A 224609-nucleotide genomic window follows, 5' to 3' on the forward strand; every position below is an offset into this window, starting at 1 on the left:
AAGTTTCCTTTGCAACTTCAACCACTTGCGCTTCCGATCTCTCGTTAGCGGGAGGCGAATTCTACAGCGTTACTCGCTGCTGTCAACACCTCTTTTTCACCGCTTTCGACCGAGAAGATCGAACCGCGGATAGAGCCAAACAACACCGCTCTACCTGCTCCTTCCGGGCTTCGATGAACTGAAGCCCAGCACCTTCGAAACCTACTTAACTCATTGAATATCAAGGAGTTTTCCGTTTCGACTGCGCCGGAAGTGGGGCGAATTATAGACTTCCAGAATCTGCCGTCAACCCTTAATTTGATTTTTCTATCTTTAGCCCGACACGACACTTAAATCTGCCCGGTATATAGACGGAATCGCTGCATATGCGCAATATACTGCTCAAAACAGCCCCCCGCCTTTATTCTGGACGACACTTCGTAATGACGCCCCCTCCACATCGCAGCCTGGCCTCCACCCTGTACCCGGTTGCCCTGCTATTAATAGCCATGGCTTCAATCCAATCAGGAGCCTCCCTCGCCAAAAGCATGTTCCCGGTAGTGGGCGCACAGGGCACAACGACGCTGCGACTCATTTTTGCCAGCCTCATCATGCTGTTATTGCTACGTCCCTGGCGCGCCAAGCTCACCGCCCAATCCCTGCGCACTGTGATCGTTTATGGAATGGCACTGGGCGGCATGAACTTTCTCTTCTATATGTCGGTTCGTACCGTTCCACTGGGCATTGCCGTGGCACTGGAGTTCACCGGGCCTCTGGCAGTCGCCATTTACGCCTCGCGCCGGGCAATCGACTTTCTCTGGATCGCCCTGGCAGTCGTTGGCCTGCTTCTGCTTATACCGACCGGAGCGACCAATGCCGGTATCGACCTGCTTGGAGCCGGCTATGCGCTGGGCGCAGGTTTCTGCTGGGCGCTGTACATCCTGTTTGGCCAGAAGGCTGGCGCGGACAATGGTGTGCAAACCGCCGCACTGGGGGTGATGATCGCCGCCCTGTTCGTCGCACCGATTGGTATCGTGCACGCGGGCGCCGCATTGCTCACACCGAGCCTGATTCCAATCGCCATCGGCGTCGCCATTCTGTCTACGGCCCTGCCCTACACCCTGGAAATGATCTCCCTGACCCGAATGCCAGCCCGCACTTTCGGCACGCTGATGAGCGTCGAACCGGCAGTCGCGGCCCTGTCGGGGCTGGTCTTTCTGCAGGAGTACTTGTCCTTGGCCCAATGGTTAGCCATTACCTGCATCATCCTCGCGTCGGTCGGCGCAACGATGACCATGGCCAACACTGCGAAGCCTGCCGTCGCGGCAGATTGAAGCAGGATTTAACGAAGGTCTGGTATTTGCCACGCATTTAGGCCATGTTTAGACCGGTAACCCAATGTCAAACATGGATTTTTCATACAGGACGTCATGAACGCTTCAAGCAAGAGCGAACACAATCGTACGTGGACACAAGATTCACGACGATTATAAGGACAGGAATGAAACGAATTTTGATACTGATCGCCGTACTTGCAGTAGCGGGCTGTGCGGCAACATCGAAAACTGAAGTCAAACGCGGTAAAAAAGGCCTGCACATCAACTGCTCCGGCCTATCCTCATCCTGGGATCAGTGCGCCGCCAGCGCCGCCAATTCATGTGCTCCCAAGGGTTACAAGGTCATTGCCAAGTCCGGCGACGTCGTCGAGGAACCCGGGGACTATCCCTTCGGGCTCAATCCCGCTGGCTATACCAGCCGCAGCATGATCGTCATTTGTAAATAGGTCACGTCAGTCGAGCCCTTGCTCGGCCATTCGGCGCCTAATCTCCTCATGACTGGACTTGAGGACGTCACGCTGGACCTGCGGCGTGACCAGCATCCGCGCAACTACCAATGCTCCCACGCATTGAGACAGGATGGCCCAGGCCAGACTATCGCTTCCCAATATCCGCGCCCAGCTTTCGTGCAAACGACAGATCCACGTTTGCGCCGTCTCCCTCACCTGGACATCCGATCGCGCGATCTCGGCCCCCAGCACTGGCAACGCACACCCTGCATCGGGCTGCTCAACATGGCTCATGCTCAAGTACTGCTTGAGGCAGCGCTCCAGCTTCATTGAGTCCATGGCACCGTCGCCACTCAGACGATCCAGGCTTTGGGCCAACTCCCGCTCGACAATGGCCTTGAAGAGCTCATCCTTCGATGAGAAGTGGCTATAAAACGCGCCGCCGCTCAACCCGATTGCTTTCATCAAGCCATCGACACCGACCGTGGAGAAACCCGACTTCTTGGCGGAGACGGCACTGCTGGCGAGCAGTTTCTCGCGGGTTTCCATTTTGTGATTGGCTGAATATCGCATGGCCCTGCCCCTGATTGCTTACCTTGACGCTTGCCGGATCTTAGCATAACGTCCGTTTAGTTAACGATCGTTTACCAATAAGGCTGACCATGAATAACAATAGAGTCGTACTGGTTGTTGGCGCGGGCGACGCCACGGGTGGCGCGATTGCCAGACGCTTTGCACAGGAAGGTTTTGTTGCCTGTGTTACTCGCCGCAGCGCCGACAAACTCGAACCCCTGGTGGATGGAATTCGTGCCCAAGGCGGCGAAGCCCACGGGTTTGCCTGTGATGCGCGTAAAGAAGACGACGTGATCGCACTCATCGAGCAAATCGAGAACCAGATCGGCCCGATCGAAGCCTTTGTGTTCAACATCGGCGCCAACGTCCCCTGCAGCATCCTCGAAGAAACCGCGCGCAAGTATTTCAAGATATGGGAAATGGCCTGTTTCTCAGGCTTTCTCAATGCACGGGAAGTGGCCAAGCGCATGGTCAAGCGCCAGCGCGGGACGATTCTGTTTACCGGGGCAACGGCGGGATTGCGCGGCGCTTCGGGGTTCGCCGCATTCGCGGGCGCCAAACATGGCATACGGGCACTGGCCCAGAGCATGGCCCGTGAGCTGGGGCCGCTGAATATTCACGTGGCCCACGTGGTGGTGGACGGCGCCATCGACACCGACTTCATCCGCGATAATTTCCCGGAAAAATATGCCACCAAGGATCAGGACGGCATCCTGAACCCTGAACACATTGCCGACAATTATTGGTACCTGCACAGCCAACCCCGCGACGCCTGGACCTTCGAGCTGGACCTGCGGCCCTGGAGCGAACGCTGGTAACCCCTCCCCTCACAACAACAAGAGAGCAGATCCCATGAGCAAATCGGTGGAGTTTTACTTCGATCTCGGCAGCCCGACCACTTACCTGGCCTACACCCAGTTGCCGACGCTGTGCGCGCAGACCAACAGCCAGTTGATCTATCGTCCGATGTTGTTGGGCGGCGTCTTCAAGGCAACCGGCAATGCATCACCGGCGACAGTGCCGGCCAAGAACCCTTACCTGTTCAAGGACCTGAATCGCTTCGCCAAACGCTACGGCGTCGCCTTCAAGTTCAATCCACACTTCCCCATCAACACGCTGCAGCTGATGCGCGCGGTGACTGGCATGCAGTTGCGCCAACCTGAACGCTTCGAGGCCTTCGTCGATTGTCTGTTCCGCGCCTTTTGGGTGGATGGCCGCAACCTCAACGACCCGACGACTGTCGCAGCGGTCCTGAACGAGGGCGGTTTCGATGCCGACTATGTGCTGGCATTGACGAACGACGAGCAGGTCAAGCAAGCACTCAAGATCACCACTGAAGAAGCCATCGCACGGGGCGTGTTCGGCGCCCCGAGCATGTTTGTCGGCAACGAGTTGTTCTTCGGCCAGGATCGGTTGGACTTCGTCCGTGAAGCCCTCGCCTGATCCTCTACTTCAAATCGCTATCGTTCGCGTGTTGAGCCATTGCAGTGCGTCACCGTCCAGCAACGGGCTCAAGCGACGCTGAACCTCGGCGTGGTAGGCGTTGAACCAGTCTTTTTCGTCCTGGGTCAGCAGCGAAGGTTCCAGGCAGCGGGTGTCGATCGGACAAAGGGTCAGGGTTTCGAACTCAAGGAACTCGCCGAACTCGCTGCTTCCGGCGTCACGGTTCAACACCAGGTTCTCGATGCGCACACCCCAGCGACCGGGGCGATAAGTGCCCGGTTCGATGGAGGTGATCATGCCCGCCTGCATCGCCGTTTGCGGCGCGGCAGCGGCTTGATAGGCAATCACCTGCGGGCCTTCGTGGACATTGAGAAAATAGCCGACGCCATGACCTGTGCCGTGGCCGTAATCCACCTGCTCCGCCCAGATCGGTGCGCGGGCGATGGCATCCAGCAACGGCGAAAGAATACCCCGCGGGAATTTGGCCCGGGACAGGGCAATCACGCCCTTGAGCACGCGCGTGCAATCACGTTTCTGCTCAGTGGTGGGTGTGCCGACCGGCACCATGCGAGTGATGTCAGTAGTGCCCCCCAAGTACTGGCCGCCGGAATCGATCAGCAACAGGCCATCACCTTCGATGACCGCATGGGCTTCTTCCGTGGCGTGGTAATGAGGCATCGCGCCGTTGGCGTTAAAGGCGGCGATGGTGTTGAAACTCAGGGAGACGAAGTCCGGCCGGCGCGTGCGGGCGGCGGTCAGGTGCTCGTCGATGGTCAACTCGGTGATGCGCTCGCGCCCCCAAGCCCCTTCCAGCCAGGCGAAGAACTCACAGAGCGCCGCGCCATCCTGCTCCATGGCCCGACGGATGTGCTCGGCGTCGGCCAGGCTTTTGCGGGACTTGGCCAGCGTCGTTGGATTGAGACCTTCGACCAGCTTCACGCCGCTGCCCAGGTTATCCAGCAAACCGACCGTCACCCGCGCCGGATCGATCTGCAAGCTCGCGCCGTCCGGCACTTCGCGCAACGCGGCGGCGGCTTCGCTGTAATCGCGCAGGGTCACGCCGTCCTGTTCAAGAACGGCACGCAGTGCCGCGTCAACCTTGTCCAGGGCTACGAACAGCGTTGCCTGTTGCTGGCTGATCAAGGCGAAGGAGACGAACACGGGGTTGAACGACACATCCGCGCCGCGCAGGTTGAACAACCAGGCGATGTCATCCAGCGTGGCGATGAAATGCCAGTCGGCACCTCGTTCCTTGAGGGATTCGCGCAGCTTGGCGAGTTTCTCGACCCGGCTGACGGTCGCCTGGGGTGGTAAATGGGCGTAGACCGGCTGATCCGGCAAGCTAGGGCGATCGCTCCAGGCCTCCTGGAGCAGATCGATGTCGGTACGCAACCGCGCGCCGCGCTCCGCAAGCTTGCCACCCAGGGTGCGGGCCGATGCCACGGCCATGACCGCACCGTCAACGGCGACCACCCCACCCTCAGGTGTTTGTTCGGCCAGCCAGTCCAAGGGGCCGGGCTGGCCAGGAATGAGCTTGACCAGCTCGATACCACTGCCCTCCAGCTCCTTGGTGGCCTGCTCCCAATAACGGCTATCGGCCCAGACGCCAGCGAAACTGCCAGTCACGATCAAGGTACCCACCGAGCCGTGGAAGCCCGACAGCCATTGCCGTCCCTGCCAATAGCCCGGCAAGTATTCAGACAGATGCGGGTCGGCTGATGGCACCAGCAGCGCATGAATGCCCTCTCGGCTCATCAGTTGGCGGATTTGGGCCAGGCGCTGGGGAACCAGTCCATGGGGCATAGGCTCGGTGCTCATTGCTTCTCCTGCTCATTGATATTGTTGTTCGATGCCGAAGACGGCTTATGGGGTAGTGGCCCAGAACGCCGGTTCAGTCGCGCACGCCGCCTGGATCAACCGCACCGCCTCGTCGATATCCTGTTCAGTGGTAAAGCGGCCCAGGCTCAAGCGAATGGTCCGCCCGGCCGCACGCGCATCGTGCCCCAAGGCCAGCAGCACGTGGGACGGGCTGTTCTGCGCCGAATTGCAGGCCGAGGTCGCGGAAAATGCAATCGATGCGCCCAACGTCGCCGGGTTGAACTCACCTTCGTTGAAGGTCAGGCTCAACGTGTGGGGAATCCGGCGGCTCGCACTGCCGTTTATACGCACACCGGGCAAGGCCAGCAGCGGCTCAAGCAAACGATTGCGCAATCGGGCGATTTTAGCGAGCTCTTCGTCGAATGCCTCGGCCGCGAGTTCGAACGCAGCGCCCATGGCTGCGATCTGGTGGGTCGCCAGGGTCCCGGAGCGCAAACCGCCTTCATGGCCTCCGCCGTGAATCTGTGCCGACAGCCGTGGCCGGGCACGGTCGCCAACGTAGAGCGCCCCGATGCCCTTGGGGCCGTAGATCTTATGCGCGGAAAAAGACATCAGGTCCACCGGCCAACGAGACAGGTCGATCTGCACCTTGCCGGCGCCCTGGGCTGCGTCCACATGAAACAGCGCACTGTGCTCGCGAACGATCTCGCCGATGGCGATGACGTTGTTGACGGTGCCCAACTCGTTGTTCACCAGCATCAGCGACACCAGGAACGTGTCTTCGCGCAACGCCTCGCGAACCGCTTGCGGGCTGATCAGGCCCTCGGCGTCCGGCGCCAGCCAGGTCACCGCGAAGCCGCTCTCTTCGAGCTGGCGCGCCGTGTCGAGAATCGCCTTGTGTTCGATCAGACTGGTGATGACATGGCCGGTGGAACCACCGCGCGCCTGGGCTACCCCTTTGAGGGCCAGGTTGTTGGATTCGGTAGCGCCGGACGTCCAGACAATCTGTTCGGGCTGAGCCCCGACCAGTTGCGCCACCTGCTGGCGGGCACTCTCTACCGAGCGCCGGGCCTCCTGGCCGAAGGCATGGGAACTGGAAGCCGGGTTGCCAAAGTTGCCGTCAAAGCCCAGACACTCGACCATGACCCGGATGACCCGCTCATCCACCGGCGTGGTGGCGGCGTAGTCGAAATACAAAGGACGTTTATTCATAGGAAACTCGCAGAGCCTGCTCCAGGATCAGGCGCCCTCGTTGGGTTCGAGACTAGCAATACCTGATCAAAGACCTTAAAGAAGTCGGACTTCGTTTAAAAGTGCGTAGGAACGCTCCTGAACAGCGAGCTTAGCAGGCATCGCGGCGAAGCTCAGCCCTCAACTGATGCTTTCGAGCAACAATGGATACAGCGAAGCGACCAACAGCAGCGCCATGCCCCAGTTGAACACGCGCAACCAGCGACGATCACGCAACAGGTTGCGCAACAGGCTGCCGCACACTACCCACAGGCTCACGCTTGGCAGGTTGATCAGGGCAAACACCGCCGCAATCACCAACACGTTGAAGAAATACCCCTGGAGTGGCGTGTACGTACTGATGGCACCGATGGCCATGATCCAGGCCTTGGGATTGACCCATTGGAACGCCGCTGCGCCCCAGTAGCTGATCGGCGTATTGTCCCCCGGCTGGCTTTCCGAAACCGGACCGGAGTGGGCGATTTTCCACGCCAGGTACAACAGGTACGCCGCGCCGATGTAGCGCAGCGCGGTATAGAGCAGTGGATAAGTCTGGAACACCGCGCCCAGGCCAAGGCCCACCGCCAGCACCAGGGAAAAGAAGCCGCAGGTAATACCCAGCATGTGAGGAATGGTGCGGTTGAAACCGAAATTGACACCCGAGGCCAACAACATGGTGTTGTTAGGGCCAGGCGTGATCGAGGTCACCAGGGCAAACAGGGCGAAGCCCAGCAGCAGGTCAAGCGAAAGGGTCATTTCAAGTCAGTCCATCAGGGCGGTCAGTCAAGTCATGACCCTACCCCACGCCTTGGCGCAAACCCACGGACAGTTGGGCAAAACTTTAAGCGGTACAGTCCCTCAGCTTGACCGGCCTGGCTGTTGCTCGACCCGCTCGGCACTCATCTGGCCCTGATCGTCGAAACCCACGTTTTTCTGCGACGAACCGAGCAGCTCGGCTTTTTTCGCGTAGTACTCATCGAACGAGAGGCCGCGACGATTCAAGGCTTCAAGAGCCAGTTCGCGGGTCTCGTCGGCGGTGTAGGGACGCAGCTCCGGGGAAGAACTGGCGCAACCGCCCAGGAGGGTGGCGGTCAACAGCAGCAAAACAGCAAAGGTACGGTTCATGGCAAGTGTCCGGTGTTCTGGAGTTGGGCGATGAACAAAGGCTACCCGCCAGCCCTGCGCCGCAGAAATCAACCCTCTCGATAGTGGCTATTGCCTTTGCGGATCAGCCGCCGCATTCAGTCGACCAACTGGCAATGCAGCGCGTTGTCCAGGCTGCGCTCGATGTTGCGCAGCACTTGGAACGAGCCGAACGTCACGGCTCTGGCTCGATGAGCCTGGATCAGCCGCCAGAAATCCTGCTCGCCACTTTCGAAGCTTTGAAGCGCCGCCTCGCCTGCCTCGCGGGTTTGCCACTGCAAATAGTTGAGCACCCGCCGACCATCCTCGCTGGCCTGGATACTGGCACTCAGGAACCCCTGGTGATCCCGAGCCAGGCGCTCGGTCTGTTCCGACAAGGCGGTTACCAGCGCCTGCTGCCATTGAGGCTCGATATCGAATTCCATCAACTGGGTGAAACTGCGATTGTTCCTTGGTGATTGCATGAAAGGTCCCCTCTGCACGTAAGGCGGATCTTGCGATCCGAACGCGTGCAGGGTAAAACCTCAAGTTAACTAGAGGTCAAGCAGTGAATTGAGGCGATGACGCAGATCGATGTCCACAAGGAACTTACCGTTGGCCAAGTGGCCGCCCGCAGCGGCGTGGCGGTCACGGCCCTGCACTTCTATGAATCCAAGGGGCTGATCAAAAGCACGCGCAACCAGGGCAATCAACGTCGCTACTCACGGGCAGTCTTGCGCCGCGTGGCGCTGATCAAGGTTGCCCAGCGCCTGGGCATTCCCTTGGCGGAAATCGGCGAGGCGTTGAAAAACCTGCCGGACAACCGTGCGCCAACGGCCGCCGACTGGCAGACCTTGTCGGCGCAGTGGAGCCGGGACCTGGACGAGCGCATCAACCAATTGATGACGCTGCGTGATCGACTCAACGGCTGCATCGGCTGCGGATGCCTGTCGATGGAGGCTTGCCCGCTGCGCAATCAGGGCGACGTGCTAGGCCAACAGGGACCGGGGGCGCATCTGCTGGAATAGTCGTGAGACGTTCGTCGGGCCGAGGGCCTGTATACGGCTGCTGGCCTATAGTGGATGGGCGCAAAACCGACGAAGACTCTCTTCGCCTCCCATAACAACAAGGAGAACCGTCATGGGCGTCAAAGCCATTCCCGAAGGTTTCCACAACATCACGCCCTACCTGGGCATTCAAAAAGCTGCCGAAGCCATCGATTTCTACAAAAAAGCCTTCAATGCCACCGAGGTCATGCGCCTGGCCATGCCCGACGGCGGCATCGGGCATGCAGAACTGCGGATAAACGGGTTTCCGATCATGCTCGGCACGCCTTGCGACCAGGGCCCGCTGAGCAACCCGGACCAATCGCCATCGGTCGGCCTGCATTTATATGTCGAGGACGTGGACAGCGCCTTTGCCCAGGCCATTGCTGCCGGTGGCACAGTGATTTCCGAGGTCAAGGACCAGTTCTACGGCGATCGTACCGGCACCTTGAAAGATCCCTATGGGCATCTCTGGTTCCTGGCGACGCACAAGGAAGATCTGAGCCAGGAACAGATCGAGCAACGGGCCAGGGAGATGTTTCAACAAGGCTGACGTACCATTGCTCCCGCGGGGTTACGCCCCGTAGGAGCTGTCGAGTGCAACGAGGCTGCGATCTTTCCCCTGACACTTGAGTCTCAAGCGAAAGATCAAAAGATCGCAGCCTTCGGCAGCTCCTGCCACGCGAAACATTTTCTTTCATCTTCCTCTTCGGGATTTCCATCGCTCGTTCGTCTTAATTAGATGCAGTAGGCCGCGTCGGCAAAAGCCACGGTCTGCTTTTTTGCGGTTCACGGTATTGCGAAGCCCGTAATACCGAACCTTTCATCGAATCAAGACGTTCAATCATGTCGAAGAAGTCCCGCTCCAAACTCTGGTTCCTGGTCCATAGCTGGCTGGCATTGCCCATCTGGTTTTTCGTGCTCATCGTTTGCGTTACGGGCACCCTCGCGGTGGTCAGCCAGGAGATTGTCTGGCTGGTCAACCCCGAGATGCGCGCCAGCAAGCCCTCGGACGATGCCCAACTGCTCAGCTATGACCAGGTGATCGCCGCGATCAAGCACGCCCAGCCGCAAACCCAGGTGCAAGGCATCGTCCGCCCGGACGAGTCGCACTTTGCGCTGGAGGTCAGCGTGACCTACCCCGACGGACGCCCCGACAAGGTCTACGTCAACCCCTACAGCGGCGTCATCCAAGGCTCGGCGCCGACGTTCAACTTCAGGGGATTTACCCGTGCCCTGCATGGCTGGTGGCTGGTGCCGTTCACCAATGGCTACAGCTGGGGCTGGTACCTGGTGTCCTTGTTGGGGCTGCCGTTGCTGGCCTCGTTGGTGACCGGGCTGGTGGTCTACAAGCGTTTCTGGAAAGGCTTTTTCCGTCCGACGCTGCGGATCCGCCACGGCGCACGGATTTTCTGGGGGGATTTCCATCGGCTCAGCGGCATCTGGTCGATCTGGTTCATCGCGGTGATTTCCATCACCGGCACCTGGTTCCTGATCGAAGCCTTGCTATCCGACAATCAGATTTCCATTTCCAGTGCGCCAGTCATTCCGGTGGTGGCGCGTGAAAGCGTTCCGCTGTCGGCCGATGGTCTTGCTCCGCCGCAATTGAATCTGGACCGGGCCATTGAAATCGCCCAACAACGCATCCCGGGCCTGGAAGCGAGTTTCGTCAGCCTGCCCGGCAATGCCTACAGCCATCTGGAAATCGGCGGCCGCGGTTGGTATCCGCTGATGTTCCAGACCGCCACCATCAACCCCTACAACGGCGACGTCGCTGCCTCACGGTTGCTGTCCGACCGCACGACGCTGGAATTCGTTACCGAATCCATGCGTCCGTTGCACACAGGGGATTTCGGCGGCATCTGGATCAAGCTCATCTGGTTTTTCTTCGGTTTGGTCCTGAGCATGATGGTTCTCAGCGGGCTGCTGATCTGGACCAAACGCACGGCCCTGGCCACCGCCAATGCCCTCAAGCGCAGCCAGAAATCCTCCCGTGAAACCCGCATCGCGCAGGCATTGCAGCCGTCGGTCCACCGTGAGTCGTCGGAGGGCAGCCTGTGAATCCGGCCAATACCACTTCATCACCGTCACGCCTGAGCCTGTTCTGGCACAAATGGCGCTTCCACCTCAACGTGCTGTTGTTGCTGATCCCCCTGGGGTTCATGCCCAAATATTTATCCGAAGCCGCACTGTTTCGCGGGGACGCCGGGCTTGGCGAGCGGGAAGTCGGCGAAGTCCAGGTCGGTCCCTGGAGCCTGCGCCTGGCGGAATTTCGCAACGAAGCCCCACGTGTCCAGGGACCTGCCGGGCCTATGAAACATTTCAACGCGGCCCTGTGCGAACGCTGTATCGGCGAGGTCAAGGCCACCTACCTGCGCGTCGGCAAACCTCGCAGCCTAAGGGCCGCCGGGGTGATTTTCTTCGGCTCGCCCTATCGCATGAGCGCTTTGTTGCCGGTCCCGCCAAAGACCCAGCCCGATGCCGAACTGTGGATAACCCTCGAGGGTTGGGACGGTTCGATGCACCAGGCCTCCATTCCCCTGAGCCAGGCCTCCCCGGCCACCGTCGCCTGGCTGAAGAACCAAGGACCCAAACCATGACCCTCCGCGCCTTATCCAACGGCCTGGCGTTGCTGTTCTGCGCAGGCGCAAGCACCAGCGCCCTGGCCCACAACCCGATGTGCGAATGCAAGGCCATCGACGCCGAGCAGATCCAATGTACCGGCGGTTTTTCCGACGGCAGCGGCGCGCCCGGAGTGACCCTGGACGTGATCGGCTATGACGAGACCATCCTCGTCCCGGGCAAGCTCGGCGCCGATTCGAAGCTGACCTTCAAGAAGCCGGACGCTGAGTTCTACGTGCTCTTCGACGCCGGCCCCGGCCACGTTGTGGAAATCGACCAAGCCGACATCGAGGCCCCATGACCAACACCACGACTCAAGTCATCCGCCCCGCTGGCGCGGGCCATGAAACCCTGTATGTGTTGCTGCTGTGCCTGGTCATCGTACTGGTCGCCGGGTCCGTGGTGGCCTGGCATGGCAAAGCCGAAGACACCACGCACCTGGCCTCGAACCAACTCGACGCCCGCCGCGACCTCAGCGCCGCCGAGCAGGGCATCTACGCCGACCTGCGGGTGACCCTGGATGAAATCCGCTTGCTGCGCGAAGACCAACCCACCCTGCCCGGCCCGCAAACCCTGGCCGAAGAAGGCTTCGCGCCGTTCGCACAGGACGCCAGCGCTGTCAGCCGGGGCGGCCACGCCTGGCAGCAGCTGCAGGACCAGGCCTACTTCGGCGCCAGTGCCAACTCTTCCGTCGCAGGTTCGTTTCTGATGCGCATCGGCGAAGCGTCCGACGCCGCACCGGACATCTGGCTCAACCGCAGCAATGGCCTCGCGACACCTACCGCGCTGGACGACGCCGCCTTGTCCGCCGCCGGCTGGCAACAGATCGTCGCGCAATTCGATGCCGGCGTGACCCGCCAGCACCGGCACTGATCCCACGCCTTCATTCGAGAGAAGACCGTTTGCCCATGCCTATTGCATCCCAACGCCGCCCCTTGCTGCGCCTGCTGTCGATCGGCCTGCTGGCCTGCCTGTTTACCTCGCAGGCGTACGCCGAAACAGCCAAGCGCCTGCGCATCGGCATCACCCTGCACCCTTATTACAGCTATGTGGCCAACATCGTCGGCGACAAGGCCGAGGTCGTGCCGCTGATCCCGGCCGGTTTCAACCCCCATGCCTATGAACCACGGGCCGAGGACATCAAGCGCATCAGCGGTCTCGACGTGATCGTGCTCAACGGCGTGGGCCACGACGACTTCGCCGACCGCATGATCGCCGCCAGCGAAACCCCGAACGTGAAAGTGATCGAGGCCAATGAAAACGTGCCCCTGCTGGCCGCCACCGGCACGGCGGCCCGTGGCGCGGGCAAGGTCGTGAACCCGCACACTTTCCTGTCCATCAGCGCCTCCATTGCTCAGGTCAATAACATCGCCCGGGAGTTGGGCAAGCTCGACCCGGACAATGCCAAGGCCTACACCCAGAACGCCCGCACCTATGGCAAGCGCCTGCGGCAGATGCGCGCCGCCGCCCTGGCGAAGCTGACCCAGGCCCCCAATGCCGAGTTGCGGGTCGCCACGGTGCATGCCGCCTACGACTACCTGTTGCGCGAATTCGGCCTGGAAGTGACCGCCGTGGTCGAGCCGGCCCATGGCATCGAACCGAGCCCCAGCCAGTTGAAGAAGACCATCGACCAACTGCGCGAGCTGGACGTGAAGGTGATCTTCTCGGAGATGGATTTCCCGTCCACCTACGTCGACACCATCCAGCGTGAATCGGGCGTGAAGCTGTACCCGCTCTCGCACATTTCCTACGGCGACTACAGCCCCGAGAAGTACGAAAAGGAAATGGCCGGCAACCTCGATACCGTGGTCCGGGCCATCCAGGAGTCTGGCGCATGACCGTCCAGGAAACCCTCACCCTGCACCGCGTCGGCCCCTTGATTGAGTTCGCCGACGTCAGCCTGAACCTGGGCCGCACCACCATCCTCGACAGCGTGGCGTTTCAGGTGGAGCCCGGCAGCATCCATGCCTTGGTGGGCCCCAATGGTGGCGGCAAGAGTTCGCTGATCAAGACGTTGCTGGGGCAGATGCCGCACCAGGGACGCCTGAGCCTGCAATGGCCGGGCGAGCCCGGTGTGATCGGCTACGTGCCCCAGGCGCTGGAGTTCGACCGGGGCCTGCCCATGACGGTGGACGATTTCATGGCGGCGATGTGTCAGCGGCGACCGGCCTTTCTCGGCTTGAGCAAGCATTACGCCGGCGCCATAGGACAGGCCCTGGAGCGGGTCGGCATGCAGGACAAGCGCAAGCGGCGCATGGGCGCGCTGTCCGGCGGTGAGCGCCAGCGGGTGTTGCTGGCCCAGGGGTTGATTCCCTCGCCGCAATTGCTGGTGCTGGATGAACCGATGTCGGCCCTGGATGAGGCCGGCATCCAGGTGTTCGAGCAGTTGCTGCAGGACTGGCGCCAAGCCGGGATCACCGTGCTGTGGATCGAACATGACCTGGAAGCCGTCGGGCGCCTGGCCGACCGCGTCACAGGCCTGAATCGCCGAATGCTGTTCGACGGCCCGCCCCGCCAGATCTTGACTCCAGAACGCCTGCTGACGCTGTTTTCCACCCATCCGCGCACGAACGGGAGCGCTGCCTGATGAGTTATGAAGCCTTTCGTCTGATGGTCCAGGGCTGGGCCTCGTCCGGTTATCTGCCCGAGGCGCTGGCCTACGGGTTCGTGGTCAATGCGTTGCTGGCCGGGTTGTTGATCGGCCCGGTGCTGGGCGGTCTCGGCACGCTGGTGGTGGTCAAGCGCTTCGCGTTTTTCTCCGAGGCGGTGGGCCATGCGGCGCTGACCGGCGTGGCCATCGGTATCCTGCTCGGCGAACCCTACACCGGGCCTTACGGCAGCCTGTTCGGCTACTGCCTGTTGTTCGGCATCCTGCTCAATTACCTGCGCAACCGCACCGGCCTGGCGCCCGACACGTTGATTGGCGTCTTCCTGTCGGTGTCCCTGGCCCTGGGCGCCAGCCTGCTGTTGATCCTGGCGGGCAAGATCAACGTGCACATTCTGGAGAACGTACTGTTTGGTTCGGTGCTGACGGTCAATGGCAATGACCTGCTGGTGCTGGCGGTGGTCGGCTCGCTGGTGATGGCCCTGGCCTTGCCGCTGTACAACCGCATCATGCTCGCCAGCTTCAACCCGCAACTGGCGGCGGTGCGCGGGGTGGCGGTCAAGACGCTGGACTACTTGTTCGTGATCCTGGTGACGCTGATCACCGTGGCGGCGGTGAAAGTCATCGGCGCCATTCTGGTGGGCGCGTTGCTGGTGATTCCGGCTGCGGCGGCACGCCTGCTCAGCCAATCATTGAAAGGCTTTTTCTGGTGTTCAGTGCTGATCGCCACCGCCAGCACCTTGTGCGGGATTCTCGCGCCAATTGTGTTCGACCTGCCGATCCCGTCCGGCGCTGCGATCATCCTGGTGGCCGGCATCGCCTTCGCCCTGAGCGCCATCGCCCGCGGTGTCGTCCCCAGCCTCAAAGGGAATCTTGGATAAATGGTTTTTTCATTGCGACAACTGACCCTGGCCGTCGCGTTATGCGGCGTGGCTGTTACTTCGTCATTCGCCAGCGAAAAGGTCCGTCTGCTGGCATCGTTGCCGGTCACCTACGGATTGGGCGAGGCCTTGCTCAAGGGCACCGAGGTCAGCCTGGAGCGGGCCGCGCCCGCCAATCTGCCCGGCACCCGGCAGAGCGCCTACTTCAGCGGCCGTGGCGCGCCGGACTTGAGCAAACTGGCCAGCGATGCTGACGGGGTAATCGGGCTGCGCTCGCTATGGCCGGACGATCCGCTGTACCCCATGGCGCGACGCAGCAATATCCGCATCGTCGAAGTCGATGCCGCGCGCCCGGTGGACGGTGCCCTGCCCGGTATCGCCGTGCAACCGGGCATGGCCGACGGCCTGGCGAGCCAGCCGTGGATGGCCAGCCATAACCTGGGGCGCATGGCCGACGTGATCGCCGCCGACCTGGTGCGCCTGGCCCCGGCGGACAAACCGAAGATCGACGCCAACCTGGCGGCCCTCAAGCAGCGCCTGCTCAAACTCAGCGCCGACAGCGAAAAACGCCTCGCCAGCGCCGATAACCTCAGCGTGGTCAGCTTGAGCGAGCATTTCGGCTACCTGATCAGCGGTCTCAACCTGGACGCAATCAGCACCGATGTCCGGCCCGACGCCGAATGGACAGACGAAGCCCTCAAGCAGTTGAGCGCGACGTTGAAAGACAATGACGTCGCGCTGGTGCTGCATCATCGCCAGCCCTCGGATGCGCTGAAGGCAGCCATCACAGAGGGAGGAAGCCAATTGCTGGTGTTGAGCACCGACGGGGCCGATCCGGTGGCGGAGCTGGAAAGTAATGTAGGGCTGGTGGTCACCGCACTGACCGGAGGCTGACAGCAGTCCCCTGTGGGAGCGAGCTTGCTCCCGATGAGGCCAGCCCATCCAACATTGATGTCGGCTGACACACCGCCATCGCGAGCAGGCTCGCTCCCACAGGGTTGATCGTGGATGTTCGAAGATTCTGTGCTCACCACAGATCCACTGTGGGAGCGAGCTTGCTCGCGATGAGGCCGGCACATCCAACATTGATGTCGGCCGACACACCGCCATCGCGAGCACGCTCGCTCCCACAGGGTTCAACTCAGCTCAGGGCTTGCCCCGGCACCCGCACAAACCCTTCCATCAACACCCGCGCGCTGCGGCTCATGATGGCTTTTTTCACGGTCCATTCACCGTTGACCTGGCTGGCCTCGGCGCCGACGCGCAGGGTGCCGGACGGGTGGCCGAAACGCACCGCGTTGCGTTCGATGCCGCCGGCCGCGAGGTTGACCACGGTGCCGGAAATCGCCGCGGCGGTGCCGATGGCCACCGCTGCGGTGCCCATCATGGCGTGGTGCAGCTTGCCCATGGACAGCGCCCGCACCAACAGGTCAACGTCCCCGGCCGCGACGGCTTTTCCGCTGGATGAAACGTAGTCCGCCGGCGGCGCGACGAACGCCACTTTCGGTGTGTGCTGGCGCTGGGCGGCTTCGTCCAGGTGCTTGATCAAGCCCATGCGCAAGGCGCCGTGGGCGCGGATTGTTTCGAACATGGCCAATGCCTTGGGATCGCCATTGATGGCGCCCTGCAATTCGGTGCCGGTGTAACCAACGTCCCGGGCATTGATGAAAATCGTCGGGATCCCGGCGTTGATCAGCGTCGCCTTGAAGGTGCCAACACCGGGCACTTCCAAGTCGTCCACCAGATTGCCGGTGGGAAACATCGAGCCGCCACCGCCCTCTTCCTCGGCGGCCGGGTCCATGAATTCCAATTGCACTTCGGCCGCCGGAAAGGTCACGCCGTCGAGTTCGAAGTCCCCGGTTTCCTGCACCGCGCCGTCGGTGATCGGCACATGGGCGATGATGGTCTTGCCGATGTTGGCCTGCCAGATCCGCACCACGGCCATGCCGTTCTGTGGGATGCGACCGGCGTCCACCAAACCACTGCTGATAGCGAATGAACCGACCGCCGCCGACAGATTGCCGCAGTTGCCACTCCAGTCCACGAACGGCTTGTCGATGGACACCTGGCCGAACAGGTAATCGACATCGTGGTCGGCCCGGGTGCTCTTGGACAGGATCACAGTCTTGCTGGTGCTGGACGTCGCGCCGCCCATGCCATCGATCTGCTTCTCGTACGGGTCGGGGCTGCCGATCACCCGCAGCAACAGGGCATCCCGTGCGGCGCCTGGGACGCTGGCCGCTTCGGGCAGGTCTTGCAGGCTGAAGAACACGCCTTTGCTGGTGCCGCCACGCATATAGGTAGCGGGTATTCTGATTTGCGGTGCGTGAGCCATGATGCTCCTCAAGCGGACACGCTGGGTGTCCGCAGCTGTGGTTTAAACGGCAACCGCCGATTCAAGGAAGTCCTGGGCAAAGCGTTGCAGCACGCCCCCGGCTTCATAGATCGACACTTCTTCAGCGGTATCGAGGCGGCAGGTCACCGGCACTTCGACGCGCTCGCCGTTCTTGCGAGTGATGACCAGGGTCAGCGTCGCACGCGGGGTGCGCTCGCCGATCACGTCATAGATTTCGCTGCCATCGATGCCCAGGGTCTTGCGATCGGTGCCGGGCTTGAACTCCAGCGGCAACACGCCCATGCCCACCAGGTTGGTGCGGTGGATGCGCTCGAAACCCTCGGCGGCGATCGCCTCTACACCGGCCAGGCGCACGCCCTTGGCCGCCCAGTCCCGCGACGAACCCTGGCCGTAGTCGGCGCCGGCAATGATGATCAGCGGCTGCTTGCGCTCCATGTAGGTCTCGATGGCTTCCCACATGCGCATGACCTTGCCTTCCGGCTCGACCCGGGCCAGGGAGCCCTGCTTGACCTTGCCGTTTTCCTGGACCATTTCGTTGAACAGTTTCGGGTTGGCGAAGGTGGCGCGTTGCGCGGTCAGGTGGTCGCCACGGTGGGTCGCGTAGGAGTTGAAGTCTTCTTCCGGCAGGCCCATTTTCGCCAGGTATTCACCCGCGGCGCTGTCCAGCATGATGGCGTTGGACGGCGACAGGTGATCGGTGGTGATGTTGTCCGGCAGCACCGCCAGCGGGCGCATACCCTTGAGCGGCCGCGCACCGGCCAGCGCGCCTTCCCAATACGGCGGACGACGAATGTAGGTGCTTTGTGGGCGCCAGTCGTACAGCGGCGTCACTTTCGGCCCGGTGTCTTCCTGGATGGCGAACATCGGGATGTACACCTGGCGGAACTGCTCGGGTTTCACCGAGGCCTTGACCACCGCATCGATTTCTTCGTCGCTCGGCCAGATGTCCTTGAGGCGGATTTCCCGACCGTCCACCACGCCCAGTACATCCTTCTCGATGTCGAAGCGGATGGTCCCGGCGATGGCATAAGCGACCACCAGCGGCGGCGAGGCGAGGAACGCCTGCTTGGCGTACGGATGGATACGCCCGTCGAAGTTGCGGTTGCCCGACAACACGGCGGTGGCGTACAGGTCGCGGTCGATGATTTCCTGTTGGATCACCGGGTCCAGCGCGCCGGACATGCCGTTGCAGGTGGTGCAGGCGAACGCCACCACGCCGAAGCCCAATTGCTCCAGCTCTTTGGTCAGGCCCGCTTCATCCAGGTACAGCGCCACGGTTTTCGAACCCGGCGCCAGGGACGACTTGACCCACGGCTTGCGCACCAAGCCCAGGCGGTTGGCGTTGCGCGCCAGCAGGCCGGCGGCGATCACGTTGCGCGGGTTGCTGGTGTTGGTGCAACTGGTGATCGCAGCGATGATCACCGCGCCGTCGGGCATTTGACCCGGCACATCGTCCCACTGGCCGGAAATGCCTTTGGCAGCCAGATCCGACACCGCGACACGGGCGTGCGGGTTGCTCGGACCGGCCATGTTGCGCACCACCGACGACAGGTCGAAGGTCAGGCCCCGCTCGTATTGCGCGCCCTTGAGCTTGTCAGCCCACAGGCCTGCTTGCTTGGCGTAGGTCTCGACCAGTCGCACCTGGTCGTCTTCGCGCCCGGTGAGTTTCAAGTAATCGATGGTTTGCTGGTCGATGTAAAACATCGCCGCCGTGGCGCCGTATTCCGGGGCCATGTTGGAAATGGTCGCGCGGTCGCCCAAGGTCAGGGCACTGGCGCCTTCGCCGAAAAACTCCAGCCAGGCACCGACGACTTTTTGCTTGCGCAAAAATTCGGTCAGCGCCAGCACCATGTCGGTGGCGGTGATACCCGGTTGCAGCTTGCCGGTCAGCTCGACGCCGATGATTTCCGGCAGGCGCATCCACGAGGCGCGGCCGAGCATGACGCTTTCGGCTTCCAGGCCACCGACGCCAATGGCGATCACGCCCAGGGCATCGACGTGCGGCGTGTGGCTGTCGGTGCCCACGCAAGTGTCGGGGAACGCCACGCCGTCACGCTGCTGGATCACCGGGGACATTTTTTCCAGGTTGATCTGGTGCATGATCCCGTTGCCCGGCGGAATCACGTCGACGTTCTTGAAGGCCTTCTTGGTCCAGTTGATGAAGTGGAAGCGGTCTTCGTTGCGTCGGTCTTCGATGGCGCGGTTCTTGGCGAAGGCTTGCGGGTCGGAACCACCGCTTTCCACCGCCAGGGAGTGGTCGACGATCAGTTGGGTCGGCACCACCGGGTTGACCTGCGCCGGGTCACCGCCCTGCAAGGCGATGGCGTCGCGCAGACCAGCCAGGTCCACCAGCGCGGTCTGGCCGAGGATGTCATGGCACACCACGCGGGCCGGGAACCACGGGAAGTCCAGGTCGCGCTTGCGCTCGATCAGTTGCAGCAGCGACTCGCCCAGCGTGGCCGGGTCGCAGCGCCGCACCAGGTTCTCCGCCAGCACGCGGGAGGTGTACGGCAGGCCGTCGTAGGCGCCAGGGCGAATGGCATCCACGGCCTCGCGAACGTCGAAATAATCCAGCGAAGTGCCGGGCAGCGGTTTGCGAAATTCTGTGTTCATCGTCAGGACTCGGTCACGGTGGTTTCAGAAGGGTTGGCGCCGGACTTGAAGCGCCCCTGGCCACTGTGGGAGCGAGCTTGCTCGCGATAGCGGTGTATCAGTCGACATTAGTTGAATGTCAGTACGCAATCGCGAGCAAGCTCGCTCCCACAGGGTTTCGGGGGTATCCAGTTCCTGCGGCTAGAACCCTCCAGCTCAGCGTTGTTCGATTGGCACGAACTTGCGCTGTTCGACGCCGGTGTATTCGGCGCTCGGTCGGATGATGCGGTTGTTGGCGCGTTGTTCGAACACGTGGGCGGCCCAGCCGGTCAGGCGCGAGCAAACGAAGATCGGCGTGAACAGCTTGGTCGGGATGCCCATGAAGTGGTACGCCGAGGCATGGTAGAAATCGGCGTTGGGGAACAGTTTCTTCTGCTCCCACATGGTCTTGTCGATGGCTTCGGAGACCGGGAACAGCACCGTATCGCCCACTTCATCGGCGAGTTTTTTCGACCAGCCCTTGATCACCTCGTTGCGCGGGTCGTTGTCCTTATAGATCGCGTGACCGAAGCCCATGATCTTGTCCTTGCGCGCCAGCATGCCTAGGGTGCCTTCGATGGCCTCCTGCGGTGAGCTGAAGCGCTCGATCATTGCCATCGCCGCTTCGTTGGCACCGCCATGCAACGGGCCGCGCAGCGAGCCGATGGCGGCGGTGATGCAGGAGAACAGATCCGACAGAGTGGAGGCGCAAACCCGGGCGGTGAAGGTCGAGGCGTTGAATTCGTGCTCGGCGTAGAGGATCAGCGAAACGTTCATCACCTTGACGTGCAGCTCGCTCGGCTTCTTGCCGTGCAGCAGGTGCAGGAAATGGCCGCCGATGGACACTTCGTCGGTCACACACTCGATGCGCTGGCCTTCGTGGCTGAAGCGATACCAGTAGCACATGATCGCCGGGAACGCGGCCAGCAGGCGGTCGGTCTTGTCGTGCTGCTCGGAAAAGTCTTCCTCGGGTTCCAGGTTGCCCAGGAACGAGCAGCCGGTGCGCATGACGTCCATCGGGTGGGCGTCGGCGGGGATGCGCTCCAAAACCTCTTTCAAGGCTTGGGGCAAGTCCCGCAACTGGCGCAGTTTACCGGTGTAGGCGTCCAGCTGTGCCTGGATCGGCAGCTCGCCGTACAGCAGCAGGTAGGCCACTTCTTCAAATTGCGCATCCGCCGCCAGGTCGCGAACGTCGTAGCCGCGATAAGTCAGGCCGGCGCCCGACTGGCCTACGGTGGACAATGCGGTCTGCCCGGCCACCTGGCCGCGGAGTCCGGCGCCACTGAGTACTTTTGCTTCGGCCATTTGCTGTCTCCATTTTTTAGATTTGTAGAGAATGGGGAAAGATCGCAGCCTCGTTGCACTCGACAGCTCCTACGAGGAGCTGTCGAGCGAAGCGAGGCTGCGATCTTTTCATTTTTTCGCCGCGAACAACGCATCGAGCTTCTGCTCGAAGGTGTGGTAGTCGATGCGATCGTAAAGCTCCATGCGGGTCTGCATGGTGTCGATGACATTCTGTTGCGTGCCGTCGCGGCGGATCGCGGTGTAGACGTTCTCGGCCGCCTTGTTCATCGCGCGGAAGGCCGACAACGGGTAGAGCACCAGGGACACGTCGGCACCGGCCAGCTGTTCGGTGGTGTACAGCGGGGTCGCGCCGAATTCGGTGATATTGGCCAGGATCGGCGCTTTCACGCGGCTGGCGAACAGCTTGTACATCTCAAGCTCGGTGATGGCCTCCGGGAAAATCATGTCGGCACCGGCCTCGATACAGGCCGCGGCGCGGTCCAGGGCTGATTCCAAGCCTTCCACCGCCAGGGCATCGGTACGGGCCATGATCACGAAGCTGTCATCGGTACGGGCATCGACGGCGGCCTTGATGCGGTCGACCATCTCTTGCTGCGAGACGATTTCCTTGTTCGGACGATGGCCGCAACGCTTGGCGCCGACCTGGTCCTCGATATGAATGGCCGCCGCGCCGAACTTGATCATCGACTTGACCGTGCGCGCCACGTTGAACGCCGAGGAACCGAACCCGGTGTCCACGTCCACCAGCAGCGGCAGGTCGCACACGTCGGTGATACGGCGCACATCGGTCAGCACGTCATCCAGGCCGGTGATGCCCAGGTCCGGCACGCCGAGGGAGCCGGCGGCCACGCCGCCGCCCGACAGGTAGATCGCCTTGAACCCGGCGCGTTTGGCCAGCAGCGCGTGGTTGGCATTGATCGTGCCCACCACTTGCAGCGGATGCTCGGTGGCGACCGCATCGCGGAAACGCTGGCCTGGCGTGCTCTTGCTGGAACTCATGACTCACCTCGTTCAGTGGCGGCGCTGTCCTGGAAATGACGCGCAATGTTGCGTTTGGACGCACCGATGTGCCGGCGCATCAATAATTCAGCCAGTTCGCCGTCACGGTCGGCGATGGCGTCTAGAATCCGGTGGTGCTCGGCAAAGGCCTGGCGCGGACGGTTGGGCGTGGTGGAAAACTGGATGCGGTACATGCGCACCAGTTGGTACAGCTCGCCGCACAGCATTTGCGTCAGGGTGCGGTTGCCGCTGCCCTGGATGATCCGGTAATGGAAGTCGAAATCGCCTTCCTGCTGGTAATAACCGACACCGGCCTGGAACGCCGCATCGCGTTCGTGGGTTTCCAACACCCGGCGCAGCTCGTCGATTTCTTCCAGGGTCATGCGTTCGGCCGCCAGGCGGCAGGCCATGCCTTCGAGGGATTCACGGATTTCGTAGAGTTCCAGCAGCTCGGCATGGCTCAGCGACACCACCCGGGCACCGACGTGAGGCACACGCACCAGCAGGCGCTGGCCTTCCAGGCGATGAATCGCCTCGCGCAGCGGCCCGCGGCTGATGCCGTAGGTGCGCGCCAGCTCGGGCTCGGAGATCTTGCTGCCGGGGGCGATCTCGCCTTTGACGATGGCGGCCTGGATACGTCGGAAGACGTTCTCGGAGAGGGTCTCCGAATCGTCCTGGGCCATCACCGGGGTTTCGAGCTGATCGAGCATATTGTCGACACCTTGCAAATCAATATGGCAAAAACTAACCAATAGCGACGTTAACGTCAAAGAAAAAATCAACATTGTCGACAATCGTCTAATAAGCCCATCCGCCATAACCGCTCGTTTGAATGCGTCGTAGCGTCCGGCCAGCGGTGGCGTCAGAAAACCACCGTGCTAGAATGCCGCGCGATTTGCCGCTCTCCTTTTATAGGGAAGGCTGCCCAGGGAGCTTGTGCAGTAATGCCAGGGCCTGAACCGATAAACGGAACGCTGCGCACCAGGATCTATGACACTCAAGCCCTTCACCGCTGCTCTTTATTTCATGTGCCTGCCGGGGCTTGCCGTGGCGGGTGAAAAAACCGTGTACGGCCTCAACGAATACGCCGCCCTGCAGGGCATCGACCTGGAGGTCGCCGCCAAGCTGGACACCGGCGCCAAGACCGCGTCCCTCAGTGCCCGGGACATCAAGCGTTTCAAGCGCAATGGCGAATCCTGGGTGCGCTTTTACCTGGCCATCGACGCGGCCCACTCGCACCCCATCGAACGTCCGCTGGCCCGGGTCAGCAAGATCAAGCGCCGCGCCGGTGACTACGACCCGGAAGAAGGCAAGAAATACACGGCCCGGCCGGTCATCGAACTGGACATCTGCATGGGCTCGGCCCTGCGCAGCATCGAAGTGAACCTGACCGACCGCAGCGCCTTCCAATACCCGTTGCTGATCGGTTCCGAGGCGCTCAAGCGCTTCGACGCGCTGGTCGACCCCAGTCTTAAATACGCTGCCGGCAAACCCGCCTGCGCCAATGCCGCTCAAACCGCAGAGTAATTCCAATGCGCTCCCTTACCCTCCATCTGAAAATGCTGATCGCCATCCTGGTGGTGCTGGGCCTGTCGGTGACGGCCTATCAGATTTTCGTGCTCGGCATTCCGGTCACCGAAGACGCCACCGACGACTTGTGGAACATCGACGCCAAGGTCGAGTTCGTGCCCAATGCCAAGGACCCGGTGAAGATCCAGATGTTCGTGCCACCGCTGAGCCGCGACTATGTGAGCCTCAACGAGAGTTTCATTTCCAATAATTACGGCGTGGCGGTGAACCGGGTCGACGGTAACCGCAAGGTGACGTGGTCGGCCCGTCGCGCCAAGGGCAACCAGACCCTGTATTACCGCCTGGTGCTGACCAAGCGCTACAGCGCCGAGAAAACCAAGGTCAAGGGCCCGACCTTCCGCGACAGCATCGCCGTCGAAGGCCCGGAGAAACTGGCCGCCGAAGCCCTGCTCGCGCCGATCCGCCAGCATTCGGCCGACGTCGAGACATTCATCAGCGAAGCGATCAAGCGGGTCAACAACCTCAACGACGACAACGTCAAGCTGTTGCTGGCCGGCGACCCTTCCTCGGCCAACAAGGCGCGCATCGTCGAACTGGTGCTGTCCATCGCCCACGTGCCGGTGGAAAAGGTCCACACCATCCGCCTGGTGGCCGAGCAGCCGCAGACACCTGAGCTGTGGCTGCGCAGCTTCAACGGCACCGACTGGCTGTATTTCAACCCGGACACCGGCGAACAGGGCCTGCCCACCGACCGCCTGCTGTGGTGGACCGGCGATGAAAACCTGATCACCGTCGATGGCGGCAAGAAAGCCACCGTTACCTTCAGCATGAACAACAGCGAAATGAACGCCATTCGCCTGGCCAAGCTGACGGACGAGAACACCGACGCCAACTTCCTCGAATACTCGCTCTACGGCCTGCCGCTGCAGACCCAGCAAACCTTCATGATCATGGTGATGATCCCGATCGGCGTGCTGGTGATCCTGATCCTGCGCAACCTGATCGGCCTGCAGACCCTAGGGACTTTCACCCCGGTGCTGATCGCCCTGGCCTTCCGCGAGACCCAACTGGGTTTTGGCATCATCCTGTTCACGGTGATCACCACGCTGGGCCTGTCGCTGCGTTCGTACCTGGAGCACCTCAAGCTGCAGATGCTGCCAAGGCTCTCGGTGGTGCTGACGTTCGTGGTGGTGCTGATCGCCGCCATCAGCCTGTTCAGCCATAAGCTGGGCCTGGAGCGCGGCTTGTCGGTGGCGTTGTTCCCGATGGTGATCCTGACCATGACCATCGAACGCCTGTCCATCACCTGGGAAGAACGCGGCGCCGGCCACGCGATGAAAGTCGCCATCGGCACCCTGTTCGCCGCGTCCCTGGCGCACCTGATCATGAGCGTGCCGGAACTGGTGTACTTCGTGTTTACCTTCCCGGCGATCCTGCTGATCCTGGTGGGCTTCATGCTGGCCATGGGTCGTTATCGCGGCTACCGCCTGACCGAGCTGGTACGGTTCAAGGCCTTCCTCAAGGCAGACTCCTGATGTTCGGCTTCTGGAAGACCTGGAAGGCCCTGGAAGCCCGGGGCATCATGGGCATCAACCGGCGTAACGCCGACTATGTGCTCAAGTACAACAAGCGCAGCCTGTACCCCATCGTCGATGACAAGATCATCACCAAGGAACGGGCCATCGCCGCCGGCATTCATGTGCCGGAACTGTACGGGGTGATCTCCACCGAGAAGGAAATCGACAAGCTCGACGAGATCATCGGCGGACGCACCGACTTCGTGATCAAGCCGGCCCAGGGCGCTGGCGGCGACGGCATCATCGTCATCGCCGACCGCTTCGAAGGCCGCTATCGCACGGTGTCCGGCAAGATCATCAGCCATGAGGAAATCGAGCACCATGTCTCCAGCATCCTCACCGGCCTGTATTCCTTGGGTGGGCACCGTGACCGGGCGCTGATCGAATACCGCGTGACGCCGGACCAGATCTTCAAGAGCATCAGCTACGAAGGCGTGCCGGACATCCGCATCATTGTACTGATGGGCTATCCGGTGATGGCCATGCTGCGCTTGCCAACCCGCCAGTCCGGCGGCAAGGCCAACCTGCACCAAGGCGCCATCGGCGTGGGCGTCGACCTCGCCACCGGCCTGACCCTGCGCGGCACCTGGCTGAACAACATCATCACCAAACACCCCGACACCACCAACGCGGTGGACGGCGTGCAACTGCCCTACTGGGACGGTTTCATGAAGCTGGCCGCCGGTTGCTATGAACTATGCGGGCTGGGCTACATCGGCGTCGACATGGTGCTGGACCAGGAAAAAGGCCCGTTGATCCTGGAATTGAACGCACGGCCAGGCCTGAACATCCAGATCGCCAACGACTGCGGCCTGACCTTGCGCACCCACGCGGTGGAAGCCCACCTGGAAGAACTCAAGGCCCGCGGCGTTACCGAAACCGTGGAAGAACGCGTGGCGTTTGCCCAGGCGTTGTTTGGGCATATTCCGCCGATTGAGGGTTGAGGCTGCCTCCCCTGTGGCGAGGGGATTTATCCCCTCGCCACAGAGTGTTCACACCCAAATATCTTCGATAACCCCATACTTGCCCATCTCCGACATCCCTCTAGGAGCAAATCCTACAGAGGGATTACAATCGCTCCCCCGCCTGAACGGCTGACCTGCCCCGCCCATGCCAACCTGCTCCGTACACCCGCTGCCCTACCGCGCCAACCCTGCCGAGTATTTCGCGGCGATCCGTCATGCCCCTGGCAGCGTGCTGCTCGACAGTGGCCGGCCGAGTGCCGAACGTGGGCGTTACGACCTGCTCAGCGCCTGGCCATTGGTGCAACTGGCGGTGTTGCCGGACGAAAGCGGTAGCGATTTCCTGCAACGCCTGCGTATTCAGCTGACGCTGCTAGGTGACGCGGAACTACCGACCACGGTGCAATTGCCCTTTGCCGGCGGCCTGATCGGCTACTTGAGCTATGACTTCGGCCGACACCTCGAAACCTTGCCTTCCCACGCCAAGGACGACCTGCAACTGCCCGACGCGCGTTTTGGCGTGTACGACTGGGCGCTGGTCAGCGATCACCAGGCCGGCACCAGCCAATTGGTGTTCCACCCTCATTGTGGCGAAGGCGAACGCCAGCGCCTGATCGCGCTGTTCAGCCAGCCGACTGCGACATCCGTTGGCGTCTTCAGCCTCGAAGGACCGATGACCCCCGACCTCAGCGCCGAAGCCTATCGACAGGCCTTCGAACGTATCCAGGCGTATATCCAGGCGGGTGACTGCTACCAGGTCAACTTTGCCCAGCGCTTCCGCGCGCCCTGCCAGGGCGATGCCTGGGCCGCTTACCAGGCGCTGCGGACGGCGTGCCCGACGCCGTTTTCCGGCTTCCAGAGCCTGCCCGATGGCGGCGCGGTGCTGAGCCTGTCCCCCGAACGCTTCGTCAAGGTCAGCGAAGGCCAGGTGGAAACCCGGCCGATCAAGGGCACCCGGCCCCGCGGCACAACACCCAGCGAAGACGCGGCCCACGCCGCCGAGCTGCTGGCCAGCCCCAAGGACCGGGCGGAAAACCTGATGATCGTCGACCTGCTGCGCAACGACCTGGGCCGCACGTGCCGCATCGGCTCGGTACGGGTGCCGGAGTTGTTCAGCCTGGAAAGCTACCCGAACGTGCATCACCTGGTCAGCAGCGTGACCGGCGAGTTGGCTGTGGGTAAAGACGCCCTCGACCTGATTGCCGGCAGCTTTCCCGGCGGCTCGATCACCGGCGCGCCGAAAATCCGCGCCATGCAAATCATCGACGAACTCGAACCGACCCGACGCGGCCTGTATTGCGGCTCGTTGCTGTACCTGGACGTGCGCGGGGAAATGGACAGCTCCATCGCCATCCGCAGTCTGCTGGTCAAGGATGGGCAGGTGTGCTGCTGGGGCGGCGGCGGGATTGTCGCGGACTCGGATTGGGAGGCCGAGTATCAGGAGTCGATTACCAAGGTGAAGGTGCTGCTGGAAACCTTGCAGAACCTCTGAACAGACCCCAGGCCTGACACAAGACCTTGTGGGAGCGAGCTTGCTCGCGATTGCGTTGGGTCAGCAGCCTTTGTGCTAACTGACACACCGCTATCGCGAGCAAGCTCGCTCCCACAGGGGATTGGGTTTACAGGTTGAGGCTGCGGTTCGAAGCCTTGAGAAATTCCTGCTTCAACTCGGCAAAGCTGTGCACCGCCGGGAATTGCGGGAATTCACGGATCACGTTTTCAGGCGCATGGAACAGAATCCCCGCATCGGCTTCGCCCAGCATCGTTGTGTCGTTGTAGGAATCCCCCGCCGCGATCACCCGGTAGTACAGGCTCTTGAAGGACAGGACCGACTGGCGCTTGGGATCTTTCTGACGCAACTGGTAGCCGGTCACCCGCCCGCTGTCATCGGTAATCAAGCGATGGCAGAGCAACGTCGGGAAGCCCAACTGGCGCATCAACGGCTGGGAAAATTCGTAGAACGTGTCGGAAAGAATCACCACCTGGAAGCGCTCACGCAGCCAGTCGACGAATTCTATGGCGCCGTCCAGCGGCTTGAGGGTGGCGATGACTTCCTGGATGTCGGAAAGCTTGAGGCCGTGTTCATCGAGGATGCGCAACCGTTGCTTCATCAGCACGTCGTAGTCGGGAATGTCCCGAGTGGTTGCCCTGAGGGAGTCAATCCCGGTTTTTTCAGCGAAGGCGATCCAGATCTCCGGGACCAGTACACCTTCCAGGTCGAGACAGGCAATTTCCACAAGACACTCCCATTTTTTCTGATGTTTATCGGTTGAGCGAACAAAAGGCTTGCCGACTCTAGCCATTCGTCGAAGCCTGCGCAACGCACAGGAACGCGCCAGCCCCGACAGCTTTTGTTACCATCAGCCCCATATAGAGCGCCCAGCGCCACCGACCTGTAGGAAACCGCCCTGATGAGCCCATCGTTTGACGTCGTGGAACTCGCCACGACCTATGCCAACAAGTCCCCGCAGGACATCCTCAAACTGGCCTTCGCCGAATTCGGCGACGAGCTGTGGATATCCTTCAGCGGCGCCGAAGACGTGGTGCTGGTGGACATGGCCTGGAAACTGAACAAGAACGTCAAGGTGTTCAGCCTCGACACCGGCCGCCTGCACCCGGAAACCTATCGTTTCATCGACCAGGTGCGCGAGCACTACAAGATCGACGTCGAGCTGGTTTCGCCGGACTACACGAAACTTGAACCCTTCGTGAAGGAAAAAGGCCTGTTCAGCTTCTACAAGGACGGTCACGGCGAGTGCTGCGGCATCCGCAAGATCGAACCATTGCGGCGCAAACTGACCGATGTCCGCGCCTGGGCCACCGGCCAGCGCCGCGACCAGAGCCCCGGCACCCGCAGCCAGGTGGCGGTGTTGGAAATCGACACGGCGTTTTCCACTCCGGAGCGTACCCTGTACAAGTTCAACCCCCTGTCGCAGATGACCAGCGAAGAAGTCTGGGGTTACATCCGCATGCTGGAGCTGCCTTACAACAGCCTGCATGAACGCGGTTTCATCAGCATCGGCTGCGAGCCCTGCACCCGCCCGGTGCTGCCAAACCAGCACGAGCGCGAAGGCCGTTGGTGGTGGGAAGAAGCCACGCAGAAAGAATGCGGGCTGCATGCCGGTAACATCATCGCCAAATCCAAGACCGTCTAAGCGTCCGCCGCACCCTGTACACAAAAATGTCACTACAAGTGGCATTTTTGTGTGCACTTATTACGTTACTGCCCCCAAAGGTTACACACACCTTCCCGCCTCGCCTGCCCTTCCAACTCCACTGGCGTTCGCCAAAAAATAAATACCTGTTTAAACGGTCAGTTTTAAATCACGGTATTTCAGTTAGTTACTCAACGATCATAACAAAACGAAATTAGTGCTTCTTCGAATAGATCCGTAAGTGGCATAGATCTGGCTTTAGTCGACACGTGTTTTGTATACAACTTATATAAAACATACACACACTTTAGATCCGCAAGCCTGAAGCGCCCTATCCCGTACAGGCTGCAGATGCCCCGTAATCAATGATGCTCGCCCGCCGCGACGAAGATTTGTCGAGCTCCGCGCTCATGCACAGTCATCGCTGCGCCGAGAATCAGGAGCCTGCCGGAATGCGTACAAGTCTCTCCAATAACATCGCGCTGGATCTGCCCTCCACCACCACGGCCCTCGACGACAACACTGCCGCGTCCCTGGCCCTGAGCCCGAGGCTGCACAACAAAGACCTGGCGCCGACCAAGGCCGAAGGTCGACGCTGGGGTCGCTACAGCATCTTTGCCCTGTGGACCAACGACGTGCACAACATCGCCAACTACTCCTTCGCCATCGGCCTCTATGCCCTGGGCCTGGGTGGCTGGCAGATCTTGCTGTCCCTCGGGATAGGCGCGGCGCTGGTGTATGGCTTCATGAACCTGTCCGGCTACATGGGCCAGAAAACCGGGGTGCCGTTCCCGGTGATCAGCCGGATCAGCTTCGGGATCCATGGCGCGCAGATTCCGGCCTTGATCAGGGCGGTCATCGCCATTGCCTGGTTCGGTATCCAGACCTACCTGGCGTCGGTGGTGTTCCGGGTGTTGCTGGTGGCGATCCACCCGAGCTTCGCCGACTACGACCACGACTCGATCCTCGGCCTGTCGAGCCTGGGCTGGGTGTGTTTCGTGGCGATCTGGTTCGTGCAACTGGTGATCCTGGCCTACGGCATGGAAACAGTGCGCCGCTACGAAGGTTTTGCCGGGCCGGTGATCCTGGTGACTGTCGCCGCCCTGGCCGGTTGGATGTATACCCAGGCCGACGCCACCATTGCCTGGTCGATCCGCGAACCGCTGACCGGAGGCGAGATGTGGCGCAATATCTTTGCCGGTGGCGCGCTGTGGCTGTCGATCTACGGCACCTTGATTCTCAATTTCTGCGACTTCGCCCGCTCCTCGCCGTGCCGCCGGACCATCGTCGTCGGCAATTTCTGGGGCCTGCCGGTGAACATCCTGGTGTTTGCCGGGATCACCATCCTGCTCTGCGGTGCGCAGTTCCAGATCAATGGGCAAATCATTGAAAGCCCGACCCAGGTGATTGCCTCGATCCCCAACACCTTCTTCCTCGTGTTGGGCTGCCTGGCCTTCCTGATCGTCACCGTGGCGGTGAACATCATGGCCAACTTCGTCGCCCCGGCCTTTGTGCTCAGCAACCTGGCGCCCAAATACCTGACCTTCCGCCGCGCCGGGTTGATCAGCGCCGCCATTGCCGTGCTGATCCTGCCGTGGAACCTCTACAACAGCCCGCTGGTGATCGTGTATTTCCTGTCCGGCCTCGGCGCCCTGCTCGGGCCGCTGTACGGCGTGATCATGGTCGACTACTGGCTGCTGCGAAAAGGCCGCATCAACGTGCCGCAACTGTATAGCGAGGACCCAAACGGGGCGTATTTCTACAGCAATGGAGTCAACCTGCGGGCGGTGGCAGCGTTCATTCCAGCGGCGCTGATCGCGATCATCCTGGCGCTGGTGCCTGGTTTTGACAGCGTTTCACCATTCTCCTGGCTGATTGGCGCTTCGATTGCAGGGCTGCTGTACCTGATCATCGCCAAGCGCCAGCCGTACTACGAGGACGTCAGCGGCGAATCCATCGCTGTGGATAACGTCAATCATTGATTGCTCAAGCGGCCCGCCAGGTTCGGGCCACTTATTTTTATGTGTTAAGGAGGACAGCTCATGCGAATTCTCGTGGTCAACGTCAACACCACCGAATCCATCACCCAGGCCATCGCCCGCCAGGCCCAGGCCGTCGCCGCCCCGGGCACCGAGATCGTCGGGCTCACGCCGCATTTCGGTGCCGACTCGATCGAGGGCAATTTTGAAAGTTACCTGGCGGCCATCGCGGTGATGGACCGGGTGATGTCCTACGACCAGCCGTTCGACGCGGTGATCCAGGCCGGTTATGGCGAACACGGTCGTGAAGGCTTGCAGGAACTGCTCAACGTGCCGGTGGTGGACATCACCGATGCCGGCGCCAGCACCGCCATGTTCCTCGGCCACGCTTACTCGGTGGTCACCACCCTGGACCGCACCGTGCCGCTGATCGAAGACCGGCTCAAGCTGTCCGGCCTGTTCGACCGCTGCGCCTCGGTACGGGCCAGTGGTTTGGCGGTGCTTGAACTGGAGCAGGATCCGCAACGGGCGATTGAAGCCATCGTCCAACAGGCTGAACTGGCGGTGAGCCAGGACAAGGCCGAAGTGATCTGCCTGGGCTGCGGCGGCATGGCCGGGCTCGACGAGCAGATCCGCCAGCGCACCGGCGTGCCGGTGGTCGATGGGGTGACGGCGGCGGTGACCATTGCCGAAGCGCTGGTGCGGCTGGGGTTGTCGACGTCGAAAGTACGCACTTACGCGACGCCTCGGCCCAAGACCATCATTGGCTGGCCGGGGCGGTTTGGGCGGTGAGTTCACGGCTTTAGACCGAAGTGTCCCGAATCGCGAGCAAGCTCGCTCCCACAGGTTTTTGTGTCGTGTGCACATGTTGTGAACACCCGTAAACCCATGTGGGAGCGAGTTTGCTCGCGATTGGGGCCAACTCGATTCCAAGCCCGACTCAAACCGCACTGAACCGCCGCGCCAACCCCTGCTCGGAAAACTGCTCGATGATGAAATCCACAAACGCCCGGGTCTTGCCCGGCAACAGTTTGTGTTCGGCGTAGTAGATGGAGATGTTGCCATCGTCGACATACCAGTCCGGCAGCACCCGCTGCAGAGTCCCGTTTTCCAGGAAGGGAACGGCGATCGGCATGCTCACCAGGCCGATGCCCAACCCTTGGGCGGCGGCCGCGCAGTCGGCTTCCGAATCACTCATGGTCATGCGCGTCTTGAGCGTCAGCGGGCTGTGTTCCCGATTGCGGCTGGTCAGTTGCCAGGAACGCACCCGCCCGGTCTGTGGTGAGCGAATCAGGATGCCTTGATGCAGTGACAGATCTTCCGGTTCTGTCACGGCGGCATGCGCTTGCAGATAGTCCGTTGATGCAACCAGCACCCGATGAGCCACCGTCAACTTGCGCGCCACCACCCCCTGGGGCAGCTCGAAACCGCCGCCGATGGCGGCATCGAAGCCCTGGCCGATCAGGTCCACCTGGCGATTATCGAAATGCCAGTCGGGGTTGATCGCCGGATAACGTCGCAGAAACTCCCCCAGCAACGGCACGACATACAATCGACCGAACGCCGTGCCCATGCTCACTTTCAGCGTCCCCGCCGGTTGCCCGCCGGCGCTGGCCAGGTTGGCGACGGCGTTCTGGATGGTGTTGAAGCTGCTACCGACTTCCCCCAAGAACAACTGGCCGGCTTCGGTCAGCCTCAGGCTTCGGGTGCTACGCTGGAACAGGCGTACGCCCATTCGCGCCTCCAGCTTGGCGACGCTTTTACCCACCGCGGCCGGGGTCACGCTCAGACGTCGCGCCGCCTCGGCAAAGCTGCCGACTTCGGCACTGCGCACGAAGCATTCGATACTGTTGAAGGTCTCCATGAGCCTCACTCTAAACTTTTGGTTTAGACAGACTATAGCAATGACGGTCTACACAGCCCACGGCACCTTCTTGATACTCGCCCCATCACCGCGGCATCTCGCCCCGGCACTTTTTGGAGATCATCATGAGTAACCAAGCACTGAGCGGTAAAGTCGCCTTGATCCAGGGCGGTTCTCGCGGCATCGGCGCCGCCATCGTCAAACGCCTGGCAGCAGAAGGCGCCGCCGTAGCCTTCACCTACGTCAGCTCTGGCGCAAAATCTGAAGAACTGCAGAACAGCATCACCGCTGCAGGCGGCAAGGCCCTGGCGATCAAGGCCGACAGCGCCGACGCCGAGGCCATCCGTAACGCCGTCGCGGCCACCGTCGAGGCTTTTGGCCGATTGGACATCCTGGTCAACAATGCTGGCGTGCTGGCGATAGGGCCGCTGGATGAATTCAAACTCGAAGATTTCGACCAGACCCTGGCCATCAACGTGCGCAGCGTGTTCATCGCCACTCAGGCCGCTGCGCGGCACATGGGCGAAGGGGGCCGGATCATCAACATCGGCAGCACCAACGCCGACCGCATGCCCTTCGCCGGCGGCGGGCCCTATGCCATGAGCAAGGCCGCGCTGGTGGGCCTGACCAAAGGCCTGGCCCGTGACCTCGGCCCACGCGGCATCACCGTCAACAACGTGCAGCCCGGCCCGGTGGACACCGACATGAACCCGGCCGACAGCGAATTCGCCTCCAGCCTGATGTCGCTGATGGCTGTCGGGCGCTACGGCAACGTCGATGAAATCGCCAGCTTCGTCGCCTACCTGGCAGGGCCGGAAGCCGGTTACATCACCGGCGCCAGCCTGACCATCGACGGTGGTTTCGGCGCCTGATACAGGCATGAAAAAACGCCGGTCATGGCTTTAACCATGACCGGCGTTTTGTTGTGTAGCGCGATGGGGTCAGGCCCACTCCAACTCCGGCAGACCGCAAAGGCTGGGCTGGAACATTTTCAAGGAGCGAATGATCCCGTCGGCGTGGGCGTACTTTTCATCCGCCATGGCCGAATCCGGAATGGCAATGGCGGTCATGCCGGCGGCTTTCGCGGCAGTCACCCCGAACGGCGAATCCTCGAACACCAGGCAGTCGCGCGGCTCGACACCCAGGCGCCGGGCAGCAGTGAGGAAGATATCCGGCGCCGGTTTCGCCGCGCCGACCTCAGGGTCATCCGCCGTCACGATGAAGTCGAACAGTGCGAACCATTCCCGGTGCAAGGTGGTTTTCAGTGCGAACGTGGGGCTCGACGAACTGGTGCCCACCGCAATCGGAACGTTGTGGGCCTTCAAATGCCGCACCAGTTCCTCGGCGCCGGGCATCCCCAGGGCATGAGGAAAACGCTCGCGCATCAAGGGCTCGCGGATGACCAGGAACTCTTCGGGGGTGATCGGCAATTCCAGCGCCTGAACGACGTAATTGGCCAGGTCCGTGGCCCCGCGCCCGATGATGTTCTGTTTGACGCTCCAATCGAACGTGCGCCCGTAGCGCTCGGCGATGATGGACGTGACCTCGGTGTAGATCCCCTCGGTGTCCAGCAACAGCCCATCCATGTCGAAAATCACAGCCTTGATCGGGCCAAACTCTTTCAGGGGTGCATTCATCGCATCTGATCCGTTATCAACACAACATTCCAGGGATGGCTCAGGTGCGGCCAGGGCAGCGTGTTCGCCTTAAAGGATTCAGCAGGATAACGAAGGGGGCTTGGAACCGGCAATGGGAAATCTATGGACGGGGTCCGTGACGAGGGAGCTTGTTCCCGCTGGGTTGCGCTCTGTAGGAGCTGCCGGAGGCTGCGATCTTTTGATCTTTCGCTCAGGACTCAATTGACAGGGGAAAGATCGCAGCCTCGTTGCACTCGACAGCTCCTACGGTGCAACCGAGCGGGAGCAAGCGCCCTCGTCACAAAAGCAGATCGATGCCGGATGATGGTGGGACGGCTATTGGCCCGAGCTGCCAGAGCCCGAACCACTGGCACCACTGTCGCTGGTACCGGTTCCTCCGTTGGTCCCACCGCCGGCGTCGGCACCGCCCATCGTGCTGCCTCCACTCATCGAACCGCTCCCGGTGCCGGGACTGGTGCTACTGCCGTTGGCATCGCCGCCGTTGCCGCCGCTCACGGAGCCCGGGGGCAAGGCGTTACCGTTGGCACCGGAGTTGGAGCCGGCCTCCATTTCTGAGGAGGGGGGCATCCCGCCCTTGTCCACGGGGGGCGTGCCGCCCGAAGATTCTGCCAAGGCAGCCAGTGAACTGAGCGAAAGAATCCCGGCGAGTGTCAGCGCTGTCATGTTGGACTTCATCATGGTGAGTCTCCTTTTCAAGATCCTTACCTGATGTGTGGCACGCGTGGCGGGACGATGGTGCCGCTGAATCGACAGACGGACCTGCGATCAGCTCGGCTTGCCGGAGGCATCGTCACCGGCGATGTCCGGGTCATCCGGGGTCGCTTCGACATCCTCATCGTCGCTGGGTACCTGCTCGACGCCCGCATCGTCATCGGGTGGACGCTGGTCGCGGCTCAGGGAGTTGGTGGGCGAAGGCAGCGGGTATTCCGGGGTTTCATCTTCCTCGATCAAGGGAACCTGGGCGTCATCCATCAGGGAACCGGGGTCTTCATTGCCCGGGTCATTGACCACAGGTGCGCCCGAGGAGTCTTGTTCTTCCTGGCCTTGCGTTTGCGGCGTCATGGTACACCTCGCAATTGTTGATGGATGTATGAGTTCGAAGCGGGGGGATGGCAATCGTTCCGGAGATTTTGATTTGCCGTTTTTTTGGGGGGGTCAGGTTGGAGTGTATATCCGTTTTTTTGGTAACGGCGACTTATGGTTCCGCCCTGACGGCGGCTCACGTTTGAAAAGCCCGGAAGCCGGCCCAGTCAAAAGTAAGCAAAACGCTTTTATGCCCACCACTCGGCACCTCGCTTAGGCTCGATGTGCCTGAACACAAGCATTGCTCCGTGGGCCACCGTGTGGCGGCCTGATAGCCGACCTGGTTCTCCCGGTCATACACCCATCACATCTGTGGGAGCAAAGCTTGCTCGCGATGGCGGTGGCTCAGTCACATGGATGTTGGGTTTGCTGGCCTCATCGCGAGCAAGCTTTGCTCCCACAGGTGATCTCGGGTGTTCATGAGTTCTATGTTCACTGCGGCCCAATGTGGGAGCAAGCTTGCTCGCGATGGCGGTGGTGCGGTTGCATAGCGGCTGGAGCTGTCTGTTGCGCTTGCTTTGGGCATCAAAAGAAGCAAAAAAAAACGGCGCTTCCCATTTCTGAAAGAAGCGCCGTTTTTTCCAGATGAACAGCATCACAGCACAAGGCCGGGTCTATTCATCCAAGCATCCGCTTAACGATGCTTTCTCTTGTGCTTGTACTTCTTGCCACTGGAGTGACGGTCGTTGTCATTGGACAGATTGCTGCCCAACGCGCCACCCGCCGCGCCGCCGATGCCTGCGCCGATGGTGGAGCCGGTCGAGCCGCCCAGACGGTTACCGACAACCGAACCACCGGCCGACCCCAAGCCACCGCCAATGGCCGCTTCGGTGCGGCTGCCCTTGCGAGCGCCTACGGCACTGCCGGCTGCGCCGCCAACGCCCGCGCCAATCGCGGCGCCGGTGCTGCCGCCCATCTGCTGGCCGACCACGTTGCCCAATACACCGCCCAGACCACCGCCGACCGCGGCGGTACCGTCGCCGGCAGCCATCGCGCCCTGGGCAACCACCAACCCCAGTACCAAGGTGGACAAAGTCAAACGCATGATAGAAACCTCAAAAATGCCGCATCGGGGAGAAATGGCCGGTGCGCGCGGGCGCGAGTTTACGCCAGACAGCGTCAGCCATGATGGTTGGACAACAAAACGGGGGTTTATTTTATGACAGGCAAAAAAAAGCCCGCTGGGGAAACGGGCAGGTACTGCTTTCTAACGGATGAGCTGAGAGTACGTACCTGCTTGTGAAAGAAACGTGAAAGTAAATGCCAGTTGAGAAAAGATGAAAAATATTTATGTAGAGAGGCCCCAGAAGCGGAACGCGGAGCGTCCCTGGCGACGTTCCCACGCAGGAGCATGGGAATGAAAAAAACGATCAAAAAAAAGGGCTGCTATGCAGCCCGGCGGGAGCAAGCTCCCCTACCACGATCCGCCGTCACTTTCTGACCGGGACCCTGGGCAAGAACTTGGCCTTCTCCCCTCGCTGCACTTTGGCCACCTTCGTCCTGATGGACTTGATCGGCTCGTCACCGAAGTCCGCATGATAGGCCGACTGGCCACACTGCAACCCTTCATTGATCGGATACGCGGCAGTGTTCTCCTCGCTATACGGTGCTCCCATTGCCTTTCCCCTTCATCGAGGCCCATACCGGCAACAACCGGTTGCCTGACAATATCGACCTTCACGACAATGAGACTAGTCGGTCATCAACAGACTGTTGATTCAACAAAGCCCTTGGCCGACGAATGGAACTCACTGTTTCAAAAAGGAAACACTCATTCAGCCCCCAATATAGTCCGGTTTAGAACCCGGGAAACCTGATCCGCAGAATAGGGCTTGGACAAGAATTCAAAGCCCTCATGGCCGCTGTGGGCCAACTCTTCGCTGTAACCAGAGGTCAGCACCACAGGCAAATCCGGGCGCCGCTGGCGCAGTTCCCTGGCCAGGGCAATGCCGCTGATCCCCGGCATCACCACATCAGAAAATACCGCGTCGAATGCCATCGCATCCGGACCGACCATTTCCAGCGCTTCTTCGGCGTTGGTCGCCCAGGCAGTTTCGTAGCCTAGGTCCTGAAGGATCTGGTTGGCAAAACGCCCCACCTCCAGGTTGTCTTCCACGATCAACACCCGACACTTGCCCTTTTCCGGCAGCAGGTGGGTGAGTTCTTCCTTGACCGGCTCGTGGTTTTTCTCGGGCGCCACTTCTGGAAGGTACAAGGTGAACACCGTGCCCTCGCCCACCACGGTCGAAACATCGACGTTGCCACCGGACTGCTTGGCAAAGCCAAACACCTGGGACAAGCCCAGCCCCGTGCCCTTGCCCACTTCCTTGGTGGTGAAGAAGGGTTCGAAGATGTGCTCGAGCACTGGCGAGTCAATACCGGTACCGGTGTCCGCCAAGGCAATGGCAGCAAAGGATTGCCCGGCCCCGGCATGACCACGGATCGGCGGCATGCCACCGCCGCAACTGAGCCGAAGCCACAGCGTACCCTGGCCATTCATGGCATCCCGGGCATTGAGGGCCATGTTGATCAGCGCGGTCTCGAACTGGCTCAGATCCGCCCGGATGTAACAGGGCCGATCGCACAACTCGACATGGACCTGGATCCGCGCCCCGGTGACGGTTTGCAGCATGTCCCCCAGGCTCTGCACTTGCTTGCCCACATCGATGACTTGCGGCTTCAACGGCTGGCGTCGGGCAAACGCGAGCAACTGGCTGGTCAACTTGGAGGCGCGCTCCACGGTTTCGGACACCGCAGTCATGTAGCGCTGCCGACGCTCCTCGGACAGGCTGGGCATGCGCAGGAAGTCGACCGAAGAACGAATGATGGTCAGCAGGTTGTTGAAGTCATGGGCCACGCCGCCGGTGAGCTGGCCGATGGCTTCGAGCTTTTGCGATTGGCGCAGCGCCGCTTCGGTCTGTTTCAAGCGCGTGGTGCGCTCCTCGACCCGCTCTTCCAGCGTCGCGTTCAATTCGGCCAGGGCCGCCAGGCCTTCGCGCACGGCAGCGTCGGCACGGGCACGCTCGATGTGGGCCCAGGATCGCTCTGTGACTTCCATCAACAGCGCCAGGTCGTTGGATGACCAGACTCGCGGCGTTTTATCGTGGATCGCCATCAGCGCGGTCAATCGCCCGCCCTTGATCAACGGCACGCAGATGGTGGCCGCGATGCCAATGGCCTGGAACGTCGCCGCTTCCTCCGGCGCCAGCTCCTTGAGGTTATCGTTGATCACCAGCGGCTTGCCAGTTCGCAGGTTAGTGACCGCCAGTCGGCCAAAATCCGCCAGTCGATAATGCCCAAGGATATGCGGCGACCCCACCCTGGCCCAATCACCACGAATGGTGAAGCCGTCCTCGTCCTCATCCATGTCCGCGTAGGCACAGTTGGACAGGTTCAGGTGCGCCGCCAGGATCCGTGTGGTGGCTGCCATGATGCTCTGCGGGTCGGTGGCGTTTGCCACGGCATTGCCGATGGCATCCAGCACGGCCAGGCGCTGGGTCATGAACACCGTGGACGTGGTCTCGGTGACCGTATCCAGCATGCCCACGACCTTGCCGAACTGGTCACGGATGGGGCTGTAGCAGAAGGTGAAATAAGCCTGCTCAGGACCGCCGCCGCGCTCGATGACCAGGGGGAAGTTCTCTATAAAGGTCGCTTGCCCATCGAAGGCGCCCTGCACGATCGGCCCGATATCGCTCCAGACCTCCTGCCAAACCTCATTGAACGGCCGCCCCAACGCCTCGGGCTTGCTGCCGAGGATCGGCAGGAACGCATCGTTGTACAACGTAATCAGGTCCGGCCCCCATACGATGGCCTGGGGAAAATGCGAGGCGAGGCTCAGCGCCACGGTGGTCTTCAATACATCGGGCCACTGGGCAGGCGGCCCGAGCGGCGTGTCCTCCCAAGGATGGCGGCGAACCCGCTCAGCCATTTCTCCATAGCTCTGGAGCCAATCTGTCATTGCGTTCGATCCTTCTGAGCCGCCAATACCAACGAGGGGAAAAGCTTGTGACCCCAAGCAGGGCCGTATTATCCCGCGCTGAATGGGAATGCGCGATTGGATTGTGGGACGCGTCGGGGGGCAAATGGGGGATGAAAGGCGAACATGGGGGGTGGGGCTACAGAAAGGTCCTACATATCGTTGGGAATTGGCCTGCCTATCCATCTATTGCGTCGTTTTTGTGGGGGCGTCTGTCTATAGTTTTGCCGTCGCCCAGATGGCGACCGGGTTTGGCGACCCGCAGTGGGCAAAAACTATCCAGTGGTGCTTACTTATGAATCAATACATGGGCCTTACCAGCAACGCCGTCGCCCCCCCCTCTACGTCGATACCACCGCCCCGCTGCACATCCTGCTCGACTCAGCAGCCTACCAAATCCGTGCCGCCACCCAATTCCTGGAGAATTTGGCGATGCGCGATGAACAGACCATCGACCCCGCGACCTTGCAAGATCTGGCGCAGCTTTGCTGCATCCCACTGCGTGATGGGTGTGATGTGATGGATGTGATTGCGCGACGATTGGATGCTGCACCGGCAGGTTCCACTCTATAAGCCTGCCAGCCAAATAAGCCTGCAAGCCGACAACCTGTGGCGAGGAGTCCCCGCCACGTCTTCGACGCTGCGCTGTCGCGCAGGGAACTAGAGCGACGTCCACGAGGTATCTATTTTTGATCGTTCCCACGCTCTGCGTGGGAATGCATCCCGTGACGCTCTGCGTCACTTTCCAGAAGCGGAACGCGGAGCGTCCCTGGCGACATTCCCACGCAGGAGCGTGGGAACGATCGATATGTATTTTCAGCCTTAAAAATCACATGGTTGCAATTTGTTCCACGAGAGCTTGCTCCCGCTTGAACGGCGTTGCACTCGACAGCTCCTACAGAGCCCCTGACTCATCAAGGGCTGGTGGTCCCACTTTGGTTTGCATACTAGCCTTCCAAAGGTCCGCACAAGGAAGTCGAAAAAACCATGCCTGACCACAAACAACTCCACCAAGACGGCTACGCCCTGCTCCGTCAAGCAATCCCGACCGAGTGGCTGGCCGACCTTCGTGCCGTGTTCGATGCAGGTGTACGTCCGTCAGACCAATGGCCAGTGCCCCGCGGCATGGACTGGCGCTATTCGATGTTGGACGATGATTCGAAGATTCAGGCCGTATGTCGTCTACCCCAGCTACTGGCGGTGGCAGGTGAGTTGATCGGCGAGCGATTCTTTCTCTCCCAAGTGGAAGGACGCGAGCCCCTGGCGGGTAACGGCCACCAACAACTGCACCGCGACTTGTCAGCCCAGCGGCCAGGCGACATCGCCATCGCCCTGGCTTTTTTCGACGATTACGGCCCCGAGAACGGCGCGACACGGATCGTCCCCGGCAGCCATCGACCTGAGCCGGGCGCCCCACCCTTCGACTTCAATGACGAGTCACGCGCCGTACAGCTTTCAGGCTCTGCCGGTGACATCCTGGTGTTCGATGTCGACCTGGTACACGCGGGCAGCCTGAACGTGATCGGCGCACGCCGTCGTTCCATTCTGATCAGCTATTTCTCTGAGTCGCTCTACGCGTCACACCTGGAAACCGTGGCGCTGCGCAATATTCGTATGGACACCAGCGACCGATTCGCCCCCTCGGAGTTTGCTTTCGGGGGCTAGGTTTTTAGTCGATAAAAGTTATGCGCAGCGGTTCGAATCTGAGCTTTAATGCCCGTGCTTATCGACCCCATCATTCGTCTAATCAAGGAAGAAACGACATTGAAAACAGCTTTCGGCGCCCTGTTGTTGGCTTGCCTGACGACCATCGCATTTGCTGACGAAAACCCCATCGGTTTCCAATCTTCCACCCTGGATCCGCACAATGGCCGCGCACTGGAGATGGTCGTTTGGTACCCCAGCGCAACCACCGAAACCGCGCAACTGATCGCCGATAACGCGGTGTTTGTCGGCGCCTCTGCCGTGCGTAACGCGCCGCCCACTGCCGGCGAACACCCATTGGTGGTGCTCTCCCACGGATACCGGGGTAACTGGAGCAACCAGATCTGGCTGGCCAGTGCCTTGGCCCAGAAGGGTTACATCGTCGCCGCCATCAACCACCCCGGCAGCACCACCCATGACCGCAGCCCGCAAGCAGCGGCGCAGTTATGGCAGCGGCCCGTCGATCTGCGTCGGGTCATTGATGCGGTCACGACTCAACCTGAAAAATTTGGCCGGGTCGCCAATGGACGAATTGCAGCCGTGGGCCATTCACTCGGCGGCTGGACCGCCCTGGAAATCGCCGGCGCTCGCTTCGACCCAGAGCGCTTCGCCCAAGACTGCAAAGCCCATTCGCAGTTATCCAGTTGCACCGTTTACGAACAGATGAATCCCGCCAGCACCGCTGAATCAAAGGCCGAACTGGCCGCCGATTGGCGTGATAAACGCATCACTGCGGTGGTGACATTGGACCTGGGCCTTTCACGGGGCCTGACCGATAAAAGCTTGGTCACGCTGCCTGTCCCCGCCCTGGTGATCGCGGCCGGTGTACCGTCGCGAGAGCTTCCCGCCGAGTTGGAATCTGCCAACCTGGCCAAGCGCCTGCCCTCGGCGACAAGCCGCTATGTCGAGATCAAAGACGCAAGCCATTTCAGCTTCATGTCGATGTGCAAACCTGGTGCGCAGAAGATCCTCGAAGAGCACGTGCCGGGAGATGGCATTATTTGTCAGGATGGGGATGGCGGCCGTGCTCGTGGGGTGATTCAGCAGCAGGTTGTATCGCTGATCGCGGCGTTTCTGGCGCAATCACCTGGAGAGCTTGATAAGAAGGCTAGATGACGATCCCCACAGGCATGCTCGGCACATTAAGCCCGACTTTCACACGGTCCAGCGCCACGATTGTCTTGAACCAGGTCACGTTGGAATTTTCGGCAAACAATCGCCGCGCCAACGTCTGGTATTCGTTCATGCTGGCAACGGTTAATACCAGGACGAAATCCACTTCGCCGGTGACGTAGTAGCACTGCTGAACTTCGGGCACCGCGAAGTGTGCCTTCATCGCCTCCAGTGCCTCGATGCTGGTGCGCTCTGCCATCACTTCCACAATGATCGTGATCGGCCGTCCTACGGCGGTGGGATCCACGATGGCTACGTTGCCCGTGATGACGCCCCCCGCTTCCATCCGCTTGATACGGCGCTGAACGGCGGCCGTGGAAAGATTGACCTGCTCGGCCATGAGGCGCAGCGGCATCGTGTTGTCGCGCTGGACGAGGTCCAGGATGGCACGGTCGAATTTGTCCAACGATTCAAGTGCTGCGTCGTTTTTGGCCATGGCAAACCCGTGAGAAATTTTCTCGAAAACTAACAGAAAACCGCGCCCCTTTATCTAGCCAAGAGAAATATTATCTTGCCAGCAGTCTGCGTACGCAGCCTTAGTCGCAACACACACAGGATATTATTGGCATGCTCGCACTGTTCCATCTTTCCCCTGTCCTGTTGGTTACAGCCATGCTTGTCGTGCTGCGCCGGCCCCCCATGCACGCCGCCATTGCAGGCACTGCATTGGTCCTGGTGCTCTGGCTCGCCGGCGCTGCAGACGCGTGGCGCCTAGGCAGTATGGTGGCCGCCGCTCAAGATACGGCCGTGCTGTTTGCAAGTACGGCTTTCGTGATCGTTCCAGGTCTGGTCTTCGTGATTTTTATCGAGCGCATGGGCGTCAACCTGGCGCTTAGCCGATGGGTGCAGTCACTGGGGCTTGGGCGCGGCGATCAAGTAGTGTTTATCGTTCTTGGACTGGCACCGCTGCTCGAAGCGATGACCGGCTTCGGCGTGTCGTTGATCGCCACGGTGCCCCTGCTGCTCAGTCTCTTCGAGCGTCGGATCGCGCTACGAATAGCACTGACCGGCATGGCAATCATGCCCTGGGGAACACTGGGCCTGGCATCGGTCATTGGTGCTTCGTTGGTTCACTTGGACGCAACCGCGCTGGCATCGACCTCGGCACTGACCAGCGCACCGGTTTTTTTGGTCCTCAGTGCAATCGCGCTATCTCTTGCAGGCGTTCGTGACTCGCGGGAATGGAGGGCGTTGGGGGCTTTCTGGCTGCTGTTTGTTGGCGTGCTTTACAGTGCCAGTCGGTGGCTGGGGCCGGAAGTGGCCGGCGTGGCCGCGGGCCTGGTGACGGCCGCAGCGGTACTCTCTGCTGGGCTGTGGCGCTTGCGCCGCAACGATAGCGAGCGCGGTGCAGTGCAATGGCCGCGTCAGGCATGGCCGTATCTGGTGCTGATTGTCTGCATTGTCGCATTGAAGATGGTGTGGGCGATCACCTCCTGGCAGGATCACTGGGTTGTACAGGGCGCTCAGGTCACCTGGAAGCCACTCTCCTCACCAGGCCTGGCACTGGTTCTGGTGCTGATCGGGCTAGGGTTTCACACGCGCCACACACAACGCCAGACAGCACTCGACGTCAGTATGCCTGCTGCGCTGGTGGCGCGGGCGAAGCGACCACTGTTGACCATTTTCTTCTTCCTCGCGATGTCGCAGATGATGGTGAAGGCCGGCTTCCTCGCGGGCTTGATGCAAATGCTGGCGGGCCTGTCGCCCGCCGCCGCGACGTCGCTGGTTGCCCTGTTTGGCGCGCTGTCAGGCTACATGACGGGGTCGAATGTTGGCGGCAACGCGATCTTCATGCCGGCCATCGCGATGTTGCCCGAATCCTCTCGCCTGTTGTTGGCTGCCGTCCAGAACAGCTCGGCAGGGCATGCAGCGCTGGGCTCGCTGTCGGTTGTCATGCTGATCCTGGGACTTGCCAAGACCCAGGCCAAGGAGGAAGGCGAACTGGTAAGGTTTGGCTTCACGCTGGTCTGTCTCAATACCGCGTTAGTCGCGTTGGGCGCGGTGTTGCTGAGTGGATGGTTTGGATAGCAGGGTATTTGCAGATGAGCACCTCTTTCTGCACTTTTTCCAGTCCCCTTTTTTCATGTCTCTTTCCCAATAGTTTCTGACTTAACTATCCTACGCCTCCACCCCAAACGGATTCGCCACGATGTATCTGCGTTCAAGCTTATTGTGCCTGTGCCTTTTCAGCAGCCTGAGCCAGGCCGCTGTCAACTGTTCGGCCCTGGCGGAAAAGATCTCCGGAACGGTGCCTGAGTTTCATCCGTCAGTGCAAGGCAAGGTCATTGGCACTGGGCGCCTGCATTTCCACGAAGCGCCAGATGAAGCCTGTGCCAATAAGAAGATTTTCGTAATCCCCGGCGACTCTCTCACCGTTTACTCCAGCCTTGAAGACGAATCATGGCTGGAAGTGAACTTCATCGCCAAGAGCGGCGACGACTATACCGGTTGGGTAAAGGCTGATCGGGTCGAGATTGGCGCACCTTACGGAGCGCCAGCAGACGATGCCGACGACGCGCCGGCGGGTGATGCTCAATAATTATCTTTTTCATTTTTGAAGTGCAGGAGAAACGATGACGGGTTCGCCAGAAGAGAACGGTCTATTCCCGGCCAGCCCACAGGGCGACCTCGACGCAGTTGATGGCACGGATTTCGACGCCTGGGCTCGCGTCTGGGCCGAGCTTGGCGTCGTATGCGCGTCACGAGAGACGTACGAAGAACTCATTCGACATTACTGCGAGCCGCATCGCGCTTACCACACCCTCCAGCACCTGAAGGAATGTCTTCAAGTGCGCCGATTCGTCAATGCGGCCTGCCAGGCCCCCGCCGAAATCGACCTCGCGCTGTGGTTCCATGACGCGATCTACGAGCCCCTTCGCAGCGACAACGAGCTGCGTAGCGCGCAATGGTTGGACGACGTGGCACGTGATAGCGGCCTGGGCGATGAAACGCGACGCAGGCTTTACGACCTGATCATGGTGACGCGACACGATGGCGCCCCGAAGTCGGCAGACGAAGCGGTGTTGGTGGACACGGATCTGGCGATCCTTGGAGCGTCGTTCGAACGGTTCGAGGAATACGACCAACAGATTCGCCACGAGTACCAATTTGTGCCTCTGCCTGTGTACCGCCAAAAGCGGCGCCAGGTCCTGGAGGGATTCCAGGCGCGCGGGCGGATCTATACGACCGCAGCGTACTTCGACGCATTCGAGCAGCAGGCACACGCAAATCTTGCACGCGCCATCGAGCGTCTCGACTGAGGACTGGATTCAAGCGGCGAAGGGATAACTTACTCCCCGTCCCGCACCTGCATCAGCGCAAATCCCAGCAGATTCAAGCCTTTCCACAGATTCGGATTGTTCGCATCCGCGTTGTCCTGTGCGAGCCCTATACCCCAGATGTTATCAACCGGGCTGGCTTCGACAATAACGCTCGAACCGGTTTGTAGAAGATATTCGTTCAACTGCGGATTTTGAGAGAACTTGGCCTGGTTCGCTCGAACGACGATGTCGTATCGGTGTTGCAGCCAAACCTGATCATCGAATCCGCGCACGTTGCGGCCAAGTGCCTTGGCGGCATTAGGAGTAGGTGCGTGGAGCACCTGCGCACGAATTTCCTGATCGTCGAACAAGGCCGCTTTCTCGGCCATCATGAAGTGTTCGGCTGTCGGGTAATGTTGCCCCTCGACAATGAACCCGGCCTCGAACCATTGGCTGAAGCACGAAGCCGTAACGGCAATTTTGCTGCGCTGGTGCCCCCAGAAAAACGTAAATTTCAGATGTTCTCCGGAGTTGAAACGGGCGCACAGTTCTTTCACATGTTCAGAGTCGTTCAATGAGATGTCCTTGCTGACTGAAGATCGAAGTTACAGCTACTGTGCTGACCAAGGCCGCTTCGTGTCTATAGCGCCCACTTGCATCGCTCATAGCTTATCGAAAGTTAACATTGTTGCCTGAAGCCTTAGGCAAGACAGCCAAGATAATTCTGCTCGAATCAACAGGTCGTTTTTACCTATATCTCTGCTTCCAGATGAAGGCCGGCTTTATCTGGAAGCATCGCCAAGATCCGCAGTCTTTAAAAAAGCTACGAACGCCCGTAATGCTGCCGATTGGTGGCGACGACTTGGGAAGTAGAGGTAAACAGCCTCCAGGGGACAAGACCGGAATTCATCCACCCAATCAGTCTTCAAATCAACCGATCCACAACCCTCGCATTCCACAATTCCCGATACCGCTCCCGCCACCCCGGACTGCCCTTATCCAACCACTCCAACGTCGCCTCAATACTCTCAGGGCTAATGATGAAGTGATTGATATGCTCCTCGATCCGCTCTTGCGATAAATGCAGCGAATCCAGATAGCCATTGAAAGAATCCGCCAGCACCACGTACTCATCGCCCTGCTGACGGCGACCGGTCCAGGCAGGTAGGCCCGCCACCATCGCCGCCACGTCCTGGCGCCCTTCCCGCAGGTCCAGCAGCAAGATACTCGCGCCGCCGTCGCGACCGATCGGCAACAATCCCGTTGCGGGGAAACCGGGCTGGGCCCGCAGTTGCTCCAGTTCAAAGGGGTTGGATTCATATTCTTTGTCCGGGTCCAGCCCGTACAGTGAAAAACTGAGCAGTTCCTCATCGCCATTGGCCAGGGTCGCCAGCACATCGTATTCCACATAGGCGCCGTTGCAGGTCTTGAGGAATTGGCGATAGTCGTCCGGCAAGCGAGCCCCCAGGCTGGCTTCCAGTTGCGTGATGGCACGCTCGGTGGCGCCTTCACGGGTGTCTTCGAGGATGAGTCCGCGGTAGTCAGTCATTGATGTCTCGAAAAAGGTATTGGGTCCTGGAGGTCTTGAAACACGCCGCGCCGCACAATCAGTCCGACACTTTGATAACAAGTGCTCCGCTTACTCGCTCGCCAGATGTCTCTCGATCAGCCTCGCCGCCTCATCTGCGTGAGTGAAGCCCAGGCTGTGATCGGCGCCAGGAAAAACGTGCAGTTCAGCGCGGGACAACAGCTGGGCAAGGTACTGGCCAACACGAACGGGGCTGATCGGATCAGCGTCGCCCCAGAGCAGCAGGACCGGCATGCGCAACTCGATCAAGCGAGACGTGAGGTCGGTGCGGTCGTCGAGAAACCAACTCGGCAGTGTCGAGTTGGCCGCCGCAAAATCCGGGCGCCAGTCGTGTGCGCCCAGCGCCGACATGTCCACCCCGCCCGAGGTGACGGTCAACACGAGGTGGGTGATCAGCTCAGGGCGTTCAAGTGCTGCGAGCACAGCGACGATACCGCCCATGGATTGCGCCACCAGCGCTGTGGGTCGGTCGATCTCGGCCAGCACACGCGCCACCAGGTCACTCATGCCGGTCACGTCAGGCACAGGCGGCGTGTCTCCAAAACCGGGCCAGCCGATGTGTACTTGCTGCGCCGGGTGGGCCAAGCGTTCAGCGACCGGATGCCAGAACTGGGTGTTGCCCGAGGCGCCGGGCAGGAAGATGAGTTTGGCGGGGGATGCGGTCACGGGTTCGTCCTTGAAGATGGGATTGAAAGAGTCAGCAGGAGGCCAAAGGGATACCGCCAGGTTCGATGACCGGCTCCAGCATCACACCACACTCGCCCGATGCAAGCTGCTCATATGCCCAACACCCGCCGCCTTCAAACGACTCACCAGATCCTCCCGCGCCGCTCGCCCTCCCGAACGCACGTACTCCAGCTCCGCCGCCGTAATCAATACCACCGGCACCAATCTGACCGGGGACAAGGGCATGTCATCCAGTTGGGTAGGAAAATCCGGCGCCGGGGCGCCGAGTAGAACGCCGGTGGAGTCGTCATCGGTCACGAAGAGCTTGGGCAGTTGATCGCCCATGTGGTGCGATTGGCTGAGCCCTGGCAGTTCAAGGGATAGCGTCCCGTATTGGTCGAGTTGGTGGGTGATGCCGCCAGCGTCGGCCACCGTTTTGGCGACGTGCTCCAGCAGCTCGAAAGCCCAACTGCGCTTGAAAGGATCGACCTCCCCCACAGGACCATAGGCGTGCTCGGGGATATCCGCGGTTTCGACGAACAATTCCATCTCGAAGCCGTTGCCCATTCCTTCCGTATCATCGAATGGATCGGACAGGCCTTCAGTGGCGAGAATGATCGTGTCGCCACGACGAACCACGCGGTAGGCCTGGCGGGTCGAAGGCCAGTAAGGGCCGCCGGAAAAGGTCGGGCTGATCAGGTAGGCAAGGACATCCCGCTCGACCGTGCCAACAGCGCTCCAATGACGATCCAGGCACGCTGCGCCGGCTTCCCGGACGGCCAGATTGGCGGCTTCAGCCTCGGTCAGGTCGCCAAGCTCGTGGGATTGCGGCGCGGGCTGGTCGTCTTGGGTTTCAGGGGCTTTCGATGAACCGAAGAGCTTCTTGAAGAAATTCATGGGCGTTCCTTGCTGGATTTTCGCTCAACCTCGCCCGCGTCAGCACTCGCTGATCCGATGGCAGGCGTTGGGCGCATTGTGGCGTGTTGGCGTTGATATGAAAACGCGGGCAGGCACTTGCGGGCAGTTTCAACGAAAGGCGTGACAATCAGGCTATACACCGTCAAGTAACGCTGGTGGTCCTGTTCTCCGGTGCCGAAACGCAAGTGCTCAGGCTGCGTGCTGGTGACATAGAGCGTGCCGAACATCCAGTCCCACAGCGACAGGTTGACGCCGAAATTGCGGTTGAAATGACGCGGTGCATCGCTGTGGTGGATCTGGTGCTGGGCCGGACTGTTCAGCACATGTTCCAGCACCGGACCAAAGGACAGCCAGACATGGGTGTGACGCAGGTTGGCCGCCAGGCTATTGAAAATGAACACCAGGTACGTCACGCCGAACAACGTGTAGCGGCTGATCTCACCACCACTGGCATACCAGAAGCCACCCGCGAAAAGACCCAGGCAGGCGGTGATGCCGAGCTTCTCGACGATTTTCTCCACAAAATGCATCCGACTCGCGGTGGCCGGCACCAGCACGGGCGCCGAGTGATGCACCTTGTGAAACGCCCAGAGCCAGCGCGAATGAAACGCCCGGTGTGCCCAGTAGTGGACGAAATCCTTCACCAGGAACACCCCCAGCCCATAAAGCAACGCGAGCGAAAAATTCTCACCGAGGCGCGGACGCGCGCCCCAGAGGTTGCTGAAAAAAGCCAGGTAATCCCCGGAGCGCAGGATGTACGGATCGACCAGATGAACAATGGGCAACACCAAGGCAATCTTGAGAATCGCCCGGACGAAGTAGTAGCGATAGTCCAGCAACGCCGAACGATGCAGGTACACCCCACGACCACCGATGAATTGCCAGAACGAACGAGCGTCAGTCAGGCGGCGGTGTTTTCTGAAACGGAACAGGCCATAGGCGACACCGTAGGAAGCGCAGAGAAACAGGACTCCGAACCGACCGTTCAAGTTGAAGATGTCGAGGAACTGCTGGGTGATGGGGGCGATCACCCATGCGCTCAGGTGTTGATAGACAAGGGAAAACGCATCCACGAAATACCGGCCTCTGTCGAAGATGCGGTATTGTAAATCAGTCGCGTTGGGATGGGCTTGGGTTTTCAGGCATTTCTGGCGGTAGCCGCTCAAAAGGATCTAGGGGCGGCCCGTTCTACCGCGACGCATATGGATGAGTGCGGTTCTACGACTGTCTGGAGAAACTCGCTCTTCAACAGCGAAGGGCAAAAAGCCCAGCTTTGGATAAAGCAGCAAGCCTGCCGTGTTTTCATTGAAACACGATACCTGCACCTCAGTGGCGTCATAACGGTCGAACGCCAGGGCCGTCATCGTTTCCACAAGAAAGGTTGCAACGCCTTTACCTCGTGCCTCTTGGGCAACGATGACATTGCCGATACAGCAAACTCCACCTGTTTCAGCCCGATAGAAGTTAGCAAAACCAACGACACGGTTCCCAGCCTCGATGACCGTCGAATCGAATCGTTGAGCGATGGCGTCAGACAGCTGAGCCTCAGTCAGGGGGTATTGGGCTTTCGGGAACATATAGAACAGTTCCCGAGCGTCCTGCGCAAAGCTGCAGAGGGTCTTGATGTCATCAGCCTTCACTGGCCGACTTTGCAATATCATTGGGCGTCCTTGAGATCTATGCGCTTGGTGCCTTGGCTCACCTGATTTTGCTCAAACATCTGTCGGGGCGCCAGGACCGGACCGATTCCAAAAGGATGAATATGACATTGACGGTCGAACGCTTGGTCAGGATGGCAATGACCAATCCAATCAACGCGCAGATCACCTCGCGCTTACCTTCACTCGGGTTGAATCAATGCATGCTCACGGCTGGCTGCCTGTTCCAAGCCGTCTGGAATCATCAGTCGCAACGGCCACCGGCTTGGGGCGTAAATCCCTGCTCCAGGATAGAAACGCCTACCAACTCAAGCTTGACTCATCGTCCCCGAAAAACTCGCCTCCACCGGCCCGATAAGAAAGACCGCCCCCACGCCATCCCATTGAACCGTCACGCTTCCACCATCACATTCAACCTCGACGGTGCTGTCCAACAAACCACGACGAATTCCATTAACAACCGCGCCACACGAGCAAGAACCTGAACCCAGTGCAATCCCTGCACCGCGCTCCCAGATGCGCAACCGAATATGCGTGCGATCAATGATCTGGACAAAATGAACGTTGGTCCTGAGTGGGAATAGCGCGTGGGTTTCGATGGCCGGGCCGATGGTCGCGATATCAACGGTTGCCAAATCTCCCACAAAGTAAGTGCAGTGCGGATTACCCATGCTGCACGCGGCTGGACTGCCGGCAAGTGGCAACACAGCGGTGTCCAGTGCTTGCGCCAAGGGGATGTCCGACCAGCCGAAAAGTGGCACACCCATGTCGACGGAAATGTCGCCGGTTGAGGTACGCTCGCACGTGAGCAGACCACGGTTGGTGCGCAGCGCTACCGAAGCAACATTTGCTTCGCGCATCAGCATATCCGCCGCTCCCCGTGTTGCGCTGCCGCAAACGTTCCAGCGCGGAGCCATCCGCGTTCCAGAACATCACGCGCGCATCGGCATCGTCGCAATCGAGCAACACCGCGAGTTGGTTGAAGCCCACGCCCAAGTTCCGATCCCCCATTCGCTGGGCCATGGCACTCGTCACCGGGTTGGCCGAATTTCGCGAATCGACAATAACGAAGTCATCGCCATTGGCATGCATCTTTTGAAAGTTCAGCGGCATGCAAACGCCCTGCTGGAGATGGAAATGGAATTACCGTCGGGGTCCTTGGCGTTGGCGAAAGAGTAACCGTCCGCCCTGTGCGTAGCGCCAAACTTCAGGCCTTGGGCCAGGCACTTTGCCTTGAAACCCTCGACATCCTGGAGATCAAAGACAAGCTTTACGGTAACTTGCCCTGTTTTAACGGCCTTCCCTGCCGGGTGAACCATCAGGATCGCGCCACCGTTTGCAGGGCTCAATTCGGTGACGCGGTCATCGGTTTTTCTTTCACTGGTAAAACTGAAATGACGCTCATAAAAATCGCAGGTCGCTTGAACGTCCCGGACATACAGCATGATTCGATTGAGTGACGGTTGCATGTGTTCTTCCTTGATCAATGTCGACGATGAAACTCATGATGACGAAGCTTGATTCCGTTCAATGCACTCCAGGTTTGGCCTTCCTTTCAAGCCACGCGTCACGCGTCATCTCCCAGACCTCCTTGAGCAACACCCCACAGACAAAATCCCCTTCCTGCGTCCCGATCAGGCGCATGCCTTCGCGCTCCGAAATCCTGCGCGAAGCAAGGTTGCCCACTGCCTTGGGCACTTGCATGACAGGGCGCCCCAGCGCTTCAAACCAATAGGCATTGATCACTTCACAAGCCTCGCGCATGTAGCCCTTTCCCTGCCATTGCGGCGCCAGCCAGAAACCACGGTTGTTGCCGGGCTGGTCGTAGAGGCTGATGCTGCCGATGCTCTGTGTCGGCTCTTCGGCAATACGGATCATCCAGTGCCACTCGCGTCCGGCTGCAATAGCGGGGAGCGCATGGTCGCGCACGTACGTCAGCGCGCCGTCATCCGGATAAGGCCAGGGCACGCGGCTGTCCAGGTAACGGACCACTTCCCAATGGGGAAATAGCTGTTGGATCGCCGGTGCATCCGTCAGTTCAAGGGGGGTGAGGATGAGACGGCGGGTTTGGAACGTGGGGATGGGGCTCATGATGAAACTCCTTTTTCAACGTTATGGCGTCCTTGGAAAACCCTCCACGCTAAAAGTTATCCGTCGCCCTGCACAGTTTGCTGTCCTCCAAGGATAAAGGGGGAAGCTCGGTCGTTTTCACGGACAGTTGCTTGAGGGTCACCGTGCACTTGTATCGCCCCGCGGCGTCCAGCTGGTAGTCCGCCCCTGCTTTAGGGACAAAGCGGAACATGTTGTAGCATTGAGCACCGATGTAATGAAACGCGATGGGCTGCCCGGCAGGCACCAGCAGCTCAGTCATTACCGTGGAAGATGAGTGTTTGTCGTCATCCGGCATGCCCAGGCTTTCGCCGTTGCGATTGGCGTAGCCATCGCGGAACGCCACCATGACGCCCGCGCCCGGCAGGCGGAAGTCCACACAATCGGACTTGGGTACGGCCCTGACCATGCCATCGCTGATCACCCGCAAGCGCGCGGTCTCGCCACCGTCAGGCGTTGAATAAGGGGTGGAGAAAGAGCGGACATCCGACAGCGCTCCACAGCCGGTGAGCAGGGTCAGGACGCTGATGCTCAAGGCATACTGCAGCACGCGGGACGACTTTTTGCGCGGGCAGAAGTTGATTCGGGAGTTGAGAGGGCGTGGCGATTGGCTCACGATGATGCTCCATGCGGGTCAGATATCCATGGCCAACGACGGTCGAGAGGAACGCGATGCCAGCGCGAGATTTTATAGAGGGTTCGGGGATTGGCTGCAATGGCCGATGTATCGGGCCGCGTATCATCCTGAGCTCCCGTGGATCGACAACCAACCCGGCCCCCTGATCAGCAGATGATTGCCCTACCCCTTGTCCGGCTCTTTGGCCGTCTTTCTGCGACCCTTCGAAGTCACTACTTTGTATTCACCGGCACCGGCCTCTTCCACTGAATATGCGATCAAAGAATCCTCGTGCAAAAGGTAATGAGCTGAAGTTTTACTGACGGAAAGAGGGACAGTTTCGATATGAGCCGCCACCTTTGCTGAAGTCGCGGTCAAGAAAGCACTCGGCTCCATCGCAAACCGCTCCGCCAGCGCATACGCCATCTTGTGGCTGATAGGCCTATCGCCATTGAGCACTTTGGACACCGCCGTTTTATCACCGATCTCAGGGAGGTCTGAACCGGTGAGCCCGCGCGTCTCCATCAGATCCTTGATCAATTGCACAGGCGTGCAGGTCGCCTCAAAAGCGGCATGGGACTCGCGAAACTGTTCGCAGTTGCGCTGGTAGGCCAGGATTTCGTCCTCGAGCTCAACGAGAATTTTCTCCTCAGTCTTGCTCAGTTCGCGCCCGTCGGTGAGCGCATCGAGCAGGTCGGTCGCACGCTCATAGTCGGCAGGGGTCTTGATGCCATGCACAAACTCACCGCGCAGGCGATCCAGTAACGCATGTAGCTCGCCAAGCGTTGCGATCACGGTTTGAAAGTCGTTCCGGGCTGCGCTCATCGTCTTACCCCTTTGTTTCTTGCATACCAGACGTTGGCAACGTCGTAATCGGCATGCGTGTAGATGTGTTTGACGTAGATCTTCTGCCGGGTGTAGTTGACGCCACCTATCACCCTGAGATTATTGGCGCCTACGTCGATCACCACCCAGTTCATTGCGGCTCTGGGCTTGAACAAGTCGACACCGTGCGTACCGAAAAGCTTTTGCAGGTCCGCGAACGCTTTGGGGCGCGCCATCCTCAAAATGCGCAGGCATCGATCAAGCCCGGCCTTGTCGTTCGGGTACAAAATCGCAGCGTCGTCAAAACGTGATGGCGTGAGTATATCCATGGGCTTCCTTGTCTTTGAGCCGATGGCACTCTGGTTGTGTTTTTTAACAACAACGATTTATTGGCAGCAGAGGGACTCATACGGTGGCAAGCAGGCGATTTAGCCGGCAGCATTGGGCCAAATGGGCTTATCACCTACACATCCCGAGACAAAAACATGAACCCTGTCGACTCGAACCGCCTGAAAACCTGGCAGGCCCTTTCCTCGTTCTTCCTGGATACCGAGATCGACGACCTGACCTACAACTACATCGCTCGCGTAGTCCTTGAAACCAATTATTCGCCAAAGGAAATCCACAGCATCCTGTGGAATGAAGTGTTCCCGGTGCTCGAAGCGAACCTCAGGTCCGTGGCGGGTGAATGGGCGGGATGGACGGATGAGTGGCTGCTGGAGCACATCAGTGCAAGTGATGAGCTGGAGCCCAGGAAAGGCCGCGGCAGCATTGCCAAGGAGATTGCCAGGTGTTGGAGCCAGGTCGCGACGCGGCTCCCACCCGGATACGCTTGATACAACTGCATTGCCTCGTGACGAAGTAATGGTGGTAGATTTCGACGGCATACGTTGAGGATCAAATGTTTCCCAACCGTAACGAATACCGGAAGGATTCCGGGTAGATGCAGGTTTGGCCGGTAATGTGAAAATCACAGGGAGTGACGCAGTGACGATTATCAAGTTCAGCTACAAAGATGCGAGGGGTAATTTGAGTGTCCGAGAACTGATCCAATGGTCAGAGAACTCACTCTACATTCAGGGACGATCCACTGGCGACTCATTCCCAAAAACCTTCCGAAAGGATCGAATTGTTGAGATATTGTCGGGCGCGGAGCTATTACTGAACGACGCCGCCCCTCCCGCTCCAAGGCTTTCGCCAAAACCAAAACCGTCTGCTTTGGCAGCACAGGAGGCCGCCTCCAATTGTCCCCGTCCCAAGTCGCCGCCAGGGGGGATAAATCAAATTCTTTTCACCGGTTTTGCTGCTGCGCATCGGGCAGACCTTGAACAGAAGGCGCAGGATTTTGGGTTAAGGGTGATGAGTACTCCAGGCAAGACTCTGACGTTTCTTTGCTATGGCGATAACGCCGGCCCGACTAAGGTTGCAAAGGCACTAGCGGCTGGTGCTTTCATCTTCGATGCGGAACAGTTTTTGAACCTGATCACTACGGGCGAGATGCCTTGAGACATCCGATGCAGCGTCGATCGAGCGGTTTGACATAGCGACGGAATATCCATCATCCAAGGCAACGGTATGCGGGGCTGGCTAACATGTCTTACTGACCCCGACGTCAAAAGCGATGGTGTCCACCTAATTTAAAGTGGAAATCACTTCTAGCCTGGTTCCATCGGTACTGCCCCACCATGTAATCAATGCCCATCGGCGATATCAGCCTCTGCCTCGCCAATGAGCTCGTCAAGAGACACCCAAAGAGGCGTCTGGTTGGCCTCGATCCGTGCCCCTACCACCTGTGCCAGCTCCAGTTCATCCAGGCGCTCAACCATGGCCTCGTAGACACTTGCCGGGACCATATAGCCCAAGACGCGATTATGGTTCAACACCGCTACTGGCGCGCCGTTAGCACCGCTCAGGACGGATGACGGATTTTTTTTGAGTTCGGATAGGCTGACGGCCAAATCAGCCAAAACGAGTTGCATGGAGGCGGCTCCTTCAAAATAGGTCGTTATTTTGGTCTTTATTAACTGCACGGGCAAAGCACAGACCAGCACATAACCTGAGACCTTACCTCCACTTCCGCTTCAACACAGCAAGTTCATAAATTTGACCGTCTCGCGACCTCCTTAAAGCTCCACACCTTCACCCCGTCACACACCCCTGCGGCACCTTCCCAGCAAAACTATCCACCAGACTCGCCACCACCATCTCCCCCATACGCGTGCGGGTCTGCAACGTCGCGCTCGCGCGGTGGGGTTGCAGCACCACCTGCTCATTGCCAAACAATGCCTCGGGCACATGCGGCTCATCGACAAACACATCCAGCGCCACACCGGCGATTTCACCAGCGGTCAGCGCCGCCACCAGGTCGGCCTCGTTGACCAGTTTGCCCCGGGCCACATTGATCAGATACCCGCCCTGGCCCAAGGCACGCAGCACCTCGGCATCGATGATGGCTTCAGCCTTGTCCGCGGCGGCCGCGAGGATCAGGGCGTCGCTGTCGCGGGCCAGTTGCTTGAGGTCGGCGACGAAGGTGTGGCTCACGTCACTCATGGGCTGCAAGTCGGTGTAGCTGATCGAGCACCCGAACGCGGCGGCGCGGGTTGCCACGGCGCGACCGACCCGGCCCATGCCGACGATGCCGATGCGCATGCCGGACACCTGACGGGCCAATGGCAGCGGGGCCAGTGGCGTCGGGCTGTGGGGCCATTGGCCTGAGCGCACGTAACGGTCACCGGTGCACAGCCCGCGACACACGGCAATCAATAGACCAATCGCCAGGTCGGCGACATCTTCGGTCAGCGCGCCGATGGTGGCCGTCACGCGGATTCCGCGATCCCTGGCGTAGGCCAGGTCCACGGCATCGGTACCTACGCCGTTGACCGCCACTACTTCCAGCTTGGGCAGTTGGGCCATGAGCGCCTGACTGATGCCGGTATGCCCGCCAGTAATGACACCGCGAATATTGGCCCCGTGTTCTTGCAGATAGGCTTGTTTGTCGGCCTGTTCGAAATAGCGCCGCACCGTGAACAGCTCGTTGAGCCGGGCGTTGATTTCAGGGATCAGGATCGGGCTGAGTTGCAAGACTTCTGGCTTCATGTAGACCTCGTAACAGAATAAAAAAGGCTGGCTCAACCGCGACCGGCAAACGGCATGGCCGTGGCCATGACGGTCATGTTCAGGACGTTGGCCGATAACGGCAGGCCGGCGATGTAGCGCACCGCGTCGGCGACGTGCTTGACGTCCACCATCGGCTCCACCGCGATGCTGCCGTTGGCCTGGCGTACGCCCTTGGTCATGCGCACGGACATCTCAGTGAGGGCGTTGCCGATGTCGATCTGGCTGCAGGCGATGTTGTATTCACGTCCGTCCAGGGCCAGGGATTTGGTCAGCCCCAGCACCGCGTGTTTGCTGGCGGTGTAGGCGCTGCTGAACGGTCGTGGGGTGTGGGCCGAGATCGATCCGTTGTTGATGATCCGTCCGCCCTGGGGCTGCTGCCGGCGCATCAGGCCGAAGGCACCGCGGGCACAAAGGAAAACGCCGTTGAGGTTGGTGTCGATCACGTTTCGCCACTGCTCGAACGTCAGCTCATCCAGCGGCACGGCGGGCGCGTTGACCCCGGCGTTGTTGAACACCACGTCCAGGCGTCCGTAGACCTCGGCGATGGTTGCAAACAGCCCATCGACACTGACCGGGTCGCGCACATCAGTGGACACCGCCAAGGCTTCGCGACCCTGGCTGGCCGCCAACTCGGCCAATGCCTGCAAGGGCTCTGGCCGGCGGCCGGCCAACACCAGTGTGTAGCCGTCTTCCATCAGGCCCAGGGCCACCGCACGGCCAATCCCGCTGCCGGCGCCAGTCACCAAAGCCACTTTCAATGTGTTGGACATGTGGGTTCTCCTTTCTCGAATTCAGTAAGACAAACGCGGACCGACGCGCATTTCCAATTCGCCAATACCGTCGATGCCAGCCGTGATGACATCACCCGGCTGCAACACATCGACGCCTGACGGACTGCCGGTCATGATCAGGTCGCCGGCCCGCAACGCCACCGATTGGGAGATGCGGGCGATCACTTCACTGACCGACCAGATCTGGCTGTCGAGGCTGTCGCGCTGGCGCTCCTGGCCGTTCACGTTCAACCACAACTCGCCATCGGGGTGCCCCGCCCGGGAGACCGGCACGATGGCGGTCATTGGCGCGGCGCCGTCGAACACCTTGGCGCCCTCCCATGGCAAACCGTTGCGCTTGGCCATGCGCTGGACATCACGCCGGGTCAGATCCAGACCCGCCGCGTAGCCCCATACATAAGCCAACGCCTGGCTCTCAGGGATGTTGGCGCCGCCCTCACCGATGGCCACGACCAATTCGATTTCGTGGGCGAACTCCTCGGTCACCGATGGAAACGTCACCTCACCGGCCGCTTCCACCACGCAGCTGGCAGGCTTCATGAAAAACACCGGTGGCACTCGGGATTCACCCTGGGTATCAGGCCAGGGATAGTTGCGGCCAACGCAAAAGACCCGGCCGACGGGAAAACGCTGCGGGGTGCCGACAACCGGCAAGGTCACTGGCAGGTCCGGGGTAAAGACATACTCGGGCATGTTCATCCTGATAAAAGTCCTGTTGGAAGCGTCAGCGTACGGCGGCAATCCCTGGCGAAGTTGGAGGAATGCCGCCTCGTGTTGGAGAAAAACGGTTTTTTCCGGGCTCAGCGCGCCTTCAGTTCAATGCGATACAAACGGCCAAGCAGCAACGAATAGGACAAGGTGCCGATCAGCGCCACGCCACCGATGAACCAGAAAGCCAAGGCGAATGAGCCGGTCTTTTGGACGATCGCGCCAATCACTATGGGGGTGACAATCCCGCCAATGTTGGCCGCCAGGCTGGTGATCCCGCCGGTCAGTCCGATCAGTTCCTTGGGCGCCACTTCCGACACCGCCGCCCACGAGGACGAAGCAATGCCCTGGGCAAAGAAGGCAACCGTCAGCACGGCGATGCAGATCACGTTCGAGTCGGTGAAATTCACCAGGACGATGGACATGCCCAGCATCGACCCGACCACCAACGGCAACTTGCGGGCAAAGGACAGCGAGTAGCCGCGACGGATCAGCAGGTCGGACACGATCCCGGCGAGCAGGATGCCCACCGTCGCGCCCACGAACGGCAGCACGGCGAAGATCCCGGCCTTGATCATGGTCAGCTGACGCTCTTCGATCAGGTACGTGGGGAACCAGGTGAGAAAGAAGTACAGCGCCGACGTGCTGGCGAACTTGCCGATGCAAATCGCCCAGACCTGCCGATAGCTGAACAGCTCGGCGATCTGCCGCCAGTTGAAGCGGGTGCGCTCCTGACTGCTCTTGACCAGCCCTCCCCCAGCTTCGATGTACTTGAGTTCTTCCTTGCTGACTTTCTTGCAGTTCATCGGGTCGCGATACAAGAACAGCCAGGCCACACCGAAGACGATGCCGAGTGCGCCAGTGCTGTAGAACACATGGCGCCAGTCATAGGTGGTCGCCAGCCAGAGCAGCGCACCGGTAAACAGCGCCGTGCCCAAGTACTGGCCGCAGACGTAAATGCTGCTGGCCAGGCCCCGTTCACGCGCCGGGAACCACACCGTGACCGCCCGGCTGTTGGCCGGAAACGCCGGCGCTTCCATTGCGCCGACGGCCAGGCGCAGACCGAACAGCGAAGCGAAGCCCGTGGCCAAGCCCTGGCACACGGTGACGGTCGACCAACTGATCAGCGACACCCCGTAGGTGAACCGGGAACCGAAGCGATCGGCGATGAAGCCGGCGGGCACCAGTGCAATCGCGTAGGTCCAGGCAAACGCGGAAAAAATCAGGCCCATCTCGATCTTGTCCAGGCCCAGGTCCTTGGCGAGGAACGGCGCGGCAATCGAGATATTCACCCGGTCGATGTAGTTGATGATCGTCGCGATCAACAGCAGCGACAGCATGAACCAGCGCCGCCGTGACGGCAGGCGTTCTGGTACTGCGGCGTCCCGGGCGCCGGCAACCACCGGTGCTGCGGCGGTCTGGGAGGTGTGGGAATTCGACATGAGTGGACCTCGTTATTGTTAGAAGCGTCGAAATGTTTACGAGCAGCCGAAATCAATGCCCTCGATGCCGGGGCAGAACAATCGCTACAGGAATGAGAGGTGCGAACAGCCGGTGTCAGGTGTTCGAAGAGACCTTGCAACAGGATCTGCTGCAGGAGCGGTCGGGAGGGTCAGCGAGAAGCAGGAACAGGTTCATGATGTGCGCACCTTTTGATTGTTTTTGGATGGAGGGTCGGGTTGCGTGGCTCAACAGTGGTCGTACAACAAATCAAAATCAACTGAGCTGTTAGATCATTTTTCCCGTTTAAAACCGTGTCCAAGGAACCTGTCCAAAAAAATCAGATTGGTGATTTTTTTCATATTCTTTTTAAGTTTCAATTAACTATTTGTTTTTAAAACATAAATTAACAAAACAGAATTTATCATTCTTGGACAAGCGCCCTACATTTTCGAGAGACAGAAAATTCACGCCTACGGCCTCGTCATCGTATGACTTCTTGAAAGTCATCCAGATACACCGTCACAATCGTCATCACCGCCATGCACCGCAAAGGATTCCCTGGAGATGTCATCACCGAGCCGAGTCCCTACCTATGTCATGCAGCAACGCAGCGAATTGACGGATTTCTACATTCGCGACAAAAAGGGCCGGCGCGCCGAAACCAGCCCGCATCGCCACGAGTATTTCCAGATCCAGATCAACCTCGGCGGCGACACCGTGCAACACATTGGCAACGTCGAACGTCCATTTCCGCGCAACACCCTGGCCTTCATCCTGCCCCACCGCGTGCACGTGATTCCGCACCCGGCCGAGAGCAACTTCATGGTGATCAATTTTTCCCAGACCTTCCTGCTGCCGCATTTGCAATGCGACCCGATGGACCTGGAAGAAGTCTCGATTCTGCTGGCGCCGGAACTGTCGCCGTTCCGTTTCCAGGAACACCTGGACTTCATTCTGGAGGATGAGGATTTCGCCAAAATCTGCGCATTGATCGAGCAGATGCGTGGCCTGGACCAGAACCGTCAGTTCGGCACCCGCGAGATGCTCAAGGGCTTGTTGCTGCAACTGATCGGCAGCGTCTGCGCCTTGTACGCCGAGCCGCTCAAGCGCCTGGCCGAAGAGAACGCCGCCGAAGTCAGCCGACGCGATGCGCTGGGCCGGATGTCCGAGTACCTGCGCAAGAACATCGCCGACCCCGACCTCAACCTGATCAAGGTGGCCGCGGCGACTTACCTGTCACCGACCTACCTGACCCACTGGCTGCGCAAGGAAATTGGCAAGACCTTCACCGAGCTGGTGCTCGAACGTCGGATGCATGCGGCGCGCAATTACTTGCTCAACGGAACACGGCCAGTGGGCGAAGTGGCGAGGTTGTGCGGGTTTGCCGACGAGGCCTATTTTTCCAGGCGTTTTCGCCAGATACACGGACAGCCGCCGGGGCAGTTCAGGCGGCAGCAGTTGAACCCGGACAGTCCGCAGTTGCCGTTGAATACATAAGCCGACAATCGCGGATACGGGTCACCGCAAGATCAACACCGCGGCCACCGCAATCACGGCCACCACGCCAAAGACCATCCGCGCGATCCAGGGCGCGGTGAGCCAGACGCCGGTCACCCCGGCAATCTGCCCCACGTTCTTTTCGGTCAGGCGGAAACTCGGCTCCCGAAAAGGATTGCCGCAATGTGGGCAGGCGTAGGCCTTGTCGGAAATTCTGGAAGCGCATTCAGGGCAATCGATCAGACTCATGTGCGACCTCAGGGAGAGACGAACTTGGGGTACTGACAGAGACCACGCATCTCCAGTTTTTGTTCTGAATCGAGTAAACCTTTTGCAGAGCACACTACGGAAAAGCGAACTGCTTCACAGCCAACAAGATAGTCCAGCCACTACTGTGGGGGTTCTACGCGCCGGATAAGATCGTTCAGCACGTAAGTGTCCAGAAAGGCTGTGACTTCAATGATCTGACCATTCTTGAAGGTCATGTGCCACAGGTAGGTGTTGTTGTAGGGTTTGTGATCAAGCGCCATGGCTGTTCCGTTCCACAGAACAACCACGACATCATTCTGAGCCACGATGCTCTGCACCGTGGGGACAATCGGTGTTGCCAGTCGCGCGGTAATCGGCCGCACGACTTGGGCCAGCTCAGCCTTGCTGTTATAGACACCGGAAACAGGACTCGTCCCGGCCACGGTCCATTTCGCATTGGGCGCCAGCAGATCGAACACCGTGCCTTTGCCCTGCTGCCAGTGAGTGAACGCCTGGCGGACCAGCGTCGCATTCGCGTGCTGGGTGTTTTCCGAAGCCCAGACGTTGTTCGTAAAAAATATAAAAGACAGTGCAAGCGCCTGGACGCGCCAAGCGAAATTCATCCATCTGGTCATGATGTTCTCTCACAGCAATGCAGTTGATAAGACGCTCTTCCAGGAGAACCTTAACGGCATGTGCCCAGAAACCTTTGCCCGATACTGCTGTGAGGTTGCCTGATGCTATTCAGTGGCGAGGTTCCACGAGCAGCCGTTCATCAAGCAATTTGCCGTGCCTTTCTGCCTTCAGTCTTCGCGACCTTCTTGCACCTGTGCTCAAACTCCCACCCCCAACGGGAAGCTATCGCACGCCAGGGGAGAATTTTTCATTCCGAGAGAGAGGCTGGTTTCCAGAATCGCCCGGCCAGCCAGCGACTGACACTCAAGGTCCAGGCAAACAGAGCGATCAATCCGACACTAAGCAGCATCCCATTCACGCCCGTGCTGCTGATGAGCTTGCCGGCGATAAAGGGAAACCCGAATACGCCAATGAAGTAGGACAGGCTGAAAAGCAGCAGTGCTTGTGCGGTCAGTCCAGGTGGCGCCTCGTTGGCAGCCAAGCCATTAATGACGGAATAGTTGAGACCATAACCGACCCCAAGCAAGGCGGCGGTCAACCCATAACTCAGACTGTCATGGACCCACACACTGAACCCCGTCACGGCGACCAGCATCAGCGTGGTCAGCAGGCAAGAAGTCGCGAAAGGGTCACGGCTGACCACCCACCCGGCAATCAACAACCGACAAGCGATAGCCGCCCCCATGAAACCGACGAAAAACAGGGAGTAGTCAAGCCCCTGACTGGCTGCATAACTGGTCTGGAAACTGCCCAGGCCACCGAAGATCGCGCCCCCCAGCCCTACCATCAAAATGGACAACGCTGAACGTGAGCGCAGCACATCCGTCGCCGATCTCAGCCCTATCCGAGCCTTATCGCCAGACCGGCGCTCCACTTCGGCAAAGCCCGTTCTCAGCCACCAGAAATACAGCCCACCCAGCGATGCCGCGGCAGCGGCAAAGAAGAAAGCTGTCTGGATGGGTAACCCAACGGAGCTGGCCAACTTGCCTGACAGAGGGCCACTACCGATCCCCGTCAACATGCTGCCCGACAAAAGCGCGAAGCAATGAGTCCGCCTGGCTGGCTCGACCATCGCTGCGACCATGATGGGCCCAACCGTGTAAAACAGTCCCCACCCGATCCCCAGCATCAAACCGCAGGCCAACAAACCGATGCCAAGGTCCGATAGCAGCGCAAAACCCATGGACGCAATGACCAGAAATACAGCGCCAAGGGCCATGCACAGTGCAGCACCTACGCGCTGCATCAAATGCCCCGAGGCGACCACCGCGACCAGGGTACTCGTCATGGCAACGGCAAAGACCTGCCCTGCATCGCGCTCAGTTCCCCCCAGGGAGGACACCAGCAGCGAGACCAGGAAAGTGGCGCCATAAGAAATGGACAGAAGGAAACTGGCTACGCAAAACAGGCCGAATCGATTGGAGGGCCTGTCGTTGGAGAGCGGTGGCATCGGAGTTTTCCCACGCGTTGAACAGGCCGTTTTGTAGCACGGCTACATGGGGGGATAGTCATTTGGGTGGCGGAGTCAAGGTTAGGAAATCCACACCTTTTGCGCTGCCGGCGTATCATCTGGGGGCCATTGCCCCTATCGTCATTTTTTCAGACGGCAGAAACCACAAAACCCCTGGTTTTCTTGGAAAACCAGGGGTTTTGTGTGTATCGAATGTGGCGGTGAAGGAGAGATTCGAACTCTCGATACAGTTTCCTGTATACACACTTTCCAGGCGTGCTCCTTAAGCCACTCGGACACTTCACCGTATCTCGGCAAACTGTTCAGTCTGTCGAGGCGCGCTAATGTAGTCGAAAGCTTTTCCGATGGCAAAGGTTTTTTTCAGAATTTTCATGCGGTTAAGCTTGGTCGAGCATTTCAAACGCGCTTGGGCATGGCAAACCGGCCAATCTTCGGGGCTATGCAGACGCTGCTCTATAGATGAAGGCGAAGCAGGATGGGCGGGCCAGGCTGTTTGCAGGGCCTGGGGCTGACCGGTGAGTCAGTCACGGCGCTTTACCTGACCTGCGGCGGTGAGTAACGTCTGCGTCACTTCTCTTACAAGGAATAGCGTCATGAGCGACTTGATTGCCTACCATCTCGAAGACGGTATCGCGACCCTGACCTTGAACAACGGCAAGGTCAATGCCATCTCGCCAGATGTGATTGCCGCGTTCAACGCAGCGCTGGACCAGGCGACGGCGGATCGGGCGGTGGTGATCATTACCGGGCAACCGGGGATTTTGTCGGGTGGTTATGATCTGAAGGTGATGACCGCCGGCCCCAAGGAAGCGGTGAGCCTGGTCACGGCCGGCTCGACCCTGGCCCGCCGCCTGTTGTCGCACCCCTTCCCTGTCGTTGTCGCTTGCCCGGGGCATGCGGTGGCCAAGGGTGCGTTCCTGCTGCTCTCGGCGGACTATCGCATTGGTGTGGAAGGGCCGTTCAGCATCGGCCTGAACGAAGTGCAGATCGGCATGACCATGCACCACGCTGGTATCGAGCTGGCCCGTGATCGCCTGCGCAAGTCGGCGTTCCATCGCTCGGTAATCAATGCCGAGATGTTTAACCCACAGGGCGCTGTGGATGCCGGCTTCCTCGACAAGGTGGTGTCGGCCGAAGAACTGCAGGGCACGGCCCTGGAAGCGGCGCGTCAGTTGAAGAAGATCAACATGACAGCCCACAAGAACACCAAGCTGAAAGTGCGTAAGGCTCTGCTGGATACGCTGGACAGTGCGATTCTGCTGGATCAGGAGCACTTGGGCTGACGCTGTAGGAGCTGTCGAGCAGAGCGAGGCTGCGATCTGTTGATCTTTCGCTCCGGACTCAATGGGTAATGGAAAGATCGCAGCCTCGCTCCGCTCGTCAGCGCCTACGAGCCCAGCGAGAGCAAACTCCCTCACCACCGGTGCAGCCATCCCCTAGAGCCAGGCTTTTTTCCTACGCGCGTCGTTTAAAAGTCCGCAACCGCTCTGGGCCGCTTCTGTCACGACGCGTGGAAACATGCGCTTAAACATCGTCCATCTCCTACCTCTATAGCGGCAATTGCCGAAAACAGTGCACATCCGTACACTGCGCCACCTTTTGTCCCGATGGGGCCTGTAGATGCTGTTTGTATTGCGTATGTTGTTGATGGGCCTGCATTTTGTATTGGCTGGCGTGCTCGGGGTGATTCTGGGGCTGTGCCGGCCGTTCAACCCGGACAACAGCCGTTTATGCGCAAGGTTGTACGCGTTGCCGGCGATGTGCATTTTGCGCCTGCGGGTCCGCACGCAAGTCGACTCGCTGGTGAATAAGCCCAACGGCTGCGTCATCATCGCCAACCACCAATCCAACTACGACCTGTTCATGTTTGGCAACGTGGTGCCGCGCCGTACCGTGTGCATCGGCAAGAAGAGCCTGAAATGGGTGCCGCTGTTCGGGCAATTGTTCTGGCTGGCGGGCAACGTGTTGATCGACCGCGGCAACGCGATCAAGGCCCGAAAGTCGATGCTGACCACCACCCATACCTTGCAGCACGAGGACACCTCTATCTGGGTTTTCCCGGAAGGCACGCGCAATTTGGGCGAGGATCTGCTGCCGTTCAAGAAAGGCGCCTTCCAGATGGCAATAGCCGCCGGAGTGCCGATTGTTCCGGTGTGCGTCAGCAGCTACATCAAGCACATGCGCCTCAATCGCTGGCGCAGCGGTGACATCCTCATACGTTCATTGCCGGCGATTCCTACGGCCGGATTGAGTATGGATGACATGCCCCAGCTCATTGCCCAATGCCGTGAACAGATGCGCGAGTGCATCGCGACAATGGACCGGCAGTTGCAAGCCGCCTGAATGGAAACCCGCCCCCTCGGCGGGTTTTCTTTTGCCGCCGAACTCCGCAGATTTTGCTGACTCTCAAGCTACAGGGCGCGTTAAGCTAAACGCTGCCTGCCACTGCCATTTCCAATAAGAAGTGAACCACCATTATGGGTAGAGTCGTTGCTGCTGCGGTCTACAGCGCCGGTAAGAAAGTCACCAATATCACCCTCGACGAAGGCAGCGCCTGGGCTGCCAAACCTGGTCATTTTGTATGGATTGGTCTCGAAGAGCCGAGCGCCGTGGAGCTGACCAACCTGCAGCGGCAGTTCAACCTGCACGAATTGGCGATCGAAGACGCCATGGAGAAACACAGCCGGCCCAAGTTGGAGACCTTTGGCGATGCGCTGTTTATCGTCACGTATTCGCCGATACGCAAGGACGGCAAGCTGCTGTTCATCGAAACCCATATCTTTGCCGGCAAGGGCTACATCATCACGGCTCGCAACGGCCACTCAGCGTCCTACGCCCATGTCCGGCAGCGCTGTGAGGCACGTCCGCTTTTGCTGAAACACGGGGAAGATTTCGTCCTCTACGCCATCCTTGATTTCGTGATTGAAAACTACCAGCCCATGGGTGAGGCCATTCACGCCGAAATCGATGAGCTGGAACACAATGTCATGTGCAGCTCCCTGAACGAACGGGACATCCAGAACCTGCACAGCTTGCGCCGCGACGTATTGCGCCTGCGCCGTTACGCGGCGCCAATGGTGGAGATCAGTGAAGAGTTGCAGAAACTCGACTTCCCCTTTATCGACAAGAACATGAGCCCGTATTTTCGCGACGTGCAGATTCATGTCACGCGGCAAATGGAAGACCTGACCACCCTGGCCGACATCGCCAGCCAAACCATCGAAGTCGGCGTGCTGCTCGAAGCGTCGCGTCAGAGCGTGGTGCAGCGCAAGTTCGCGGCTTGGGCGGCGATCCTGGCGTTTCCCACGGCCGTGGCCGGGATCTATGGGATGAACTTCCAGGACATGCCGGAGTTGAGTTGGCAATACGGCTATTTCGCGGTGCTGGGGGTTATTGCGGTGGGCTGCTCATCACTGTGGTGGAGCTTCAAGCGATCGGGGTGGTTGTAGGCGAACAGTGGAATTTGTGTGGGATTCATCGTCGGAACGCCGCCCGAAGCAAGCTCGCTCCCACAAGGGATTTGCGTCGTACACAGATCCAGTGTGGGAGCGGGCTTGCTCGCGAAGACGGCGGCACATCCAACATCAACGCCAACTGATCCACCGCGATCGCGAGCAAGCTCGCTCCCACATTAGAGAGTGGTGATCTTTAGCCTTGGGTGGCTTCGGCCTGCGGCTTGTGAGCGACGAAACGCATCATCCACTCCGCCACCGTGGTGCCATGGTGCTCGTGGGCAAGGCTCGCCACGCCCTGGCTATAGATCTGCTCGCCGAGGTGTTGCTGGCGAATCTCCAGCAAGGCCCGGGAATAATCATGGATGAATTCCGGGTGACCCTGGAAGCACAGCACCTGGTCGTTGATGTGGTAGGCGGCAAACGGGCAGAAATCGCTGGAGGCGATGACCGTCGCGCTTTCGGGCAGTTCGGTGACCTGGTCCTGATGGCTGATCAGCAACGTCAGCTCTTCCATCACCGGGCTCATCCAAGGCGCCTTGGCGGCGAGTTTGTAGCGATGGGTGCCGACGCCCCAGCCTTGGGTGGCGCGTTCGGTCTTGCCGCCCAGCAACAACGCCAGCAGCTGATGACCAAAGCACACACCGAGCAATTTATCGCCGCGCTGGTAGCGCTCCAGCAGGTAGGTCTTGAGGGTTTGAATCCAAGGGTCGGTGCCGAAGGAGTCAGCCTTGCTGCCGGTCACCAGATAAGCGTCGAACTGCTCGTCATCGCTGGGGTAATGCCCCTCCATCACGTTGTACACGACGAATTCGGCCGCAATGGGCTGCTGCGAAAACAGGCGCTGGAACATCTGCCCGTAACCCTGATATTGGTCGACCAGTTCCGGACGCAGGATATCGGTTTCCAGAATGCAGATGCGTAGCGACATAAAAAATACCTGACACGATGATGGGAATATTGCACACCCCAGAGCCTGCCCTGAAACACGGTCCCAAGGCAAGCCCCTTCCCGGGTCTGTCAGAACAGTTCGTGGCGAGCGGCTTTCTCCAATAGCAAGGCCGGCGGTGAGAAGCGCTCGCCGTATTGCTCGGCCAGATACTGGGCGCGACCGACAAAGTCCTGCAGGCCATATTGATTGATGAACTGCAGTGCACCGCCGGTCCAGGCCGCGAAACCAATACCGAAGATAGAGCCGACGTTGGCGTCAGCCGTCGAAGTCAGCACCCCCTCTTCCATGCAGCGCACGGTTTCCAGGGCCTGGATGAACAGCAGGCGATCACGGATATCCTGCGGGGAAATCTGCCCGTCGGCTTTCTCGAAGCGGCTTTTGAGCGACGGCCACAGGGACTTTTGCCCATTGGCCGGGTATTCATAGAAACCGGCGCCGGCGGCCTTGCCCGGTCGCTTGTATTCGTTGAGCAGCAAGTCAATCACGGCGAACGCCGGATGCTCAATCGGCGTTTTCCCTTCTGCGCACAGGTCCTTGGCGGTTTGCGCGCGGATATGGCTCATCAGGCCGAGGGAAACTTCGTCAGAGATCGCCAGAGGCCCGACCGGCATCCCGGCCTTGCGCGCTTCGGTCTCGATCATCGGCGCACTCACGCCCTCGCCGAGCATGGCGATGCCCTCATTGGTAAAGGTGCCGAATACCCGGGACGTAAAGAAGCCGCGACTGTCGTTGACCACAATCGGCGTCTTGTTGATCTGCAGGACAAAATCGAACCCCCGGGCCAGGGTCGCGTCACTGGTGCGTGCACCCTTGATGATCTCCACCAGGGGCATTTTCTCCACCGGGCTGAAGAAGTGCAGGCCGATGAACTTCGTCGGGTCCGGCACAGCCATGGCCAGGCCGGTGATGGGCAAGGTCGAGGTGTTGGAAGCGATCACCGCATCATCGCCCACCACCGCCTGGGCGGCGGCCGACACGCTGGTTTTCAGGGCGCGATCTTCGAACACCGCTTCGATGATCAGGTCGCAGCCGGCCAGGTCTGCGTTGCTGTCGGTGGGGTGAATCCGCGCCAGCGTGGCTTCGCGCTGCTCGGCGGTGAGTCGGCCGCGGGCGACCTTTTTATCCAGCAACGCCGCCGAACGGGCCTTGCCCTTCTCGGCCGCCGCCAGATCGACATCCTTGAGGACCACTGCGATGCCGGCCACGGCGCTGACATAGGCGATACCCGCCCCCATCATGCCCGCGCCGAGCACGCCGACTTTTTTCGTCAGATACGGCGCAAAACCCTGTGGGCGAGAACCACCGGCCTTGATCTCGTTGAGCTGGAACCAGAAGGTGCCAATCAGGTTCTTCGCCACCTGGCCGGTGGTCAGTTCGGTGAAGTAGCGGGTTTCGATCACGTGCGCGGTGTCGAAATCAACCTGGGCGCCCTCCACCGCAGCACAGAGGATTTTCTCCGGCGCCGGCAGGCAACCCTGGGTCTTGTTGCGCAGGATCGAAGGGGCGATTGCCAGCATTTGCGCAACTTTCGGGTCAGACGGCGTGCCACCCGGCAGTCGATAGCCCTTTGCATCCCAGGGTTGGATGACGCTGGGGTTGGCAAAAATCCAGGCCCGGGACTTGGCCAGCAGTTCGTCACGATCCTTCGCCAGCTCATCGATCAAACCGGCCTGCAGCGCTTGTTGCGCATTGACCTTCTTGCCCTCGAGCAAATACGGCAAGGCCTTTTCCAAACCGAGCAGGCGCACCATCCGCACCACCCCGCCACCGCCTGGCAACAGACCGAGCGTGACTTCCGGCAAGCCGAGCTGCACCGACGGCAGGTCCAGGGCCACGCGATGATGGCAGGCCAGGCAGATTTCCCAACCACCGCCGAGGGCCGCGCCATTGATGGCCGCCACCACGGGTTTGCCCAGGGTCTCCAAGGCACGCAGTTGGGCCTTGAGCAGCAGGACCATGTCGTAGAAAGCCTTGGCCTCGGGCTTGCCGACCTTGATCAATTCATTGAGGTCACCGCCGGCGAAGAAAGTGTGCTTGGCCGAAGTGATGATCACACCGGCAATCGAGTCCTTTTCAGCCTGCAAACGGGCGACGCAGGCGGCCATGGCCTCACGGTACACCGCGTTCATGGTGTTGGCGCTCTGGCCCGGCATGTCCAGGGTCAGGACGACGATCCGGTCCTGGCCGGTTTCGTAACGAATGGCATCGGTCATGAAAAAGTGTTCCTTGAAGTCGGGCTCAGAGGCGTTCAATGACGGTGGCAATGCCCATGCCGCCGCCGACACAGAGGGTCGCCAGGCCATAGCGCAGGCGACGCACCTCCAATTCGTCGAGCAACGTGCCAAGGATTGCGCACCCCGTAGCGCCCAAGGGGTGCCCCATGGCGATGGAGCCGCCGTTGACGTTGACCTTGGCCGGGTCGATGGCCATGTCCTTGATGAACTTGAGCACCACCGAGGCGAAGGCTTCGTTGACTTCGAACAGGTCGATGTCCTCCACCCGCAACCCGGCCTTGGCCAGGGCCTTGCGGGTAGCCGGCGCCGGGCCGGTGAGCATGATGGTCGGGTCGGTGCTGGTGACGGCGGTGGCGACGATCCGCGCCCGAGGTTGCAGGCCCATGGCGCGCCCCTTGGCTTCGGAACCGATCAACATCAGCGCGGCACCGTCGACGATGCCGGAACTGTTGCCCGGCGTGTGCACGTGATTGATTCGTTCGACGTGGCTGTAGACGCGCAGCGCCGTGCCATCGAAGCCCATCTGGCCCATGGCTTCGAAACTCGGTTTGAGCTTGCCCAGACCTTCGAGCGTGGAGTCGGCGCGGATGAATTCGTCGTGGTCCAGCAGCACGATGCCATTCTGGTCCCGCACGGCGACCAGGGATTTATTGAACGAACCGTCAGCCCGGGCACGCGCCGCTTTTTGCTGGGAATGCAGCGCATAACCGTCGACATCCTCACGGCTAAAGCCTTCCAGCGTGGCGATCAGGTCGGCGCCGATGCCCTGGGGAACGAAGTGACCGTGCAGGTTGGATTGCGGGTCCAGCGCCCACGCGCCGCCATCGCTGCCCATGGGCACCCGGGACATGGACTCGACGCCGCCGGCCACCACCAGGTCTTCGAACCCGGAACGCACTTTCATGGCCGCCAGGTTCACCGCCTCCAGGCCCGAGGCGCAAAACCGATTGAGTTGCACGCCTGCCACGCTGACATCCCAATTGGCCACCAGCGCAGCAGTCTTGGCGATATCGGCCCCCTGTTCACCCACCGGGGTCACACAACCGAGCACGATGTCATCGACCTGGCTGGTGTCCAGATCCATGCGCTGCTGCAAGGCGCTTAGCAGACCACCCATCAGGTTCACCGGCTTGACGCTGTGCAAGGCGCCATCGACCTTGCCCTTGCCACGGGGCGTGCGTAATGCGTCGAAAATCAAAGCTTGGGTCATGACGTCCTCGAAACTACGGGGGTAATGCGATGCCTTCAACCATAAGCCCAGCGGCGCCGGATTCAATGACCACAGCGCTCAATGGCGTTGACGGCCACGCTCAGACGAACGGTAGCGAGCTATCGGGTTAACCGATTCAGGAGGGCAAGCTGTCTAGCAAAAGGGCCGGCAGGAAGGTGGCAATAGGCCTCATAGCCTTTTTAGAGCAACCTGTACCAAGCTGATATGAATTGGATCTAAGCCAAGGCCGCCGCGGCCCCTAATGTAATCCTTGTACAAGAAAGTCGTCGGGTTTTGCCGAGGCGCTTGTCGAACAGGAAGTGCAACGCCAGCCGCCATGGATATGCAGGCTGGCTTTTAGGAAATAACAATAAAGGCGGGTCAGCCATGTTCAAACATTCGAAAGTTCGCCAAGCCGGACTCATTCTCTTTGCCACGACGCTGCTGTTGATTTTGCCGAATATCACCAAGGTGATTGGCTGAATCCTGCGCGAGGGCATCTGCATCATCCGTTAGTTGTGTCGCCAAAAAATGTGACGGGTTCTCTGTTCGAGCCGCGATGGCTGTGCCAACCTTTGCGGCACCCCTCGACATGGAAGGCGATCGACTTGAAAGCTCTTATTGTGTTCGGGGCGTTGCTGCTCAGCACGCCCCTTTATGCCGCGCAACTGGTGCTGGAGTTGGGCGCGGGCACGCGCACCTGGCAAACCGAAGAACTGCTCAAGCACCCGGACGCTCAAACGGTCCAGATCGCTGATGACGTTTCCTACAAGAAACCCATGAGCTATCGAGCCGTGCCGCTGACGGCTCTATTGACGGGCATCCAGGCGGACGACCACCTGCAAGCCGTTGCCCTGGACGGCTTCGCTGCCGAAATGCCTGCGGCGCCGTTACTCAACAAGAGTGGCGCCCGAGCGTGGCTGGCGATCGAGGACCCGGCCAAGCCCTGGCCGCCGCTGGGGGAAGGCAAGCACAGCGCCGGGCCTTTCTACCTGGTCTGGACCGATCCGCAGGCTGGCCACATCAGCCCGGAGCAATGGCCCTACGCGGTGGCGACCATCAAGCGCCTGTCGGCCGTGGCCGAACGCTTCCCGGCCCTGCTGCCGGCGCCCAACCTGGCCAAGGACGACCCGGTCAATAAAGGTTTCGAGCTGTTCCAGAAAAATTGCCTGGCGTGCCATCGGCTCAATGGCGCGGGTGATGCGCAGTTCGGCCCGGACCTGAACATCCCTTTCAACCCGACCGAATACTTCTCCGGGGATTTCCTCAAGCGCTACATTCGCGACCCGCAAGCGCTGCGTCGCTGGCCCCAGGGCAAGATGCCCGGGTTCTCGGCAGCGGTGCTGCCGGATTCGGAGCTGGATTTGCTGGTGGGTTATTTGAAGCATATGGCGGGACGCAAGCAGCCATTGGCCCCGTGAGATCGCTTTTTTTGTGGCGAGGGGATTTATCCCCACTGGGGCGCGAAGCGGCCCTGAACCCAGACTCCTCAGTGTGCCAGACGGATTGAGTTGTCTGTTTTGGGTTGCTTGCAGCCCAGCGGGGATAAATCCCCTCGCCACAGAAGCGCCCTCGTCGGAAGGTTATTGTTGTTGCACCGTGATCACCGGTGCAGCAGGCACGACCAGCTTGGCATGCATCTGCTCGCAACCACCGCCGCGGCGCATGCCACGCACCGGGCAGGCGTCCAGGTAATCCAGGCCCACAGCCAGCTTCAGGTGGCGCTCCGGACGAGCCAGTTGGTTGGTCACATCGAAGCTGTACCAGGCGTCGTCAAGCCAGGCCTCCGCCCAGGCATGGCTTGCCAGGTGTTCGCTCTCTTCGCTGAACAGATACCCCGAGACATACCGCGCCGGCACCCCCAGGCTACGGGCGCAGGCCAGGAAGGCGTGGGTGTGATCCTGGCACACCCCGCTACGACCGGCAAAAGCCTGCGCCGCACTGGTCTCGACCTCAGTGGTGCCAGGGGTGTAGATCATGTGCTGGTTCAGCCCGTGCATCAGGTCGATCAGCGCCGTGCGATCGCGACGCTGCTGGCATTGCTGCGCGGCGAAGGTGCGAAGGGCCTCGTCCGCCTCGGTCAGCCGGGTGAAGCGCAGGAACGGTAGCGCCGATTGGCTCTCGTGCTCGGCTTCGCGCAACGGATCGATGTCCACCTGTCCGCGGGCGCCGATGATGACCGTTTCGTGGGGTTCGTCCAGGGTCAGTACGTGAAGGATGTTACCGAACGGATCCAGCTGCGCCCGCACCGGCCGGGGCAAATCCAGTTGCCAGCTCAACACATGCTGGCGTTCGCTGTCGTGGGGCGTCAGGCGCAGGTACTGGATGCTGGCGCGCACCTGATCTTCATAGTGGTAGGCCGTTTCATGGCTGATCGAGAGTCTCATATGACCTCCAGGTAGGAACTGTGAATGGCATTGCCCAGTTCACGGACCAGTGGGATGAATTCGGTGAGCCAGGCATGCAGGCCCCCGTCGAGGATTTCATTGATGCCGGTGTAGCGCAGGCGTGCGTCCATTTCCGCCGCCAGCCGTTGTGCCTGCCGACCGTTGGTGCCCGGCAGGCTCGCGAGGATCTGGTTGATTTCTTCGGTACAGGCGCGCAGCGAACGCGGCACATCGGCGCGCAACAGCAGCAACTCAGCCACATGGCGAGCGCCCGGGGCGTCACGGTAGATCTCGGTGTAGGCCTCGAAGGACGACAAGGCCCGCAACAAGGCGCTCCATTGGTAATACGCGTGGGCCGTGCCATCGCTGACCGTGTCGGCCTGGTCGCCGGCCATTTCGTAGCGGGCGTCGAGCAAGCGCAGGGTGTTGTCGGCCCTTTCGATAAAGGTCCCCAGGCGAATGAAGCGGAACGCGTCGTTGCGCATGATGGTGCCGTAGGTTGCACCACGAAACAGGTGGGATCGCTCCTTGATCCACTCACAGAAACGGCTCATGCCGTAGCGATTCAAGCCCTGCTCGGCGATACCGCGAATTTCCAGCCAGGTGGCGTTGATGTTTTCCCACATGTCGGCGGTGATTCGCCCACGTACCGCGTGGGCACTGGCTCGCGCGGCGCCGAGGCAACTGTAGATACTGGCCGGGTTGGCCGCTTCCAGGGCAAAGAAATGCAGCAGGCGCTCGGCGTGCAGCTCGCCGTGTCGCTCCCGGTAATCATCCAGCGTGCCGGTGATCAGCAATGGCATGGCCAGCTCGTGCAGGCCGTCGCCACGACCGTCCTGGGGCATCAGTGACAACGAATAGCTGACGTCGAGCATCCGTGCGAGGTTCTCCGCGCGCTCCAGGTAGCGCGACATCCAGTACAGGTCCGAGGCGGTTCTACTCAGCATGGCAGCTCCTCAATCCTCGACTACCCAAGTGTCCTTGGTCCCACCGCCCTGGGATGAATTCACCACCAGGGAACCTTCGCGCAGCGCCACCCGTGTCAGCCCGCCAGGCACCACGCGGGTCTCACGGCCAGCGAGCACAAACGGCCGCAAGTCGATGTGGCGCGGGGCGATGCCGTTTTCGACAAAGGTCGGGCAGGTCGAGAGCGACAGCGTCGGCTGAGCGATGTAGGCGTGCGGCTTGGCCTTGATCCGTTCGCGGAAGGCATCGATCTGCGCCGTCGTCGCGGCCGGCCCCACCAGCATTCCATAACCGCCGGAACCCTGGGTTTCCTTGACCACCAGGTCGGGAAGATTCGCCAACACGTGGGACAGCTCGGCAGGATTACGACATTGCCATGTAGGAACGTTCTTCAGGATCGGCTCTTCGTCCAGGTAAAAACGGATCATGTCGGTGACGAACGGGTACACCGACTTGTCGTCCGCCACGCCCGTGCCGATGGCATTGGCCAGCACCACGTTGCCGGAACGGTAGGACGACAACAGGCCCGGCACCCCGAGCATCGAGTCCGGATTGAAGGCCAGTGGATCGAGGAACGCATCGTCGAGGCGACGGTAGATCACATCCACCGCTTTCGGGCCGTCGGTGGTGCGCATGAACACTTTGTCATCGCGCACGAACAGGTCGGCGCCTTCCACCAATTCCACGCCCATCTCCCGGGCCAGGAACGCGTGCTCGAAGAACGCGCTGTTGAAACGCCCTGGCGTGAGCACCACGACACTGGGATCGTCCAGCGGGCTGGAGCTTTTCAGGGTATCGAGCAGCAGGTTCGGATAATGGTCGATGGGGGCGATGCGCTGGGCGGCGAACAGTTCGGGGAACAGGCGCATCATCATCTTGCGGTCTTCGAGCATGTAGCTGACGCCGCTGGGCGTACGAAGATTGTCTTCGAGCACGTAGTACGTGCCGTCACCGTCGCGCACCAGGTCGACACCGCAAATGTGCGCGTAGATGTCACGGTGCAGATCCAGCCCTTGCATCGCCAGTTGGTACTGCTCGTTGGCCAGCACCTGTTCGGCGGGAATGATCCCGGCCCGGATGATCCGTTGTTCGTGGTAGAGATCGGCCAGGAACATGTTCAGCGCCTTGACCCGCTGGATGCAGCCACGTTCGACCACCCGCCATTCACTGGCCGGGATGCTGCGCGGGATCGTGTCGAAAGGGATCAGGCGCTCTGTCCCCTGCTCGTCGCCGTAGAGCGTGAACGTAATGCCAGCACGATGAAACAACAGGTCGGCTTCGCGCCTGCGTTGCGCCAGCAGCTCATCAGGCGTTTCAGCCAGCCAGCGGGCAAACGCCTGGTAATGCGGGCGGACCTGGCCGTTGGCATCGTACATTTCATCAAAACCGCTGCGGATCATGCCGTACTCCTTGTCACCCTGGCAGCAAGGCTTCGCAAGCCCCGTGCCATCGGCATAAACGCTTTATGATCAACGGGTTGGATTCTCCTCTGACAGGCCGCGCACTTTTCTAGTGCAACAAATGCCCCCACCCCGCTGTCCCCCGCTTCATTGCGACGCAGGGGCGTCGCTCTGCTGAGCATAGTCACGGAAAAACGACGCGGCTTGATCTGGATACAGTTAGGTACAAAACCTGGCGCTTGTGGTGTTGCCGGGGGACATGCTCGCCTATTCGGCGTCCGCCACAAATCCCTGTGGGAGCCAAGCTTGCTCGCGAGGGCAGTGGGTCAGCCCCGCATCGATGTTGAATGTGCCGCCGCCATCGCGAGCAAGCTTGGCTCCCACAGTAATGTTCAATGTTCGGTTAGCTCACAGACATGAAAACGGCCGACACAAAGGTCAGCCGTTGCTGTGGTTGCGGTGAGTAACTGTCAGGCCTGCAGGCGCCGGATCTCTTGCTTGACACCCCAGCCCTCGATCACACCACCCAAGGGTTCGACGACTGCCTCAAAGTCTTGCTCGAAGTCGCCAATGTCATCGTAGGTGGCGTACATCACCCGGCTCAGTTCCAACGACCAAGCCCCATCGTCCCGTGCACTGATCTGCGCGTTCAACGATTCTCCCCGAAAATGACCTGCCGCCCTGCGCGCCCGCTCCTCGTCCGGGAAAATGGCGTAGAACTCAATGGGATGGAATCGGGAAAAATCGAAACCGCCTTCTTTCATGCGGCGCAACACGCTGGTGCTGATGTCTTCTTGATAGGCTGTGCTCATGAAACGTCCTCCTGAAACCAATGGATAGACTTTCCGTCTTCCCGTGCGTGAAGCCCTCAGGCTGCAAGCGGTACGGCATCAAATGGCCGTCGGGACACAAGCATGTAGCTGACAAGACCGGACCTTCGCGATCCTTTCGCTGATCTCAATTGCAGAGTAGCCGCAAGTGGCAGCCGCTGCCAAGCGAGACCAGGCACCGTTTCATGAAATCGGTGTAATGCTGATGATTTCAATGCTGTGCTGGGACTTGAGGTTCTTGACGGTGGGATCTTCGGTGCGACCTTCCAGGTCGTTGAGGTCCAGTTGGGCGGGCACGGGCAGCAATTTTTCGCGAATCAGTTGTGCAGCCTGCTCCATCGTAGGCTCCTGCTCGTAGTCGAACTGCTCGGCGATGGCTTCGCCATGATCATCCACGAAAGTGATTTCCCACTTTTGCATCGGTGTCTCCTTGATCAATTCAGGGCCTGGCTTACCTCTATCTCGACATTGAGGGCCGGACAATCGTTCCGCCGGGCGTCTGGACGGCACACATGAAAAGACCGCCTCCGGGGCGGTCTCTTGCAGTGCAGCCGTGGCCGATCAGTTTTCGGCGCGTTCCTTCAGGGCTTTCAAGGTGTTGAACGGCGCATCCACCACGAACTTGTTCGCCAGCCAGGACGGCACGTCACCCCCTGGTTCGGTATGGACCTGGTAGGTCACTTCGATCTGGTCAGCGCCCTTTGGCGTGAACTTCCAGAAGCCGTCGACCTGGGTCACCCGCACGAAACCTTGCTCTTCAGGCAGGTATTTCGGCACGCCCTTGAGCTTGCGGGTCAGGCTGCCATCAGCGCCCTCTTCGGTGGTAACTTCAAGCACCGAGTCCCGGGACGTCACCGGCCATGGCGTGTTGAACTGGGTGTAGGTCCAGCTCTGATTGCCTTCGTGCTTGAGCAGTTTCTGGCTCTTGCATTCATGAATCCAAGCGCAGGCACCGGGAACGTCTTCCTGCAGGGCCCGCAGCTTGGCCATGGTGGTTTTCATCACCGTCACGCCACGGTAGGCCTTGTATTTGGAGCCCGTCACCTCACTGAGGGAAACCTTGATACCGTCCTTCTCCTTGGCAACCTGCCAGTCCTCTGCCTGAGCGGTGGCCGCTGCCAGCAACACGGTCAACCCACACAACACAGCCATACGATGCAGCGAACCCATAGTTCTTTTCCTTATTGTCCAAGTTCGTTCAGTTAGGATCCGTTCATTGACTCATTACGCTGCCGTGATTTGCTCCCACCAACCGATCAGTCGGATGGCCTCTTCACTGCTGCTGCCGCAAACCTCGATGTCGGCTTCGAACGCCGAGCACACTGCCGGACGCTCCGGCTGGCCGAAGATCCGGCACAGGTTATCGACCGACAATTGCGCGCAACGTTCTCCCGCCGGTTTGCCTTGGGGCATGCCAGGGATAGGTGAGCTGATGGAAGGGGCGATGCAACAGGCGCCACAGCCTTCACGGCATTTCATGACGACAACATCCTCACGACAGTAATGGTTAGTAACAGAACACAGAGTAACGGCTAAAACACTCGTTTTAAATTACCGTCTGCGTGTTTTTTTGCCCACGGCGAGATGACCGAATGGTCAGCGACGAACCGCAGGCCTGCCGAAGGTTTATTGCTTGAATTCGAAGTCCAGCGCCGCGCCTTCCACCTCGTGGCGCTCCGGGCTGCGCAGTGGCAGCTGCATTTCATTGCTCAACAAACGGCCATTGAGCTGAAAGGGACCGGGTTTCTCACCGAACATCGACGGCAAGAGCGGCTCACGCCTGGACTGTACCACCTTACCCGGTGGTTGCAGTTTATCGACCATCTCATGGGGCAAGCTCAAATCCAGCTTGGCCGGCGGCAATGGGGTCTTGGCGACCTCGTGGGCGGATTTGCTCTTGGAGGCGATGGGGGCGCGTTTTTTCTTCGCGGGTGCCACTTTCTTGGCGGAAGGCTTCTTGGCCGCTGTGTTTTTTTTCGGCGCATCCTTCGTGGCACTGGCAGCCGGTTTTTCCTGCGCTGGCGCTGCCGCGACGACGCCTCCCATGTGGAAGACGCTCAACAGACCGATCAAAACCCAGGCAGCAGGAACAATGGCTTTCATAAATACAACAGCATTGACGGCAGAGACCCCCATGCTCGCCTGATAATGAGGCGCTGACAAGCACATCGAGCCAAGTCGCTGATATCTAAAGAAATCCGTTGGCCGTCTCCTGGCACAATTGAGTGGCCAACAGCCCCAGCGTCATCAAGGCCCGCTCCGCCTCCCGGTTCCAGGGTATGCCGCAGTTCAAGCGAATGCAGTGGTTGAACTGCTCGGTATTACTGAAAATCAGCCCTGGCGCGATACTGATGCCCTGTTGCAACGCCCGCACATGCAACTCCTGGGTATTGACCCGCCCCGGCAGGCTGACCCACAGGATGAAGCCTCCAGTGGGACGGCTCATCTGCGTGCCTTCGGGGAAGTACTGCTGCACCGCCAGCTGAAAGGCGCTGAGGTTCTTGCGGTATTCCTGGCGGATATAGCGCAAGTGCCGGTCATAGCCGCCGTTTTCCAGGTACGCGGCAATGCCCATCTGCGTGACGCTGCACGCCGAGTGCGTGCTGAAGGTCTGGAGCCGCTGGATTTCCTGTTGGAATTTCCCCGCGATCATCCAGCCGATGCGCACACCCGGCGACAACGTCTTGGAAAAACTCGAACAGTAGATGACCCGGTCCAGCCGGTCGTAGGCCTTGAGGGCCTTGGTGCGCCCCTGCTCGAACATCAACTCGCCATAGATATCGTCCTCGACGATCTGGATGTCGAAGTCCGACGCCAGGCGCAGCAGTTGCTTTTGCCGCTCTTCCGGCATGGTGCCGCCGAGAGGATTGCTCAGGCGCGTGGTCAGCACCAGCGCCTTGATCGACCACTGGTTGGCCGCCAGCTGCAAGGCCTCCAGACTCATGCCAGTGACCGGGTCGCTGGGGATCTCGATAACCTTGAGGCCCAACAGATCCGCCAGTTGCAGCAAGCCGTAATAGGTCGGCGACTCGGCGGCGATCAAATCCCCCGGCCGCGTCAGCACCCGCAAGGACATCTGCAGCGCATCGACGCAGCCGTGGGTGATCACCACCTCGGAAGGGTCCACCACGACGCCGGCATCGCGCATGCGAATCGCCACTTGGCGACGCAACGGCTCGAACCCCGGGCTGAACATGTAGCTGAACGCCCGCGGGCTGTGGAAGCGCGTGACCTTGGCCAACTGCTGATGCAGAGCCCGGACAGGCAGATAGTCGACGCTCGGCACCGCAGCCCCCAGGGGAAACACCCCTTCGCGGCGCGACTCGACCAATATTTGCTGGATGATACTGCTGCGTGTCACCAGCCCCGGACGCTCAACCCGGGCAATGTCCGGCGTCGGTGCCGTCAGGGCCGGCGTCTGGTGCACGTAGTAGCCCGACTGCGGCCGCGCGCGAATCAGCCCCTGGTCTTCAAGGTTGGCGTAGGCCTGCAGCACCGTGGCATGGCTGACGTTGAGCTGCGAGCTCATCTTGCGCACCGACGGTACGCGCTCACCGGGCTGATACACACCGCGCCGGATGTCTTCAGCCAGCTGTTGAGCAATACGTTGATAGAGCAGAAGGTTGGTCATGACGCAGCACTCGATTTCACGGGCATTTTATTCTTGTCGGAAACGATACCGGAACAGTTTAGAAGTGTACTGGGACAGTTGCCAGATTACTCGACAGTACAGTGGAGTGACAGCTCTAACTGTACCCATCGTGCATCGATTGCAGGGCCAAAAAAACCCGGCGCCTTTTACAGGGGCCGGGTTTTCCAGTGACGCAGCCCTTAGCGGGCGGCGCCGAGCTGGCCTTTTTCGTCGGAGAACACAATTTCAACGCGACGGTTCTGTGCCCGGCCACGCTCGGAGGCGTTGACGTCCACCGGGTATTGGTCACCGTAGCCTTCAACCTGGATACGCTTTTCGTCTACCCCCAGATCCACCAGCACATCCGCCACCGCTTGCGCGCGGTCGCGAGACAACTTGAGGTTTTCCTGCTTGCCGCCGGTGCTGTCGGTGTACCCCTCGATACGGACCACGCGCTTGGGGTTGAGCTGCAGGAACTGCACGATTTTGAGCACGACCCGGTTGGCCGAGTTCTTCAGTTCCGCTTCGCCGGTGTCGAACAGCACGTCACCCAGGGTCATCACCAGACCGCGATCGGTTTGTGTGGTCGCCATCGCCATGATCTGTTCTTCAAGCCATTTGCCCTGCTGCTGCACGCTCAGCAACTTGGATTCACGCAGGGCCAATTGCAGGCGCTGGCGTTCCAGTTCGAGCTTGGCGGCACGCTCTTCGTTGAGCACCTGGTTGCTGTGCTCCCGGGCAATCGCACTGTAGCGCTGGCTCAGGTAGGCGTAATGCTGCACATCCTCACCGCTGCCCCAGTAGCTGGACAAACGATCGGCACGGGCCAGGGATTCGCCAGCGCGGATCACGTCCCGGGGTGCGGCACGCAATACGTTGGCGTCTTCCTTGACCTTCTGGAAGTCGGTGCTGGCCTGCTCGAGCGCCGCTTCGCTGCGCTGGCCGGCGCAGCCATACAAGCTCGCCAGGCCGGCGAGCACCAGGCCACCCAATACGTGGGAGTGCTTCATTGGGCATCCTCCCTCAATTGTTTGCGCAAGCGCTTGATGCGGGTGTCGAGCACGTTCAGTTGCTCCTGGCTCTTGAGGGTCAGCACCTTCGCTTCGGCCAGGCGGGCGTCGAGTTCGGCCTGTTCGGCCCGCATGCGCGCCTTCTTGTAGGATTCGTCGGCCATGTTGGATTTGGCGCGGGCGAATTTTTCTTCAGCCAGTTTCAATTCGGGCACTTCATCGGCAGTAGCGCCAACGGCCCGGGCTTGCTCCAGTGCCTGTTCAGTCAGGCGGATCTGTTCATTCGGCGCCGGATCGGCTGCGCAACCCGCCAGAGCCAGAACGGCCAGGGCAGCGAAAAGAGGTCGAATAGTCACTAATGTTCCCTACTGTTTTGGGGCGCTGACAGATGGCTGCAACTGTGTATTCCACCGCTCGAGATTGCGTTGCAACACAGCCTCCGCCAGGCCGGACGCGGCCAATTCTGTCATCTTTTGCGCCAGCTGTCCGCGTAACCATGGGTCATTGCAGGCGGAGTTATGGGAAATCGCGAGGAACAGCCCGGGTTTGTCCACCGGTTGCGGTGCGGCTTGCAGGTCATTGGCCATCCCCAGTGTCTGCGCCATTGCCAGGCCCGCGTAGCGCCCCGCCAGGACATATTCCACCTCGCCCAGCAGCAGTTTCTGAAAGGCCTGGGTCAGGTTGGGCGTGCGTACCAGGGACAATTGCCGCTCGGCAAAGACGCCGAATTCCTGGGTCATGCGGGCCTTTTCTGACAAAGCCCCGGGATGACCGTGAAGGTCTGCGGGCTGGTCGATGACCAGCGTCGAATCCTTGCGGGTCCAGACCAGGTAATCGTTTTCGAGCAAGGGCGGATGAACGTAATCCAGCACTTCAAGCCCGGTAACGGTCAGTGGCGCGTCGGTGAGCAGGTCCATGCGTCCACTGCGCACTTCGTCCAACGCCTGGGCGCGCTTGCCGGCATACAGCAGTTCGATCTTGATCCCCAGTTCTTGCCCGACCTGCGCCAGCAGGTCGGCGCCGGCGCCAATCAAGTGCTTGGGGTCCTGAGGGTCCTGCCAGAGATAGGGTGGTGCATCCGGGCTGCCGGTGGCGATCAGTCGTTCACATTTGCCGGCGGCGACAGACAGGCCTGGCACGAGCGCCAACGTCCACAGCAACGGCCAGCCGGCCAAACGACGCAGATCCATGGCAATACGCTCCTCTGATGCGGAAATAAAAAGCCCGGCCAAAGGGCCGGGCTCTTTATAAGTGAAGACGCCGGATTAGACCAGCTTCTCCAACTCAGGGATGGCTTCGAACAAGTCCGCCACCAGGCCGTAGTCGGCCACTTGGAAGATCGGCGCTTCTTCGTCCTTGTTGATCGCAACGATCACCTTGGAGTCTTTCATGCCGGCCAAGTGCTGGATCGCGCCGGAGATACCGACGGCGATATACAGCTGTGGCGCAACGATCTTGCCGGTCTGGCCGACCTGCATGTCGTTGGGCACGAAACCGGCGTCGACCGCGGCGCGGGAAGCACCGACGGCGGCACCGAGCTTGTCGGCCAGGGCGTACAGGTGCTTGAAGTTGTCACCGTTCTGCATGCCGCGGCCGCCGGAAACGACGATCTTGGCAGCGGTCAGTTCAGGACGATCGGACTTGGCCAGTTCTTCGTTGACGAAGCTGGAGATGCCGGCGTCGTGGGCAGCGCCTACGGCTTCAACGGCAGCCGAGCCACCTTCGGCGGCAACCGGGTCGAAACCGGTGGCGCGGACGGTGATGACCTTGACCGCAGCGGTCGATTGCACGGTGGCAATGGCGTTGCCGGCGTAGATCGGACGCTTGAAGGTGTCGGCGCTTTCTACCGAGATGATCTCGGAGATCTGGTCGACGTCCAGTGCAGCGGCCACGCGTGGCAGGATGTTCTTGCCGTTGGAGGTAGCGGCAGCCAGGATGTGGCTGTAGCCCTTGCCCAGCTCGGCTACCAGCGGCGCAACGTTTTCCGGCAGTTGGTGTGCGTAGGCAGCGTTGTCAGCCGACAGCACTTTGGCCACGCCAGCGATTTTCGCAGCGGCTTCAGCCACGGCGCCAGCGCCCTGACCCGCTACCAGCACGTGAATATCGCCACCGATTTTAGCGGCAGCAGCAACGGTGTTCAGCGTGGCTGGAGCCAGCGCCTTGTTATCGTGTTCGGCGATTACGAGGATAGTCATGATCAGATCACCTTCGCTTCGTTTTTCAGTTTCTCGACCAGTTCAGCCACCGACTTGACCTTGATGCCCGCGCTGCGTGCAGCTGGCGCTTCGACCTTGAGGGTCTTGTTGGTGGAGGCGGTGGAAACGCCCAAAGCGTCAGGCGTCAGCACTTCAAGCGGCTTCTTCTTGGCTTTCATGATGTTTGGCAGAGACGCATAGCGCGGCTCGTTCAAACGCAGGTCGGTGGTGACGATGGCCGGCAGTTTCAGGGAAACGGTCTGCGCGCCGCCGTCGATCTCGCGGGTCACGGCAACGCTGTCGCCGGACACTTCGACCTTGGACGCGAAGGTGCCCTGACCGTAGCCGCTCAATGCAGCGAGCATCTGGCCGGTCTGGTTGTTGTCGCTGTCGATGGCCTGCTTGCCGAGGATCACCAGCGATGGCTGTTCCTTGTCGACAACGGCCTTGAGCAGCTTGGCCACGGCCAGGGAGGTCAGCTCTTCGGCGGATTCGACGAGGATGGCGCGATCGGCACCCAGTGCCAGCGCGGTGCGCAGTTGTTCCTGGGCGGTGGTCGGGCCGATGGAGACGACGACGATCTCAGTCGCCACGCCTTTTTCCTTCAGGCGTACGGCTTCTTCTACGGCGATTTCGCAGAAAGGGTTCATCGACATCTTGACGTTGGCGAGGTCGACGCCGGAGTTGTCCGCCTTGACGCGAACCTTGACGTTATAGTCGACCACTCGTTTGACAGCTACAAGAACCTTCATGGATTCCTCGTTACTCTCCGGTGAAAAAAAGTCGCCTAGGCGAACCTGGCGGTTGATGCTCATGGGCGCAAGGGCACCTCTAAAAACGCCGGCATGAACCACACATGACCCAGCTCACGGGAGTGAAGACCATTCGTCAGTGATGACCGATGAGTCATTCATTATCGCGGCGTGTAAACTGCGCGTCAGAACCACGCAATGCGTCACTTTGTGCTGCCTTCGCCCTGTCTTTAGAGGTGCTCTTGAAACCAACAGTCAGCCTACGGCGAGCGCAAAACCGCCCGTATCTTGACCGGAACGCCTATTCCGGTCAATACGGCAAAATGGTCAGTCATAAGCCGTACGTCAGTGATTTATCTGGGCTGCGGCAATTTCAAACAAACGTTTGTATTGGACCCTGAGAGTGGTGTAGATATAATGCGCCGCTTAAGAGAGACACGCGTTTCATCCATTGTCGCTTTCGTCGCTTTTCGCGAAGGAAACAACGGATGCAACGCCAAACCTCCAATTAGAAAAAACTGTGAGCCTTGAGTAGGAGATAGCCCTGTGGAACGCGAATACATGGAATTCGACGTGGTCATCGTCGGTGCCGGCCCCGCTGGCCTGTCTGCCGCTTGCCGACTGAAACAGAAGGCCGCCGAAGCCGGTAAGGAAATCAGCGTCTGCGTGGTCGAAAAAGGCTCCGAGGTCGGTGCGCACATCCTCTCCGGTGCGGTGTTCGAGCCCCGCGCCCTGAACGAACTGTTCCCGGACTGGAAAGAACTCGGCGCCCCGTTGAACACGCCCGTCGTGCGTGATGACATTTATGTCCTGAGAAACGCCGAGGCCGCGAGCAAAATCCCTGACTTCTTTGTGCCCAAGACCATGCACAACGAAGGCAACTATATTATTTCCCTGGGCAACCTGTGCCGCTGGCTGGCCCAGCAGGCCGAGAACCTGGGCGTGGAAATCTACCCGGGTTTCGCCGCCCAGGAAGCGCTGTTCGACGAGAACGGCGTGGTGCGCGGGATCATCACCGGCGACCTGGGCGTCGACCGCGAAGGCAATCCGAAGGAAGGCCTGTACACCCCTGGCATGGAACTGCGTGGCAAATACACGCTGTTCGCCGAAGGCTGCCGCGGCCACATCGGCAAGCAACTGATCAAGCGCTTCAACCTGGACAGCGAGGCCGACGCCCAGCACTACGGCATCGGCCTGAAGGAAATCTGGGAAATCGACCCGGCCAAGCATCAACCTGGCCTGGTGGTGCACACCGCCGGCTGGCCGCTGGACATCATGGGCACCGAGAACACCGGCGGTTCCTTCCTCTATCACCTGGAAAACAATCAGGTGGTGGTCGGCCTGATCGTCGACCTGTCCTACAGCAACACTTTCCTGTCGCCGTTCGACGAGTTCCAGCGCCTCAAGCATCACCCGGTGCTCAAGCAGTACCTGGAAGGTGGCAAGCGTGTCAGCTATGGCGCCCGTGCCATCTGCAAGGGCGGCCTGAACTCGCTGCCGAAAATGGTCTTCAAGGGCGGCGCGCTGATCGGTTGCGACCTCGGCACCCTGAACTTCGCCAAGATCAAGGGCAGCCACACCGCCATGAAGTCCGGCATGCTTGCCGCCGACGCCGTGGCCGATCGCCTGTTCGCCGAGTCCGAAGGCGGTGATGAACTGACCGCCTACGTCGACAGCTTCAAGAGCAGTTGGCTGTATGAAGAGCTGTTCGCCAGCCGCAACTTCGGTGCAGCGATCCACAAATACGGCGCGATCATCGGTGGCGGCTTCAACTGGTTCGACCAGAATATCCTTGGCGGCAAAATGCCGTTCACCCTGCACGACACCAAGCCCGACTACGCCTGCCTCAAGCTGGCAGCCGATTGCAAGAAAATCGACTACCCGAAACCGGACGGCAAGATCAGCTTCGACAAACTCAGCTCGGTGTTCATCTCCGGTACCAACCACGAAGAAGAACAGCCCTGCCACCTGAAGCTGACCGACCCGAGCATCCCGATCAGCAAGAACCTGCCGTTGTACGACGAACCGGCCCAGCGCTACTGCCCGGCCGGCGTGTACGAAGTGGTGACCAAGGAAGACGGCGAGAAACGCTTCCAGATCAACGCCCAGAACTGCGTGCACTGCAAGACCTGTGACATCAAGGACCCTTCGCAGAACATCACTTGGGTGTCGCCGGAAGGCGCTGGCGGACCGACTTACCCGAACATGTAAGCCATTGCGCTGAACATCAAGGCTCCCGTAATGGGGGCCTTTTTGTTGCCTGCCATCCAAGCAGTACCACAGCTCGCTCCCACAGGGGGTGATATCAGTGGATCAAGCGGCGCGCTCTTCCCCAGGGTTGCGCTCGAAGTAGCGCTTGTACTCCCGACTGAACTGCGACGAGCTCTGATACCCCACCTGGTGCGCGACCTGGGCCACGCCCATGCCCTCGGTGAGCAGCAGCCGCTGGGCCTTGAGCAGGCGCAAGCGCTTGAGGTACTGCACTGGCGACAGCAAGGTGCTGCGCTTGAAATGCTCATGAAAGGTCGAGGCGCTCATGTTCGCGCAACTGGCCAAGGTCTCGACGTTCAGCGGCTCGGTGAAGTGCGCATGCAAATGGCCCAGGGCCGCGGCAATCCGGGCGAATTGGCCTTGCTGCTCCACCAGCGCCCGCAGCACATCGGCCTGGGGCCCGCGCAACGCGACGAACAACAACTCCCGCAGCCGCGCCTGGCCCATGACCTGGCATTCCAGTGGGTCGTGCAAGCAACGCAACAAGCGTTCGACACACCCACGCATGGCGTCATCGAGCACTGCGCAGGTCATTGATTCCGGCGTCTGGGGCGCCAGGTTCCGCCCCGGCACCAGCCCCATGGCCAGTACCAACTCCCCCAGCATCGCCCGATCGATCGCAACGGAAACCCCAAACAGCGGAGCATTGGGCATGGCGTAGGTTTCGCACTCGAACGGCACCGGCAAGGCCTGGATCAGATAGTGCCCGGCGCCATATTCCAGTGTGCGCGGTCCCAGGTACGCCAGTTTGCTGCCCTGGGCGATGATCACCAGACTCGGCTCGTAGAGCTGCGGGCCACGGGCGACGTCCTGGCTGGCCCGAAGCGCATGTACGCCGGGCAGTGGCGTCGGGACGAAACCGTCGCGGGTCGCCAAGGGTTCTATCAATGAAACCAGCGTAGCGTTGGCATCGAGATGGCGGGTCAACAACATGGGCGAAAACTTCACGAAAAAAGGGATGAAACCATCATCGCAGGTCTGGCGTCACATAGGATCAGATCCTGGCCAAGACCGGAGGATTAGGCATGACAGGCGGAGGAATCGCCATCGCCACCTGTCGCCGGGACTCCCAGAATGAAACCCTCAACGTTCATTGCTTAGCGAGGTCCATCATGTACACAGCCATCGGATATGCCGCCCAGTCGGCCACCACTCCCCTCGCCCCCATGAAATTCGAGCGTCGCAGCCCGCGAGCCGACGATGTGGCGATCGACATTCTCTACTGCGGCGTCTGCCATTCCGACATCCACCAGGCCCGCAACGAATGGGGCATCGCCGTTTACCCGCTGATGCCCGGCCACGAAATCATCGGCAAAGTCACCGCCGTCGGCGCGGACGTCACCCGCTACAAGGTTGGCGACCTGGTGGGCGTAGGCTGCATGGTCGACTCCTGCCGCGAGTGCGAAGCCTGCCGCGCTGACTTGGAGCAATACTGTTTCGAAGGCATGACCCAGACCTACGCCAGCCCGGACCGTGTGAGCGGCGGCCACACCATGGGCGGTTATTCCAACAGCATCGTGGTCAACGAACACTTTGTGCTGCGCATTCCGGCAGCACTCGACCCGGCCAGCGCCGCACCACTTCTCTGCGCAGGCATCACCACCTACTCGCCCCTCAAGCACTATGGCGTGAAGGCTGGCGACAAGGTTGGCGTGCTGGGCATGGGCGGCCTGGGCCACATGGGCATCAAGTTCGCCAAGGCCTTGGGCGCAGAAGTCACGTTGTTCACCCGCTCGGCGAGCAAGGCCGAAGAAGCCCGTCGCCAGGGCGCGGACCATGTGATCGTATCCACCGACGCCGAACAGATGGCCGCAGCAGCCGGACGATTCCACTTCCTGCTGGACACCATTCCGGTACAGCACGACCTCAATCCCTACCTCGACACGCTGCGTTTCGACGGAGTGCACATCCTGGTAGGTCTGGTCGAGCCGATCGATCCGCCGGTACACGCGGCAAAATTGATCATGGGCCGTCGGGTCCTGGCCGGTTCGTTGATTGGCGGTATCGCCGAAACCCAGGAAGTGCTGGATTTCTGCGCCGAACACAACATCAGCTGCGACATTGAAATGCTCGACATCCGCCAGATCAACGAGGCCTACAGCCGCATGATCGCCGGGGATGTGAAATACCGCTTTGTCATCGACATGGCCACGCTCAAGGCCTGACGTTCGTCAAACCTTGGCGCCCAGTTCCGCCGACAACCGGGCTGTGACCCCTTTGACCAGGGGAATCAGCTCGGCCATTTTTTCCAGCGGCATGTACGGCACGGTGCTGGCGATGCTGATGCCGGCAACAATGCGCTTGCCGGCGTCACGGATCGGCGCCGCCACACAGCGAATCGACGGTTCGTTGTCTTCCAGGTCGAAGGCATAGCCCCCCGCCACATACTCCACCATCCGTTGCTGGAACTGTTCCCAGGATTGCTCCTGATGCAGGGGCCAGAATTGATTCTTCCCACCGGCTGGCAGGCTGATTTCATACAGCCGCTTCCATTGTTCCTGCGAGTCATCGAGCATCAGCGCCTTGCCGATCCCAGTGCGCGCCAACGGCATCCGATGGCCTACGCGCGAGCGCATTTCCGGGCCGTTGCGCCCCGGATTCTTCAGCAGGTACAAGACTTCGTCACCTTCGCGAATCGCCAAGTGAACGGTGTCCCCGGTAAGCGCCGACAGCTCGTCCAGGTAAGGCCCCGCCAGGCTCACCAGTGGCAACTCTTCCCGGGCCTGAAAACCCAGCTCGATCAATTTCGGCCCCAGCAGGTAGCCCACTTGCGGCACCACGCGCAGGTAACGCTCATCCACCAGGCAACTGGCCAGGCGATGGGTGGTGCTGCGGGTGGTGCCGATCAGCCGGGCGATTTCCTTCAAGTCACGGGCGCCGCTGGCGACCGCCTGGACCACCCCCAGGCCACGCAACAATGTCTGCGTGCCCGTAGGTGCGGCGTCCTTGGTGATTTTTGGATCGTCTTGCTGCATAGCCGGCCTTCAACAGTGAGCGGGGAACGGGCGGCATTATGGTCGCCCGCCCCGTCGGACTACAACTCGATGCGCTCGACCTTCCCGACCAGCAGGATGTAGGACAGCGCGCCAGCCAGTGCCAGGACAGAGATATAGGTGATGGCCGGGGCAAACGAATCGCCGCTGGCGAGAAAGCCAATGACGATCGGCGTGGCGATGGCCGCCAGGTTGCCGATGAAGTTGAACACCCCACCGGTCAACCCGAGCAGTCGCGCCGGCGCCAGTGTGGAGACCAGCGACCAGGTGATCGACGCCAGGCCATTGCCGAAGAACGCCAAGGCCAGGAAGGCAATCACCAGCGGCGTCGACTCGACGAAGTTGGCGCCGATGATCGAGGTCGAGATCAGCAACCCGCCAATGATCGGCAGCTTGCGTGCAAACCCCACGGTGGCGCCGCGGCGAATCAGCCAGTCGGAGAAGAACCCGGAGCACAGCACGCCGACAAACGCCGCGAGAAATGGCAGGGACGCCAGTAGGCCGGACTTGATGAAGTCCATGCCGCGATATTTCACCAGGTAGGTCGGGAACCAGGTCAGGAAAAACCACAGCGTGGAGTTGAGGCAGAACTGCCCCAGGTAAATGCCCCACAACTTGCGTTGGGTCAGGACAATCCCCAGGTCGGTCCAGCTGAATTTGGCCTTGACCTTGGCGGTATCGGCCTGGATATCCACCAGCCCGCCGCCTTCGCGGATCAGTTCGATTTCGGCGGCGTTGGCACCTTTGAAATCCCGCGGTTCGCGATACACCGCGTACCAGATCGCCGCCCAGATAATGCCCACCGCGCCCGTGGCGACAAACACCATGTGCCAACCGAAGGCGTGTTGCAGCCAGGCCAATACCGGGGTCAGGAAGGCCAACCCGACAAACTGCCCGGAGGTATAGAAACCGATGGCCGTGGCCCGCTCGCGCTCAGGAAACCAGGTGGTGACCACGCGGCTGTTGATCGGATAAGCCGGCGCTTCCAGGGCACCGACCGCCATGCGCAGTACGAACAGCGCGATGAAACTGGCGGCAAAGCCCAGCATTACCGTGGCCACCGACCACAACAGCAACGCCACGCTATACAGAATCCGCGGCGGCACCCGATCCACCAGCCAGCCACCGGGTATCTGCATGGCGGCGTAGGTCCAGCCGAACGCCGAGAAAATCAGCCCGACGTGGATCGGATCGATGCCCAGGTCGCTGGTCAGTGCGGGAGCGGCGATCGAGAGGTTGCTGCGGTCCAGGTAATTGATCACCACGGTGATGAACAGCAGGACCATGATGAAAAAACGCTTGCGGCTGGGCGTCACCAACGACGCCTGCGCGCTCAGGGTGTGCGCTTGCATGTGAGGTGCCTCTTTTTATGTTTGTCGAATACGGCAAGGATTGAGCAAGACCCTGTGGGAGCAAGGCTTGCCCGCGATGAACGATGACCCGGTCTGCCTGGAAAACGCATCGACTTCATCGCGGGCAAGCCTTGCTCCCACAGAACCCCTTGCTCCACAGGAGTCTTTTGCTCCTGAAAGGATTCCTATCAGAGTGATCAGGCGTGACTCACCACTCGGCAAAACTGCCATCGGCATGGCGCCAGATCGGGTTGCGCCAGCGGTGGCCGATGGCCGCGCGTTCGATGACGTATTCCTCGTTGATCTCAATGCCCAGGCCCGGGCCGTTCGGGATCTTCACAAAGCCCTTGTCGTAGTCGAACACCTGCGGATCCTTGATGTAATCCAGCAGGTCGTTGCTCTCGTTGTAGTGGATGCCCAGGCTCTGTTCCTGGATGAAGGCGTTGTAGCAGACCGCGTCCAGTTGCAGGCACGCCGCCAGGGCGATCGGGCCCAGCGGGCAGTGCAGCGCCAGCGCCACGTCATAGGCCTCGGCCATGTTGGCGATCTTGCGGGTCTCGGTGATACCCCCGGCGTGGGATGCATCCGGCTGAATGATGTCCACGTAGCCTTCGCTGAGTACACGTTTGAAGTCCCAGCGCGAGAACAAGCGCTCGCCCAGAGCGATCGGGGTGCTGGTCAGCGGCGCCAACTCCTTGAGGGCTTCGTAGTTTTCGCTGAGCACCGGCTCTTCGATGAACATCAGCTTGTAGGGATCGAGTTCCTTCATCAGTACCTTGGCCATCGGCTTGTGCACCCGGCCGTGGAAGTCCACGCCAATGCCGACGTTCGGCCCCACCGCGTCCCGCACCGCCGCGACGTTGGCCAGGGCCAGGTCGACTTTTTCAAAGGTGTCGAGAAACTGCAGCTCTTCGGTGCCGTTCATCTTCACAGCGGTGAAGCCCCGCGCCACGGCTTCTTTCGCCGCGCGAGCGGTGTCGGCCGGCCGGTCGCCGCCGATCCACGAATACACACGGATCTTGTCGCGCACCTGGCCGCCCAGCAGGTCGCTGACCGACACGCCCAGGGCCTTGCCCTTGATGTCCCACAGCGCCTGGTCGATGCCGGCCAGGGCGCTCATGTGAATGGCCCCGCCGCGGTAGAAGCCGCCACGATAGAGCACGGTCCAGATGTCTTCGATGTTGCGTGGGTCTTTGCCGATCAGGTAGTCGGACAATTCCTCGACAGCCGCCGCCACCGTGTGGGCACGGCCTTCGACCACGGGCTCGCCCCAACCGGTCACGCCCTCGTCGGTCTCGACCTTGAGGAAGCACCAGCGCGGCGGAACGATAAACGTGGTCAGCTTGGTGATTTTCATCTTGTTGTCTCTCTTGTCAGATGCAGCGCACGGGGCGCTGGAAAAGTCTTCAGTTCAAGGCGTTCCATGCGGCCACGTAGGCCTTGGCGCGCACCGCCACTTCATCCGCTGTCAGGCCCGGCTTGAACAGCCCGGAACCAAGGCCGAAACCCTTGACGCCGGCTTCGACGAACACCGCCATGTTGTCCGGGGTAATCCCGCCCACCGGCACCAGCACGGTCCCGGCCGGCAGCACCGCGAGCCAGGCCTTGACCACCGCCGGGCCCATTTGCTCGGCGGGGAACATCTTCAGTACATGGGCGCCTTCGGCCAGCGCGGCAAAGGCTTCGGTGGGCGTGGCGACGCCTGGCGACAGGTACAAGCCCGCCGCTTTCGCCGCACGCAGCACCTTCGGATCGCTGTGGGGCATGACGATCACTTGGCCGCCAGCGGCTTTCACCTGCTCGACCTGTTCCGGCGTGAGCACGGTACCGGCACCGATCAGGCAATCGGCGGGCAAGGTACTGCGCAGGATGCGGATGCTTTCGTACGGTTCGGGGGAATTGAGCGGTACTTCGATGACGCGAAATCCGGCGCTGTACAGGACTTCGCCGATGGCCGCCGCCTCTTCGGGACGCAGACCACGCAGGATCGCGATCAGCCCGTTGTGCGCCAGTGCTTGTGTGAGCATGTCAGACCTCCAGTCAGGTTCAGGGGGCGGTGGAATCGAGCAACCCGGCCGCCACGGCCAGTTGCCACAAACCGCGTTCGGTGGCCTGTTCGGCCAGGACCACCCGGGCGAAGCCGCAGGCGTCGAGGGCCCGTTGATAACGGACACAGAGTTGGGAGTTGCCGATCAGCACCACCGTCGGCAGGTGGAGGCTGTCGCGTCGCCGACGCTGCACCTCGGCCAGCGCCGTCAGCTCATGGCCGATCAGCAGGCCCGAGAGGTAATCGGCCTGGGCGCTGGCCTCCAGTTCGCCGGTCAAGCCCAGGCTGCGGGCACTGAACACCGTGGACAACGGACCGATCTGGCCATCCACCGACAACGCCACCTGTACGCCACGATCAAAGGCCACGCCATCGAAGGTCGTACTCCGTTGCTGGGTGCGGCCGAGAATGCTGTGGTCACTGAGCACGGCGAAGATCTCGCCGGTCATGAAGGTGTCGAAATGCACGATGCAGCCATCGGCCACTTCCACCCATTTCGAATGACTGCCGGGCAAGCCGATCAGCACCGCTTCGTCCGGCAGGCTGTGCAAGGCGCCGAGCACTTGGGTTTCTTCGCCGCGCATGACATTGGGCAAGCGTGAACGCTGAATCACGCCCGGCACGATGTGCACATCGACACCGCGAAGGCTGCGAACGGTTCGTAGGGAATGTCCGAGATTGGCGACGTTGGCGGGTGTGTCGCAGTAAGGCGCTTCACGCCAGCCTTGAGCACTGCCGACCATGCCACAGGCGATGACAGGCAAGCCTGGCTGAGCATCGAGCCAGTCGCCGCAGGCTTCGTCGAAGGCCAGTTCGAAACCGTCGATGCACACCCGGCCGGCCACGGTTCGCGGCCCGGAAGGCAACTGCATGATCCCCGATGACAGCGAGCGCTGCTCGAGCACCTCGCCACCGGCTGCGAGTTTGTAAGCCCGTAATGAGGTGGTCCCCCAATCGAGCGCGATCAATTGCGCCTGCATCCGCTTCACCTGTTCTGTTTTTTGGCAGTGAGTGGAACGGACTATAAACCTGGGCGCAGCAAAATCTCAATATATAAATATCTCTCCCATATATTGGGATTTTTCATATCCACCACAAAGCCAATCGCCATCCGCCCAAGACCCTGCTACGTTTCTGATCGGACGCCAAACAACTCAGGGAAAAAGTAATGGGACAACAGCTGAAAATCCTCGGCCGCACTTCCTCGATCAACGTCAGAAAAGTGCTGTGGACCTGCCAGGAACTGGAAATCGCCTACGAGCGCGAAGACTGGGGCATTGGTTTTTCTTCGACCCAGGATCCGGATTTCCTCGCCCTGAATCCCAATGCCCAGGTGCCGGTAATCATTGATGAGAACGGTGTGCTCTGGGAGTCCAATACCATTTGCCGTTACCTGGTGGGCAAGCATGGGCGCAGCGACCTGCTGCCTGTCGAGCCTGCCGCACGGGCGCGTGTCGAGCAGTGGATGGACTGGCAAGCCACAGAGCTCAACCCGTCATGGGGCTACGCATTCCACGCCCTGGTACGCAAGAATCCGGACTTCCAGGACCCGCAACGCATCGCCGCCGGCATCAAAGGCTGGAACGAGAAGATGGGTTTGCTGGAACAGCAATTGAACCGCACCGGCGCCTATGTGGCCGGTACGGCGTTTTCCCTTGCGGATGTGCTCATCGGCTTGTCGGTGCACCGCTGGCGCCAGGCGCCCATGGAACGCCCGGACTATCCTGCGGTGGCCGCCTACTGCAAACGCCTTGAGCAGCGCCCGGGGTTTGCCGAGTACGCGTGCGCCGCGCACTCATGAAATGCTCAGTTGCCGTTAGCAAAATCCCGTAGCACCTTGCCGTCCATTCGGTAGCGCACCCACTCTTCCTGTGGTTGCGCGCCGAGGGATTTGTAGAACTCGATGGCCGGCGTGTTCCAGTCCAGCACGCTCCATTCGAAGCGCCCGCAATCGTTGTCACAGGCAACTTTCGCCAAATGGCGCAGCAACGTCTTGCCCGCCCCGCCACCGCGCTGGTCAGGCGTGATGTACAGGTCTTCGAGGTACAGGCAGTTGCTGCCCAGCCAAGTGGAATAACTGAAGAAAAACACCGCGAAGCCAATCGGCACGCCATCACGCAGGCAGATCAACCCGTGGGCCGTTGCGCCCTCGCTGAACAGGCTGCGCTCGATGTCCGCCACACTGGCGATGACTTCGTGGCGGGCCTTTTCGTAATCGGCCAACTCGGTGATGAAGGCAAGGATTTGAGGCGCATCGCTGGGTTGCGCAGGACGGATCTCGATGGACATGAACAGGCCTTGTAGCCAATTGAAAGCGCCATACTAAGCCGCCACGGGGCGCTCGTCACATATGAAAATGAACATCGTCCACGAACCCTCGAAGTACCGACATACAAAGGATCTGTCATGACCGCTGCCGCCTTTGCACCTTTTCAAACCGTCGCTGCCCAGCTGCTGCCTCACGCATTGGAGCCATCGGAGGATGGCGCTCACGATCTGTCACATCTGCAACGGGTCTGGCACAACGTACGCTTGCTCCACCGTCATGAAGGCGCAGACCTGCTTATCCTGCTGGCGGCAACGCTGCTGCATGACTGCGTGGCGGTGGAAAAAAATTCACCGCTGCGCGCCCAGGCCTCTCGCTTGGCAGCGGATAAGGCATCGACACTGTTGTCGACACTGAACTGGCCAGACGAAAAAATCAGCGCCGTTGCCCATGCCATCGAGGCTCACAGTTTTTCGGCCAATATCGCAGCGATCACACTCGAAGCCAAAATTCTCCAGGACGCCGACCGCCTCGACTCATTGGGCCTGCTCGGGGTGGCCCGCACATTCTATGTAGCCGGACGCATGGGCAGTGCACTCTATGACCCTCAGGATCCGCAGGCCAAGTCCCGGGATTACGATGATCGACGTTTCTGCCTCGATCATTTCCAGACCAAATTGTTGCACCTGGCCGACGGTTTCCAGACTGCCACCGGGCAACACATGGCGCTGATCCGCCACGAAAAGCTGAAAAGCTTCATGGAGCAATTCATGGAAGAGGCCGGACTCGACGGTTAGACCATTCGTCGCGCCCGAGGCACAAACCCAAATCCAGCGAGGCCCAAGATCAGGTAAGCATTCTGAAAAATGGAGGCGACACTCATGATCACTAAAAGGCTGACCGCATTCACCTTCGCCGCGCTGCTGTCGTCGGTGGCTTTCGCGGCTTCGACCTCCGGCACCGGGCCGACCGACCCGGTACAGGCGCCCAACTCTCCCGCAACCGAAGGCCTGCCCAAGCTGAACACCGACGGCACCGGCAGTGGCCTGAACAATGGCCAGCCACCCGCCACCGGCACCGATCCGCGTGTGCAGGGTAATGACACGGGTCGTCAGGGCGGCATGAATACACCGGACTCGACAGCGCCTGATAACGCCGACACCGGGGTGGGCTCGAAAACCACGACCGGTGGTTCGGGCTCCGAAGGTGGCGCCGCCAGCCAGTAGCCTCTGCTCAGACATTTGAGGAGGAACATCCCATGCCTCGTGGAAGCAAAGACAAATACACCGCCGAACAAAAGCGCAAGGCCGCACACATTGAAAAAAGCTACGAGAAAAAAGGTGTGTCCGAGAACGAAGCCGAGGCACGCGCCTGGGCGACCGTGAACAAACAGTCCGGTGGTGGCGAACGCTCCGGTGGTTCTGGCAAGGAAAAACCGGCGACGGCCAAGAAAACCGACCGCAAGGAATCGGCCCGGCGCGCCGCCAAGACCCGCGAAGGTCACCCGCGCACCAGTAAAGCCTCCCACGCGACCCAGACAGTGGACAGCTTGATGAAGGAGGCCCGGGCGAAAAACATTCCCGGGCGCTCGAAGATGCGTAAGCAGGAATTGGTTGAGGCGTTGCGCAAGGCGGGGTGATTGTCGGCGTCTGGGAGAACGCCTTCGCGAGCAAGCCCGCTCCCACACTGGCTCTGTGCTGTGCCGGGGTTCTGAGCCCTGGCACAAAATCCTGTGGGAGCGAGCCTGCTCGCGAAAGCGGCCGGCCCGGTTGCTGCAGGGTTCAGCGTTGTTTCAAGCGGTCGATCACCACCGCCAGCAGCAGGATCGAGCCGCGGATGACGTATTGGTAGAAGGTGTCGATGTTCTTCAGGTTCATCGCGTTTTCGATGATCGCCAAAATCAGCACGCCTGCAATGACGTGGCGAATCATGCCGATGCCACCGCTCAACGACACCCCACCTAGCACGCAAGCCGAGATCACGGTCAGTTCGAAGCCCTGGCCGATCATCGGTTGGCCCGAGGTCATGCGCGATGCCAGGATCACCCCGGCCAGGGCGCCGATGACGCCATGCACGGCGAAGATGATGATCTTGGTGCGATCAACGTTCACCCCCGCCAACAACGCCGCTTCCTGGTTGCCACCGATGGCCATGGTATTGCGCCCGTAGGTGGTGTAGTTCAGCAGCCAACCGAAAAACAGGAAGCAGGCGATGGTGATCAGGATCGGCACCGGTACGCCGAACAATTGGCCGTTGCCGAACACGAAGAACGATTCCTGCGACACCCCCACCGCTTTGCCGTTGGCAAAGATGTAGGCCAGGCCGCGGACGATCTGCATCGTCGCCAGTGTGGTGATCAAGGCGTTGACCCGCAGCTTGGCGATGACGATGCCGTTGATCAGGCCGACGATCAGCCCCATCACCAGCGCCGCACTGACGCCGAGGAACACGCTGTTGGTGTCGCGCATCACCACCGCCGCGACCACGCCGGCACAGGCAATCACCGAACCGACCGACAAGTCGAAGTGCCCGGACGCCAGGCAATACAACATGGTGCAGGCCGCGATGCCGGTGGTGGAAATCGCCAGGCCCAGCCCGCGCATGTTCAGCGGCGACAGGAAGTTGTCGATCATCAGGGTGCAGAGCACGAAGATGCCGATGGCCGCCAGCAGCATGACCCAGTCATCCAGGAAACGGCGCAGGTCCAGGGGTTTGCGTGCCGTTGGCAGTGCATTGTTTTGAATGGTCATGATTTACCTCTCAGTTCGCCGCGTCGGCAACGCGTTGGCGCGGCAGCGCCAGTTGCAGCAGATTGGATTCGTTGGCCTGGTCACGCGGCAGCTCGCCGCGCATGGCTCCTTCGCAGAGCACCAGGATTCGGTCGGAAATGCCCATCACTTCCATCAGGTCGCTGGACACCACAATCACCGCGATACCGTCGGCCGCCAGGTTGTGGATAATCTGGTAGATCTCCGCCTTGGCGCCGATGTCGATGCCACGAGTAGGCTCGTCCAGCAGCAGGACTTTCATCGGCATCGACAGCCAGCGACCAAGAATCGCCTTCTGCTGGTTCCCGCCGGACAGGTACATGATTTTCTGGCTGGCCGCCGGCGTCTTCACTTTCAGCGACTTGATCTGTTTGTCGGCATTACCCCGCTCCCAGTCGCCACGCAACAGGCAGCCAAGTGTGGAATGAGACGGACGCGCACTGATGTTGATGTTCTCGCCCACACTGCCCAACGGGATGATGCCTTCCTTCTTGCGATCCTCCGGGCAGAGCAGAACGCCCGCGGCGATGGCATCCCGTGGAGAACGTAGTTTCAGCTCCTTACCGTGCAGGACCAGGCTGCCCTCGCGCTGGCGCTCCAGGCCACTGAGCAAGCGAAAAAGCTCCGTACGACCGGCGCCGACCAGCCCGAACAAGCCGAGGATCTCGCCCTTGTGCACCTGGAAACTCACCGGTTCGCGCAAGCCCGGCCCCAGCAGGCCCTTCACTTGCAGCGCCACATCGCCGCGCTCCCGAGGACGGTAATCATAGATGTCCTGGATATCGCGACCGACCATGCACGTGACGAGTTGATCATGGGTCAACTCGCTCATGTTCTCGAAGGTCCGCACGTAACGACCGTCCTTGAACACCGTCACCGCATTGCAGATGCGGAACACCTCCTCCATGCGGTGGCTGACGTAGAGCACCACTTTGCCCTCGTCCCGCAGTCGACTGATGATCGCCATCAAACGGTCGATTTCACGGGCCGACAGGCTACTGGTGGGTTCGTCGAAAGCAATGACGTGGGCGCCACGGGACAAGGCCTTGGCGATTTCCACCAGTTGGCGCTGACCGAGGGACAGGCGCCCGACCTTTTCCTGCGGGTCGATTTCGTCGGCCAGGCCCTTGAGCAGCGTCAGCGCCTGCTGGCGCAGTACACCGCGATTGACCAGGCCGAAACGCGCCGGCAAATGGCCGAGAAACAGGTTTTCAGCGACGGTCATTTCCGGCACCAGGTGCAGCTCCTGGTGAATCACTGCCACACCACTGGCGATGCTGTCAGCGGTGCCTTTGAACGCCATCGTCTGTTCGCCGATCTGCAAGTCGCCGCTGCTCGGGATGTAGGCACCGCCCAGGATCTTGAGCAGCGTGGACTTGCCGGCGCCGTTTTCACCCATCAAGGCATGGACCTGCCCCGGATGGGCAACGAAACTGATATTGGCCAGCGCCTGCACGCCGGGAAAGGACTTGCCGATCCCGTTGAATCGCAAGCTGCCGCCGATGTTGTGTTGCCGTGTCGCTGTTTGCGCTTGCATAACCACCTCGAACTTACAGAGATCAAGCGACCCCGCCACTCATGTGACCAGGGCCGCTTTTGAATCAACCGGCCGTCAGTTCCACAGGCCGATCTTTTCCAGCTCTTGCTTGAAGTTCTCCCGGGTGATCAGCGTCACCTCGTCCATGGCGGTGTACTTCGGCGGCTCCTTACCAGTGGTGATCCACTCGTACATCATTTCGGCGGTCTTGTAGCCTTCGATGTGCGGGCTTGGCAGCATCGAACCGAAGAAGCCGCTGTTAGGCTTTTTCAGCTCACCGATAGCGTCAGTGCCGTTGATGCCGATGCCGATCACATTGGCCGCCTTGAACCCGGCGGCTTCGGTGGCGCGCACGCCGCCCAGCACGGTGTTGTCATTCATGCCACCGATAATCAGGTTTTTCGCGGCGCTTGGCAGTTTCACCAGGGCCGAGTTGGTGGAGTCCATGCTGCCGGGTACGTCGAGGGTTTTCAGGGCGGCGAAGAGGATGTGGTCTTTCGGGATACCGGCCTCCTCAAGGGATTTGACCGAACCGTCGGTGCGCTTCTTGCCAGTGTCCAGTTCGTTGTAGGTGTTGATCACCGCATAGGTTTCTTTCCAATCCCAGCCGCGTTTTTTCGCTTCAGCAGCCATGGCGGCGCCCTGTTTCTGGCCCACCTCGAATGCGGCCATGCCCAGGTACGGCACGTCTTCCATGAACTTGCCGCTGGCGTCGACGAAACGGTCGTCCACGGCAATCACCTTGAGATCGTTGAGCTTGGCCTTGGCCATGATGGCCGGGCCGAGGGATACGTCCGGCGGGCAGATCACGAAGCCCTTGGCCCCGTTGGCGGCAAGGCTGTCGATGGCCGAGAGGGTTTTCTCGCCGTCGGGCACGGCGATCTTGATCAACTGGAAGCCTTTATCCTTGGCCGCCTTCTCGGCAAACGCCCATTCGGTCTGGAACCAAGGCTCCTCGGCCTGCTTGACCAGGAAACCAATTTTTACCGCATCGGCCGCCAGCAAGTGGCTGCTGAGGCTGACCGCGGTAACCGCCAGGGCGGCGCGACACAGGGAACGGATCCCACGACGATGTTTCATAGTTGACTCCTTGTTTTTTTTATTGAAAGCCAAACGTCCAGGTTTCTGCTCCACCGTCGGTGGAAATACGCAGGCTGGGCGGTTACAGCAAGTTGCTACACAGCATAGGCCTGAATAGTCATATCGTATGATGATTGGATTACAGGCGAAGTTTCCCACTGCAATCCAGGAATATTCAGTCGTGGTACATGACCGAACGTCCCCCATCGAGGGTGATGCATGAGGCATTGATAAACGTTGCTTCGTCACTGGCCAGGAACACGGCCGTCATTGCCACTTCGATCGGTTGCCCGACACGCCGTGGCGGGTGCAGATCCAGCGCACGCTGGCGTTCGGCATGGGGATCGGCAAAGCCGTTCCAGTAGTCGACGTTCAGTTGGGTTTCGATATAACCCGGGGCGATGGCGTTGACGCGTACCCCTTTGGGCGCGTATTCGATGCCCAGGGCGCGAGTCAGGCCAAGCAGGCCATGCTTGGCCACCGGGTAAGGGAAACAGCCGGGAATGATGTGGGACGAATGGACCGAGGCAATGTTGATGATGCTGCCCACGCCCTGCTCGATCATCTGTGGCAACACCGCCTTGCAACCGTACCAGGCGCCATCCAGGTCGATGGCGAAGCAGCGGCGCCAGTCCTCTTCGGTCATTTCCAGCGGGTCGCGGAAGACATTGACGCCGGCGCAGTTGACCAACACATCGATGCGACCGTGCAGCTCGACGGCGCGCCGGGCCATGGCCTGCAAGTCCTGCGGCTTCGACACATCGGCCTGCAGCGCTTGCACGTCGGCCCCGCGTACACGCCAATGGGCGGCCACCGCCTCGACCTTCTGCGCCTGGATATCACTGATCACCAACCGGGCCTGTTGCGACGCGAACGCCGCGACGATGGCCTCGCCAATGCCTTGGGCGGCACCAGTCAACAGCACGACCTTGTCTTTCAGGCGCTCGCCCTTCGGTGGCTCCGGCACGGGTGGCAAGACCAAAGGCTCAGCCATGGTTCAAGCCTCCTGCGCGCGGGCACGACAAAAACCGGGCATCCACGGATGACCGGCGCAGAGGCGCTTGAAAGAACAGTGGCCAGCGTACGCCGCCGGGGCGTACGGGGAAAGATCGTTGCATCACTTCACCTGTTTTGTTTTTTTAGTGTGAGTGCGTATTGCCGATGGAGCCGACTATAAACCCGGCCGCCAAATAATCTCAATATATATATTTACATCCCATATTTTGGGATTCAGCCTGCAAACCTTGTACACACCACGCCAGGCACATCGACACGCATCGACAGCACGGCACCGTCCAGCGGATGACCCAATGGGCTCGCCGCGCTGGTGATGTACAACGTCTTGAGGTCGTCGCCGCCGAACACACAACTTGTCGGGCGGCTGACAGGCAGTTCGATCACCCGATCGACCTGGCCGTCCGGGCTCAACCGCAGCAAGCAACTGCCGTCCCAGCGGGCGTTCCAGATATAGCCCCGGGCATCCATCGCCGAGCCATCCGGGCCGCCACGGGGATGGGGGCCGAACCAGACTTCGGCAGGCGCCAGGTTGCCCTCAGGGTAGATAAAGTGCCGATACAACGTGCCATCCAGGCTATCGCCGAAATACACCGTGGTGCCATCGGGGCTCCAGAGCAAGGTGTTCGGAATGCCCAGCCCGCGCAGCAAGGGCATGACCCGACCATCACCGGCGACGCGAAACAGCCCGCCGGAGCGCCGCTCGATCGGCAAGTCCTCGCCTTCGTCACCGATATTGTTCTGCATGGTGCCGAGCCACAGTTGACCCTGGCCATCGCAACGGGCCTCGTTGGGACGATTGCCTGGCTGGGGATCGGCCATGCACAGCAGCGTCAGGCGCGGTTCCAGGCCCGGAGAATCGAGATCGAGGCGGTAGACACCACTGCTCAGGGTCACCAGGGCGTCGCCACTCTGGGTTGGAATGAAAGCGGACACGTGCTCGGGCATCTGCCAGATCTGTACGTTGGCGCCGATCAGCCGCAGTGCCTGCTTGCCGGCGATATCGACCCAATACAACGCCTGGGTCGGCTCGTCCCAGAAGGGCCCCTCGCCCAACTTCGCCCGGTGTTCCGTCACAGCCGTCCACTTCATTGAAACCTCCCGTTCCCGGCTTGTCCGGCAGCGTCTGTTCGACCGGCCATGACATTGGGGTAAAAGCGTTTGATGGCCAGGTCAGCGTTATCGATCAGGGTCATGCAGGCCCAGACGCCACGCGCCGCGTCACGAGCGGCGATGGCGTCGGCGATGTCCTTGTGGATGGGCAAGGTGCGGCGCAGCTCATCCGGGTCGGCCGCCGATACTTCGAACGACACCGCCAGCAGCGCACCGAGGGCCGGGACCATTTGCTCGATGAACTGATTATGGCTGGCGGCCAGGATGCACTCATGGAAAAACTGGTCGGCACGGTTGTAATCGGCACCGCTGTCCACGGCTCGCTCAAGCGCATGGTAGGCCAGGCGGATCGCCTGCACCTGATCGGCCGTGGCCCGCTCGCAGGCCCAGCGCACCGCCATCGGCTCGATGGTGCGACGCAGGTCCAGCAAGTCATCGACAAAATTTTCCGGTAGGCCGCTGCGTGACAGCCAGCCAACCACTTGGGGGTCGAACAGATTCCAGCGCCGCACCGGCAGTACCCGCGTGCCGACTTTCGGCCCGACTTCCAGCATGCCTTTGGCCACCAGGGTCTTGATCGCCTCGCGAATCACTGTGCGACTGACGCCCAGTTGCTCGCCCAAGTCCGCTTCGACCTTGATGGTTTGCCCAGGCTTGACCTGGCCGGCGGCTATCCAGCCCCCCAGCCAATCGACGGTCGATGCATGAAAACTGCTGGACATGAAAACCCCGCGGGCCACTCTTATTGGAGGCCCACGCTAATCATCATACGATTGGGTGTCAATTTGAATTTTACTTGGCCACTGTGGGAGCGAGCCTGCTCGCGATAGCGGTGGGTCAGTGGAGAATGAGGTTGGATGCGCCGGCGCCTTCGCGAGCAAGCTCGCTCCCACAGGGTTTACGGTTCCAGGCCGATAGGGAAGAACTCGCCGCCGCTCCACACGCCCAACCAGCGCTGCCCGTCGATCTCGCGGCTGACCGCCAGCTCCACCAGTTGGTAAAACACATTGCGATGGATCAGTGCTTCGAGATTGCTGCGCACATGCACGTAGGGCGCGGGTTCCTGGGTCAGGGGATCGATCACCACCCGCAGCGGATGCTCGGCACCGGCCTCGGTGGTTTCCTCGACATTGGTGGTGAAGCGCAACAACTGCCCTTCCCCCTGCCCTTCGACCTCAAGGGTCACGGCCACGAACGGCGCGTCATCGACCTTGATGCCGACTTTTTCCACAGGGGTAATCAGGAAGTAATCATCGCCGTCGCGGCGGATGATGGTAGAGAACAACTTGACCATCGGCTTTCGCCCGATGGGCGTACCCAGGTAGTACCAGGTGCCGTCCCGGGCGATGCGCATGTCAATGTCGCCGCAGAAGTCGGGATTCCACAAGTGGACCGGCGGCAGGCCTTTGGTCTTGGGGATCTGCCCCAGCAAATCATTGGCTTTTTGCGGTCCGCTCATGGTGACTCCTGATTATTTATTCGTCGCTCATCCCCAGCAGGCTGCGGGCATATTCACGCAAAGGCGTGGCGATGAGGTCTTGTGGCTGCTTGTCGTGCAACGTCAGTAAACCGCCACGACTCTTGATCCGTGCAGTATCAATCAAATACTGGGTGCTGGTCTCGATCAACATGATTTGAATCACGCTGGTATCGACACCCAGGCGATCCAAGGCTTCTTCATCCTGCCATTCGTCAGTGTTGCCGATGCGGTTGTCAGCCTTGGCGAAGCGGGTGTACAGCAAATAATGGGCACCGGCGGAGCGGGCTTCACCCATGGCCTGGTCGAGGCCCTCGGGAACGCGGGCGCGACGGACCATGGGGAAATATTCGATGAAGCCATTGAAGGCCTCTTCGGCCACGACGTTGGGACGCGGGTAAGCGCTGCCTGGCGGAGCAAAGGCGCCCTGGGCGATGTAGATGAACGAGTCGGGCTGAATACGCAGGTTGTTCACACGACGGCTGTCGCTATGGTCCAGCAGGCCGGCGTCGCTCATGTGATAACGAACGCCCTCTCCCATGTCGCTGACATTCATGCAGCCACCAAGCGCCAAAACGGCCAGCAGCAAAACCAGGCTACGCATCCTACCCTCCAAAAAACCGGTGTCGGAAAACCGGCGAATGGTCGTGGGATGCAGCTTTTGCGCCAGCTCATCGAGATGGGGGTCAGATGTATCCAAGTGAATGGAAAATTGCTATCGCGGGCAAGCCTTGCTCCCACAAGTACGACGCTTATCATGTGGGAGCAAGGCTTGCCCGCGATAGCAATAGATCAGCCGCCGATGATTTTCATGATGGTCGCGCCGCCGGAGAATGCCACTTCCTGCTTGTCCCCCAACGCCTTGACCAACAAGCGCTGAAGCGCCGGCAATGCCTGGTGACGGGGCTTGTCCAGCAGGTCGCCGACGAAGTGACGGTTGCTCGACGACAGGCAGCCATGCAGCCACCCAGTGGAAGACAACCGCAACCGTGAGCAGGTACGGCAGAAAGGCACGCTTTCGTTGGCGATCACGCCAAAGTGACCCAACCCCGGTATCTCATAGCGCACCGCAGTGGCATCCACCGGCGCATCGGCTTGCAGGTATTCGTACTGATCGCCGATCAGGCTGAGCAATTGCTGGAGGCTGACGAACTGCTGCAGGAAGGCGTTGGAGTCGCTGGCCAGGTGTCCCATGCGCATCAACTCGATGAAACGCAACTCATAGCCACGTTCCAGGCAGTATTCGAGCAAAGGCATCACCTGGTCCAGATTCTGCCCGCGCAACGGCACCATGTTGACCTTGATCTTCATCCCGGCGGCCCGAGCCTGTTCCATGCCGTCAAGCACGGTCGCCAGGTCGCCGCCACGGGCGATACTGCGAAACGCGGCGGGGTCCAGGGTGTCGAGGGAAACGTTGATGCGACGGATACCGGCGTCTACCAGCAACGGCAGTTTTTTCGCCAGCAACTGGCCATTGGTGGTCAGGCTGATGTCCTCCAGGCCCATCTGCCCCACCGCCGTCATGAAACGCTCGAGCTTGGGGCTGACCAACGGTTCGCCGCCAGTGATGCGCAGCCGCTCGATGCCGGCGGCCTCGATCAGATAGGCCACACCACGCGCCATGGCCTCGGCCGACAGTTCATCCTGCGCAGCCACCAACCGCTTGCCATCAGGCACGCAATAGGTACAGGCGTAATTGCAGGCTGAGGTCAGGCTGATCCGCAGATTACGGAAACGCCTGCCTTGACGGTCAACGATCATGGATCACTCCGGCACAAGAAAAATCGGACTCGCGAAAATTGACCTAGAAATCAAGATTTCGCAAGACCCAAGCCTGAGTATATTACTGGGACACTGCGCCATGTAAGCGGACATGGCGCAATAAGGCAGCTGAATGTCTTGGCCCGTGCGGCCTTAGCTGCTAGGGACGTCGGTATCGCGCTTGCGCTTGTTGCCCATGCGCACGCCGATGTCCATCAGGAACTGGAAGAAACCTTCCTGATCTTCCAGCACGTTGCTCCAGAACGGCGAGTGATACAGCGCCACCGCACCGTGCACCAGCGCCCAGGCAGCACAGTAATGGAAATAAGGCGGCACGTCTTCAAGCTTGCCTTCGCTGATCCGGCCCTTGATCAGCAGGGTCAGGCGTTCGAAGTTCGAGGCGCGGATCTTGTGCAACTCCTCGACCATCTCCGGCACCTGGTTGCCCTTGACCACCTTCTCTTCCAGGCGATCGAACAAGCGGTAGCGCTGCGGGTCGCGCATGCGGAACTCGAAGTAGGCCCGGGACAGGGCCTCCTTGTCCTTGTCCACATCGGCCGAGTGCAGCAGCTCGTTCAAATCGCGCTCGTAGTCGAGCATCAGGCGCAGGTAGATCTCCGCCTTGGATTTGAAATGTTTATAAATCGTGCCTTTGCCGATACCCACGGCATCCGCAATCATCTCGACGGTGACACTGTCTTCACCCTGATCGAGGAACAACTTGAGCGCGGTGTCGAGAATTTCCTGCTCGCGGCGGCGAAACTCACGGACCTTACGAGGTTCTTTGTGCATAAGAAAAAGGTCTGAAGGGTCAAAATTCGAAGCCGGGTATTATGCCTAACTTACGCAAAAATGCACGGATCATCCGTTCTCGGCCACTGTTCTTCACAAAACCGTACACACCCGGCTCACCGTTTCTCACGCCAATGCGCCGTGCCTGCGAGCTTTGGCGACAGTGAGAACTTATCCGAAGCGAGCGTATTCCAAATTTGTTTAAAAACCGCCCCGGCCAGACTGGACGGGTTGGCATACTGATCAATACTTGAACTGTCGGCGCGACATCTCCCCCAAGTGACGCGCTGATGAAGGTACCAACGGACCGCGTACCTTTGTTTTACTCCTAATGGTCTTAACCCGGATTCACCCCCCAGAACCCGGGTTTTTTTTGCATGGAATTCAGGCTTGCGCCGCCCGCACATGAGCCAGCGGAAACAATTGCTTAAAATTCTCCGTCGTCTGCTCGGCAAACCGCTCGTAGGACTCACCGCGCAGCATCGCCAGGAACTCTGCCACTTCCCGTACGTATTGCGGAAGGTTCGGCTTGCCACGATAGGGAATGGGCGCCAGGTAAGGCGAGTCGGTCTCCACCAACAGCCGATCAGCCGGCACTTTGCTGGCAACGTCGCGCAATGCATCGGCATTGCGGAACGTGACAATCCCGGACAAGGAAATGTAATAGCCCATGTCCAGGGCGGCCTTGGCCATGTCCCAGTCTTCGGTGAAGCAATGCAGCACCCCGGCCTGGGGCAGCGCGGCGTCACGCAGCAAGGCCAGGGTGTCGGCCCGGGCGCCACGGGTGTGGATGATCACCGGCTTGCCGGTTTGTCGGGCGGCCTCCAGGTGCAGCCGGAATGACGCCTGCTGCACGTCAGCGGCTTCCGGTTCGTAGTGATAGTCCAGGCCGGTTTCGCCGATGGCGACCACCCGTGGATGGTCCAGCTCACGCAACAGCCAATCGAGCGCCGGCGCAGCGTCGGGCTGGACATCCAGCGGATGAACACCGACCGAACAATCGACATCGGCATAACGTTCGGCCAGGGCCTTGACGTCGGCGGCGTTGTCGGCGCTGACGCCGATGCACAGGAAATGACCGACACCCCGTTCACGGGCCGCGTCCAGCGCAGCATCCAGGGAGCCGCCATGGGCAGCGAGGTCGAGACGGTCAAGGTGACAATGGGAATCTACAAGCATAAAAGGCCGGGCTACATCGTATGGGTGGGACGGTCGGACTTCAGGGAGCCGGCCAAGTGGGTTTCGATCTGATTGCGGGCGGAATTGTCGCCGTCGCTGAATTGCACACCGACGCCGGCGGCCCGATTGCCCTGGGCGCCTTTGGGCGTCATCCAGATCACCTTGCCGGCGACCGGGATCTTTTCCGCTTCATCCATCAGGCTCAAGAGCATGAACACTTCATCGCCCAAGCGATAATTCTTGTTGGTCGGAATGAACAGGCCGCCGTTCTTGATGAAGGGCATGTAGGCGGCGTAGAGCACCGACTTGTCCTTGATGGTCAGGGACAGGATACCGTTGCGTGGCCCGGGACTGACAGGTTCGTTCATGCTGATCTCCGCTGCGATTGAGCTGAGTTTAGTGTCCTGTATCACAGGACACTAGGCCGTGTCTGTCAGTTTCGACCAGGCAAACTCGCCCACTGCACCAACAGCGCCTCGAGCAACAGCACCCGATTGAGGTTCGCTTTGCCCAGCACCTTCTGACGTTGGGCAAGAATCCAGTCCTGAATGTTCAAGATTTTATCCTGGCTGCTTTTTTGCGCCAGGTACTGGATCACCTTGCGCATGTCCGCCAACCCCAGGCCAGCCTCATCCTCGGTCAATTGGTAACGCAGGATCAGGCTCGACCAGTCGCAGAACCAGTCAAACAGCAAGAGCAACGGGATCGCGTTCCAACCCTCGGCCAGTTGCGTGGGGGATTGCTGCTGCTTGAGCAGTTTCTTGACCCCCTCCACCACCAAGGCCCGCTGCTCCCGCACGCCCTGGGCCTGAAGGCTGACAGCCGCCAGGGGCGAGCCGGCCGCCAGGGTCAGCAACTCGACACGCTCTTCGTCGCTGCTGTCGGGCAAGGCCTGGGCCAGCCACTGCAAGCTCATCGCCTCGCTCGGCAGCGGGCAGGCCTGTTGCACGCAGCGACTCTTGATGGTCGGCAGCAAGCGACTCGGCTGGTGGCTGACCAGTAGCAACACGGTGTCGCCGGAAGGCTCTTCAAGACTTTTGAGCAAGGCGTTGGCGGCGTTGATGTTCATCGACTCGACCGGCTCGATCAGCACCACCTTGCGCCCGCCCATCTGCGAGGTCTGGACCACGAAGCTGACCAGGTCCCGAACCTGGTCGACCTTGATCGCCTTGTCCGCCTCTTCCGGTTCCAGCACGTAATTATCGGGATGGCTGCCCGCCTTGAGCAGCAGGCAGGACTTGCACTCGCCGCAGGCATTCGAGACACCCGGGCGCTGGCACAGCAGGCTGGCCATCAGGCGCTCGGCCAGTGCCCGCTTGCCGATGCCGGCCGGGCCGTGCAACAGATAGGCATGGGCATGCTGGGCACGACCGGCCAGTTGCTGCCAGAGGCCGTCTTGCCAGGGATAGGCTTCAGCCACGGACACGCTCCAGCAAACGCGGCAGCAAGCCGTCCAGGGACTGTTGGACCTGGGTCAGCGGTTGCGCGGCATCGATCAGCAGGTAACGCGCCGGATCGGCCTTGGCGCGACTCAGGAAGGCATTGCGCACGGCATTGAAGAAAGCCTGGCCCTCAAGCTCGAAACGATCCAGGCGGCCACGGGCACTGGCGCGGGCCAGGCCGATTTCCACCGGCAGGTCGAACACCAGGGTCAGGTCTGGCCGCAGGTCACCCTGGACGAAGGCTTCCAACGCGGCGATGCGCTCCACCGACAAGCCCCGGCCGCCGCCCTGGTAGGCATAGGTCGAATCGGTAAAACGATCGCAGAGCACCACCGCGCCACGGGCCAGCGCCGGGCGAATCACCTCGGCCAGATGCTGTGCCCTGGCGGCGAACACCAGCAACAGCTCGGTGTCGGGGTTCATGACCTCTTCAATGGGCGCCAGCAGCACCTCGCGAATTCGCTCGGCCAGCGGCGTACCGCCCGGCTCACGGGTCAACACCACCTCGATGCCAGCGGCCTGCAGGCGTTCGGCCAGGTATTCGCGATTAGTGCTCTTGCCGGCGCCTTCCGGGCCTTCCAGCGTTATAAACAAGCCAGTCACAGGCGATCCTTAATCAAAGTCATTGCGGGCTCGGCGGCTCGCTGGCATCCGGTTCGGGAGCAGGTACTTGGGGCGGCACCTGGGGTACAGCGTCGGGCGCCGTGTCGGGTGATGCCGCGGGAATCGGTGCCTGCTCGTCCGATGTTGCCGGAGCCGGGCTGGAGCGGTAATCGGCACGGCGCTTGAGTTGGAATTCGCGCACCGCGTTGTTGTGCGACTCCAGGTCATCGGAAAACACGTGGCTGCCGTCACCACGCGCGACGAAGTAAAGGCTATTGCCCGACGCCGGGTTCAATGCCGCATGAATCGCTTCGCGCCCCACCATCGCAATCGGCGTCGGCGGCAAGCCCGGGATCAGGTAGGTGTTATAGGGGTTTTCTTCTTTCAGATGGGCGCGGGTGAGTTTGCCGGTGTAGCGCTCGCCCAGACCATAGATCACCGTGGGGTCGGTCTGCAGCAGCATGCCCAGGCGCATGCGCCGCACAAAGACGCCGGCAATCTGCCCGCGCTCCTGGGGCACACCGGTTTCCTTCTCCACCAGGGACGCCATGATCAGCGCTTGATACGGCTGGGTGTAAGGCACATCGGCGGCACGCTGTGCCCACTCCTTGGCGAGCACGTCTTCCAGGCGGTCGTAGGCTTTTTTCAGCAGGTCGACATCCGAGGTGCCGCGCACGAAGCGATAGGTATCCGGGAAGAACCGGCCTTCGGGAAATATCCCGGAGTGACCAAGACGGTCCATGACCTGGGCGTCGCTCAGGCCGGTGAGAGTCTGCTGGAGTTTTTCATCCTTGGTCAGCGCCGCGCGCACCTGACGGAAATTCCAGCCCTCCACCAGCGTCACGCTGTACTGCACCACTTCGCCGCGCTTCCAGACACCGATCAGGCCTTCCATGGTCATGCCCGGCACCATCCGATATTCACCGGAATGCAGTGGCTGGTCGGCGAGATTGAAGCGCCAATAGATCCGCAGCCAGAAGGCGTCCTTGATCAGGCCATCGGCTTCGAGGCGCTTGAGGGTTCCGGTCGGGGTGGTCCCGTTGGGCACGTCCAGCAATTCTTCCTGGGTGATGTTCAGCGGCTGTTGCAGCGCCGAATGAATCTTCCAGGCCGAAGCGCCCAACAACAGCCCTGCCAGAACCAGTCCGGTCTCCAGCAGCAGCAAGAATTTACGTCTCACGAATCAAACATCCAATAGCGCACGGGCAAGGGTTTGCAGTTTACGGGTGAGCGGGCCAACCGACCAGCGCGCCGAACCGCATCCGCGTACCGGCCACACGCCATAAACGCTGTTGCAGACGAAGACTTCATCAGCCTGGTGCAACTGTTCGAGACTGATATCCGTGATTTGCGTGGCGATGCCTTGGGACTTGGCTTGAAACAATAATTCTGCGCGCATCACGCCGGCCACGCCGCAACGGCTCAGGTCGGCCGTGAACAACACGCCATCGCGCACCAGGAACAGGTTGCTGAACACACCTTCGATCACCCGCCCGGACGTATCCAGCATCAAGCCCTCGGCATACTGCCCGTCGCTCCATTCGGCACGAGCCAGCACTTGTTCCAGGCGATTGAGGTGCTTGAGACCAGCGAGCAAGGGCTGCTCGGACAACCGCACGCTGCAGGGAAACAGAAGAACGCCTTGTTCGGCATGGGCGGCAGGATAAGCGGCTGGCGGGTTCCCTTGCAGGATGCGTCGGGCCGGGGCCAAGGGATCTGCGGCATAACCGCGCAGACTGTCGCCACGGGTCACGATCAACTTCAGCACGCCGTTGCCCAGGCACCGGGCATAGGCATTCAGCTCGGTGCTCAACGCGCTCATGTCAACGTTGAGCGCCAACCGCCGGCAACCGGCTTCCAGGCGTTGCAGGTGACGGTCCAGCAACACTGGCCCGCCAGCGTGCACGGCGAGGGTTTCGAACAACCCATCGCCGTAAGCCAGGCCACGATCTTTCAGCGACAGGACGTCGGCCGGCTGACCGTCGACCCAGCTTTCCATCAACCAGCGAACCGGCGGAACACCAGCGAACCGTTGGTCCCGCCAAAGCCGAAGGAGTTGGACAGCACCACATCGATGTCCATGCCGCGGGCAGTGTGCGGCACGAAGTCCAGGTCGCAACCTTCGTCCGGCTCATCGAGGTTGATGGTCGGCGGCGCTGTCTGGCTGTTGATCGCCAGGACGCTGAAGATCGCTTCCACCGCCCCTGCCGCACCCAGCAGGTGACCGGTCATGGACTTGGTCGAGCTGACCGCCAGCTTGTAGGCGTGCTCGCCGAACACGGTCTTGATCGCCTGGGCTTCGGCCAGGTCGCCGGCCGGGGTCGAAGTGCCGTGGGCGTTGATGTACTGCACCTGCTCGCCGTTGAGCTTCGCATCACGCAAGGCGTTGGCGATGCACCGGGCAGCACCGGCGCCATCGGCCGGTGGCGACGTCATGTGGTACGCATCGCCACTGGTGCCAAAGCCGATCAGTTCGGCGTAGATGGTCGCGCCGCGCGCCTTGGCGTGTTCCAGTTCTTCGAGCACCAGCGCACCGGCACCGTCGGACAGCACGAAGCCATCGCGGCCCTTGTCCCACGGCCGGCTCGCACGGGCGGGCTCGTCGTTGCGGGTCGACAGCGCACGGGAAGCGCCAAAGCCACCCATGCCCAGGCCGCAAGCCGCCATCTCTGCGCCACCGGCAATCATCACGTCGGCTTCGTCGTACATGATGTTGCGCGCGGCCATGCCGATGCAGTGGGTACCGGTGGTGCACGCCGTGGCAATGGCGTAGTTGGGTCCCTGGGCACCCAGGTGGATGGACAGGAAACCGGAAATCATGTTGATGATCGAGCCCGGCACGAAGAACGGAGAAATCCGTCGCGGCCCCGATTCGTGCAGCGTGCGGCTGGTTTCTTCGATATTGGTCAAGCCGCCAATACCCGAACCCATGGCCACGCCGATGCGTTCACGGTTGGCGTCGGTGACTTCCAGCCCGGCGTTGCGCACTGCCTGGAAACCGGCTGCCAAGCCGTATTGAATGAACAGGTCAAGCTTGCGAGCTTCCTTGACCGACAGGTATTCCTCGACATTGAAGCCCTTTACCGAGCCGCCAAAACGGGTGGAATAGGCAGAAAGGTCGGTGTGTTCGATCAGACCAATGCCACTGCGGCCAGCCAGAATGCCCTGCCAACTGCTCGGCACATCCGTGCCCAGTGGCGACAACATACCCATACCGGTGACTACGACGCGTCTACGCGACACAGCACTCTCCTTTTTCTAATGACGACTTTGCATCAGGCCTAAAGAAAAAACCGCACGCCGTGATGGCAGTGCGGTTTTTCCATGACAGCTAGCGACGACTAAAAACGATTACGCCTGGTGGCTGGTAACGTAGTCGATAGCAGCTTGTACAGTAGTGATCTTCTCAGCTTCTTCGTCAGGAATCTCGGTCTCGAATTCCTCTTCCAGAGCCATCACCAGCTCAACAGTGTCAAGGGAGTCGGCACCCAGGTCTTCAACGAAGGAAGCGGTGTTCACAACTTCTTCTTCTTTAACGCCCAGTTGCTCGGCAACGATTTTCTTGACGCGCTCTTCGATGGTGCTCATACCTTGTTTTCACTCCTAATGGACAAATTCAGGCAGCTGGCCGGTGGGTAAGTGTATAGAAGAACTTTTCGGTTTTTCAACCGAAAGCTTCACTCCTCAAACCCTGCGGCCCGCCGTCTATAAATTGATTGCAGCTTTATAACGGATTTTAGACAGCTCGTATGACATTTTTTTGAAGCAATCCGTCACATTTAACTCATGTACATCCCGCCGTTTACCGGGATTGTAGCCCCGGTCACGTATGCCGCACCGTCCGACGCAAGAAAAGCGACCACGGACGCGATTTCTTGAGCTTGCCCCAGACGACCCAGCGGAATCTGCGTCAACAAGGCTTCACGCTGTGCTTCTGGCAGTTCACGGGTCATGTCGGTGTCGATGAAACCCGGTGCAACCGAGTTTACCGTAATCGAGCGCGAACCCACTTCACGCGCCAGCGCACGGCTGAAACCTTCCAGACCGGCCTTCGCCGCAGCATAGTTTACTTGGCCTGCGTTGCCCATGGCACCCACAACCGAACCGATACTGATAATTCGACCCCAGCGAGCCTTGGTCATGCCACGCAAAACGCCCTTGGACAGCCGGTACAGACTGTTCAGGTTGGTGTCGATCACGTCGAACCATTCGTCATCTTTCATGCGCATCATCAGGTTATCGCGGGTGATACCGGCATTATTGACCAGGATCGCCGGCGCACCGAACTGCTCCTGAATGCTTGCCAACACCGCCGCAACGGATTCGTCGCTGGTGACGTTCAGCTCCAGGCCGGTGCCTTGGATGCCGTTTTCCTTCAGGGTCGCAGCGATACGCTCGGCGCCCGAAGCGGAAGTCGCGGTGCCGATAACAATGGCGCCTTGACGACCCAGTTCCAGGGCGATGGCCTGGCCGATGCCACGGCTTGCACCGGTCACCAGTGCAACTTTACCTTGCAGACTCATGCAAGCTTCTCCTGTTCAGGCCTGCGCTGCACGGGCGGCAGCGAAGGCGTCTGGGGTGTTGAGGTTGGAAGTCGACACGCCTTCGGCGCAGCGTTTGTTCAGGCCTGCCAGCACTTTGCCAGGGCCGCATTCGACCAGCTCGGTCGCGCCCTTGGCCGCCAGGGTCTGCACCGATTCGACCCAGCGAACCGGCTTGTAGAGTTGCTCCAGCAGATCACGCTTGAGGGTCTCGAGATCCGGCGCCACGTTGGCGCTGACGTTCTGCACCACGGGAATCTGCGGGGCCTGCCAGTCGATGGCGGCGATGGATTCGGCAAAGCGCTCGGCAGCCGGACGCATCAGTTCGCAGTGCGACGGCACGCTGACCGGCAGTGGCATGGCGCGCTTGGCGCCACGGGCCTTGCAGCCCTCGATGGCGCGCTCGACAGCGGCCTTGGCACCGGCGATGACCACTTGGCCCGGGGAGTTGAAGTTCACCGCACTGACCACATCGCCTTGCGCCGCTTCGGCACAGGCGGCCAGCACATCGGCGTCTTCCAGGCCGAGGATCGCGGCCATGCCGCCCTGCCCGGCCGGAACCGCTTCCTGCATCAACTGGCCACGACGCTCCACCAACTTCACCGCGTCGCCCAGGCTCAGGCTGCCAGCGGCTACGAGGGCGCTGTATTCGCCCAGGCTGTGACCGGCGACGAATGCCGGACGCGCGCCGCCTTCAGCCAGCCACAGGCGCCACAATGCGATAGAGGCGGTCAGGATGGCCGGTTGGGTTTTATCGGTTTGATTGAGGCGCTCTTCCGGCCCTTGCTGGGTCAGTGCCCAGAGGTCATAGCCGAGCGCATCGGAAGCTTCTTTGAATGTTTCGAGGATCAGCGGGTATTGCGCGCCCAGCTCGGCCAGCATGCCGAGGGACTGCGAGCCCTGTCCTGGAAAGACGAATGCGAGGGAAGCAGACATGAAAACAAAGCCCCTAATGATCTTGTCGTCAAAAATTGACGCCCCTGGGGGCGCTAGGAAACTGAGAGTTGGATGGCGGCTTGAACCGACCGGTCACATTTAAGCATTGTCGGACGAAAACGCCTAAGTTAACAAATCCTCGAGGCGACCATGCAGGCGCTCCGGCAGGTTTTCCTGGATCTCGATCACCGCTCGGTTGATCGCGCTCTGGAAACCCTGCACGCCCGCCGAACCATGGCTCTTGATCACGATCCCCTGCAACCCGAGAAAACTCGCACCGTTATGCCGCGCCGGCGCCAGGTCGGCCTGCAACCGACGCATCAACGGCAACGCCAAGGCGCCGACTACCCGCGAGGCCAAGCTTTGCTTGAACAAAGTCTCGATACGCTGGCCGATCATGGTGGCCAGGCCTTCGCTGGACTTGAGCAGGATATTGCCGACGAAGCCATCACACACCACCACATCGGCCTCGCCACGGTACAAGCCATCGCCTTCGACGAAGCCGATGTAGTTGATGCCGCGCGCGCCCTGCAGCAGCGTGGCCGCCAGCTTGACCTGCTGGTTGCCCTTGATGTCTTCGGTGCCGATGTTCAGCAACGCCACACGCGGGCGCACGATGCCCAGGGTTTCTGCCGCGACCGAGCCCATCACCGCAAATTGCAGCAAATGCTCGGCACTGCAATCGACGTTGGCCCCCAGGTCGAGCAACTGACAAAACCCACGCTGGGTCGGGATCGCCGCCACCATCGCGGGCCGGTCGATACCCGGCAAGGTCTTGAGCACGTAGCGCGACAGCGCCATCAGCGCGCCGGTATTGCCAGCGCTGACGCATGCCTGGACCTTGCCATCGCGCAGCAGCTCAAGGGCCACCCGCATCGAAGCGTCGGGCTTGCCGCGCAAGGCCTGGGCCGGCTTTTCGTCCATGGTGATGATTTCGGACGCTGGGGCAATAGTCAGGCGCGCGCGATCGACAGCCGATTGGCCGCTGAGCATTTCTTCCAGGAGGGAGGGTTGACCGACGAGGGTCAGGTGCAGCGAGGGTGTAGCATTCAGACAAGCGAGGCTGGCCTGAACAATGCTGCGGGGACCGAAGTCCCCGCCCATTGCGTCAATCGCGATGACTTGAGCGGACAAGTGATTACTCGTCAGCGCCCTTGTCGATCACTTTACGGCCACGGTATACGCCTTCTGGCGATACGTGGTGACGCAGGTGAACTTCACCAGTGGTTTTTTCTACGGACAGGGTGCTAGCCTCGAGAGCGTCGTGCGAACGGCGCATGTCACGGGCAGAGCGGGATTTTTTGTTCTGCTGAACAGCCATAATTGATTAACTCCTAAACGTTTGGGTCACGCTTTAACTGCGCCAATACACTGAACGGGTTGGACCGCGTTACCTCGTCCTCGCTCGGTTCGGGCTCATCTGCTCCCGCCGGCTGCTGGCATTCTTCCGGATGATGAGCAGGCACAATGGGCAAGGCGAGCAGAAGCTCCTCCTCGATCAGTGACTGCAGATCCAATGGATCTTCGCCCAGTTCCAGCACGTCATAACCTTTCGGCAACGACTGGGTATTCGCACCCTCCTTCACCACGGCGTAACTGCACTCGCTGTGGATCGGCAGGGTGACCAGCTCAAGACAACGCTGGCAAACCATTTTGACTTCAGTGTCGATAAAGCTGTGGATAACCACAGATTTACGTTCATCTCGTTCAAAAACGAATTTGGCCTGGACCGTACCGACATCGTCGGAAAGCGGGTCGCAGAGTCTCTTCAAATCGGCCAGCAGCAGTTCACCTTGAAGGGTGGTGCCACGGTCAGCCAATTTGCGCGGGTCAACGTGAGGTGGAATCGGGTCATTCAACATAGGCGCAGCATTATAGGGATGCCCCCGGCCATGTCAAAGGAAATTCAGCCCTGTCCGTCACTTGCGCGCCTCGCTAGAATTCAGCCCTGCCTTTTGGAGCCGCCCATGCTGCCTTTATTACTTGCCTCAAGCTCGGTCTATCGCCGGGAATTGCTTGCCCGCCTGGGACTGCCGTTCGTCTGCTGCTCACCCGACATCGACGAAAGCCATCGCCCCGGCGAGCCCGCCCTTGAACTGGTCAAGCGCCTGGCCCGGGAAAAAGCCCTGGCACTGGCCGACAGCCACCCGGCGCACCTGATCATCGGTTCAGACCAGGTCGCCGTGCTCGGCGAACGCATCCTGGGCAAGCCTCACACCTTCGAGAACGCTCGCGAGCAACTGCTGGCTGCCAGCGGCACCAAGGTCACGTTCCTGACCGGCCTGGCACTGCTCAACAGCCAGACCGGCACCTGCCAGGTCGACTGCATTCCGTTTACCGTCACCATGCGCACCCTGGACCCAGAGCGCGTCGAACGCTACCTGCGGGCCGAGCAGCCTTACGACTGCGCCGGCAGCTTCAAGGCCGAAGGACTTGGCGTGAGCCTGTTCCAGAGCACCGAAGGGCCAGACGCCACCAGCCTGATCGGCCTGCCACTGATTCGTCTTGTGGATATGTTGCTGGCCGAGGGCGTGCAGGTTCCCTGATCCAACATACAATGTGTGGCGAAGGAATTCATTTGTGGGAGCAAGGCTTGCCCGCGATGCAGGCCCGTGATGATACAGGCCAGCCGAGTTATCGCTCATCGCGAGCAAGCTTTGCTCCCACGGCAATCTCCTCACCACAGAAGATCGCGCGAAACGAGGAGCTAGCGCAACGTCGGCCCCTGGAAGCCCATCCACATCGCCAGATGCTCGGCGATGCTTGCCCCCAGCTTTTTCGAGAAGCGATCGAACGGTGACTCTTCGATCGTGAAGTCCACCAGGTCCTTCTGACCGATCACATCCCGCGCCACCGAACTGGCACTGCCCAAGCCGTCGATCAGGCCCAGCGGCAATGCCTGCTCCCCCGACCAGACCAGCCCGGAGAACAGCTCCGGATGCTCCTTGTCCTTCAGGCGCTCGCCTCGGCCCTTCTTGACGCTGGCAATGAATTGCTTGTGAGTGGTGTCGAGCACGCTCTGCCAAAAAGCGGTTTCTTCAGGCTTTTGCGGCTGGAACGGATCAAGGAAGGATTTATGCTCGCCGGATGTATACACACGACGCTCCACGCCCAGTTTCTCCATGGTCCCGACAAAGCCATAGCCGGCCGCTGTCACACCAATGGAGCCCACCAGGCTGGCCTTGTCGGCATAGATCTGGTCCGCCGCACTGGCAATGTAATAGGCACCGGAAGCACCGAGATCGGAAATGACCGCATACACCTTGATATCCGGGTGCAATGCGCGCAACCGCACGATCTCGTCGTAGACGTATCCCGATTGCACCGGGCTACCGCCGGGACTGTTGATGCGCAGCACCACGCCCTTGACCTTCGAGTCCTCGAAGGCGGCCCGCAGGCTACCGACAATGTTGTCGGCACTGGCAGGCTCTTTGTCGGCGATCATGCCCTCGATATTGATCAAGGCGGTGTATGCCGAGCCGGCGACAGCGCTTTTCTCCATATCCATCAGCGGCGTGAACAGCGCCAATGCAACAAAGAGATAAGTAAAGGTCAGCAATTTGAAGAAAATACCCCAGCGACGGGAGCGACGCTGTTCCTGCACGCTGGCGAGCAAGGTTGTTTCCAACAGCTTCCAGCTTTTGTCATCCCCGCTCTCGGCGCTCGCCTTGACAGGTGCTTTCCATTCATCGGTCATGCGTGAATCCCCAGCAAAACTTAAAGAGCCCGCTGGCTCAGCCAGGCGTGCAACTCAGGAAAATGATCAATGGCCAGTCGCGGCTCGAATGCCCGCAGTGCCTCGATCGTTTGAGCGCCGTAGCTGACCGCCACCGAGCCCATGCCGGCGTTGCGCGCCATCTGCAGGTCGAATGACGAATCCCCCACCATCAGCGCCTCATCCGGCCGCACGTTGCAATGCGCCAGGATCTGCTCGAGCATCAGCGGATGCGGCTTGCTGGCGGTTTCATCCGCGGCACGGGTGATATCGAAATAATCCTCCCAGCCATGGGACTTGAGCACTCGATCCAGCCCGCGACGAGCCTTGCCGGTCGCGACAGCCAGGTGATAGCCCTCGGTACGCAGAGCCTCCAGCGTACCCGCCACGCCATCGAACAATGGTGAAGGCTCGGCGTCCAGCGCGATATAGTGATCGGCGTAATGCTGGCGAAAAACCACCAGCTCACTGTCGTCAATTTCCGGATACAGGCTGCGAATGGCTTCTGGCAACCCGAGACCGATGATGCCTTTCACCGCCAAGTCGTCGCACCGGGCAAACGCCATACGGTCCGAGGCGACATGCATCGCCTCCACGATCCGACCAATGGAGTTGGCCAGAGTGCCGTCCCAATCGAAGATCAGCAGCTTGTAGTCAGGATGCACTCAACCGCTCCACGGTCTTGGCCCACATGTCATCCACCGGGGCCTGCAATTTCAGCTCGCCACCATCGGGCAGCGGCACGGTCAGCATGTAAGCATGGAGAAACAAGCGCTTACCGCCCAGATCGCGGATTTCCTTGGTGAAATCGTCATCGCCGTATTTGCTGTCGCCGGCAATGCAATGCCCGGCATGCAAGGTGTGGACACGGATCTGGTGAGTACGCCCGGTCACGGGCTTGGCCTCGATCAGGGTGGCGAAGTCGTCGAAGCGGCGCAGCACCTTGAACACCGTCAGCGCCTCCTTGCCCTCCTCGTTGACTTCGACCATGCGCTCGCCGGAACGCAGGTTGCTCTTGAGCAACGGCGCACGGACTTGCTTGATGGAGGTTTCCCAGCGGCCACGCACCAGCGCCATGTAGCGCTTGTCGACGCCGTCGCCGCGCAATTGCTCGTGCAGGTGGCGCAACATGCTGCGTTTCTTGGCAATCATCAGCAGGCCGGAGGTGTCGCGATCAAGGCGATGGACCAGCTCCAGCTCCTTGGCGTCCGGACGCAACTGACGAAAGGCTTCGATCACTCCGAAATTCAGGCCGCTGCCGCCGTGAACCGCAATGCCCGCGGGCTTGTTGATCACGATCAGGGCTTTGTCTTCATAGATAATCGAGGCTTCAAGGCGTTGCAGCAGACCCTGGGCCAGAGGCACCGGCTCATCGCGCTCGGGCACGCGAACCGGCGGCACGCGCACGATGTCACCGGCCTGGAGCTTGTATTCGGGCTTGATCCGACCTTTGTTCACCCGCACTTCGCCTTTGCGCAAAATGCGGTAGATCAAGGTCTTGGGCACGCCTTTGAGCCGGGCCAGCAGGAAGTTATCGATTCGTTGGCCGGCATATTCCGGCGAGACCTCGAGCAGTTGAACGCCAGGGGTCGAAGGGGCAGTAGTTGTCATGGCGGCGATCATAACAATTTTTTATGGAATTGAAGCACTTAATCATTGCTGCTATAGTCGCGAACGCCGCCAAAAGTGGCTGGACAGTGGACTAACGGTCAAAAACCGGCCCTGACCAACGCAATTCACGAGGACGAGAGGCCGTCCTACGGGGCTTTCGCTACGTAACGGTAGAGTTTTCAGGTGTAACGAGCGCAGGTGACATGAGGCCTGAAATACGCCGCAAAGCAGAGTTTTGACTCGCCTTGCGCGCCACATTCACGGCCAGTTCACAAAGTGCAGTCAGCTGCGGACGACCCCGAGCGAATGCTTCGGAAACAACGCCTAAATTAGCCATGATGCGTGACCTCCCCTTTCGGAGCTCACGGTAAATGCCAACCCGCTGCGGATTCTGCGCGCGGCAGCACCCGAATTATCAGGGATACGTGTAGGGTGGAGATGTACAACCGTCGGACTGTGTAGCACTAGGCTTATATTTAGACGCTTCATCTCGTCCACAGGCGCCGGTTGATTCCTCCTCCTGACTGAGTGCTTGAGTACCAGCAAGCAGGACGCGTCCGTCGCGACTTCGCCATCATTGGGTCGAACTCGCTGGACACTGGAGTGGCCTTGCCATCTTCAGGACGCACCTGACACCGACCGTGAGAAGTCGTGTGTGCCGAACGCCGTTTCCGGCAGCCCGGAAACCGACGGTACTACATGAAAAGAATGCTGATTAACGCAACTCAACCCGAAGAGTTGCGTGTTGCACTGGTAGACGGCCAGCGCCTCTACGACCTGGATATCGAATCCGGTGCACGCGAGCAGAAGAAGGCCAACATCTATAAAGGCCGGATTACTCGCATCGAACCAAGCCTTGAGGCTGCCTTTGTCGATTTCGGCTCCGAGCGCCACGGCTTCCTGCCCCTCAAAGAAATCTCCCGCGAATACTTCAAGAAGGCCCCTGAAGGCCGCGTCAACATCAAGGACGTCCTGAGCGAAGGCCAGGAAGTCATCGTCCAGGTCGAAAAAGAAGAACGTGGCAACAAGGGCGCCGCCCTGACCACCTTCATCAGCCTGGCCGGCCGTTACCTGGTCCTGATGCCGAACAACCCTCGCGCCGGTGGCATCTCCCGCCGCATCGAAGGCGAAGAGCGCAACGAACTGCGTGAAGCCCTGAACGGCCTGGTTGCACCGGCTGACATGGGCCTGATCGTGCGCACTGCCGGCCTTGGCCGCAGCAGCGAAGAAATGCAGTGGGACCTCGACTACCTGCTGCAATTGTGGACCGCCATCAAAGAAGCCTCGCTGGATCGCTCCGCGCCGTTCCTGATCTACCAGGAAAGCAACGTGATCATCCGCGCCATCCGCGATTACCTGCGCCAGGACATCGGCGAAGTGCTGATCGACAGCGTCGAAGCCCAGGACGAAGCCCTGACCTTCATTCGCCAGGTGATGCCGCAGTACGCCAGCAAGATCAAGCTCTACGAAGACAGCGTTCCGCTGTTCAACCGTTTCCAGATCGAAAGCCAGATCGAGACCGCCTTCCAGCGCGTCGTCGAACTGCCGTCCGGCGGCTCCATCGTCATCGACCCGACCGAAGCCCTGGTGTCCATCGACATCAACTCGGCCCGCGCCACCAAAGGCAGCGACATCGAAGAAACCGCCCTGCAGACCAACCTTGAAGCGGCCGAGGAAATCGCCCGTCAGTTGCGCCTGCGCGACATCGGCGGCCTGATCGTCATCGACTTCATCGACATGACCCCGGCCAAGAACCAGCGCGCCGTGGAAGAAAAGGTCCGTGAATGCCTGGAAGCCGACCGCGCCCGCGTACAGGTCGGTCGCATCTCGCGCTTCGGCCTGCTGGAAATGTCCCGTCAGCGCCTGCGTCCGTCCCTGGGCGAAAGCAGCGGCATCGTTTGCCCGCGTTGCAACGGCACGGGCATCATCCGTGACGTCGAGTCGCTGTCCCTGGCGATCCTGCGCCTGATCGAAGAAGAAGCCCTGAAAGACCGCACCGCCGAAGTTCGCGCCCAGGTGCCGATCCCGGTGGCCGCGTTCCTGCTCAACGAAAAACGCAACTCGATCACCAAGATCGAACTGCGTACCCGCGCCCGTATCGTCATCCTGCCGAACGATCACCTCGAGACGCCGCACTTCGAAGTGCAGCGCCTGCGCGATGACAGCCCGGAAGCCCACACCAACCAGTCCAGCTACGAAATCGCTGCTGCCGCTGCCGAAGTGGAAGAAGTCCAGCCGGCCGCCGCCACTCGCACCCTGGTTCGCCAGGAAGCCGCGGTCAAGACCGCTCCGGCCCGCGCCAACGCTCCGGTTCCGACCGAAGTGGCCGCTCCGGTTGCCGCCCCGGCCGCTGCACCAGAGCCAAGCCTGTTCAAAGGCCTGGTGAAGTCGCTGGTCAGCCTGTTCGCCACCAAGGAAGAACCTGCTGCCCCGGCCGTCGTCGCCAAGCCTGCCACGACCGAGCGTCCTACCCGCAACGAAGAACGCCGTAACGGTCGCCAACAGACCCGCAACCGCAACGGTCGTCGTGACGAAGAACGCAAACCTCGCGAAGAGCGTGCACCGCGTGAAGAACGCGCGCCACGTGAGCCGCGTGAAGAGCGTCAGCCGCGCGAAGTTCGTGAGGAAGCGCCAGCCGTAGCCCGCGAAGAGCGTGCACCGCGTCCGCCGCGTGAAGAACGCCAGCCGCGCGCACCGCGTGAAGATCGCAAGCCACGTGGCGAGCGTGAAGAACGTGTTCGCGAATTGCGCGAGCCACTGGATGCCGCCCCGGCTGCCGCCGCCGCCACCGCTGAAGAGCGTCCGGCTCGCCAGCCTCGTGAAGAACGTGCACCGCGTCCGCCACGTGAAGAGCGCCAGCCACGCGCCGAGCAGGCAGCCGCCGCTGCCAGCGAAGAAGAAGTGCTGAACACCGAAGAGCAGTTGCAGGAAGACGGCCAGGACACCGCCGAAGGCGATCGTCCACGCCGCCGCTCCCGTGGCCAGCGTCGTCGCAGCAACCGTCGTGAGCGTCAGCGTGACGCCAACGGCAACGTGATCGAAGGTTCGGAAGAGTCCGAGTCCACCGAGAACGCTGAAGCGCCAAGCGCTGCCGACCTGGCCGCCGGCCTGGCCGTGACTGCCGCCGTTGCCAGCAGCGCAATCAGCGCCCCGGCCGAAGCCCAGGCTCACGAACAAGCCGAACGCGCTACCGCTGCCGTGGAAAGCGCGCCAGTTGCTGAAGCTCCGGTAGTCGAAGCCACTACTCCGGTAGAAACCACTGCTTCGCCAGAAGTGGAAGTCGCCCCGGCCCATGAAGCCCAGGTTGCTGAAACTGAAGTGGTCGCCGAGCCTGCACCGGTCGTCGAGCAGCCAGTGGTAGCCGCTGAGCCGGCCTTCGAAGCACCGGCCGAGGAAAAGGCCCCAGAGCCTGCCCGCGAGGAGCAGACTGCGTTCAACTGGACCGCCGAGCCAGTTGCACCGGCACCTGTTGTCGAGCCAGAACCGACACCAGAACCCGTGAAAGCGGTCGAGCCAGAAGTGGTCGAGCCTGCTCCAGTGGTCGAAGCACCCGTGGTTGTCGAAGCACCGGCCCCGGTTGAAGAGCCAGCACCTGCCAGCGCCCTGACCGCAAATGGCCGCGCGCCGAACGATCCGCGTGAAGTGCGTCGTCGCAAGCGTGAAGCCGAGCGTCTGCAGAAGGAAGCCGAACAAGCTGCCGCTGCTGCCGCTCAAGCGCCTGCTGTCGAACCAGCTCCAGTCGTGGAAGAAGTCGCCGAGGCAGCCCCTGCCCCGGTCGCCGAGGCCCCGGCTGAATCGGCTCCAACGTTCGACGAACCTCAGCACACTGCTGAAGAAGTCGTGCCGCGTCACACTGAAGCCCTGGAAAAAGAGCACGAGCCTAAACCTCACGCCTGATTCCACCGCCCAGTAAAAAGCCCCGCCTGGTCATGCCAGGCGGGGCTTTTTTATGCCTTCATACTTATCCACAGTGGGTCTGGGACCAGGCACAAGATTTATGCCCCCTGAAGATCCAATGTGAGAGCCGAGCTCGCTCGCGATGGCGCCGGGTCAGCTTGCATCAATGCTGAATGCCAGACCGCTTTCGCGAGCAAGCTCGCTCCCACAGGGATCTGGGGGCGGGCACAAGATTTATGCCCGTTGAAGATCCAATGTGGGAGCCGAGCTTGCTCGCGATGGCGCCGGGTCAGCTTGCATCAATACTGAATGTCAGCTCGCTTCCACAGGCTTCTGCGTCGTCTGTTATTTGAAGGCCAGTGCCTCTGGCACATCTACATCCCACGTTACGCCCGGGTCATCCACCGGCACTTCGACCACTTGCGCCCCGGCAAACAATACCTTGGCCCCCCGATCACCGGTCAATGCCATCAGTTTCGGTCCAAACCCACGACCGAATCCCACCGGATGCCCGTACTCACCGGCAAGGACCGGCACGCTGATGCCGTCCGTGCGGATCCCTGCCACCACCTGTTCGATGCTCGACGGCAGGATGAAGGGCATGTCGCCCAGCACTATCAGCCAGCCATCAAGGTCCGGGCAGGCCTGGACGCCTGCGGCAATGCTGTCGCCCAGGCCGGGCGAGTCCAGCTCCACGAAATCGCAGCCATAGGCCTGGGCCATGCGAACGGCTTGCGGCCGATCCCTGCTCGTCACCAGCAGGCGCTTTTCCAGGGCGGCTGGCAGATTCACCAGCACCTGTTCGATCACCGACCGCACGGCGCCGTCACGCCCGGCGCAATCAGCCAGCAATTTATCCTTGTCCGGGCCTGCAATACGGCGGAAACGGCTGCCCGATCCGGCCGCCAGAATGATCACGCCAATCGACTCGCTCATACGCCCTCCTTGCCCACGGCTTACAGCGGCTTTTTCTGCCGCAGTTCAACGCCATTCTTGATGGCCACGATTTCGGCCAGCAGCGACAAGGCGATTTCCGCCGGGGTGTGGCTACCGATGTGCAAGCCGATGGGTCCATGCAAGCGTTCAATGGCCTCTGCTGACAAGCCTAGCTGAGCGAGGTTATCCCGGCGCTTCTGGCTGTTGACTCGCGACCCCAGGGCGCCGACATAAAAAGCCTTGGAGTCCAGGGCCGTAAGCAGCGCCATGTCGTCCAGGCGTGGGTCATGGGTCAAGGCCACAATGGCGGTGCGTTCGTCGGTCTGGATGCTCAACACCGCTTCGTCGGGCATCCCCGAGACGAAGCGGCCATGCTGCTCTTCCCAACCATAGACAAACTCCTTGCGCGGATCGCAAATCAGCACTTCAAAGTCCAGCAGCCGGGCCATTTCCGCCACGTAGCGCGACAGTTGCCCTGCGCCAATCAGCAGCAGCCGCCAACGCGGACCGTATATGGCCCGCAGGACCTGCCCATCGAACACCAGGGCGTCGGTCTTGCTGGCCGGGGTCAGGACCACGTTGCCGCTGGCGACTGTCAGCTCACGGGCGACAATCTCATGGGCTTCGCAACGTTCCAGCAACTGCGCGACCCAGTATGGGTCGCCCACCCGCTCTTCGGTCAGGCGCAGGGTGCCGCCGCACGGCAGGCCGAAGCGCGCCGCTTCTTCGCGGGTGACGCCATAGGTGATCAGTTGCACCGGCGGACCGTCCGCCGGAATGCGACCGTCGTGCAACCGGGCGATCAGGTCATCCTCGACACAACCGCCCGACACCGAACCAATCACCACGCCATCTTCGCGCAGGGCCAGCATCGCCCCCGGCGGCCTTGGCGCGGTACCCCAGGTCTGGACCACAGTGAACAGCACCACCCGCCGCCCGGCGCGGCGCCACTCAAGCACGCTGCGCAGGACGTTCAGATCAACGCTGTCCATCAGGCCTTCGCCTGCTGCCAGCCCTGCAGCTGATAGCGCACAGGCAGGCTACGAATACGCTTGCCAGTGGCAGCGAAAATCGCGTTGCACAGCGCAGGCGCAATCGGCGGCACGCCCGGCTCGCCGACACCGCCCAACGGCACCTCACCCGGCGGCGTGACCAGATGCACCGCCACTTCCTTGGGCGCCAGGGACATGCGCGCCACTTCGTACATATGGAAATTGTCCTGCTGCACCTTGCCGTCCTTGAAGCTGATTTCCCCTACCATGGCATTGCCCAGGCCCATGACGCAGGCGCCCTCGAACTGGGAACGGATGCGCTCGGGGTTGATCTGCGGACCGCAATCCACGGCAATGTCCGCCTTGTGCACGATCACCGTGCCATCGTCCTTGACCTCCACCTCGATCACCGCCGCCACGTAAGTGACGAAGCTGTAATGCACCGCCAACCCCAGGCCACGGCCCTTCGGCAGCTCCCGGCCCCAACCGGCGGCCTTCGCAGCGGTTTCCAGCACCGTGCGAATCCGCGCGGTATCAATCGGATAACGCTCGGGGGATTCGCCATAGTTCCATTCTTCGCTCAAGGTACGCGGATCGATCTTGCGGTCCGGCCCGAGCAATTTGACCTGGTACTTCAGCGGATCCTGGCCGGCCTTGTGGGCCAATTCGTCGATGAAACTCTGGATCGCGAAACCATGGGGGATGTTCGACACCGAACGGTACCAGCCCACCCGGGTGTGAGCCGTGGCTTCGGGGTTCTCCAGGCGCAGGTTCGGGATGGCGTAGGCCATGTTGGTCACGCCCATGCCTATTTCGAACGGCGCCTCGTGGGTCATGCCCGGCGCAAACAGTGCGGTGATGCTCGGGGCCACGGTGCGGTGCAACCAGCCGGACGGCATACCGTCCTGGTTCAGGCCGGCCTTGAGGTATTCGGCCGATACAGTGTGGAAATACGAGTGATGGATGTCGTCCTCGCGGGTCCATTGCACCCGTATCGGCTGGCCTGGAAACTCCTTGGCAAGCACCGCTGCTTCGACGACGAAATCGGGTTTGGACTTGCGTCCGAAACCACCGCCCAGCAACGTGATGTTCACCGTGACCTTATCGAAAGGAATGCCCAGGCGTTCGGCGACACGTTCACGGGTCACCTGCGGGGCCTGGCTCGGTGCCCAGGCCTCGCATTGACCGTCCTTGAACCGGGCAACGGCAACCATCGGCTCCATCGGTGATTGGGACAGGTGCGGCAAGTAATACGCCGCTTCCAGGGTCGAGTCGGCCTTGGCCAACGCGTCGTCGAGGTCGCCGCTGCTGCGCACGACTTTTCCGGGCTTGAGGGCCGCCGCTTCCAGTTCCTTGCGATAGGCAATGGAGTCATACCCGGCATTCGGGCCGTCGTCCCACTGGATTTTCAACGCTTCGCGGCCCTTGATCGCCGCCCAGGTGTTCTTCGCCACCACCGCCACGCCGCCCAACGGCTGGAATTCCGAGGGCAGCGGGCGCCCTTCGATCTGCACCACCTTGATCACGCCCGGTACTTTCAGCGCCGCGCTGCTGTCCACGCTCTTGACCTTGCCACCATAGACCGGCGGACGCGCGATGACGGCATAGAGCATGCCGTCGAAATGCACATCGGCACCAAACACGGCACGACCGTTGACGATGTCCGCACCATCAATGGCCCGGCTCGCCTCCTTGCCGATGTAGCGGAACTCCGATGGCTGCTTGAGGCGCAAGCTGTCACGCCCCGGCACCGGCAAGGCACTGGCCGCAGCGGCCAATTCGCCATAGCCCAGTTCACGCCCCGAAGGCTGGTGCAGCACTTTGTGCAGTTGGGCATGGCATTCACCCACCGGCACCTTCCACTGCGCAGCGGCGGCCTGTTCCAGCATGGTCCGGGCGGCAGCACCGCAACGGCGCATCGGCTCGTACCAATGACGCATGCTACGCGAGCCGTCGGTATCCTGGTTGCCGAAGCGCGCCTCATCGGCCGGCGCCTGCTGCACCTTCACACGCGCCCAGTCGGCCTCCAGCTCATCGGCCACGACCATGCTCAGGCTGGTGCGCACACCCTGGCCCATTTCCGAACGGTTGCAGATCACGGTCACGCTGCCATCAGCGGCAATGCTGACGTACACCTTCGGGTCGTCGACCGCGCCATGGGGCATGCCCTCGGCACCGAATTTCTTTTCCTCGGCAAAGGCCTCCGGCAGGCCCCACGTGGCCGCCAGCACCAGCACACCGGTGGCGCTCGCGCCTTTGAGGAAGCCGCGACGGCTGAGGTTGCTCAGGACAAAATCATCGGGCAAGCGGCTCATGCCTTGGCCTCCTTCAGGTGAGTGGAGGCCTGGCGGATCGCGGTCTTGATCCGGTTGTAGGTGCCGCAGCGGCAGATGTTGCCGACCATGGCTTCTTCGATCTGCTCGTCACTCGGGTTGGGGTTGGTCTTGAGCAAGGCGGTCGCCGACATGATCTGCCCGCCCTGGCAGTAACCGCACTGGGCCACCGCCGTGTCGAGCCAGGCCTTCTGGACGATTTGCCCGACCGGATCGACATGAAGTTCGTCGATGGTGCTGACATTTTGCCCATTCACAGAACCGATTGGCGTAATGCAGCTGCGCGCCGGGGCGCCGTCGATGTGGATGGTGCACGCGCCGCACAGGCCCATGCCGCAGCCGAATTTGGTGCCGTTGTAACCGGCTACATCCCGAATAGCCCACAGCAGCGGCATGTCCTCGGTCACATCCAGTTGATGGTCTTTTCCATTGAGTTTCAGGGTAATCATGGGCACGCCCGCATAGTTATCGAGTTATGGGGTCGAGCAATCTGCCGCCGGGTTGACGGTTCGGTTGTCGCAGACTGGCTCAGGCTGATCGGGCTCTCTTATGCCGGCGCACGCAGGCGTCTGCATCGGGCCTTTAGGATGCGATGGTCGCATCGTTAGGAAGCTAAATTAACCCAGGATCACGCAAAACGCCCTGCACAATCCTGCACAAATGCTTGTGTGCGGGGTGTGCAGGGCGTTTTTTCAGGCGGTCGCAAAGCGCGGTTCAGTACCGATTGGGCTCCATTTCCAGCTCGACCTGGAAACGTTCGGCAATGTCTTTCTGGATGCGCAGGGCCAGGTCCAGAAGTTGCGGGCCCGTGGCGCTGCCGTAGTTGACCAGCACCAACGCCTGCAACTTGTGCACCCCGGCATCACCTTCGCGAAAGCCCTTCCAGCCGGCGCGCTCGATCAGCCAGCCGGCAGCGACTTTCATCTGCCCCTCAGGCTGTGGATAAGCCACCAGGTCAGGGTATTGCAGCTTTAAGTGCGCCACGTGCGCGGCCGGCACCAGCGGGTTCTTGAAGAAGCTGCCGGCATTGCCCAGCACCGCCGGGTCCGGGAGTTTTTCGCTGCGGATGCTGCAAATGGCCCGGCTCACATCGGTGGGTGTTGCCTGCTCGATGCCCTGCTCGGTCAATCGCTGACGCACCGGGCCGTATTCCAGATGCAAGTGCGCGGCGCGGCTGAGGGCAAAACGCACCCGCAGGATCAACCAGCGACCCGCTTGCTGCTTGAACAGGCTGTCGCGATAAGCGAACCGACAGTCTTCAAGGCTGAAATCGCGCAGTTCGCCGGTCTGGCGATCGAGCGCGGTGAGGCCGGCGAAGACGTCCTTGATCTCCACACCGTAGGCGCCGATGTTTTGCATCGGTGCCGCGCCCACGGTGCCGGGAATCAGGCTGAGGTTCTCCAATCCCGCCCAACCTTGCACCAGGGTGTGCTGGACGAAAGGATGCCACGGCTCCCCTGCTTCGGCTTCGACCACCACCCGTTCGCCGTCATCGCTGAGCAGGCGAATACCGTGGCTGGCCATGCGCAGCACCAATGCATCGATGTCGCCGGTCAGCAGCAGGTTGCTGCCGCCGCCGATTACCAGCAATGGCACGGCATGTTCGGTGGCATAAGCCAACGCCTGGCGAACATCGTCATCGCTGTGGGCTTCGGCGAACAACCGGGCAGTGACGTCCACACCAAAACTGTTGAAGGGCTTGAGGCTGACGCCCGCCCGAACCTGCAAGGTCATAACCGCCCCTTCAATTCGATCACCAGGCGATCGGTAGCGCGTTCGATCAGGTCCAGCACTTGTTCGAAGCCTTGTTCGCCGTCGTAGTACGGGTCCGGTACATCGTCGAGTTCAGCCTCGTAGCGGCGCAGGAACAGATCCAGCTCGGCCTTGCCATTAGCCGGTTGCAGAGCCTTGAGATTACGCAGATTGCTGCTGTCCATCGCCAGGATCAGGTCGTAGGCGGCGAAGTCGGCGCGGGTCACCTGTTGCGCGCGCAGGGCCGACAAGTCGTAGCCACGCTTCAGGGCCGCCGCCTGGCTGCGCTTGTCCGGCGCTTTGCCGACGTGCCAGTCACCGGTGCCGGCGGAAGCGACTTCCACCTGCCCGGCCAACCCGGCCTCACGCAACTTGTGGCGCAGGATGCCTTCGGCGGTGGGTGAGCGGCAGATATTGCCGAGGCAGACGAACAGGACCCGCATCAAGCCTCCAGCAGGCGACGAACGCGCTCGAGGTCTTCGGCGGTGTCGACACCGGTCGGCGGGGCGATCAGCGCATCGGCGACGTGGATCCGCACGCCGTGCCACAGGGCACGCAGCTGCTCCAGGGATTCAGTGTTTTCCAGCCAGCACGGGCCCCAGGCGACGAAGTCCTGGAGAAAGCCGGCGCGGTAGGCATAGATGCCGATATGGCGGCGGTACGGCACGCCCTCCGGCATCACGTCACGGCTTTGGGCGAATGCGTCCCGCGCCCAGGGCAATGTCGCGCGGCTGAAGGTCAACGCCAGGCCATTGAGGTCACTGACCACCTTGACCACATTGGGGTTGAACAGGGTCTGCACATCCTCGATCGGCTCAGCCAGGGTGGCCATGCGCGCCTCGGTGTGGGCCGCGAGGTTGGCGGCGACCTGATCGATCACGCTCGGCGGGATCAACGGCTCGTCACCCTGCACATTGACCACGATAGCGTCGGCGGCAAGACCGAGTTTCGCCGCGACCTCCGCCAGGCGGTCAGTGCCCGAATTATGGTCTTCACGGGTCAGCACGACTTCGGCGCCAAAGCCTTTGCAGGCCTCGACGATGCGCGCATCGTCAGTCGCCACCACCACACGCTGGGCGCTGCTTTTGCAAGCCTGCTCCCAGACATGCTGGATCATCGGCTTGCCGGCAATCGACAGCAACGGCTTGCCGGGCAGGCGCGTCGAAGCGAAACGCGACGGAATGACAACGGTAAAGGCTGCAGTCATTTATCCAGGCGCTCGTCGGTGGTCAGGGTACGGGCTTCGCTTTCGAGCATCACCGGGATGCCGTCGCGAATCGGGTAGGCCAGGCCGGCGCCCTTGCTGATCAGTTCGGTCTTGTCGGCGCTGAGCTTGAGCGGGCCTTTGCAGACCGGGCAGGCCAGAATGTCGAGCAGTTTGGTGTCCATGGAATTCCCCTGGATAAAAGGTTTTAAGGCAAAAGCCGATCCGGCAACAGGCGCATCAACTGCGTATCGAACCAGGCCGCGAAGGCCGGCGACGGCGCGGCGTCTACCGCCAGGTACCACCAGTCGGGTGCGGCGAAGGCACGGCATTTGACTGCGTCCTTTTCCGTCATGACCACCGGCAGCGATGGCGTGAAACTCAAGGCCTGGGCGCTGTATTCGGCGTGGTCGGCAAACCCATGCGGTATTGGCCGCCAGTGTAGCGTTTCGAGGGTCTTGAAGAAACGCTGGGGATTGCCGATGCCGGCCACGGCATGCAGGGCCTGGCCGGGTGGAAAATGCTCAAGGGAGCACCGCTCGCCACTGGCCAGGTTCACCAGCGCGGTGGGACGCAATTGGAAGGCGAAACCGTCTTCGCGGTCGGCACTGGCGCCGTTGTACAGCACGGCGTCGACCGATTGCAGGCGCTCGACCGGCTCGCGCAACGGCCCTGCAGGCAGGCAACGTCGGTTGCCCAGGCCACGGGCGTTGTCGATCAACACCAGCTCCAGGTCGCGGGCCATCCGATAATGCTGCATGCCGTCGTCGGACAGGATCAGGTCCAGCGGTTCGGCCTCCAGCAGTGCCTGGATGGCGCGACTGCGATCAGGGTCGATCATCAACGGCACACCGGTGCGCTGGACAATCAACAGCGGCTCGTCACCCGCGACGTCGGCGCCCTGCTCGGCCGCGACCCGCCAAGGCAGTTGCGGCGGCTTGGCGCCGTAACCCCGGCTGACCACGCCGACCCGCAGGCCACTGCGCTGGCAGTGCTGGATCATCCACAGGATCAACGGCGTCTTGCCGGTGCCGCCAACGGTGATATTGCCCACCACGACCAACGGCACGGGGGGCTGGTAGATCTGGCCTTCACCCGCCAGGAAACGCTCGCGCTTGCCCACCACCACCCGTCGGTACAACCACTCCAGCGGCCGTAGCAGGGTCAGGGCCGGGTGACCTTCATACCACGCGGCAAGCAATCGATCGGACATGGCCATCAGGGTGCGGGGGCCGCCTCGACCGTGGTCATGCGCAGATGGCTGAAACCGAGCTTGCCAGCCGCGTCCATGGCGGTGATCACCGATTGGTGAGGGGTCTTGCCGTCGGCGCTGATGGACAGCGGCAGGTTGGTGTCGCCGCCAGACTCTTTCTGCAGGGCCTCGATCAGGCTCGCCAGGTCGCTCTTGGGCAGTAATTGGTTGTCCACCGAGAACGCCCCTTCGGCGCTGATGGTGATTTCCAGGTTCTTCAGTTGCTGGTCTTCGGCCGGCGAGCCGCTGACGGCCTGTGGCAATTCAACCTTGAGCTGGGTTTCCCGGGTGAACGTGGTGGTCACGACGAAAAACAGCAGCAGGATGAACACCACGTCGATCAGCGACGCGAGGTTGATCTCGATGTTTTCCCGTGGCTTGCGGCGGAATTTCACTTCTTGCCCCCAGCCAGGTCCACGTCACGGTCCCCCTGCACCACCTCGACCAGCTTGATGGCTTCCTGCTCCATGCCCACCACCAACTCGTCGACGCGGCGTTGCAGGAACCTGTGGAAGAACACCGAAGGGATACCGACCATCAGGCCAGCAGCGGTGGTGATCAAAGCCTTGGAGATCCCCCCCGCCAGCACCGCGGCGTTAGTGGTCATGCCGGAGCCGGTGAACGCACTGAAGATGTCGATCATGCCCAGCACCGTACCCAGCAGGCCCAGCAGCGGGGACATGGCGGCGATGGTGCCCAGGGTATTGATGTAGCGCTCCAGTTCATGGATGACCCGGGCGGCGGCTTCCTCGATGCACTCCTTCATGATCTCGCGACCATGCTTGGAGTTCGCCAGGCCGGCGGCGAGGACTTCCCCCAAGGGCGAACTGGCTCGCAGCTCCTTGAGCTTGTCCTTGTTCAGCTGCTTGTCCTTGATCCAGACCCAGACCTGCCCGAGCAGATGCTCCGGGGTCACGCGGCTGGCCCGCAGGGTCCACAGGCGTTCGGCAACGATACCCAGTGCCGCGATGGAACTCAGAATGATCGGCAACATCATCCAGCCGCCGGATTTGACCAATTCCCACACAGTGACTGCCCCCTCGAAAAAGTGCGCCACTTTATCACACAGACTCGCCTTGCAGACCCGCCCCCACCGATAAGCGCATCAGCCGATTGCGCTGGATCAATATTGCCCCGGTGGCCCGACGGCTGGCGGATCACGCCAATAACGGCGGTGCCCGGCCTCGGTGCGCGGCACCCCGAAAGCCCCCAGTAGCAGACGAATGGCGCCCTGCTCGGCACTGTCGTAGATCGCCAGGCCTGAGCGCCGATACCGGGCCATCACCTGGGGATGAGGGTGGCCGAACGCATTGCCCTGCCCTCGAGAGATCAATACCGAATGCGGCTTGAGACGCGACAGCAACGCCATCGACGACGAACTGCGACTGCCGTGATGCGGCGCGGCCAGCCACTGGATCGGCACGGCCAGGGCCTCGTCGAGCAAGGCGCGCTCGGCAGGGGTGTCGATATCGCCGGTCAGCAGCAGGCGTTCACCGCCGGCCTCCACCAGCAAGACGCAGGACTTCTGGTTGCTCTCGACGGCAGAGGCCCACCGCCACAGTTCGAACCCGACCCCATCCCATTCCCAGCGCCTGCCACTGTCGCAAGGCCCGGCCAGCAGCTCGGCGGGCAGCGCGTCTGGATCGCCGCTGATCACTTCCAGCGTCGGCAGCCCATTGCGCACGGCGCGGGCACCGCCAGCGTGATCGGCGTCGGCATGGCTGAGCAACATCAGGTCCAAGCGGCGCACACCCAGTTTGCGCAAGGTCGGCAGGACGACCCGCTCGCCCGCGTCAGCCTCGCCAAAGCGCGGCCCGGCGTCGTAAAGCAGGGCGTGCCGCCGGGTCCGCACCAGCACCGCCAGCCCTTGGCCCACGTCCAGTTGCCAGATCTCGGCGTGCCCTTGCGGCAGGTGTTCTTGCGGTGGAAAAACCATCAGCAACACCATCGGCCACCCCAGTACACGTAGCGGCACACCTTTGGGCAACAGCAGCAAAAAAGCACCGAAGGCGGCGATGCCCAAGGCCCAGGGCGGGACTGCGGCAGGAACCCAGGCCGGCATTCGTCCGGCAACCAGTGCCAGCCCCTTGAACAGCAGATCGAGCAGCCCACCGGCAATCCACAGCAGGCCTTCGCCCATGAGCGGCACCGGCAACAATGCCGTGCCAAGCAGCGCCAGCGGCAATACCAACAGGCTGATCCAGGGCACCGCGAGCAGGTTCACCAACGGCCCGCTGAGGCTGACCGGCAAACCCACGATCAACAACAACGGACACAGGCCGAGCGCGACCAGCCACTGGGCACGGGTCCAGGTTTGCCACCAGCGCCAGGGCCCCAGGCGAGCGCCAAAGGTGAACATCAATATGGCCACGGCCGCAAACGACAACCAGAACCCCGGCCGCAAGCTGGCAAGCGGGTCGAACACCAGCACCCCGACGAAGGCCAGCAGCCATGCCCACCACGGATCTGGCTGTTTGAAACGCAAGCGCCACAGCAGCACCAGGCCGATCATCGCGCAGGCCCGCCGCACCGGCACCTCGAAGCCGGCGAGCAAGCCGTAGCCCAGGGCGGCACAGAAGGCCAGCCCACAGGCCCAAGGCAACCAGGCCAGACCCACCGGCCAAAGACCATAACGCGCCGCGCCGGCCACCAACAGGTACACCAGGCCGGCGAGCAGGCCGATGTGTTGCCCGGAGATCACCAGCAAGTGGACGGTGCCGGTGTCTTGCAGCACCTGCCAATCCTCGCGACTCAGCCCGCCGCCGTCGCCCAGCACCAGAGCCGCCAGCGCACCGGAGCGGCCGTGGGCATCGACCTGTGCCAGCGCCTGGCGCACCTCGTCACGCCAGGCCCCCCGGGCCGCTTGCAGGCGATGGCCATCCTTGATGGTACCGGTCGCGCCGATGCCGCGGCTCAGCAACCAGGCGGCATAGTCGAAGCCGTGCGGGTTCAGCAGCCCACTGGGCCGCTTGAGCTTCACCGCCAATCGCCATCGTTCGCCGCTGTTGACCGGCGGACCACCGAACCAGGCGAGGCGCATCGCCGTCGGCAGACGGGTACGGCGTGAATGGACATCGGCCAGTTCGAAGCGCATCACGCCTTCGCCCTGTTGCGGCAAACCGATCACTCGACCCTCGACCCAGCGGGTTTCGCCGTCGAGCGCGATGGGTAACCGGTCATCCAGCGCACACTGCGCCGACAGGCAGGCCCAGGCCAGCCCGAACAGGAAAAAACCCAGCGGGTAGGTTCGAAACGGCAACACCATCAGCGCCAGCACCGGCATGGCTGTAATCAGCCATATCGGCGGCAGTGCCGGCAAAAAAATCGGGGCCAACAGCCCCAGTGCAAGCGCGACTAACCCTGTGCGCATAACCCGTCCTTGAGAGTGCCCTCTTCAGGCATAGACGGTCCACGGCACCGCTGGCGTTATCAATTGTCACAAAGTCTGAATCTGTCAGCCGTAGAATCCGGACATACTTGCGGCCTTAATGCGTTGAACCGACCGAGAAGCCTTATGCCCCGGCGCCTTTTCAAACGTTACATGCCAGACCCAGAGAGCATTCGGGAACATAAATCCTTACGTTTTCTCGGCACCCTGCTGCACGATCCCAACCTTTGGCACCTCAATCGGCACTCTGTCGCCCGGGCGATGGCTGTAGGCCTGTTTGCCGCATTCTTGCCAATCCCGTTGCAAATGTTGCTGGCCGCCGCACTGGCCATCACAGTGCGCGGCAACATGCCGATTGCGGTGAGCCTGGTGTGGCTGACCAATCCGATCACCATGCCGGCGGTGTTCTTCTGCACTTACCAGACCGGCGCCTGGCTGATGGACGTGCCCGCCCGGACGTTGCCCGAAGAGCTGACCTGGGAATGGATCAGCGGCCAGTTGTCCACCTTGTGGCAGCCGTTCCTGCTCGGCTCGGTGGTGACCGGACTGGTACTCGGCGCCCTCGCCTACTTCGTCACCATGAGTTACTGGCGCTGGTGGGTGGCCCGACAGTGGAAGCGGCGCAAGAAAAGCCGGATGTGAAATGCAAAAAGGCCTCCTGGGAATGGAGGCCTTTTTTTGGCGTTCATACTGACGCCATCGCGAGCAAGCTCGCTCCCACAGGAAGGTTAGGTACGCATCCCGCGCCCGCTGACCAGCAACCGCGCACAACCGATGTAAAGCACCAAGGTCGCCACCAGCATGAAGGTAATGGCGATGCTGATCTTGATGTCCGATACCCCGAGGATGCCGTAGCGAAAGGCATTGACCATGTGCAGCACCGGGTTGGCCAGGGACACGGTCTGCCAGAACGGCGGCAGCAGGGAAATCGAGTAGAACACTCCGCCCAGGTAGGTCAGCGGCGTGAGCACGAACGTCGGGATGATGGAGATGTCATCGAAGTTGCGCGCAAACACGGCATTGATGAAACCCAGCAGCGAAAAGATCGTGGCCGTGAGCACCACCACCAATACCGTCACCCCCAGGTGATGCACCTGCAAATGGGTGAAGAACAACGACAGCAGGGTCACGATCAGGCCCACCGCCAGGCCGCGCAGCACACCGCCCAGGGTATAGCCGATGAGGATCGTATGGGGCGACACCGGTGAGACCATCAGCTCTTCGATCGAACGCTGGAACTTGCTGCCGAAGAAACTCGACACCACGTTGCCATAGGAGTTGGTGATCACCGACATCATGATCAGCCCCGGCACGATGTAGTCCATGTACGTGAAGCCGCCCATGTCGCCGATCTGCCGGCCGATCAGGTTACCGAAGATCACGAAGTACAAGACCATGGTGATGGCCGGCGGCAGCAGCGTCTGCGGCCAGATCCGCATGAAACGCCGAACCTCACGGTAAACGATGGTATTGAGGGCGATGAGGTTGGGGCGCAGTTCGGAACTCATGCTCATACCGCCACCTTCGCCAGATTTTTCTCCACCAGGGACACGAACAACTCCTCGAGGCGATTGGTTTTGTTGCGCAGGCTCTGCACTTCAATGTTCTGCAAGGCCAGCTGGGCGAACAACCCGGTGATACCCACGGCTTTGTCCACCTGGACTTCCAGGGTGTGGCTGTCCACCAGGCGGGCCGGATAACCCATGAGCCGGGGCGCCGTCGTCAGGTCGTTTTTCAGGTCCAGCAGGAAGGTTTCCACATGCAGTTGGCTGAGCAACTGGCGCATGCTGGTGTTCTCGACGATGGTGCCGTGGTCGATGATGCCGATGTTGCGGCACAACTGTTCAGCCTCTTCCAGGTAATGGGTGGTGAGGATGATGGTGATGCCTTTCTGGTTCAGCTCGGTGAGGAAGGCCCACATCGAACGACGCAGTTCGATGTCCACGCCGGCAGTCGGTTCATCGAGAATCAACAGGCGCGGCTCATGCACCAGCGCACGGGCAATCATCAGGCGCCGCTTCATGCCGCCGGACAATGAACGGGACGGCACGTCGCGCTTATCCCACAGGCCTAGTTGGGTCAGGTACTGCTCGGCGCGCTCGTTGGCGATCTTCGGCGGAATGCCGTAGTAACCGGCCTGGGTCACGACGATGTCGAAGGTCTTCTCGAACTGGTTGAAGTTGAATTCCTGGGGCACCACGCCGATGCAGCGCTTGAGGGCGGCGGGCTCGCGGTCCAGATCATGACCAAAGACGTTCACCGTGCCGCTGGTCTTGTTCACCAACGTGGAAAGAATGCCGATGGTGGTGGATTTGCCGGCACCATTGGGGCCGAGCAAGGCGAAGAAATCACCTTCGGCGACATCCAGATCGATACCACTCAAGGCCTGGAAACCGTTGCCGTAGGTTTTGGTTAGCTGCCGGATGGACAGAGCGGAACTCATATCGGATTACGCACCAAGAAGGGAGGGAGGAAAAGAATAGATAAGGGCGGGCGGCGAGCAATGCAACCACGGCGCACGAAGGCAATGGTGCTCGGCGTCGCCGCACAAGTACAGTCAAGTGTGTCGATAGTAAGTATTAAGTCAACGCGGTCATGACAGCCTTGCGGTAGGCCGGACGCTGCTGCAACCGCGCGTACCAGGCCTGCACGTTAGGTAGCGCAGCGCGCTGGATGGGCATCTCGAACCAGGCATAAATGAAACTGCCCAGGGGAATGTCGCCCATGCCGATTTCATCACCCGACAGGTAGGGCTGCTCACTCAAGGTCTGCTCGACCATCGCCAGCAAGTCGTCGCACTCTTTGATCGCCGCGTTGATGGCCGCCCAGTCCTGTTGCTCGGCCGGGGTACGCAAGACGCCCCAGAACACCGTGCGAAACGGTGCGGCAAAGCTGGAGGTGGTCCAGTCCATCCATTTTTCAGCCTGGGCCCGTGCCTGTATGTCAGCGGGGTACCAGGCCGAACCCGACGCATGGCGAGCAGCCAGGTAACGCACGATGGTGTTGGATTCCCAGAGCACGAAGCCATCGTCTTCGATCATTGGCACCCGACCATTGGGGTTTTTCGCACGGTACTCGGGCGTGTCCACCACACCGAATGCCCCGCCCGCATCAATGGCCTCGTAGGCCAGCCCCAACTCTTCTGCGCACCACAACGCCTTGCGCACATTCGATGAATTCTTCCGGCCCCATATCTTCAGCATCACGGCGTCCCTCGATGGATAAATGCCGCCGCAGCATACGCCGGATCAGGCGCGACTCAAATCACCCTGCATGTCACCGAGCAAGCACGGCACCTGCGCGCCGAACAGGTGCGGGTAGCATTTTTCCAGGTGTTCGAAGAAGAACGCTTCGGGTACATCGGCGAACTGGCCGTGGTCGGTGACATATTCCATCAGCTTCGCCCCTTGCCGGTTGAACGGGTGGAAAACGCTGTCGTGGCGACCGTCGAATTCCAGCGGGGCCACGTCGAACAACTCGCACAGCCCTTGGTTGAATGCCGGCGTGGCCTTGACCCAGCGGTCGTTCAGGTACAGCTCGGTATAACCGTGCATGGCGAACACGTCGCTCCTGAGCAATTCCAACAAGCGCGGCGTGGACAAGTGATTACGGACATCCGCCAGGCCGATGCGCGCCGGGATGCCGCAATGCCGGGCGCAGCCGGCCAGCAAGGTAGCCTTGGGCACGCAATAGCTTTCGCCGGCAGCCAGCGCGTAACTGCCGCGCAGGGTCACCGGGTCGCGACTGAAGGTATAGGGGTTGTAGCGCACCGCCTCGCGCACGGCGTAATACAGGCTGACCGCCTGGGCCAGCGGGTCGCGGTCGGTGCCGCGGTGGGTTTCGGTGAAGTCGATGACCGCGGGGTGATCGCTGTCGATGAAGGGGCCGGGGTTCAGGTATTGCTGCATAAAGGGAAGACCTCTCGGGAAACATCACCGCTTGCCTCGAGTTTATCCACAGCCCCCAGCCAGCGATAACGGCATTCCGGCCAAACAATGGCGTTTTCTCACCTTGTTAACGAACGATTTCCCACGGCTGTTGCCAACCAGACTGGCGCAATGCACCCAGGGTTTCCCACGAAATCAATCACATTGCGCTGACCGCCGGTTTTGCAGATGCCGTCTAAGCTCTGAAGGTCGGTTTTGCCTTGGTTCACGGAGGATTACATATGCTGTTGTTGTGGATACTGGTCCTGGTCGTCGGGATCGCCTGGCTGGCGCATCGGCGCATCGACCCGCTGCCCGCGCTGGGTATCGTCGCGGTCTACCTGTTGGCCATGGGCATTTTCAGCCATGCGCCCGGCTGGCTGCTGCTGATCCTCTGGGTGGTACTCGCAGCTGTCGCGGCCCCGCTGCTGCTACCGGACCTGCGCCGTCGGTATTTCAGTGCGCCGATGTTCGACTGGTTCCAGAAAACCCTGCCGCCCATGTCCGAGACCGAGCGCGACGCCATCGACGCCGGCACGGTGTGGTGGGACGGCGAACTGTTCAGCGGCCGCCCGGATTGGGACTTGCTGCTGGCCTACCCCAAGGTGCAACTGACCGAGGAGGAGCAAGCGTTCCTCGACGGCCCCACCGAAGCCCTCTGCGCGATGGTCAGCGACTGGCAGATCGGCCAGGCCATGGACCTGCCGCCTGAAGCCTGGGCCCATATCAAGGAGCACGGGTTCTTCGCACTGATCATTCCCAAGGAATACGGCGGCAAGGGGTTCTCCGCCTATGCCCACTCCCAGGTGGCGATGAAACTGGCCACGCGCAGCGGCGACCTGGCTTCCACCGTGATGGTCCCCAACTCCCTCGGCCCGGCGGAACTGCTGCTGCACTACGGCACCGATGAACAACGCGACCATTACCTGCCGCGACTGGCCCGTGGCGACGATATTCCCTGCTTCGCCCTGACCGGGCCACTGGCCGGCTCCGACGCAGGGGCGATGCCCGACACCGGCGTCATCTGCAAGGGTGAATGGGAAGGCCAGGAAACATTGGGCCTGCGCCTGAACTGGGAAAAGCGCTACATCACCCTCGGCCCGGTGGCCACGCTCCTGGGCCTGGCCTTCAAGGCGTATGACCCCGACCACCTGCTGGGTGACGAAGAAGACCTGGGCATCAGCCTCGCCTTGATTCCCACCGACACCCCTGGCGTGCATATCGGCCGCCGTCACCTACCCCTTGGCGCCGCGTTCATGAATGGGCCGAACTGGGGCAAGGACGTGTTCATCCCGCTGGACTTCCTCATTGGCGGCCAGGCCATGCTCGGCAAAGGCTGGATGATGCTGATGAACTGCCTGTCGGTCGGGCGCTCGATTTCCCTGCCGGCTGTGGGCACCGGTGCTGCAAAGTTCACCAGCCTGGTAACGGGCCAGTACGCTCAGGTGCGCGAGCAATTCAACGTACCGTTGTCGGCGTTCGAAGGTATCCAGGAAGCCATGGCGCGCATCGGTGGCAACGCCTGGATGATGGATGCTGCACGCATGCTGACCGCCAACGCCGTGGACCTGGGGGAAAAGCCTTCGGTGCTGTCGGCCATTCTCAAGTACCACCTGACCGAACGCGGCCGCGAGTGCATCAGCCACGCCATGGACGTGCATGGCGGCAAGGGCATCATCATGGGCCCGAACAACTACCTGGGTCGCAGCTGGCAAGGTGCGCCGATCTTCATCACGGTCGAAGGCGCGAACATCCTGTCGCGCAACCTGATGATCTTTGGCCAGGGCGCCATTCGCTGCCATCCGTTCGTGCTCAAGGAAATGGCCCTGGCAAGCCGTGAAGACAAGGACCAGGCGCTGGTCGAGTTCGACGCCTTGCTGCTCAAGCACATTGGTTTTGCCGTGAGCAACGCCGCCAGCACCCTGGTGCTCAACCTCGGCCTGGGGCATTTCGAGAAGGCTCCCGGCAATGCCTTGAGCCAAGGTTATTTCCGCGCCCTCAACCGGCAGGCTGCGGCGTTCGCCCTGCTGGCGGACCTGAGCATGATGCTGCTGGGGGGGGAACTCAAACGCCGGGAACGCTTGTCGGCCCGCTTGGGCGACGTATTGAGCAACCTGTACCTGGCGTCCGCCGCACTCAAGCGCTATCACGACCTGGACTCGCCGGACCACATGACACCGCTGTTCACCTGGGCCATGGAGGAAAGCCTGGGCCAGTCGGAACGTGCGCTGGATGAACTGCTGAGCAACTTCCCGAACCGGGTGCTGGGTTGCCTGTTGCGCCTGGTGGTGTTCCCCTTCGGTCGCCGTCACAAGGGCCCGAGCGACAGGCTCGACGCCGAGGTGGCGGCGGTCATCGGTCGGCCCAAGGGTGACCCGACCCTCGAAGAGTTGCTGCAGGGCTGCTATCGCCCACAATCAGCCGATGATCCGGTGGGCGCCCTGCAACACGCCGCCGACCTGCTGGCCGCCGCCCATCCGCTGCACAAGAAACTGCACGTGGCGCTCAAGCAGGGTCAGCTCAACCCTGCGCCAGGCGAACCCCTCATCGATGCGGCCCTGGAGGCCGGCGTGCTGCAAGCCGGTGAAGCGCAGACCTTGCGCGCTGCCGAGGCGGCGCGGCGCAAGGTCATCGATGTGGATGATTTTGATAAGGACGAGTTGACGCTGGCGCAGGACAAGGTCCGTTGATCCTGACGGCCAGCTACGCTCCTCATCTATAAAAGCAGGCGCAAGGGCTTTATACTCCTGCGCCCGTTTTGCTCTTGAGGACTTATCTCGTGTCCAATGTCGTTGCCGATCACCTTGTCTTGCTTGACCACTTGCGCAGCATCCTGGTCGCCGTGGGTGAGGCCGAACAGGTGCCCGAAGAAAGCCATGCCCTGTTTCTGGAGCGCTTCGACGAGTTGCGCGCGCAACTGCCCGTCGACCCGATCGAAAGCCAGTACCTGGGCCAGGACCTCCTGTGCCAAGTGATCGTCCGTTACCCACAGATCGCCCACCTGGTGCCTCGCGACCTGCTCTGGTACTTCGCCGGTGACTGCCTGCACTACATGCCCGACGAAGAAATCGCCCTGTACCAGGCCCTGGAGGAGCGTCGTTTCGAAGCCGAGCAAAACGACGAGCCTTTCGACTGGAACCAGGAAAAGCAATTGCTGGCGATGTCGGACCAGGACAGCAAGCACTGATTGCGATCCGTCATGCAAATGCCCGCACGATTAACCCGGCGGGCTTTTTTTTGCCTTGCCAAAGTGTTTTGCCTGGACGGGCCCCATCGCGAGCAAGCTCGCTCCCACAGAAGCCGCAGCTCACCATCGCTCACCTGTGGGAGCTTGCTCGCGATGAGGCCGGTCAAAACAATCCATCACTCTCCGGCAACTCATAACCCGTCACGACCTTGCTAGGGCCACTCCCGCCGCCCACCGTGCTCAAGGTCGGCTCTTTCTCCAGGCACGCCACCAGATAATCAATGAACACCCGCAGCTTGGGCGGCAGGTAGCGAGTCGGGGAATGCAGCAACCACAAGCCACCGTGATAGGAAGCCAGGAACGTCCAGTCGGCCAATACCTGCACGATCAAGCCTTGCTCCAAGGCATGGCGGGCGGTGAAGTACGGCAGGCTGCCAATGCCGATGTGCTGCAAGACGGCCCCCAACCGCACACCCGTGTGATTGGCCGCGTAGCGCCCGTGCACGCCGACGGTGACGGACTTGCTGCCTTTCTTGAATTTCCACCGCGCGTCGTTCGGGGTCACCCCCAGGTAAATGCAACTGTGTTCCAACAGGTCATGAGGATGTGTGGGCGTCCCATGTTCGGCCAGGTATTGCGGCGTGGCGCAAAGCAGGTGATCGATGGTCAGCAACTGACGCCCCACCAGCCCGACCGGAGGTTGATCGGTAATCCGGATGGCCAGGTCGACATGATCGTCGATCAGGTCAACCTGCCTATCCTCCAGGAACAGCTCCACATCGACCTTCGGATAACGACGCAAGAATTCGGGCATGTGCGGATGAATCACGAAACGCCCCACCGCCTTGGGTACGCTGACGCGGATGCGGCCTTCAGCCTCCTGGGTGAACTGCCCGCTGATTTCCATCACTGACCGAGCGGCGGCAACCATTTCCTGACAGCGCTTGAACACCTCTTCCCCACCATCGCTCAAACGCAACTTGCGGGTGGTGCGTTGCAACAAACGGGTCGCCAGGGCTTTCTCCAGGCGAGAAATACTGCGGCTGATGGCCGACGGTGATGAACCTGACTGGCGGGCCGCCTCGGAGAAGCTGCCGGTCTCCACGACCTTGACGAAGATGGCCATTTCGGCCAGCAACGGCAACGGTAGATTTGTGCTCATGGCGCAACAGTCCATTGAAATTTGAACGGATTATCACCCTTTTACGCTCTATCTATAATCCCGTCACAATTTCTGATGTGGGTATGGCACATGACGCTTCGCCTCTTTTTCCATAGCGATGACCTCAAGGCCAACGCGGAAGTCCTGGATTGCAGCCCCCGGGACCATGAGTTTGCCGTGGTGCTGCACGCCACGCTGTTCCACCCCCAGGGTGGCGGTCAGCCCTGCGACACCGGATGGATCGGTGAAAGCCAGGTGCTGCGCGTGGTCCAGGAAGGGCCACAGATCGTCCATTACGTCGACCGTCCGGTGGCCTTGGGCACGGCTGCGATCAGCGTGGATGCGCAGCGTCGGCAGCTGAATGCGCGCCTGCACTCGGCTGGGCATCTGATCGGCCATTTCGCCGAAACCCGTGGCTGGACACCGATCAAGGCCCACCATTGGCCCGGTGAAAGCCGCGTGCAGTTCCAGCCGGGGGGAAATCCTCAGGAACTGGACATCTCGATCATTCAGCAAGGCATCGACGAATGGATTGCCAACGACCTGCCGCGCCTGATCACGTTACGCGAAGGCCTGCGCGAAGTCGGTTTCGGTGAGCTTGCCGCCTACGGTTGCGGCGGCACTCACGTGCAGCGCCTGCAAGACCTGGGAACAGTCACCATCGCCTCGCTTTCGCAGAAGAAAGGAACACTGTCAGTGCACTACCACGTGGCCTGATATCCGCCAACCCCTGCGACCAGCAATGGCTCGCAGGCCTCGCCTCCCCCTGTCAGATCTGGCTCCTGCAAATCCCCTTCACAACACAAAAAGACAGATTATTGACGCACGCTTGCGCGAGTTTTTCCCTTCCGTCACTTTTTAGTCATTTTTTTTATTCAAGGCGTGGCGCTTTGCCATGCTTGAACTACCGTCAAACAGAAGCGATGACAGGGTCGGCAAAACGCTCCTGAAGCGACCTGATCGACACCGTCGTTGCCTTCGAAAATCCCGGAGCCCCCGGGTACCGAAAAGTCGTTTGCAAGCAGCCTGTCGGTCAGTCAGGCCGGTGAAATGCGCCCGTTTGCTGGTAAGCGACGAGGCCTGAAACCGGACCCAATGGACCATCAGGCTAGATGGAAAGGGGTAGCCCGGGCCTCTTAAGTGATCCGAGGCAAATAGTTAAGCCTAGGGATGGTCTCTTCATCGAGGATCACTTCATGACCCATCGTACTGCTCCCGTTCTAAAACATTTCATTCATGGCCTGTTCTGGATGGGTCTTGGCTTGGATGCGGCCCAGGCCGCAGCGGCAAATTGTTCGCAACTGGACAATTTGCCGGCAACCTTCGAGGTCGGCCAAGGGCTCCAGAGCGAACTGCGCATCCTCGCCCCCGTGACGAAGTTGGCAGTCGGCGACCCGAAAATTGCCGATGTGCAGCCCAGTGGCAGCGATGCGTTTATTCTCACGGGCCTGGCGCCAGGCGCCACCAGCCTGATGGTCTGGACCGACTGTTCGAAGATACCGCGCCAGAGCATGGTCTTTGTCAAAGGCCGGGCCACCGAGGCGCTGACCAGCGCAGCGAGCATCCCTTCCGAAGACCCGATGCTGCTCGCCCAGGTGCAGACCGACATTCGTTTCGTTGAAGTCAGCCGGACCAAGCTCAAGGAAGCCTCGACGTCGATTTTCGGCACCCGTGGCAACTTCCTGTTCGGTTCGCCGAGGACATTGCCCACCGTCGGCGGTATTGTCCGGCCTTCATTACCGGTCAATAACGACATGTTCAACCTGTCTTTTGCCACCGGTAAAACGCTGTTGATGATCAACGCACTGGAAGGCAGCGGTTTCGCCTATACCCTGGCGCGGCCGAGCCTGGTGGCCCTCAGTGGGCAGAGCGCCAGTTTCCTGGCCGGTGGCGAAGTGCCGATCCCGGTGCCCAGTGCCGGCAGCGACAACGTGTCCATCGAGTACAAGGAGTTCGGCATCCGCCTGACCCTGACGCCCACCGTCATCGGCAAAAATCGCATCATGCTGAAGGTGGCACCGGAAGTCAGTGAGCTGGACTTCACCAACGCGGTGAACATCGCCGGGACGCTGGTTCCGGCGCTCACGGTACGCCGTACCGATACCAGTATCGCCCTGGCCGATGGCGAAAGCTTCGTCATCAGCGGCCTGATCAGCACGCGCAACAGCTCCCAGGTGAACAAGTTTCCGGGGCTGGGCGATGTGCCGATTCTCGGCGCGTTCTTTCGCGACAACTCCATCAACCGCGAAGAGCGCGAGCTGCTGATGATCGTCACGCCGCACCTGGTCCAACCGTTGGCGGCCGATGCGCAACTGCCGACATTGCCGGGCGAGCAACTGCGTAATTACGACCCGAATTTCTACCGCATGTACTTCCTCGAACATGGCGAGTTCGACAACCGCAGCGGGCTTTCCCAATGAGCCGGCACCTGATGGGCAAGGCATCCGATATCCAACGGGTTGCCAAGGGGCATTCAATGAAAGCAGTGATCGCAATAGCGGCGAGCTTGATGCTTGTCGGCTGTGCCAGCAACAGCGTAGTGGCTTCACGCACGGCCGATTGCGCCAAGCCCGGATCCGACCAGGAACTGGCCCTGAACATGGCCGAAGACATGGCCAACGAAGGTCGTTTGTACGCCAGCCTGGCGAACCTCGAACGCTTGCCCGAGGACTTGGTCCAGGTCCGCCTGCGCAAGGCTCGGGTGCTGCGCCTGATGGGCCGCAACGAGGCCGAACCGTTGTACAAAAGCCTGCTCGGGACATGCCTGGCCGCAGACGGTGAACATGGCCTTGGCCAGTTGGCAGCCGCCAGAAATGACAATGCGGCCGCTACGCAATACCTCGAACGCGCAGCGAAAATGGCCCCGACCGAAGGCAAGATCCGCAACGACCTGGGGGTCGTCTACCTCAACCAACGACGCGTTTCAGAAGCCCGCTTCGAGTTCATGACCGCGATGGAGCTCCAGCAGTCAGACTCGCTGGCAGCACTCAATATGGTGACCCTGCTGATCTACCAGGATAACTGGAAGCAGGCCGCCGAGCTCGCGAACATGGCCAAGCTGAGCCCCCAGCAAGTGGCAGATGCCCAAGCCCGTGCGGAAAAAATCAGGGGTTCGGCCGCTAACGCAGTGACGTCACAAGCCAACCGCCTGACCGAGGTTGTCGACGCCTCAACCGGCGCGGTCAAGTAGAGCGTTACGAGGAGTCCAAGAAATGATGACCAAACAATTGATGATCGCCTGCATGGTGAGCCTTTCCAGCAGCGCCTGGGCCATTGAACCAGGCCCCTCTTCGCCCGCACAGCAAGGCACCGAGAGCTGGATGCAACTGCAGATTCGCGGCGTGGTGGCCTCCACCAACCTGCAAACCGCCTCGGCCGCCGAACGCGAGATGGCCATGCAGCGTTGGCTCAACAGCTTCACCTATCCGATCCCGGAATTCTTTGACCAGGACTCGGGAGGCGATATCACCAGCAGTAAATGAAAAACGCAGGAAACGAAAAGACCGCAGCCCTCGACAGCGCCTACATTTGATCCGATGTAGGAACTGCCGAGGGCTGCGGTCTTTTGGCTGACCGCCGGAAAAACCTGGGGCCCCCAACACTCATGCAACTGACCCACAGCTATCGCGAGCAAGCTCGCTCCCACAATGGGCCTGTGGTGAACACAAGACTCATGAACACCCAAGATCACCTGTGGGAGCGAGCTTGCTCGCGAAGCGGCCTTCATCTCCAACATCCATGCAAACTGACCCACTGCTTTCGCGAGCAGGCTCGCTCCCACAATGGGATCGGGGTACGACCGGGAGAGCCAGGTCGGCTGTCAGGCCGCCTCGCGAGCAAGCTTTGCTCCCACAGGTCCTGCTCAAACAGAGCTGATGGGTGTACGACCGGGAGAGCCAGGTCGGCTACTAGGCCGCCTCGGGGTGGACGTTGATCTCGGGCGCCCCGTTAACCACGATCGCCGAACGTAGGCATTGCGTAGTGGGCATCCCGGCATGGATGCCGGGATAGCCGCGGCCATGGATGGCCCTTCGCGGCGGCCCACGGAGCAATGCCGGAGAGAGGGCACACCGAGCCTAGGCGAGGTGCCGAGTGGTGGGGCAAGAGCGTTTTGCTTACTTTTGACTGGGCCGGCTTCCGGGCTTCTCAAAAGTGAGCCGCCGTCAGGGCGGAACCCTAAGCAGCCGTTACCGCAGGAATGGATATGTACCCGGCCCCCGGTCAACAAGAGCAAGGCCAGCCGTCAGGCCGCCATCGCGAGCAAGCTCGCTCCCACAATGGGACTGTGGTGAACATAAGACCACCGATCTACATATTCCCGAAAGCCCTGAACACACCGATCATGGCCGGACCAATGGCAACCAGGAAGAAGCTCGGCCACAGGCAGAAAATCAGCGGAAAGATCAGCTTGGTGCCAATCTTGGCCCCCATTTCTTCCGCAGCCTGGGTACGCCGGTCACGAAACTCATCGGCGTAGATCCGCAGGGTATCGGCCACGCTGGTACCGAAACGGATACTCTGCGCCAGCAGGCTGACCAAACCCTGGATATCCTCCAGTCCGGTACGCACGGCCAGTTGCTTGAGCGCTTCGGTGCTGGTGATGCCCGCCCGGATCTGCGCATTGACCAGCGCCAGCTCCTCGGCCAGTTCAACCTGGCTGACCGACATCTCTTCGGCCACCCGCTCGATCGTCGTGGGCAGGGCCAGGCCCGACTCGACGCAAACCACCATCAAGTCCAGTGCATCCGGGAACGCGGCACGCAGCCGGCCTTGCCGTGCCTGCTTGCGTTTGCCGACGTAGATCGCCGGCAGCAACCAGCCAATGCCCGCCACGAGGGTCACCGCCAGCAGGCCGATGGCCACTGAAACCTTGACCATCGGCAGCAGCAACAACGCAACGCCAACCATCAACAACGGCAACATCAGGCGCACCGCCCAATACATCTGCACCGCCGAGGCAGACCGGTAACCGGCATGGGTCAGCAAGGTCTGGGTGGCGGACGTGTGGGCCTGATCGGTCGAGGCAAAGCGCTGACCAACCCGTTCCAGCAAGAGCTGCAGGTTACTGGGCGCCTCCTGTCCCACAGTGTTGCCCGCGTAACCGCGCTTGATCAGCGCCAGGCGCCGCTGCACCGGATCCTGCAGGCCCAGCATCAATAGCATGAGCGCGACGACCGCCAACACCGTACTGACGCCGACCACGGTGACGAACAACAGGCGTGCCAGCTCTTCGTTGCCGGTAAACCGACTCAACAATCCGAGCAAAAAGTCCATGACTCAAACCTCTCGGCGCAACAGCGCTTATACCTGGATCCGGATGATTTTTTTTATCCAGAAAATCCCGATCAACATGGCGCAGAACGCGCCGATGATCAGCTTGTGCCCTATGGGGTCATTGATCAGCACCGGCATGTAGCTAGGGCTGGTGAGTACGATGGCGATCGCCAGCACGAACGGGATCGCCACCAGCACCCAGGCCGACATGCGCCCTTCCGCCGACAGCGTCCTGATCTTGCGCTGGAAACGGAAACGCCCGCGAATCAAGCGACTCAGGCGCTCCAGCACTTCGGTCAGGTTGCCGCCGGTCTCGCGGTGGATCAGGATCGAGGTCACCAGCATCATCACCGTCATGCTCGGCATGCGCTCCAGCAGGCCGAGCATGGCCCGGCGCACATCGTTGCCATAGTTGATGTCGGAAAACGTCATGCCGAACTCCTGGGCGACCGGCCCCTTGTGCTCCTCGGCGACCAGACGCAGGGTTTCGTTGAACGGATGCCCGGCACGCAAGGCCCGGCACATGGCGTCCAGTGCATCTGGCAAACCTTCCTCGAACGCGGCGAAACGCTTGTTGCGGTCACGCAGGATTTTCAGCACCGGCAGCCAGGTCAGCGCAAATGCCGCCAGCAGCGCCAGCCACCAGACCTGCGAGAGCATCAGTACCAAGGCACCGGCCGCCCCCCCCAGGATCAGACCGAGCAGCATCACCCGATAAGCCCGGTACTCGTGCCCGGCCTGCTCGATCAGTTGGGTCAGGTTGGCCATGAACGGCAGCTGTTCCAGGCGGGCTTCCAAGGGGGACAGGCGCGTCAGGTATTTCTGCCGCAACACGGTCTGCATGTTGGGCAAGTGGTTGGCCTTCTCCAGCACATGCAGGCGCCCGCGAATGCGCTTGCGCATTTTCCCGGCCTCGCCGAACACCGGCACTACCACGCCTTGGGACAGCAGGAACACGGCGATGAATACCATGCCAAGGAAAATCAGAATGAACTCACTGGGGATATTGCTCATGACGTGCGGCCCTCCATCCACTCAGGGCGAAACAGGGCCAGCGGTAATTCGATGCCGCGCTTGGCGAGCACATCGCGGAAGGCCGGGATCATGCCACTGGGCCGATACTCCCCAAGCACCTCGCCGTGCTCGCCGATGCCCTGGCGCACGAAGGAGAAAATCTCGGTCATGGTGATGATCTCCCCTTCCATCCCGTTGATCTCTTGCATGCTCACCACGCGTCGCTTGCCGTCTTCTTGACGCTCCAGTTGGATCACTACACCGATGGCCGAGGCAATTTGTTGACGCATGGCCTTGATCGGAAACGTCGCCCCGGTCATCGACACCATGTTCTCGATTCGCCCCAACGCATCCCGTGCGGTGTTGGCGTGAATGGTGGTCAGGGAGCCGTCGTGGCCGGTGTTCATCGCCGTGAGCATGTCCAGCGCCTCGGCGCCGCGCACCTCGCCAATGACAATGCGGTCCGGACGCATCCGCAGGCTGTTGCGCACCAACTCCCGCTGGCTCACCTCGCCGCGTCCCTCGATGTTCGAAGGGCGGGTTTCCAGGCGTACCACGTGGGGTTGCTGCAGTTGCAACTCGGCCGAATCCTCGATGGTGACGATGCGTTCGTTGTGGGGAATGAAACTGGACAGCACGTTGAGCATGGTGGTCTTGCCGCTGCCGGTCCCGCCGGAGATCAGCACGTTCAGGCGCCCGCGAACGATGGCCTTGAGCAGCAAGGCAATGGCCGGGGTCATGGTGCCGACCTGGATCAGGCTGTCGGTGTTGAGCAGGTCCACGGCGAAGCGCCGGATCGACATGCTCGGACCGTCGATGGCCAGCGGTGGAATGATCGCGTTGACCCGCGAACCGTCCTTGAGCCGGGCGTCCACCAAGGGCGAGGACTCGTCGATACGTCGCCCCAAGCTGGAAACGATGCGGTCGATGATGTTCAGCAAATGCTGGTCATCGCGAAAACGCACGTCGGTGCGCTGCAGCTTGCCGAAGCGCTCGACATAGACCGAGGCAAACCCGTTGACCAGGATGTCGGACACGCTATGGTCGGCCAACAGCGGCTCCAGCGGCCCGAGGCCGAGCACTTCGTCGGTGATCTGCTTGATGATCAGCTGACGGCTGACGGTACTCACCGGTGCCGAATGTTCCTCGAGCAGACGCTGGCAGATATCGCGTATCTGCCGCGCGGCCTCGACTTGTTCCAGGGCATCGAGCAACGACAGGTCCATGACCTTGAGCAATTGCTGGTAGATCTTTTCCCGCCACTCGGCCTCCACCGGCGTGACCTGGCTGCGGGTTTCGTACAGCACGTCAGGGATGGCCTGCTCCCAGGCCATCAACGCGGCTGTCGGGTCCGGCTGGCCGTCGCCGGGCTGGGCGTCGGCTGAAGCGCCAGGTTTGATGGGCTGTTTGCGCAAGCGGTTACGAAAGTCGCTGATCATGGGTCATCCCCCGAAAAAACGGTTGAAGGCACGTTTAAGCAGGCCCTTGTCTGTGGCCATCTGGTGACCGACCAGGTCTTCGGTCAAATCGCGCAGGGCGGCGGTGATTGCCGCCTTCGGCGCATGCAGCCCCAACGGCACGCCAGTGTTCTGACTCTGGCTGACCAGGTTGAAGTCATTGGGCAATTTCGACAGGTTCGTGCAACGCAGGGCCTCGCCGATGTCCTTGAGGCTGACGGCGGCGTTTTTGTCATAGCGGTTGATCACGATCTGCAACTGATCCCCGCGCACGCCCAGGTCTTCGCGAAGGATGCGCACCAGGGCACTGGCGTCGCGCAGGTGGCTGACACTCTGTTGCACCACCACGTACACCCGGTCCACCTGTTCCAGCACCGAACCGGTGAGGTGATCGATCTGCCGCGGCAGGTCCACCACCACCCAGTCATAACTGGCGCGGGCCAGTTGCAACAGGGCGTCGAGCTGTTCCGGTTGGGCGTCCTGGGGCAGGCACAATTCGCCAGCCCGGCCACCCAGTACGTGCAGGGTCGGGCTGAAGTGGCTGCAAAAACCCCGCAGCGCGACGCTGTCCATGTCATCGATCTGCTGCAGCACTTCCAGATGGCTGTGGGACTGCGCCACGTCCAGGTAATGGGTCACGCTGCCAAATTGCAGGTCCATGTCCAGCAGCAAGGTATTGCCTGCCCGGGCGCTGAGCTGCTGGGCCAGGTTGCAGGCCACCAGGGTTCCGCCGGAGCCGCCCTTGGCGCTGATCACGGCGACCAGCTTGCCCTCGTTGCCACTGCCCAGGCGCACATCCGCGACCAGGCGATTCAACGCCGCCACCAATTCGGTATCGGCAATGGGTTCGGGCAGCACGTCCCGGGCGCCGGCCTGCATTGCCAGGCGCATGCCCTCCTGCTCACCCAAAGGGCCACACACCAGCATCGGCGGACGTTCATGGGCCGGACGTTGCAGCAACGCCGACAGTTCTTCACGCCACAGGTGGCTGACGCGTAGCAGCAGCAGGTCGGGCATGCGGTCCAGGCCGTAGAGCGGGTCGACATGGCCGTTGCTGACCAGGCGCGTGCTCACTTCAAGGCCAGGCATGCGCTGGCAGACGCATTGCAGGTCGCGCAGGGACGTGGCATCGCGACTGCTGATCAGTATCCGCAGCCCGGCTCTGCCAGTCGCGGTCGAAAGCGGAGTTTCCCTGGTGTTCAGCATGGTGTGATCTCCCCGGAATCGGAATGACGCCCAAGGCTTTCGCGTGGCAAGGTTGCCCGGAACGTGGGCAAGGTGATGGGCACGCCTAAGCCGGGAACGAACAGGTTGAAAACGAAGTTCTGCACGCTCAGCCGGACATAGCGGATGGCACGAAACCCTGTGGCGCTGGACGTGTCGCCGGGGTTCGCCACCACGGCGCCATCGACGTCCAGGTAGGTCAGCGCCAGGTTCGTGGTCGCCAGGCTGCTGATCAGTTGACTGGTCCCGGCGTCCGTTGCGGCGTTGAAGATGGCCCGGCGCAACACCACCGGGTCGCTGATGTTGCACACCGCCGCCAGACGCGCACCGCGCCGTGCGGCTTCATCCAGGGCGTTGACGGTGAAATACAACCGGCCCATTTCCAGCACCCCGAACAGCAGGGTGAACACCAGCAGGCCAACGAAGGCGAACTCCACGACGTACGTGCCGCGCATGTGCTTATTGTTCATCAGAGCGCCCTCATGACGGTGGTCGCCACCAACTGGATGCCCAGCGGAATGGCGTTGCCAAAAAAACCGGGGATCGACCCATTGCAACTGCCCGCACCAATCACCGGGCAGAAGGTGTAGGTAATGGTGACGCGCACATGATCAATGCCCACGGCGGCGACCTGCACGTTAGCCGTGGTCAACCCGGACACCACGGCGGTTCCAGTAGCGCTGGGCACGCCATACACCGCGACGTTTTTCGTCTGGGTCAGGAGCGTGCCGCCCAAGGCGACGGCGCCGAGGGTGGAGTTCCACGCCTGGCTGGCGACGAAGCGGTCGGCATCGCGGCTGGCCTGCAACAGCACGTTGTACTGGTAGAGCATGCGACCGAACTCGCCGAAGGCCAGCAGCAACAACAGCAGCAACGGCAGCACCAGGGTGAACTCCACCAGCGCCACGCCTTGCTGGGCTTGCGCTGGTTTGAAATGAGAAAGTCCCATGACGCCTCCTACGAGTCGGTGCTCGGCGTGCCGCTGCCGTTGAGATAGGTTTTGTAGAGCTGGATGATTTGCGGGCCAGCGTCGTTGGACGGCGTCGGGCCAGGGACGTTGTCACCCTCGCATTCATGGACGAACTGGCCGAATATCTGCGCCTGGGTGCCACCGCCGCTCATGGGCTGCACGACGAAATAGCAGCCGAACCCCAGAACAGGAATAGAAGTCGAGCCCCCTTGTTTGCCGGTGCAGTTGCCCACTACGATTTTCAGCATCCGGCGCTCGAACACCCCGTTGCTCTGGCAGCCACTGCCGCTTCCCGCCACACACGCGGCGACCTGGGTCCGCCAGTCGTTGTAGTCCTGTATCTCCTCGCCGCCCGCCGAAAGATCGCCACTACTTGAAACAACCGGCTTGCCCTTGTATTGCGCCTGTGAGAGCGCATCGTTGTAGGTCATCGCCGGTGAGCTCGAAGCGGTGATCAGATCCGGCGGATAGTCGGACGCACTGACCGGGCCGTTGTAGATGCCGAAGCGTGTATTCAGTCCCTGGGACGCCGGGCCGACGGTATTACCTGGGGACGTCTGGACGTTGTCTCCAACGGCACGGCAGACCGAGCCGCCACCCGCCAGATCCTCACGAACCGAACTGCCGCCGGAGCCGAAATCGAGCAATTGAAAGTTGCCCGGTCCGATCGGTGAGGTATTGCCCGCCGCCGTCTTCAAGACCACCAGGTCGCCAAAGTGGTAGCTCCAGAAGTTACCCGCGGCGGGGTCATATTGGCTGGCGTCGCCACAGACCATCAGGGGTGCCACATCGCAAGGTGAAGTGGGACTGGGCCCGGCGGTGGCGATCGCCGCCACGGCTTTGCCACCCAAGCCGCCGCTGCCCATCGACTGGACGAAACTCCAGAAAAAACCGTTGAGTTGATAGTTGGCAACCGACACCCGCACGTACTTGGCGTCCGTGGGGCCGGGGTAAGAGAAAGGGCCATAGACACTGCTGGACAATTCCACCGCCGCAAAAGCACCCGGATTGCCGGCGACGGCGGTGGCCAGTTCGGCGTTGCCCACGGCGCTGGCATTTCTGCTCAAGGTATCCAAGGCTGCGGCGCGCGTCGTGCTGGCCATGTTCATGCCGCCCGTCACCTGGCTCAACGTCTTGGCGCCGCCCAGAGCCGCGGCATCCACGGCATTTTGCAAACGGGTCTTGTTCAGCAGCATGTGCCCGCCATCCAGGGCCAAGGCCGCCATCATGGCAATCGCCGCCAACGCTATCACCATCAAAACACTCACCGCCCCTCCCTGGCGCCGGATATTGGCATTCATCATCGAGCCCTCATTACAACGTTTGAGGATCGGCATCGCCACGACCTTTAACGGCCTGGCATGGAGGCATCACTCAGCGGACATTGATCACGCTGCTTTCAACCCCGCGGATCAACGTGATCGCCCCGCCTTGCGGCTTGGCACTGCGCTGCATCACAGGTTTTGGCATTGGGGCCGCCGCCATCGCCATGACCGGCGCAGGGGCTGGCGGCGCAACGGCCACGGCTTTTTTCTCCAGGTTCAACGGATTGCGCAAGGCCAATTGCAGCTTGCCTTCGGTCTGCGCGGTGACCAGCAATTCCGCTTCGGTGGCCGACATTTCCAGCGTCACGGCCCGCACCACTACCGGTTGGGTCTTGTCCGTGCCGGCGGTCTGGTCTACCGCCAGCACCCGCAGGTTTTCCAGGAGGGTCCGGGACGTCGCGCTGTTGCTGCCGGCGTTGGTGGTCTTGGTCGCCAACACGTCGACCCGGTTGCCTGGCAGCAGGAACCCGCCGACACCGACCACATCATCCACACGCACCGATATGGCCCGCTTGTCCGGTGCGATCAGCGAAGCCAGGGTGCTGCCGCCCAAGTGCTCGCTCAGACGCGCACCCCGCACGATGTCGCCGCGCAGGATGTCGAAGGTGGCGATCTTGCCCACGGCCTGCTCGCTGGAATCGAAGGCGTCGTCCGGGATCGTGTCCATGGGCATGCGCACGGTCGTGACTTGCTGGGCCTCGACCATTTGCCCAAAGGGGATTTCCACCGTAGCGACCACCACGCTTCGCAAGTGATCGTCGGGGGTCGCGTTGAGTCGCGCGCTCAACCAGGAGTCAGCCATCCATGCGGCACCAAGGCCCATTACCAGGGAAATGCCTATCAGCGGAAGCGTACGAGAGCTCATGTCGGTATCTCCAGATCAAAGGAAGTCGAGCTGAACGAAGTAGTTGTGCCAGGCCCATTCCAGCTCTTGCGGCGACAGGGGGCCGGAACCGCCCAGGTAACGCTGACGGTCGAGCGCCATGTTCAACAGGTCACGGGGATGGCAAGGCACCAGCGGCATGCCTTCGGCTGCATACAACCGCTGCAGGACATAGCGCACCAACAGCGGGTCATAAGGAATGCCCAGGCGTTCGCACTCCTGGCGCCAGATTTGTTCGTATTCCTCGGGCTTGAGGTAGCCGAACTGCACCTTGTAGCCAATGCGCCGCAGGAAGGCCTCGTCGGCCAATTCGAGGGGATTGAGGTTGGTGGAAAACACCAGCACCAGGTCGAACGGTAATTCGCAATGCCGGCCGCCGCCCAGGTTGATGAAGTCGCGCTTCTCCTCCATGGGCACGATCCAGCGATTGAGCAATTCGGCCGGGGCCATGCGCTGGCGGCCCATGTCATCGATGATGAACAGGCCATTGCTGGCCTTGAGCTGCAACGCCGCCTGGTATTGCCGGGTGAATGGGTCGTAGCGCACGTCCAGCTGTTCCATGTTCAGCTCGCCGCCGGTGATGACGATCGGGCGTTTGCAGCACAGCAGCCGGCGGTCGATGCCTTCGTTGAGCATCAGGTTGTTCGATTGGCCGTTGTCATCCAGGCGCTGGTGCACCTGCGGATCGTAGATCTCGATCACCGACTCGTTGATGACAATGGCATGGGGCACCCAGATCGCCTCGGCGAACAGCCGGATCAATCGGCTGCTGACGTAGGTTTTGCCCGTGCCCGCCGGGCCGTAGATCATAATTGCCCGCCCGGAATTCAGGGCGACGCCCAACTGGTCGAGCATGCCTTGGCTCAACACCATGCCTGCCAGGGCGTGATTCATGTCCTTGGCGGTAATGCGGCCATGGTGAATGGTCTGGATCTTGATCAGCGAGCGATAGGTGCTCACCGGGAACGGGGCCGCGCCGATGTAGCCGCTACGGGCCAGGGCGTCACGCGCCGAACTGCGGCCGCGCTCGGTCAGGCCATAACGCAGCGTCTGTCCACCCGATTGCCCCAACTGGCCCAGCACTTCGACGCGACCGTCCTTGCGCAGGAACGCCAGGACTTCTTCCAGCACCGCGCCGGTTAGCGCCAGGCGCTCCACCAGCCGCGACATGTCCAACACACCGGCATCGTGCAGATGTTTGCACACCAGCTCGCCGAGAAAACTGTCGGTCAGCCCCGTGTCGCGAATCGAGCTCGGCTGCGGCGCCAACCGCTGTACTGCTTCCCGTTCGCTGGGGTAGGCATCGCTATCGTTAATGACGTGCATGACTAGACTCCCCAGCCACCGGCAACCAGCTGCCAGTAAACGCTGTTCAAAGTGCCGATCAGGATCGCAATCGAGTAAGGAAAAGGTTTGCCGGCCACTTCATCCGACCCAGGCGCCAGATACGCCTGCGCACGGACGCTCAACCAGTAGCGCTGCAGGGTCTGGAGCAGTTGGCCGCGAGCCAGGACGATCAGGAAACCGCACACACCGCCGGCGATCAGGCTGAACAGCGCCGCCCACAGTGCGTAATGAAAGGGCAGGAAGCTGCCGACCATGGTCATCAGCTTGACGTCACCGGCAGCCATGCCACCGACGGCGTACATGGGCAGGAACAGCGCGAAACAGATCAGCATGCCCAACAGGCTGTCGCCGAGCCCGCCAATCCCGTCTGTATAAATCTGGCTGGCCAATCCCAAGGCCAGGCCCAACAGCACCAGCGTGTTGGGGATGCGGTGGCGAAGCAGATCGCTCACCACCGCCACACCCAGTAGTCCTAGCAGCAATACCGTCGACATCAGCAATTCCATGGACATGATGCGTCTCCATCGTGCGGTTGGAGTTAGCAGGCAGAGCCTTTTACCGCGGCGCAGAGCGCAGTGATCCGATCATTCACCGCACCGCCCAGCAGAACAAACATCGCGGCAACCGCCACCGTAATCAGCCCACCGGCCACGGCATATTCCACAATGGTCAGGCCGTCTTCATCATCGATAAACTTAACTATCGAAGTTCTGAGTCTTTGAACTTTCATGTCATTTACCTCACTTCAACGGTCATAAAACCGGCTGATAAAGAACAATGCGAAGCCCATTGAGCAAATACTTCGAAGCTTTATCAGGCAATGCTGAAACCGGCGCCTCGATGGGCTTCATCCCATTCCCGAAAGGGAGCGGTTGTCAGCAGGCAGAGCCCTTGACCGCGGCGCAGAGTGCGGTAATCCGGGTGTTCACGGCGCTGCCCAGCAAGACGAACATCGCCGCCACAGCCACCGTGATCAACCCACCGGCCACGGCGTATTCCACAATGGTCAGGCCGTCTTCATCTTTGGCGAACTTCAGTACCGAAGCCTTGATAGTTTGAAGAGTCATTTCGCACACCTCATCGGGGTTGTTTTTCAAAGAGGCAGTACATTGCGAACTGCCTGATGCAACCCTAGTCAGCAGGTGGTCATAGCCGTTAGGAGGATTTTGCACATCGCTAGGATTTTTTTGCGGGAATGGAAAATGACTCGAATCGGGGAAATCCATCCCGTGCGGCAGCACAAGCGGGTGCTTGCAAGCGGCGCATGGCGGGGACGGCGCTAAAAGATCGGTTTTTTATAAAAAATTATTCGGCGAAGTGATAGCACTGTGACAATACTGCTAGCTAAAGGGCAGAAAGAACCTCTGGGTAGTCGTCCTATGGCGCCAAGTCTGACTGAAAAACCAAAGCTGTTATGGTTCGATCTGACTCACGATCGGTCCACCAAGGAACTCGTCTCCCAGTTCCAGGACACCTGCGACTGCACGCTGGCAAAGAACGCCATGCTGCCCGGCGGGGAACAGGTCGACATGATCTGCATCCACTTCGATCGCCCGGACACGCCGGGCCTGCGGCGCCTGTTGGAGATCAAGCGGACCGTTCCTGCCACCCCCATCACCATGTTCACCGTGCAGCACTCCGAAGAACTGGCGGTGTGGGCCATGCGCTCCAGCGTCTGGGAATACATGGTGGTGCCCTTGTCTACCGCCGAGAGAAAGCGCTACCTGACGGCCGTGGTGCAACTGTGCGAACTGCGTCGCAATACCAATGGCCGGGGCAAGACCTCGCAGATCGACCACTCCCCGACCCTGCCGGACAGTATCCGCCTGACCTCCGGGCACCAGAAACACCAGGCTCTCAGCCACATCATGCTGTACATCGACCAGCATTTTCGCGAAAGCATCGATCAGCGCGATCTGGCCAAGCGCTGCGGCATGACCACATTTCGCTTCAGCCGGGTGTTCAAGGAAGCCAACGGGCTCGGCTTCACCGACTATGTGCTGAACAAACGCATGAGCTTTGCCAAGGAACTGCTCGATAACAGCCAGATGCCCATCACCAGCATCGGCTACGAGGCAGGCTTCAAGGACCCGTCCTACTTCGCCCGCGCCTTCAAGCAATACGCCAGTTGCACCCCCAGTGAGTACCGTCTTGCGTACCAGATGCGCAGCGCAAACCCTGCACCGCCACCTCCGGATGAGGCGGCTCTGGAAGCGATTGAAAACCTGGTGCACAGCCTTGAGAGGTGAGCCATGTTTGTTCAGCAAAGTACGTAGTCAGTGCGCAGCACCCAGGCTCATGGGGCGAGCTTTCTTCTCTCGATAGGAATGGACAGAACAATGCTGGTACGCGTCTCTCCGTACGCGTTGATTTTCGCAATGATGTCCTCGATCTCAGCCATGGATCTGGCGTAGATCCGGATCAGATAGGAGTCGTTTCCGGTGATGTGCAGGCACTCTACGACTTCGGGTATGTCGGTGAGCGTTGCTATTAATTTGGACTTCGCCGGCTTGAGAGTGGTGATGCCGACGACAGCTGATATGCCGTACCCCAGTTTGGTTGGATCTAACTGAGCGCAATAGCCCTTGATCACCCCTGAGTCTTCAAGTTTACGCAACCTGTCATTGGTGGCAGGAATAGAAAGACCTGCGTGCTTGGAAAGCTCTGTGATGGAAATGCGACCACAGTCCTGTACCTTACCCAGGATTTTGACGTCTATACGATCCATGTGCGTTTTCCCCGGTTAAAAGTATAAATTTTAATGAAAAGCCCGCGTTTTTCATTAAAAAAAGCATGCACCAAAATAAAGCAGAGCGCTAGTCTATTTCCAGCCTGAAAGCCTGAGGGCAATCAATAGCCCTGCTCTTTAGCGTGACGCACTCATAATAAAATATTCTCTCCAGGGATGGTGTTCGCATGGAAGATGAAAAGATAAAGTGTGAAAAAAAGTCATACTCTTTCACCCAGCACATTGGCACGCAAGTGCTAAATCTGCGACGATTCAAGAAGGACCAGATCCTGATGTACTTGATGGGTGTCGGTCTCTTTTCGCTGGGTGCCAAGTGTTTCATCATCAGTCAACTGGGCACCGACCCACTAGACGTCTTGATCATCTCGATCGATAAAATATTTATGCTGGGCATGGGCATCTGTTCAGCTATCGTGTCCCTCTTCTTCCTGACATGGTGGATGCTCTGGAACAAAAAATACCCGCCGATAAGCCCCTTTATTACAACAACACTGACCGGTCTGTTGATTGATCTCTGGTCATGGCTGGGGCTCGGAGAGTATTTGATCGCGAGAATGAATGAGTACACGTTATTGGCGACGGGGCTGATGTTATGTGCCTATTCCTCCGCGTTGATCATCATGAGCGGTATTGGAATCAGAATCATGGACCTCGTGGTACTGACCATGGTTTCCAAGTGGGGCTGGTCATTCACCAAAGCCAAAATGATCATTGAAATCGGCATCTTTTCGAGCGGCTGGCTTTTAGGCGGCCCATTCGGCGTGGGAACGATTGCATTCCTGTTAGTGATCGGCCCGCTTATCCAACCCTTCATGAACATGAATGCCAAGCGCTTTTCACTCAAGAACCATGGATTGATTCGCGCTTCATCCGCCTACTAATACCCATAAAGATGATTGCCATTCATGGCGACGGGATTGTTTCGCCTCGACTTTTTCAACCGATGATATTGACAGCAACTTCCGTGATGAGGAGTGAGAAAGATGGACACTACAAAAAATAAGAACTGGACCTTGGAAAGCAGCCCGGCAAAACTGGAAGAAATACTCCCAGGGGGCGTCGTCAAGTGTCATCTTTCCCCGCGAAACTGTGTCATACAGGAGGGCAAGGTAGGTTTTTGCAAAGTGCGCGGAAACCGTGGCGGCCGACTCGTTACATTGAACTACGGCAAAGGCGTTCACAGCACGGAAGAAACGATTGAGACCGAAGCCGTTTTCCACTTTGCGCCTGGAGAGCGGATCCTGTCCCTGGGCAATATCGGCTGCATGCTCAACTGCGGTTATTGCCACAACTGGAAGACCTCGCAAGCCAAGTACGTCACCGACAAAGACGTTTACTACTACACCCCTGAACAAGTTGTGGAAACCGCACTCAAGCACGGAATACGCGTCATTTCCTGGACGTATAACGATCCCGTTGTCTGGCATGAATTCATCCTCGACACGGCAAAGCTGGCCAAGGAAGCGGGCCTGATCAACCTGTATAAATCGGCGTTCTTTATCAGTGAAGAAGCCATCGATGAATTACTGCCGGTCATCGATATTTTCTCGATTTCGCTGAAATCCATTTCCCCGGAATACTACCGCAAGGTCACGACCGGCTGGGTAGAACCGGTCCTCGCGGGCATCAAGAAGGTCTATGACGCCGGCAAATATGTCGAGGTCAGCACCTTGATGGTGACCGACATCAGCGACGACGAGGAAACGGCCCGGAAAATCAGCCAGTGGGTATTGGATGAGCTGGGCCCGAATGTGCCGCTGCACTTCGTCAGGTTCCACCCTGATTACAAAATGAGCAACAGCATCCGCACCCCTGTGGACCGGCTGCTGAAGGCTCGGGACGTAGCTCGCAGCATGGGCGTTGAGCATGTCTACCTGGGCAACGTGAATGATGTCGAGGGAACCAACACCAGTTGCAACAACTGTAACGCCCTGCTCGTCACCCGCTACGGCTTGAACGCTGAAATCATCGGGCTGGACAGCAAGGGTTGCTGCTCTCGATGCGGGCACGATGCGCATTTCAAATTACTGGGCGAACACCAGGCGAACGCTCCAGTCGAGCTGCGAGAGGACGCGCTGAGCGCTTACGAGAAACGCAAGTTCGAGTGGCATGGGGATATCGTGTCGCTGCACGCCCAAGTGCTCAATACCGAAGATTTCGAACAGACCGTCTACCTGCGGCGCAACTATACGGACGGGCACAACAGCGATTGGAAATCACTGACGCTGCGGCCGCATGAAAGCTATCGATTCATTATTGCCAAGGCACGCATCGATGAAACCGGTCCTGAGGTCTGGCTCCCCAACGGAGTGAACTCGAACCTTCATGAAGTATTCGACAGGGCTCACTTCCCCACGGAGTCGATTGAAGAGATTGGTATTTCGCAAAACGACATTACCCCGACCATTGGTTACGAGGGCAAGCAGAACATGTATGAACAGGTCATCAAACTGGTCAGCCAAGCATGAAAGTGTCCACTGAAATACTTCATATCAAGGTCGATGACCGGGACGCGCGTCCTTCGGTCACTCCTATTTATCAGTGCAGCGCCTTCAGCGCCGATTCGGCCTTCTTCTACTCAAGGAAGGCCAATCCCAATGTGACCGAATTGGAACAGGTTGTCGCGTCCCTGGAGGGCAGCGAATATGCCCTGGCCTACAGCACCGGGATGAGCGCCATCTACATGGTGTTGGAACTGTTGAAACCGGGTGCTTCGCTGGTCATCAACAAATACATCTATGGCTGCTCTTATAAATTGTTCCAGCGCTATGCGGCACGTATCGGCGCACACCTGACGATTCTGGATCTCACCACACAAGATGGGTTGAATGCCTTGCCGGCGAACGTCGACATGGTCATTTTCGAAACACCGACCAACCCGTTCCTGAAAGACATCGATATTCATGCGGTCAGCCGGGCCGTCAAGCAAAACAACCCGCAAGCACTGGTGGTGGTTGACAACACCTGGGCCACGCCGATATTTCAGAAGCCGTTGAATTTTGGCGCCGACATTTCACTGTACAGCGCAACCAAATACTTCTCCGGGCATAGCGATGTCATGGGTGGCCTGGTTCTGGTCAACAGCGAAATGATTTACAACCGCCTGCTTGAGGGTCGCTTTTATTCAGGCACGATATTAACGCCCAATAGCGCATGGCTGCTTCGCAGAAGCATGCAGACGTTCAACCTGCGCATGGAAAAGCACAGCCAGACGACAGCAAGCATGCTCAACTATCTGCGCGAGCTGCCTTTTATTGAGCATGTCTATTATCCACGCGTCGATGGCAAACAACTGACCGGTTACGGCGGCATTGTGTTTGTTGATATTCGGCCCGACCTGGTTCCCTTCTACAAAACGTTCACCAGCACGCTCAAATGGTTTGGCACGGGCACTGGAATGGCCTGCGTGACATCAATGGTTGCCCAGCCCTTCAGTGGCAGCCATGCCTCGATGACAGATCAGGAAAAAGCGGACATGGGCATCGAAAAAGGCCTGGTTCGATTGTGCTTTGGCCTGGAGGACCTGGATGACCTCAAGGACGACCTGCTGCAGGCATTCGAAGCCATGGAGAGGCAGGTCGATCAAGAACGCTCACTCGATCCTGCGTAGCGGGTGTTGATCATGAGCAACGGGCCTTCAATGGCTCGTTGCTTTTTATGGAGAAGCGAAAGTGTCCAGCGCATTCGAAAGCACGATATTCGACGACCCCATCCTGAACGTCATCCACCTACTGAACTCCATTGCCCAAGAGAACCCGGAGGCCATTTCACTGGCCTCCGGTCGACCCGATGATGAGCAGTGCGACCCTTCGCTCATCGACAGGGGCCTGGCCCAATACAAAGATCACGTTGCCGGCACCGAACAGTCACTTGCGACGCTGCTCTGCCAGTATGGAAAAACCTCTGGAATCATCAATGAAATAATCGCCAGCCATTTGCAGGTGGATGAAGCGATCAACGTTTCCGACCCTGAAAGCATTGTGGTGTGCATGGGCTTTCAAGAAGCCTGCACCTTGACGCTCCTGTCCATTTTTGAAGGCAGTGGGGTTTTATTGGTACCTGACCCGGTGTTTTCCGGCATCACGGGTATCGCAAAACTGCTGGGTATAAAAATAGTCCCCGTCCCCATGACGACCTTTCTTGATCCGATCGCCCTGCGCAGGCTCATTGAAGCGCTGGAATCCAGAGGTGAAAGAATCAAGGCGCTTTATGCGATTCCTGATTTCAGCAATCCTACCGCCGACAGCCTTTCCCATGACAACAGAAGAGCCATGCTCTCCCTGGCCGATGAAAAGAACTTTTTCATCCTCGAAGACACTGCCTACCGCTACTTCAGGTACGAAGGCGATGCCATTGCGTCCATGAAGTCCATCGATAGCCGCCGAGTGTTCTTGCTGGGCTCGTTTGCCAAATCGATTTTCCCGGGCTTGCGCATGGGCTATGTGGTCGCCCCAGAGGGCACTGGGGTCATGTCCTTCAGCAGCCGATTGTGCAAAGCCAAAAGCCTGATCACGGTGAACACCCCTGCCTTGTGCCAAGCGGTTGTCGCAGGCCTGCTGATCGAGCACAACTACTCGTTGAAAGGACTGAACCAACCCAGGGTGCTGTCTTATACAAAGAAAAGAAATCACATGCTTGAATGCCTTGAGCGCGAATTTCCATTCAGGATCGGCGCTCAAAGAGCGGTCAGCTGGAATCATCCGGCAGGCGGCTTCTTCATCAATGTGCAGCTGCCTTTCGTCTTTGGATATTCTGAAATGCGCGAGTGCGCCAGGCTGTTCAAGGTGATTGTATTTCCCACCACCTTGTTTTCGCTGATGAATGAGGCCACCACCCAGGTCAGGCTGTCGTTCAGCAATGCAACCGCCTCGCAAATCACCCAGGCGATAGGCCGTTTCAGGGCGTACGTCGAGTTCAGACTGCAGTAAAACGTCCCCATGCAACGCAGGGGAGATACCAGGCTTATGCCTCGCTCAGCGAGGCATAAGCTCCAGGTCAGGTTCCCGTGGCGAGCATGACGCCAGTGGCGACCTGGTAGGCCCCCAGGATGGTGATGGTTGCCCCTGAAAAGTAGTTGATCAGCCTGAGCTTTGATTCGGCAATCCGCGCCTTGAAAATGGAGGAGAACCCACTCAACCCCAGCCACCAGGCCGCCGAACCCAGGAAGATACCGGTCACCATCGGCAGCAAGGCGTGCTGGCCGCCTTGGTCACTGGCCATGCCGTCACTCAATGCGGCAAATATCGCGATAAACGACAAGATGGTCATGGGGTTGGACAGCGTCAGGAACAGCGTGGTCGAGTAGGCTTTGAACATATTGGCCCGCTCGCCCGCCATGGCCGTCGAGCCGCCCTTCGATCGTATTGTCTGATAGCCAATGTAGGCGAGGAACAGCCCTCCAAAGATACACAACCAGGGTTTGAAGCTGATGAGCGTCGCAATGATGGCCGTGACACCCAGGGCACCGATGAATCCATAGATCGAATCGGCTGTGGCCGCGCCCAATCCCGTCGCGAAACCGGCTCTCCACCCAAGCATCAGGCTTCGCTGTATGCACAACAGCCCAATGGGTCCTACAGGGGCTGCAATGCACAGCCCAATGACCATCGATTTAACGAAAATCAGCATAAATGCATCTCCAGAATGGGTACTGGAAGGTTAGGAGAAGTGCATTTCTTTAGGAATGAACTATTAATCTTCCTAAGCGTTTTCCCTTAAATTTTGCAGGAAGTACTCTCACCTTCCCTTCAATATTAAGGAAAATCGTTGCCAGCCCCGCAGACAACGCAAATCGCTCGTTAAAGGCCCTTGAGCGCCGGATACATAACCTTGGGCATTTAAATGGCTTTTTTACGCGCATAAAAAAACGCCGCTCAAATGAGCGGCGTCTTTTTGAATTTGGAGCGGGAAACGAGACTCGAACTCGCGACCCCGACCTTGGCAAGGTCGTGCTCTACCAACTGAGCTATTCCCGCAAATGGCGTCCCCTAGGGGACTCGAACCCCTGTTACCGCCGTGAAAGGGCGGTGTCCTAGGCCACTAGACGAAGGGGACACGCTGCCCGGAACACATGGTGTGTGTTCCAGTGCCCAGACCCGCCTCCGAAGACTTGGTTCTGGTTTCACTCAGCCCTGCCCGAAAGCAACGCTGTTTAAAATTGGAGCGGGAAACGAGACTCGAACTCGCGACCCCGACCTTGGCAAGGTCGTGCTCTACCAACTGAGCTATTCCCGCATTGGCGTCCCCTAGGGGACTCGAACCCCTGTTACCGCCGTGAAAGGGCGGTGTCCTAGGCCACTAGACGAAGGGGACACACGTACAACATTCACTACTTATAGCGTTTGGCTGAGTGCTTTACGCTGTAAGTGGCGCGCATTCTATGGATGGATTGAAGGGTCGTCAACCCCCAGATATAAATTTATTTAAATCAATGACTTCGCCCGGTTTGGAGGCGATCCGGACATTTTGCCCGCCCGGTCTCTGACGCCTATATTCTGTCACCCGCCGAGACGCTATAGTCGCGCCCGGCAAATGATGGCAATGTGCACCCACCCGGTTATGCTTCCCATAAACAGCACGACGCCCGTCTAATCGCGTCGCTCGGGCCTATGCGCTTAAAAGCCAAGCCACTACACTCATGACATGCGTACCACAATAAAGAGGTCTTACCGGTGACACCACTCATGATCACCCTGCTCGTCGTAGCCGGGATCGCCCTGTTGATCGCCATTGGCTACATGAACCACGTGGTGGAAAACAACAAGCTGGAAAAGGCCCGCACCAAGGTAGAACTCAACGACCGCATGCGTCGCTGTGGCGAGCTCACCGAAACCTTCCCCGGGCAATTGATGACCCCGGCCCTGAAGTTGTTGATGACGCGCCTTGAGATGAACGTCTGTCAGCGCTTGCTGAACCTGGACAAGACCAATTCCGCGGTCAAGGCACGCCTGGACGAGTTGAGCGCACTGGCCGCCCAGGGTGAATCGATCCCGGTGAACAATCCACCGGCACCGATCCAGACCGAAGCCAAGGCCAAGGACGTACGGTTTCTGCTCGAGGCCTTGCACGGCCAGATCACCCGCGCCGCCCAGGACGGTTTCCTGCCGCCTAACGAAGCCAAGCGCTGGATTCGCGAAGTACGGCACATTCTGGTGCTGCTGCACATCGAGTTCTTCAACAACCTCGGCCAGCAAGCCCTGCAGCAAGAACAACCCGGGCAGGCCCGCCTGGCCTTCGAGCGCGGCGTGCAGTACCTGCGCAAGCAACAGGAACCCCAGGTCTACGCCGAACAACTGGCCTACCTGGAGAAACTCCTGGCCCGCGCCAATGCCCAGGTCCTGGCCAGCACCCAGCCGGTCGAAGGCGAGGTCAACCAGTTGACCGAAGGGCTGAAGGACGCCGAAGTCAACGACGAGTGGAAGAAGAAGAAGGTTTACGACTGAGGATTCATTGTCGGATACGAATCATTTGTGGCGAGGGGATTTATCCCCTCGCCACAAGGGGTTGCGTCGTCTTTGTCACAACTTGAAATGCCCCACCATCCCTTTCAGCTCAACCCCCAACTGCGCCAGCTCGATGCTGGAAGCGGCATTGCCGCGCATCGCCAGGGAGGATTGATCGGCACTGGCGCGAATGCTGGTGACACTGCGATTGATCTCCTCGGCCACCGAACTCTGCTGCTCGGCCGCCGCCGCGATCTGTTGGTTCATCTGCTGGATCAGTGATACCGCCGCCGCAATACTGCCCAAGGCGCTTTCGGTCTGCAGTGCATCGCTGACCGCCATCTTCACCAACTCGCCGCTGCTCTGGATCTGCTGCACGGAAGCCTGGGCCGCTGAACGCAAGGCGCTCACCAGTCGCTCGATCTCCTCGGTGGACTGTTGCGTGCGCCTGGCCAACGCCCGCACCTCATCGGCCACGACCGCAAAGCCCCGGCCCTGCTCCCCGGCCCGGGCCGCCTCGATAGCGGCATTGAGCGCCAACAGGTTGGTTTGCTCGGCCACGCTCTTGATCACACTCAGCACCGTGCCGATGTTCTGGATCTCGGCGCTGAGGCTTTCGATGCTGGAGCTGGCCGACGTGGCCGAGTCGGCCAACTGCTCGATGCGCACCATGCTCTGACGCACCACTTGCTGGCCGCTTTCGACCTTGTCGTCGGCAGTCTGGGCCGCTTGTGCGGCTTCTTCCGCGTTGCGTGCCACATCATGCACAGTCGCCGTCATCTGGTTCATCGCCGTGGCGACCTGCTCGGTTTCCTCTTTCTGGCTGCTGACTTCCAGGTTGGTCTGTTCAGTCACGGCCGACAGCGACTGGGCCGAATTGGCCAACTGCTCGATACCGGCCTGCAGGCCGCTGACGATACTGCTCAGCCCCGCGCCCATCTGTTGCATCGCCTGCATCAACTGACCAATTTCGTCCCGGCGCGTCACTTCGACCGTGGCGCTCAAGTCACCCGCCGCAATCTGCTGGGCCACGCGAATGACACTGCGCAGCGGCGTCACGATCAGCCGGGTTATGACCCACGCAGCGATCAATCCCACCAGCAACGCCAGGGCCGACGAACCGATGATCAGCAGTGAATTCTTCTTCAGTTCGGTCTGCATGGCATGGTCTTCGGCACTGAAGGCCTGGTCAACCCGCGCCACCACTTGATCGGCCCGCTCGTGCAGTTGCTGGTAGACGACTTTTTCCTTCGCCAGCAGGCCGGTGTATTCGGCCAATTGTTCATTGAACCCGGCGATATGCCCGGCCACTTCATTCAGCACGGTCTGGTAACCGGGGTCCTTGACGGTGGTCTTGAGCACTTCGGCCTGTTTCATCGCCTGCTCGGCCTGTTCGATGCTGCCTTCTGCGGCGCCCTCGACATTGCCTTTGCGGCTCTGGTCCAGGCGGACCCGCGCTTCGTTCATGGCCTGCAACATCAAGCGTGATACTTCGCTGACCTGGTTGGCCTGCTCGATGAACTCGGCCCCCTCCTTGCCCTCGGAATCTTTCAAGGTATAGGCGCCGTCATCCGCCAGCCCGGCCTGCAACACATCCAGGTTATTGGCGACGCTGGACACCGACCAACTGGCCATTTCCAGCGCCAGGTCCTTGCTCTGGCTCAACCCGACAAATTCGTCGAACGCCTTGCGATACGCGGCCAGCGCCTGCTCCACGTCGTTCATCACCGGCACGTTGGCAGCCGACTGCACCTTGAGTTCGTTCGCCTGGGCCAGCAGTCCATCGACGCCCTGGCGCAGGGCATCGGCCGTCTTGGGATCGGAGCGCGAGGCGTATTCCTGCTCCAGCAGCCGAACCTTGAGCAACCCGCTGTTGAGGGAGGACATCTGTTTCAAGCCATCGAAGCGATAACTGATGGTCTGCAGGGACCAGACACCGATGGCCGCGACCACCGCGGTCAGCAACAGCACCAGGACAAATCCGATACCCAGTTTCTTTGCCATACCCAGGTTGGCAAAACGTCCTTGCACGGCCGAAATCATTGCGCTCAGTCCTCTGCCAGTGTGTGTTGATTGCAGATTCGCAACGAGACGCCCTGCAGCACAAGATGCTGGCGTCGGAATAATGGCAAAAAGCTACAGCCGCGTCGTTTTCAGGACACTAGAGGTCGATCCAGAGCCGCGGCCCGGAAGAACGCCTGCGCCCTGGGGTCACGGGCATACGCCACGTTGATCCGTAGCCAGTCGCTGTCGGCGCCCGAAGGGCTGAATGCGCTACGCGAAGACAGCAGCACGCCGAAACGCCTGGCCAGACCTTGTACTCCAGCGTAGTCACACAATGGCGGTCTTGCCCAGATGAAAAGCCCGCCGGCCGGTTTGCCGAAGACCTCCCAATCGGCGTCTTCCAGAACCTGCAACAGCGCCGCCATATCGGCGCCCAGGCGCTGCCGCTGGCGCTGGACCAACTTGCGATAGGCACCATTGGCCAGAAGGCAGGCAAGGACCGACTCACAGAACCGCGATCCACCCATGCTGGTAATACCCTTGACCTCGCTCAGGCGCGCGATGATGGAGGGCCCGGCCACCACGAAACCGACGCGCAACGAACTGCTCAGGGTTTTCGAGAAGCTGCCCACGTAGACCACCTCGGGGTCCAGTGCCGCCAGCCGGGTCCGTGCCGAGCTCTGGAAATCGCCATAGGCATCGTCTTCGATCACCAGTACGCCGTGTTCCTTCGTCAATTGCAGCAGCCGTTGAGCAACAGCCGGAGCCAGGCTGCTGCCAGTCGGGTTATGGCAGGCGCTGTTGACGAACAGCGCAGTGGGCCGGTGCATCGTCAACAGGTCTTGCAGCGCATCGACGTCCGGGCCGCGCGGGGTCCTGGGCAATTCGATCATGTCGATGTCGTGCAACCTGAGCAGGTCGAACAGGCTTGAATAGCCGGGGTTCTCCACGACCACGCAGGAACCCGGCGGCAACAGCGTCCGTACGATCAGGTCCAGCCCGTGGGTCGCTCCGGTGGTGGTCAGGATCAGGTCTTTATCGGCCTCGATATTGAATTGTTTCAAGCGCCTGGAAAGTTGCTCACGCAGGGCGGGCAGCCCCAACGATGTGCTGTAGTTGAACAATCCCGCCATGTCGGTGCGAGTGACCTGACGGATCGCATAGCCCAGGTCATCGCTTTCGCGCCAGCTCTCGGGCAGCCCGCCACACCCCAGCTTCAATTCCCATTGCGAGCTGTCGCCCCCGTCGGCGAACGTGTCCTGCTGTCGATTCTGATCGTTGGGCTCGGGCCCGGGCGACGGGGGTGGTGCGACAAAAAAGCTGGAACCATGGCGGGACGCCAACAGGCCCTGGGCGACCAGGCGTTCACACGCTTCATTGACGCTGGACTGGCTGAGCAGGTTCTCCCGCGCCAGTTGACGGACGGATGGCAGCCGAGTTCCCGGTTGCACCGCATCCTGTCGGATCCAGCCGGTCAGCGCGTCGACGATTTGCTGCACGACAGGCACCAGGGCCTGTCGGTCGATTCTCAACTCCATGAGTAACCAAGCTCCTAAGCGTTTGTTTTATTTCCGGAAACAGTTAAGCACAGGCCGCTATGGGACGATGTACGACAACGTCGCCAAAACCGTCGATTCTCACCCTTTGAAACACATTGAGGGCCGTTCCGAGGTTTTTTCGGCCCTACACGAAAAAGCCCGCAACCAGTGCGGGCTTCGTCCTACAAGCTGAGGGACACGTCCTCAGAACGCCGTGACGCCGCCGTCCACCGCCAGGGAATGGCCCGTGGTGAAAGCCGCCCCGTCGCTGCACAAATACAGCACGGCGCTGGCGATTTCCTCGACTTTGCCGATACGTCCCACCGGGTGCATGGCGTTGGCGAACTCGCCTTTTTTCGGGTCCGCTTCATAGGCACGACGGAACATGTCGGTGTCGATCACCGCCGGACAGACTGCATTGACGCGAATCTTCTTCTTGGCGTATTCGATGGCGGCCGATTTGGTCAGGCCGATCACTGCATGCTTGGACGCCGCATAGATGCTCATCTTCGGCGCCGCCCCCAGGCCCGCCACCGAGGCCGTGTTGACGATCGCCCCGCCGCCTTGGGCCAACAGCAATGGCAACTGGTACTTCATGCACAGCCAGACGCCCTTCACATTGACCCCCATGATCGCGTCGAACTCATCAAGGGTACCGTCGGCCAGCTTGCCCTTCTCGATCTCGATCCCGGCGTTGTTGAAGGCGTAGTCAAGGCGACCGTAGGTCTTGATCACCTCGTCCATCAGCTGCTGCACATCGGTTTCCAGCGTCACGTTGCAGCGCACGAACACCGCTTCGCCGCCCGAATCACGAATCGACTGTACCGTGCCCTCGCCGCCCGCCACGTCCAGGTCGGCCACCACCACCTTCAGGCCCTCTGCCGCGAACGCCAAGGCAGTGGCCCTGCCGATGCCAGCGGCGGCGCCGGTAACCACGGCGACCTGTCCGGAAAACGTCATGCTCATTGTCTGTTCCTCGAAGAATGCGGGAGATGCCGCCAGTCTAGTCACAGGTCCCGAGGACGCGGCAGCACTATCCAACTGCCGTTTGAGCATTCATGGGCGCCAGTGATAAGCCCCCCAGGCGAACTATCACTGTGTTGGATCGAACTGCATTCGCTGTACCAGCAAACCTTGCGACAAATGCTTCGAAGGTCTATCAACAAGGCTTCATTCATCTTGAGTGCCCGCCATGACTGCCCAGACCAATCGCCAGTTCCTGCTCGCCAAACGCCCGGTAGGCGCGGCGACCCGCGAGACTTTCACCTATCAGCAAGTACCGGTCGGCGAACCGGCAGCCGGCCAGATCCTGGTGAAAAACGAATACCTGTCGCTGGACCCGGCCATGCGCGGCTGGATGAACGAGGGCAAGTCCTATATACCGCCGGTCGGCATCGGCGAGGTGATGCGCGCATTGGGTGTCGGCCAGGTAATTGCCTCGAACAACCCGGGGTTCGCGGTCGGGGACTACGTAAACGGTGCGTTGGGGGTGCAGGATTATTTCCTCGGCGAGCCAAGAGGTTTCTACAAGGTCGATCCGAAACTGGCTCCGCTGCCACGTTATTTGTCCGCCCTGGGCATGACGGGCATGACCGCCTATTTCGCCCTGCTGGACGTCGGCGCGCCCAAGGCTGGCGAGACCGTGGTGCTCTCAGGGGCCGCCGGTGCGGTGGGCAGCATCGCCGGGCAGATCGCCAAGATAAAAGGCTGTCGCGTGGTGGGCATCGCCGGTGGAGCCGACAAATGCAAGTTCCTGGTCGATGAACTGGGTTTCGACGGCGCCATCGACTACAAGAACGAAGACGTCCACGCCGGCCTCAAGCGCGAATGCCCCAAGGGCGTGGACGTGTATTTCGATAACGTCGGCGGCGACATCCTGGATGCCGTGCTCAGCCGCTTGAACCTCAAGGCCCGCGTGGTGATTTGCGGCGCCATCAGCCAGTACAACAACAAGGAAGCGGTGAAAGGCCCCGCCAACTACCTGTCGCTGCTGGTCAACCGGGCGCGCATGGAGGGCTTCGTGGTCATGGACTACGCCGCGCAGTTCGCCGCCGCCGGGCAGGAAATGGCCGGCTGGATGGCCAAGGGGCAGCTCAAGAGCAAGGAAGACATTGTCGAAGGGCTGGAGACATTCCCCGAGACACTGACCAAATTGTTCAGTGGGGAGAACTTCGGGAAGTTGGTATTGAAGGTCTGACACAAAACAACTGTGGGAGCGAGCTTGCTCGCGATGGGGCCGTGTCAGTCAACATTGATATGACTGACATACCGCTATCGCGAGCAAGCTCGCTCCCACATTGGGGATCTTCGGTGTTTGGTCAGGCCAGTTCGGCCACGACCGCCGCCAGCGCCTTGGCCGGGTCGGCGGCCTGGCTGATCGGGCGACCGATCACCAGGTAATCGGCACCGGCGTCCAGCGCCTGGCGTGGGGTCAGGATGCGACGTTGGTCGTCCTGGGCACTGCCCGCCGGACGAATCCCCGGGGTCACCAGTTGCAGCGACGGGTGAGCCGCCTTCAGGGCGCTGGCCTCCAGGGCCGAACAGACCAGACCGTCCAGGCCGGCCTTCTCCGCCAGCGCCGCCAACCGCAGCACCTGCTCCTGGGGCTCGACGTCCAGGCCGATCCCGGCCAGATCCTCGCGCTCCATGCTGGTCAGCACGGTCACGCCGATCAGCAACGGTTTCGGGCCGCTGCGCTGATCCAGCACTTCACGGCAGGCCGCCATCATGCGCAGGCCACCGGAGCAATGCACGTTGACCATCCACACACCCATCTCCGCAGCCGCCTTGACGGCCATGGCGGTGGTGTTGGGAATATCGTGGAACTTCAGGTCCAGGAACACTTCGAACCCCTTGTCGCGCAGGGTCCCGACAATTTCCGAAGCGCAACTGGTGAACAGTTCCTTGCCGACTTTGACCCGGCAAAGCTTGGGGTCCAACTGGTCGGCCAGCTTCAGGGCGGCGTCACGGGTGGGAAAATCCAGGGCGACGATGATGGGCGTCTGGCAGGCGGACATGAGCGGGCTCTCAGGCAAGTCGAAATCGGCGCGCATTGTAGCGGAACGAGCGCCCGTGCGGGACCCGATGATCGGTAAATCTCATCGTCCCCCTGCAGCATGGACGATACCGGCCTTTGTGTCGAAGCCGATACACTCATGACATGCGTACAACACGTCCACACGCTACCGTCCGCCGCCGCAACCCGTCCTTTCAGCGCTTCACGCCTCACGGCACGAAGCCTATGCTGAGGGCTCAACCTCGCCGCCTACTTTGCGGTTGGCAGCCTACCTGGCAGATGATGCATCCATGCAGAACACCCCTGTTGCAAATTCTGACGATCAAAAAGTGCTCGACGATGACAAGCGCTGGAACACCCGCGCGCTGATCGTCGATGACGACGTGCCGATCCGCGAGCTGCTGATCGACTACCTGGCCCGCTTCAGCATAAGGGCTAGCGGCGTGACCGATGGCGCGGCCATGCGCCAGGCGATGCAGGCCGAACACTTCGACGTGATCGTGCTCGACCTGATGCTGCCGGGTGAAGATGGCTTGCAGTTGTGCCGCTGGCTGCGCGCCGAATCGGACATCCCGATCCTGATGCTCACCGCCCGCTGCGAGCCCACCGACCGCATCATCGGCCTGGAGCTGGGCGCCGATGACTACATGGCCAAGCCGTTCGAACCCAGGGAGCTGGTGGCGCGTATCCAGACCATCCTGCGTCGAGTGCGCGACGACCGCAGCGAGCAGCGGGCCAATATCCGTTTCGACAACTGGCGGCTCAACAGCGTACTGCGCCAACTGATCTCCGCCGATGGGCTGGTGGTGCCGCTGTCCAATGCCGAGTTCCGCCTGTTGTGGGTCTTCATCGAACGGCCGCGCCGAGTGCTCAGCCGCGAACAACTGCTGGACGCCGCTCGCGGGCGCTCCATCGAGGCCTTCGACCGCAGCATCGACCTGCTTGTATCACGCCTGCGCCAGAAGCTGGGCGACGACCCCAAGGCCCCGCAACTGATCAAGACCGTGCGCGGTGAGGGCTACTTGTTCGACGCGCGGGACATCGGTTGATGCAACTGCGCCTCGACTCCCTGTTCGGCCGCCTGTTTGGCGTGCTGTTGCTGGCGATTGTCCTGGCGCATCTGTTGGCGTTTGCCTGGTTTTCTCACTACGACAGACCGCCTCCCGGGCCACCGCCGCAATTTTCCCGACAAGCCGAAGGCCCCCCGCGCTTCGGCCCGCCCCCTAATCGTCCTGCGCGGCCCTGGTTCGGCGGCCCGGTGGTGCCGCTGACCTTTCAATTCGTGTTCCTGATCGTCGCGGCCTGGTATGGCGCCAAGCTCCTGACCCGCCCCATCCAGCGCCTGAGCGATGCAGCCGAGCGCCTGAGCGAAAACCTCGACAGCCCGCCGCTGGATGAAAACGGCCCCCGTGAAGCGCGACAGGCGGCCCATACGTTCAACCTGATGCAGCAACGGATTCTCGAGCAGGTGCAGCAGCGTTCGCGCATGCTCGGCGCGGTGTCCCATGACCTGCGCACGCCGCTTTCGCGGCTCAAGCTGCGCCTGGAGCAGATCGATGACATCAAGCTGCAAGGCCAGATGCGCCAGGACCTGGACGATATGATCGGCATGCTCGATGCCACCCTCACCTACTTGCACGAACAACGCACCAGTGAAGCGCTGCAATGGATGGACGTGCAGGCCTTGGTGGAATCGTTGAGCGAAAACGCCCAGGACCAGGGCGCCGATGTGCAGGTCAGCGGCACCTGCGCGCCGCTGCAGGTGCAACCGATGGCGTTGCGTTCGTGCCTCAACAACCTCATCGACAATGCCCTGCGCTACGCCGGCCATGCCTTGATTAGCCTGGAAGACCAACATAAGCAGGTGCTGATTCGAGTCATCGACCATGGTCCCGGTATCGCGGCGGACAAACGCGAGGCGGTGTTCGAACCGTTCTTTCGCCTGGAAGGCTCGCGCAACCGCAACTCCGGCGGCGTCGGCCTGGGCATGACCATCGCCCGGGAAGCCACCGAACGCCTGGGCGGGCAATTGATCCTGGAAGAGACGCCAGGGGGCGGGTTGACGGCGGTGATCAGCCTGCCTCGTCTCTAAGCCCTCTTATCTCCCCTGTGGGAGCGAACGCTGTGTATTTCTCTCGGTACAAACCCCACATACCCACGACAACTACCCCGCCGAGGCTGCATAAGCCGGTGCACTCACCGGCTATCCCAGCCCAAGGAGAGCGCCCATGATTGGTAGCGTCAGCAGTTACTCGACCTATACCAGCACCAGCAGTACCGCAACCAGCAGTGCCCGCAGCCAGCAGTTTCAAAAGGAACTGCTGAACAAGCTCGACAGTGACGGCGACGGTTCGGTCAATCAGGAAGAGTTGAGCACCGCCCTGTCGCAAAAAAGCGACGACGGCATCCTGGTCAGCCTGAGCGACAATTTTGGCGACCTGGACAGTGACGGCAGTGGTGACCTGAGCAGCGAGGAAATGGCCGCAATGGCGCCGCCACCTCCTCCACCACGCGACCAGGCACCGAGTACCGAACTGGCCGATGCGCTGCTCAGCGTCCTGGACACCGACGGTGATGGCGTGGTCAGCAGCGATGAGTTGAGCAACGGCCTGGCCAGCACGGACAGCGATGCCGACAGCCAGCAAGTGTTCTCGGCGTTGGACAAGAATGAAGACGGCACTGTCAGCCTCGACGAACTCGCCGCCAGCCTTGCGCCACCGCCACCGCCACCACCGCAACAGGCCTCCAGTGAAGAGTTGTTCAGCCAGCTCGATGCCGATGGCGACGCCACCGTCACCGCCAGCGAACTGAGCAGCGCCTTGCAGGCCAGCAACGGTACGTCCACGAGCACCGACACCAGCGCGATGCTGATGGAAGCACTCGACAGCGACAGCAGCGGTGGCGTCAGCAGCGACGAATTCAACAACGCCTTGCAGGCCGGTCGCCGCAGCGACAGCTCCACCGAACAGGCCAATGTCAGCGAGGCGTTGAACAGAATGATCGCCAACCTCAGCCGGCAATACTCGCTGGATAACGTCGCCACTGTAGGGAAACACCTGAACGTGGCGACCTGATTCACCGGCAAGCCTGGATTGAAACTCACTTGTGGCGAGGGGATTTATCCCCTCGCCACAAAGGTTTGTGCTTGCCTCTGGGGTGGGTTACCGCGCCTGGCTCTTGCTCCAGTCCGTCAACAGGCTATACGCCACCGCCAGCAGGGTCGGGCCGATGAACAGGCCGATGAAACCGAAGGCGATCAACCCGCCGAACACCCCCAGCAGCACGATGACCAGGGGCAGGTTTCCGCCACGGCTGATCAGGTACGGCTTGAGCACGTTGTCCACGCCACTGATGATGAACGTGCCCCAGATGCCAAGAAACACCGCCATCCCGTACTCACCCTTCCACGCCAGCCACGCCGTGGCAGGGATCCACACCAGCGGTGGCCCCATGGGGATCAGGCTCAACAGGAACGTGACGATACCCAGTACCAGCGCCCCCGGGACCCCGGCGATCAGGAAGCCGATCAGCGCCAGCACGGCCTGGGCTGCCGCAGTGCCAATCACGCCGTTGACCACCCGTTGCACCGTACCGGCCACCAGTTCGATGTAGTAACCGGCGCGGTCGCCGATCAGACGCTCCAGCAACCCGTGGACGAACACCGCCAGGCGCGGGCCGTCGCGATAGAAAAAGAACACGAACACGATGCTCAGGGTCAGTTCGAGTATGCCGCCGCCGATCTGCGCACTGCGGGCCAGCAGCCAGTTGCCGACCTGTCCCAGGTAAGGCCTGGCGGACACCATCAGCGCGGCCCCCTGCTGGTCGATGCTGTTCCAGATGCCGACCAGCCGTTCGCCCACCAGCGGTACACCGGCCAACCAGGTCGGGGCTTCGGGCAGGCCGTCGACCTGGGCGTCCTTGATGAATGCGGTGGCATCGCGCACATGGTCGGCCAGGTTGAAACCCAGCCACACCAGCGGCACCGCCACCAGCAACATCCAACCCACCGTCAGCAACGCCGCCGCCAGGGATTCGCGGCCATTGACCCAGCGGGTCAGCAGGCGCATCAGCGGCCAACTGGCGAACGCCAGCACCGCGCCCCAGAACAGCGCCGACCAGAACGGCGCCATGACCCAGAGGCTTGCACCGAACAACACCAGGAGGAGGATCTGCACCAACAGCCGATCGTTATTGATCATGTAGGGTCTCGAAAAAATGAACAGGAGCGAGGCAACGGCGTGAAAGCCGCCGCCCCGAAACAGCTTAGCGCAGCAACTCCAGGTGCAATCCCGCCGCCTCGCCGCTGGCGGCCTCCATGCGCGCCGCCCGAACGCCCTGGCCCGCCAGAGCCTCAAGCCAATCCTCGGCCCGGGGCCCGGCGATACTGACCCGCAAGCCCGTGTCCAGGTTCAGCGCCCGGGACAACAGGCGCAACCAGGTATCGTCCGGCTCACCGGCAAGACGCGGCAAATCCAGGACCCCTGTGTCCTTGAGCTGGCGCAGCAGCGTGGCCGACGTCGGCAACAGGTCCCCCAGCGCTGCGCTCGCCTCGAACTGCTCGACATGCAGGTAGGCCTTGCGATTGCCGCGGGTGATGGCATACAGCGCAATCAGTGTGTTGTCCGTCGGTGGCGCCAGGCGCAGCAGCAGGAAGGCCTGGCCGTTGTCGGCGCCATAGAGCTTGGAGTTGCCGAAGACGTCGTTGGCCCACAGGCTGCTTTCGCCGCAATCGCGGGCCTGACACCAGAACAACAGCTCGGCGCCCTGTTTCTGCAACGCTTCGCGCGCTGCGGTAAAGGCCTGGGTGGCGGAATGTTCCGGCGGCAGTTCGTAGGTGACCGACGTGACGTTCCCACGGGCATCGACCTGGCCGTCGAAGCGCAGCTGGCCGCTGATCTTGCGGATCGAGCCCATGGGGTAGACGCGTTCCAGGTCGCTGGTCTGCCGGTAATCGACAATCTGCGCGTCGGGCATGCGCGGCACACGCTCCAGGTCGCGACTGCCTGGCACATCGGCGGCGAACGACGCCGGGCTGAAGCAGGCCAGCACCAGCAGGACGAGTGAGTGAACGGATAATTTCATCGGGTCGGCTTGGCCTGGGACGCTTGGACGCAACGGGCGTCGTCGATGCACCGCGAGGCTGATAAACAGAGGTCTGTCATGGTTGTCTCCCTTTCAACCCGCCCAGCCTCGACAGTTGCCCGCCGCAAGTCAAGGAACGGTGAAGAACCGATTGAAACAGTCTGCTACAAGCGTGGCACCGACCTCGTCGTTCAGGTGTAGATGATGGCCGCCGGGCAACTGCTCATGACTGAAGGGTACACGCTCCAGCAACGCCGGGTGCTGGGCCAGCATGCCGTCGGCCGCCACCACCAGATGCGCCGGACAAGCGACCCGCGCCACGAACGCCATGGCCTGTTCATCGGTCAGGCGCAAAGGCGATGGCAAGGTCAGGCGGTTGTCGGTGCGCCAGGTATAGCCCCCGGGCACCGGCATCAGGCCACGCTGGGCCAACAGTTCAGCGGCCTCGCGGCTGACCGCCACCAGCCCCTTCATCCGCGCTTCGATGGCCCGCTCCAGGGTTTTGTAGACCGGCTTGCGTTTCTGCTGCAGATCCAACTGGGCTTGCAGGGCCATGCCCATGCGCTCGGCCGCGTTATCGCCTTTGGCTGTCGGAGGAATCACCCCGTCGATCAGCCCCAGGTGCGTCACCCGCTCCGGCAAGGAGCCGGCCAGCACCAGCGAGACAATGGCGCCCATGGAATGCCCCAACAGAGCGAAACGCTTCAAGCCCAGTTGTTCGGCGACTTGCAGCACATCGTGGGCATAGTCCCAGAGGGCATAACCGGCACCGGGCGGCCGATGCCCGGAGTGACCGTGGCCGGCCATGTCCAGGGCAATCACCCGCAGGCCCTCGAGCCTGGGCGCCAGGCGGGCGAAGCTGTTGGCGTTGTCCAGCCAACCATGCAGGGCAATTACCGGCAGTCCGTCTTCCGGCCCGAACAGGTGGGCCGCCAGTTCGATGTGCGGCAAGCTCAGGCGGACTTCCTCGACCACACTCATGCGCTGCGCCCTTCCCAACGCTGGAACAGGTTCTTGAGCAGGTTGGCCGTGTCCTGTGGACGTTCGAGGGGGAACATATGGCCGCCGGGCATGCTCAGGGATTCGCCATGGAGCATGCGCCCCACCGAACGGGTGTGATGACGCATCACCACGCGACTCTGCCGGCCGCGCACCACGGCCAGCGGCACCTTGAGCTTGCGGGGCCGTCCGGGGCTGGTGTGCGGCACGCCGCGGTAAATGCTGATTTCGGTGGCAGGGTCAAAGCGCAGTCGCAGCCGGTCGCCGACTTGTTGCAGGCCGTGTTGCAGGTAGGCGTCGAAGCAATCCGGGTCAAAGCCGCGGAACAGGGTCTTGCCGGCAAAATACTGCCGGGCGGACTCCAGGTCAGCGAACTCCTCACGCCGACCCAGGGTCCGGCCCGCGGGTGTCAGGCGGTCGATGAAGCCCAGGCGCTTGGCGGCCAGGATCACCCACTGGTCGGTACGGGTCAGCACCGGCGAATCGAGCATGACCACGCCGCGATACAACTGGGGGCAGCGCAACGCCGCGTGCAGGTGCAGCACGCCGCCCAGGGAGTGACCAACGCCCCACACCGGCGCCGGTTGCAGCTCCAGGTGATGAATCAGTTCGTCCACCAGGTTGTGCCAGTTATCGTCCACCGGGAAACGCGGGTCATGACCGTGCAACTCCAGATGCGCGACCTGGTACTGCGGCGCCAGCGCGGCGAACAGTTTGCCGTAGGTGGCCGAGGGAAAACCGTTGGCGTGGGCGAAAAAAATCTGTTGCGACATGACAGCCGATCCATTGGGGGAACTGGGGCAGATTGTCCGCAGAACCCGACGGCACGGCAATGACCGTAACTGACAGGAATGATGACAGTCGGGCTTGGGCTATGGGGCTATCAAGCGGTAAGCACTGCCCCATGTGGCGAGGAGACTTGTGGGAGCAAGGCTCGCCCGCGATGCAGACGCTGGGGTGGATCAGGTGTTGCGCGTCGACGCCATCGCGGGCAAGCCTTCTCCCACAGGAAATCACCCCATGACAGGATTGCGTCCAGCTAGAACATCAACGCGCCGGCGGTTGCTCGCCCAGCGGCACCACGGCCATGGTCAGGCGCGACACGCAGTTGACCTTGCCCTCGTCATTGACCAGGCGAATGTCCCAGACCTGGGTGGTGCGGCCCAGGTGGACCATCCGGGCCGTGGCGGTCACCCGTCCGCTGCGCACGCCGCGCAGATGGTTGGCGTTGATCTCCAGGCCCACGCAATAGAACTTGCTGGCATCGACACAGAGATAGGCCGCCATGGACCCGACCGTTTCGGCCAACACCACCGAAGCACCGCCATGCAGCAGGCCGAACGGCTGGTGAGTGCGATGATCGACCACCATGCTGGCGGTCAGGGATTCGTCGTCGAACGACTCGAAACGAATGTCCAGCACTTCACTGATGGTGTTTTTACCGGCGGCGTTCAGTTGCTCGATGTTGGGGGTGGTGCGCCACAGACTCATCGTTGCCCTTCCTGTGTGATTATTGTTTTACCCAGTCCTGCAATCGATCTGCTCAGGGATGCCTGATCCCTTTGAGCTTCATCGCCCCGGCCAGCGGCATGTCGCCTTCCAGCTCGGCCAGGCCGGCGGTTTGCACTTGCTCGGGGTGCTGCAGATGGCCGTGCTGCAGAAAGCCCAGCAAGCTGCCCACCAAGGGGTTATGACTGACCAGCAGCACATTGTCCTGGTCCTCGAGGCGCTCCAGGACTTTTTGCGGCCGGGTGTCCGGAGTGAGCCAGTTCACCGTGATCAGCTCAGGCTGAAAACCCAGCGCTTCGCGCACCAGTTGTGCGGTCTGTTGGGCGCGCAAGTAGGGACTTGCGTAAATGGCGGCCAGGGGCTGGCCGATCAATTGCGCGGCACTGCGCAACACTTCCTCGCGACCGTGAGCCGTCAGGGCCCGCTCCGGATCCGGACGGGCACCGTACGGCTCCGCCTCACCATGACGCAACACCCACAACTTCATAGCTTCGGCTCCTCGTCCCGGGCGGGATGCGGGGCCGGCGCCACGGTGTGAGGTGCTTCACCTTCCGGCGTGCGCGGGGTCGGCCAGTCCGCGAACGGCCAGGGTTTCTGGTCGCTGTGAAAGGTGCCGAAACGACCGATCTGGGCCAGGAACTGGCTCAGGCTGTCGCCGAAATTCATCAGGCTGGCACTGGGTGCGCCGTAGATCAGCCGATAGATCAACTGCACCAGCACCACGGCGCCGAGGATGAATTGCGCCACCTGCCAGACCAGCAGGTAAATCACCATCCACAGCACACGCAGCAGGATGGATTCGTATTGGGGTTGCCCTTGCGGATCGTTCATGGCTCGCTCCTGCTTGCGGTCAATAAAGGTTCAGTTGAAACCGCTGGTGGAAATGAAATCGACATCGGTCTTCGGTTCGCCACGCATCAACAGCTCGATCACCTGTTCGAGCGTGCGCCCCTCAAACAGGATCGCGTGCAACCCGGCGACCAGTGGCATGTACACCCCCGCCTCCTGGGACTTGGCCTTGAGCACCTTGAGGGTATTGACCCCTTCGGCCACTTCACCCAGGCGCGACACGGCCTCGTCGAGGCTCAAGCCTTGGCCGAGGGCAAAACCGACCTGGTAGTTGCGGCTCTTGGGCGAGGAACAGGTGACGATCAGGTCGCCCACGCCGGCCAACCCCAGGAAGGTCATCGGATTGGCGCCCTGACTGACGGCAAAGCGGGTCATTTCCGCCAGCGCACGGGTGATCAGCATGCTCTTGGTGTTCTCGCCCATGCCCAGCGCCACCGCCATGCCGGCGATGATGGCATAGACGTTCTTCAACGCCCCGCCCAGCTCCACACCGAAACGGTCGGCACTGGCGTAGACCCGGAAGGTACGGCCATGCAGTGCCGCCTGGACCCGCTGGCACAGCTCCTCATCCTCACTGGCGACCACCGTAGCGGTCAGCGCATGCTCAGCGATTTCCCGCGCCAGGTTCGGCCCGGAGATCACACCGATCCGAGCCTTGGGCGCGATTTCTTCGAGAATCTCGCTCATCAGCTTGAAGGTCTTGGCTTCGATGCCCTTGGTCAGGCTCACCAACAGCTTGCCGCTCAAGCGTTCCGCGTAGGGCGCCAGCACCGAACGCAAGGCGCTGGACGGCAAGGCGACGAAGAACAGGTCGCTGCCCTCCAGGGTTGCCTGCAAGTCAGTCACCGGTTCCACTTCCGGGCGGATCTTGATGCCCTTGAGGTAACGCGGGTTCTCGCGATTGACCCGGATGGCCTCGGCCTGCTCCGGGTCACGCATCCACTGGCGCACCGGGTGACCATTCTCGGCCAGCAGGTTAGCCACGGCGGTGCCGAAACTCCCGCCTCCCAGGACCGCAATCGGGCGCTGTTCAGTCATATGCAATCCGTTCATCCATACCAAGTGGCAATGCGGGGCATTATACGGAGCGGCCAGAGCGCGACCAGCCCCGGCAACAATTACCACCAGTTGTAGGAAGCTGACCATCAATTCCTAGGAAAATGCTGTCAACGCGAATGGAAAAGTCGTTCAGCTCGGTTAACATGCCCGCCATCCACCCTATCTCAAAGGCTGTGCCGTGTCCGTTGGCCCTTCCCGTCCAGGTTCGTCCCTGCTATTGGCACTGATCATCAGCCCGCCAGTGCTGGGCGACGACCTGTTCGTGGACAGCCAGCCCATGCCCCAGGTGCTGACGGCCACGCGCCTCAAGCAATCACCAGCGGCAGTGCCAGGCAGCATGACCGTGCTCGACAGCGAGTTGATCAAGGCCAGCGGCGCCCGCGATATCAGCGAACTGCTGCGCCTGGTGCCGGGCATGATGGTCGGCAACATCAGCGGCAACCAGGCTGCCGTGAACTACCATGGCACCAACGCCAGCGAAGCCCGCCGCATGCAAGTGCTGATCGACGGCCGCTCGGTATACCGCGCCGGCCTGGCCACGGTGGACTGGAGCGATATTCCGGTGGCTATGGAGGACATCGAGCGGATCGAAGTCTTCCGCGGCCCCAACACCGTCAGCTACGGCGCCAATGCGCTGATGGCGGTGGTCAATATCATCACCCGCGCCCCGGCCGACAGCCATGGCACCCGGCTGAAAATCACCCGTGGCCAGCGTGGCATAAGCGACTGGTACGCCAGCCAGGGCAGCGGCTGGGACGGCGGCGACCTGCGGCTGTCGCTGTCCGGCCAGGAAGACGATGGCTTTGACAGCGACCGCAACGGCGCCGATTACCGCGACAGCCGCCGCCTGAACCGCTTCAACCTGTCCGTCAGCCAGACGTTGGACGAGCAGCAAAGTATCGATTGGCAATTGAGCGCCAAGGACGGGACCAATCAGCGGCCCTATACCTACCATCCGGTGTTTGCCGGGATTACCGCCGCTGGCGATAACTCCGACGTCATCGCCAAGGACTACGCCGGCTCACTGCGCTGGAACCTGGACCTGGACCCCAACCACAGTCTTTATGTACAGGGCTCGATCCAGCACTGGGATCGCCAGCAGACCTGGCGCGCCTGCGACGCCGAGGTGTCCTTCAGCCCGCAACTGACCGACCTGTGGCAGCTCAACCCCAACTATGCCGAGAAGCTGGCACGCAATATCCCCAGCTACATCAACAGCGGCGCGCCAGCCGGCACGCCACAGGAACAAACGTTGGCCAATCAGGTGCTCGACCAGTGGCGCAACGGCGCCTCGCAAACCCTGTGCGGCGATATCGACCAAAGCGCCCGGGAATCGCGCTACGACCTGGAGATCCAGGACACCCTGAGCCTGTCCGACAGCCTGCGACTGGTCACCGGCGCCAACTATCGCTATGACCGGGCCGACTCGGAGACCTACTTCAACGGCACCCTGGACGACACCACGTGGCGCCTGTTCGGCCAGCTCGAATGGCGGGCCACCGAACATTGGTTGTTGCAGGGCGGCGCGATGTTCGAAGACACCCGCCTGACCGGCAGCTCGCTGACCCCACGGGTCGCGGTCAACTACCTGATCACCCCGCGCCACGGCCTGCGGGCGGTGTACTCCGAAGCCGTGCGCTCCCCGGACATGTTCGAGAACAACGTCAACTGGAGCTATCAGGTCACCAACCTGCAACCCGCCGCCTTCGGCCAGAACAGCGCCCGTTACTTCGTCCGGACCCGCGGCCCGGGCAACCTGGAGCAAGAGCACATGCGCTCCCGGGAACTGGGCTACAACGGTTATTTCGTGGACCTGGGGCTGGCGGTCGATGTGAAACTGTTCCATGACGAAATCACCGGCATGATCAGCGAACCGTTGCGCAACAATCAGTACATCGCCAGCAACAGCAACGAATCGCAATTCTCCGGGGCCGAAACCCAGTTCGACTGGCGCTTGACCAGCACCGACCGCCTGCGCCTGACCTATGCCTATGTCGACGCCCAGGCCAGCAACCCCCTCGACGAACAACTGACCGCCCGCAACAGCGGTTCGGCCGGCTGGCTACGGGACTGGGGCCAAGGCTGGAACAGTGCGTTGTTCTATTACGCCGCCGACGCCCTCAATGGCTATCGCTACGAACGGATGGACACCCGCCTCGCCCGGCGCATTCCCCTGGGCAAGGCCAGCCTGGAACTGGCGGGGGTCCTGCAGCAACGCCTGGATAACCAGCCCACCACCTTTATCGACAACCGCTACGACTCCCGCCATGTCGTGTACTTCAGCGCGGAGTTGTCCTTCTAGATGTCCCGACGCCCACCGCGCAAGACGCCATTTCATGGCCGCCTGACGCTAGCCCTATGCCTGGCGTTTGCCGGTTGGCTGGCGACCATCGAGGCCCGGGCCGCCGAGATCCTGCTGACCGGCGCCGAGGACAGCCCCGGCGTGCAATCTTTTACCCAGGCCCTGAAAACCCTGCGCCCCGAAGACAGCGTGCGGTTCACGCCGCTGGCCAACCTGCCAGCGCCAGACAAGTTGCCGGGCAATGTCCGCCTGGTCCTGCTTGACCTGCCCAGCCTCGACTGGCGCCTGCAAGACGCCCGGGGGCCGGCCACCCTGGTGCTGCGCATCAGCCGCCAGCAAGCCCGCGATCGCCTGGGCGAAGCAACGCCTGCGCACCTGAGCCTGCTGTGGAGCGATCCACCGATGGCGCGGCAATTGCGGCTGATTCGCACCATCCTGCCGCAGGTGCGACGGGTCGGCGTGCTCTACGACACCCACAGCGAATTCCTGCTCAAGGACATTCAACAGGCCGCGGCACCGCTGGGCCTGGCCATCGTCAGCGAACGCTGGGACGACACCAACGACAGCCGTCCCCTGCAAAACCTGCTGGGCCAGAGCGACGTGCTGCTGGGTCTCGATGACCCCGACTTGTACAACCCCAAGACCGTGAAGAACCTGTTGCTCAGCAGCTACGCCCGGCAACGCGCCCTGATCGGGCCCAGCGCCGCGTTCGTCAAGGCCGGCAGCCTGGCCAGCACCTATAGCGACCAACAAGACTGGCTGGCGATTCTCGACGAGCTGCTCGACCGCCCCGCCACCACCTGGCCGCGCACCCTCTATCCGGACCGTTTCAAGGTCCTGGGCAACCGGCAAGTCTCCCGCTCACTGGGGATCGAACCGATTGATGCCGAATCCGTCGCGGCAACGTTGGCCGAAGGAGAACACCGCCCATGACCTTGCGTCGCCGTTGGGACATCAACACCCGAACCCAGCTCATCGCCCTCGGCCCGGCATTGTTGCTGACCGTGCTGCTGATCAGTTTCTTTACCTTCGTGCGGATCCAGGACTTGCGCCAGGAACTCAATCACACCGGGCAACTGATCGCCAACCAACTGGCCCCTGCCACGGAATACGGGGTGATTTCCGGCAACAAAGAAGTGTTGGAAAGCCTGCTCACCGCCACCCTGGCAACCCCGCACGTGCGCTTCCTGGAGGTCCAGGACAGCACCGACAAGGTCCTGGTGTACGTCGAACAACCCGAGCAAACCCGCAGCCGTGCCCAACAGGTCGAAGTCTTCCAGGCCCCGGTGCGCCTGCAGCGCATCGCCCTGAACAATGACTTCCTGCAGGGCAACAGCCCATCCGTGGAGGCCTCCGGCGAAGATTACCTGGGCCGCGTGATCGTCGGCATGTCCAGTGACGCCTTCAGTCAGCGGCAGCAGGAAATCCTGTTCAAGGCCGCGATCCTGGCGCTGTTCGCCCTGCTGTTCACCTTCCTGGTGGCACGCCGGCTGGCGACCAACCTGTCCCGGCCGATCCGCGATATCGGCAACGCGGTCAAGGCCATCCAGCAAGGCGACTACAGCACCCCGCTACCCATCGTCGACGACGCCGAACTGGGGGCCTTGTCGCGGCACATCAACAACCTGGCCGATGGTTTGGGGCAAGCCAGCCGCGAACAGCACCAGGCCATGGCACAGTTGATCAAGACCCGCGAAGAAGCGGAAAAAGCCAACAGCGCCAAGTCCGAATTCCTGGCGATGATGAGCCATGAACTGCGCACGCCCATGAACGGCGTACTGGGCATGCTGCAGTTGTTGGAAACCACCCGCATGACCGACGAGCAGCACGAGTACACGGCGTTGGCCTCGGAATCCACCGAACACCTGCTGAAGGTGATCAACGACATCCTCGATTTCTCGCGCATCGAACGCTCGGCCCTGGAGCTGGAGCACATCCCGTTCAACCTGGCAGAGCTGGTGAGCAGTTGCGCGCAGTCGTTCCAGCACAGCGCCGCGCAGCGCAAGCTGGGCCTGGACCTGCTGGTCCCGGACGACATGCAGGCCTTGCAGGTCCAGGGCGATCCGACGCGGATACGGCAGATCCTGGTCAACCTGATCGGCAATGCACTGAAATTCACCGAGCAAGGTCGTGTCACCGTGCAATGCCAGTGGCAGGCCCTGGACCACGAACTGCTGTGGTTCACCTGCACAGTGCGCGACAGTGGCATCGGTATCCCGGCAGAGAGTCTGGAGCGCATGTTCGACGCCTTCCAGCAGGCCGACAATTCGATCTCTCGGCGCTACGGCGGCACCGGCCTGGGCCTGCCGATCGCCCGTACCCTGGCCGAGCGCATGGGCGGGACGCTGCGGGCCCAGAGCGAAGAAGGCCAGGGCTCGGTGTTCACCCTCGAAATCCCGCTGGCCCTGTCGCGCCAGACACCACCGATCCTGGCGCCGCGCCTGCCGGTTGGCAGCGGCGATGGCGAAGGCCGCAACGTGTTGCTGGTGGAAGACAATCCGGTCAACCAGACGGTGGTCGAAGCCATGCTGCGCAGCCTCGGCTTCACCGTCAGCATCGCCACCGATGGCGCCCAAGCTGTACGCAGCGCCGAAAGCCTGATTTTCGAAGCGATCCTCATGGATTGCCGATTGCCCATCATCGATGGCTACGAAGCCACGCGGCAGATCCGTCAGTTGCCAGGCTGCGGCGAGGTGCCGATCATCGCCCTGACGGCCAACGCCTTGCAGGGTGACCGCGAAGCCTGCCTCGCGGCGGGCATGAACGATTACCTGGCCAAGCCGTTCAAAAGGAACGACCTGCAGCAGATTCTGCAGCGCTGGGTGAACTAGAACAGGTCACTGGACCATCTGTGACTGGCGTGAAAGGCGAAAGTGCGGCAGTCTTAGGCACCCGAACAAGCCTCGATTGGGGCTTGAATAAAAATTTCAGTGCACAGGTGTACATTCATTTCCCGTGTGCTGTGACTTTCACTACAACGCAATAGTCTATGAGTAGGCTGTCGACTCGAGGCATGAACGCTTCGATCGGCCGGGAAGATTTGCCCCACCCTGCCGCATGGGACTATTGAGGAGCTCGCATGACCAAACAAAACGCCTTTACCCGGGAAGATCTGCTGCGCTGCAGTCGCGGTGAGCTGTTCGGCCCAGGTAACGCGCAACTGCCCGCCCCGAACATGCTGATGGTGGATCGCATCACCCATATCAGCGAAGAGGGTGGCAAGTACGGCAAAGGTGAATTGGTCGCCGAGCTGGATATCACTCCGGACCTGTGGTTCTTCGCCTGCCACTTCGAAGGTGATCCGGTGATGCCGGGCTGCCTGGGCCTGGACGCCATGTGGCAACTGGTCGGTTTCTTCCTCGGCTGGCAAGGCCTGCCGGGTCGCGGTCGCGCCCTGGGTTCGGGCGAAGTGAAGTTCTTTGGTCAGGTCCTCCCGACCGCCAAGAAAATCACCTATAACATTCATATCAAACGCGTCCTCAAGGGCAAGCTGAACATGGCCATTGCCGATGGTTCGGTTGCCGTGGATGGTCGCGAGATCTACACCGCCGAAGGCCTTCGGGTCGGCGTTTTCACCTCCACTGACAACTTCTAAGGGTTATCCGCATGCGCCGCGTCGTTATCACTGGTCTGGGCATCGTTTCGTGCCTGGGCAATGACAAAGAGACCGTCTCCGCTAACCTGCGTGCAAGTCGCCCTGGCATCCGGTTCAACCCGGAATATGCCGAAATGGGTCTGCGTAGCCAGGTTTCCGGCTCCATTGACCTTCCCCTCGAAGAGCTGATCGATCGCAAGATCTACCGTTTCGTCGGCCACGCGGCGGCTTACGCCTACCTGGCCATGAAGGACGCCATCGCTGACTCCGGGCTGACCGAAGAGCAGGTTTCCAACCCGCGCACCGGCCTGATCGCCGGTTCCGGTGGCGCCTCCACCTTGAACCAGATGGAAGCGCTGGACATCCTGCGCGAGAAAGGCGTCAAGCGCGTTGGCCCATACCGCGTCACGCGGACCATGAGCAGCACGGTTTCCGCCTGCCTGGCCACGCCGTTCAAGATCAAGGGCCTGAACTACTCCATCGCCTCTGCCTGCGCCACCAGTGCCCACTGCATTGGCAACGCCATGGAACAGATCCAGATGGGCAAGCAGGACGTCGTGTTCGCTGGCGGCGGTGAAGAAGAACATTGGAGCCAATCGTTCCTGTTCGACGCCATGGGCGCCCTGTCCAGCAAGCGCAACGACACGCCGGAAAAAGCTTCCCGTGCCTACGATGCCGACCGTGACGGTTTCGTCATTGCCGGCGGCGGTGGCATGGTGGTGGTCGAGGAGCTGGAACACGCCCTGGCCCGTGGCGCCAAGATCTACGCGGAAATCGTCGGCTACGGCGCCACTTCCGACGGCTACGACATGGTCGCTCCAAGTGGCGAAGGCGCCATCCGTTGCATGCAGATGGCCATGTCCACCGTTGACGCACCGATCGACTACCTGAACACCCACGGCACCTCGACCCCGGTCGGCGACGTCGCGGAAATGAAAGGTGTGCGCGAAGTGTTCGGCGGCAATGCCCCGGCCATCAGCTCCACCAAGAGCCTGTCGGGTCACTCCCTGGGCGCCGCCGGCGTTCACGAAGCGATCTACTGCATGCTGATGATGGAAGGCAACTTCATGGCCGGTTCGGCCAACATCGACGAGCTGGACCCAGAAGTAGCCGATCTGCCAATCCTGACCAAGACTCGCGAAAACGCCACCATCAATACCGTGATGAGCAACAGCTTCGGCTTCGGCGGCACCAACGCCACCCTGGTACTGAAGCGCTGGCAGGGCGCGTAGGAGCTGCCGCAGGCTGCGATCTTTTTAAAGCGAAAAAGATCGCAGGCTTCGCCAGCTCCTACAAGTCAATAAAAACGCCCTGACTGGTTCGGGGCGTTTTTTTTGCCTGGCGAATATGCCTGAGTTCATTGTGGGAGCGAGCTCGCTCCCACGTGTTCCCTCAATCAGCGCACGACAAACCGCTGCTGCGCCAGCAGCCGATCACCCTGGAACACCATGAACCGCCACTCCCCCGGCACCACTTCGTGGCTTTCGGTGAATTCGTAGGCCATGACATCCTGGGGCGCGCCGGGCACCAGTTTCTGGATGACCTCGAACTTGTCGTGGCGCACGCCATCAGGGGTGCGGATGCCGGGGGTGAAGTACAACAGGGTCAACGGCTGGTCATCCGCGACCTTGCCGGCCAACTGGTAGCGCATGCCGAACTTGGTACCCAGCTTCGCCGGCACGCTCTCGGTCTGGCGGATCTGCTCGTTGCCGCGCCGCAGGACCCGCTCTCCCGATTGCAGCTCGGCTTGCGGCCCTTCGAAAACACCGTACTCCACCGGGCCTTCGACACGGACTTCGGCCTGTGCCAGGCCGCAGGTCAACAACAGCGCGACCAGTGCGCTTGAACGGGTGAGGTGCATAGTGCGCTCCTTGATTGAGATGAGCGCGAGGGTATGACGCGGGAGTGACAGGCTGATGACAAAGCGATGTTGCTCTGTGGGAGCAAAGCTTGCTCGCGATGCAGGCACCTCGTTTCCCCGAGAACCGGCGTCGTCTTCATCGCGGGCAAGCCTTGCTCCCACACAACACCGCCAGAAAGTTATCCCGCGCTACCTTCCGCGCCACGTCTTGCGGCAAGGCATCGAGGAACGGATCGAAGCTGCGCAGCTCCTTGCCCAACCTGTCGAACCGCCCGACGACATCCGAGCCCACCATGAAGCGCTCAGGAAAGCGCTCCACCAGCGTTACCCACTCATCCCGGGGCTTACCCGCCTCGTCCAGCAAGTACGGCGTGAGCACGCTCCAGGAAAGGTCTATGTACAGATTGGGATAGGCCTCGAGCATGCGGGTCAGGGTCGGCAACAGAAAATCCAAGCGGGTCTGGTGGCGATGGATTTCCATGCTGGTACCGGCGTGGGCCCAGATGAAGCGCGTGTGCGGATGATTGCGCAACGGCTCCTCGATTTCTGCCAGGTACAGCGGATTTTTCTCACGCTTGGAAGTGATGTTGGAATGCAGCATCACCGGCAGGTCGTTCTCGGCCGCCAGGTGATAGATCCGCGTCATGGCTTCGTTGTTGGCCCTTGGGGTGTCGCCTGAGGTCAGCGCCGTCAGATCGTCATGGCGGGTGAAGACCTCGCCGATGCCTTGCCACAAACCCGGGTAGAGATCGAGCATGCGCTGGATATGGGCGGCGGAGTTCTTGTCGTTGGGATTGAAGCCCGACAGGAATGGATGAAAGTGCCGACGCTGCTCGTCGGTCAGCTTGCTCACCGCCGCGGCGACAATCACGTCGGTGGCGCTGTACCAATAGGCATCCGCATCGTCACCGGCGTAATAGCGTGGACGCTTGGGCTCGTCCTCATGCCATTTCTTGGCCACCGGCACACCGGAAATCATCACATGCTCAATGCGATTGTCCGCAATCGCCTGGAGCAACTTGGGCATGCCGGCGGTTTCCTGGAAGAAATCGACGTAATGCAGGTGTGCATCGCTGTAGGCATATTCGCGAGCCACGGCGCCGCTGCTGGAAACGACCAGTAGCCAGGCGCAGATCAAACGGGTCAGGGGCACGGGCAGTCTCCAGAAGCCTTGAAGAGCGTAGACCCCAACCGTCCCGCCGGGGTTCAAGGCGTATCTGCCGCGTCTGCCGGCGACGGGTTATGCTTCGTGCAACCGTTGTTCAACCTGGAAGACAACATGACCACTCCCCTGACCGTTCGCCCCCGCGCCGAAGATGTCGAAGGCCAGCCGATTCTTCGCCCACTGCCGTCCGCCAAATGCCGCAGCGTCGGGCCTTTCGTGTTCTTCGATCACATGCTGCAAACCACCTACCCGGCCGGGAGAGGCATGAATATCCGCCAGCATCCGCATATCGGCCTGTCCACCCTCACCTACCTGTTCGAAGGAAAACTCCAGCACAAGGACAGCCTGGGTTCCGACCAGGTGGTGGACGCCGGAGATGTCAGCTGGATGACCGCCGGCAGCGCCATCGCCCACGTCGAGCGCACCCCCGAGTCATTGCTGGGCAGCGCGTTCGTCATGCACGGATTGCAAGTCTGGCTGGCCTCGCCCAAGGCCCATGAACAAGGCCCCGGGCACTACAGCCATCACCCGGCACAGAGCCTGCCGGTCAGCGAGAACCTGGGGGTCAGCATCCGGATGATCGCCGGGTCAGGCTTTTGCCTGGAATCGCCAGTGCCGGTGCTGTCGCCGACGCTGTATGCCGAATTGAACCTGCAGACCGCGACGACCTTGTTGATTCCCAACGAGCATGCAGAGCGAGCCCTGTATGTGCTGAGCGGCGAGGCCTTATTGGATGGCGAGCCGGTAGAAGCCCGTTCCCTGGTGATCTTGCCGACAGGGGAAGAAATGACGCTGTTTGCCGACAGTGACTGCCACGCCGTGCTATTCGGCGGTGCGCCCCTGGACGGGCCGCGACGGATCAACTGGAACTTCGTCTCCAGCGACCCGGCCCGGATCGATGAAGCCCGCCGGCGCTGGGCGGCTGGGGACTGGCCGACGGTGCCGGGGGAAAGCGAGCGGATCGAATTGCCCTAGATTCAAGGTTGCCTGTCAGGCAGTCATCGCGAGCAAGCTCGCTCCCACACTGGATCGGTGTCGTTCGCAAGTGCTGCGACCCCCCCGGTCAAATGTGGGAGCGAGCTTGCTCGCGATGGTTTTGTATCAAACGCCCCAATCTCAGCCCCTGAACACTTCATCCAACAAGTTATGCATCGACCGGAACGCCCGCCCGGCGACCTTGGCGTCGTACATCATCTTGCCCGGCACATTGGCCTGCGGGTCGGTGAACGAATGCACCGCACCGCCGTAGCTCAGCAGTTGCCAATCCACCCCGGCGGCGTCCATTTCATCTTCGAAGGCCGGTAGCTGCTCTTTCGGCACCAGCGGGTCCGAGGCGCCATGCATGACCAACACCGCGCCCTTGATGTTCTGCGCATCGGCCGGGTTCGGTGTATCCAGGGTGCCGTGGAAGGAAATCGCCGCCTTCAGCGGTGCGCCGCTGCGGGCCAGTTCCAGGGCGCAGCAACCCCCGAAGCAAAAGCCGAACGTGGCCAGCCTGGAAGCGTCGACCTGCGCTTCGCCCTGGCTCTGCAGTTGCTCAAGCGCCGCCTGCATGCGCTTGCGCAACAACGCCCGGTCGTTCTTGAGGGGCATCATCGCCGCCCCCGCCTCATCGGCATTGCTCGGGCGGACCGTCTGCCCGTAGAGGTCGGCGATCAACACCACATAACCGTTGGCCGCCACCGATCTGGCGATGTCCTCGGCCCCCGCCCCTACGCCCATCCAATTCGGCGCCATCAGCAACCCCGGGCGCGAGCCCTGTTGGCTGACGTCGAAGGCCAGGCGGCCTTCATAGGTTTGACCTTCGATCTGATAGACCAGCGAACGAACCGTAACCTGACTCATCACGGACTCCTTTTTGACTGAACACCAGAAATGAAAAAACCCGCCGAAGCGGGTTTTTCCTGCACTTGTTTAAGCTGACAGTTCAACCAACAGCTTGTTCAGGCGACGCACATACGCCGCCGGGTCCTTCAGGCTGTCGCCAGCCGCCAGGGCCGCTTGGTCGAACAGGATGTGCGACAGATCGCCGAAACGCTCTTCGCTCTGCTCGTTGTCGAGTTTTTCCACCAGCGGGTGCGCCGGGTTGAATTCGAAGATCGGCTTGGAGTCCGGGACTTTCTGGCCGCTGGCTTCGAGGATCTGACGCATTTGCAGGCCCAGGTCCTGCTCACCGATGGCCAGGATCGCCGGGGAATCGGTCAGACGGTGCGAGACACGCACTTCGCTGACAGCATCGCCCAGGGCCGTCTTGATCCGCTCGACCAGGCCTTCCTTGCTCTTGGCGACTTCTTCGGCGGCTTTCTTGTCTTCTTCCGAATCCAGGTTGCCGAGGTCCAGGTCACCACGGGCCACGTCGACAAAGCTCTTGCCGTCGAACTCGTTGAGGTAGCTCATCAGCCACTCGTCGATGCGGTCGGTCAGCAGCAGCACTTCGATGCCTTTCTTGCGGAAGACTTCCAGGTGCGGGCTGTTCTTGACCTGTGCATAAGTTTCACCGGTCAGGTAGTAGATCTTGTCCTGACCTTCCTTGGCGCGAGCCAGGTAATCGGCCAGGCCAACGATCTGCTCGCCATCATCACCTTGGGTCGACGCAAAGCGCAGCAGGCCGGCGATCTTCTCTTTGTTGGCGAAGTCCTCGGCCGGGCCTTCTTTCATCACCTGGCCGAAGTTTTTCCAGAAGCTCTTGTACTGCTCGGGCTCGTTCTTCGCCAGTTTTTCCAGCATGTCCAGCACGCGCTTGGTCAGTGCCGACTTCATGGAATCGATGATCGGATCTTTCTGCAGGATTTCCCGCGAAACGTTCAGCGACAAATCGTTGGAGTCCACCACACCCTTGATGAAGCGCAGGTACAGCGGCAGGAACGATTCGGCCTGGTCCATCACGAACACGCGCTGCACGTACAGCTTCAGGCCGCGTGGCGCTTCGCGCTGGTACAGGTCGAACGGTGCACGGGCCGGCACGTACAGCAGCGAGTTGTACTCCAGCTTGCCTTCGACCTTGTTATGGCTCCAGCTCAGCGGGTTCTCGAAGTCGTGGGCGATGTGCTTGTAGAACTCCTGGTATTCCTCGTCTTTCACCTCGGTGCGCGGACGGGTCCACAAGGCACTGGCGCGGTTGACGGTTTCCCATTCCACTTCAGGCTTTTCTTCGCCTTCGGCAGCGGTGACTTCCTTCGGCAGCTCGATCGGCAGCGCGATGTGGTCGGAGTACTTCTTGATGATGTTGCGCAAGCGCCAGCCATCGGCGAACTCGTCTTCACCGGACTTGAGGTGCAGCACGATGCGGGTACCGCGATCAGCCTTGTCGATGGTGGCGACTTCAAACTCGCCCTCGCCCTTGGACGACCAGTGCACGCCTTCGCTCGCAGCGAGGCCGGCACGGCGACTGAACACTTCGACCTGGTCGGCAACGATGAACGCGGAATAGAAACCGACGCCGAACTGGCCGATCAGGTGGGAATCTTTCTTCTGGTCGCCGGACAGGTTCTTCATGAAATCGGCAGTGCCAGACTTGGCGATAGTGCCCAGGTGCGTGATCACCTCTTCGCGGCTCATGCCGATGCCGTTGTCTTCGAGGGTGACGGTTTTCGCGTCCTTGTCGAAGCTCACACGGATTTTCAGCTCAGCGCCGCCTTCCAGCAATTCAGGCTTGGAAAGGGCTTCGAAACGTAATTTGTCGACAGCGTCAGAGGCGTTCGAAATCAACTCGCGAAGGAAAATTTCCTTATTGGAATACAGCGAGTGAATCATCAGGTGCAGCAGTTGCTTCACCTCGGTCTGGAAGCCCAGGGTTTCCTTTTGAGTTTCCACGCTCATGGTCATCAAACTCCAAGTGGATGGTGGTGTCCGCCTCGCTGAGATTGGCGGCGGGATGTCCTCAAGGTGGGGGCAACGCTGATGATTTCAAGGGCGATCCGGTTTTGACGGCTCCTGGATCTTGAAATGCGCCTGGGCAGTGGCGATGGGTTCGGCCTCGACGTCTTGCCAGGTGGTGATTGCGACGTTGGCCACCCGCCTCTGGCACCTGGCCGGGTACTGATGGAAATGTGTTGCGAAGAAATTGCCTGAGCCACGGATAATCGCTGCTTTAATACCCGACGGCGGTTCACGAAGAACAATGGCCGAGTAAAAAGGAGCATCAATGCATCAGGTAAAGCTGCCATCAGGTGGAGCATTATGGATGGCAGCAAGCCTGCTTTCATTCATAGGCATGGCTGTCGCGGCCCGAGAGCTTTCCAAGTTCATGTCGATCTTCGAGATCCTGTTTTTCAGGTCCTTGGTCGGACTGATCATTATTTTTCCGGTTATTTACCAACAGCGCGCCAAGCTCAAACAAGCCCGTGACCTGGGCCTGCAGATTGGCAGGAACGCGGTTCACTTCGCCGGACAATATGCCTGGACCATTGGCGTGGCATCGCTTCCGTTGGTCAAGGTCTTTGCCCTGGAGTTCACCACGCCGATATGGGTTTCCCTCCTGGCGTTTTTATTCTTGAAGGAAAAACTCTCCACCGCCAGGGTATTCGGCGCCATCGGCGGTTTCCTGGGCGTCCTGGTCGTTCTAAGGCCCGGCCTTGATAGCATCGAACCCGCCGCGTTTATCGTTCTTCTGGCCGCCATGGGCTATGCAACATCCATCATCATGGTGAAAAAACTGACGTTGACCAGCAGTCCCGCCATCATCGTGATCTGGATGGTGCTTCTACAATTGCCCTTGGGCCTTGGCCTGTCCCTGGCACAATGGCGTACCCCTACGCTTGCCTGCATCCCCTGGATCCTGCTGTTGGGCATAACAGGTTTAAGTGCGCACTTCGCCATGGCCAAGGCGCTCAGCGTCATGGAAGCCTCCATTGCCATCCCGATTGATTTTTTCAGGGTGCCGCTCATTGCCGTCGTTGGTTTTTTTCTCTACGGCGAGCCTCTCGAAATCTGGGTACTGGTCGGCGCAGTGATTATCTTCGCCTCAAACTATCTGACCTTCCGGGTCGAACAAAAGAACATGCCATCATCAACTTCACCGAGCTCTGAGTGATCAGTTCAAGGGCGATCCGGTTTTGACGGCTCCTGGATCTTGAAATGCGCCCGGGCAGTGGCGATGGGTTCGGCCTCGACGTCTTGCCAGGCGGTGATCGCGACGTTGGCGACCCGCCGGCCCTGGCGCCAGACCTGGCATTTGGCATAGGTGTCGCGAAACTGCCCGGTGCGCAGGTAATCCAGGGAAAAATCGATGATTTTCGGTATGCCTGGCGTGCCGGTGGCGATCAACAGATGCACGGCAGCGGCCAGTTCCATGAAACCGGCGATGACCCCACCATGGATGGCCGGCAGTAAAGGGTTACCAATGTTGTCTTTGTTGGCCGGCAGGCGAAACAACAAGTCGTCGCCCTGGCGCGTGCATTGGACGCCGATGAGTTGGGCATAGGGGATCGAAGCGAGCAGCAGCGCGTAGTCGCCCTGCTCGCAAGCGCGGCGCAGTTGTTCCTGAGTGATATCGGTCATGGCTGGCCCACAGCGGTCATCGGGCCGCCCTTCCCTATTCCCCTGGCATGCTGGCCCAGGCGCATGAAGGTACCCACCACATGGGCGATGGGTTGTTCGGGATCGTCCTGATAGGCGAAACCCCGGGTGAAGATCACGTCCGGGGTGACTCGGTAGCATTGCGCGAAGCCGTAGACATCCTTATGGGGCTCGGCGGCGTGCATGTAGTCGATGCGCAGGTCGAGGGTGGGACAGACTTCGAATTGCGGCAGCACACATAAGGTCGACATGCCGCACGCGGTGTCCATCAATGAGGTCAAGGCCCCGCCGTGGATGATGCCCGTCAGTGGATTGCCGACGATTTGCGGGCTGAACGGCAGGATGACCGTCAGCCCGTCACGACTGGCACTGTGCAACTTCAAGCCCAGCACCTGGCAATGCCTGAGTGCGGATAAAAAACGTGTCGCACGCTCAAAAACGGGGTCTTCGGCCATTCGATTAGCGCTCCAATGAGTGACGAGACCTGAAAACAGGCGCAATGCACAAAGTTCCATTGCAGTGCAAAGTTATATATCTGTTACGCAACAGGAACTTAATCCGAGGGGCGGCGTTCAAAAGGCCAGTAGTTATTTCCATAAGGAGAAACACCCCATGCGTAAGACTTTTGCTATTGCCTTGATGTTGGCCGCCTCCCTCGGCCTCGCTGCCTGCGATAAAAAATCCGAGGACAAAGCTCAAGATGCCCAACAACACGCTGAGCAAGCTCAGCAAGACATGAACAAAGCACAGGATAAAGTGAACGACGCGGCGAAAGAAAACGCCGAAGCCGCCAAAGCTCAGTCTGAATCGAACAGCGCCGCCCAGCAGGAAGCACCTGCTACCGCGCCTAAAACCAACTGATACGGTTTTAGCAGTAGAGAAAACCCGCCTGGTGCGGGTTTTCTTTTGCCTGCGATTTGGCGGCGACGCCTGTCAGGCCGCTTCCTTGCCCACCTCGGACACTGGCGCTTCGGTGGGGGTATAGACCATCACGTCCAGCACATCGGAGTGAAACTCGCGCTGATACAGCACGAACACCACACCAGCACTCATCAGCATGAATAACCACGGGCTGACGAACCACGCCAACATGGTCATGCCGAAGTAATAGGCACGCAGGCCGAAGTTGAACTGGTTGGCGGCCATGGAGATCACTCGCGCCGCCCTCAGCGCAAAGGCCTTGCGCTCCTGCTCCGACACATGGCGCTCGCCGATCATCGGCGCCGAGCCAATCAGCACTGCCGCAAAGTTGTATTGGCGCATGCACCAGCTGAACGTGAAGAACGCATACACGAACACCAGTGCCAGGCACAGCAACTTGACCTCCGCCATGCCCTGGGAAGCCTGCTGCACCATCGGTATGTCCGCCAGCAACGACACCGCCCGATCAGATGCCCCGAGTACCGTCAGGATACCGGCCAGGATGATCAGCGTGCTGGAGGCGAAGAAGGATGCATTGCGCTCCAGGTTGCCGATCACGCTGGCATCGGCGATACGGTTCTCACGCAGCAACATGCGGCGCATCCAGTCTTCGCGGTACAGGTGCATCACGCTGGCCAGGCACGCCGTGTCGCGCGCCTTCCAAGAGGCATAACGGGTGTAGCCCGCCCAGCAGATGATGAACCAGGCGGCGGCAAGCAGGTGGATCAGGTTGGCTTGGATGAATGACATTCGATTTCCTGTGACGAAACAAAATCTGTGGCAATAGTATCAGCGAACCCTGTGGGAGCGAGCCTGCTCGCGATAGCGGTATAACTTTCACTTCGATGTCGGCAGTTCCAACGCTATCGCGAGCAGGCTCGCTCCCACAGTCCACGGAAAAAGACACTGCACTCAAAAAAAATGCCCCGTATCGATTGATACGGGGCATTTCAGTTCTTGCCGATGGATCTGCCCGTTGTCGCTTAAGCCAAGGCTTCGCTGCGCTTGCCCAGCAGGCGATCGCACACCACCGCGACCGCCAGGGTCATCACCGAAGGCACCAGCCAGGCCAGGCCCTGCTCGCTCAGCGGCAGGTGGGCCAGTTGCGCCGGCATCCAGTCCACCAGGCCGGCCCCCTTGAGCGCATCGATCAGGCCAAACAGGAACGACACCAGCATCACCGGGCCAACGATGCGCCCCTGCTCGTGCCAGAAGTCCTTGCAGAAGCTCAGGGCCACCAGGGCGATGCACGGCGGATAGATCGCGGTGAGGACCGGAATCGAGAACGCGATCAGCTTGGTCAGGCCCAGGTTGGACACCAGCAGCGAAAAAGCCGCCAGGATCACGACCAAGGTCTTGTAGGACAGCGGCAGGACGCGGCTGAAGTACTCGGCGCAGGCGCAGGTCAGGCCGACTGCGGTCACCAGGCACGCCAGGGAGATCAACACCGCAAGGAAACCGCTGCCCAGGCTGCCGAAGGTGTGTTGCACGTAGGCATGCAGCACAGCGGCGCCGTTGGTTGCGCCCACGGCCACTTCATGGCTGCCCGAACCCAGGCGGAACAGGCTGACGTAGACCAGCGCCAGGCCCACCCCGGCGATCAGCCCGGCGATGATCGCATAGCGGGTGATCAAGGCCGGCGACTCGACGCCCCGGGAACGGATCGCGTTGACGATGACAATGCCGAACACCAAGGCGCCCAGGGTATCCATGGTCAGGTAGCCATTGATGAACCCTTGGGAGAACGGTGCCGCGATGTACTCGGGGGTCGCCACGCCGATATCACCCGCGGGCAAGGCAAACGCCGCGATGCCGAGCACGGCCAGGGCGATGATCTTCAGTGGCGCGAGGAAGCGCCCGACGGTGTCCAGCAGACGGCCCGGATAGAGCGAGATGAAAAACACCAGCAGGAAATACACTGCGCTGTAGAGGAACAGCGCCAGCGGGCTTTCACCGGTCAACGGCGCCAGGCCGACTTCGAACGAAACGGTGGCGGTACGCGGCGTGGCGAACAACGGGCCGACGGCCAGGTAGCACACTGCCGCCAGTACACCACCGGCGAGCTTGCCGATGGGGCTGCTCAAGGCGTCCATCGCACCGCCCACCTTGGCCAGTGCAACGACCGTGATGACCGGTAGCCCGACCGCCGTGATCAAAAAGCCCAGCGCCGCCATCCAGACATGAGGTCCGGACTGCAAACCGACGATAGGCGGGAAGATGATGTTGCCGGCCCCGACGAACAGGGCAAATGTCATGAAACCAAGCGCCAGGATGTCCTGGCCTTTCAACACTTTCATTAAGGAAACCACACTACTGAATCGGAATTTAGAGAGGGATTTCCCTTATGGGTGAGGGAAATGCTGCCGATCCGTATGGGACCGACCCGTTTAGCGCGGCGCTTCCTTGTGGGCAGCGGTCGCAAAAATGGCTGCTAGCCTAACGAATTTAGCGAGAGAACGCACTGTTAAGGGGCGAACTATCCGATGCGCGACGTTCGCGTGTCGCGTTTACGTATCTATTTTCCTGCGAAGCCCCTTGCTGTAAGGGCCTTTATCTGTGGAGCAAGGCTTTGTGGGAGCAAGGCTTGCCCGCGATAGCGTCAGCGTGAACTGACAGATAGAACTGAGTCGCCTGCATCGCGGGCAAGCCTTGCTCCCACAGGGCCTTGTTCTCACAAAGCCTTGCTTCAACAGTGCCGGAAACGACAAAGGCCACCCGAAGGTGGCCTTTGTTGCTGGAACGAAAAGGTCAGCCGAAGCTTACTTCTTCATTTCCCAGCCAGTCAGCTCAGCCAGGGCCTTGCCGATGTCTGCCAGCGAACGCACGGTTTTCACGCCTGCGTCTTGCAGTGCAGCGAATTTCTCGTCTGCAGTACCTTTGCCGCCAGAGATGATTGCGCCAGCATGGCCCATGCGCTTGCCCGGAGGAGCAGTCACACCAGCGATGTAGGAAACAACCGGCTTGGTCACGTTGGCCTTGATGTAGGCAGCCGCTTCTTCTTCAGCCGAACCGCCGATCTCACCGATCATGACGATCGCTTCGGTCTTCGGGTCTTCCTGGAACAGCTTCAGGATGTCGATGAAGTTCGAGCCTGGGATCGGGTCACCGCCGATGCCGACGCAAGTCGACTGACCGAAACCGGCGTCAGTGGTCTGCTTCACAGCTTCGTAGGTCAGGGTGCCGGAACGGGAAACGATACCGACCTTGCCTGGCAAGTGAATGTGACCTGGCATGATGCCGATCTTGCATTCGCCTGGAGTGATCACGCCTGGGCAGTTAGGGCCGATCAGGGTGATACCCAGCTCGTCGCACTTGACCTTGGCTTCCAGCATGTCGATGGTCGGGATGCCTTCGGTGATGCAGACGATCAGCTTGATGCCGCCGAACGCTGCTTCAAGGATGGAGTCCTTGCAGAAAGGAGCTGGAACGTAGATCACGCTGGCGGTGGCGCCAGTGGCAGCTACAGCGTCTTTCACGGTGTTGAACACTGGCAGGCCCAGGTGCTCGGTGCCGCCCTTGCCCGGTGTTACGCCGCCAACCATCTTGGTGCCGTATTCGATGGCTTGCTGGGTGTGGAAACTACCTTGCGAACCGGTAATACCCTGGCAGATAACCTTGGTGTCTTTATTGATCAGGACGCTCATTATTTGCCCTCCGCAGCTTTGACAACTTGTTGAGCAGCGTCGGTCAGGCTGGTAGCAGCGATGATGTTCAAACCGCTTTCTGCCAGTACTTTAGCGCCCAGCTCAGCGTTGTTGCCTTCAAGGCGAACAACAACCGGGATTTTCACGCCAACTTCTTTCACGGCGCCGATGATGCCTTCGGCAATCATGTCGCAGCGAACGATGCCGCCGAAGATGTTGACCAGTACTGCAGCGACGTTGGTGTCGGACAGGATGATCTTGAACGCTTCGGTTACGCGTTCCTTGGTAGCACCACCGCCCACGTCGAGGAAGTTGGCTGGCTTGCCGCCATGCAGGTTGACGATGTCCATGGTACCCATGGCCAGGCCGGCACCGTTGACCATGCAGCCGATGTTACCTTCCAGGGCCACGTAGTTCAGTTCGAACTTGGCAGCGTGCGCTTCGCGCGGATCGTCTTGCGACGGATCGTGGAAAGTCTTCAGCTTAGGCTGACGGTACATGGCGTTGGCATCGATGTTGATCTTGGCATCGAGGCAGTGCAGGTCGCCGTCGGCCTTGATCACCAGCGGGTTCACTTCCAGCAGTGCCAGGTCGTGGTCCTGGAACAGCTTGGCCAGACCTACGAAGATCTTGGCGAATTGAGTGACCTGCTTGCCTTCCAGGCCCAGCTGGAATGCCAGCTCGCGACCCTGGAATGGCTGTGCGCCAACCAGTGGATCGATGGTGGCCTTGAGGATTTTCTCAGGGGTATCGTGAGCGATTTTCTCGATGTCCACGCCACCTTCGGTGGAAGCCATGAACACGATGCGGCGGCTCGAACGGTCAACGACAGCGCCCAGGTACAGCTCTTTAGCGATATCAGTGCACGATTCAACCAGGATCTTGGTGACTGGCTGACCGTTGGCGTCAGTCTGGTAAGTCACCAGACGCTTGCCCAGCCACTGCTGTGCGAAGGCTTTGGCGTCTTCTTTGCTGCGAACCAGCTTGACGCCGCCCGCTTTACCGCGACCACCGGCGTGAACCTGGGCTTTGACAACCCATTCGCTGCCGCCGATTTTGTCGCAAGCTTCTGCTGCCGCTTCCGGGGTGTCTACCGCGTAACCGGTGGATACTGGCAGGCCGTACTCAGCGAACAGCTGCTTACCCTGATACTCGTGAAGATTCATGCTTATTACCGTCTTCGTTAGGTACTGCGCATTCGGTGCTGCACCGTTCTGGTGCCGCACCACCTGTGACTGCTGCTTGCGTAGCGTTCCGGTTAACCGGTTCGGCTACGCAAGGCTGCGTCCAGCGGATATTCCGCGGTGAGTCTTGCTCGCAAGGCTCACGACGGGCCAAACCGCCGTGGTTTCTTATTGTCTATTAACGCTTCTTGCGGTTGGCCACGTGGATGGCGCCGCCATTTACGGCCAGGGCCGCTTCGTGCAAGGCTTCGGACAGGGTCGGATGGGAGAAGACCATCATGCCCAGATCTTCAGCGCTGGTGCCGAATTCCATGCCGATCGCGCCTTGCTGTACCAGCTCGGCAGCGCTTGGGCCAATGACGTGAACGCCCAATACGCGATCCGTCTTGGCATCGGCGATGACTTTCACGAAACCACCGGTATCGTTGGCTGCCATGGCACGGCCACTGGCTGCGAACGGGAAGGTGCCGACGTTAACTTCAACGCCTTCGGCTTTCAAGGCCTGCTCGGTCTTGCCAACCCATGCGATTTCCGGGTGGGTGTAGATAACCGAAGGGATCAGGTCGTAGTTCATCTGGGCTTTGTGGCCCTTGATGCGCTCGACAACCATGATGCCTTCTTCGGATGCCTTGTGTGCCAGCATCATGCCGCGAACCACGTCACCGATGGCGAAGACGCCCGGTACCGCGGTTGCGCACTGGTCGTCGACGGCAATGAAGCCGCGCTCGTCGATTTCCACGCCGCTATCGGCAGCCAGCAGGTCAGTGGTCACAGGACGACGGCCGACCGCGACGATCAGCTTGTCGAAGGTGATGGTCTGTTCGCCGTTGGTGTCGGTGTAGGTCACCACGACTTCTTCGCCGTTGACCTTCGAACCGGTCACGCGAGCGCCCAGCTTGATGTCCAGGCCCTGTTTGGTCAGGGTTTTCAGCGCTTCCTTGGAAACCGCAGCGTCAGCGGCCATCAGGAAGGTATCGAGGGCTTCCAGTACGGTCACTTGCGCACCCAGGCGCGACCATACCGAACCCAGCTCGAGGCCGATCACGCCAGCGCCGATCACGCCCAGGCGTTTTGGCACGGTCTGGAATTCCAGGGCACCGGTGGAATCGACGATCACGTTCTGGTCGACCGGAGCCGGTGGAATGTCGATCGGACGCGAGCCTGGTGCCAGGATGACGTTCTCGGCTTCGATCACTTCAACCGAGCCGTCTGGCTTGGTCACTTCGACTTTCTTGCCCATCAGCAGCTTGCCGTGGCCTTGGATCGAAGTCACGCCGTTGGCCTTGAACAGGGTGGCAACACCGCTGGTCAGGTTCTTGACGATGTTGGCCTTGCGACCCACCATCGCCGGCACGTCCATCTTCACGTCGCCCGTGCTGATGCCGTGGATCGCGAAGCCGTCTTGGGCTTCGTGGAACTTCCAGGAGCTGTCCAGCAGCGCCTTGGAAGGAATGCAACCGACGTTCAGGCAAGTACCGCCGAGGGCCAGCTTGCCCTCCTTGTCGGTGTATTTCTCGATGCAGGCAGTGGTAAGGCCCAGTTGCGCAGCCTTGATGGCCGCTACGTAGCCGCCAGGGCCCGCACCAATCACTACCACGTCGAATTTCTGAGTCATGAGTCATTCCTTTTCGAATCAAACCGGACGGTCACTTGTGATGACCGTCGAGGGACGAAACCGGTTGTTTCAGCAAGAGGCCGGTCAAAACAGACCGGCCCTCGCGGCGAAAATCAGATATCCAGCAGCAGACGAGCCGGATCTTCAAGCAGGTTCTTGATGGTTACCAGGAACGTCACGGCTTCTTTACCGTCGATCAGGCGGTGATCGTAGGACAGTGCCAGGTACATCATCGGACGAATCACGACTTGACCATTGATCGCCATAGGACGCTGCAGAATGTTGTGCATGCCCAGGATAGCCGCTTGCGGCGGGTTGACGATCGGGGTCGACATCATCGAACCGAATGTACCACCGTTGGTGATGGTGAACGTACCGCCGGTCATCTCTTCGATGGACAGCTTGCCGTCACGGGCCTTCTTGCCGAAGGTGGCGATGCCGCCTTCGATTTCGGCCAGGCTCATCAGTTCGGCGTTACGCAGTACCGGAACCACCAGGCCACGGTCGCTGGAAACAGCGACACCGATGTCGGCGTAGCCGTGGTAGACGATGTCGGAACCGTCGATCGACGCGTTGACGGCCGGGAAGCGTTTCAGCGCTTCGGTGGCAGCCTTGACGAAGAACGACATGAAGCCCAGGCGTACGCCATTGTGGGACTTCTCGAACAGATCCTTGTACTTCGAACGCAGGGCCATGACTTCGGTCATGTCGACTTCGTTGAAGGTGGTCAGCATCGCCATGTTCGACTGGGCTTCTACCAGACGCTTGGCCACGGTAGCGCGAACGCGGGTCATCGGAACGCGTTTTTCAACGCGGTCACCGGCAGCGAACACCGGAGCGGCAGCGGCAGGTGCGGCAGGCTTGGCTGGCGCGGCGGCTGGAGCGGCTTTCTTGGCGGCAACGGCTGCAACCACGTCTTCCTTGGTCACGCGACCACCCTTGCCGGTGCCGGCAACGGAAGCGATGTTGATGCCGTTCTCTTCAGCCAGCTTGCGCGCAGCAGGGGCAGCGACTGGATCGTCTTCGCCAGCGGCGGCTGGCGCGGCGGCCTGGGCGGCAGCCGGTGCAGCAGCGGCTGGAGCGGCAGCAGCAGCGCCGCCTTCTTCGATCGAGCCCAGGACCTGGTTCGACAGAACGGTATCGCCCTCCTTGGCAATGATTGCGCCCAGCACGCCGTCAGCTTCGGCCAATACTTCCAGCACGACCTTGTCGGTCTCGATGTCGACGATCAGGTCGTCACGCTTGACGGCCTCGCCTGGTTTCTTGTGCCAGGTGGCAACGGTGCCATCGGCAACCGATTCCGGGAATGACGGGGCTTTGATTTCGATAGCCATTATCTGTGGGTCCTTAAAATTCGGTTTCAGTCAGCGCGAAGGCGTTAAACAGTGAAGGCATCTTGCAGCAGTTTTTCCTGCTGCTCGGCGTGCATCGACGCATAACCACACGCAGGTGCAGCGGAAGCATCACGGCCGGCATACTCCAAGACCAGGGCCTTGTTATGGTTGCCGATGCTGCGACGCAGGTGATGCTGGCTGCTGTACCAAGCGCCTTGGTTCATCGGTTCTTCCTGACACCACACCACATGGGTGAGGTTGGTGTAAGGCGCGATGGCCTCCATCAGGTCTTCTTCCGGGAACGGGTAAAGCTGCTCGATACGCACGATGGCGATGTCTTCGCGGCCTTCGGCACGACGTTTTTCCAGCAGGTCGTAGTAGACCTTGCCGCTGCACAGGACCAGGCGAGTGACCTTCGCCGCGTCCAGGGTGTCGATTTCCGAAATAACGGTCTGGAACGAGCCTTCGGCCAGATCCTCGAGCGTGGAGATCGCCAGTTTGTGACGCAGCAGCGACTTGGGTGTCAGCACGATCAGCGGCTTGCGCAGCGGACGGATGACCTGACGACGCAGCAGGTGGTAGATCTGTGCCGGCGTGGTCGGTACGCAGACCTGGACGTTGTGCTCGGCGCACAACTGCAGGTAACGCTCCAGACGTGCCGAAGAGTGCTCCGGCCCCTGCCCTTCATAACCGTGCGGCAACAGCATGGTCAGACCGCAGAGACGGCCCCACTTGTGTTCGCCACTGGTGATGAACTGGTCGACAACCACTTGGGCACCGTTGGCGAAGTCGCCGAACTGGGCTTCCCAGATCACCAGCGCATTCGGCTCGGTGGTGGAGTAGCCATATTCGAACGCCAGGACGGCTTCTTCGGACAGCAGCGAATCGTACAGGTCGAAACGTGGCTGGCCTTTGTACAGGTGTTGCAGCGGGATGTAGGTGCTGGCGTCTTTCTGGTTGTGCAGCGCCGCGTGGCGGTGCGAGAAAGTGCCGCGGCCTACGTCCTGGCCGGTGATGCGCACCGGGTGACCTTCGAATGCCAGGGTCGCGTACGCCATGGTTTCGGCATAACCCCAGTTGATCGGCAAGCCGCCGGCTTGCATCTTCTGCCGGTCTTCGTAGATTTTCGCGACCTGGCGCTGAACCACGAAGCCGTCCGGGATTTCCAGCAGCTTGGCGGACAGTTCCTGCAGGGTCTTGAGGTCAAAACGGGTGTCGTGACGCGCGGTCCAGGCGTGGCCCAGGTACGGACGCCAGTCCACGAACAGCTCTTTGTTCGGCTCTTTGACCAGGCTTTTTACAACGTGCAGGCCGTTATCCAGGGCATTGCGATATTCATCGACTTTTTCCTGGACGCGCGCTGCATCCAGCACACCGCCCTGGGTCAGGCGCTCGGCATACAGCTCACGGGTGGTGCGCTGCTTGGCGATCTGCTGGTACATCAGCGGTTGAGTACCGCTTGGCTCGTCGGCCTCGTTGTGGCCGCGACGACGGTAGCAGACCAGGTCGATCACCACGTCGCGCTTGTACTGCATGCGGTAGTCGATGGCCAACTGGGTCACGAACAGCACGGCTTCCGGGTCATCGCCATTCACATGGAGAATCGGCGCCTGGATCATTTTCGCAACGTCGGTTGCGTACTCGGTAGAGCGCGAGTCTTCCGGGTTGCTGATGGTGAAACCGACCTGGTTGTTGATCACGATGTGCACGGTACCGCCGGTCTTGAAACCGCGGGTCTGCGACATCTGGAAGGTTTCCATGACCACGCCTTGACCGGCGAATGCCGCGTCACCGTGGATGGAGATCGGCAGCACCTTCTCGCCGGTCGGATCGTTGCGACGATCCTGGCGCGCACGGACCGAACCCTCGACCACCGGGGAAACGATTTCCAGGTGGGACGGGTTGAAGGCCATGGCCAGGTGTACTTCGCCACCTGTGGTCATTACGTTGGACGAGAAGCCCTGGTGGTACTTCACGTCACCGGAACCCAGTTCGACCTTCTTCTTGCCTTCGAACTCGTCGAACAGCTCGCGCGGGTTCTTGCCGAAGGTGTTGACCAGTACGTTCAGGCGGCCACGGTGGGCCATGCCGATGACAACTTCCTTGGTGCCGTAGGAACCGGAACGCTGGATCAGCTCATCGAGCATTGGAATCAGGCTCTCGCCGCCTTCCAGGCCGAAACGCTTGGTGCCCGGGTATTTGGTACCCAGGTATTTCTCCAGGCCTTCACCGGCGGTGACGCGCTCGAGCAAGTGGCTCTTGATGTCGGCGGAGTACGTCGGACGGCCACGAACGCTTTCCAGACGCTGCTGGAACCACTGGCGCTGCTCGGAATCGGTGATATGCGTAAATTCAGCGCCGATGGTGCGGCAATATGTCTGCTGCAACGCTTCGTGAATTTCGCGTAGGCTCGCTTCCTCTTTGCCGATGAACAGGTCGCCGGCACGGAAGGTCGTATCAAGGTCGGCATTGGTCAAGCCGTAGTGAGTGATCGACAGGTCTGCAGGTGCAGGACGCTGCCACAGTCCCAGCGGGTCAAGCTGGGCTGCCTGGTGGCCACGCATCCGGTAGGCCTGGATCAGTCGCAATACTTCAACTTGCTTCTTCTCGTGCTCGGAGCTCACGCTGCCGGCAGACACCGGTTGAGCGCGGCGCTGGTTCTTCGCCAGCAGCACGAAATGATCGCGAATCGTCGAGTGCGAAACATCAGTGGCAGAGTTACCGTCAGCCGGCAACTTCTGAAAGTAGGTGCGCCATTCTTCTGGCACAGCGTTAGGGTCGTGCAGGTAGAGCTCGTAAAGCTCTTCCACATAGGCAGCGTTACCACCGGAAAGGTGGGCACTGTTCCACATGCGCTGCATCACGCTTTCTTGCATGCTTGGTCACCCTCGATTAGGGGAACACCACCGGCGAAAACACCGAGCAAACTTGCAGAAGTCCGAGTGCAGCGACTAAAACAAGCCACTTAGGATCACGCTGATAGTCCGGGTACCAGCCCGGATGCCCCTGCTTGTCTCATTTCTTCAAAATAAGAACTGCCGCTTTGTGAGCGGCTGTTCTGGTTATAGCCATGACGCGGGTTGAAGCCCGCGCCCTGGCCTTTACGGGTACAACGGTCCTACGGGTACAGCAGCTGAATCAAACGCCGCTTTGCAGCAGCATGTTACGAATGTGACCGATGGCCTTAGTCGGGTTCAGGCCTTTCGGACAGACGTTGACGCAGTTCATGATCCCGCGGCAGCGGAATACGCTGAACGGGTCATCCAGCGAAGCCAGACGCTCGGACGTCTTGGTGTCACGGCTGTCTGCCAGGAAGCGGTACGCTTGCAGCAGGGCGGCCGGGCCCAGGAACTTGTCCGGGTTCCACCAGAACGATGGGCACGAGGTCGAGCAGCAAGCGCACAGGATGCACTCGTACAGACCGTCGAGCTTCTCACGCTCTTCAGGAGTCTGCAGACGCTCGATGGCCGGAGCCGGCGTGTCGTTCTGCAGGAATGGCTTCACCTTCTCGTATTGCTTGTAGAAGATGCTCATATCGACGACCAGGTCACGGATAACCGGCAAACCTGGCAGCGGACGAACGATCAGCTTGTTGCCCTTGACCACGGCAGACAGCGGCGTGATGCACGCCAGGCCGTTCTTGCCGTTGATGTTCATGCCGTCGGAGCCGCAAACGCCCTCACGGCAAGAGCGACGATAGGAGAAACCCTCGTCCTGCTCTTTGATCAGGGCCAGCACGTCCAGCACCATCAGGTCTTTACCACCGGTATCGACCTGGAAGTCCTGCATGAACGGCGCAGCGTCCTGATCAGGGTTGTAGCGATAAACACTGACTTGCAACATAGCGGTCACCCTTAATAAGTCCGGACTTTTGGTTCGAAAGTCGGAACAGTCTTCGGCGAGAAGTTCACGGCACGCTTGGCGACGCGTTTTTCACCCGGGAAGTACAAGGTGTGGCACAGCCAGTTTTCGTCGTCACGGTCTTCGAAGTCTTCGCGGGCGTGGGCGCCACGGGACTCTTTACGCACTTCTGCGGCGATGGCGGTGGCTTCGGCCACTTCCAGCAGGTTCTGCAATTCCAGCGCTTCGATACGGGCAGTGTTGAACGCCTGCGACTTATCGTTGATCTTCACGTTGGCGATTCGTTCACGCAATTGCGCCAGCTGGGCAATACCCTTCTGCATGTATTCGCCGGTACGGAATACACCGAAGTAGTTCTGCATGCAGTTTTGCAACTCACGACGCAGGGTCGCCACGTCTTCGCCTTCGGTACGCTCGTTCAGAGCGGACAGACGCGCCAGGGCAGCTTCGATGTTGGCGTCGGTGGCATCGTCATATTCGATACCGTCGGACAGCGCTTTTTCCAGGTGCAGGCCGGCAGCGCGACCGAAGACCACCAGGTCGAGCAACGAGTTGCCGCCCAGACGGTTGGCACCGTGGACCGATACGCAAGCCACTTCACCCACTGCGAACAGGCCAGGGATGATTGCGTCCACGCCTTCGGCGTTCTGGGTGATCGCCTGGCCATGAATGTTGGTGGCAACGCCGCCCATCATATAGTGGCAGGTTGGAACCACTGGAACTGGCGCAACGACCGGGTCGACGTGAGCGAAGGTCTTGGACAGTTCGCAGATGCCTGGCAGGCGGCTGTGCAGCACTTCCTCGCCCAGGTGGTCGAGCTTGAGCATCACGTGGTCGCCATTCGGACCGCAACCGTTGCCAGCGATGATTTCTTTAACCATCGAACGGGCAACCACGTCACGACCGGCAAGGTCCTTGGCGTTCGGAGCATAACGCTCCATGAAACGCTCGCCGTGCTTGTTGATCAGGTAACCACCTTCACCACGGCAACCTTCGGTCACCAGTACACCGGCGCCGGCGATGCCGGTCGGGTGGAACTGCCACATTTCGATGTCTTGTACCGGCACGCCAGCACGCAGGGCCATGCCGACACCGTCACCGGTGTTGATCAGGGCATTGGTGGTGGATGCGTAGATACGGCCTGCACCGCCGGTCGCCAGTACGGTGGCCTTGGCGCGGATGTAGGTGGTTTCGCCGGTTTCGATGCAGATCGCGATCACGCCGACGAAGGCGCCGTCCTGGTTTTTCACCAGGTCAACGGCGTAGTACTCGTTCAGGAACGTGGTACCGGCTTTCAGGTTGCCCTGGTACAGGGTGTGCAGCAGCGCGTGACCGGTACGGTCGGACGCCGCGCAAGTACGTGCAGCCTGGCCGCCCTTGCCGTAGTCCTTGGACTGGCCACCGAACGGACGCTGGTAGATACGACCTTGCTCGGTACGCGAGAATGGCATGCCCATGTGGTCCAGCTCGAACACCGCAGCCGGGCCTTCCTGACACATGTACTCGATAGCGTCCTGGTCACCGATGTAGTCGGAACCCTTGACGGTATCGTACATGTGCCAGCGCCAGTCATCGTTCGGGTCGGCCGAAGCGATGGCGCAGGTGATGCCGCCCTGGGCGGAAACAGTGTGCGAACGGGTCGGGAAAACCTTGGTGATCACGGCAGTCTTGTGACCGCCCTGTGCCAGTTGCAGCGCTGCGCGCATGCCGGCACCGCCACCACCAATGATGATGGCGTCGAAAGAAATCGTTGGAATGTTAGCCATGGATCAGATACCCCAGAGAATCTGCACACCCCAGACGAAGTAAGCGAACATCGCAACGCCGCATACTGCCTGGAAGAGGAAACGTACGGCAGTCGCCGACTTGCCGAACGCCATTGGCGTCAGGTAGTCGGTCGCGATGGTCCACATGCCGACCCAGGCGTGAGCGCCCAGTGCAACAAGTGCCAGCAGACTGAAGATACGCATCCAGTTGTTTGCGAACAGTTCATGCCATTGGGCGTAGCCCAGGCCTGGGTTTGCTACGACATATCCGATCAGGAAGATGAAGTAAGCCGCGAGAACGACCGCAGACACACGCTGCGCCATCCAGTCATAGAGGCCCGAACGCGAAAGGTTCGTGACGTTGGTTACCATATCCAGACTCCTGCCAGAACGATCAGCACCGCAGACACGGCGATAATGATTTTCGAGCCCAGCTTGCCGCCTTCCAGCGTCTCACCGATGCCCATGTCCATGATCAAGTGGCGCACACCGGCAACCAAGTGATACAGCAAGGCGGACAGGATGCCCCAAATCACTAGCTTGGCTAGCGGACTGGTCAGACACGCTTTCACCTGACCGAAGCCTTCTTCCGAATCGAGCGACTTGTCCAATGCATAAAGCATGATGGCCAGGCTGACGAAGAGGATGACACCGGAAATACGGTGAAGAATGGACGTGTAAGCAGTGACTGGGAGTTTGATGGTCCTTAGGTCTAGGTTTACAGGTCGTTGGCTTTTCACGGCTTTTTTTTCACACTGAAGAGCCCCTAACAATCAGGGCAAAGTTGTTGGGGCGCGCACTGGTCAGGTACTCACCACCCAGGGAGTGACGACCCCCAAGAAAGCAGGCCCAAAAGCCCCTGGCGGTCGGTGGCCGAGTATAGACAGTTAGGCTACTAATGACAACGCGTTCACCTTCCCCTAATAGCGCATTGCACATACGACGCAAAAGGCGTAAACGGCAGGTAATTTCGCGGAAAAAGTCCGGTTAAAGCCTTCTGGAGCAAGACTTTAGGCAAATTGACTTTCGAATTTATCTCACTATAGTGGTGCGGGCCCTGCGTGGGGGGTCTGTCTGATGATTTCAAGCATTAATAGGAGGCCACATGGCTGACAAAAAAGCGCAGTTGATCATCGAGGGCGCAGCCCCCGTCGAGCTGCCCATTTTAACCGGCACCGTTGGTCCCGATGTAATCGACGTACGGGGCCTGACGGCCACGGGCCGTTTCACCTTTGACCCAGGTTTCATGTCGACCGCCTCGTGCGAATCGAAAATCACCTATATCGACGGCGACAACGGCATCCTGCTGCACCGCGGCTACCCGATCGAGCAACTGGCTGAAAAATCGGACTACCTGGAAACCTGCTACCTGCTGCTCAACGGCGAGCTGCCAACCGCAGAGCAAAAGGCCCAGTTCGTCAGCACCGTGAAGAACCACACCATGGTTCACGAGCAGTTGAAGACCTTCTTCAACGGCTTCCGTCGCGATGCCCACCCGATGGCCGTCATGTGCGGCGTTGTCGGCGCCCTCTCGGCCTTCTACCACGACTCCCTGGACATCAATAACCCCCAGCATCGCGAAATCTCCGCGATCCGCCTGGTGGCGAAGATGCCGACCCTGGCAGCCATGGTCTACAAGTACTCCATGGGCCAGCCCATGATGTACCCGCGCAACGACCTGACCTATGCAGAGAACTTCCTGCATATGATGTTCAACACCCCGTGCGAGATCAAACCGATCAGCCCGGTGCTCGCCAAGGCCATGGACCGGATCTTCATCCTCCATGCCGACCACGAGCAGAACGCCTCCACGTCCACCGTGCGCCTGGCCGGCTCCTCGGGTGCCAACCCGTTCGCCTGTATCGCCGCCGGTATCGCCGCACTCTGGGGCCCTGCCCACGGCGGTGCCAACGAAGCGGTACTGACCATGCTCGATGAAATCGGCGATGTCTCGAACATCGACAAGTTCATCGCCAAGGCCAAGGACAAGAACGATCCGTTCAAGCTGATGGGCTTCGGTCACCGGGTCTACAAGAACCGCGACCCGCGCGCCACCGTCATGAAGCAGACCTGCGACGAAGTGCTCAAGGAACTGGGGATCAAGAACGATCCGCAACTCGAACTGGCCATGCGCCTGGAAGAGATCGCCCTGACCGACCCGTACTTCATCGAGCGCTCGCTGTACCCGAACGTCGACTTCTACTCGGGGATCATCCTCAAGGCGATCGGCATTCCAACCAGCATGTTCACCGTGATCTTCGCCCTGGCGCGGACCGTCGGCTGGATCTCCCACTGGAAGGAAATGCTCTCCAGCCCGTACAAGATCGGCCGCCCGCGCCAGCTGTACACCGGCTACGAGTCGCGTGACATCACCCAGCTGGAAGACCGCAAGTAAGACCTGCCTTGCTATAGGTCCCAAGCTGCACCGAACAGCCCCTGCTTCTTATATAAGAGCAGGGGCTGTTTTGTTTGTGCCCTCTTTGTCTGATCCAGAAGCTGCGGTGACAGGCCCGGCGCATCGCGAGCAAGCTCGCTCCCACACTGGATCTATGTACGCTCCCACAGGGGGGGAGATCGCTCCGGGCGGCGTTCCGACAATGGCGGCAGATCTGCACCCCCTCATAAACCCGGCACAAAAAAATACCCCAGCCTCTCGACAGGGGTATTTCTTCAAACACAACGCTTGCAGCTTACTGGCGCATCAGTGGTTAACCGCCCCACTCGCCCCCAGGCCAGTCTGCGAACGCACGAACTGCGGGAAGAACAGCGCCCGCTCGTTTGCACCTTCAGCCGACTTGTCGGTAATGGAGAAGAACCAGATGCCGACGAAGGCAATGGCCATCGAGAACAGCGCAGGGTATTCATACGGGAAGATCGCCTTCTCGTGACCCATGATCTGCACCCAGATGGTCGGGCCGAGGATCATAAGGCCCACGGCACTGACCAGGCCCAGCCAGCCGCCAATCATGGCGCCACGGGTGGTCAGCTTCTTCCAGTACATCGAAAGCAGCAGTACCGGGAAGTTGCAGCTCGCCGCGATGGAGAACGCCAGGCCCACCATGAACGCGATGTTCTGCTTCTCGAACAGGATGCCCAGGCCGATCGCCAGCACCGCCAGGGCGATGGTGGTGATTTTCGAGACGCGAATCTCGTCCTTCTCGTTTGCCTTGCCTTTCTTGATCACGCTGGCATACAGGTCATGGGACACCGCCGAGGCACCGGCCAGGGTCAGGCCCGCGACGACCGCCAGGATGGTGGCAAAGGCTACCGCCGAGATGAAGCCCAGGAAGATACTGCCGCCCACAGCGTTGGCCAGGTGCACCGCCGCCATGTTGTTACCACCGAGCAAGGCACCTGCCGCGTCCTTGAAGACCGGGTTGGTGCTGACCAGCAGGATCGCGCCGAAGCCGATGATGAAGGTCAGGATGTAGAAGTAACCGATGAAGCCGGTGGCATACAGCACGCTCTTGCGCGCTTCCTTGGCGTCGCTCACGGTGAAGAAGCGCATCAGGATATGCGGCAGGCCAGCGGTACCGAACATCAGCGCCAGACCCAGGGAGAAGGCCGAGACCGGATCCTTCACCAGGCCGCCAGGGCTCATGATCGCCTCACCTTTAGGGTGAACCTTGACCGCTTCGGCAAACAGCATGTTGAAGTCGAAGTTGACGTGCTTCATGACCATCAGGGCCATGAACGAAGCACCCGACAGCAACAGCACCGCCTTGATGATCTGTACCCAGGTGGTGGCCAGCATGCCGCCGAACAACACGTAGAGGCACATCAGGATGCCCACCAGGATCACCGCAACGTGGTAGTCCAGGCCGAACAGCAGCTGGATCAGCTTGCCGGCACCGACCATTTGCGCGATCAGGTAGAACGCCACCACGACCAGCGAGCCACAGGCGGACAGACTGCGGATCTGGGTTTGCCCAAGGCGATAGGACGCCACGTCGGCAAAGGTGTACTTACCCAGGTTACGCAAGCGTTCAGCAATCAGGAACAGGATGATCGGCCAGCCCACCAGGAAGCCGATCGAGTAGATCAGACCGTCGTAGCCGGAGGCGAACACCAGTGCGGAGATCCCCAGGAAGGACGCCGCCGACATGTAGTCACCGGCAATGGCCAGGCCATTCTGGAAACCGGTGATCTTGCCGCCGGCCGCATAGTAGTCGGCCGCCGAGTTGTTTTTCTTGGACGCCCAGTAGGTGATATATAAAGTCGCGCCGACGAAGGCCACGAACATCAGAATAGCCGCGACGTTGAGGGGTTGTTTCTGCACGGCACCGGTCAGGGCTTCAGCCGCCCAGACGCCCGGGGCGAACGCTGCGATGCTCAATAGAGCCAGTAGACGCCGGATCATTGCTGAGCCTCCTTGAGAATCGCATTGTTCAGGTCGTCGAACTCGCCATTGGCGCGTCGTACGTAGATAGCGGTCAGGACGAAGGCCGAGACAATCAGGCCGACACCGATGGGAATGCCCCAGGTGATGGTGGACTCAGGCGTGATCTTGGCCCCGAGAATGTGTGGCCCGTAGGCGATCAGAAGAATGAAGCCGGAATACAGCCCAAGCATGATCGCCGAGAGAATCCAGGCGAACTTTTCCCGTTTTCTCACCAGCTCCTTGAAGCGCGGGCTGTTTTGAATCGAGAGGTAAATGCTGTCGTTCATTGTTTTTATCCTCGCAGCACAGATTTAATTGGAACAGCCCTACTCTATGCGGCTCAAGGCCAGGTTCCAGACGACCTTAGTATTAGAACGACATGACGGTTCTGCCAGTTTTCCGCAAAAAAAACCAAGCCCCTCCCCTGTGGGAGCGAGCTTGCTCGCGATGGCGGTAGCACAGTCAGTGTAGATGCAAGCTGACACACCGCTATCGCGAGCAAGCTCGCTCCCACAGGGGTTTGCGTTGCGCTCAGAATTGCGGGCACAAAAAAACCGCATGACACACGGCCATGCGGTTTTTCGGAACAGCTAAACCAGGCCGATTACTTGCCGGTCCACTCCTTCACGCGGTCCGGGTGCTTGGCAACCCAGTCCTTGGCGGCGGCTTCAGGCTTGGCACCTTCCTGGATCGCCAGCATGACTTCGCCAATCTCGTCTTTCGAAGACCATTGGAATTTCTTCAGGAACGCGACCACTTCCGGTGCCTTGGCCTCCAATTCCTTGCTGCCGATGCTGTTCACGGTTTCAGCCGCGCCGTAGACGCCTTTCGGGTCTTCCAGGAAGCGCAGTTTCCACTTGGCGAACATCCAGTGCGGCACCCAACCGGTGACGGCGATGGATTCATTTTTCTTCTCGGCACGGGTCAGCTCGGCAATCATGCCGGCGCCGGAACTGGCCTTGAGTTGATAACCGGTCAGGTCGTAATCCTTGATGGCCTGTTCGGTCTTGAGCATTACGCCTGAACCGGCGTCGATGCCGACGATGCGCTTCTTGAAGGAGTCGTCGGTTTTCAGATCCTCGAGCGACTTGGCCTTGACGTACTCCGGCACGATCAGGCCGATTTTGGCGTCCTTGAAGTTGGGGCCGTAGTCGACCACCTGGTCCTTGTTCTTCGTCCAATAGTCGCCGTGAGTCACCGGCAGCCAGGCCGAGAGCATCGCGTCGAGCTTACCGGTGGCCACGCCTTGCCACATGATCCCGGTCGCGACCGCTTGCAGCTTCACGTCATAACCGAGTTTCTGCTTGATCACTTCGGCGGCCACGTGGGTGGTCGCGACGCTGTCGGACCAGCCGTCAACGTAACCGATGCTCAGGGTTTTGGTTTCGGCGCTGGCCAAGGTGGAACTGATGGCCAGTACCAGTGCGGCACCTGCGCCCAAGAGTCGTCGCATCTTCATCGTTACTTCCCCGAAAGTGCTGCGCCCGACGGATGCCGGGCGGCGTCAACGTATAGTTATGATGCTCAGCGCCCCCATCACGCTCGCCCTCAAACCGGTCTGAACGCCAGTGGAGTACTGACTCGTTGATCATCAACCTGCTCCGATCCGGAACCTGCTCTGTCTGCGACGTCGAGGCAACGAGAAACGACATCAGAACGCCAGCTCTCAGTTCCAGGCATTTGTACCAGCGCCACACGTGAGATTTGCGGTCAAATCCGGCAAACGCCAGATAACTAGCCGCCAGCACGCACGACCGTGTATCTTCCCGCTACTATCGCGCCCCGTCCGTGCCTGTTTTGTGCCCATCATGGCACTTGGCTCCGCTTCGGTGGTCATAGCCTGCGAACCTCATTCGGCACCTTCCTCTAAGGGATCCAGTCATGCTCCGTTCCTTGCGCTTCGCTGCCCTTCTCGGCGGCCTTATCCTGAGTGCGTCCGCGCTGGCGGCAGATATTGACGCCGCCAGCTATGGCTACCCCTTGACCAACCCGTTCGAGGCGACCATCGCCACCACGCCACCGGACCTGCGTCCGGAGTTGCCGCTGATCGAAGACATCAACCAGGCAGACCACAGCCTGACCCTGCGCCCGGAACGCGAGTTCATCCTGCCGGACAACTTCTGGCCGGTGAAAAGCCTCACATACCGCATGGCCACCCAGGACAAACCCGCACCGCTGATTTTCCTGATCGCCGGCACCGGTGCGCGCTTTGACAGTAGCATTAATGAATACCTCAAGCGCCTCTACTACAAGGCCGGCTACCACGTGGTGCAGTTGTCCTCGCCCACCAGCTTCGACTTCATGAGCGCCGCTTCGCGCTTCGCCACGCCAGGCATTTCCAAGGAAGACGCCGAAGACATGTACCGGGTGATGCAAGCCGTGCGCGCGCAGAACCCCAAGCTGCCCGTGACCGAGTACTACCTGACCGGCTACAGCCTCGGCGCCCTGGATGCGGCCTTCGTCGCACACCTGGACGAAACCCGGCGCAGCTTCAATTTCAAGAAGGTGCTGCTGCTGAACCCGCCGGTGAACCTCTACACCTCGATCACCAACCTGGACAAACTGGTCCAGACCGAGGTCAAGGGTATCAACAACACCACCACCTTCTATGAACTGGTGCTGAACAAGCTGACGCGCTACTTCCAGCAAAAAGGCTACATCGACCTCAACGATGCCCTGCTCTACGACTTCCAGCAGTCCAAGCAACACCTGAGCAACGAGCAGATGGCCATGTTGATCGGCACCTCGTTCCGTTTCTCGGCCGCCGACATCGCGTTCACCTCGGACCTGATCAACCGCCGCGGGCTGATCATCCCGCCCAAGTTCCCGATTACCGAAAGCACCAGCCTGACGCCGTTCCTCAAGCGTGCGCTGCAATGCGATTTCGACTGTTACCTCACCGAGCAGGTGATCCCGATGTGGCGCGCGCGCACTGACGGCGGCAGCCTGTTGCAACTGGTCGATCAGGTCAGCCTGTACGCGCTGAAGGATTACCTGCATGACAGCCCGAAGATTGCCGTCATGCACAATGCCGACGACGTCATCCTCGGCCCGGGCGACCTGGGCTTCCTGCGCAAGACCTTTGGCGATCGCCTCACGGTTTATCCACTGGGCGGCCACTGCGGCAACCTTAACTACCGCGTCAACAGCGACGCCATGCTGGAGTTCTTCCGTGGCTAAATATCTGCTGCTTATCGCTGCGTTAATGAGTGCGGGCATGGTCCACGCCGACAACAGCAAGGCCAATGCGCCTGTGGTGGTGGATTCGGACGGCTTCAAGGAGCCGCTGAGCAAGCTCAAGTTCAACCCTGGCCTGGACCAGCGCGAATTCGAGCGCTCGACCCTCAACGCCCTGAACGTCTATGACCCGCTGGAGTCCTGGAACCGCCGCGTCTACCACTTCAACTACCGCTTCGACCAATGGGTATTCCTGCCCGTGGTCGATGGCTACCGCTACGTCACGCCAAGCTTCGTGCGCACCGGGGTCAGCAACTTCTTCAATAACCTGGGGGATGTGCCAAACCTGATGAACAGCCTGCTGCAATTCAAGGGCAAGCGTTCGATGGAAACCACGGCGCGTCTGCTGCTCAACACCACCGTCGGCATCGCCGGCCTGTGGGACCCAGCCACCGCCATGGGCCTGCCGCGCCAGAGCGAAGACTTCGGCCAGACCCTGGGCTTCTACGGCGTACCGGGCGGCGCCTACTTCGTGTTGCCGATCTTCGGCCCGTCGAACCTGCGCGACACCTCAGGCCTGCTGGTGGACTACACAGCCGAATCGGCGATCAACTACCTGAACGTCTCCGAAGTCAGTTCCAACCACCCGGAGCTGCTGCTTCTGCGCGGCGTCGACAAGCGCTACCAGACCGGTTTCCGCTATGGGCAACTGAACTCGCCATTCGAGTATGAGAAGGTGCGCTACGTGTACACCGAGTCGCGCAAGTTGCAGATTGCCGAATAACTTTCGGCCACCCCAAAACCCACTGTGGGAGCGAGCGTGCTCGCGATAGCAGTCTGTCAGGCAACATTAATGTTGGATGTCAGGCCCTCATCGCGAGCAAGCTCGCTCCCACAGGGGTTATGTGTTGTCACTTTTAGCCTTTCAGCGCTTTCCAGATCTTGCCCACCGCCAGCACACCGACCAACACCACCGCCCCCGCGACAATCCCCGCCACCGCATTGAGCAACGTCGGCACGATAAACCCGGCACCACCGGCGCTGGCCGTCACGCTTTCGATCCAGTGATGCACCACCGGCACGCCATGGGTCAGGATGCCACCACCCACCAGGAACATCGCCGCCGTGCCGATCACCGACAGGCTTTTCATCATGTAGGGTGCCGCACTCAGGATGGCGCCGCCGATGCTTTTGGCGGCCTGCCCTGGCTTCTGGGTCAACCAGAGTCCCAGGTCATCGAGCTTGACGATCCCGGCCACCAGGCCATAGACCCCAATGGTCATGACGATGGCGATGCCCGACAGGACGATCACCTGCTGGGTCAGTGCGGCGTCGGCAACGGTGCCGAGGGTGATGGCGATGATTTCCGCTGACAGGATGAAGTCGGTGCGTACCGCGCCCTTGATCTTGTCCTTTTCAAACGCCACCAGATCGACCGCCGGATCCGACACGGCCTCGACCAGTTGCGCATGTTCGGCCTGGTCTTCAGCCTTGCTGTGAAGGAACTTGTGGGCCAGTTTTTCGAACCCTTCGAAACACAGATAAGCGCCGCCCACCATCAACAACGGCGTCACCAGCCACGGGACGAAGGCGCTGATCGCCAGCGCCGATGGCACCAGGATCAACTTGTTGATGAACGAACCCTTGGCCACCGCCCACACCACCGGCAGCTCCCGCTCGGCCCGTACACCAGAGACTTGCTGGGCGTTGAGCGCCAAGTCATCGCCGAGCACGCCAGCGGTCTTCTTGGCGGCCATCTTGGTCATCAGCGCAACATCGTCGAGCACGGTGGCGATATCGTCGATCAGTACCAGCAAACTGCTTCCAGCCATGGAGGGGCTCCTTGAATAATAATGCCGCGCAGCATACCGCGAGCCGCGGCGCCTTGGGCATTCTTGAGCGCCGCGCGAGGCCGGTGCTACCATGCGCCACCGCCAGAACAGGCAAGGAACCCCTGGGTTTATGAGCACTATCCGCGAGCGCAACAAAGAATTGATCCTGCGTGCCGCCAGCGAAGAGTTTGCCGACAAGGGCTTCGCCGCGACCAAGACCAGCGACATCGCGGCCAAGGCAGGCCTGCCCAAACCCAACGTCTACTACTACTTCAAATCCAAGGAAAACCTCTACCGCGAGGTCCTGGAAAGCATCATCGAGCCGATTCTCCAGGCTTCGACACCGTTCAATGCCGACGGTGTGCCCGGCGAGGTACTGAGCCACTACATCCGCTCCAAGATCCGCATTTCCCGAGACCTGCCCTTCGCCTCGAAAGTCTTCGCCAGCGAAATCATGCACGGCGCCCCCCACCTGAGCCCCGACCTGGTGGACCAACTCAACGCCCAGGCCCGGCACAACATCGCCTGCATCCAGACCTGGATCGACCGCGGCCA

At 60.7% G+C, this 224609-nt stretch carries 224 protein-coding genes, 5 tRNA genes and 5 pseudogenes (1 of these 234 running past the window's edge); 73 read left to right on the plus strand and 161 right to left on the minus strand.

The window, feature by feature from the left end; translation table 11 throughout:
* Positions 1-422 precede the first annotated feature (422 nt).
* A complete protein-coding gene (rhtA, locus tag F7R20_RS18365) occupies positions 423-1313 on the plus strand; it encodes a threonine/homoserine exporter RhtA (RefSeq protein WP_003204016.1) in 891 nt (296 codons plus the stop codon).
* A 167-nt stretch (positions 1314-1480) separates the two neighbouring features.
* Positions 1481-1762 (plus strand): hypothetical protein, encoded by a 282-nt coding sequence (locus F7R20_RS18370; protein ID WP_003204018.1) that lies wholly within the window; start codon positions 1481-1483, stop codon positions 1760-1762.
* Positions 1763-1768: 6 nt separating this feature from the next.
* Here F7R20_RS18370 and F7R20_RS18375 read toward each other — a convergent pair whose 3' ends face one another.
* Positions 1769-2338, minus strand: a complete 570-nt coding sequence (locus F7R20_RS18375; RefSeq protein WP_003204020.1) for a TetR/AcrR family transcriptional regulator — start codon at positions 2336-2338, stop codon at positions 1769-1771.
* A gap of 89 nt (positions 2339-2427) precedes the next feature.
* Here F7R20_RS18375 and F7R20_RS18380 point away from each other — a divergent pair, with 89 nt between their 5' ends.
* Complete coding sequence (locus F7R20_RS18380) at positions 2428-3156, plus strand: SDR family oxidoreductase (protein WP_003204022.1); 729 nt, start codon at positions 2428-2430, stop codon at positions 3154-3156.
* Positions 3157-3190: 34 nt separating this feature from the next.
* Entirely contained in the window at positions 3191-3781 is a 591-nt protein-coding gene (locus F7R20_RS18385; RefSeq protein WP_003204024.1) for a 2-hydroxychromene-2-carboxylate isomerase, read from the plus strand.
* A gap of 9 nt (positions 3782-3790) precedes the next feature.
* Here F7R20_RS18385 and F7R20_RS18390 read toward each other — a convergent pair whose 3' ends face one another.
* The 5 genes from F7R20_RS18390 to F7R20_RS18410 form a co-directional block, all read right to left on the minus strand.
* Positions 3791-5599: an aminopeptidase P family protein gene (locus tag F7R20_RS18390; protein ID WP_003204026.1), complete on the minus strand. Its 1809-nt coding sequence runs from the start codon at positions 5597-5599 to the stop codon at positions 3791-3793.
* Between the two features lie 45 nt (positions 5600-5644).
* Positions 5645-6811 carry a cysteine desulfurase family protein gene (locus tag F7R20_RS18395; RefSeq protein WP_003204028.1) on the minus strand — a complete coding sequence of 389 codons (1167 nt, stop codon included), beginning with the start codon at positions 6809-6811 and terminating at the stop codon, positions 5645-5647.
* Positions 6812-6970: 159 nt separating this feature from the next.
* Positions 6971-7585 carry a LysE family translocator gene (locus F7R20_RS18400; protein ID WP_003204030.1) on the minus strand — a complete coding sequence of 205 codons (615 nt, stop codon included), beginning with the start codon at positions 7583-7585 and terminating at the stop codon, positions 6971-6973.
* A gap of 102 nt (positions 7586-7687) precedes the next feature.
* A complete protein-coding gene (locus F7R20_RS18405) occupies positions 7688-7954 on the minus strand; it encodes a hypothetical protein (RefSeq protein WP_003204031.1) in 267 nt (88 codons plus the stop codon).
* Between the two features lie 116 nt (positions 7955-8070).
* Entirely contained in the window at positions 8071-8436 is a 366-nt protein-coding gene (locus F7R20_RS18410) for an antibiotic biosynthesis monooxygenase (RefSeq protein ID WP_003204033.1), read from the minus strand.
* Positions 8437-8532: 96 nt separating this feature from the next.
* Between F7R20_RS18410 and soxR the strand changes: the two genes are divergently transcribed.
* The 10 genes from soxR to F7R20_RS18460 all read left to right on the plus strand — a co-directional run bounded on the left by soxR (position 8533) and on the right by F7R20_RS18460 (position 15999).
* Positions 8533-8979, plus strand: coding sequence for a redox-sensitive transcriptional activator SoxR (gene soxR / locus F7R20_RS18415; RefSeq protein ID WP_003204035.1), 447 nt, complete (start codon positions 8533-8535; stop codon positions 8977-8979).
* Positions 8980-9091: 112 nt separating this feature from the next.
* On the plus strand, positions 9092-9550 hold the full coding sequence (locus F7R20_RS18420) for a VOC family protein (protein WP_003204037.1): 459 nt from the start codon (positions 9092-9094) through the stop codon (positions 9548-9550).
* Between the two features lie 293 nt (positions 9551-9843).
* A complete protein-coding gene (locus F7R20_RS18425; RefSeq protein ID WP_003204039.1) occupies positions 9844-11058 on the plus strand; it encodes a PepSY-associated TM helix domain-containing protein in 1215 nt (404 codons plus the stop codon).
* A complete protein-coding gene (locus tag F7R20_RS18430) occupies positions 11055-11597 on the plus strand; it encodes a hypothetical protein (RefSeq protein ID WP_003204041.1) in 543 nt (180 codons plus the stop codon). The genes F7R20_RS18425 and F7R20_RS18430 overlap by 4 nt, the downstream gene beginning before the upstream one ends.
* Complete coding sequence (locus F7R20_RS18435; protein ID WP_003204043.1) at positions 11594-11920, plus strand: hypothetical protein; 327 nt, start codon at positions 11594-11596, stop codon at positions 11918-11920. Before F7R20_RS18430 ends, F7R20_RS18435 begins: the two co-directional genes overlap by 4 nt.
* Complete coding sequence (locus F7R20_RS18440) at positions 11917-12492, plus strand: DUF6162 family protein (protein WP_003204044.1); 576 nt, start codon at positions 11917-11919, stop codon at positions 12490-12492. Before F7R20_RS18435 ends, F7R20_RS18440 begins: the two co-directional genes overlap by 4 nt.
* 35 nt (positions 12493-12527) lie before the next feature.
* On the plus strand, positions 12528-13457 hold the full coding sequence (locus tag F7R20_RS18445; RefSeq protein ID WP_003204046.1) for a metal ABC transporter substrate-binding protein: 930 nt from the start codon (positions 12528-12530) through the stop codon (positions 13455-13457).
* Complete coding sequence (locus F7R20_RS18450; protein WP_003204048.1) at positions 13454-14206, plus strand: metal ABC transporter ATP-binding protein; 753 nt, start codon at positions 13454-13456, stop codon at positions 14204-14206. The genes F7R20_RS18445 and F7R20_RS18450 overlap by 4 nt, the downstream gene beginning before the upstream one ends.
* The gene (locus F7R20_RS18455; RefSeq protein WP_003204050.1) at positions 14206-15105 is read left to right on the plus strand and encodes a metal ABC transporter permease; all 900 of its coding nucleotides are present in this window, start codon (positions 14206-14208) and stop codon (positions 15103-15105) included. Before F7R20_RS18450 ends, F7R20_RS18455 begins: the two co-directional genes overlap by 1 nt.
* A complete protein-coding gene (locus tag F7R20_RS18460; RefSeq protein ID WP_003204052.1) occupies positions 15106-15999 on the plus strand; it encodes a metal ABC transporter solute-binding protein, Zn/Mn family in 894 nt (297 codons plus the stop codon).
* A 247-nt stretch (positions 16000-16246) separates the two neighbouring features.
* Here the strand turns inward: F7R20_RS18460 and prpF are convergent, their stop codons facing one another.
* The 5 genes from prpF to F7R20_RS18490 form a co-directional block, all read right to left on the minus strand.
* Complete coding sequence (gene prpF / locus F7R20_RS18470) at positions 16247-17440, minus strand: 2-methylaconitate cis-trans isomerase PrpF (protein ID WP_003204055.1); 1194 nt, start codon at positions 17438-17440, stop codon at positions 16247-16249.
* Between the two features lie 42 nt (positions 17441-17482).
* Entirely contained in the window at positions 17483-20074 is a 2592-nt protein-coding gene (acnD, locus tag F7R20_RS18475; RefSeq protein WP_003204057.1) for a Fe/S-dependent 2-methylisocitrate dehydratase AcnD, read from the minus strand.
* Between the two features lie 195 nt (positions 20075-20269).
* A complete protein-coding gene (gene prpC, locus F7R20_RS18480; RefSeq protein WP_003204059.1) occupies positions 20270-21397 on the minus strand; it encodes a bifunctional 2-methylcitrate synthase/citrate synthase in 1128 nt (375 codons plus the stop codon).
* Positions 21398-21505: 108 nt separating this feature from the next.
* Entirely contained in the window at positions 21506-22396 is an 891-nt protein-coding gene (prpB, locus tag F7R20_RS18485) for a methylisocitrate lyase (RefSeq protein WP_003204061.1), read from the minus strand.
* Positions 22393-23106, minus strand: a complete 714-nt coding sequence (locus F7R20_RS18490) for a GntR family transcriptional regulator (RefSeq protein ID WP_003204063.1) — start codon at positions 23104-23106, stop codon at positions 22393-22395. The genes prpB and F7R20_RS18490 overlap by 4 nt, the downstream gene beginning before the upstream one ends.
* Before the next feature lie 280 nt (positions 23107-23386).
* On the opposite strand from F7R20_RS18490, the gene rloA reads away from it, so the two are divergent.
* The 4 genes from rloA to pabB all read left to right on the plus strand — a co-directional run bounded on the left by rloA (position 23387) and on the right by pabB (position 27957).
* On the plus strand, positions 23387-23923 hold the full coding sequence (rloA, locus tag F7R20_RS18495) for a retropepsin-like aspartic peptidase RloA (RefSeq protein ID WP_003204066.1): 537 nt from the start codon (positions 23387-23389) through the stop codon (positions 23921-23923).
* A 5-nt stretch (positions 23924-23928) separates the two neighbouring features.
* Positions 23929-25461 carry an osmotic stress tolerance membrane protein RloB gene (rloB, locus tag F7R20_RS18500; protein ID WP_003204068.1) on the plus strand — a complete coding sequence of 511 codons (1533 nt, stop codon included), beginning with the start codon at positions 23929-23931 and terminating at the stop codon, positions 25459-25461.
* A complete protein-coding gene (locus F7R20_RS18505) occupies positions 25461-26447 on the plus strand; it encodes an alpha-L-glutamate ligase-like protein (protein ID WP_003204070.1) in 987 nt (328 codons plus the stop codon). The genes rloB and F7R20_RS18505 overlap by 1 nt, the downstream gene beginning before the upstream one ends.
* A gap of 166 nt (positions 26448-26613) precedes the next feature.
* A complete protein-coding gene (pabB, locus tag F7R20_RS18510) occupies positions 26614-27957 on the plus strand; it encodes an aminodeoxychorismate synthase component I (protein WP_003204073.1) in 1344 nt (447 codons plus the stop codon).
* Positions 27958-28084: 127 nt separating this feature from the next.
* Here the strand turns inward: pabB and thrH are convergent, their stop codons facing one another.
* Complete coding sequence (gene thrH, locus F7R20_RS18515; protein WP_003204075.1) at positions 28085-28702, minus strand: bifunctional phosphoserine phosphatase/homoserine phosphotransferase ThrH; 618 nt, start codon at positions 28700-28702, stop codon at positions 28085-28087.
* A 174-nt stretch (positions 28703-28876) separates the two neighbouring features.
* Between thrH and F7R20_RS18520 the strand changes: the two genes are divergently transcribed.
* From F7R20_RS18520 to F7R20_RS18530, 3 genes are all read left to right on the plus strand, one after another.
* Entirely contained in the window at positions 28877-29620 is a 744-nt protein-coding gene (locus F7R20_RS18520; protein WP_003204078.1) for a phosphoadenylyl-sulfate reductase, read from the plus strand.
* A 452-nt stretch (positions 29621-30072) separates the two neighbouring features.
* On the plus strand, positions 30073-31602 hold the full coding sequence (locus tag F7R20_RS18525) for an NCS1 family nucleobase:cation symporter-1 (RefSeq protein WP_003204080.1): 1530 nt from the start codon (positions 30073-30075) through the stop codon (positions 31600-31602).
* A 60-nt stretch (positions 31603-31662) separates the two neighbouring features.
* The gene (locus tag F7R20_RS18530; RefSeq protein ID WP_003204081.1) at positions 31663-32391 is read left to right on the plus strand and encodes an aspartate/glutamate racemase family protein; all 729 of its coding nucleotides are present in this window, start codon (positions 31663-31665) and stop codon (positions 32389-32391) included.
* Between the two features lie 148 nt (positions 32392-32539).
* Here the strand turns inward: F7R20_RS18530 and F7R20_RS18535 are convergent, their stop codons facing one another.
* Complete coding sequence (locus F7R20_RS18535; RefSeq protein ID WP_003204082.1) at positions 32540-33463, minus strand: LysR family transcriptional regulator; 924 nt, start codon at positions 33461-33463, stop codon at positions 32540-32542.
* 125 nt (positions 33464-33588) lie between these two features.
* Here F7R20_RS18535 and F7R20_RS18540 point away from each other — a divergent pair, with 125 nt between their 5' ends.
* Positions 33589-34335: a 3-oxoacyl-ACP reductase family protein gene (locus F7R20_RS18540; protein ID WP_003204087.1), complete on the plus strand. Its 747-nt coding sequence runs from the start codon at positions 33589-33591 to the stop codon at positions 34333-34335.
* A 69-nt stretch (positions 34336-34404) separates the two neighbouring features.
* Here F7R20_RS18540 and F7R20_RS18545 read toward each other — a convergent pair whose 3' ends face one another.
* The 6 genes from F7R20_RS18545 to F7R20_RS18575 form a co-directional block, all read right to left on the minus strand.
* On the minus strand, positions 34405-35100 hold the full coding sequence (locus F7R20_RS18545) for an HAD-IA family hydrolase (protein ID WP_003204089.1): 696 nt from the start codon (positions 35098-35100) through the stop codon (positions 34405-34407).
* A gap of 336 nt (positions 35101-35436) precedes the next feature.
* A complete protein-coding gene (locus F7R20_RS18550; protein ID WP_003204092.1) occupies positions 35437-35799 on the minus strand; it encodes a hypothetical protein in 363 nt (120 codons plus the stop codon).
* Positions 35800-35886: 87 nt separating this feature from the next.
* Positions 35887-36093 carry a hypothetical protein gene (locus F7R20_RS18555; RefSeq protein ID WP_027911463.1) on the minus strand — a complete coding sequence of 69 codons (207 nt, stop codon included), beginning with the start codon at positions 36091-36093 and terminating at the stop codon, positions 35887-35889.
* A 404-nt stretch (positions 36094-36497) separates the two neighbouring features.
* Positions 36498-36800, minus strand: a complete 303-nt coding sequence (locus F7R20_RS31685; RefSeq protein ID WP_155252629.1) for a hypothetical protein — start codon at positions 36798-36800, stop codon at positions 36498-36500.
* A 38-nt stretch (positions 36801-36838) separates the two neighbouring features.
* Entirely contained in the window at positions 36839-37249 is a 411-nt protein-coding gene (locus F7R20_RS18565) for a glycine zipper domain-containing protein (RefSeq protein ID WP_003204097.1), read from the minus strand.
* A gap of 726 nt (positions 37250-37975) precedes the next feature.
* Entirely contained in the window at positions 37976-40165 is a 2190-nt protein-coding gene (locus F7R20_RS18575) for a GAF domain-containing hybrid sensor histidine kinase/response regulator (RefSeq protein WP_003204102.1), read from the minus strand.
* 313 nt (positions 40166-40478) lie between these two features.
* Here F7R20_RS18575 and F7R20_RS18580 point away from each other — a divergent pair.
* The 3 genes and pseudogenes from F7R20_RS18580 to F7R20_RS18590 all read left to right on the plus strand — a co-directional run bounded on the left by F7R20_RS18580 (position 40479) and on the right by F7R20_RS18590 (position 43003).
* A pseudogene (locus F7R20_RS18580) lies at positions 40479-40756 on the plus strand (short-chain dehydrogenase).
* Positions 40757-41170: 414 nt separating this feature from the next.
* On the plus strand, positions 41171-41848 hold the full coding sequence (locus F7R20_RS18585; RefSeq protein WP_003204107.1) for a phytanoyl-CoA dioxygenase family protein: 678 nt from the start codon (positions 41171-41173) through the stop codon (positions 41846-41848).
* 99 nt (positions 41849-41947) lie between these two features.
* On the plus strand, positions 41948-43003 hold the full coding sequence (locus F7R20_RS18590; protein WP_003204109.1) for an alpha/beta hydrolase family protein: 1056 nt from the start codon (positions 41948-41950) through the stop codon (positions 43001-43003).
* Here F7R20_RS18590 and F7R20_RS18595 read toward each other — a convergent pair.
* Entirely contained in the window at positions 42996-43496 is a 501-nt protein-coding gene (locus F7R20_RS18595; protein WP_003204111.1) for an Lrp/AsnC family transcriptional regulator, read from the minus strand. The genes F7R20_RS18590 and F7R20_RS18595 overlap by 8 nt on opposite strands.
* A 131-nt stretch (positions 43497-43627) precedes the next feature.
* Between F7R20_RS18595 and F7R20_RS18600 the strand changes: the two genes are divergently transcribed.
* The 3 genes from F7R20_RS18600 to F7R20_RS18610 all read left to right on the plus strand — a co-directional run bounded on the left by F7R20_RS18600 (position 43628) and on the right by F7R20_RS18610 (position 46320).
* Entirely contained in the window at positions 43628-45088 is a 1461-nt protein-coding gene (locus F7R20_RS18600; protein ID WP_003204113.1) for an L-lactate permease, read from the plus strand.
* Between the two features lie 121 nt (positions 45089-45209).
* On the plus strand, positions 45210-45599 hold the full coding sequence (locus tag F7R20_RS18605) for a hypothetical protein (RefSeq protein ID WP_003204115.1): 390 nt from the start codon (positions 45210-45212) through the stop codon (positions 45597-45599).
* A 34-nt stretch (positions 45600-45633) separates the two neighbouring features.
* Positions 45634-46320, plus strand: coding sequence for an HD domain-containing protein (locus tag F7R20_RS18610; protein WP_003204117.1), 687 nt, complete (start codon positions 45634-45636; stop codon positions 46318-46320).
* Between the two features lie 29 nt (positions 46321-46349).
* On the opposite strand, the gene F7R20_RS18615 is transcribed toward F7R20_RS18610, so the two are convergent.
* The 6 genes from F7R20_RS18615 to F7R20_RS18640 form a co-directional block, all read right to left on the minus strand.
* Complete coding sequence (locus F7R20_RS18615) at positions 46350-46895, minus strand: NADAR family protein (RefSeq protein ID WP_003204120.1); 546 nt, start codon at positions 46893-46895, stop codon at positions 46350-46352.
* 350 nt (positions 46896-47245) lie between these two features.
* The gene (locus tag F7R20_RS18620; RefSeq protein ID WP_003204121.1) at positions 47246-47869 is read right to left on the minus strand and encodes an SMI1/KNR4 family protein; all 624 of its coding nucleotides are present in this window, start codon (positions 47867-47869) and stop codon (positions 47246-47248) included.
* Between the two features lie 90 nt (positions 47870-47959).
* Positions 47960-48574, minus strand: a complete 615-nt coding sequence (locus F7R20_RS18625; RefSeq protein ID WP_003204123.1) for an alpha/beta fold hydrolase — start codon at positions 48572-48574, stop codon at positions 47960-47962.
* Between the two features lie 81 nt (positions 48575-48655).
* The gene (locus F7R20_RS18630) at positions 48656-49471 is read right to left on the minus strand and encodes a suppressor of fused domain protein (protein WP_003204125.1); all 816 of its coding nucleotides are present in this window, start codon (positions 49469-49471) and stop codon (positions 48656-48658) included.
* Positions 49468-50565: a sterol desaturase family protein gene (locus F7R20_RS18635; RefSeq protein WP_003204126.1), complete on the minus strand. Its 1098-nt coding sequence runs from the start codon at positions 50563-50565 to the stop codon at positions 49468-49470. The genes F7R20_RS18630 and F7R20_RS18635 overlap by 4 nt, the downstream gene beginning before the upstream one ends.
* Positions 50566-50664: 99 nt before the next feature.
* Positions 50665-51153: a GNAT family N-acetyltransferase gene (locus F7R20_RS18640; RefSeq protein ID WP_003204128.1), complete on the minus strand. Its 489-nt coding sequence runs from the start codon at positions 51151-51153 to the stop codon at positions 50665-50667.
* Between the two features lie 101 nt (positions 51154-51254).
* Here F7R20_RS18640 and F7R20_RS32140 point away from each other — a divergent pair.
* Positions 51255-51425 (plus strand): annotated as a pseudogene (locus F7R20_RS32140) (nucleotidyltransferase family protein); the annotation flags it as partial.
* Positions 51426-51458: 33 nt separating this feature from the next.
* Here F7R20_RS32140 and dapF read toward each other — a convergent pair.
* The 6 genes and pseudogenes from dapF to F7R20_RS18670 all read right to left on the minus strand — a co-directional run bounded on the left by dapF (position 51459) and on the right by F7R20_RS18670 (position 55029).
* A pseudogene (gene dapF, locus F7R20_RS18645) lies at positions 51459-52263 on the minus strand (diaminopimelate epimerase).
* On the minus strand, positions 52254-52619 hold the full coding sequence (locus tag F7R20_RS18650) for a VOC family protein (RefSeq protein ID WP_003204132.1): 366 nt from the start codon (positions 52617-52619) through the stop codon (positions 52254-52256). Before F7R20_RS18650 ends, dapF begins: the two are co-directional and overlap by 10 nt.
* Positions 52620-52677: 58 nt before the next feature.
* Positions 52678-53241 carry a GNAT family N-acetyltransferase gene (locus tag F7R20_RS18655; RefSeq protein WP_003204134.1) on the minus strand — a complete coding sequence of 188 codons (564 nt, stop codon included), beginning with the start codon at positions 53239-53241 and terminating at the stop codon, positions 52678-52680.
* Positions 53242-53290: 49 nt separating this feature from the next.
* A complete protein-coding gene (locus tag F7R20_RS18660) occupies positions 53291-53875 on the minus strand; it encodes a hypothetical protein (RefSeq protein WP_003204136.1) in 585 nt (194 codons plus the stop codon).
* Positions 53876-54058: 183 nt separating this feature from the next.
* Positions 54059-54700 (minus strand): helix-turn-helix domain-containing protein, encoded by a 642-nt coding sequence (locus tag F7R20_RS18665; RefSeq protein ID WP_003204138.1) that lies wholly within the window; start codon positions 54698-54700, stop codon positions 54059-54061.
* A complete protein-coding gene (locus tag F7R20_RS18670) occupies positions 54697-55029 on the minus strand; it encodes a type II toxin-antitoxin system HigB family toxin (protein WP_003204139.1) in 333 nt (110 codons plus the stop codon). The genes F7R20_RS18665 and F7R20_RS18670 overlap by 4 nt, the downstream gene beginning before the upstream one ends.
* A gap of 156 nt (positions 55030-55185) precedes the next feature.
* On the opposite strand from F7R20_RS18670, the gene F7R20_RS18675 reads away from it, so the two are divergent.
* Complete coding sequence (locus F7R20_RS18675; RefSeq protein ID WP_003204141.1) at positions 55186-55536, plus strand: DUF7079 family protein; 351 nt, start codon at positions 55186-55188, stop codon at positions 55534-55536.
* A gap of 151 nt (positions 55537-55687) precedes the next feature.
* Complete coding sequence (locus F7R20_RS18680; protein ID WP_223524635.1) at positions 55688-56206, plus strand: BRCT domain-containing protein; 519 nt, start codon at positions 55688-55690, stop codon at positions 56204-56206.
* 185 nt (positions 56207-56391) lie between these two features.
* Here the strand turns inward: F7R20_RS18680 and F7R20_RS18685 are convergent, their stop codons facing one another.
* The 5 genes from F7R20_RS18685 to F7R20_RS18705 form a co-directional block, all read right to left on the minus strand.
* Complete coding sequence (locus tag F7R20_RS18685; RefSeq protein ID WP_003204144.1) at positions 56392-56679, minus strand: type II toxin-antitoxin system Phd/YefM family antitoxin; 288 nt, start codon at positions 56677-56679, stop codon at positions 56392-56394.
* Between the two features lie 160 nt (positions 56680-56839).
* On the minus strand, positions 56840-57796 hold the full coding sequence (locus F7R20_RS18690) for a 2-hydroxyacid dehydrogenase (protein WP_003204146.1): 957 nt from the start codon (positions 57794-57796) through the stop codon (positions 56840-56842).
* A gap of 32 nt (positions 57797-57828) precedes the next feature.
* Positions 57829-58587 carry an SDR family oxidoreductase gene (locus F7R20_RS18695; RefSeq protein WP_003204148.1) on the minus strand — a complete coding sequence of 253 codons (759 nt, stop codon included), beginning with the start codon at positions 58585-58587 and terminating at the stop codon, positions 57829-57831.
* Positions 58588-58608: 21 nt separating this feature from the next.
* Positions 58609-59307 (minus strand): fumarylacetoacetate hydrolase family protein, encoded by a 699-nt coding sequence (locus F7R20_RS18700; protein WP_003204151.1) that lies wholly within the window; start codon positions 59305-59307, stop codon positions 58609-58611.
* Between the two features lie 101 nt (positions 59308-59408).
* A complete protein-coding gene (locus F7R20_RS18705) occupies positions 59409-60758 on the minus strand; it encodes an MFS transporter (RefSeq protein ID WP_003204153.1) in 1350 nt (449 codons plus the stop codon).
* A 565-nt stretch (positions 60759-61323) separates the two neighbouring features.
* Here F7R20_RS18705 and F7R20_RS18710 point away from each other — a divergent pair.
* The gene (locus tag F7R20_RS18710) at positions 61324-62256 is read left to right on the plus strand and encodes a helix-turn-helix transcriptional regulator (RefSeq protein WP_003204155.1); all 933 of its coding nucleotides are present in this window, start codon (positions 61324-61326) and stop codon (positions 62254-62256) included.
* A 21-nt stretch (positions 62257-62277) separates the two neighbouring features.
* Here the strand turns inward: F7R20_RS18710 and F7R20_RS18715 are convergent, their stop codons facing one another.
* The 4 genes from F7R20_RS18715 to F7R20_RS18730 all read right to left on the minus strand — a co-directional run bounded on the left by F7R20_RS18715 (position 62278) and on the right by F7R20_RS18730 (position 64897).
* Positions 62278-62505 carry an integrase gene (locus F7R20_RS18715; protein WP_003204158.1) on the minus strand — a complete coding sequence of 76 codons (228 nt, stop codon included), beginning with the start codon at positions 62503-62505 and terminating at the stop codon, positions 62278-62280.
* A 140-nt stretch (positions 62506-62645) separates the two neighbouring features.
* Positions 62646-63128 carry a nuclear transport factor 2 family protein gene (locus tag F7R20_RS18720; protein ID WP_003204160.1) on the minus strand — a complete coding sequence of 161 codons (483 nt, stop codon included), beginning with the start codon at positions 63126-63128 and terminating at the stop codon, positions 62646-62648.
* Between the two features lie 260 nt (positions 63129-63388).
* Positions 63389-64591 (minus strand): MFS transporter, encoded by a 1203-nt coding sequence (locus F7R20_RS18725; RefSeq protein WP_003204162.1) that lies wholly within the window; start codon positions 64589-64591, stop codon positions 63389-63391.
* A 216-nt stretch (positions 64592-64807) separates the two neighbouring features.
* Positions 64808-64897: transfer RNA gene (locus F7R20_RS18730), tRNA-Ser, on the minus strand.
* Positions 64898-65205: 308 nt separating this feature from the next.
* On the opposite strand from F7R20_RS18730, the gene F7R20_RS18735 reads away from it, so the two are divergent.
* The 3 genes from F7R20_RS18735 to F7R20_RS18745 all read left to right on the plus strand — a co-directional run bounded on the left by F7R20_RS18735 (position 65206) and on the right by F7R20_RS18745 (position 68061).
* Positions 65206-65895 (plus strand): crotonase/enoyl-CoA hydratase family protein, encoded by a 690-nt coding sequence (locus F7R20_RS18735; protein ID WP_003204163.1) that lies wholly within the window; start codon positions 65206-65208, stop codon positions 65893-65895.
* A 337-nt stretch (positions 65896-66232) separates the two neighbouring features.
* Positions 66233-66955 (plus strand): 1-acylglycerol-3-phosphate O-acyltransferase, encoded by a 723-nt coding sequence (locus F7R20_RS18740; protein WP_003204165.1) that lies wholly within the window; start codon positions 66233-66235, stop codon positions 66953-66955.
* A gap of 134 nt (positions 66956-67089) precedes the next feature.
* Positions 67090-68061: a magnesium and cobalt transport protein CorA gene (locus F7R20_RS18745; RefSeq protein ID WP_003204167.1), complete on the plus strand. Its 972-nt coding sequence runs from the start codon at positions 67090-67092 to the stop codon at positions 68059-68061.
* A 199-nt stretch (positions 68062-68260) separates the two neighbouring features.
* Here F7R20_RS18745 and F7R20_RS18755 read toward each other — a convergent pair whose 3' ends face one another.
* The 3 genes from F7R20_RS18755 to F7R20_RS18765 form a co-directional block, all read right to left on the minus strand.
* On the minus strand, positions 68261-68995 hold the full coding sequence (locus F7R20_RS18755; RefSeq protein WP_003204170.1) for an amidotransferase: 735 nt from the start codon (positions 68993-68995) through the stop codon (positions 68261-68263).
* A gap of 89 nt (positions 68996-69084) precedes the next feature.
* Entirely contained in the window at positions 69085-71229 is a 2145-nt protein-coding gene (locus F7R20_RS18760) for a 3-hydroxyacyl-CoA dehydrogenase NAD-binding domain-containing protein (protein ID WP_003204171.1), read from the minus strand.
* A 25-nt stretch (positions 71230-71254) separates the two neighbouring features.
* A complete protein-coding gene (locus tag F7R20_RS18765) occupies positions 71255-72460 on the minus strand; it encodes an acetyl-CoA C-acetyltransferase (RefSeq protein ID WP_003204172.1) in 1206 nt (401 codons plus the stop codon).
* Positions 72461-73068: 608 nt separating this feature from the next.
* On the opposite strand from F7R20_RS18765, the gene F7R20_RS18770 reads away from it, so the two are divergent.
* Positions 73069-73881: a c-type cytochrome gene (locus F7R20_RS18770; protein WP_003204173.1), complete on the plus strand. Its 813-nt coding sequence runs from the start codon at positions 73069-73071 to the stop codon at positions 73879-73881.
* Positions 73882-74043: 162 nt separating this feature from the next.
* Here the strand turns inward: F7R20_RS18770 and F7R20_RS18775 are convergent, their stop codons facing one another.
* From F7R20_RS18775 to F7R20_RS18840, 14 genes are all read right to left on the minus strand, one after another.
* Positions 74044-74847, minus strand: coding sequence for a transglutaminase family protein (locus F7R20_RS18775; RefSeq protein WP_003204174.1), 804 nt, complete (start codon positions 74845-74847; stop codon positions 74044-74046).
* Positions 74844-75794, minus strand: a complete 951-nt coding sequence (locus F7R20_RS18780) for an alpha-E domain-containing protein (RefSeq protein ID WP_003204175.1) — start codon at positions 75792-75794, stop codon at positions 74844-74846. The genes F7R20_RS18775 and F7R20_RS18780 overlap by 4 nt, the downstream gene beginning before the upstream one ends.
* A 9-nt stretch (positions 75795-75803) precedes the next feature.
* Positions 75804-77213, minus strand: a complete 1410-nt coding sequence (locus F7R20_RS18785; protein WP_003204177.1) for a circularly permuted type 2 ATP-grasp protein — start codon at positions 77211-77213, stop codon at positions 75804-75806.
* A gap of 470 nt (positions 77214-77683) precedes the next feature.
* Positions 77684-78025, minus strand: a complete 342-nt coding sequence (locus F7R20_RS18790) for a ribonuclease E inhibitor RraB (RefSeq protein ID WP_003179463.1) — start codon at positions 78023-78025, stop codon at positions 77684-77686.
* A gap of 201 nt (positions 78026-78226) precedes the next feature.
* Positions 78227-78463: a hypothetical protein gene (locus tag F7R20_RS18795; RefSeq protein ID WP_003204179.1), complete on the minus strand. Its 237-nt coding sequence runs from the start codon at positions 78461-78463 to the stop codon at positions 78227-78229.
* A gap of 141 nt (positions 78464-78604) precedes the next feature.
* On the minus strand, positions 78605-79213 hold the full coding sequence (locus F7R20_RS18800) for an START domain-containing protein (RefSeq protein ID WP_003204181.1): 609 nt from the start codon (positions 79211-79213) through the stop codon (positions 78605-78607).
* Positions 79214-79267: 54 nt separating this feature from the next.
* Entirely contained in the window at positions 79268-79522 is a 255-nt protein-coding gene (locus tag F7R20_RS18805; protein ID WP_003204182.1) for a YkgJ family cysteine cluster protein, read from the minus strand.
* A 147-nt stretch (positions 79523-79669) separates the two neighbouring features.
* Positions 79670-80146 (minus strand): hypothetical protein, encoded by a 477-nt coding sequence (locus F7R20_RS18810; RefSeq protein WP_013693982.1) that lies wholly within the window; start codon positions 80144-80146, stop codon positions 79670-79672.
* Positions 80147-80231: 85 nt separating this feature from the next.
* On the minus strand, positions 80232-81674 hold the full coding sequence (locus tag F7R20_RS18815) for an aminotransferase-like domain-containing protein (RefSeq protein WP_003204187.1): 1443 nt from the start codon (positions 81672-81674) through the stop codon (positions 80232-80234).
* A gap of 200 nt (positions 81675-81874) precedes the next feature.
* Positions 81875-82684 (minus strand): OmpA family protein, encoded by an 810-nt coding sequence (locus F7R20_RS18820; RefSeq protein WP_003204188.1) that lies wholly within the window; start codon positions 82682-82684, stop codon positions 81875-81877.
* The gene (locus F7R20_RS18825; RefSeq protein ID WP_003204190.1) at positions 82681-83040 is read right to left on the minus strand and encodes a DUF4398 domain-containing protein; all 360 of its coding nucleotides are present in this window, start codon (positions 83038-83040) and stop codon (positions 82681-82683) included. The genes F7R20_RS18820 and F7R20_RS18825 overlap by 4 nt, the downstream gene beginning before the upstream one ends.
* Before the next feature lie 9 nt (positions 83041-83049).
* The gene (locus tag F7R20_RS18830) at positions 83050-83874 is read right to left on the minus strand and encodes a substrate-binding periplasmic protein (protein WP_003204193.1); all 825 of its coding nucleotides are present in this window, start codon (positions 83872-83874) and stop codon (positions 83050-83052) included.
* A 75-nt stretch (positions 83875-83949) separates the two neighbouring features.
* Positions 83950-84879: an electron transfer flavoprotein subunit alpha/FixB family protein gene (locus F7R20_RS18835; protein WP_003204194.1), complete on the minus strand. Its 930-nt coding sequence runs from the start codon at positions 84877-84879 to the stop codon at positions 83950-83952.
* 2 nt (positions 84880-84881) lie between these two features.
* Positions 84882-85631, minus strand: coding sequence for an electron transfer flavoprotein subunit beta/FixA family protein (locus F7R20_RS18840; protein WP_003204196.1), 750 nt, complete (start codon positions 85629-85631; stop codon positions 84882-84884).
* A 546-nt stretch (positions 85632-86177) separates the two neighbouring features.
* Between F7R20_RS18840 and F7R20_RS18845 the strand changes: the two genes are divergently transcribed.
* On the plus strand, positions 86178-87842 hold the full coding sequence (locus tag F7R20_RS18845; RefSeq protein WP_003204198.1) for an electron transfer flavoprotein-ubiquinone oxidoreductase: 1665 nt from the start codon (positions 86178-86180) through the stop codon (positions 87840-87842).
* Between the two features lie 102 nt (positions 87843-87944).
* On the opposite strand, the gene F7R20_RS18850 is transcribed toward F7R20_RS18845, so the two are convergent.
* Positions 87945-88835, minus strand: a complete 891-nt coding sequence (locus F7R20_RS18850; RefSeq protein WP_003204200.1) for an AraC family transcriptional regulator — start codon at positions 88833-88835, stop codon at positions 87945-87947.
* Positions 88836-89014: 179 nt separating this feature from the next.
* Between F7R20_RS18850 and F7R20_RS18855 the strand changes: the two genes are divergently transcribed.
* Positions 89015-90067, plus strand: a complete 1053-nt coding sequence (locus tag F7R20_RS18855; RefSeq protein ID WP_003204202.1) for an NAD(P)-dependent alcohol dehydrogenase — start codon at positions 89015-89017, stop codon at positions 90065-90067.
* A gap of 6 nt (positions 90068-90073) precedes the next feature.
* Here the strand turns inward: F7R20_RS18855 and F7R20_RS18860 are convergent, their stop codons facing one another.
* The 5 genes from F7R20_RS18860 to F7R20_RS18880 all read right to left on the minus strand — a co-directional run bounded on the left by F7R20_RS18860 (position 90074) and on the right by F7R20_RS18880 (position 95274).
* The gene (locus F7R20_RS18860; RefSeq protein WP_003204204.1) at positions 90074-90877 is read right to left on the minus strand and encodes an IclR family transcriptional regulator; all 804 of its coding nucleotides are present in this window, start codon (positions 90875-90877) and stop codon (positions 90074-90076) included.
* A 59-nt stretch (positions 90878-90936) separates the two neighbouring features.
* Positions 90937-92247, minus strand: coding sequence for an MFS transporter (locus F7R20_RS18865; protein WP_003204206.1), 1311 nt, complete (start codon positions 92245-92247; stop codon positions 90937-90939).
* Positions 92248-92455: 208 nt separating this feature from the next.
* Positions 92456-93604, minus strand: coding sequence for a galactonate dehydratase (dgoD, locus tag F7R20_RS18870; RefSeq protein WP_003179439.1), 1149 nt, complete (start codon positions 93602-93604; stop codon positions 92456-92458).
* 49 nt (positions 93605-93653) lie between these two features.
* Positions 93654-94274 (minus strand): 2-dehydro-3-deoxy-6-phosphogalactonate aldolase, encoded by a 621-nt coding sequence (locus F7R20_RS18875; RefSeq protein ID WP_003204208.1) that lies wholly within the window; start codon positions 94272-94274, stop codon positions 93654-93656.
* 19 nt (positions 94275-94293) lie between these two features.
* Positions 94294-95274 (minus strand): 2-dehydro-3-deoxygalactonokinase, encoded by a 981-nt coding sequence (locus F7R20_RS18880; protein ID WP_003204210.1) that lies wholly within the window; start codon positions 95272-95274, stop codon positions 94294-94296.
* 188 nt (positions 95275-95462) lie between these two features.
* Between F7R20_RS18880 and F7R20_RS18885 the strand changes: the two genes are divergently transcribed.
* Positions 95463-96095 (plus strand): glutathione S-transferase family protein, encoded by a 633-nt coding sequence (locus F7R20_RS18885; protein ID WP_003204212.1) that lies wholly within the window; start codon positions 95463-95465, stop codon positions 96093-96095.
* A 5-nt stretch (positions 96096-96100) separates the two neighbouring features.
* Here the strand turns inward: F7R20_RS18885 and F7R20_RS18890 are convergent, their stop codons facing one another.
* On the minus strand, positions 96101-96583 hold the full coding sequence (locus F7R20_RS18890) for a GNAT family N-acetyltransferase (RefSeq protein WP_003204214.1): 483 nt from the start codon (positions 96581-96583) through the stop codon (positions 96101-96103).
* Positions 96584-96700: 117 nt separating this feature from the next.
* Here F7R20_RS18890 and F7R20_RS18895 point away from each other — a divergent pair, with 117 nt between their 5' ends.
* The 3 genes from F7R20_RS18895 (at position 96701) to F7R20_RS18905 (ending at position 98199) form a co-directional block, all read left to right on the plus strand.
* A complete protein-coding gene (locus tag F7R20_RS18895; RefSeq protein ID WP_003204216.1) occupies positions 96701-97357 on the plus strand; it encodes an HD domain-containing protein in 657 nt (218 codons plus the stop codon).
* Between the two features lie 84 nt (positions 97358-97441).
* Positions 97442-97786, plus strand: a complete 345-nt coding sequence (locus F7R20_RS18900; protein ID WP_003204218.1) for a hypothetical protein — start codon at positions 97442-97444, stop codon at positions 97784-97786.
* Between the two features lie 32 nt (positions 97787-97818).
* Complete coding sequence (locus tag F7R20_RS18905) at positions 97819-98199, plus strand: Rho termination factor N-terminal domain-containing protein (protein WP_003204221.1); 381 nt, start codon at positions 97819-97821, stop codon at positions 98197-98199.
* A 142-nt stretch (positions 98200-98341) separates the two neighbouring features.
* On the opposite strand, the gene araH is transcribed toward F7R20_RS18905, so the two are convergent.
* The 23 genes from araH to F7R20_RS19020 all read right to left on the minus strand — a co-directional run bounded on the left by araH (position 98342) and on the right by F7R20_RS19020 (position 118665).
* Complete coding sequence (araH, locus tag F7R20_RS18910) at positions 98342-99310, minus strand: L-arabinose ABC transporter permease AraH (RefSeq protein WP_003204223.1); 969 nt, start codon at positions 99308-99310, stop codon at positions 98342-98344.
* Positions 99311-99320: 10 nt separating this feature from the next.
* Positions 99321-100865 carry an L-arabinose ABC transporter ATP-binding protein AraG gene (gene araG / locus F7R20_RS18915; RefSeq protein WP_003204225.1) on the minus strand — a complete coding sequence of 515 codons (1545 nt, stop codon included), beginning with the start codon at positions 100863-100865 and terminating at the stop codon, positions 99321-99323.
* A 75-nt stretch (positions 100866-100940) separates the two neighbouring features.
* On the minus strand, positions 100941-101945 hold the full coding sequence (locus tag F7R20_RS18920; protein WP_003204227.1) for a substrate-binding domain-containing protein: 1005 nt from the start codon (positions 101943-101945) through the stop codon (positions 100941-100943).
* 175 nt (positions 101946-102120) lie between these two features.
* Positions 102121-102939 carry an SDR family oxidoreductase gene (locus F7R20_RS18925; RefSeq protein WP_003204229.1) on the minus strand — a complete coding sequence of 273 codons (819 nt, stop codon included), beginning with the start codon at positions 102937-102939 and terminating at the stop codon, positions 102121-102123.
* A 236-nt stretch (positions 102940-103175) separates the two neighbouring features.
* The gene (locus F7R20_RS18930; RefSeq protein WP_003204231.1) at positions 103176-104051 is read right to left on the minus strand and encodes an SMP-30/gluconolactonase/LRE family protein; all 876 of its coding nucleotides are present in this window, start codon (positions 104049-104051) and stop codon (positions 103176-103178) included.
* The gene (locus tag F7R20_RS18935; protein ID WP_003204233.1) at positions 104048-104794 is read right to left on the minus strand and encodes a FadR/GntR family transcriptional regulator; all 747 of its coding nucleotides are present in this window, start codon (positions 104792-104794) and stop codon (positions 104048-104050) included. The genes F7R20_RS18930 and F7R20_RS18935 overlap by 4 nt, the downstream gene beginning before the upstream one ends.
* Before the next feature lie 176 nt (positions 104795-104970).
* Positions 104971-105531, minus strand: coding sequence for a DUF1285 domain-containing protein (locus F7R20_RS18940; protein WP_003204235.1), 561 nt, complete (start codon positions 105529-105531; stop codon positions 104971-104973).
* A 16-nt stretch (positions 105532-105547) separates the two neighbouring features.
* Complete coding sequence (locus tag F7R20_RS18945; RefSeq protein ID WP_003204236.1) at positions 105548-106153, minus strand: DUF4823 domain-containing protein; 606 nt, start codon at positions 106151-106153, stop codon at positions 105548-105550.
* Positions 106154-106341: 188 nt separating this feature from the next.
* Positions 106342-107310: a GTP 3',8-cyclase MoaA gene (locus F7R20_RS18950; protein WP_003204238.1), complete on the minus strand. Its 969-nt coding sequence runs from the start codon at positions 107308-107310 to the stop codon at positions 106342-106344.
* Between the two features lie 153 nt (positions 107311-107463).
* Complete coding sequence (locus tag F7R20_RS18955) at positions 107464-108102, minus strand: TetR/AcrR family transcriptional regulator (RefSeq protein WP_003204240.1); 639 nt, start codon at positions 108100-108102, stop codon at positions 107464-107466.
* Between the two features lie 384 nt (positions 108103-108486).
* Positions 108487-109281 (minus strand): TatD family hydrolase, encoded by a 795-nt coding sequence (locus F7R20_RS18960; protein WP_003204241.1) that lies wholly within the window; start codon positions 109279-109281, stop codon positions 108487-108489.
* Between the two features lie 11 nt (positions 109282-109292).
* Complete coding sequence (locus tag F7R20_RS18965) at positions 109293-109649, minus strand: PilZ domain-containing protein (protein WP_003204243.1); 357 nt, start codon at positions 109647-109649, stop codon at positions 109293-109295.
* Between the two features lie 65 nt (positions 109650-109714).
* Positions 109715-110701, minus strand: coding sequence for a DNA polymerase III subunit delta' (locus F7R20_RS18970; protein ID WP_003204245.1), 987 nt, complete (start codon positions 110699-110701; stop codon positions 109715-109717).
* Positions 110694-111326, minus strand: a complete 633-nt coding sequence (gene tmk, locus F7R20_RS18975; protein ID WP_003204247.1) for a dTMP kinase — start codon at positions 111324-111326, stop codon at positions 110694-110696. The genes F7R20_RS18970 and tmk overlap by 8 nt, the downstream gene beginning before the upstream one ends.
* Before the next feature lie 19 nt (positions 111327-111345).
* The gene (mltG, locus tag F7R20_RS18980) at positions 111346-112506 is read right to left on the minus strand and encodes an endolytic transglycosylase MltG (RefSeq protein WP_003204249.1); all 1161 of its coding nucleotides are present in this window, start codon (positions 112504-112506) and stop codon (positions 111346-111348) included.
* A gap of 3 nt (positions 112507-112509) precedes the next feature.
* The gene (gene pabC, locus F7R20_RS18985) at positions 112510-113325 is read right to left on the minus strand and encodes an aminodeoxychorismate lyase (RefSeq protein ID WP_003204252.1); all 816 of its coding nucleotides are present in this window, start codon (positions 113323-113325) and stop codon (positions 112510-112512) included.
* Positions 113325-114569 carry a beta-ketoacyl-ACP synthase II gene (fabF, locus tag F7R20_RS18990; protein ID WP_003204255.1) on the minus strand — a complete coding sequence of 415 codons (1245 nt, stop codon included), beginning with the start codon at positions 114567-114569 and terminating at the stop codon, positions 113325-113327. Before fabF ends, pabC begins: the two co-directional genes overlap by 1 nt.
* 108 nt (positions 114570-114677) lie before the next feature.
* A complete protein-coding gene (gene acpP, locus F7R20_RS18995; RefSeq protein WP_003175607.1) occupies positions 114678-114914 on the minus strand; it encodes an acyl carrier protein in 237 nt (78 codons plus the stop codon).
* A 191-nt stretch (positions 114915-115105) separates the two neighbouring features.
* On the minus strand, positions 115106-115849 hold the full coding sequence (fabG, locus tag F7R20_RS19000) for a 3-oxoacyl-ACP reductase FabG (protein WP_003204256.1): 744 nt from the start codon (positions 115847-115849) through the stop codon (positions 115106-115108).
* A 15-nt stretch (positions 115850-115864) separates the two neighbouring features.
* Positions 115865-116803 (minus strand): ACP S-malonyltransferase, encoded by a 939-nt coding sequence (fabD, locus tag F7R20_RS19005; protein ID WP_003204258.1) that lies wholly within the window; start codon positions 116801-116803, stop codon positions 115865-115867.
* 123 nt (positions 116804-116926) lie between these two features.
* Positions 116927-117937 (minus strand): phosphate acyltransferase PlsX, encoded by a 1011-nt coding sequence (plsX, locus tag F7R20_RS19010; RefSeq protein WP_080560998.1) that lies wholly within the window; start codon positions 117935-117937, stop codon positions 116927-116929.
* Between the two features lie 4 nt (positions 117938-117941).
* A complete protein-coding gene (rpmF, locus tag F7R20_RS19015; protein WP_003179396.1) occupies positions 117942-118124 on the minus strand; it encodes a 50S ribosomal protein L32 in 183 nt (60 codons plus the stop codon).
* 13 nt (positions 118125-118137) lie between these two features.
* Positions 118138-118665, minus strand: a complete 528-nt coding sequence (locus tag F7R20_RS19020; protein ID WP_003204262.1) for a YceD family protein — start codon at positions 118663-118665, stop codon at positions 118138-118140.
* Between the two features lie 105 nt (positions 118666-118770).
* Here F7R20_RS19020 and F7R20_RS19025 point away from each other — a divergent pair, with 105 nt between their 5' ends.
* Entirely contained in the window at positions 118771-119349 is a 579-nt protein-coding gene (locus F7R20_RS19025) for a Maf family protein (protein ID WP_003204264.1), read from the plus strand.
* Between the two features lie 161 nt (positions 119350-119510).
* Here F7R20_RS19025 and sppA read toward each other — a convergent pair whose 3' ends face one another.
* Genes sppA through rluC form a run of 3 tightly spaced genes read right to left on the minus strand, consistent with a single transcriptional unit; the run spans position 119511 to position 122129 of the window.
* Entirely contained in the window at positions 119511-120500 is a 990-nt protein-coding gene (gene sppA / locus F7R20_RS19030; RefSeq protein WP_003204267.1) for a signal peptide peptidase SppA, read from the minus strand.
* Positions 120501-120520: 20 nt separating this feature from the next.
* Complete coding sequence (locus F7R20_RS19035; RefSeq protein ID WP_003204268.1) at positions 120521-121183, minus strand: HAD-IA family hydrolase; 663 nt, start codon at positions 121181-121183, stop codon at positions 120521-120523.
* On the minus strand, positions 121173-122129 hold the full coding sequence (gene rluC / locus F7R20_RS19040) for a 23S rRNA pseudouridine(955/2504/2580) synthase RluC (RefSeq protein WP_027911492.1): 957 nt from the start codon (positions 122127-122129) through the stop codon (positions 121173-121175). Before rluC ends, F7R20_RS19035 begins: the two co-directional genes overlap by 11 nt.
* A 699-nt stretch (positions 122130-122828) precedes the next feature.
* Between rluC and rne the strand changes: the two genes are divergently transcribed.
* The gene (gene rne, locus F7R20_RS19045) at positions 122829-126026 is read left to right on the plus strand and encodes a ribonuclease E (protein ID WP_003204272.1); all 3198 of its coding nucleotides are present in this window, start codon (positions 122829-122831) and stop codon (positions 126024-126026) included.
* 345 nt (positions 126027-126371) lie between these two features.
* Here rne and F7R20_RS19055 read toward each other — a convergent pair whose 3' ends face one another.
* From F7R20_RS19055 to F7R20_RS19110, 12 genes are all read right to left on the minus strand, one after another.
* On the minus strand, positions 126372-126962 hold the full coding sequence (locus tag F7R20_RS19055) for a nucleotidyltransferase family protein (protein ID WP_003204274.1): 591 nt from the start codon (positions 126960-126962) through the stop codon (positions 126372-126374).
* 20 nt (positions 126963-126982) lie between these two features.
* Positions 126983-127954 (minus strand): XdhC family protein, encoded by a 972-nt coding sequence (locus tag F7R20_RS19060; RefSeq protein ID WP_003204276.1) that lies wholly within the window; start codon positions 127952-127954, stop codon positions 126983-126985.
* Positions 127954-130269: a xanthine dehydrogenase family protein molybdopterin-binding subunit gene (locus F7R20_RS19065; RefSeq protein ID WP_003204278.1), complete on the minus strand. Its 2316-nt coding sequence runs from the start codon at positions 130267-130269 to the stop codon at positions 127954-127956. The genes F7R20_RS19060 and F7R20_RS19065 overlap by 1 nt, the downstream gene beginning before the upstream one ends.
* Positions 130266-130736: a (2Fe-2S)-binding protein gene (locus F7R20_RS19070; RefSeq protein WP_003204280.1), complete on the minus strand. Its 471-nt coding sequence runs from the start codon at positions 130734-130736 to the stop codon at positions 130266-130268. The genes F7R20_RS19065 and F7R20_RS19070 overlap by 4 nt, the downstream gene beginning before the upstream one ends.
* 265 nt (positions 130737-131001) lie before the next feature.
* Positions 131002-132021 carry a UDP-N-acetylmuramate dehydrogenase gene (gene murB / locus F7R20_RS19075; protein WP_003204282.1) on the minus strand — a complete coding sequence of 340 codons (1020 nt, stop codon included), beginning with the start codon at positions 132019-132021 and terminating at the stop codon, positions 131002-131004.
* Positions 132018-132482 (minus strand): low molecular weight protein-tyrosine-phosphatase, encoded by a 465-nt coding sequence (locus F7R20_RS19080; RefSeq protein ID WP_003204283.1) that lies wholly within the window; start codon positions 132480-132482, stop codon positions 132018-132020. Before F7R20_RS19080 ends, murB begins: the two co-directional genes overlap by 4 nt.
* Positions 132482-133246 carry a 3-deoxy-manno-octulosonate cytidylyltransferase gene (gene kdsB / locus F7R20_RS19085; RefSeq protein ID WP_003204286.1) on the minus strand — a complete coding sequence of 255 codons (765 nt, stop codon included), beginning with the start codon at positions 133244-133246 and terminating at the stop codon, positions 132482-132484. The genes F7R20_RS19080 and kdsB overlap by 1 nt, the downstream gene beginning before the upstream one ends.
* Entirely contained in the window at positions 133243-133428 is a 186-nt protein-coding gene (locus F7R20_RS19090; protein WP_003179363.1) for a Trm112 family protein, read from the minus strand. The genes kdsB and F7R20_RS19090 overlap by 4 nt, the downstream gene beginning before the upstream one ends.
* 23 nt (positions 133429-133451) lie before the next feature.
* Positions 133452-134462, minus strand: coding sequence for a tetraacyldisaccharide 4'-kinase (lpxK, locus tag F7R20_RS19095; protein WP_003204290.1), 1011 nt, complete (start codon positions 134460-134462; stop codon positions 133452-133454).
* Positions 134462-134890 (minus strand): ExbD/TolR family protein, encoded by a 429-nt coding sequence (locus F7R20_RS19100; RefSeq protein WP_003204292.1) that lies wholly within the window; start codon positions 134888-134890, stop codon positions 134462-134464. The genes lpxK and F7R20_RS19100 overlap by 1 nt, the downstream gene beginning before the upstream one ends.
* Complete coding sequence (locus tag F7R20_RS19105) at positions 134887-135522, minus strand: MotA/TolQ/ExbB proton channel family protein (RefSeq protein ID WP_003204294.1); 636 nt, start codon at positions 135520-135522, stop codon at positions 134887-134889. The genes F7R20_RS19100 and F7R20_RS19105 overlap by 4 nt, the downstream gene beginning before the upstream one ends.
* Before the next feature lie 96 nt (positions 135523-135618).
* Entirely contained in the window at positions 135619-137865 is a 2247-nt protein-coding gene (locus F7R20_RS19110; protein WP_003204296.1) for a DNA internalization-related competence protein ComEC/Rec2, read from the minus strand.
* Between the two features lie 144 nt (positions 137866-138009).
* Here F7R20_RS19110 and F7R20_RS19115 point away from each other — a divergent pair, with 144 nt between their 5' ends.
* Positions 138010-138525 (plus strand): DUF2062 domain-containing protein, encoded by a 516-nt coding sequence (locus F7R20_RS19115; protein WP_003204298.1) that lies wholly within the window; start codon positions 138010-138012, stop codon positions 138523-138525.
* 86 nt (positions 138526-138611) lie between these two features.
* On the opposite strand, the gene F7R20_RS19120 is transcribed toward F7R20_RS19115, so the two are convergent.
* The 4 genes from F7R20_RS19120 to F7R20_RS19135 form a co-directional block, all read right to left on the minus strand.
* The gene (locus tag F7R20_RS19120) at positions 138612-139391 is read right to left on the minus strand and encodes an ABC transporter permease (protein WP_003204300.1); all 780 of its coding nucleotides are present in this window, start codon (positions 139389-139391) and stop codon (positions 138612-138614) included.
* Positions 139392-139393: 2 nt separating this feature from the next.
* Positions 139394-140326: an ABC transporter ATP-binding protein gene (locus tag F7R20_RS19125; protein ID WP_003204301.1), complete on the minus strand. Its 933-nt coding sequence runs from the start codon at positions 140324-140326 to the stop codon at positions 139394-139396.
* Positions 140327-140462: 136 nt separating this feature from the next.
* Positions 140463-141086, minus strand: a complete 624-nt coding sequence (locus F7R20_RS19130; RefSeq protein ID WP_003204303.1) for a glutathione S-transferase family protein — start codon at positions 141084-141086, stop codon at positions 140463-140465.
* Positions 141087-141131: 45 nt separating this feature from the next.
* Positions 141132-141791 carry a transglutaminase-like domain-containing protein gene (locus tag F7R20_RS19135; protein WP_003204305.1) on the minus strand — a complete coding sequence of 220 codons (660 nt, stop codon included), beginning with the start codon at positions 141789-141791 and terminating at the stop codon, positions 141132-141134.
* A gap of 260 nt (positions 141792-142051) precedes the next feature.
* Between F7R20_RS19135 and F7R20_RS19140 the strand changes: the two genes are divergently transcribed.
* Positions 142052-144499: an acyl-CoA dehydrogenase gene (locus tag F7R20_RS19140; RefSeq protein WP_003204307.1), complete on the plus strand. Its 2448-nt coding sequence runs from the start codon at positions 142052-142054 to the stop codon at positions 144497-144499.
* A gap of 89 nt (positions 144500-144588) precedes the next feature.
* Positions 144589-144996 (plus strand): PA2817 family protein, encoded by a 408-nt coding sequence (locus F7R20_RS19145; protein WP_003204309.1) that lies wholly within the window; start codon positions 144589-144591, stop codon positions 144994-144996.
* A 163-nt stretch (positions 144997-145159) separates the two neighbouring features.
* Here the strand turns inward: F7R20_RS19145 and F7R20_RS19150 are convergent, their stop codons facing one another.
* Entirely contained in the window at positions 145160-146158 is a 999-nt protein-coding gene (locus tag F7R20_RS19150) for a LysR family transcriptional regulator (RefSeq protein WP_003204310.1), read from the minus strand.
* Between the two features lie 90 nt (positions 146159-146248).
* Here F7R20_RS19150 and F7R20_RS19155 point away from each other — a divergent pair, with 90 nt between their 5' ends.
* The 4 genes from F7R20_RS19155 to F7R20_RS19170 all read left to right on the plus strand — a co-directional run bounded on the left by F7R20_RS19155 (position 146249) and on the right by F7R20_RS19170 (position 149640).
* Positions 146249-146875, plus strand: a complete 627-nt coding sequence (locus F7R20_RS19155) for an alanyl-tRNA editing protein (RefSeq protein WP_003204313.1) — start codon at positions 146249-146251, stop codon at positions 146873-146875.
* Positions 146876-147354: 479 nt separating this feature from the next.
* Complete coding sequence (locus F7R20_RS19160; RefSeq protein ID WP_003204315.1) at positions 147355-148578, plus strand: type II and III secretion system protein family protein; 1224 nt, start codon at positions 147355-147357, stop codon at positions 148576-148578.
* Positions 148579-148634: 56 nt separating this feature from the next.
* Positions 148635-149348, plus strand: coding sequence for a tetratricopeptide repeat protein (locus F7R20_RS19165; RefSeq protein ID WP_003204317.1), 714 nt, complete (start codon positions 148635-148637; stop codon positions 149346-149348).
* A 22-nt stretch (positions 149349-149370) separates the two neighbouring features.
* Complete coding sequence (locus F7R20_RS19170; RefSeq protein WP_003204319.1) at positions 149371-149640, plus strand: DUF3613 domain-containing protein; 270 nt, start codon at positions 149371-149373, stop codon at positions 149638-149640.
* An 826-nt stretch (positions 149641-150466) separates the two neighbouring features.
* On the opposite strand, the gene F7R20_RS19180 is transcribed toward F7R20_RS19170, so the two are convergent.
* From F7R20_RS19180 to F7R20_RS19235, 12 genes are all read right to left on the minus strand, one after another.
* On the minus strand, positions 150467-151432 hold the full coding sequence (locus tag F7R20_RS19180; protein ID WP_003204320.1) for a type II secretion system F family protein: 966 nt from the start codon (positions 151430-151432) through the stop codon (positions 150467-150469).
* Between the two features lie 27 nt (positions 151433-151459).
* Positions 151460-152446 carry a type II secretion system F family protein gene (locus F7R20_RS19185; protein ID WP_003204322.1) on the minus strand — a complete coding sequence of 329 codons (987 nt, stop codon included), beginning with the start codon at positions 152444-152446 and terminating at the stop codon, positions 151460-151462.
* Positions 152443-153885, minus strand: a complete 1443-nt coding sequence (locus F7R20_RS19190; RefSeq protein WP_003204324.1) for a CpaF family protein — start codon at positions 153883-153885, stop codon at positions 152443-152445. The genes F7R20_RS19185 and F7R20_RS19190 overlap by 4 nt, the downstream gene beginning before the upstream one ends.
* Positions 153886-153888: 3 nt before the next feature.
* On the minus strand, positions 153889-155109 hold the full coding sequence (locus tag F7R20_RS19195) for an AAA family ATPase (protein ID WP_003204325.1): 1221 nt from the start codon (positions 155107-155109) through the stop codon (positions 153889-153891).
* Positions 155103-155597 (minus strand): TadE family protein, encoded by a 495-nt coding sequence (locus F7R20_RS19200; RefSeq protein WP_003204328.1) that lies wholly within the window; start codon positions 155595-155597, stop codon positions 155103-155105. The genes F7R20_RS19195 and F7R20_RS19200 overlap by 7 nt, the downstream gene beginning before the upstream one ends.
* A complete protein-coding gene (locus F7R20_RS19205) occupies positions 155597-156076 on the minus strand; it encodes a TadE/TadG family type IV pilus assembly protein (protein ID WP_003204330.1) in 480 nt (159 codons plus the stop codon). The genes F7R20_RS19200 and F7R20_RS19205 overlap by 1 nt, the downstream gene beginning before the upstream one ends.
* 8 nt (positions 156077-156084) lie before the next feature.
* Positions 156085-157401, minus strand: a complete 1317-nt coding sequence (locus tag F7R20_RS19210) for a pilus assembly protein TadG-related protein (RefSeq protein ID WP_027911502.1) — start codon at positions 157399-157401, stop codon at positions 156085-156087.
* A 70-nt stretch (positions 157402-157471) separates the two neighbouring features.
* A complete protein-coding gene (gene cpaB / locus F7R20_RS19215; protein ID WP_003204334.1) occupies positions 157472-158287 on the minus strand; it encodes a Flp pilus assembly protein CpaB in 816 nt (271 codons plus the stop codon).
* 15 nt (positions 158288-158302) lie between these two features.
* Positions 158303-159631 carry a P-loop NTPase family protein gene (locus tag F7R20_RS19220; RefSeq protein WP_003204336.1) on the minus strand — a complete coding sequence of 443 codons (1329 nt, stop codon included), beginning with the start codon at positions 159629-159631 and terminating at the stop codon, positions 158303-158305.
* 2 nt (positions 159632-159633) lie between these two features.
* Positions 159634-160164 carry an A24 family peptidase gene (locus F7R20_RS19225; protein ID WP_003204338.1) on the minus strand — a complete coding sequence of 177 codons (531 nt, stop codon included), beginning with the start codon at positions 160162-160164 and terminating at the stop codon, positions 159634-159636.
* A 26-nt stretch (positions 160165-160190) separates the two neighbouring features.
* Positions 160191-160382, minus strand: a complete 192-nt coding sequence (locus F7R20_RS19230) for a Flp family type IVb pilin (protein ID WP_003204340.1) — start codon at positions 160380-160382, stop codon at positions 160191-160193.
* 145 nt (positions 160383-160527) lie between these two features.
* A complete protein-coding gene (locus F7R20_RS19235; protein WP_003204342.1) occupies positions 160528-160719 on the minus strand; it encodes a Flp family type IVb pilin in 192 nt (63 codons plus the stop codon).
* Positions 160720-161031: 312 nt separating this feature from the next.
* Between F7R20_RS19235 and F7R20_RS19240 the strand changes: the two genes are divergently transcribed.
* Positions 161032-161901, plus strand: coding sequence for a response regulator transcription factor (locus F7R20_RS19240; protein WP_003204344.1), 870 nt, complete (start codon positions 161032-161034; stop codon positions 161899-161901).
* A gap of 47 nt (positions 161902-161948) precedes the next feature.
* Here the strand turns inward: F7R20_RS19240 and F7R20_RS19245 are convergent, their stop codons facing one another.
* Positions 161949-162380 (minus strand): Lrp/AsnC family transcriptional regulator, encoded by a 432-nt coding sequence (locus F7R20_RS19245; RefSeq protein ID WP_003204346.1) that lies wholly within the window; start codon positions 162378-162380, stop codon positions 161949-161951.
* Between the two features lie 188 nt (positions 162381-162568).
* On the opposite strand from F7R20_RS19245, the gene F7R20_RS19250 reads away from it, so the two are divergent.
* From F7R20_RS19250 to F7R20_RS19265, 4 genes are all read left to right on the plus strand, one after another.
* Entirely contained in the window at positions 162569-163282 is a 714-nt protein-coding gene (locus F7R20_RS19250) for a YczE/YyaS/YitT family protein (RefSeq protein WP_003204348.1), read from the plus strand.
* 102 nt (positions 163283-163384) lie between these two features.
* Positions 163385-164869 carry an AmmeMemoRadiSam system radical SAM enzyme gene (gene amrS, locus F7R20_RS19255; protein WP_003204349.1) on the plus strand — a complete coding sequence of 495 codons (1485 nt, stop codon included), beginning with the start codon at positions 163385-163387 and terminating at the stop codon, positions 164867-164869.
* Positions 164866-166011, plus strand: coding sequence for a PLP-dependent transferase (locus F7R20_RS19260; RefSeq protein WP_003204351.1), 1146 nt, complete (start codon positions 164866-164868; stop codon positions 166009-166011). Before amrS ends, F7R20_RS19260 begins: the two co-directional genes overlap by 4 nt.
* A gap of 61 nt (positions 166012-166072) precedes the next feature.
* Positions 166073-167329 carry an aminotransferase-like domain-containing protein gene (locus F7R20_RS19265; protein WP_003204353.1) on the plus strand — a complete coding sequence of 419 codons (1257 nt, stop codon included), beginning with the start codon at positions 166073-166075 and terminating at the stop codon, positions 167327-167329.
* Between the two features lie 67 nt (positions 167330-167396).
* Here the strand turns inward: F7R20_RS19265 and F7R20_RS19270 are convergent, their stop codons facing one another.
* The 5 genes from F7R20_RS19270 to F7R20_RS19290 all read right to left on the minus strand — a co-directional run bounded on the left by F7R20_RS19270 (position 167397) and on the right by F7R20_RS19290 (position 168713).
* A complete protein-coding gene (locus tag F7R20_RS19270) occupies positions 167397-168029 on the minus strand; it encodes a LysE family translocator (RefSeq protein ID WP_003204356.1) in 633 nt (210 codons plus the stop codon).
* 271 nt (positions 168030-168300) lie between these two features.
* Positions 168301-168376: transfer RNA gene (locus tag F7R20_RS19275), tRNA-Gly, on the minus strand.
* A 3-nt stretch (positions 168377-168379) separates the two neighbouring features.
* Positions 168380-168455, minus strand: a tRNA-Glu gene (locus F7R20_RS19280).
* A gap of 104 nt (positions 168456-168559) precedes the next feature.
* A tRNA-Gly gene (locus tag F7R20_RS19285) sits at positions 168560-168635 on the minus strand.
* Positions 168636-168637: 2 nt separating this feature from the next.
* Positions 168638-168713, minus strand: a tRNA-Glu gene (locus tag F7R20_RS19290).
* A 371-nt stretch (positions 168714-169084) separates the two neighbouring features.
* Here F7R20_RS19290 and F7R20_RS19295 point away from each other — a divergent pair.
* Complete coding sequence (locus F7R20_RS19295; RefSeq protein WP_003204357.1) at positions 169085-169843, plus strand: hypothetical protein; 759 nt, start codon at positions 169085-169087, stop codon at positions 169841-169843.
* A gap of 75 nt (positions 169844-169918) precedes the next feature.
* Here the strand turns inward: F7R20_RS19295 and F7R20_RS32365 are convergent, their stop codons facing one another.
* From F7R20_RS32365 to F7R20_RS19310, 4 genes and pseudogenes are all read right to left on the minus strand, one after another.
* Positions 169919-170800, minus strand: a complete 882-nt coding sequence (locus F7R20_RS32365; RefSeq protein WP_371128556.1) for a methyl-accepting chemotaxis protein — start codon at positions 170798-170800, stop codon at positions 169919-169921.
* A pseudogene (locus F7R20_RS32370) lies at positions 170780-171886 on the minus strand (HAMP domain-containing protein); the annotation flags it as partial. The pseudogene F7R20_RS32370 and the gene F7R20_RS32365, both read right to left, overlap by 21 nt.
* 110 nt (positions 171887-171996) lie before the next feature.
* Positions 171997-173385, minus strand: a complete 1389-nt coding sequence (locus F7R20_RS19305) for an aminotransferase-like domain-containing protein (protein ID WP_003204362.1) — start codon at positions 173383-173385, stop codon at positions 171997-171999.
* Positions 173386-173589: 204 nt separating this feature from the next.
* A complete protein-coding gene (locus F7R20_RS19310; RefSeq protein ID WP_003204364.1) occupies positions 173590-174351 on the minus strand; it encodes an SDR family oxidoreductase in 762 nt (253 codons plus the stop codon).
* Positions 174352-174577: 226 nt separating this feature from the next.
* Between F7R20_RS19310 and F7R20_RS19315 the strand changes: the two genes are divergently transcribed.
* Positions 174578-175582 carry an NADP-dependent oxidoreductase gene (locus tag F7R20_RS19315; RefSeq protein WP_003204366.1) on the plus strand — a complete coding sequence of 335 codons (1005 nt, stop codon included), beginning with the start codon at positions 174578-174580 and terminating at the stop codon, positions 175580-175582.
* A 121-nt stretch (positions 175583-175703) separates the two neighbouring features.
* On the opposite strand, the gene pyrF is transcribed toward F7R20_RS19315, so the two are convergent.
* Entirely contained in the window at positions 175704-176402 is a 699-nt protein-coding gene (pyrF, locus tag F7R20_RS19320; RefSeq protein WP_003204369.1) for an orotidine-5'-phosphate decarboxylase, read from the minus strand.
* Between the two features lie 289 nt (positions 176403-176691).
* On the opposite strand from pyrF, the gene F7R20_RS19325 reads away from it, so the two are divergent.
* From F7R20_RS19325 to xopAW, 3 genes are all read left to right on the plus strand, one after another.
* On the plus strand, positions 176692-177450 hold the full coding sequence (locus F7R20_RS19325) for a response regulator (RefSeq protein WP_003204371.1): 759 nt from the start codon (positions 176692-176694) through the stop codon (positions 177448-177450).
* A complete protein-coding gene (locus F7R20_RS19330) occupies positions 177450-178493 on the plus strand; it encodes a sensor histidine kinase (RefSeq protein ID WP_003204373.1) in 1044 nt (347 codons plus the stop codon). The genes F7R20_RS19325 and F7R20_RS19330 overlap by 1 nt, the downstream gene beginning before the upstream one ends.
* A gap of 136 nt (positions 178494-178629) precedes the next feature.
* The gene (gene xopAW, locus F7R20_RS19335) at positions 178630-179475 is read left to right on the plus strand and encodes an EF-hand domain-containing protein (RefSeq protein WP_003204375.1); all 846 of its coding nucleotides are present in this window, start codon (positions 178630-178632) and stop codon (positions 179473-179475) included.
* Positions 179476-179562: 87 nt separating this feature from the next.
* Here xopAW and F7R20_RS19340 read toward each other — a convergent pair whose 3' ends face one another.
* The 8 genes from F7R20_RS19340 to F7R20_RS19375 all read right to left on the minus strand — a co-directional run bounded on the left by F7R20_RS19340 (position 179563) and on the right by F7R20_RS19375 (position 185878).
* On the minus strand, positions 179563-180600 hold the full coding sequence (locus F7R20_RS19340) for an AI-2E family transporter (RefSeq protein ID WP_003204378.1): 1038 nt from the start codon (positions 180598-180600) through the stop codon (positions 179563-179565).
* 64 nt (positions 180601-180664) lie between these two features.
* Positions 180665-181483: a DUF4892 domain-containing protein gene (locus F7R20_RS19345; RefSeq protein WP_003204380.1), complete on the minus strand. Its 819-nt coding sequence runs from the start codon at positions 181481-181483 to the stop codon at positions 180665-180667.
* 129 nt (positions 181484-181612) lie between these two features.
* Positions 181613-182464 (minus strand): alpha/beta hydrolase, encoded by an 852-nt coding sequence (locus F7R20_RS19350; RefSeq protein ID WP_081352568.1) that lies wholly within the window; start codon positions 182462-182464, stop codon positions 181613-181615.
* Positions 182461-183255: an alpha/beta fold hydrolase gene (locus F7R20_RS19355; RefSeq protein WP_003204386.1), complete on the minus strand. Its 795-nt coding sequence runs from the start codon at positions 183253-183255 to the stop codon at positions 182461-182463. Before F7R20_RS19355 ends, F7R20_RS19350 begins: the two co-directional genes overlap by 4 nt.
* A 274-nt stretch (positions 183256-183529) precedes the next feature.
* Entirely contained in the window at positions 183530-183973 is a 444-nt protein-coding gene (locus F7R20_RS19360; RefSeq protein ID WP_003204388.1) for a hotdog fold thioesterase, read from the minus strand.
* Positions 183974-184025: 52 nt separating this feature from the next.
* Entirely contained in the window at positions 184026-184478 is a 453-nt protein-coding gene (gene sixA, locus F7R20_RS19365) for a phosphohistidine phosphatase SixA (protein WP_003204390.1), read from the minus strand.
* A complete protein-coding gene (locus tag F7R20_RS19370; protein ID WP_003204392.1) occupies positions 184475-184822 on the minus strand; it encodes a DUF4389 domain-containing protein in 348 nt (115 codons plus the stop codon). The genes sixA and F7R20_RS19370 overlap by 4 nt, the downstream gene beginning before the upstream one ends.
* Positions 184823-184852: 30 nt before the next feature.
* Entirely contained in the window at positions 184853-185878 is a 1026-nt protein-coding gene (locus F7R20_RS19375; RefSeq protein ID WP_003204394.1) for an NAD(P)H-dependent glycerol-3-phosphate dehydrogenase, read from the minus strand.
* A 199-nt stretch (positions 185879-186077) separates the two neighbouring features.
* Here F7R20_RS19375 and F7R20_RS19380 point away from each other — a divergent pair, with 199 nt between their 5' ends.
* The 5 genes from F7R20_RS19380 (at position 186078) to fabB (ending at position 193028) form a co-directional block, all read left to right on the plus strand.
* Complete coding sequence (locus F7R20_RS19380; RefSeq protein ID WP_003204396.1) at positions 186078-188201, plus strand: TonB-dependent receptor plug domain-containing protein; 2124 nt, start codon at positions 186078-186080, stop codon at positions 188199-188201.
* Positions 188202-189134, plus strand: coding sequence for an ABC transporter substrate-binding protein (locus F7R20_RS19385; protein ID WP_003204397.1), 933 nt, complete (start codon positions 188202-188204; stop codon positions 189132-189134).
* Positions 189131-191032 (plus strand): ATP-binding protein, encoded by a 1902-nt coding sequence (locus tag F7R20_RS19390; RefSeq protein ID WP_003204399.1) that lies wholly within the window; start codon positions 189131-189133, stop codon positions 191030-191032. Before F7R20_RS19385 ends, F7R20_RS19390 begins: the two co-directional genes overlap by 4 nt.
* 248 nt (positions 191033-191280) lie before the next feature.
* Positions 191281-191796 (plus strand): 3-hydroxyacyl-[acyl-carrier-protein] dehydratase FabA, encoded by a 516-nt coding sequence (gene fabA, locus F7R20_RS19395; protein WP_003204400.1) that lies wholly within the window; start codon positions 191281-191283, stop codon positions 191794-191796.
* Positions 191797-191807: 11 nt separating this feature from the next.
* Positions 191808-193028 carry a beta-ketoacyl-ACP synthase I gene (gene fabB, locus F7R20_RS19400; protein WP_003204403.1) on the plus strand — a complete coding sequence of 407 codons (1221 nt, stop codon included), beginning with the start codon at positions 191808-191810 and terminating at the stop codon, positions 193026-193028.
* Positions 193029-193192: 164 nt separating this feature from the next.
* Here the strand turns inward: fabB and F7R20_RS19405 are convergent, their stop codons facing one another.
* On the minus strand, positions 193193-193657 hold the full coding sequence (locus tag F7R20_RS19405) for a DUF3859 domain-containing protein (protein WP_003204405.1): 465 nt from the start codon (positions 193655-193657) through the stop codon (positions 193193-193195).
* 136 nt (positions 193658-193793) lie between these two features.
* Positions 193794-194810: an amidohydrolase family protein gene (locus tag F7R20_RS19410; RefSeq protein ID WP_003204407.1), complete on the minus strand. Its 1017-nt coding sequence runs from the start codon at positions 194808-194810 to the stop codon at positions 193794-193796.
* Between the two features lie 126 nt (positions 194811-194936).
* On the opposite strand from F7R20_RS19410, the gene F7R20_RS19415 reads away from it, so the two are divergent.
* On the plus strand, positions 194937-195797 hold the full coding sequence (locus tag F7R20_RS19415) for a pirin family protein (RefSeq protein ID WP_003204409.1): 861 nt from the start codon (positions 194937-194939) through the stop codon (positions 195795-195797).
* A 141-nt stretch (positions 195798-195938) separates the two neighbouring features.
* Here the strand turns inward: F7R20_RS19415 and F7R20_RS19420 are convergent, their stop codons facing one another.
* From F7R20_RS19420 to F7R20_RS19430, 3 genes and pseudogenes are all read right to left on the minus strand, one after another.
* Complete coding sequence (locus F7R20_RS19420; protein ID WP_003204411.1) at positions 195939-196667, minus strand: dienelactone hydrolase family protein; 729 nt, start codon at positions 196665-196667, stop codon at positions 195939-195941.
* 69 nt (positions 196668-196736) lie between these two features.
* On the minus strand, positions 196737-198641 hold the full coding sequence (htpG, locus tag F7R20_RS19425; protein WP_003204412.1) for a molecular chaperone HtpG: 1905 nt from the start codon (positions 198639-198641) through the stop codon (positions 196737-196739).
* Between the two features lie 87 nt (positions 198642-198728).
* A pseudogene (locus tag F7R20_RS19430) lies at positions 198729-198848 on the minus strand (PaaI family thioesterase); the annotation flags it as partial.
* Between the two features lie 118 nt (positions 198849-198966).
* Here F7R20_RS19430 and F7R20_RS19435 point away from each other — a divergent pair.
* Entirely contained in the window at positions 198967-199854 is an 888-nt protein-coding gene (locus tag F7R20_RS19435) for a DMT family transporter (protein ID WP_003204414.1), read from the plus strand.
* A gap of 5 nt (positions 199855-199859) precedes the next feature.
* Here F7R20_RS19435 and F7R20_RS19440 read toward each other — a convergent pair whose 3' ends face one another.
* Together F7R20_RS19440 and F7R20_RS19445 are read right to left on the minus strand one after the other, a co-directional pair.
* Complete coding sequence (locus tag F7R20_RS19440; RefSeq protein WP_003204417.1) at positions 199860-200321, minus strand: PaaI family thioesterase; 462 nt, start codon at positions 200319-200321, stop codon at positions 199860-199862.
* Positions 200318-200794, minus strand: coding sequence for a PaaI family thioesterase (locus tag F7R20_RS19445; RefSeq protein ID WP_003204420.1), 477 nt, complete (start codon positions 200792-200794; stop codon positions 200318-200320). Before F7R20_RS19445 ends, F7R20_RS19440 begins: the two co-directional genes overlap by 4 nt.
* 157 nt (positions 200795-200951) lie before the next feature.
* Here F7R20_RS19445 and F7R20_RS19450 point away from each other — a divergent pair, with 157 nt between their 5' ends.
* Positions 200952-201200: a hypothetical protein gene (locus F7R20_RS19450; RefSeq protein WP_003204422.1), complete on the plus strand. Its 249-nt coding sequence runs from the start codon at positions 200952-200954 to the stop codon at positions 201198-201200.
* Between the two features lie 72 nt (positions 201201-201272).
* Here the strand turns inward: F7R20_RS19450 and F7R20_RS19455 are convergent, their stop codons facing one another.
* The 11 genes from F7R20_RS19455 to sdhC form a co-directional block, all read right to left on the minus strand.
* Positions 201273-202010, minus strand: a complete 738-nt coding sequence (locus F7R20_RS19455) for a DUF599 domain-containing protein (RefSeq protein ID WP_003204424.1) — start codon at positions 202008-202010, stop codon at positions 201273-201275.
* A gap of 233 nt (positions 202011-202243) precedes the next feature.
* Positions 202244-203557 (minus strand): branched-chain amino acid transport system II carrier protein, encoded by a 1314-nt coding sequence (brnQ, locus tag F7R20_RS19460; RefSeq protein WP_003204426.1) that lies wholly within the window; start codon positions 203555-203557, stop codon positions 202244-202246.
* Positions 203558-204019: 462 nt separating this feature from the next.
* Entirely contained in the window at positions 204020-204904 is an 885-nt protein-coding gene (gene sucD / locus F7R20_RS19465) for a succinate--CoA ligase subunit alpha (RefSeq protein ID WP_003179236.1), read from the minus strand.
* Positions 204904-206070 carry an ADP-forming succinate--CoA ligase subunit beta gene (sucC, locus tag F7R20_RS19470; RefSeq protein ID WP_003179235.1) on the minus strand — a complete coding sequence of 389 codons (1167 nt, stop codon included), beginning with the start codon at positions 206068-206070 and terminating at the stop codon, positions 204904-204906. Before sucC ends, sucD begins: the two co-directional genes overlap by 1 nt.
* A gap of 196 nt (positions 206071-206266) precedes the next feature.
* Positions 206267-207703 (minus strand): dihydrolipoyl dehydrogenase, encoded by a 1437-nt coding sequence (lpdA, locus tag F7R20_RS19475; protein WP_003204429.1) that lies wholly within the window; start codon positions 207701-207703, stop codon positions 206267-206269.
* A 113-nt stretch (positions 207704-207816) separates the two neighbouring features.
* Positions 207817-209037, minus strand: a complete 1221-nt coding sequence (odhB, locus tag F7R20_RS19480; protein WP_003204431.1) for a 2-oxoglutarate dehydrogenase complex dihydrolipoyllysine-residue succinyltransferase — start codon at positions 209035-209037, stop codon at positions 207817-207819.
* 44 nt (positions 209038-209081) lie between these two features.
* On the minus strand, positions 209082-211913 hold the full coding sequence (locus F7R20_RS19485) for a 2-oxoglutarate dehydrogenase E1 component (protein WP_003204433.1): 2832 nt from the start codon (positions 211911-211913) through the stop codon (positions 209082-209084).
* 262 nt (positions 211914-212175) lie between these two features.
* Positions 212176-212880, minus strand: coding sequence for a succinate dehydrogenase iron-sulfur subunit (locus F7R20_RS19490; protein WP_003204434.1), 705 nt, complete (start codon positions 212878-212880; stop codon positions 212176-212178).
* Between the two features lie 11 nt (positions 212881-212891).
* On the minus strand, positions 212892-214664 hold the full coding sequence (gene sdhA / locus F7R20_RS19495) for a succinate dehydrogenase flavoprotein subunit (RefSeq protein WP_003204436.1): 1773 nt from the start codon (positions 214662-214664) through the stop codon (positions 212892-212894).
* Positions 214665-214667: 3 nt separating this feature from the next.
* Positions 214668-215036: a succinate dehydrogenase, hydrophobic membrane anchor protein gene (gene sdhD, locus F7R20_RS19500; RefSeq protein WP_003204438.1), complete on the minus strand. Its 369-nt coding sequence runs from the start codon at positions 215034-215036 to the stop codon at positions 214668-214670.
* Positions 215030-215404 carry a succinate dehydrogenase, cytochrome b556 subunit gene (gene sdhC, locus F7R20_RS19505; protein ID WP_003179220.1) on the minus strand — a complete coding sequence of 125 codons (375 nt, stop codon included), beginning with the start codon at positions 215402-215404 and terminating at the stop codon, positions 215030-215032. Before sdhC ends, sdhD begins: the two co-directional genes overlap by 7 nt.
* Before the next feature lie 365 nt (positions 215405-215769).
* Here sdhC and gltA point away from each other — a divergent pair, with 365 nt between their 5' ends.
* Positions 215770-217059 (plus strand): citrate synthase, encoded by a 1290-nt coding sequence (gene gltA / locus F7R20_RS19510; protein WP_003204440.1) that lies wholly within the window; start codon positions 215770-215772, stop codon positions 217057-217059.
* Between the two features lie 306 nt (positions 217060-217365).
* On the opposite strand, the gene F7R20_RS19515 is transcribed toward gltA, so the two are convergent.
* The 3 genes from F7R20_RS19515 to F7R20_RS19530 form a co-directional block, all read right to left on the minus strand.
* Positions 217366-219024, minus strand: a complete 1659-nt coding sequence (locus F7R20_RS19515; RefSeq protein WP_003204443.1) for a cation acetate symporter — start codon at positions 219022-219024, stop codon at positions 217366-217368.
* A complete protein-coding gene (locus F7R20_RS19520) occupies positions 219021-219332 on the minus strand; it encodes a DUF485 domain-containing protein (protein WP_003204445.1) in 312 nt (103 codons plus the stop codon). Before F7R20_RS19520 ends, F7R20_RS19515 begins: the two co-directional genes overlap by 4 nt.
* Positions 219333-219649: 317 nt before the next feature.
* The gene (locus F7R20_RS19530) at positions 219650-220504 is read right to left on the minus strand and encodes a glycine betaine ABC transporter substrate-binding protein (RefSeq protein WP_003204447.1); all 855 of its coding nucleotides are present in this window, start codon (positions 220502-220504) and stop codon (positions 219650-219652) included.
* Positions 220505-220926: 422 nt separating this feature from the next.
* On the opposite strand from F7R20_RS19530, the gene F7R20_RS19535 reads away from it, so the two are divergent.
* Positions 220927-222225 (plus strand): alpha/beta fold hydrolase, encoded by a 1299-nt coding sequence (locus F7R20_RS19535; protein ID WP_003204449.1) that lies wholly within the window; start codon positions 220927-220929, stop codon positions 222223-222225.
* On the plus strand, positions 222218-223006 hold the full coding sequence (locus F7R20_RS19540; RefSeq protein ID WP_003204451.1) for an MlaA family lipoprotein: 789 nt from the start codon (positions 222218-222220) through the stop codon (positions 223004-223006). The genes F7R20_RS19535 and F7R20_RS19540 overlap by 8 nt, the downstream gene beginning before the upstream one ends.
* Positions 223007-223139: 133 nt before the next feature.
* Here the strand turns inward: F7R20_RS19540 and F7R20_RS19550 are convergent, their stop codons facing one another.
* Positions 223140-224054 (minus strand): DUF808 domain-containing protein, encoded by a 915-nt coding sequence (locus F7R20_RS19550; RefSeq protein WP_003204454.1) that lies wholly within the window; start codon positions 224052-224054, stop codon positions 223140-223142.
* A 130-nt stretch (positions 224055-224184) separates the two neighbouring features.
* Here F7R20_RS19550 and F7R20_RS19555 point away from each other — a divergent pair, with 130 nt between their 5' ends.
* Positions 224185-224609: the 5' portion of a TetR/AcrR family transcriptional regulator gene (locus F7R20_RS19555; RefSeq protein WP_003204456.1), read on the plus strand. Its footprint extends 181 nt past the window's final position; the window shows 425 of its 606 coding nt (coding positions 1-425); it begins with the start codon at positions 224185-224187; its stop codon lies beyond the right edge, outside the window.

Source organism: Pseudomonas brassicacearum subsp. brassicacearum (genome assembly GCF_008801605.1).
GTDB lineage: Bacteria > Pseudomonadota > Gammaproteobacteria > Pseudomonadales > Pseudomonadaceae > Aquipseudomonas > Aquipseudomonas brassicacearum.

What these genes read in the sequence shown, in the direction of transcription:
- F7R20_RS18395 (WP_003204028.1), bottom strand. Translation starts at nt 6,811, where the DNA reads ATGAATAAACGTCCTTTGTATTTCGACTACGCCGCCACCACGCCGGTG.
- F7R20_RS19135 (WP_003204305.1), bottom strand. Translation starts at nt 141,791, where the DNA reads ATGCAGCAATACCTGAACCCCGGCCCCTTCATCGACAGCGATCACCCC.
- F7R20_RS19055 (WP_003204274.1), bottom strand. Translation starts at nt 126,962, where the DNA reads ATGAGCGAGTCGATTGGCGTGATCATTCTGGCGGCCGGATCGGGCAGC.
- F7R20_RS18670 (WP_003204139.1), bottom strand. Translation starts at nt 55,029, where the DNA reads ATGGATATACTCACGCCATCACGTTTTGACGACGCTGCGATTTTGTAC.
- F7R20_RS18575 (WP_003204102.1), bottom strand. Translation starts at nt 40,165, where the DNA reads ATGACAGATTGGCTCCAGAGCTATGGAGAAATGGCTGAGCGGGTTCGC.
- F7R20_RS18685 (WP_003204144.1), bottom strand. Translation starts at nt 56,679, where the DNA reads ATGCAACTCGTTTTGGCTGATTTGGCCGTCAGCCTATCCGAACTCAAA.
- F7R20_RS19165 (WP_003204317.1), top strand. Translation starts at nt 148,635, where the DNA reads ATGAAAGCAGTGATCGCAATAGCGGCGAGCTTGATGCTTGTCGGCTGT.
- F7R20_RS19310 (WP_003204364.1), bottom strand. Translation starts at nt 174,351, where the DNA reads ATGAGCATGACGTTTTCCGGACAGGTCGCCGTGGTTACCGGCGCCGCC.
- sdhA (WP_003204436.1), bottom strand. Translation starts at nt 214,664, where the DNA reads ATGGCTAACATTCCAACGATTTCTTTCGACGCCATCATCATTGGTGGT.
- F7R20_RS18390 (WP_003204026.1), bottom strand. Translation starts at nt 5,599, where the DNA reads ATGAGCACCGAGCCTATGCCCCATGGACTGGTTCCCCAGCGCCTGGCC.
- F7R20_RS18820 (WP_003204188.1), bottom strand. Translation starts at nt 82,684, where the DNA reads ATGAAGCACTCCCACGTATTGGGTGGCCTGGTGCTCGCCGGCCTGGCG.
- F7R20_RS18520 (WP_003204078.1), top strand. Translation starts at nt 28,877, where the DNA reads ATGAGCCCATCGTTTGACGTCGTGGAACTCGCCACGACCTATGCCAAC.
- prpB (WP_003204061.1), bottom strand. Translation starts at nt 22,396, where the DNA reads ATGAGTTCCAGCAAGAGCACGCCAGGCCAGCGTTTCCGCGATGCGGTC.
- F7R20_RS19180 (WP_003204320.1), bottom strand. Translation starts at nt 151,432, where the DNA reads ATGGACTTTTTGCTCGGATTGTTGAGTCGGTTTACCGGCAACGAAGAG.
- F7R20_RS18760 (WP_003204171.1), bottom strand. Translation starts at nt 71,229, where the DNA reads ATGACCGATGCCATTCGTTACGAAACCGGCCAGGACCGGATCGTCGTC.
- F7R20_RS18855 (WP_003204202.1), top strand. Translation starts at nt 89,015, where the DNA reads ATGTACACAGCCATCGGATATGCCGCCCAGTCGGCCACCACTCCCCTC.
- F7R20_RS18460 (WP_003204052.1), top strand. Translation starts at nt 15,106, where the DNA reads ATGGTTTTTTCATTGCGACAACTGACCCTGGCCGTCGCGTTATGCGGC.
- F7R20_RS18940 (WP_003204235.1), bottom strand. Translation starts at nt 105,531, where the DNA reads ATGAGCGGACCGCAAAAAGCCAATGATTTGCTGGGGCAGATCCCCAAG.
- F7R20_RS18450 (WP_003204048.1), top strand. Translation starts at nt 13,454, where the DNA reads ATGACCGTCCAGGAAACCCTCACCCTGCACCGCGTCGGCCCCTTGATT.
- F7R20_RS18815 (WP_003204187.1), bottom strand. Translation starts at nt 81,674, where the DNA reads ATGACCAACCTTCTGCTCTATCAACGTATTGCTCAACAGCTGGCTGAA.
- acnD (WP_003204057.1), bottom strand. Translation starts at nt 20,074, where the DNA reads ATGAACACAGAATTTCGCAAACCGCTGCCCGGCACTTCGCTGGATTAT.
- amrS (WP_003204349.1), top strand. Translation starts at nt 163,385, where the DNA reads ATGGACACTACAAAAAATAAGAACTGGACCTTGGAAAGCAGCCCGGCA.
- htpG (WP_003204412.1), bottom strand. Translation starts at nt 198,641, where the DNA reads ATGAGCGTGGAAACTCAAAAGGAAACCCTGGGCTTCCAGACCGAGGTG.
- F7R20_RS18865 (WP_003204206.1), bottom strand. Translation starts at nt 92,247, where the DNA reads ATGCAAGCGCACACCCTGAGCGCGCAGGCGTCGTTGGTGACGCCCAGC.
- F7R20_RS18440 (WP_003204044.1), top strand. Translation starts at nt 11,917, where the DNA reads ATGACCAACACCACGACTCAAGTCATCCGCCCCGCTGGCGCGGGCCAT.
- F7R20_RS18795 (WP_003204179.1), bottom strand. Translation starts at nt 78,463, where the DNA reads ATGCAAAAGTGGGAAATCACTTTCGTGGATGATCATGGCGAAGCCATC.
- F7R20_RS18955 (WP_003204240.1), bottom strand. Translation starts at nt 108,102, where the DNA reads ATGCACAAAGAACCTCGTAAGGTCCGTGAGTTTCGCCGCCGCGAGCAG.
- F7R20_RS19060 (WP_003204276.1), bottom strand. Translation starts at nt 127,954, where the DNA reads ATGGACAGCGTTGATCTGAACGTCCTGCGCAGCGTGCTTGAGTGGCGC.
- F7R20_RS19455 (WP_003204424.1), bottom strand. Translation starts at nt 202,010, where the DNA reads ATGTCATTCATCCAAGCCAACCTGATCCACCTGCTTGCCGCCGCCTGG.
- F7R20_RS18375 (WP_003204020.1), bottom strand. Translation starts at nt 2,338, where the DNA reads ATGCGATATTCAGCCAATCACAAAATGGAAACCCGCGAGAAACTGCTC.
- F7R20_RS18860 (WP_003204204.1), bottom strand. Translation starts at nt 90,877, where the DNA reads ATGCAGCAAGACGATCCAAAAATCACCAAGGACGCCGCACCTACGGGC.
- F7R20_RS19345 (WP_003204380.1), bottom strand. Translation starts at nt 181,483, where the DNA reads ATGAAATTATCCGTTCACTCACTCGTCCTGCTGGTGCTGGCCTGCTTC.
- F7R20_RS18765 (WP_003204172.1), bottom strand. Translation starts at nt 72,460, where the DNA reads ATGACCCAAGCTTTGATTTTCGACGCATTACGCACGCCCCGTGGCAAG.
- F7R20_RS18885 (WP_003204212.1), top strand. Translation starts at nt 95,463, where the DNA reads ATGGGACAACAGCTGAAAATCCTCGGCCGCACTTCCTCGATCAACGTC.
- F7R20_RS18965 (WP_003204243.1), bottom strand. Translation starts at nt 109,649, where the DNA reads ATGAACGAACCTGTCAGTCCCGGGCCACGCAACGGTATCCTGTCCCTG.
- F7R20_RS18420 (WP_003204037.1), top strand. Translation starts at nt 9,092, where the DNA reads ATGGGCGTCAAAGCCATTCCCGAAGGTTTCCACAACATCACGCCCTAC.
- araG (WP_003204225.1), bottom strand. Translation starts at nt 100,865, where the DNA reads ATGCAAGCGCAAACAGCGACACGGCAACACAACATCGGCGGCAGCTTG.
- F7R20_RS18905 (WP_003204221.1), top strand. Translation starts at nt 97,819, where the DNA reads ATGCCTCGTGGAAGCAAAGACAAATACACCGCCGAACAAAAGCGCAAG.
- F7R20_RS18535 (WP_003204082.1), bottom strand. Translation starts at nt 33,463, where the DNA reads ATGGAGACCTTCAACAGTATCGAATGCTTCGTGCGCAGTGCCGAAGTC.
- F7R20_RS19485 (WP_003204433.1), bottom strand. Translation starts at nt 211,913, where the DNA reads ATGCAAGAAAGCGTGATGCAGCGCATGTGGAACAGTGCCCACCTTTCC.
- F7R20_RS18600 (WP_003204113.1), top strand. Translation starts at nt 43,628, where the DNA reads ATGCTCGCACTGTTCCATCTTTCCCCTGTCCTGTTGGTTACAGCCATG.
- F7R20_RS18400 (WP_003204030.1), bottom strand. Translation starts at nt 7,585, where the DNA reads ATGACCCTTTCGCTTGACCTGCTGCTGGGCTTCGCCCTGTTTGCCCTG.
- rhtA (WP_003204016.1), top strand. Translation starts at nt 423, where the DNA reads ATGACGCCCCCTCCACATCGCAGCCTGGCCTCCACCCTGTACCCGGTT.
- kdsB (WP_003204286.1), bottom strand. Translation starts at nt 133,246, where the DNA reads ATGACTGCAGCCTTTACCGTTGTCATTCCGTCGCGTTTCGCTTCGACG.
- F7R20_RS18925 (WP_003204229.1), bottom strand. Translation starts at nt 102,939, where the DNA reads ATGGCTGAGCCTTTGGTCTTGCCACCCGTGCCGGAGCCACCGAAGGGC.
- lpxK (WP_003204290.1), bottom strand. Translation starts at nt 134,462, where the DNA reads ATGGCCATGTCCGATCGATTGCTTGCCGCGTGGTATGAAGGTCACCCG.
- rloB (WP_003204068.1), top strand. Translation starts at nt 23,929, where the DNA reads ATGCGCTCCCTTACCCTCCATCTGAAAATGCTGATCGCCATCCTGGTG.
- F7R20_RS19220 (WP_003204336.1), bottom strand. Translation starts at nt 159,631, where the DNA reads ATGCACGTCATTAACGATAGCGATGCCTACCCCAGCGAACGGGAAGCA.
- sixA (WP_003204390.1), bottom strand. Translation starts at nt 184,478, where the DNA reads ATGAAGTTGTGGGTGTTGCGTCATGGTGAGGCGGAGCCGTACGGTGCC.
- F7R20_RS18890 (WP_003204214.1), bottom strand. Translation starts at nt 96,583, where the DNA reads ATGTCCATCGAGATCCGTCCTGCGCAACCCAGCGATGCGCCTCAAATC.
- F7R20_RS18805 (WP_003204182.1), bottom strand. Translation starts at nt 79,522, where the DNA reads ATGAAATGCCGTGAAGGCTGTGGCGCCTGTTGCATCGCCCCTTCCATC.
- F7R20_RS18945 (WP_003204236.1), bottom strand. Translation starts at nt 106,153, where the DNA reads ATGCGTAGCCTGGTTTTGCTGCTGGCCGTTTTGGCGCTTGGTGGCTGC.
- F7R20_RS19375 (WP_003204394.1), bottom strand. Translation starts at nt 185,878, where the DNA reads ATGACTGAACAGCGCCCGATTGCGGTCCTGGGAGGCGGGAGTTTCGGC.
- F7R20_RS19185 (WP_003204322.1), bottom strand. Translation starts at nt 152,446, where the DNA reads ATGAGCAATATCCCCAGTGAGTTCATTCTGATTTTCCTTGGCATGGTA.
- F7R20_RS19210 (WP_027911502.1), bottom strand. Translation starts at nt 157,401, where the DNA reads ATGATGAATGCCAATATCCGGCGCCAGGGAGGGGCGGTGAGTGTTTTG.
- pyrF (WP_003204369.1), bottom strand. Translation starts at nt 176,402, where the DNA reads ATGTCCGCCTGCCAGACGCCCATCATCGTCGCCCTGGATTTTCCCACC.
- F7R20_RS18830 (WP_003204193.1), bottom strand. Translation starts at nt 83,874, where the DNA reads ATGGATCTGCGTCGTTTGGCCGGCTGGCCGTTGCTGTGGACGTTGGCG.
- F7R20_RS19435 (WP_003204414.1), top strand. Translation starts at nt 198,967, where the DNA reads ATGCATCAGGTAAAGCTGCCATCAGGTGGAGCATTATGGATGGCAGCA.
- F7R20_RS19125 (WP_003204301.1), bottom strand. Translation starts at nt 140,326, where the DNA reads ATGAGTTCCGCTCTGTCCATCCGGCAGCTAACCAAAACCTACGGCAAC.
- F7R20_RS18745 (WP_003204167.1), top strand. Translation starts at nt 67,090, where the DNA reads ATGGGTAGAGTCGTTGCTGCTGCGGTCTACAGCGCCGGTAAGAAAGTC.
- F7R20_RS18840 (WP_003204196.1), bottom strand. Translation starts at nt 85,631, where the DNA reads ATGAAGGTTCTTGTAGCTGTCAAACGAGTGGTCGACTATAACGTCAAG.
- F7R20_RS18675 (WP_003204141.1), top strand. Translation starts at nt 55,186, where the DNA reads ATGAACCCTGTCGACTCGAACCGCCTGAAAACCTGGCAGGCCCTTTCC.
- F7R20_RS18920 (WP_003204227.1), bottom strand. Translation starts at nt 101,945, where the DNA reads ATGAAACATCGTCGTGGGATCCGTTCCCTGTGTCGCGCCGCCCTGGCG.
- F7R20_RS19450 (WP_003204422.1), top strand. Translation starts at nt 200,952, where the DNA reads ATGCGTAAGACTTTTGCTATTGCCTTGATGTTGGCCGCCTCCCTCGGC.
- F7R20_RS19245 (WP_003204346.1), bottom strand. Translation starts at nt 162,380, where the DNA reads ATGGATCGTATAGACGTCAAAATCCTGGGTAAGGTACAGGACTGTGGT.
- F7R20_RS18875 (WP_003204208.1), bottom strand. Translation starts at nt 94,274, where the DNA reads ATGCTCACACAAGCACTGGCGCACAACGGGCTGATCGCGATCCTGCGT.
- F7R20_RS18445 (WP_003204046.1), top strand. Translation starts at nt 12,528, where the DNA reads ATGCCTATTGCATCCCAACGCCGCCCCTTGCTGCGCCTGCTGTCGATC.
- F7R20_RS18930 (WP_003204231.1), bottom strand. Translation starts at nt 104,051, where the DNA reads ATGAAGTGGACGGCTGTGACGGAACACCGGGCGAAGTTGGGCGAGGGG.
- fabB (WP_003204403.1), top strand. Translation starts at nt 191,808, where the DNA reads ATGCGCCGCGTCGTTATCACTGGTCTGGGCATCGTTTCGTGCCTGGGC.
- F7R20_RS18380 (WP_003204022.1), top strand. Translation starts at nt 2,428, where the DNA reads ATGAATAACAATAGAGTCGTACTGGTTGTTGGCGCGGGCGACGCCACG.
- F7R20_RS19190 (WP_003204324.1), bottom strand. Translation starts at nt 153,885, where the DNA reads ATGATCAGCGACTTTCGTAACCGCTTGCGCAAACAGCCCATCAAACCT.
- F7R20_RS18555 (WP_027911463.1), bottom strand. Translation starts at nt 36,093, where the DNA reads ATGGATGACGCCCAGGTTCCCTTGATCGAGGAAGATGAAACCCCGGAA.
- F7R20_RS18505 (WP_003204070.1), top strand. Translation starts at nt 25,461, where the DNA reads ATGTTCGGCTTCTGGAAGACCTGGAAGGCCCTGGAAGCCCGGGGCATC.
- F7R20_RS19120 (WP_003204300.1), bottom strand. Translation starts at nt 139,391, where the DNA reads ATGAGTTCCGAACTGCGCCCCAACCTCATCGCCCTCAATACCATCGTT.
- F7R20_RS18385 (WP_003204024.1), top strand. Translation starts at nt 3,191, where the DNA reads ATGAGCAAATCGGTGGAGTTTTACTTCGATCTCGGCAGCCCGACCACT.
- F7R20_RS19200 (WP_003204328.1), bottom strand. Translation starts at nt 155,597, where the DNA reads ATGAACAATAAGCACATGCGCGGCACGTACGTCGTGGAGTTCGCCTTC.
- F7R20_RS18895 (WP_003204216.1), top strand. Translation starts at nt 96,701, where the DNA reads ATGACCGCTGCCGCCTTTGCACCTTTTCAAACCGTCGCTGCCCAGCTG.
- F7R20_RS19195 (WP_003204325.1), bottom strand. Translation starts at nt 155,109, where the DNA reads ATGCTGAACACCAGGGAAACTCCGCTTTCGACCGCGACTGGCAGAGCC.
- F7R20_RS18405 (WP_003204031.1), bottom strand. Translation starts at nt 7,954, where the DNA reads ATGAACCGTACCTTTGCTGTTTTGCTGCTGTTGACCGCCACCCTCCTG.
- F7R20_RS18620 (WP_003204121.1), bottom strand. Translation starts at nt 47,869, where the DNA reads ATGACTGACTACCGCGGACTCATCCTCGAAGACACCCGTGAAGGCGCC.
- F7R20_RS19205 (WP_003204330.1), bottom strand. Translation starts at nt 156,076, where the DNA reads ATGGGACTTTCTCATTTCAAACCAGCGCAAGCCCAGCAAGGCGTGGCG.
- F7R20_RS18790 (WP_003179463.1), bottom strand. Translation starts at nt 78,025, where the DNA reads ATGAGCACAGCCTATCAAGAAGACATCAGCACCAGCGTGTTGCGCCGC.
- F7R20_RS19270 (WP_003204356.1), bottom strand. Translation starts at nt 168,029, where the DNA reads ATGCTGATTTTCGTTAAATCGATGGTCATTGGGCTGTGCATTGCAGCC.
- F7R20_RS19315 (WP_003204366.1), top strand. Translation starts at nt 174,578, where the DNA reads ATGACTGCCCAGACCAATCGCCAGTTCCTGCTCGCCAAACGCCCGGTA.
- F7R20_RS19520 (WP_003204445.1), bottom strand. Translation starts at nt 219,332, where the DNA reads ATGAACGACAGCATTTACCTCTCGATTCAAAACAGCCCGCGCTTCAAG.
- F7R20_RS18565 (WP_003204097.1), bottom strand. Translation starts at nt 37,249, where the DNA reads ATGCGTTTGACTTTGTCCACCTTGGTACTGGGGTTGGTGGTTGCCCAG.
- F7R20_RS19535 (WP_003204449.1), top strand. Translation starts at nt 220,927, where the DNA reads ATGCTCCGTTCCTTGCGCTTCGCTGCCCTTCTCGGCGGCCTTATCCTG.
- rne (WP_003204272.1), top strand. Translation starts at nt 122,829, where the DNA reads ATGAAAAGAATGCTGATTAACGCAACTCAACCCGAAGAGTTGCGTGTT.
- F7R20_RS18700 (WP_003204151.1), bottom strand. Translation starts at nt 59,307, where the DNA reads ATGAACATGCCCGAGTATGTCTTTACCCCGGACCTGCCAGTGACCTTG.
- F7R20_RS19550 (WP_003204454.1), bottom strand. Translation starts at nt 224,054, where the DNA reads ATGGCTGGAAGCAGTTTGCTGGTACTGATCGACGATATCGCCACCGTG.
- F7R20_RS18605 (WP_003204115.1), top strand. Translation starts at nt 45,210, where the DNA reads ATGTATCTGCGTTCAAGCTTATTGTGCCTGTGCCTTTTCAGCAGCCTG.
- fabA (WP_003204400.1), top strand. Translation starts at nt 191,281, where the DNA reads ATGACCAAACAAAACGCCTTTACCCGGGAAGATCTGCTGCGCTGCAGT.
- F7R20_RS18540 (WP_003204087.1), top strand. Translation starts at nt 33,589, where the DNA reads ATGAGTAACCAAGCACTGAGCGGTAAAGTCGCCTTGATCCAGGGCGGT.
- F7R20_RS18595 (WP_003204111.1), bottom strand. Translation starts at nt 43,496, where the DNA reads ATGGCCAAAAACGACGCAGCACTTGAATCGTTGGACAAATTCGACCGT.
- F7R20_RS18490 (WP_003204063.1), bottom strand. Translation starts at nt 23,106, where the DNA reads ATGCTCGATCAGCTCGAAACCCCGGTGATGGCCCAGGACGATTCGGAG.
- F7R20_RS18950 (WP_003204238.1), bottom strand. Translation starts at nt 107,310, where the DNA reads ATGATCGTTGACCGTCAAGGCAGGCGTTTCCGTAATCTGCGGATCAGC.
- F7R20_RS19110 (WP_003204296.1), bottom strand. Translation starts at nt 137,865, where the DNA reads ATGCGCACAGGGTTAGTCGCGCTTGCACTGGGGCTGTTGGCCCCGATT.
- F7R20_RS18935 (WP_003204233.1), bottom strand. Translation starts at nt 104,794, where the DNA reads ATGTCCAGCAGTTTTCATGCATCGACCGTCGATTGGCTGGGGGGCTGG.
- F7R20_RS19260 (WP_003204351.1), top strand. Translation starts at nt 164,866, where the DNA reads ATGAAAGTGTCCACTGAAATACTTCATATCAAGGTCGATGACCGGGAC.
- rpmF (WP_003179396.1), bottom strand. Translation starts at nt 118,124, where the DNA reads ATGGCTGTTCAGCAGAACAAAAAATCCCGCTCTGCCCGTGACATGCGC.
- F7R20_RS18740 (WP_003204165.1), top strand. Translation starts at nt 66,233, where the DNA reads ATGCTGTTTGTATTGCGTATGTTGTTGATGGGCCTGCATTTTGTATTG.
- F7R20_RS19340 (WP_003204378.1), bottom strand. Translation starts at nt 180,600, where the DNA reads ATGATCAATAACGATCGGCTGTTGGTGCAGATCCTCCTCCTGGTGTTG.
- F7R20_RS19170 (WP_003204319.1), top strand. Translation starts at nt 149,371, where the DNA reads ATGATGACCAAACAATTGATGATCGCCTGCATGGTGAGCCTTTCCAGC.
- F7R20_RS18630 (WP_003204125.1), bottom strand. Translation starts at nt 49,471, where the DNA reads ATGAATTTCTTCAAGAAGCTCTTCGGTTCATCGAAAGCCCCTGAAACC.
- F7R20_RS18735 (WP_003204163.1), top strand. Translation starts at nt 65,206, where the DNA reads ATGAGCGACTTGATTGCCTACCATCTCGAAGACGGTATCGCGACCCTG.
- F7R20_RS32365 (WP_371128556.1), bottom strand. Translation starts at nt 170,800, where the DNA reads ATGCAGGCGATGCAACAGATGGGCGCGGGGCTGAGCAGTATCGTCAGC.
- F7R20_RS19230 (WP_003204340.1), bottom strand. Translation starts at nt 160,382, where the DNA reads ATGAAAGTTCAAAGACTCAGAACTTCGATAGTTAAGTTTATCGATGAT.
- xopAW (WP_003204375.1), top strand. Translation starts at nt 178,630, where the DNA reads ATGATTGGTAGCGTCAGCAGTTACTCGACCTATACCAGCACCAGCAGT.
- pabB (WP_003204073.1), top strand. Translation starts at nt 26,614, where the DNA reads ATGCCAACCTGCTCCGTACACCCGCTGCCCTACCGCGCCAACCCTGCC.
- F7R20_RS19090 (WP_003179363.1), bottom strand. Translation starts at nt 133,428, where the DNA reads ATGGACACCAAACTGCTCGACATTCTGGCCTGCCCGGTCTGCAAAGGC.
- F7R20_RS19295 (WP_003204357.1), top strand. Translation starts at nt 169,085, where the DNA reads ATGATCACCCTGCTCGTCGTAGCCGGGATCGCCCTGTTGATCGCCATT.
- F7R20_RS19390 (WP_003204399.1), top strand. Translation starts at nt 189,131, where the DNA reads ATGACCTTGCGTCGCCGTTGGGACATCAACACCCGAACCCAGCTCATC.
- F7R20_RS19415 (WP_003204409.1), top strand. Translation starts at nt 194,937, where the DNA reads ATGACCACTCCCCTGACCGTTCGCCCCCGCGCCGAAGATGTCGAAGGC.
- F7R20_RS19235 (WP_003204342.1), bottom strand. Translation starts at nt 160,719, where the DNA reads ATGACTCTTCAAACTATCAAGGCTTCGGTACTGAAGTTCGCCAAAGAT.
- F7R20_RS18755 (WP_003204170.1), bottom strand. Translation starts at nt 68,995, where the DNA reads ATGTCGCTACGCATCTGCATTCTGGAAACCGATATCCTGCGTCCGGAA.
- F7R20_RS19440 (WP_003204417.1), bottom strand. Translation starts at nt 200,321, where the DNA reads ATGACCGATATCACTCAGGAACAACTGCGCCGCGCTTGCGAGCAGGGC.
- dgoD (WP_003179439.1), bottom strand. Translation starts at nt 93,604, where the DNA reads ATGAAAATCACCAAGCTGACCACGTTTATCGTTCCGCCGCGCTGGTGC.
- F7R20_RS19070 (WP_003204280.1), bottom strand. Translation starts at nt 130,736, where the DNA reads ATGATTACCCTGAAACTCAATGGAAAAGACCATCAACTGGATGTGACC.
- F7R20_RS19355 (WP_003204386.1), bottom strand. Translation starts at nt 183,255, where the DNA reads ATGTCGCAACAGATTTTTTTCGCCCACGCCAACGGTTTTCCCTCGGCC.
- F7R20_RS18720 (WP_003204160.1), bottom strand. Translation starts at nt 63,128, where the DNA reads ATGAATTTCGCTTGGCGCGTCCAGGCGCTTGCACTGTCTTTTATATTT.
- F7R20_RS19250 (WP_003204348.1), top strand. Translation starts at nt 162,569, where the DNA reads ATGGAAGATGAAAAGATAAAGTGTGAAAAAAAGTCATACTCTTTCACC.
- F7R20_RS18610 (WP_003204117.1), top strand. Translation starts at nt 45,634, where the DNA reads ATGACGGGTTCGCCAGAAGAGAACGGTCTATTCCCGGCCAGCCCACAG.
- F7R20_RS19385 (WP_003204397.1), top strand. Translation starts at nt 188,202, where the DNA reads ATGTCCCGACGCCCACCGCGCAAGACGCCATTTCATGGCCGCCTGACG.
- sppA (WP_003204267.1), bottom strand. Translation starts at nt 120,500, where the DNA reads ATGACCGATGAATGGAAAGCACCTGTCAAGGCGAGCGCCGAGAGCGGG.
- F7R20_RS19150 (WP_003204310.1), bottom strand. Translation starts at nt 146,158, where the DNA reads ATGAGCACAAATCTACCGTTGCCGTTGCTGGCCGAAATGGCCATCTTC.
- F7R20_RS18705 (WP_003204153.1), bottom strand. Translation starts at nt 60,758, where the DNA reads ATGTCGAATTCCCACACCTCCCAGACCGCCGCAGCACCGGTGGTTGCC.
- F7R20_RS19445 (WP_003204420.1), bottom strand. Translation starts at nt 200,794, where the DNA reads ATGGCCGAAGACCCCGTTTTTGAGCGTGCGACACGTTTTTTATCCGCA.
- F7R20_RS18695 (WP_003204148.1), bottom strand. Translation starts at nt 58,587, where the DNA reads ATGTCCAACACATTGAAAGTGGCTTTGGTGACTGGCGCCGGCAGCGGG.
- F7R20_RS18800 (WP_003204181.1), bottom strand. Translation starts at nt 79,213, where the DNA reads ATGGGTTCGCTGCATCGTATGGCTGTGTTGTGTGGGTTGACCGTGTTG.
- F7R20_RS19530 (WP_003204447.1), bottom strand. Translation starts at nt 220,504, where the DNA reads ATGAAGATGCGACGACTCTTGGGCGCAGGTGCCGCACTGGTACTGGCC.
- F7R20_RS19370 (WP_003204392.1), bottom strand. Translation starts at nt 184,822, where the DNA reads ATGAACGATCCGCAAGGGCAACCCCAATACGAATCCATCCTGCTGCGT.
- F7R20_RS18665 (WP_003204138.1), bottom strand. Translation starts at nt 54,700, where the DNA reads ATGAGCGCAGCCCGGAACGACTTTCAAACCGTGATCGCAACGCTTGGC.
- F7R20_RS18455 (WP_003204050.1), top strand. Translation starts at nt 14,206, where the DNA reads ATGAGTTATGAAGCCTTTCGTCTGATGGTCCAGGGCTGGGCCTCGTCC.
- F7R20_RS19020 (WP_003204262.1), bottom strand. Translation starts at nt 118,665, where the DNA reads ATGTTGAATGACCCGATTCCACCTCACGTTGACCCGCGCAAATTGGCT.
- F7R20_RS19405 (WP_003204405.1), bottom strand. Translation starts at nt 193,657, where the DNA reads ATGCACCTCACCCGTTCAAGCGCACTGGTCGCGCTGTTGTTGACCTGC.
- F7R20_RS18900 (WP_003204218.1), top strand. Translation starts at nt 97,442, where the DNA reads ATGATCACTAAAAGGCTGACCGCATTCACCTTCGCCGCGCTGCTGTCG.
- F7R20_RS18650 (WP_003204132.1), bottom strand. Translation starts at nt 52,619, where the DNA reads ATGCAACCGTCACTCAATCGAATCATGCTGTATGTCCGGGACGTTCAA.
- F7R20_RS18850 (WP_003204200.1), bottom strand. Translation starts at nt 88,835, where the DNA reads ATGTTGTTGACCCGCCATCTCGATGCCAACGCTACGCTGGTTTCATTG.
- fabG (WP_003204256.1), bottom strand. Translation starts at nt 115,849, where the DNA reads ATGAGTCTGCAAGGTAAAGTTGCACTGGTGACCGGTGCAAGCCGTGGC.
- odhB (WP_003204431.1), bottom strand. Translation starts at nt 209,037, where the DNA reads ATGGCTATCGAAATCAAAGCCCCGTCATTCCCGGAATCGGTTGCCGAT.
- araH (WP_003204223.1), bottom strand. Translation starts at nt 99,310, where the DNA reads ATGACCATTCAAAACAATGCACTGCCAACGGCACGCAAACCCCTGGAC.
- pabC (WP_003204252.1), bottom strand. Translation starts at nt 113,325, where the DNA reads ATGGAAAGCTGGGTCGACGGTCAGCCGGCCGACGTCCTGTCGCTGAAA.
- F7R20_RS19330 (WP_003204373.1), top strand. Translation starts at nt 177,450, where the DNA reads ATGCAACTGCGCCTCGACTCCCTGTTCGGCCGCCTGTTTGGCGTGCTG.
- F7R20_RS19160 (WP_003204315.1), top strand. Translation starts at nt 147,355, where the DNA reads ATGACCCATCGTACTGCTCCCGTTCTAAAACATTTCATTCATGGCCTG.
- F7R20_RS19420 (WP_003204411.1), bottom strand. Translation starts at nt 196,667, where the DNA reads ATGAGTCAGGTTACGGTTCGTTCGCTGGTCTATCAGATCGAAGGTCAA.
- F7R20_RS19515 (WP_003204443.1), bottom strand. Translation starts at nt 219,024, where the DNA reads ATGATCCGGCGTCTACTGGCTCTATTGAGCATCGCAGCGTTCGCCCCG.
- rluC (WP_027911492.1), bottom strand. Translation starts at nt 122,129, where the DNA reads ATGACAACTACTGCCCCTTCGACCCCTGGCGTTCAACTGCTCGAGGTC.
- fabD (WP_003204258.1), bottom strand. Translation starts at nt 116,803, where the DNA reads ATGTCTGCTTCCCTCGCATTCGTCTTTCCAGGACAGGGCTCGCAGTCC.
- F7R20_RS18835 (WP_003204194.1), bottom strand. Translation starts at nt 84,879, where the DNA reads ATGACTATCCTCGTAATCGCCGAACACGATAACAAGGCGCTGGCTCCA.
- F7R20_RS18550 (WP_003204092.1), bottom strand. Translation starts at nt 35,799, where the DNA reads ATGATGAAGTCCAACATGACAGCGCTGACACTCGCCGGGATTCTTTCG.
- F7R20_RS18810 (WP_013693982.1), bottom strand. Translation starts at nt 80,146, where the DNA reads ATGAAAGCCATTGTTCCTGCTGCCTGGGTTTTGATCGGTCTGTTGAGC.
- F7R20_RS18410 (WP_003204033.1), bottom strand. Translation starts at nt 8,436, where the DNA reads ATGCAATCACCAAGGAACAATCGCAGTTTCACCCAGTTGATGGAATTC.
- soxR (WP_003204035.1), top strand. Translation starts at nt 8,533, where the DNA reads ATGACGCAGATCGATGTCCACAAGGAACTTACCGTTGGCCAAGTGGCC.
- F7R20_RS18545 (WP_003204089.1), bottom strand. Translation starts at nt 35,100, where the DNA reads ATGAATGCACCCCTGAAAGAGTTTGGCCCGATCAAGGCTGTGATTTTC.
- F7R20_RS19240 (WP_003204344.1), top strand. Translation starts at nt 161,032, where the DNA reads ATGGCGCCAAGTCTGACTGAAAAACCAAAGCTGTTATGGTTCGATCTG.
- F7R20_RS19155 (WP_003204313.1), top strand. Translation starts at nt 146,249, where the DNA reads ATGACGCTTCGCCTCTTTTTCCATAGCGATGACCTCAAGGCCAACGCG.
- lpdA (WP_003204429.1), bottom strand. Translation starts at nt 207,703, where the DNA reads ATGACTCAGAAATTCGACGTGGTAGTGATTGGTGCGGGCCCTGGCGGC.
- sucC (WP_003179235.1), bottom strand. Translation starts at nt 206,070, where the DNA reads ATGAATCTTCACGAGTATCAGGGTAAGCAGCTGTTCGCTGAGTACGGC.
- F7R20_RS18780 (WP_003204175.1), bottom strand. Translation starts at nt 75,794, where the DNA reads ATGCTGAGTAGAACCGCCTCGGACCTGTACTGGATGTCGCGCTACCTG.
- F7R20_RS19225 (WP_003204338.1), bottom strand. Translation starts at nt 160,164, where the DNA reads ATGTCCATGGAATTGCTGATGTCGACGGTATTGCTGCTAGGACTACTG.
- F7R20_RS19325 (WP_003204371.1), top strand. Translation starts at nt 176,692, where the DNA reads ATGCAGAACACCCCTGTTGCAAATTCTGACGATCAAAAAGTGCTCGAC.
- F7R20_RS19130 (WP_003204303.1), bottom strand. Translation starts at nt 141,086, where the DNA reads ATGCTGAAGATATGGGGCCGGAAGAATTCATCGAATGTGCGCAAGGCG.
- sucD (WP_003179236.1), bottom strand. Translation starts at nt 204,904, where the DNA reads ATGAGCGTCCTGATCAATAAAGACACCAAGGTTATCTGCCAGGGTATT.
- F7R20_RS19065 (WP_003204278.1), bottom strand. Translation starts at nt 130,269, where the DNA reads ATGAGCCGCTTGCCCGATGATTTTGTCCTGAGCAACCTCAGCCGTCGC.
- F7R20_RS19115 (WP_003204298.1), top strand. Translation starts at nt 138,010, where the DNA reads ATGCCCCGGCGCCTTTTCAAACGTTACATGCCAGACCCAGAGAGCATT.
- F7R20_RS18530 (WP_003204081.1), top strand. Translation starts at nt 31,663, where the DNA reads ATGCGAATTCTCGTGGTCAACGTCAACACCACCGAATCCATCACCCAG.
- cpaB (WP_003204334.1), bottom strand. Translation starts at nt 158,287, where the DNA reads ATGAGCTCTCGTACGCTTCCGCTGATAGGCATTTCCCTGGTAATGGGC.
- F7R20_RS18785 (WP_003204177.1), bottom strand. Translation starts at nt 77,213, where the DNA reads ATGATCCGCAGCGGTTTTGATGAAATGTACGATGCCAACGGCCAGGTC.
- F7R20_RS18715 (WP_003204158.1), bottom strand. Translation starts at nt 62,505, where the DNA reads ATGAGTCTGATCGATTGCCCTGAATGCGCTTCCAGAATTTCCGACAAG.
- F7R20_RS18960 (WP_003204241.1), bottom strand. Translation starts at nt 109,281, where the DNA reads ATGCTTGTAGATTCCCATTGTCACCTTGACCGTCTCGACCTCGCTGCC.
- F7R20_RS19025 (WP_003204264.1), top strand. Translation starts at nt 118,771, where the DNA reads ATGCTGCCTTTATTACTTGCCTCAAGCTCGGTCTATCGCCGGGAATTG.
- prpC (WP_003204059.1), bottom strand. Translation starts at nt 21,397, where the DNA reads ATGGCCGAAGCAAAAGTACTCAGTGGCGCCGGACTCCGCGGCCAGGTG.
- F7R20_RS19350 (WP_081352568.1), bottom strand. Translation starts at nt 182,464, where the DNA reads ATGAGTGTGGTCGAGGAAGTCCGCCTGAGCTTGCCGCACATCGAACTG.
- prpF (WP_003204055.1), bottom strand. Translation starts at nt 17,440, where the DNA reads ATGGCTCACGCACCGCAAATCAGAATACCCGCTACCTATATGCGTGGC.
- F7R20_RS19080 (WP_003204283.1), bottom strand. Translation starts at nt 132,482, where the DNA reads ATGCGGGTCCTGTTCGTCTGCCTCGGCAATATCTGCCGCTCACCCACC.
- F7R20_RS18655 (WP_003204134.1), bottom strand. Translation starts at nt 53,241, where the DNA reads ATGAGCCCCATCCCCACGTTCCAAACCCGCCGTCTCATCCTCACCCCC.
- murB (WP_003204282.1), bottom strand. Translation starts at nt 132,021, where the DNA reads ATGACCTTGCAGGTTCGGGCGGGCGTCAGCCTCAAGCCCTTCAACAGT.
- sdhD (WP_003204438.1), bottom strand. Translation starts at nt 215,036, where the DNA reads ATGGTAACCAACGTCACGAACCTTTCGCGTTCGGGCCTCTATGACTGG.
- F7R20_RS18525 (WP_003204080.1), top strand. Translation starts at nt 30,073, where the DNA reads ATGCGTACAAGTCTCTCCAATAACATCGCGCTGGATCTGCCCTCCACC.
- F7R20_RS31685 (WP_155252629.1), bottom strand. Translation starts at nt 36,800, where the DNA reads ATGCTGTTCATCTGGAAAAAACGGCGCTTCTTTCAGAAATGGGAAGCG.
- F7R20_RS19360 (WP_003204388.1), bottom strand. Translation starts at nt 183,973, where the DNA reads ATGAGTCTGTGGCGCACCACCCCCAACATCGAGCAACTGAACGCCGCC.
- F7R20_RS18435 (WP_003204043.1), top strand. Translation starts at nt 11,594, where the DNA reads ATGACCCTCCGCGCCTTATCCAACGGCCTGGCGTTGCTGTTCTGCGCA.
- acpP (WP_003175607.1), bottom strand. Translation starts at nt 114,914, where the DNA reads ATGAGCACCATCGAAGAGCGCGTCAAGAAAATCGTTGCCGAGCAACTG.
- F7R20_RS18725 (WP_003204162.1), bottom strand. Translation starts at nt 64,591, where the DNA reads ATGCCACCGCTCTCCAACGACAGGCCCTCCAATCGATTCGGCCTGTTT.
- F7R20_RS19305 (WP_003204362.1), bottom strand. Translation starts at nt 173,385, where the DNA reads ATGGAGTTGAGAATCGACCGACAGGCCCTGGTGCCTGTCGTGCAGCAA.
- F7R20_RS18585 (WP_003204107.1), top strand. Translation starts at nt 41,171, where the DNA reads ATGCCTGACCACAAACAACTCCACCAAGACGGCTACGCCCTGCTCCGT.
- F7R20_RS18425 (WP_003204039.1), top strand. Translation starts at nt 9,844, where the DNA reads ATGTCGAAGAAGTCCCGCTCCAAACTCTGGTTCCTGGTCCATAGCTGG.
- F7R20_RS19140 (WP_003204307.1), top strand. Translation starts at nt 142,052, where the DNA reads ATGCTGTTGTTGTGGATACTGGTCCTGGTCGTCGGGATCGCCTGGCTG.
- F7R20_RS18775 (WP_003204174.1), bottom strand. Translation starts at nt 74,847, where the DNA reads ATGAGACTCTCGATCAGCCATGAAACGGCCTACCACTATGAAGATCAG.
- F7R20_RS18710 (WP_003204155.1), top strand. Translation starts at nt 61,324, where the DNA reads ATGTCATCACCGAGCCGAGTCCCTACCTATGTCATGCAGCAACGCAGC.
- gltA (WP_003204440.1), top strand. Translation starts at nt 215,770, where the DNA reads ATGGCTGACAAAAAAGCGCAGTTGATCATCGAGGGCGCAGCCCCCGTC.
- F7R20_RS19490 (WP_003204434.1), bottom strand. Translation starts at nt 212,880, where the DNA reads ATGTTGCAAGTCAGTGTTTATCGCTACAACCCTGATCAGGACGCTGCG.
- brnQ (WP_003204426.1), bottom strand. Translation starts at nt 203,557, where the DNA reads ATGAAAGTGTTGAAAGGCCAGGACATCCTGGCGCTTGGTTTCATGACA.
- F7R20_RS18690 (WP_003204146.1), bottom strand. Translation starts at nt 57,796, where the DNA reads ATGAAGCCAGAAGTCTTGCAACTCAGCCCGATCCTGATCCCTGAAATC.
- F7R20_RS18880 (WP_003204210.1), bottom strand. Translation starts at nt 95,274, where the DNA reads ATGCAGGCGCAATTGATCGCGCTCGATTGGGGGACCACCTCATTACGG.
- F7R20_RS18370 (WP_003204018.1), top strand. Translation starts at nt 1,481, where the DNA reads ATGAAACGAATTTTGATACTGATCGCCGTACTTGCAGTAGCGGGCTGT.
- F7R20_RS18640 (WP_003204128.1), bottom strand. Translation starts at nt 51,153, where the DNA reads ATGATATTGCAAAGTCGGCCAGTGAAGGCTGATGACATCAAGACCCTC.
- rloA (WP_003204066.1), top strand. Translation starts at nt 23,387, where the DNA reads ATGACACTCAAGCCCTTCACCGCTGCTCTTTATTTCATGTGCCTGCCG.